The sequence below is a fragment of the Histidinibacterium lentulum genome (assembly GCF_003789055.1).
Lineage (GTDB): Bacteria > Pseudomonadota > Alphaproteobacteria > Rhodobacterales > Rhodobacteraceae > Oceanicola > Oceanicola lentulus.
Window position 1 is genome coordinate 390,889 of record NZ_ML119082.1, and the last position, 214,241, is coordinate 605,129.

Annotated in this window: 193 protein-coding genes, 1 tRNA gene, 2 rRNA genes and 1 pseudogene (1 of these 197 running past the window's edge); 84 read left to right on the forward strand and 113 right to left on the reverse strand. The window is 69.1% G+C overall.

Annotated features, from left to right (window positions below):
• The 3 genes in view from EAT49_RS04880 to EAT49_RS04890 are tightly spaced (at most 43 nt apart) and all read right to left on the reverse strand, a layout consistent with a single transcriptional unit that may run on beyond the window.
• A protein-coding gene (locus EAT49_RS04880) for a substrate-binding domain-containing protein (protein ID WP_123641168.1) crosses the window boundary here: on the reverse strand, window positions 1-754 show its 5' portion. 296 nt of this gene lie to the left of the window's left edge; 754 of the gene's 1,050 nt are visible here — the first part of the coding sequence; it begins with the start codon at window positions 752-754; its stop codon lies off the left edge, out of view.
• Between the two features lie 43 nt (window positions 755-797).
• The gene (locus tag EAT49_RS04885; RefSeq protein WP_123641169.1) at window positions 798-1,859 is read right to left on the reverse strand and encodes an ABC transporter permease; all 1,062 of its coding nucleotides are present in this window, start codon (window positions 1,857-1,859) and stop codon (window positions 798-800) included.
• A complete protein-coding gene (locus tag EAT49_RS04890) occupies window positions 1,856-3,370 on the reverse strand; it encodes a sugar ABC transporter ATP-binding protein (RefSeq protein WP_123641170.1) in 1,515 nt (504 codons plus the stop codon). The genes EAT49_RS04885 and EAT49_RS04890 overlap by 4 nt, the downstream gene beginning before the upstream one ends.
• 138 nt (window positions 3,371-3,508) lie before the next feature.
• Here EAT49_RS04890 and mtnK point away from each other — a divergent pair, with 138 nt between their 5' ends.
• Both mtnK and mtnA read left to right on the forward strand, forming a co-directional pair.
• A complete protein-coding gene (gene mtnK / locus EAT49_RS04895) occupies window positions 3,509-4,774 on the forward strand; it encodes an S-methyl-5-thioribose kinase (RefSeq protein ID WP_185020651.1) in 1,266 nt (421 codons plus the stop codon).
• Window positions 4,771-5,874 (forward strand): S-methyl-5-thioribose-1-phosphate isomerase, encoded by a 1,104-nt coding sequence (mtnA, locus tag EAT49_RS04900; RefSeq protein WP_123641172.1) that lies wholly within the window; start codon window positions 4,771-4,773, stop codon window positions 5,872-5,874. The genes mtnK and mtnA overlap by 4 nt, the downstream gene beginning before the upstream one ends.
• A gap of 347 nt (window positions 5,875-6,221) precedes the next feature.
• Here mtnA and EAT49_RS04905 read toward each other — a convergent pair whose 3' ends face one another.
• Window positions 6,222-7,196 (reverse strand): sugar-binding transcriptional regulator, encoded by a 975-nt coding sequence (locus EAT49_RS04905; protein ID WP_123641173.1) that lies wholly within the window; start codon window positions 7,194-7,196, stop codon window positions 6,222-6,224.
• Window positions 7,197-7,272: 76 nt separating this feature from the next.
• Between EAT49_RS04905 and EAT49_RS04910 the strand changes: the two genes are divergently transcribed.
• Both EAT49_RS04910 and EAT49_RS04915 read left to right on the forward strand, forming a co-directional pair.
• Entirely contained in the window at window positions 7,273-9,339 is a 2,067-nt protein-coding gene (locus EAT49_RS04910; RefSeq protein ID WP_123641174.1) for a bifunctional aldolase/short-chain dehydrogenase, read from the forward strand.
• Window positions 9,336-10,124 (forward strand): inositol monophosphatase family protein, encoded by a 789-nt coding sequence (locus tag EAT49_RS04915; RefSeq protein WP_123641175.1) that lies wholly within the window; start codon window positions 9,336-9,338, stop codon window positions 10,122-10,124. The genes EAT49_RS04910 and EAT49_RS04915 overlap by 4 nt, the downstream gene beginning before the upstream one ends.
• 4 nt (window positions 10,125-10,128) lie before the next feature.
• On the opposite strand, the gene EAT49_RS04920 is transcribed toward EAT49_RS04915, so the two are convergent.
• Entirely contained in the window at window positions 10,129-10,941 is an 813-nt protein-coding gene (locus EAT49_RS04920) for a sugar phosphate isomerase/epimerase family protein (protein WP_246003762.1), read from the reverse strand.
• Between the two features lie 61 nt (window positions 10,942-11,002).
• Complete coding sequence (locus tag EAT49_RS04925) at window positions 11,003-11,959, reverse strand: sugar-binding transcriptional regulator (protein WP_123641177.1); 957 nt, start codon at window positions 11,957-11,959, stop codon at window positions 11,003-11,005.
• Between the two features lie 275 nt (window positions 11,960-12,234).
• Between EAT49_RS04925 and EAT49_RS04930 the strand changes: the two genes are divergently transcribed.
• The 6 genes from EAT49_RS04930 (at window position 12,235) to EAT49_RS04955 (ending at window position 18,431) form a co-directional block, all read left to right on the forward strand.
• Window positions 12,235-13,215: an autoinducer 2 ABC transporter substrate-binding protein gene (locus EAT49_RS04930; RefSeq protein ID WP_123641178.1), complete on the forward strand. Its 981-nt coding sequence runs from the start codon at window positions 12,235-12,237 to the stop codon at window positions 13,213-13,215.
• A gap of 78 nt (window positions 13,216-13,293) precedes the next feature.
• Entirely contained in the window at window positions 13,294-14,790 is a 1,497-nt protein-coding gene (locus EAT49_RS04935) for a sugar ABC transporter ATP-binding protein (protein ID WP_123641179.1), read from the forward strand.
• On the forward strand, window positions 14,787-15,773 hold the full coding sequence (locus EAT49_RS04940) for an ABC transporter permease (protein ID WP_123641180.1): 987 nt from the start codon (window positions 14,787-14,789) through the stop codon (window positions 15,771-15,773). Before EAT49_RS04935 ends, EAT49_RS04940 begins: the two co-directional genes overlap by 4 nt.
• 10 nt (window positions 15,774-15,783) lie before the next feature.
• Entirely contained in the window at window positions 15,784-16,803 is a 1,020-nt protein-coding gene (locus tag EAT49_RS04945; protein WP_123641181.1) for an ABC transporter permease, read from the forward strand.
• Between the two features lie 15 nt (window positions 16,804-16,818).
• A complete protein-coding gene (locus tag EAT49_RS04950; protein ID WP_123641182.1) occupies window positions 16,819-17,820 on the forward strand; it encodes a dihydroxyacetone kinase subunit DhaK in 1,002 nt (333 codons plus the stop codon).
• Window positions 17,817-18,431: a dihydroxyacetone kinase subunit L gene (locus EAT49_RS04955; RefSeq protein WP_123641183.1), complete on the forward strand. Its 615-nt coding sequence runs from the start codon at window positions 17,817-17,819 to the stop codon at window positions 18,429-18,431. Before EAT49_RS04950 ends, EAT49_RS04955 begins: the two co-directional genes overlap by 4 nt.
• Window positions 18,432-18,579: 148 nt before the next feature.
• Here EAT49_RS04955 and EAT49_RS04960 read toward each other — a convergent pair whose 3' ends face one another.
• The 5 genes from EAT49_RS04960 to EAT49_RS04980 all read right to left on the reverse strand — a co-directional run bounded on the left by EAT49_RS04960 (window position 18,580) and on the right by EAT49_RS04980 (window position 24,543).
• A complete protein-coding gene (locus tag EAT49_RS04960; RefSeq protein ID WP_123641184.1) occupies window positions 18,580-19,662 on the reverse strand; it encodes an aldo/keto reductase in 1,083 nt (360 codons plus the stop codon).
• 26 nt (window positions 19,663-19,688) lie between these two features.
• Window positions 19,689-21,179 (reverse strand): FGGY-family carbohydrate kinase, encoded by a 1,491-nt coding sequence (locus EAT49_RS04965; RefSeq protein ID WP_123641185.1) that lies wholly within the window; start codon window positions 21,177-21,179, stop codon window positions 19,689-19,691.
• A gap of 72 nt (window positions 21,180-21,251) precedes the next feature.
• Window positions 21,252-22,541: an alpha/beta fold hydrolase gene (locus EAT49_RS04970; RefSeq protein WP_123641186.1), complete on the reverse strand. Its 1,290-nt coding sequence runs from the start codon at window positions 22,539-22,541 to the stop codon at window positions 21,252-21,254.
• On the reverse strand, window positions 22,538-23,515 hold the full coding sequence (locus EAT49_RS04975; protein WP_123641187.1) for an alpha-ketoacid dehydrogenase subunit beta: 978 nt from the start codon (window positions 23,513-23,515) through the stop codon (window positions 22,538-22,540). The genes EAT49_RS04970 and EAT49_RS04975 overlap by 4 nt, the downstream gene beginning before the upstream one ends.
• A gap of 2 nt (window positions 23,516-23,517) precedes the next feature.
• Window positions 23,518-24,543: a thiamine pyrophosphate-dependent dehydrogenase E1 component subunit alpha gene (locus EAT49_RS04980; protein WP_221181431.1), complete on the reverse strand. Its 1,026-nt coding sequence runs from the start codon at window positions 24,541-24,543 to the stop codon at window positions 23,518-23,520.
• Between the two features lie 38 nt (window positions 24,544-24,581).
• Between EAT49_RS04980 and EAT49_RS04985 the strand changes: the two genes are divergently transcribed.
• Window positions 24,582-25,586: a sugar-binding transcriptional regulator gene (locus EAT49_RS04985; protein WP_246003763.1), complete on the forward strand. Its 1,005-nt coding sequence runs from the start codon at window positions 24,582-24,584 to the stop codon at window positions 25,584-25,586.
• Here EAT49_RS04985 and betA read toward each other — a convergent pair.
• The 4 genes from betA to betI are packed head-to-tail and all read right to left on the reverse strand — an operon-like array spanning window position 25,583 to window position 30,778.
• On the reverse strand, window positions 25,583-27,241 hold the full coding sequence (betA, locus tag EAT49_RS04990; RefSeq protein WP_123641188.1) for a choline dehydrogenase: 1,659 nt from the start codon (window positions 27,239-27,241) through the stop codon (window positions 25,583-25,585). The two genes, EAT49_RS04985 and betA, sit on opposite strands and share 4 nt — an antisense overlap.
• Window positions 27,241-28,698, reverse strand: a complete 1,458-nt coding sequence (betB, locus tag EAT49_RS04995) for a betaine-aldehyde dehydrogenase (RefSeq protein ID WP_123641189.1) — start codon at window positions 28,696-28,698, stop codon at window positions 27,241-27,243. The genes betA and betB overlap by 1 nt, the downstream gene beginning before the upstream one ends.
• A gap of 2 nt (window positions 28,699-28,700) precedes the next feature.
• A complete protein-coding gene (gene betC, locus EAT49_RS05000) occupies window positions 28,701-30,209 on the reverse strand; it encodes a choline-sulfatase (RefSeq protein ID WP_123641190.1) in 1,509 nt (502 codons plus the stop codon).
• Window positions 30,206-30,778 carry a choline-binding transcriptional repressor BetI gene (gene betI / locus EAT49_RS05005; protein WP_123641191.1) on the reverse strand — a complete coding sequence of 191 codons (573 nt, stop codon included), beginning with the start codon at window positions 30,776-30,778 and terminating at the stop codon, window positions 30,206-30,208. Before betI ends, betC begins: the two co-directional genes overlap by 4 nt.
• 110 nt (window positions 30,779-30,888) lie before the next feature.
• On the opposite strand from betI, the gene choX reads away from it, so the two are divergent.
• On the forward strand, window positions 30,889-31,812 hold the full coding sequence (choX, locus tag EAT49_RS05010) for a choline ABC transporter substrate-binding protein (protein WP_123641192.1): 924 nt from the start codon (window positions 30,889-30,891) through the stop codon (window positions 31,810-31,812).
• 50 nt (window positions 31,813-31,862) lie between these two features.
• Here the strand turns inward: choX and EAT49_RS05015 are convergent, their stop codons facing one another.
• Both EAT49_RS05015 and EAT49_RS05020 read right to left on the reverse strand, forming a co-directional pair.
• Complete coding sequence (locus EAT49_RS05015; protein WP_123641193.1) at window positions 31,863-32,486, reverse strand: glutathione S-transferase family protein; 624 nt, start codon at window positions 32,484-32,486, stop codon at window positions 31,863-31,865.
• A gap of 76 nt (window positions 32,487-32,562) precedes the next feature.
• A complete protein-coding gene (locus EAT49_RS05020) occupies window positions 32,563-32,808 on the reverse strand; it encodes a hypothetical protein (RefSeq protein ID WP_123641194.1) in 246 nt (81 codons plus the stop codon).
• Window positions 32,809-32,937: 129 nt separating this feature from the next.
• Between EAT49_RS05020 and choW the strand changes: the two genes are divergently transcribed.
• The 3 genes from choW (at window position 32,938) to EAT49_RS05035 (ending at window position 35,756) form a co-directional block, all read left to right on the forward strand.
• Entirely contained in the window at window positions 32,938-33,774 is an 837-nt protein-coding gene (gene choW, locus EAT49_RS05025; RefSeq protein ID WP_123641195.1) for a choline ABC transporter permease subunit, read from the forward strand.
• A complete protein-coding gene (gene choV / locus EAT49_RS05030; protein ID WP_123641196.1) occupies window positions 33,771-34,799 on the forward strand; it encodes a choline ABC transporter ATP-binding protein in 1,029 nt (342 codons plus the stop codon). The genes choW and choV overlap by 4 nt, the downstream gene beginning before the upstream one ends.
• Before the next feature lie 198 nt (window positions 34,800-34,997).
• Window positions 34,998-35,756, forward strand: a complete 759-nt coding sequence (locus tag EAT49_RS05035; RefSeq protein WP_123641197.1) for an SDR family NAD(P)-dependent oxidoreductase — start codon at window positions 34,998-35,000, stop codon at window positions 35,754-35,756.
• A 335-nt stretch (window positions 35,757-36,091) separates the two neighbouring features.
• On the opposite strand, the gene EAT49_RS05040 is transcribed toward EAT49_RS05035, so the two are convergent.
• The 9 genes from EAT49_RS05040 to uxuA all read right to left on the reverse strand — a co-directional run bounded on the left by EAT49_RS05040 (window position 36,092) and on the right by uxuA (window position 46,332).
• Window positions 36,092-37,141 carry a Gfo/Idh/MocA family protein gene (locus tag EAT49_RS05040; protein WP_123641198.1) on the reverse strand — a complete coding sequence of 350 codons (1,050 nt, stop codon included), beginning with the start codon at window positions 37,139-37,141 and terminating at the stop codon, window positions 36,092-36,094.
• Window positions 37,138-38,154 (reverse strand): Gfo/Idh/MocA family protein, encoded by a 1,017-nt coding sequence (locus EAT49_RS05045; protein WP_123641199.1) that lies wholly within the window; start codon window positions 38,152-38,154, stop codon window positions 37,138-37,140. The genes EAT49_RS05040 and EAT49_RS05045 overlap by 4 nt, the downstream gene beginning before the upstream one ends.
• Window positions 38,155-38,158: 4 nt before the next feature.
• Complete coding sequence (locus EAT49_RS05050; RefSeq protein WP_123641200.1) at window positions 38,159-39,187, reverse strand: Gfo/Idh/MocA family protein; 1,029 nt, start codon at window positions 39,185-39,187, stop codon at window positions 38,159-38,161.
• Window positions 39,180-40,259, reverse strand: a complete 1,080-nt coding sequence (locus EAT49_RS05055) for an ABC transporter ATP-binding protein (protein ID WP_123641201.1) — start codon at window positions 40,257-40,259, stop codon at window positions 39,180-39,182. The genes EAT49_RS05050 and EAT49_RS05055 overlap by 8 nt, the downstream gene beginning before the upstream one ends.
• Window positions 40,260-40,268: 9 nt before the next feature.
• On the reverse strand, window positions 40,269-41,279 hold the full coding sequence (locus EAT49_RS05060) for an NAD(P)-dependent oxidoreductase (protein WP_123641202.1): 1,011 nt from the start codon (window positions 41,277-41,279) through the stop codon (window positions 40,269-40,271).
• The gene (locus tag EAT49_RS05065; RefSeq protein ID WP_123641203.1) at window positions 41,276-42,352 is read right to left on the reverse strand and encodes a carbohydrate ABC transporter permease; all 1,077 of its coding nucleotides are present in this window, start codon (window positions 42,350-42,352) and stop codon (window positions 41,276-41,278) included. Before EAT49_RS05065 ends, EAT49_RS05060 begins: the two co-directional genes overlap by 4 nt.
• A 239-nt stretch (window positions 42,353-42,591) precedes the next feature.
• Entirely contained in the window at window positions 42,592-43,602 is a 1,011-nt protein-coding gene (locus tag EAT49_RS05070; RefSeq protein WP_123641204.1) for a carbohydrate ABC transporter permease, read from the reverse strand.
• A 67-nt stretch (window positions 43,603-43,669) separates the two neighbouring features.
• A complete protein-coding gene (locus EAT49_RS05075) occupies window positions 43,670-44,944 on the reverse strand; it encodes an ABC transporter substrate-binding protein (protein WP_221181432.1) in 1,275 nt (424 codons plus the stop codon).
• A 185-nt stretch (window positions 44,945-45,129) separates the two neighbouring features.
• The gene (gene uxuA, locus EAT49_RS05080; RefSeq protein WP_123641206.1) at window positions 45,130-46,332 is read right to left on the reverse strand and encodes a mannonate dehydratase; all 1,203 of its coding nucleotides are present in this window, start codon (window positions 46,330-46,332) and stop codon (window positions 45,130-45,132) included.
• 89 nt (window positions 46,333-46,421) lie between these two features.
• On the opposite strand from uxuA, the gene EAT49_RS05085 reads away from it, so the two are divergent.
• Window positions 46,422-47,282, forward strand: coding sequence for an alpha/beta fold hydrolase (locus tag EAT49_RS05085; protein ID WP_123641207.1), 861 nt, complete (start codon window positions 46,422-46,424; stop codon window positions 47,280-47,282).
• Here EAT49_RS05085 and EAT49_RS05090 read toward each other — a convergent pair.
• Together EAT49_RS05090 and EAT49_RS05095 are read right to left on the reverse strand one after the other, a co-directional pair.
• The gene (locus EAT49_RS05090) at window positions 47,279-48,790 is read right to left on the reverse strand and encodes a YifB family Mg chelatase-like AAA ATPase (protein WP_123641208.1); all 1,512 of its coding nucleotides are present in this window, start codon (window positions 48,788-48,790) and stop codon (window positions 47,279-47,281) included. The two genes, EAT49_RS05085 and EAT49_RS05090, sit on opposite strands and share 4 nt — an antisense overlap.
• Window positions 48,791-48,846: 56 nt before the next feature.
• The gene (locus EAT49_RS05095; protein ID WP_123641209.1) at window positions 48,847-49,515 is read right to left on the reverse strand and encodes a glutathione S-transferase; all 669 of its coding nucleotides are present in this window, start codon (window positions 49,513-49,515) and stop codon (window positions 48,847-48,849) included.
• 121 nt (window positions 49,516-49,636) lie between these two features.
• Here EAT49_RS05095 and EAT49_RS05100 point away from each other — a divergent pair, with 121 nt between their 5' ends.
• Entirely contained in the window at window positions 49,637-49,963 is a 327-nt protein-coding gene (locus EAT49_RS05100; RefSeq protein WP_123641210.1) for a winged helix-turn-helix transcriptional regulator, read from the forward strand.
• Between the two features lie 510 nt (window positions 49,964-50,473).
• Here EAT49_RS05100 and EAT49_RS05105 read toward each other — a convergent pair.
• The gene (locus EAT49_RS05105; protein WP_123641211.1) at window positions 50,474-51,133 is read right to left on the reverse strand and encodes a GntR family transcriptional regulator; all 660 of its coding nucleotides are present in this window, start codon (window positions 51,131-51,133) and stop codon (window positions 50,474-50,476) included.
• A gap of 30 nt (window positions 51,134-51,163) precedes the next feature.
• Window positions 51,164-51,859: a M48 family metallopeptidase gene (locus EAT49_RS05110; RefSeq protein WP_123641212.1), complete on the reverse strand. Its 696-nt coding sequence runs from the start codon at window positions 51,857-51,859 to the stop codon at window positions 51,164-51,166.
• A gap of 174 nt (window positions 51,860-52,033) precedes the next feature.
• Between EAT49_RS05110 and EAT49_RS05115 the strand changes: the two genes are divergently transcribed.
• Together EAT49_RS05115 and EAT49_RS05120 are read left to right on the forward strand one after the other, a co-directional pair.
• Window positions 52,034-52,363 carry a TIGR02300 family protein gene (locus EAT49_RS05115; RefSeq protein WP_123641213.1) on the forward strand — a complete coding sequence of 110 codons (330 nt, stop codon included), beginning with the start codon at window positions 52,034-52,036 and terminating at the stop codon, window positions 52,361-52,363.
• 74 nt (window positions 52,364-52,437) lie between these two features.
• Window positions 52,438-52,513 (forward strand) — tRNA-Ala (locus EAT49_RS05120).
• 54 nt (window positions 52,514-52,567) lie between these two features.
• Here the strand turns inward: EAT49_RS05120 and EAT49_RS05125 are convergent.
• Window positions 52,568-55,066: a glycosyltransferase gene (locus EAT49_RS05125; protein WP_123641214.1), complete on the reverse strand. Its 2,499-nt coding sequence runs from the start codon at window positions 55,064-55,066 to the stop codon at window positions 52,568-52,570.
• A gap of 419 nt (window positions 55,067-55,485) precedes the next feature.
• On the opposite strand from EAT49_RS05125, the gene EAT49_RS05130 reads away from it, so the two are divergent.
• The 6 genes from EAT49_RS05130 (at window position 55,486) to allB (ending at window position 61,456) form a co-directional block, all read left to right on the forward strand.
• The gene (locus tag EAT49_RS05130; RefSeq protein WP_185020652.1) at window positions 55,486-56,478 is read left to right on the forward strand and encodes a TRAP transporter substrate-binding protein; all 993 of its coding nucleotides are present in this window, start codon (window positions 55,486-55,488) and stop codon (window positions 56,476-56,478) included.
• Between the two features lie 26 nt (window positions 56,479-56,504).
• Window positions 56,505-57,071: a TRAP transporter small permease gene (locus tag EAT49_RS05135; protein ID WP_123641216.1), complete on the forward strand. Its 567-nt coding sequence runs from the start codon at window positions 56,505-56,507 to the stop codon at window positions 57,069-57,071.
• Entirely contained in the window at window positions 57,068-58,354 is a 1,287-nt protein-coding gene (locus EAT49_RS05140; protein WP_123641217.1) for a TRAP transporter large permease, read from the forward strand. Before EAT49_RS05135 ends, EAT49_RS05140 begins: the two co-directional genes overlap by 4 nt.
• Window positions 58,351-59,538, forward strand: a complete 1,188-nt coding sequence (locus tag EAT49_RS05145; RefSeq protein ID WP_123641218.1) for an amidase — start codon at window positions 58,351-58,353, stop codon at window positions 59,536-59,538. The genes EAT49_RS05140 and EAT49_RS05145 overlap by 4 nt, the downstream gene beginning before the upstream one ends.
• Window positions 59,539-59,604: 66 nt before the next feature.
• Window positions 59,605-60,018 carry a DUF3830 family protein gene (locus tag EAT49_RS05150; RefSeq protein WP_123641219.1) on the forward strand — a complete coding sequence of 138 codons (414 nt, stop codon included), beginning with the start codon at window positions 59,605-59,607 and terminating at the stop codon, window positions 60,016-60,018.
• Between the two features lie 10 nt (window positions 60,019-60,028).
• Window positions 60,029-61,456 carry an allantoinase AllB gene (allB, locus tag EAT49_RS05155; protein WP_123641220.1) on the forward strand — a complete coding sequence of 476 codons (1,428 nt, stop codon included), beginning with the start codon at window positions 60,029-60,031 and terminating at the stop codon, window positions 61,454-61,456.
• A gap of 6 nt (window positions 61,457-61,462) precedes the next feature.
• On the opposite strand, the gene EAT49_RS05160 is transcribed toward allB, so the two are convergent.
• Genes EAT49_RS05160 through EAT49_RS05170 form a run of 3 tightly spaced genes read right to left on the reverse strand, consistent with a single transcriptional unit; the run spans window position 61,463 to window position 65,807 of the window.
• Window positions 61,463-63,493, reverse strand: a complete 2,031-nt coding sequence (locus EAT49_RS05160) for an NADH:flavin oxidoreductase (RefSeq protein WP_123641221.1) — start codon at window positions 63,491-63,493, stop codon at window positions 61,463-61,465.
• An 11-nt stretch (window positions 63,494-63,504) separates the two neighbouring features.
• Window positions 63,505-64,569, reverse strand: coding sequence for an FAD-binding oxidoreductase (locus tag EAT49_RS05165; RefSeq protein WP_123641361.1), 1,065 nt, complete (start codon window positions 64,567-64,569; stop codon window positions 63,505-63,507).
• A 5-nt stretch (window positions 64,570-64,574) separates the two neighbouring features.
• A complete protein-coding gene (locus EAT49_RS05170) occupies window positions 64,575-65,807 on the reverse strand; it encodes an aromatic ring-hydroxylating oxygenase subunit alpha (RefSeq protein WP_123641222.1) in 1,233 nt (410 codons plus the stop codon).
• A gap of 172 nt (window positions 65,808-65,979) precedes the next feature.
• On the opposite strand from EAT49_RS05170, the gene EAT49_RS05175 reads away from it, so the two are divergent.
• The gene (locus tag EAT49_RS05175; RefSeq protein WP_342773817.1) at window positions 65,980-66,834 is read left to right on the forward strand and encodes a LysR substrate-binding domain-containing protein; all 855 of its coding nucleotides are present in this window, start codon (window positions 65,980-65,982) and stop codon (window positions 66,832-66,834) included.
• 3 nt (window positions 66,835-66,837) lie between these two features.
• On the opposite strand, the gene EAT49_RS05180 is transcribed toward EAT49_RS05175, so the two are convergent.
• A complete protein-coding gene (locus tag EAT49_RS05180; protein ID WP_123641224.1) occupies window positions 66,838-67,866 on the reverse strand; it encodes a LacI family DNA-binding transcriptional regulator in 1,029 nt (342 codons plus the stop codon).
• Between the two features lie 264 nt (window positions 67,867-68,130).
• Between EAT49_RS05180 and EAT49_RS05185 the strand changes: the two genes are divergently transcribed.
• From EAT49_RS05185 to EAT49_RS05215, 7 genes are all read left to right on the forward strand, one after another.
• Window positions 68,131-69,255: a fatty acid desaturase family protein gene (locus EAT49_RS05185; RefSeq protein ID WP_246003764.1), complete on the forward strand. Its 1,125-nt coding sequence runs from the start codon at window positions 68,131-68,133 to the stop codon at window positions 69,253-69,255.
• Window positions 69,252-70,055 carry a 3-methyl-2-oxobutanoate hydroxymethyltransferase gene (locus tag EAT49_RS05190; protein WP_123641225.1) on the forward strand — a complete coding sequence of 268 codons (804 nt, stop codon included), beginning with the start codon at window positions 69,252-69,254 and terminating at the stop codon, window positions 70,053-70,055. The genes EAT49_RS05185 and EAT49_RS05190 overlap by 4 nt, the downstream gene beginning before the upstream one ends.
• Before the next feature lie 68 nt (window positions 70,056-70,123).
• Window positions 70,124-71,059, forward strand: a complete 936-nt coding sequence (locus tag EAT49_RS05195) for a substrate-binding domain-containing protein (RefSeq protein ID WP_123641226.1) — start codon at window positions 70,124-70,126, stop codon at window positions 71,057-71,059.
• A 73-nt stretch (window positions 71,060-71,132) separates the two neighbouring features.
• Window positions 71,133-72,185 (forward strand): ABC transporter permease, encoded by a 1,053-nt coding sequence (locus EAT49_RS05200; protein WP_123641227.1) that lies wholly within the window; start codon window positions 71,133-71,135, stop codon window positions 72,183-72,185.
• A 3-nt stretch (window positions 72,186-72,188) separates the two neighbouring features.
• A complete protein-coding gene (locus EAT49_RS05205; protein WP_123641228.1) occupies window positions 72,189-72,944 on the forward strand; it encodes an ATP-binding cassette domain-containing protein in 756 nt (251 codons plus the stop codon).
• Window positions 72,941-74,002 carry a hypothetical protein gene (locus EAT49_RS05210; RefSeq protein ID WP_123641229.1) on the forward strand — a complete coding sequence of 354 codons (1,062 nt, stop codon included), beginning with the start codon at window positions 72,941-72,943 and terminating at the stop codon, window positions 74,000-74,002. The genes EAT49_RS05205 and EAT49_RS05210 overlap by 4 nt, the downstream gene beginning before the upstream one ends.
• Window positions 73,999-75,021, forward strand: a complete 1,023-nt coding sequence (locus tag EAT49_RS05215; protein ID WP_123641230.1) for a hydroxyacid dehydrogenase — start codon at window positions 73,999-74,001, stop codon at window positions 75,019-75,021. Before EAT49_RS05210 ends, EAT49_RS05215 begins: the two co-directional genes overlap by 4 nt.
• Window positions 75,022-75,071: 50 nt before the next feature.
• On the opposite strand, the gene EAT49_RS05220 is transcribed toward EAT49_RS05215, so the two are convergent.
• From EAT49_RS05220 to EAT49_RS05250, 7 genes are all read right to left on the reverse strand, one after another.
• Window positions 75,072-75,962 (reverse strand): metal ABC transporter substrate-binding protein, encoded by an 891-nt coding sequence (locus EAT49_RS05220; RefSeq protein ID WP_123641231.1) that lies wholly within the window; start codon window positions 75,960-75,962, stop codon window positions 75,072-75,074.
• The gene (locus EAT49_RS05225; RefSeq protein WP_123641232.1) at window positions 75,959-76,333 is read right to left on the reverse strand and encodes a hypothetical protein; all 375 of its coding nucleotides are present in this window, start codon (window positions 76,331-76,333) and stop codon (window positions 75,959-75,961) included. Before EAT49_RS05225 ends, EAT49_RS05220 begins: the two co-directional genes overlap by 4 nt.
• A gap of 2 nt (window positions 76,334-76,335) precedes the next feature.
• A complete protein-coding gene (locus EAT49_RS05230; RefSeq protein ID WP_123641233.1) occupies window positions 76,336-77,115 on the reverse strand; it encodes a DUF4198 domain-containing protein in 780 nt (259 codons plus the stop codon).
• A 34-nt stretch (window positions 77,116-77,149) separates the two neighbouring features.
• On the reverse strand, window positions 77,150-78,310 hold the full coding sequence (locus tag EAT49_RS05235; RefSeq protein WP_123641234.1) for an ABC transporter permease: 1,161 nt from the start codon (window positions 78,308-78,310) through the stop codon (window positions 77,150-77,152).
• The gene (locus EAT49_RS05240; RefSeq protein WP_123641235.1) at window positions 78,307-78,975 is read right to left on the reverse strand and encodes an ABC transporter ATP-binding protein; all 669 of its coding nucleotides are present in this window, start codon (window positions 78,973-78,975) and stop codon (window positions 78,307-78,309) included. The genes EAT49_RS05235 and EAT49_RS05240 overlap by 4 nt, the downstream gene beginning before the upstream one ends.
• Before the next feature lies 1 nt (window position 78,976).
• Window positions 78,977-79,594: a hypothetical protein gene (locus tag EAT49_RS05245; protein WP_123641236.1), complete on the reverse strand. Its 618-nt coding sequence runs from the start codon at window positions 79,592-79,594 to the stop codon at window positions 78,977-78,979.
• A gap of 70 nt (window positions 79,595-79,664) precedes the next feature.
• Complete coding sequence (locus EAT49_RS05250) at window positions 79,665-80,864, reverse strand: Gfo/Idh/MocA family protein (protein WP_123641237.1); 1,200 nt, start codon at window positions 80,862-80,864, stop codon at window positions 79,665-79,667.
• Window positions 80,865-80,988: 124 nt separating this feature from the next.
• Here EAT49_RS05250 and EAT49_RS05255 point away from each other — a divergent pair, with 124 nt between their 5' ends.
• Window positions 80,989-81,933, forward strand: a complete 945-nt coding sequence (locus EAT49_RS05255) for a PfkB family carbohydrate kinase (RefSeq protein ID WP_123641238.1) — start codon at window positions 80,989-80,991, stop codon at window positions 81,931-81,933.
• On the opposite strand, the gene EAT49_RS05260 is transcribed toward EAT49_RS05255, so the two are convergent.
• Window positions 81,930-82,940, reverse strand: coding sequence for a LacI family DNA-binding transcriptional regulator (locus tag EAT49_RS05260; protein ID WP_123641239.1), 1,011 nt, complete (start codon window positions 82,938-82,940; stop codon window positions 81,930-81,932). The genes EAT49_RS05255 and EAT49_RS05260 overlap by 4 nt on opposite strands.
• Before the next feature lie 101 nt (window positions 82,941-83,041).
• Here EAT49_RS05260 and EAT49_RS05265 point away from each other — a divergent pair, with 101 nt between their 5' ends.
• Window positions 83,042-84,223, forward strand: a complete 1,182-nt coding sequence (locus EAT49_RS05265; protein ID WP_123641240.1) for a phytanoyl-CoA dioxygenase family protein — start codon at window positions 83,042-83,044, stop codon at window positions 84,221-84,223.
• On the opposite strand, the gene EAT49_RS05270 is transcribed toward EAT49_RS05265, so the two are convergent.
• Window positions 84,215-85,057, reverse strand: a complete 843-nt coding sequence (locus tag EAT49_RS05270) for a class II fructose-bisphosphate aldolase (RefSeq protein ID WP_123641241.1) — start codon at window positions 85,055-85,057, stop codon at window positions 84,215-84,217. The genes EAT49_RS05265 and EAT49_RS05270 overlap by 9 nt on opposite strands.
• Window positions 85,054-85,896: a 5-deoxy-glucuronate isomerase gene (locus EAT49_RS05275; RefSeq protein WP_123641242.1), complete on the reverse strand. Its 843-nt coding sequence runs from the start codon at window positions 85,894-85,896 to the stop codon at window positions 85,054-85,056. Before EAT49_RS05275 ends, EAT49_RS05270 begins: the two co-directional genes overlap by 4 nt.
• A gap of 107 nt (window positions 85,897-86,003) precedes the next feature.
• On the opposite strand from EAT49_RS05275, the gene EAT49_RS05280 reads away from it, so the two are divergent.
• Window positions 86,004-87,134 carry a Gfo/Idh/MocA family protein gene (locus EAT49_RS05280; RefSeq protein WP_123641243.1) on the forward strand — a complete coding sequence of 377 codons (1,131 nt, stop codon included), beginning with the start codon at window positions 86,004-86,006 and terminating at the stop codon, window positions 87,132-87,134.
• Here EAT49_RS05280 and EAT49_RS05285 read toward each other — a convergent pair.
• A complete protein-coding gene (locus EAT49_RS05285; RefSeq protein ID WP_123641244.1) occupies window positions 87,121-88,101 on the reverse strand; it encodes a LacI family DNA-binding transcriptional regulator in 981 nt (326 codons plus the stop codon). The genes EAT49_RS05280 and EAT49_RS05285 overlap by 14 nt on opposite strands.
• A 168-nt stretch (window positions 88,102-88,269) precedes the next feature.
• On the opposite strand from EAT49_RS05285, the gene EAT49_RS05290 reads away from it, so the two are divergent.
• The gene (locus EAT49_RS05290) at window positions 88,270-88,518 is read left to right on the forward strand and encodes a DUF1289 domain-containing protein (RefSeq protein WP_123641245.1); all 249 of its coding nucleotides are present in this window, start codon (window positions 88,270-88,272) and stop codon (window positions 88,516-88,518) included.
• Between the two features lie 17 nt (window positions 88,519-88,535).
• Here the strand turns inward: EAT49_RS05290 and EAT49_RS05295 are convergent, their stop codons facing one another.
• The 4 genes from EAT49_RS05295 to EAT49_RS05310 form a co-directional block, all read right to left on the reverse strand.
• Complete coding sequence (locus EAT49_RS05295) at window positions 88,536-89,009, reverse strand: Dps family protein (protein ID WP_123641246.1); 474 nt, start codon at window positions 89,007-89,009, stop codon at window positions 88,536-88,538.
• A gap of 45 nt (window positions 89,010-89,054) precedes the next feature.
• On the reverse strand, window positions 89,055-89,513 hold the full coding sequence (locus EAT49_RS05300) for a hypothetical protein (protein WP_123641247.1): 459 nt from the start codon (window positions 89,511-89,513) through the stop codon (window positions 89,055-89,057).
• 185 nt (window positions 89,514-89,698) lie between these two features.
• Window positions 89,699-90,757, reverse strand: a complete 1,059-nt coding sequence (locus EAT49_RS05305; protein ID WP_123641248.1) for an ABC transporter ATP-binding protein — start codon at window positions 90,755-90,757, stop codon at window positions 89,699-89,701.
• Window positions 90,754-91,569, reverse strand: coding sequence for an IclR family transcriptional regulator (locus EAT49_RS05310; protein ID WP_246003765.1), 816 nt, complete (start codon window positions 91,567-91,569; stop codon window positions 90,754-90,756). Before EAT49_RS05310 ends, EAT49_RS05305 begins: the two co-directional genes overlap by 4 nt.
• 164 nt (window positions 91,570-91,733) lie before the next feature.
• Here EAT49_RS05310 and EAT49_RS05315 point away from each other — a divergent pair, with 164 nt between their 5' ends.
• The 4 genes from EAT49_RS05315 (at window position 91,734) to EAT49_RS05330 (ending at window position 95,217) form a co-directional block, all read left to right on the forward strand.
• Complete coding sequence (locus EAT49_RS05315; RefSeq protein ID WP_123641249.1) at window positions 91,734-92,984, forward strand: ABC transporter substrate-binding protein; 1,251 nt, start codon at window positions 91,734-91,736, stop codon at window positions 92,982-92,984.
• A 171-nt stretch (window positions 92,985-93,155) separates the two neighbouring features.
• Window positions 93,156-94,022: a carbohydrate ABC transporter permease gene (locus EAT49_RS05320; protein ID WP_425459512.1), complete on the forward strand. Its 867-nt coding sequence runs from the start codon at window positions 93,156-93,158 to the stop codon at window positions 94,020-94,022.
• On the forward strand, window positions 94,019-94,369 hold the full coding sequence (locus EAT49_RS05325; protein ID WP_123641251.1) for an MmcQ/YjbR family DNA-binding protein: 351 nt from the start codon (window positions 94,019-94,021) through the stop codon (window positions 94,367-94,369). Before EAT49_RS05320 ends, EAT49_RS05325 begins: the two co-directional genes overlap by 4 nt.
• Window positions 94,369-95,217 (forward strand): carbohydrate ABC transporter permease, encoded by an 849-nt coding sequence (locus EAT49_RS05330; RefSeq protein ID WP_123641252.1) that lies wholly within the window; start codon window positions 94,369-94,371, stop codon window positions 95,215-95,217. Before EAT49_RS05325 ends, EAT49_RS05330 begins: the two co-directional genes overlap by 1 nt.
• A 1-nt stretch (window position 95,218) precedes the next feature.
• On the opposite strand, the gene EAT49_RS05335 is transcribed toward EAT49_RS05330, so the two are convergent.
• From EAT49_RS05335 to EAT49_RS05345, 3 genes are read right to left on the reverse strand one after another with little or no spacing between them, the layout of a single operon-like run.
• Complete coding sequence (locus tag EAT49_RS05335; protein WP_123641253.1) at window positions 95,219-96,058, reverse strand: DUF6671 family protein; 840 nt, start codon at window positions 96,056-96,058, stop codon at window positions 95,219-95,221.
• The gene (locus EAT49_RS05340) at window positions 96,055-98,439 is read right to left on the reverse strand and encodes a YbcC family protein (protein ID WP_123641254.1); all 2,385 of its coding nucleotides are present in this window, start codon (window positions 98,437-98,439) and stop codon (window positions 96,055-96,057) included. The genes EAT49_RS05335 and EAT49_RS05340 overlap by 4 nt, the downstream gene beginning before the upstream one ends.
• Window positions 98,440-98,444: 5 nt before the next feature.
• A complete protein-coding gene (locus EAT49_RS05345) occupies window positions 98,445-99,995 on the reverse strand; it encodes a proton-conducting transporter transmembrane domain-containing protein (protein ID WP_123641255.1) in 1,551 nt (516 codons plus the stop codon).
• Between the two features lie 96 nt (window positions 99,996-100,091).
• Here EAT49_RS05345 and EAT49_RS05350 point away from each other — a divergent pair, with 96 nt between their 5' ends.
• Window positions 100,092-100,976, forward strand: coding sequence for a LysR family transcriptional regulator (locus EAT49_RS05350; RefSeq protein WP_123641256.1), 885 nt, complete (start codon window positions 100,092-100,094; stop codon window positions 100,974-100,976).
• On the opposite strand, the gene mnhG is transcribed toward EAT49_RS05350, so the two are convergent.
• From mnhG to EAT49_RS21065, 8 genes are read right to left on the reverse strand one after another with little or no spacing between them, the layout of a single operon-like run.
• On the reverse strand, window positions 100,934-101,290 hold the full coding sequence (gene mnhG, locus EAT49_RS05355; protein ID WP_123641257.1) for a monovalent cation/H(+) antiporter subunit G: 357 nt from the start codon (window positions 101,288-101,290) through the stop codon (window positions 100,934-100,936). The two genes, EAT49_RS05350 and mnhG, sit on opposite strands and share 43 nt — an antisense overlap.
• The gene (locus EAT49_RS05360) at window positions 101,287-101,592 is read right to left on the reverse strand and encodes an MrpF/PhaF family protein (RefSeq protein WP_123641258.1); all 306 of its coding nucleotides are present in this window, start codon (window positions 101,590-101,592) and stop codon (window positions 101,287-101,289) included. Before EAT49_RS05360 ends, mnhG begins: the two co-directional genes overlap by 4 nt.
• Complete coding sequence (locus EAT49_RS05365) at window positions 101,589-102,065, reverse strand: Na+/H+ antiporter subunit E (RefSeq protein WP_123641259.1); 477 nt, start codon at window positions 102,063-102,065, stop codon at window positions 101,589-101,591. Before EAT49_RS05365 ends, EAT49_RS05360 begins: the two co-directional genes overlap by 4 nt.
• Complete coding sequence (locus EAT49_RS05370; protein ID WP_123641260.1) at window positions 102,062-103,558, reverse strand: Na+/H+ antiporter subunit D; 1,497 nt, start codon at window positions 103,556-103,558, stop codon at window positions 102,062-102,064. The genes EAT49_RS05365 and EAT49_RS05370 overlap by 4 nt, the downstream gene beginning before the upstream one ends.
• Window positions 103,555-103,917, reverse strand: a complete 363-nt coding sequence (locus tag EAT49_RS05375; RefSeq protein WP_123641261.1) for a Na+/H+ antiporter subunit C — start codon at window positions 103,915-103,917, stop codon at window positions 103,555-103,557. Before EAT49_RS05375 ends, EAT49_RS05370 begins: the two co-directional genes overlap by 4 nt.
• Complete coding sequence (locus EAT49_RS05380; protein WP_123641262.1) at window positions 103,917-104,336, reverse strand: Na+/H+ antiporter subunit B; 420 nt, start codon at window positions 104,334-104,336, stop codon at window positions 103,917-103,919. The genes EAT49_RS05375 and EAT49_RS05380 overlap by 1 nt, the downstream gene beginning before the upstream one ends.
• Complete coding sequence (gene mbhE / locus EAT49_RS05385) at window positions 104,333-106,588, reverse strand: hydrogen gas-evolving membrane-bound hydrogenase subunit E (RefSeq protein ID WP_123641263.1); 2,256 nt, start codon at window positions 106,586-106,588, stop codon at window positions 104,333-104,335. The genes EAT49_RS05380 and mbhE overlap by 4 nt, the downstream gene beginning before the upstream one ends.
• Window positions 106,585-107,466: a universal stress protein gene (locus tag EAT49_RS21065; RefSeq protein WP_185020653.1), complete on the reverse strand. Its 882-nt coding sequence runs from the start codon at window positions 107,464-107,466 to the stop codon at window positions 106,585-106,587. Before EAT49_RS21065 ends, mbhE begins: the two co-directional genes overlap by 4 nt.
• Before the next feature lie 102 nt (window positions 107,467-107,568).
• Here EAT49_RS21065 and EAT49_RS21070 point away from each other — a divergent pair, with 102 nt between their 5' ends.
• From EAT49_RS21070 to ubiG, 3 genes are all read left to right on the forward strand, one after another.
• Window positions 107,569-108,495: a LysR substrate-binding domain-containing protein gene (locus EAT49_RS21070; RefSeq protein WP_185020654.1), complete on the forward strand. Its 927-nt coding sequence runs from the start codon at window positions 107,569-107,571 to the stop codon at window positions 108,493-108,495.
• 64 nt (window positions 108,496-108,559) lie between these two features.
• The gene (locus EAT49_RS05395; protein WP_123641265.1) at window positions 108,560-109,363 is read left to right on the forward strand and encodes a methyltransferase family protein; all 804 of its coding nucleotides are present in this window, start codon (window positions 108,560-108,562) and stop codon (window positions 109,361-109,363) included.
• Between the two features lie 5 nt (window positions 109,364-109,368).
• A complete protein-coding gene (ubiG, locus tag EAT49_RS05400) occupies window positions 109,369-110,091 on the forward strand; it encodes a bifunctional 2-polyprenyl-6-hydroxyphenol methylase/3-demethylubiquinol 3-O-methyltransferase UbiG (RefSeq protein WP_123641364.1) in 723 nt (240 codons plus the stop codon).
• Here ubiG and EAT49_RS05405 read toward each other — a convergent pair.
• From EAT49_RS05405 to EAT49_RS05440, 8 genes are all read right to left on the reverse strand, one after another.
• Window positions 110,066-111,505, reverse strand: a complete 1,440-nt coding sequence (locus tag EAT49_RS05405) for an alpha/beta hydrolase (RefSeq protein WP_123641266.1) — start codon at window positions 111,503-111,505, stop codon at window positions 110,066-110,068. The genes ubiG and EAT49_RS05405 overlap by 26 nt on opposite strands.
• A gap of 12 nt (window positions 111,506-111,517) precedes the next feature.
• Window positions 111,518-112,099 (reverse strand): PqiC family protein, encoded by a 582-nt coding sequence (locus EAT49_RS05410; RefSeq protein ID WP_123641267.1) that lies wholly within the window; start codon window positions 112,097-112,099, stop codon window positions 111,518-111,520.
• A 2-nt stretch (window positions 112,100-112,101) separates the two neighbouring features.
• The gene (locus EAT49_RS05415; RefSeq protein ID WP_123641268.1) at window positions 112,102-114,930 is read right to left on the reverse strand and encodes an MlaD family protein; all 2,829 of its coding nucleotides are present in this window, start codon (window positions 114,928-114,930) and stop codon (window positions 112,102-112,104) included.
• Window positions 114,927-115,442: a paraquat-inducible protein A gene (locus tag EAT49_RS05420; RefSeq protein WP_342773818.1), complete on the reverse strand. Its 516-nt coding sequence runs from the start codon at window positions 115,440-115,442 to the stop codon at window positions 114,927-114,929. The genes EAT49_RS05415 and EAT49_RS05420 overlap by 4 nt, the downstream gene beginning before the upstream one ends.
• Before the next feature lie 107 nt (window positions 115,443-115,549).
• Window positions 115,550-116,185, reverse strand: coding sequence for a paraquat-inducible protein A (locus EAT49_RS05425; protein ID WP_246003766.1), 636 nt, complete (start codon window positions 116,183-116,185; stop codon window positions 115,550-115,552).
• A 68-nt stretch (window positions 116,186-116,253) separates the two neighbouring features.
• Window positions 116,254-116,985 (reverse strand): amino acid ABC transporter ATP-binding protein, encoded by a 732-nt coding sequence (locus EAT49_RS05430; protein ID WP_123641270.1) that lies wholly within the window; start codon window positions 116,983-116,985, stop codon window positions 116,254-116,256.
• A complete protein-coding gene (locus EAT49_RS05435; protein WP_123641271.1) occupies window positions 116,982-117,836 on the reverse strand; it encodes an amino acid ABC transporter permease in 855 nt (284 codons plus the stop codon). The genes EAT49_RS05430 and EAT49_RS05435 overlap by 4 nt, the downstream gene beginning before the upstream one ends.
• Window positions 117,837-117,885: 49 nt before the next feature.
• Window positions 117,886-118,713: an ABC transporter substrate-binding protein gene (locus EAT49_RS05440; protein WP_123641272.1), complete on the reverse strand. Its 828-nt coding sequence runs from the start codon at window positions 118,711-118,713 to the stop codon at window positions 117,886-117,888.
• 263 nt (window positions 118,714-118,976) lie between these two features.
• On the opposite strand from EAT49_RS05440, the gene EAT49_RS05445 reads away from it, so the two are divergent.
• The 4 genes from EAT49_RS05445 to EAT49_RS05460 all read left to right on the forward strand — a co-directional run bounded on the left by EAT49_RS05445 (window position 118,977) and on the right by EAT49_RS05460 (window position 121,049).
• Window positions 118,977-119,360, forward strand: coding sequence for a SpoIIAA family protein (locus tag EAT49_RS05445; RefSeq protein ID WP_185020655.1), 384 nt, complete (start codon window positions 118,977-118,979; stop codon window positions 119,358-119,360).
• Between the two features lie 129 nt (window positions 119,361-119,489).
• On the forward strand, window positions 119,490-120,092 hold the full coding sequence (locus EAT49_RS05450) for a hypothetical protein (protein WP_123641274.1): 603 nt from the start codon (window positions 119,490-119,492) through the stop codon (window positions 120,090-120,092).
• Window positions 120,089-120,508 (forward strand): phage holin family protein, encoded by a 420-nt coding sequence (locus EAT49_RS05455; protein WP_246003767.1) that lies wholly within the window; start codon window positions 120,089-120,091, stop codon window positions 120,506-120,508. Before EAT49_RS05450 ends, EAT49_RS05455 begins: the two co-directional genes overlap by 4 nt.
• On the forward strand, window positions 120,501-121,049 hold the full coding sequence (locus EAT49_RS05460) for a DUF3618 domain-containing protein (RefSeq protein WP_123641275.1): 549 nt from the start codon (window positions 120,501-120,503) through the stop codon (window positions 121,047-121,049). Before EAT49_RS05455 ends, EAT49_RS05460 begins: the two co-directional genes overlap by 8 nt.
• A gap of 55 nt (window positions 121,050-121,104) precedes the next feature.
• On the opposite strand, the gene EAT49_RS05465 is transcribed toward EAT49_RS05460, so the two are convergent.
• On the reverse strand, window positions 121,105-121,296 hold the full coding sequence (locus EAT49_RS05465; protein ID WP_123641276.1) for a PLD nuclease N-terminal domain-containing protein: 192 nt from the start codon (window positions 121,294-121,296) through the stop codon (window positions 121,105-121,107).
• A gap of 499 nt (window positions 121,297-121,795) precedes the next feature.
• Window positions 121,796-123,241: a fused MFS/spermidine synthase gene (locus EAT49_RS05470; RefSeq protein ID WP_185020656.1), complete on the reverse strand. Its 1,446-nt coding sequence runs from the start codon at window positions 123,239-123,241 to the stop codon at window positions 121,796-121,798.
• A 165-nt stretch (window positions 123,242-123,406) separates the two neighbouring features.
• Between EAT49_RS05470 and EAT49_RS05475 the strand changes: the two genes are divergently transcribed.
• Together EAT49_RS05475 and EAT49_RS05480 are read left to right on the forward strand one after the other, a co-directional pair.
• Window positions 123,407-124,261: an SDR family oxidoreductase gene (locus tag EAT49_RS05475; protein ID WP_123641277.1), complete on the forward strand. Its 855-nt coding sequence runs from the start codon at window positions 123,407-123,409 to the stop codon at window positions 124,259-124,261.
• Window positions 124,254-125,867 carry an alpha-amylase family glycosyl hydrolase gene (locus EAT49_RS05480; RefSeq protein WP_185020657.1) on the forward strand — a complete coding sequence of 538 codons (1,614 nt, stop codon included), beginning with the start codon at window positions 124,254-124,256 and terminating at the stop codon, window positions 125,865-125,867. The genes EAT49_RS05475 and EAT49_RS05480 overlap by 8 nt, the downstream gene beginning before the upstream one ends.
• Window positions 125,868-125,931: 64 nt before the next feature.
• Here the strand turns inward: EAT49_RS05480 and EAT49_RS05485 are convergent, their stop codons facing one another.
• Window positions 125,932-126,261, reverse strand: a complete 330-nt coding sequence (locus EAT49_RS05485; RefSeq protein WP_123641279.1) for a hypothetical protein — start codon at window positions 126,259-126,261, stop codon at window positions 125,932-125,934.
• A 153-nt stretch (window positions 126,262-126,414) separates the two neighbouring features.
• Here EAT49_RS05485 and EAT49_RS05490 point away from each other — a divergent pair, with 153 nt between their 5' ends.
• Complete coding sequence (locus EAT49_RS05490; protein ID WP_221181433.1) at window positions 126,415-126,909, forward strand: c-type cytochrome; 495 nt, start codon at window positions 126,415-126,417, stop codon at window positions 126,907-126,909.
• 62 nt (window positions 126,910-126,971) lie between these two features.
• Complete coding sequence (locus EAT49_RS05495; protein ID WP_123641280.1) at window positions 126,972-127,943, forward strand: YihY/virulence factor BrkB family protein; 972 nt, start codon at window positions 126,972-126,974, stop codon at window positions 127,941-127,943.
• A 9-nt stretch (window positions 127,944-127,952) separates the two neighbouring features.
• Here EAT49_RS05495 and EAT49_RS05500 read toward each other — a convergent pair whose 3' ends face one another.
• The gene (locus EAT49_RS05500) at window positions 127,953-128,801 is read right to left on the reverse strand and encodes a response regulator (RefSeq protein ID WP_123641281.1); all 849 of its coding nucleotides are present in this window, start codon (window positions 128,799-128,801) and stop codon (window positions 127,953-127,955) included.
• Window positions 128,802-128,910: 109 nt separating this feature from the next.
• Here EAT49_RS05500 and EAT49_RS05505 point away from each other — a divergent pair, with 109 nt between their 5' ends.
• From EAT49_RS05505 to EAT49_RS05520, 5 genes are all read left to right on the forward strand, one after another.
• Entirely contained in the window at window positions 128,911-129,132 is a 222-nt protein-coding gene (locus EAT49_RS05505) for a NepR family anti-sigma factor (protein ID WP_123641282.1), read from the forward strand.
• 170 nt (window positions 129,133-129,302) lie between these two features.
• The gene (locus tag EAT49_RS05510; protein WP_281274724.1) at window positions 129,303-129,878 is read left to right on the forward strand and encodes an RNA polymerase sigma factor; all 576 of its coding nucleotides are present in this window, start codon (window positions 129,303-129,305) and stop codon (window positions 129,876-129,878) included.
• Window positions 129,879-129,964: 86 nt separating this feature from the next.
• A complete protein-coding gene (locus EAT49_RS05515) occupies window positions 129,965-131,722 on the forward strand; it encodes a sensor histidine kinase (RefSeq protein ID WP_185020658.1) in 1,758 nt (585 codons plus the stop codon).
• Window positions 131,723-131,857: 135 nt separating this feature from the next.
• Window positions 131,858-132,010 (forward strand): hypothetical protein, encoded by a 153-nt coding sequence (locus EAT49_RS21075; RefSeq protein ID WP_185020659.1) that lies wholly within the window; start codon window positions 131,858-131,860, stop codon window positions 132,008-132,010.
• Between the two features lie 57 nt (window positions 132,011-132,067).
• Window positions 132,068-133,231, forward strand: coding sequence for an AI-2E family transporter (locus EAT49_RS05520; protein WP_123641285.1), 1,164 nt, complete (start codon window positions 132,068-132,070; stop codon window positions 133,229-133,231).
• A gap of 196 nt (window positions 133,232-133,427) precedes the next feature.
• On the opposite strand, the gene EAT49_RS05525 is transcribed toward EAT49_RS05520, so the two are convergent.
• On the reverse strand, window positions 133,428-133,814 hold the full coding sequence (locus EAT49_RS05525; protein ID WP_123641286.1) for a hypothetical protein: 387 nt from the start codon (window positions 133,812-133,814) through the stop codon (window positions 133,428-133,430).
• 161 nt (window positions 133,815-133,975) lie between these two features.
• On the opposite strand from EAT49_RS05525, the gene EAT49_RS05530 reads away from it, so the two are divergent.
• A complete protein-coding gene (locus tag EAT49_RS05530; protein WP_123641287.1) occupies window positions 133,976-135,466 on the forward strand; it encodes a Do family serine endopeptidase in 1,491 nt (496 codons plus the stop codon).
• Between the two features lie 120 nt (window positions 135,467-135,586).
• On the opposite strand, the gene EAT49_RS05535 is transcribed toward EAT49_RS05530, so the two are convergent.
• The 6 genes from EAT49_RS05535 to EAT49_RS05555 all read right to left on the reverse strand — a co-directional run bounded on the left by EAT49_RS05535 (window position 135,587) and on the right by EAT49_RS05555 (window position 139,568).
• Complete coding sequence (locus EAT49_RS05535) at window positions 135,587-135,811, reverse strand: hypothetical protein (protein ID WP_185020660.1); 225 nt, start codon at window positions 135,809-135,811, stop codon at window positions 135,587-135,589.
• 215 nt (window positions 135,812-136,026) lie between these two features.
• Window positions 136,027-136,248, reverse strand: coding sequence for a hypothetical protein (locus tag EAT49_RS05540; protein WP_123641289.1), 222 nt, complete (start codon window positions 136,246-136,248; stop codon window positions 136,027-136,029).
• A 135-nt stretch (window positions 136,249-136,383) separates the two neighbouring features.
• Window positions 136,384-136,545: a hypothetical protein gene (locus EAT49_RS21080; protein WP_185020661.1), complete on the reverse strand. Its 162-nt coding sequence runs from the start codon at window positions 136,543-136,545 to the stop codon at window positions 136,384-136,386.
• Entirely contained in the window at window positions 136,545-137,456 is a 912-nt protein-coding gene (locus tag EAT49_RS05545) for an IS1595 family transposase (RefSeq protein WP_123641290.1), read from the reverse strand. Before EAT49_RS05545 ends, EAT49_RS21080 begins: the two co-directional genes overlap by 1 nt.
• Window positions 137,457-137,605: 149 nt before the next feature.
• Window positions 137,606-137,803, reverse strand: coding sequence for a CsbD family protein (locus tag EAT49_RS05550; RefSeq protein WP_123641291.1), 198 nt, complete (start codon window positions 137,801-137,803; stop codon window positions 137,606-137,608).
• 97 nt (window positions 137,804-137,900) lie between these two features.
• Window positions 137,901-139,568, reverse strand: coding sequence for a phospholipase D family protein (locus EAT49_RS05555; protein WP_123641292.1), 1,668 nt, complete (start codon window positions 139,566-139,568; stop codon window positions 137,901-137,903).
• Window positions 139,569-139,721: 153 nt separating this feature from the next.
• On the opposite strand from EAT49_RS05555, the gene EAT49_RS05560 reads away from it, so the two are divergent.
• Complete coding sequence (locus EAT49_RS05560) at window positions 139,722-140,216, forward strand: DUF892 family protein (RefSeq protein WP_123641293.1); 495 nt, start codon at window positions 139,722-139,724, stop codon at window positions 140,214-140,216.
• Between the two features lie 124 nt (window positions 140,217-140,340).
• Window positions 140,341-141,198, forward strand: coding sequence for a formate/nitrite transporter family protein (locus tag EAT49_RS05565; protein ID WP_185020662.1), 858 nt, complete (start codon window positions 140,341-140,343; stop codon window positions 141,196-141,198).
• Window positions 141,199-141,222: 24 nt separating this feature from the next.
• On the opposite strand, the gene EAT49_RS05570 is transcribed toward EAT49_RS05565, so the two are convergent.
• From EAT49_RS05570 to EAT49_RS05595, 6 genes are all read right to left on the reverse strand, one after another.
• On the reverse strand, window positions 141,223-141,429 hold the full coding sequence (locus tag EAT49_RS05570; protein ID WP_123641295.1) for a hypervirulence associated TUDOR domain-containing protein: 207 nt from the start codon (window positions 141,427-141,429) through the stop codon (window positions 141,223-141,225).
• Entirely contained in the window at window positions 141,426-142,556 is a 1,131-nt protein-coding gene (locus tag EAT49_RS05575) for a mechanosensitive ion channel family protein (protein ID WP_123641296.1), read from the reverse strand. Before EAT49_RS05575 ends, EAT49_RS05570 begins: the two co-directional genes overlap by 4 nt.
• 4 nt (window positions 142,557-142,560) lie before the next feature.
• The gene (locus EAT49_RS05580) at window positions 142,561-144,168 is read right to left on the reverse strand and encodes a sodium:solute symporter (protein ID WP_123641297.1); all 1,608 of its coding nucleotides are present in this window, start codon (window positions 144,166-144,168) and stop codon (window positions 142,561-142,563) included.
• Window positions 144,169-144,250: 82 nt separating this feature from the next.
• Complete coding sequence (locus tag EAT49_RS05585; RefSeq protein WP_123641298.1) at window positions 144,251-144,880, reverse strand: exopolysaccharide biosynthesis protein; 630 nt, start codon at window positions 144,878-144,880, stop codon at window positions 144,251-144,253.
• Window positions 144,881-144,882: 2 nt separating this feature from the next.
• Complete coding sequence (locus EAT49_RS05590) at window positions 144,883-146,526, reverse strand: GMC family oxidoreductase (protein WP_123641299.1); 1,644 nt, start codon at window positions 146,524-146,526, stop codon at window positions 144,883-144,885.
• A 91-nt stretch (window positions 146,527-146,617) separates the two neighbouring features.
• Complete coding sequence (locus tag EAT49_RS05595) at window positions 146,618-147,655, reverse strand: sodium:calcium antiporter (protein WP_123641300.1); 1,038 nt, start codon at window positions 147,653-147,655, stop codon at window positions 146,618-146,620.
• A gap of 58 nt (window positions 147,656-147,713) precedes the next feature.
• On the opposite strand from EAT49_RS05595, the gene EAT49_RS05600 reads away from it, so the two are divergent.
• The 12 genes from EAT49_RS05600 to EAT49_RS05655 all read left to right on the forward strand — a co-directional run bounded on the left by EAT49_RS05600 (window position 147,714) and on the right by EAT49_RS05655 (window position 160,012).
• On the forward strand, window positions 147,714-149,255 hold the full coding sequence (locus EAT49_RS05600; protein WP_185020663.1) for a TrkH family potassium uptake protein: 1,542 nt from the start codon (window positions 147,714-147,716) through the stop codon (window positions 149,253-149,255).
• A 1-nt stretch (window position 149,256) separates the two neighbouring features.
• Window positions 149,257-149,946, forward strand: a complete 690-nt coding sequence (locus tag EAT49_RS05605) for a potassium channel family protein (RefSeq protein WP_123641302.1) — start codon at window positions 149,257-149,259, stop codon at window positions 149,944-149,946.
• Window positions 149,947-150,013: 67 nt separating this feature from the next.
• Window positions 150,014-150,721: a gluconate 2-dehydrogenase subunit 3 family protein gene (locus EAT49_RS05610; RefSeq protein ID WP_123641303.1), complete on the forward strand. Its 708-nt coding sequence runs from the start codon at window positions 150,014-150,016 to the stop codon at window positions 150,719-150,721.
• Window positions 150,722-150,724: 3 nt separating this feature from the next.
• Window positions 150,725-152,503, forward strand: coding sequence for a GMC family oxidoreductase (locus EAT49_RS05615; RefSeq protein WP_123641304.1), 1,779 nt, complete (start codon window positions 150,725-150,727; stop codon window positions 152,501-152,503).
• 11 nt (window positions 152,504-152,514) lie between these two features.
• Window positions 152,515-153,393 (forward strand): c-type cytochrome, encoded by an 879-nt coding sequence (locus EAT49_RS05620; RefSeq protein WP_123641305.1) that lies wholly within the window; start codon window positions 152,515-152,517, stop codon window positions 153,391-153,393.
• A gap of 42 nt (window positions 153,394-153,435) precedes the next feature.
• On the forward strand, window positions 153,436-154,377 hold the full coding sequence (gene coxB, locus EAT49_RS05625) for a cytochrome c oxidase subunit II (RefSeq protein ID WP_123641306.1): 942 nt from the start codon (window positions 153,436-153,438) through the stop codon (window positions 154,375-154,377).
• A gap of 130 nt (window positions 154,378-154,507) precedes the next feature.
• Entirely contained in the window at window positions 154,508-157,033 is a 2,526-nt protein-coding gene (gene ctaD, locus EAT49_RS05630) for a cytochrome c oxidase subunit I (protein WP_123641307.1), read from the forward strand.
• Window positions 157,033-157,335 carry a hypothetical protein gene (locus tag EAT49_RS05635; RefSeq protein WP_123641308.1) on the forward strand — a complete coding sequence of 101 codons (303 nt, stop codon included), beginning with the start codon at window positions 157,033-157,035 and terminating at the stop codon, window positions 157,333-157,335. Before ctaD ends, EAT49_RS05635 begins: the two co-directional genes overlap by 1 nt.
• A gap of 1 nt (window position 157,336) precedes the next feature.
• Window positions 157,337-158,089, forward strand: a complete 753-nt coding sequence (locus tag EAT49_RS05640) for a cytochrome c oxidase assembly protein (RefSeq protein ID WP_123641309.1) — start codon at window positions 157,337-157,339, stop codon at window positions 158,087-158,089.
• Window positions 158,086-158,700: a c-type cytochrome gene (locus EAT49_RS05645; protein WP_123641310.1), complete on the forward strand. Its 615-nt coding sequence runs from the start codon at window positions 158,086-158,088 to the stop codon at window positions 158,698-158,700. The genes EAT49_RS05640 and EAT49_RS05645 overlap by 4 nt, the downstream gene beginning before the upstream one ends.
• A complete protein-coding gene (locus EAT49_RS05650) occupies window positions 158,697-159,137 on the forward strand; it encodes a sugar dehydrogenase complex small subunit (RefSeq protein WP_123641311.1) in 441 nt (146 codons plus the stop codon). Before EAT49_RS05645 ends, EAT49_RS05650 begins: the two co-directional genes overlap by 4 nt.
• A 401-nt stretch (window positions 159,138-159,538) precedes the next feature.
• On the forward strand, window positions 159,539-160,012 hold the full coding sequence (locus EAT49_RS05655; protein WP_123641312.1) for a hypothetical protein: 474 nt from the start codon (window positions 159,539-159,541) through the stop codon (window positions 160,010-160,012).
• Window positions 160,013-160,075: 63 nt separating this feature from the next.
• Here the strand turns inward: EAT49_RS05655 and EAT49_RS05660 are convergent, their stop codons facing one another.
• The 3 genes from EAT49_RS05660 to EAT49_RS21700 form a co-directional block, all read right to left on the reverse strand.
• A complete protein-coding gene (locus EAT49_RS05660; protein ID WP_246003768.1) occupies window positions 160,076-161,080 on the reverse strand; it encodes an SDR family oxidoreductase in 1,005 nt (334 codons plus the stop codon).
• Window positions 161,081-161,185: 105 nt separating this feature from the next.
• On the reverse strand, window positions 161,186-162,214 hold the full coding sequence (locus EAT49_RS05665; protein WP_123641313.1) for a hypothetical protein: 1,029 nt from the start codon (window positions 162,212-162,214) through the stop codon (window positions 161,186-161,188).
• A gap of 14 nt (window positions 162,215-162,228) precedes the next feature.
• Window positions 162,229-162,363 (reverse strand): hypothetical protein, encoded by a 135-nt coding sequence (locus tag EAT49_RS21700; RefSeq protein ID WP_281274720.1) that lies wholly within the window; start codon window positions 162,361-162,363, stop codon window positions 162,229-162,231.
• Between the two features lie 200 nt (window positions 162,364-162,563).
• Between EAT49_RS21700 and EAT49_RS05670 the strand changes: the two genes are divergently transcribed.
• The 3 genes from EAT49_RS05670 to EAT49_RS05680 are packed head-to-tail and all read left to right on the forward strand — an operon-like array spanning window position 162,564 to window position 164,882.
• On the forward strand, window positions 162,564-163,346 hold the full coding sequence (locus EAT49_RS05670; protein ID WP_123641314.1) for an SDR family NAD(P)-dependent oxidoreductase: 783 nt from the start codon (window positions 162,564-162,566) through the stop codon (window positions 163,344-163,346).
• Window positions 163,343-164,167, forward strand: coding sequence for an alpha/beta hydrolase (locus EAT49_RS05675; protein ID WP_123641315.1), 825 nt, complete (start codon window positions 163,343-163,345; stop codon window positions 164,165-164,167). Before EAT49_RS05670 ends, EAT49_RS05675 begins: the two co-directional genes overlap by 4 nt.
• A 16-nt stretch (window positions 164,168-164,183) precedes the next feature.
• Entirely contained in the window at window positions 164,184-164,882 is a 699-nt protein-coding gene (locus EAT49_RS05680) for an FAD-binding oxidoreductase (RefSeq protein WP_123641316.1), read from the forward strand.
• 88 nt (window positions 164,883-164,970) lie between these two features.
• On the opposite strand, the gene EAT49_RS05685 is transcribed toward EAT49_RS05680, so the two are convergent.
• Window positions 164,971-166,614, reverse strand: a complete 1,644-nt coding sequence (locus EAT49_RS05685) for a mechanosensitive ion channel family protein (RefSeq protein WP_185020664.1) — start codon at window positions 166,612-166,614, stop codon at window positions 164,971-164,973.
• Window positions 166,615-166,710: 96 nt separating this feature from the next.
• Here EAT49_RS05685 and EAT49_RS05690 point away from each other — a divergent pair, with 96 nt between their 5' ends.
• The 3 genes from EAT49_RS05690 (at window position 166,711) to EAT49_RS05700 (ending at window position 170,075) form a co-directional block, all read left to right on the forward strand.
• Entirely contained in the window at window positions 166,711-168,228 is a 1,518-nt protein-coding gene (locus EAT49_RS05690) for a malonate--CoA ligase (RefSeq protein ID WP_123641318.1), read from the forward strand.
• A 24-nt stretch (window positions 168,229-168,252) separates the two neighbouring features.
• Complete coding sequence (locus EAT49_RS05695) at window positions 168,253-169,026, forward strand: HpcH/HpaI aldolase family protein (RefSeq protein ID WP_123641319.1); 774 nt, start codon at window positions 168,253-168,255, stop codon at window positions 169,024-169,026.
• 302 nt (window positions 169,027-169,328) lie between these two features.
• Window positions 169,329-170,075, forward strand: coding sequence for a potassium channel family protein (locus EAT49_RS05700; RefSeq protein WP_221181434.1), 747 nt, complete (start codon window positions 169,329-169,331; stop codon window positions 170,073-170,075).
• A gap of 56 nt (window positions 170,076-170,131) precedes the next feature.
• On the opposite strand, the gene treY is transcribed toward EAT49_RS05700, so the two are convergent.
• The 9 genes from treY to EAT49_RS05745 form a co-directional block, all read right to left on the reverse strand.
• Complete coding sequence (treY, locus tag EAT49_RS05705; RefSeq protein ID WP_123641320.1) at window positions 170,132-172,438, reverse strand: malto-oligosyltrehalose synthase; 2,307 nt, start codon at window positions 172,436-172,438, stop codon at window positions 170,132-170,134.
• Entirely contained in the window at window positions 172,435-174,162 is a 1,728-nt protein-coding gene (treZ, locus tag EAT49_RS05710; protein ID WP_246003769.1) for a malto-oligosyltrehalose trehalohydrolase, read from the reverse strand. Before treZ ends, treY begins: the two co-directional genes overlap by 4 nt.
• On the reverse strand, window positions 174,152-176,257 hold the full coding sequence (glgX, locus tag EAT49_RS05715; protein WP_123641321.1) for a glycogen debranching protein GlgX: 2,106 nt from the start codon (window positions 176,255-176,257) through the stop codon (window positions 174,152-174,154). Before glgX ends, treZ begins: the two co-directional genes overlap by 11 nt.
• On the reverse strand, window positions 176,254-178,461 hold the full coding sequence (gene glgB, locus EAT49_RS05720; protein ID WP_185020665.1) for a 1,4-alpha-glucan branching protein GlgB: 2,208 nt from the start codon (window positions 178,459-178,461) through the stop codon (window positions 176,254-176,256). The genes glgX and glgB overlap by 4 nt, the downstream gene beginning before the upstream one ends.
• A 3-nt stretch (window positions 178,462-178,464) precedes the next feature.
• On the reverse strand, window positions 178,465-181,758 hold the full coding sequence (gene treS / locus EAT49_RS05725; protein ID WP_123641323.1) for a maltose alpha-D-glucosyltransferase: 3,294 nt from the start codon (window positions 181,756-181,758) through the stop codon (window positions 178,465-178,467).
• Window positions 181,755-183,722: an alpha-1,4-glucan--maltose-1-phosphate maltosyltransferase gene (locus EAT49_RS05730; RefSeq protein WP_123641324.1), complete on the reverse strand. Its 1,968-nt coding sequence runs from the start codon at window positions 183,720-183,722 to the stop codon at window positions 181,755-181,757. Before EAT49_RS05730 ends, treS begins: the two co-directional genes overlap by 4 nt.
• 139 nt (window positions 183,723-183,861) lie before the next feature.
• Entirely contained in the window at window positions 183,862-186,417 is a 2,556-nt protein-coding gene (locus tag EAT49_RS05735; RefSeq protein WP_123641325.1) for a TRAP transporter permease, read from the reverse strand.
• 98 nt (window positions 186,418-186,515) lie between these two features.
• Complete coding sequence (locus EAT49_RS05740) at window positions 186,516-187,508, reverse strand: TAXI family TRAP transporter solute-binding subunit (protein WP_123641326.1); 993 nt, start codon at window positions 187,506-187,508, stop codon at window positions 186,516-186,518.
• Between the two features lie 167 nt (window positions 187,509-187,675).
• The gene (locus EAT49_RS05745) at window positions 187,676-190,126 is read right to left on the reverse strand and encodes a cadherin domain-containing protein (RefSeq protein ID WP_185020666.1); all 2,451 of its coding nucleotides are present in this window, start codon (window positions 190,124-190,126) and stop codon (window positions 187,676-187,678) included.
• 405 nt (window positions 190,127-190,531) lie between these two features.
• Between EAT49_RS05745 and EAT49_RS05750 the strand changes: the two genes are divergently transcribed.
• Window positions 190,532-191,242 carry a GntR family transcriptional regulator gene (locus EAT49_RS05750; RefSeq protein ID WP_185020667.1) on the forward strand — a complete coding sequence of 237 codons (711 nt, stop codon included), beginning with the start codon at window positions 190,532-190,534 and terminating at the stop codon, window positions 191,240-191,242.
• A 3-nt stretch (window positions 191,243-191,245) separates the two neighbouring features.
• On the opposite strand, the gene EAT49_RS05755 is transcribed toward EAT49_RS05750, so the two are convergent.
• From EAT49_RS05755 to dctP, 9 genes are all read right to left on the reverse strand, one after another.
• Window positions 191,246-192,370, reverse strand: coding sequence for an oxidoreductase (locus EAT49_RS05755; protein WP_123641329.1), 1,125 nt, complete (start codon window positions 192,368-192,370; stop codon window positions 191,246-191,248).
• Window positions 192,363-193,142: an alpha/beta fold hydrolase gene (locus EAT49_RS05760; RefSeq protein WP_123641330.1), complete on the reverse strand. Its 780-nt coding sequence runs from the start codon at window positions 193,140-193,142 to the stop codon at window positions 192,363-192,365. The genes EAT49_RS05755 and EAT49_RS05760 overlap by 8 nt, the downstream gene beginning before the upstream one ends.
• Before the next feature lie 12 nt (window positions 193,143-193,154).
• Window positions 193,155-195,494 (reverse strand): xanthine dehydrogenase family protein molybdopterin-binding subunit, encoded by a 2,340-nt coding sequence (locus tag EAT49_RS05765; RefSeq protein ID WP_123641331.1) that lies wholly within the window; start codon window positions 195,492-195,494, stop codon window positions 193,155-193,157.
• On the reverse strand, window positions 195,494-195,985 hold the full coding sequence (locus EAT49_RS05770; RefSeq protein ID WP_123641332.1) for a (2Fe-2S)-binding protein: 492 nt from the start codon (window positions 195,983-195,985) through the stop codon (window positions 195,494-195,496). Before EAT49_RS05770 ends, EAT49_RS05765 begins: the two co-directional genes overlap by 1 nt.
• Window positions 195,982-196,851 carry an FAD binding domain-containing protein gene (locus EAT49_RS05775; RefSeq protein ID WP_123641333.1) on the reverse strand — a complete coding sequence of 290 codons (870 nt, stop codon included), beginning with the start codon at window positions 196,849-196,851 and terminating at the stop codon, window positions 195,982-195,984. The genes EAT49_RS05770 and EAT49_RS05775 overlap by 4 nt, the downstream gene beginning before the upstream one ends.
• A gap of 20 nt (window positions 196,852-196,871) precedes the next feature.
• Window positions 196,872-197,489 carry an SRPBCC family protein gene (locus EAT49_RS05780; protein WP_123641334.1) on the reverse strand — a complete coding sequence of 206 codons (618 nt, stop codon included), beginning with the start codon at window positions 197,487-197,489 and terminating at the stop codon, window positions 196,872-196,874.
• 42 nt (window positions 197,490-197,531) lie between these two features.
• Window positions 197,532-198,836, reverse strand: coding sequence for a TRAP transporter large permease (locus EAT49_RS05785; protein ID WP_123641335.1), 1,305 nt, complete (start codon window positions 198,834-198,836; stop codon window positions 197,532-197,534).
• Window positions 198,836-199,396: a TRAP transporter small permease gene (locus tag EAT49_RS05790; protein ID WP_123641336.1), complete on the reverse strand. Its 561-nt coding sequence runs from the start codon at window positions 199,394-199,396 to the stop codon at window positions 198,836-198,838. The genes EAT49_RS05785 and EAT49_RS05790 overlap by 1 nt, the downstream gene beginning before the upstream one ends.
• Before the next feature lie 129 nt (window positions 199,397-199,525).
• The gene (dctP, locus tag EAT49_RS05795) at window positions 199,526-200,683 is read right to left on the reverse strand and encodes a TRAP transporter substrate-binding protein DctP (RefSeq protein ID WP_185020668.1); all 1,158 of its coding nucleotides are present in this window, start codon (window positions 200,681-200,683) and stop codon (window positions 199,526-199,528) included.
• A 289-nt stretch (window positions 200,684-200,972) separates the two neighbouring features.
• Between dctP and EAT49_RS05800 the strand changes: the two genes are divergently transcribed.
• The 3 genes from EAT49_RS05800 (at window position 200,973) to EAT49_RS05810 (ending at window position 204,253) form a co-directional block, all read left to right on the forward strand.
• The gene (locus tag EAT49_RS05800; protein ID WP_221181435.1) at window positions 200,973-202,724 is read left to right on the forward strand and encodes a CocE/NonD family hydrolase; all 1,752 of its coding nucleotides are present in this window, start codon (window positions 200,973-200,975) and stop codon (window positions 202,722-202,724) included.
• 54 nt (window positions 202,725-202,778) lie between these two features.
• Window positions 202,779-203,414, forward strand: coding sequence for a maleylacetoacetate isomerase (maiA, locus tag EAT49_RS05805; RefSeq protein ID WP_123641338.1), 636 nt, complete (start codon window positions 202,779-202,781; stop codon window positions 203,412-203,414).
• A 146-nt stretch (window positions 203,415-203,560) separates the two neighbouring features.
• Window positions 203,561-204,253, forward strand: coding sequence for a helix-turn-helix domain-containing protein (locus EAT49_RS05810; RefSeq protein WP_185020669.1), 693 nt, complete (start codon window positions 203,561-203,563; stop codon window positions 204,251-204,253).
• 43 nt (window positions 204,254-204,296) lie between these two features.
• Here EAT49_RS05810 and EAT49_RS05815 read toward each other — a convergent pair whose 3' ends face one another.
• The 3 genes from EAT49_RS05815 to EAT49_RS05825 all read right to left on the reverse strand — a co-directional run bounded on the left by EAT49_RS05815 (window position 204,297) and on the right by EAT49_RS05825 (window position 211,869).
• Window positions 204,297-206,393, reverse strand: a complete 2,097-nt coding sequence (locus EAT49_RS05815; RefSeq protein ID WP_123641340.1) for a molybdopterin cofactor-binding domain-containing protein — start codon at window positions 206,391-206,393, stop codon at window positions 204,297-204,299.
• Window positions 206,390-206,863: a (2Fe-2S)-binding protein gene (locus EAT49_RS05820; RefSeq protein ID WP_221181436.1), complete on the reverse strand. Its 474-nt coding sequence runs from the start codon at window positions 206,861-206,863 to the stop codon at window positions 206,390-206,392. Before EAT49_RS05820 ends, EAT49_RS05815 begins: the two co-directional genes overlap by 4 nt.
• A 200-nt stretch (window positions 206,864-207,063) precedes the next feature.
• Window positions 207,064-211,869: a VWA domain-containing protein gene (locus EAT49_RS05825; RefSeq protein WP_123641341.1), complete on the reverse strand. Its 4,806-nt coding sequence runs from the start codon at window positions 211,867-211,869 to the stop codon at window positions 207,064-207,066.
• A gap of 148 nt (window positions 211,870-212,017) precedes the next feature.
• Here EAT49_RS05825 and EAT49_RS05830 point away from each other — a divergent pair.
• Window positions 212,018-212,202: pseudogene (locus EAT49_RS05830) on the forward strand (transposase domain-containing protein); the annotation flags it as partial.
• A 258-nt stretch (window positions 212,203-212,460) separates the two neighbouring features.
• Here EAT49_RS05830 and rrf read toward each other — a convergent pair.
• Window positions 212,461-212,575 (reverse strand): 5S ribosomal RNA (gene rrf, locus EAT49_RS05835).
• Between the two features lie 106 nt (window positions 212,576-212,681).
• Window positions 212,682-214,241: ribosomal RNA gene (locus EAT49_RS05840) — 23S ribosomal RNA — on the reverse strand; the annotation flags it as partial.

Here is a 214,241-nt window from a genome sequence, read left to right on the forward strand (position 1 = left end):
AGATCGAGATGTCCTGGCTCAGTCCGGCCTCGTCCACGGCGATCTTCACGCCCTTTGCGAACTCGTTGTAGGGCGCGAAGAAGACGCTGATCGTGGGGTTCGCCTGCAGCACGGACCGCGCCTGGTTGGCGTTGGAGTTGGCGATGGGGTTGTCGAGCGTGCCCATCTGCGCGACCTCGGTGATGCCCGGGTTCGCGGCCTTGATGTCCTCCCAGGCCGCGTGGCGGCGGTCGAGCGGCGCGATGCCGGGGACGTAGACATAGCCCGCGTCCCAGGTGTCGCCGTTGTCGACGATGGCCTGCTCGAGGGCGAGCTGGCCCAGCAGGTAGTCCGACTGCTCGATCTGCGGGATCGCGTCGTTCTCGACGTTCACGTCGAAGGCCACGACCTCGATGCCGGCGTCCACGGCCCGCTGGGCCGCCTCGCGCATCGACTCGGTGAGGCCGTGCTGGATGATGATGCCGTCCACGCCCAGCGCGATGGCCTGGTCGACCATGTCGGCCTGAAGGGCGGCGTCCTGGCGGCTGTCGAAGACGCGCAGGTCGACGCCCAGCGCCTCGGCCTGGGCCTCGACGCCCGCGAGATAGGCCTGGAAGAAGTCGCCGGTGGAGAGATAGCGCACGAGCGCGATCTGCACCTCGGAGGGGTTGTCGAAGGGCGCGGGCATGTCCTGCGCCGCGGCGGTGAGCGCGGTGGTCCCGGCGAGCGCGAGGCCGCCGAGAAGGCCGAGGGTGGTTCTGCGGTTGGGTGTCATGGGTGGTCTCCTCCCTTGGTCGGCGCGGTGTGCGCCGGATGCGTCAGGTCTCGCCCCGGGACCGGCGGGCCGAGAGGGCAAAGGTGAAGACCAGTGCCACGACCAGAACGGCGCCCTTGACGAAATCCTGCGTGTAATAGGGGGCGTTCATCATCGTCAGGCCCTGCAGCAGGATCCCGACGAAGAGCGCCCCCATGGCGGTGCCGAACGCGTTGGGCTTGGCGGCGCCCAGAACGGCGAAGCCGATCAGGGCCGCGGCCACCGCGTCCAGAAGCAGATTGGTCCCCGAGGCGATATCGCCCCGCCCCAGCCGCGCGGCCAGAAGCATCCCGCCCACCGAGGCGAGGACGCCCGAGATCATGTAGGCGAGGATCTTGTAGCCGTTGACGTTGGTGCCCGTCAGCGCCGCGGCGCGGGCGTTCGAGCCCACGGCATACATCAGCCGCCCGTGGCGGGTGAGTTCGAGGAAACACCAGACGATCACGCCGATGACGATGAGGAACACCACCGAGATCGGGATGAGGTTTTCCAGCACGAGGTCGAACCGGTGCCGGCCCATAGCGAGGAAGAAGGGGGAGAAGGCCCCCTCGGCCGTCTCGCCCGAGGGCAGCGTCATGCCGACGGAGATGGAGCGCCCCTCGGTGGGGATGCGCTGGAGGCCCACGAGAAGGAACATCATGCCCAGCGTGGCCAGAAGATCCGGCACCTTGAACTTGACGATCAGGAGCCCGTTCACCACGCCGATCACAGCGCCCATCACGAGACAGGCGACGATCGCCACGCCGGCGCTCTGCTCCATCACCACCATGACATAGGCGGCGAGCATCATCGCCGAGGTGGCGACCGACCCGATCGACAGGTCGAAGCCCCCCACCACGAGGGTACAGGTCACGCCCAGCGCGAGGATCCCGGTGATCGCGACGGACTGGAAGATGAACACCGCCGAGCGCGGCCCGGCGAAGCCCGGCGCGAAGATGGCGAAGAACAGCAGGAGCCCCACCAGCAGCGCCAGGAAGCCGTAGCGGATGGCGAGGTCGAGCAGCGTGCTGCCGCCCGGCGCGCGGGAGGGTGCCATGGGGGCCGGTTTGTCGGCTTCTGCGCTCATGCAGCGGTCTCCTGTGGGTCTGCCGGGCCGGTCACGGCGGAGAGAATGGCCGCCACGTCCACGTCCCGGTTCACGAATTCGGCGGTCACCGCGTGGTCGTGCATCACCACGATCCGGTCCGCGATCTCCAGCGCCTCGTCGAGTTCCGCGACGCAGACCAGCGTGGCGCGGCCCCGCGCGGTGCGGCGCACCTTGTCGCCGATGTCCCGGCGCGAGCGGATGTCGACGCCCTGGAACGGCTCGTCGAGCACGAGGATCCGGCACTCCTGCGACAGCCAGCGCGCCAGCATCACCTTCTGCTGGTTGCCGCCCGAGAGCGTCAGGATGCCGTCCCTCTCCGACTGGCAGACGATGGACAGCGCCTCGATCATTTCCTTCGCGGTCTGCCTCTCGCGGCTGCGGCTGACGAAGGAGGCAGCGGAGAAGGCGCCGAGGAACGGCACCGTCATGTTCCGCGCGATGTCGAAATCGGCGATCACCGCGTTGCTGGCCCGGTCCTTGGCGGACATGAAGACGCCCGCGCGGATCGCCTCGGCCGGGCTTCCCGGCGCATGATCCCGCCCGTCGAGCGCCATGCGCCCCGCCGCGGGCCGGTGCAGGCCGAAGAGGCTCTGGGCGAGGGCCGTCTTGCCGCTCCCCAGCAGGCCCGTGACCGCCACGACCTCGTTCTCGTGGAGCGCGAGATCGAACGGCGCGCTGTCGGGGCGCAGCTTCAGCCCCGAGAGTGTCACCACCGCCCGCCCCGGCACCACGGGCGCGAGGTCCGTCTCGGTCAGCCCGTGGCCCAGCATGGCGTTCACCGCGCCTTCGTAATCCAGGGCGTCGCCCTCGAAGAGCCCCGCGATCTCGCCGTCGCGCATGGAGACGATGCGGTCCGCGATGCGGCGAATGTCGGACATGCGATGCGAGATGTAGAGGATCGCGACCCCTTGCGCCTTCAGCATGTCCACGAGGTCGAAGAGCCGCTGCGCCTCGGCCGCAGAGAGCGAGGACGTGGGCTCGTCGAGGATCAGCAGCGCCGGCTCGTGGGCCATGGCCCGCGCGATCGCGATGAGCTGCCGGTCGGCCACCCCGAGTTCCGAGACGGGCGTGCGGACGTCGATGCCGAGGCCCATGCGCTCCGCGATCCGGCGCGCCTCGGCGAGGAGCGCCCGGCGGCGGAGGAAGAAGCCCCAGCCGGGCTCGGCCAGCCGGTCGATCATCAGGTTGGAGGCCACGTCGAGATCCGGAATCACCCCGTCGTTGATCGACTGGTGGACCGTGACGATGCCCTTGCGGATCGCGTCGGCGGGGCTCGTCGGCTCGAACGCCGTGTCGCCCAGCATGATCCGCCCGCCGTCGCGGCGGTAGACGCCGGACAGGATCTTGACCAGCGTGGACTTTCCCGCGCCGTTCGCGCCCATGAGCGCGGTCACCCGTCCCGCCGGCAGCTCGAGGTCGAGCCCGCACAGGACGAGGTTTTCGCCGAACGCCTTTTTCAGGCCCGTGATGCGGCAGAAACTGCGGTCCATGACTCCTCCCGCCGGGGACCAGACCAAGCGATCTGACAAAAGTCAACATAGATTGACAAATGCCGTTCATGCCCCCTACCCTGCCGCGGCGAACGGCGGTCCACGCTCCGGACCGCCGCGGCCCCGAGGGAGGAAATCTTGAGCGAATACGAGCCCCTGAGCCCCGAGACCCTGCCGCACAGGCTGGGCGGCCTGCCTGCCGTTGCGGAAGCGGTGGGCGGCCCGCCGGAGGCGTGGCGGGTGGCGGAAGTGGGCGACGGCAACCTCAACCTCGTCTTCATCGTGGAGGGCTCCTCGGGCTCGGTGATCGTCAAGCAGGCGCTTCCCTACGTCCGCCTTGTCGGGGACAGCTGGCCCCTGCCGCTGAAGCGCGCCTTCTTCGAGTACAACGCCCTGATCCGGCAGGAGGCGGTGGACCCGGGCATCGTGCCCAAGGTCGCCTATTTCGACGAGGACCAGGCCCTGATCGTGATGGAGCGGCTTTCCCCCCACATCATCCTGCGCGGGCAGACCATGGCCGGCCGCAAGGTCGAGGAGTTGGGCCGGGTCATGGGCCGGTTCTGCGCCCGCACCGCCTTTCGCTGCTCGGACCTGTCGATGGACGCAGGACAGAAGAAGGCGGATGTCGCGCTCTTCTCGGGCAATGTGGAGCTTTGCGACATCACGGAGAACCTCGTCTTTACAGATCCCTATTTCGATGCGGAGATGAACCGCCACACCGCGCCGCAGCTCGACGGCGTGGTGGACGAGTTGCGCGCCGACAAGGCGCTGAAGATCGAGGCCCAGCACATGAAGCGCGCCTTCACCGCACGGGCGGAGACCCTGTGCCACGGCGATCTGCACGCGGGCTCGATCATGGTGACGGGCGACTCGGTCCGGATCATCGACCCGGAATTCGCCTTCTACGGTCCCATGGGCTTCGACATCGGGATGCTGATCGGCAACTACCTGATGGCCTACCATTCCATGTCGGCCCATATCCCCGATGCGGAGGAGCGGGCGGCCTACCAGGAGTGGCTTCTGGAGGTGACGCGGGAGACCTGGGTCAGCTTCACCGACGAGTTCCGCAGGCTCTGGGCGACGGAGCGGACGGGCATCCTCTACCCGGTCACGCTCTACGAGGACCAGGGTCACGCGGATGCCGCCGAGGCGGCGCGGGACGAGCTTCTGGCGGAGATCTTCGCCGACCTGCTGGGCTTTGCAGGCATCGAGATGCACCGCCGCATCCTGGGCCTTGCCCATGTGGCCGAGTTCGACAGCATCGAGAATGAGGATCTACGCGCGCCGCTCGAGGAACGCAGCCTTCGGCTCGGGCGCGATCTCGTGCTGCGGCGGCGGCAGATCACGGACATAGACACCGTTCTCGCCATGGCGCGGGAGAGAGAGACGGGAGAGACGGCATGAAGGTAGGCGACACCCATTACCGCTCGATCTGGCGGGACGAGGGCACGGGAGCGGTCCGGATCATCGACCAGCGCTGGCTGCCGCACGATTTTCCGGTGGTGACACTGGAAGCGCTGGAGGACTTCGCCACGGCGATCCGCGAGATGTGGGTGCGCGGCGCCCCGCTGATCGGGGCGACGGCGGCCTATGGCGTGGCCTGCGAGATGGCGCGTGATCCGTCGGACGCCTCTCTTGCGAGGGCCTATGACGTGCTGCACGAGACGCGGCCCACGGCGATCAACCTTCGCTGGGCGCTGAACGAGATGCGCAGCGCGCTGGGGCGGCTCCCCGAGGATCAGCGGGCCGAGGCCGCCTTCGCCAAGGCTGCGCGGATCTGCGACGAGGATGTCGAGACGAATCGCCTGATCGGCGTCCACGGGCTCGAGATCATCAAGGAGATCGCCGCGCGGAAAGGCCCCGGAGAGCCGGTGAACATCCTAACCCATTGCAACGCGGGCTGGCTCGCGACGGTGGACTGGGGCACGGCGACGTCGCCCATGTATCATGCCATGGAGGCAGGCATCCCGATCCATGTCTGGGTGGACGAGACGAGGCCCCGCAACCAGGGCGCGCAGCTCACCGCCTGGGAGATGAACGGCGCGGGCATTCCGCATCACCTGATCGTCGACAACGCGGGCGGGCACCTGATGCAGCACGGGCAGGTCGACATGGTGATCGTGGGCACCGACCGGACCACGGCGTCTGGGGACGTGTGCAACAAGATCGGGACGTATCTGAAGGCGCTGGCGGCGAAGGACAACGGCGTGCCGTTCTATGTGGCGCTGCCCTCTTCCACGGTGGACTGGACGGTGTCGGACGGCGTGGCGGAGATCCCGATCGAGGAGAGGGACGGCCGCGAGGTCACGCACATCTATGGCCGGGACGAGGAGGGGCGGGCCAGGTTCGTGCAGATCTCGCCCGACGGCACGCCGGGCGACAACCCGGCCTTCGACGTGACACCCGCGCGGCTGGTCACGGGTCTCATTACCGAGCGCGGCGTGGCGGATGCCAGCCGCGAGGGTCTGCTCGCGCTGTTTCCCGAGCGGCGGGAAACGGCTTGAGTCAAGTGTAGGCCGGGCTTCTGCCCGGCTCGCCCCGCGCCGTAGAGTGGGTTTCCAACCCACCTCAAGCACATCCTTCCACTCAACGGCAGCCGACCCGATCATGAGTGCGCTCCCTCTACGCGGCGGGTGCCGGGCTGAAGCCCGGCCTGCATCCTCGACAACAGGCTGCGCGTGGACATCCGCCGTGGGGCGGGTCTTCGGCCCCGCTCGCACCGACGCCCGCACGACCAGCGCGCGCCACCCCAGCCGATGTAGGGTGGGTTTCCAACCCACCCCCCGGAGGCCGAGGCGAGATTAATTATACCTTTTCAAGAACTTGCAACGCGTTTCATCGTGTAACGCTCTCAGGTCGCGGAGGCCAGCATCGCCTCTGCATCGGCCTGGCCGGTCACGAGGTGGGTGACATAGCCGCCCCGGATCGCGGCCAGCGCCGCCGAGACCCGGTCGGCGCCGGTGGAGACCATGATGCCGGCCTGCCGCTCGCGCAGGCGGTCGAGGTCCACGCCCATCATCCGCTCGTCGAGAGGCCCGCGGATCGGCGTCCCGGCCCGGTCGATGAAGCGCCCGCAGAGCACGCCGACCGCCCCCTGCCCCAGGTACCACGCGAGCTCCTGCCGCGTCGCCACGCCCGAGGAGACGACATGGCTGTCCTCGGTGCAGGAGCCCACCGCGAAGAGAGTCTTGGTGAACCCGTTCATCGCCTCGAGCTGCGCCGCGATCAGCGCCTCCTCGCGCAGGGTGCGGGCGATTCGCGCCTCGGACAGGATCGCGGGGACATGGAGGTTCACACAGCGCGCCGAGAACTTGCGCGCCACGTTGGAGGAACAGACATCGGCGGAGAACCCGTAGGGCGTGGCCATGGAGCCGACGAGCTGCAGGACGGTCAGGTCCTCGATCGGGCGCGGCTCCAGCGCCTCGGCCAGATCGTAGATCGTCTTGCCCCAGGCCACGCCAAGCCGGTCGCCGGGAGACAGAAGCGAGGGCAGCCAGTCCGCCGCCCCCCGCACCACGCGCGCCGCCGTATCCGGCGCGGCGCCGTCCATGTCGGGGAGAACGTAGGCGGCGGCCAGCCCGAAGGTCTCGCGCAGGGCCATGGCCAGGCGGTGGCCGGTGAAGGCCGCGGGTGCGAGGCGGACCTGGACGTAGCCCCTCTCCCGCGCCTCCTGGAGGTAGTTCACCACCGTGGCGCGCGAGACATCGAGAACGCCGGCGATCTCGGTCTGGTTCAGGCCCTCCTCGTAGTAGAGCCACGCCGTCTCGACGACGATATCGTCGCCGGTGACCTGCCGTGACGAGCGTCGGGACGCGGGTGTCGGCATCATCCCCCCTTGAGCCAGATATCTACATCTGACAAGTTGCCGTGACTTTTGTCAAACGGCAGAGAGGGCTTGCGAGGTGCGGCAGAACCGGTGGGACGAGGCGGAGGCGCGGGCCTTCGAGGCGGCGGCGGGCGAGGACGAGGCCGACCGGCTGCTGGGACTCCGGGTCTATTCCTCGCGGCTGATCGGGTCGGACCCGGATCTCGTCATGCATGGCGGCGGCAATACTTCGGTCAAGGTGCGCCGGCCCGACCTCTACGGAGAGATGCGGGACATCCTGCACGTCAAGGGCTCCGGCTGGGACCTCGACACGCTGGAGGCGCCTGGCCTGCCCGGGGTGCGGATGGACGCGCTCACGGGGCTGAGGGCGCTGGAGCGGCTTTCGGACGAGGACATGGTGAACGTCCAGCGCGCGAACCTGATCGATACGACCGCGCCCAACCCCTCGGTGGAGACGCTGCTGCACGCCTACCTGCCCCATCGCTATGTGGATCACACCCATGCCACGGCGTTTCTCGTCCTGGCGAACCTGCCCGAGGCGGAGGCGATCATTGGCGAGCTCTTCGAGGGGCGGATGGCAGTGGTGCCCTACAGCATGCCGGGTTTCGCGCTTGCGAAGGCGGCGGCGGATGCTTTCGAGGCGCGTCGGGACTGCGAGGGCATGGTTCTGCTGAACCATGGCCATTTCACCTGGGGGCAGACGGCGAAGGAGAGCTACGACCGGGTGATTGCGCATACGGACCTCGTCGAGGCGTTCCTTGCGGACCGGGCGAAGCGGCCGAACCGGGCGACGACCGTGGCGCGGGTCAGGGAGCCGCTGGACGGGGCGCTGGCGGAACAGGTCCTGCCGGTACTGCGCGGCGCGGTGGCGCGGGTGCGCGGGGACCATCACGGTGGCGCGGCGCGGCCCGTGGTGACGGACCTGCGGGCGGGGGAGGAGGTGGCGTCGTTCCTCGCGACCGCCGATCTCGACGCGCTGGCGTTGAGGGGACCCGGCTCGCCGGACCATGTGATCCGCACCAAGGGTCGGGCGCTGGTGCTGCGCCGGGAGGAACTGGGCGGGCCGGAGAGACTGACGGCGAAGGTCGCGGCCTTCGCGGAGGCCTATCGCGGCTATTTCGAGGGTCAGAACGCCCGGGTGGGCGGGATCAAGCGGCCTCTCGAGCCGCATCCCTGCCTTGCGTGGATCGAGGGCGTGGGGCTGGTCGGCCTCGGCAAGACCGCCTCGGCGGCGGCGGCGGCGGCGGATATCGGCGAGCAGACGGCGGAGGTGATGCGCCTCGGCGAGGCCGCGGGCGGGTTCCGGCCCATCGGGACCGAGGACATCTTCGACATGGAATACTGGTCGCTGGAGCAGGCCAAGCTCGCCAAGGGCAAGGACGCGCCTTTTACCGGGCAGGTCGTGGTGGTCACGGGAGGCGCGGGTGCTTTGGGCCGGGCCATCGCGGCGGCCTTCGCCGCCGAGGGCGCCGCCGTGGCGCTGATCGACCGGGATGCCGCTGCCTGTGCCGAGGCGGCGAAAGGGATCAAGTGCGCCTTTCCGGTGACCTGCGATCTGGCCGAAGAGGGCGCGGCGGCGGAGGCCGTGGGCGCTGTCGTGCGGCGGTTCGGGGGGCTCGATATCCTCGTGTCGAACGCGGGCTTCGCGCCGCAGGGCAACATCCTGACGATGCCGGAGACGGAGATCAGGGCCTCGTTCGAGGTCAATTTCTTCGCCCATCTCGCCATGGCTCGGGCGGCGGCGCGGGTGATGGCGGTGCAGGGCACGGCGGGGCAGATGCTCTTCAACGTGTCGAAACAGGCGGTGAACCCCGGGCGGGGCTTCGGTGCCTATGGCCTGCCGAAATCGGCGACCTTCTTTCTGGTGAAGCAACTGGCGCTGGAGCTTGGCGAAGAGGGCGTGCGGGTGAACGGGGTGAACGCGGACCGCATCCGCTCGGGGCTTCTGACGGACGAGTTCATCGGCAGCCGCGCCGCGGCACGGGGTGTCACACCCGAAAGCTACATGGCGGGTAACCTCTTGCGCGCGGAGGTCGAGGCGCGGCATGTGGCCGGGGCTTTCGTCGCCCTGGCGAAGGCGGAGCGGACCACGGCGCACGTGATGACCGTGGATGGCGGCAATATCGAGGCATCGCTGAGATGAACGACGATTACCGGGAACGGCTCGACTTCACCGTGGCGCTGGCGCGGGAGGCGGGCGCCTATGCCCATGCGCAGTTCCTGAAGCTGGAGACGCTGACTGTGGAGCGCAAGGGGCACCAGGACATGGTGACCGAGGCGGACCGGGCGACGGAGACGCTGGTGCGCGCGGCGCTGGCGCGGCGCTGGCCCGAGGACGGGATCGTGGGCGAAGAGCATGCGCGGGTGCATGGCACGAGCGGGTTCGACTGGGTGATCGACCCGATCGACGGGACGGCGAATTTCGTGTCCGGAATTCCCCATTGGTGCACAGTGATCGCCTGCTGCAAGGACGGCGTGCCGGTGGTAGGGGTGATCTTCGATCCCTGCACCGGGGAGCTGTTCCGCGCCTCGAAGGGCGGCGGGGCCTACGTGGGCGAGAAGCCCTTGAAGGTGAATGCCGCGACCTCGCTGAGCGAAGGGTCGATCTTCGCGGGCGTTTCGGGCAAGTCCGATCCGAAGGTCGCGGCGACGCTGATCGCGGAGATCCTGGGCGCGCGGAGCCTGTTCTTCCGAGCCGCCTCGGGCGCGCTGGGGCTCGCCTATGTGGCGGCGGGGCGGCTGCTGGGCGGGGTCGAGGACCGGATGAATTCGTGGGACTGCTTCGCGGCGCTGCTGATGCTCGAAGAGGCGGGGGGGCGGCACCAGGGCTATCCTCCCGGGTCGCTCGACACGGGCACCAAGGTGGTCGCGGGCGGGCCGGGCGTGCATGACGCGCTCGCCCGGATCGCCGCGAAGGTCTACGGCTGAAAGGTCAGATCAGCCCGTACTGACGGGCTTTTCCACGCAGGAACGGCAGGCCGTTCTCCATGACCTCGGCCTCGCTTTCGGCCACCGGGCGCCAGACGGAGAGGCCGTAGGCGAGCTGCGGCGGCATGTCGATGAAGCTTTCCATGGCGAGGCCGCCGTCGAAGCCGATGGCCTTCAGCGTGGCGAAGATCTCGTCCCACCCGACGGTCCCCCATCCTGGCGTGCCGCGGTCGGACTCCGACAGGTGGATGTAGCGCAGGTGCTCGCGGGCATCGAGGATGCCCTGGGCGATGCCCTTTTCCTCGATGTTCATGTGGTAGGTGTCGAGGTGGACGAAAAGCGTATCGGACCCGATCCGCTCGATCATCTCCACGGCCTGCGCGCCGGTGTTGAGAAGGTGAGTCTCGTAGCGGTTCACCGGCTCGATCCCGAGGAGAAGGCCAAGGGATTTCGCATGGGCGGCGGCCTCGGTCAGGGCGCGGGCGACGTTGTCGAGTTCCCCTTGCGTGGGCGGAAGGCCCGACCGTTCGCCGATGCCCCCGTAGATTACGCCCGACAGGGCCTCGGCGCCGATGGCGGCGGCCTTGTCGAGGGCGGTTTTCAGGAAATCCACCGCGCCCTCGGGATTGCGGGAGGCCCAGACCGCCTCGGGCAGGCCGAGCGAGCAGACGGAGCGCATGCCCGCGGCCTCGAGCGTGCGGCGGCTGTGGTCGGCATCGACCGAGGGCGGATCGAGAAGCGCGATCTCGAGGAAGTCCATGCCGTAGGAGGCGGCCCTGGCCACGGCCCTCTCGCATCCCTCGCGGTCCCAGCTCATGGTCCACATGCTGGTATGAACGCCGAAGCCCTTCATCACCCTGCCCTTTCGTTCCGGTGGCTTACATCTCTTCGAGGATCGCGCGGGCGAGGGTCTCGTCGATCAGGAGGCGATTGACGAAGCCCGCGCGCAGCACGGCAAGGGTGGCCGCGGCCTTGGTGGCGCCGGCGGCGGTGATCAGGACGTCCATCTCGCCCATCTCGGAGGGCTTCACGCAGGGCGTGCAGCGGTTCAGCGGGATGTCCGCGACGGCGCCGTCGGCGGTGAAGAAGACGCCGCAGCAATCGCCCACGACACTGTTGCGGCGCAGCTCGGCGATCTGGGCGGGGCTGAAGAGGCCCGCCTCGAAGAGGATGGCGCCGTCCCGGCATTCGCCCACGCTCATCAGCGCGTGGGAGGCGTTACGGGCGACGGTGAGCGTCTCGCGCACGAGGCGCTGCTCGAGGATCGTGACGCAGGCTTCCTCGCTGTCGGCGACGAAGGGCGCGGGCAGGAGCATGGCGCGGCCGCCGGTCTGGGAGGCGAGGCGGATGCACACGTCGCCCGGCGCGGTCCGCGAGGCATGGGTGACCGAGCCCATGAGCGACACGAAGGTGAGGTTGCGGTTCACGAGACCCGAGAGATTGTCGGCCATGGCCGAGAGCGTGCGGCCCCAGCCGACGCCGATCACCCGCGGCTTGTCGCCAGATCCGATCCGGGCGAGGTAGGTGGCGGCGAGGATGCCCACGGCGGTGCGTTCGTAATCGTGGTCGGCCGTGGGCGCGGGCACCGGAGCGACCTGAACCTCGGCGAGTCCGAAGGCCTCGGCGAGGCGGTCGGCGAGAAGCAGCGTTTCGGAGGTGCGGTGTTCGAGCGAGATCCGCACGAGGCCCTGCTCGCGGGCGTCGGCGAGCATCCGGTTGACCTTGAAACGGGAGATGCCGAGCCGGTCGCTGACCTGCTGCTGGCTGAGGTTGCCCACGTAATAGAGCCATGCCGCCTGCACGATCTCGTCGTCCTGGCGCTTGCCCGTCAACATGCGGCCGGCCTCCTCTCTCGCCCGCAGGTCCCGCGGAAAACCGCTTGACCGTTGCCCCTGAGGTCATACAGTTATCGTCACATAGGTGCAGTCGCTGCACAAGTGTTGGGTGGCATGGCATCTCTGTGCGGACGAGGTCCGGAACCGGCTTCCAGAGGAGGGTCGGGCGCACCATCCGGCGCGCCCGGCGCGGAGGACGGCGGCAAGGCGTGGCAGGGCGCGACCGACCCCTGCCGGAGATCCCCCGCGAGGACGGGGCAATTGGGAGAAAGACAATGAAGACATCCGTTTCGATTCTCGCCATGGCGGCGGCGACCATCGGCGCGCCGCACTTCGCGGCCGCCCAGGACGCGCCGACCATCGCCACCGTGGTCAAGATCGCCGGCATCCAGTGGTTCAACCGCATGGAAGAGGGCGTGAACCAGTATGCCGCCGACACCGGCGCGAACGCCTTCCAGGTGGGCCCCGCCCAGGCCGATCCGCAGCAGCAGGCCGCGCTGATCGAGGACATGATCGCGCAGGGCGTCGATGCGCTCGCCGTCGTGCCGATGTCGCCCGAGGCGCTGGAGCCCGTGCTGGGCCGCGCGATGGAGCAGGGCATCGTGGTCATCACCCACGAGGCCGCCAGCCAGCAGAACACCATGTACGACATCGAGGCCTTCGTGAACGAGGACTTCGGCGCGAACCTGATGGAGCAGATGGCCCAGTGCATGGGTGGCGAGGGCGAATACGCTGTCTTCGTCGGCTCGCTGACCAGCCAGACGCACAACCAGTGGGTCGACGGCGCCATCGCTCATCAAGAGGCGAACTACCCGAACATGACCCTCGTCGGCGACAAGAACGAGACGTTCGACGACGCGCAGCAGGCCTACGAGGCGGCGCAGGAAGTCATGCGGGCCTTCCCGAACGTGAGGGGCATGCAGGGGTCCGCCTCCACCGACGTGGCGGGCATCGGCCTCGCCGTGGAAGAGCGCGGGATGGAGGATGCAACCTGCGTCTTCGGCACCTCCCTGCCCTCGATCGCGGGCCAGTACCTCGAGACCGGCGCGGTCGACGGCATCGGCTTCTGGGACCCCTCCGTCGCGGGCTACGCGATGAACAAGGTCGCGCAGATGGTGATGAACGGCGAGGAAGTCACCGACGGGATGGACCTCGGGCTTGAGGGCTACGAGAACGTCACGCTCGACGGCAAGGTCATCTACGGCCAGGCCTGGGTGAACGTGAACGCCGACAACATGGCCGACTACCCCTTCTGATCGTGGAATGCGGAGCGGTGGCACCGGCTGCCGCTTCGCCTTCCCCGATCGCGGGACATTCCTGGAATCCGGATCGTCATGGGCTCGCCAGACTCCGCCGTCCTCGTCGAGATGACAGGCGTCACCAAGCGTTATGCCGGCGTCACGGCGCTGGACCGGGTGGATTTCGCCGTCCGGCCCGGCGAGGCGGTCTGTCTTGCCGGAGAGAACGGGTCCGGAAAATCGACGTTGATCAAGATCCTGTCGGGGGTGGAGCAGCCCAGCGAGGGCGCCATACGCATCGGCGGGGAGCAGATGAGAGGCCTCAACCCGCGCCGGGCCGCCTCTGCCGGGGTCATGGTCATCTTTCAGGACTTTTCGCTGTTTCCGAACCTGAGCGTGGCGGAGAACATCGCCTTCGCAAGCGAGCTGGCCGAGCACCGGCGGTTCTTCAACCGGCGCGCGGCACGGGAAACGGCGCGCAAGGTGCTCGACCGGATCGGGGTGGACATCCCGCTCGACGCGCGGCTGGAGCAGCTGCCGGTTGCGCACAAGCAGCTGGTGGCGATCTGCCGGGCTCTTGCCTGCGAGGCGCGGCTGATCATCATGGACGAGCCCACGACGGCCCTGACCGAGCGCGAGGTGCGGCGGCTTCTGGGGATCATCCGGCTGTTGAAGGACGAGGGCGTGGCGGTCGTCTTCGTCAGCCACAAGCTGGCCGAGGTGCTGGAGGTCAGCGAAAAAGTCGTGGTGCTTCGGAACGGCCGCAAGGTGGCCGAGGGCCCGGCGACGGAGTTCAACGCGAGTTCCCTGACGCGCCACATGACGGGCCGCGAGGTGGCCGAGGCGTCGCCGGGGCCGTTCAACGGGGCGGGGGAGACGCTCCTGACCGTGGAGAAGCTCGACAAGCCGGGGGCGTTCCGCAACGTGAGCTTCGAGATGCGGCGCGGCGAAGTGCTGGGAATCACCGGGCTGCTGGGGAGCGGGCGGACCTCCCTGGCCAAGGCGCTCTTCGGACTGGTGGCGCCCGCATCAGGGCGGATCACGCTCGACGGAGCGGACGTGCCGCTGGGCGATCCCGTGGCCGCAGCGCATGCGAGGATCGGTTATGTGCCGGAGGACCGGCTGACGGAGGGGCTGTTCCTGACGCAGTCGATCCTGCGCAACGTCGCGGTGGGCCGGCTCGACAGCCATGAGCGGCGCGGCTTTCTCGACATGACGGGCCTTGTGGGCGAGGCAGCGGACTGGCTGGCGCGGCTGAAGGTCAAGACGCCGTCCATCGCTGCACCTGTCACCTCGCTGTCGGGTGGGAACCAGCAGCGGGTGGCGCTGGCGCGGTGGCTGTCGCGCGCGCCGAAGCTCCTGATCCTGAACGGGCCTTCGGTGGGTGTCGACGTGGGATCGAAGGCGGAGATCCACGACATCATCCGCGATCTGGGGGCGCAGGGCCTCGGCGTGATCGTGATTTCCGACGACCTGCCCGAGCTTCTGGCCACCTGTCACCGCATCCTCGTGATGCGCGGCGGCGAGATGGTGGACGAGATCGAGGGCGGCTCGATCACCGAAGACGACCTTTCGCACAAGCTGGCCTCATGACGTCCCTTCTTACCAGAAACGAAACGCTCGTTGCGGTCGTCATCGTGCTCTTCTGCATCCTCGCGGCAGTGTCGGACCCGAACTTCCTGACGGTCACGACGCTGAGCGACCTGCTGCGCGCCTCCATCGTGCTGGGCATCTTCGCCATCGGGGCGATGCTGGTGCTGATCTCGGGCGGGATCGACGTGAGCTTCACCGCCGTGGCGGTGTCGGCGATGTACATGACAACGAAGTTCTCGCTGGCCTTCTGGCCCGAGATGCCCTGGTACCTGATCTTCACGCTTTCGGTGCTGCTGGGCGCCGGGCTGGGGGCGATCAACGGGCTCTTCATCGCGGGTTTCGGGCTCCCCACGCTGATCGTGACGCTGGGCACGCTGTCGGTGTTCCGGGGCTTTCTGCTGACCTTCGTGGGGTCGGACCGGATTTCCGCCCTGCCGCCCGACATGCGGGAGTTCTCGCGCATGGTGATCGCGCGCGGCACGACGGAGGGAGGCGATTTCTACAACCTGCCGTGGTCCCTGGCCGCGCTGGTTGTCGTCGTCGGGCTTACCGCCTTCATCCTGCACAAGACCATGCTGGGCCGCTCGATCTTCGCCATCGGCGGGTCGGTGGAAAGCGCGCGGCGGATCGGGATCAACGTCCGGCAGACGCAGTTCTTCGTCTACGTCTACGTGGGCGCGCTGGCGGGGCTCGCGGGCATCCTGCACGGGTCGATGAACCGGATGGCCGACCCGTTCAGCCTTGTCGGGCTGGAGCTGTCGGTGATCGCGGCGGTGGTTCTGGGCGGCGCGCGGCTGATCGGAGGTTACGGGACGATCACCGGAACGCTGCTGGGTGTGGCGCTGATCGTGCTGGTGCAGAACAGCCTGATCGTGATCGGGATTCCATCGACGTGGCAGTCGGTGACCATCGGCGCGCTGATCCTGCTGGGCACGGGTCTGCCGGCCTATCAGGCCAAGCGCGCCGCGGCGCGCGCCGGGTGAGGAGAGAGCGATGAGCGGCGGACCCCGTACCGAAGCGAAGCTGACCGAGACGCCGGAATTCCGGCTGGCGATCATCGCGGTGGCCGTTTTCGTGCTGATGGCGGCGCTGTCGCCCGACCGGTTCCTGTCACCGCAGAACCTGACCTCGATGGCGTTCCAGTTTCCGGAATTCGCGATCCTGGCGCTGGCCATGACGATCACGATGATGACGGGGGGGATCGACCTGAGCGTCGTGGGCGTCGCGAACCTGTCGGCGGTGATCGCGGCGACGATTCTGACGGCCTTCGCGGGCGCGGGCATGGTCGGCGGTGCCGCGATCATGTGGCTGATGATCGCCATCGTGGCGGCGTTGACGGTGGGGGCGGTCGCGGGATTCCTGAACGGCATTCTCGTGTCGCGTTTCGGCCTGCCGCCGATCCTCGCCACGCTGGGCTCGGGCCTTGTGTTCACCGGACTGGCCGTGGCGATGACCGGGGGCAGCGCGGTCATGGGCTTTCCGGCGGTGGTGGCGGTGATCGGCAATTCGACGATCTTCCACGTGCCGGTGCCGCTGATCCTCTTTGCGCTCCTCGCCTTCGGGCTGCATGTGCTGCTGACGCGCACCGGCTTCGGCCTGCGGGTCACGATGTACGGGGCGAACCCGCTCGCCGCGCTCTTTGCCGCCATCGACGTGGATCGCATCCTGCTCAAGGTCTACGTGATCGCGGGCATGTTCTCGTCGGTCGCGGGCCTCGTCATCATGTCGCGCGCCAACTCGGCCAAGGCGGATTACGGCTCGTCCTACCTGCTGCTCGCGGTGCTGATCGCGGTGCTGGGGGGCGTGAATCCCTACGGCGGCTATGGCCGGGTCATCGGCGTCGTGCTGGCGGTGCTGTCGATGCAGTTCCTGTCCTCGGGGCTGAACATGCTGCAGGTGTCGAACTTCGCGCGGGAGCTGATCTGGGGCGGGCTGCTGCTTCTGGTCATGGTCATCAACGTCACGAACTGGGCGGGGCTCAGACCCCGCCGCGCGCCGGCGAAGGCCGGCTGAGAGGGAGGATAATCCATGAAGAAGATCCTGAACGCGCCCGAAGCCTATGTGGACGAGATGCTGGCGGGCCTGACGGCGGCGCATCCGGAGTACTACCGCCTGCATGGTGACAGCGGCCGGGTCGTGGCCCGCGCCAAGGCCGGCAAGGAAGGCAAGGTCGGCATCGTGACGGGGGGCGGGTCGGGGCACCTGCCGGTGTTCACGGGCTACGTGGGCGAGGGGCTGCTCGACGCCTGCGCGATCGGCGACGTCTTCGCCTCGCCCTCGGCCGAGCAGATGGCCGACGCGATCCGCGCCGCCGACAGCGGGGCGGGCGTGCTGCGGCTTTACGGGAATTACGGCGGCGATGTCATGAATTTCGACATGGCGGGCGATCTGGTGGAGTTCGACGACATCACCTGCACGACGGTGCTGCTGACCGACGACGTGGCCTCCGCCGCGCCCGAGGAGAAGGAAAAGCGCCGGGGTGTGGCGGGCATGGTCTATGCCTACAAGATCGCCGGCGCGGCCGCAGAGGAAGGCCGCGACCTCGAAGGCGTGACCGCCGCCGCGCAGAAGGCCGCCGACGCCTGCCGCTCCATCGGCGTGGCGCTGTCGCCCTGCACGGTGCCGCAGGCGGGCAAGCCCACCTTCGAGATCGCCGACGACGAGATCGAGATGGGCATGGGCATCCACGGCGAGCCCGGCGTCTGGCGCGGCAAGCTCAGGACTGCGGACGAGATCGCGGGCGAGATGATGGACCGGCTCTTCGATGACATGCCCGTGGGCCAGGGCGACCGGGTTTCGATCATGGTCAACTCGCTGGGGGCCACGCCGCCGGAGGAGCTCTATATCCTCTACAACGTCGTCAAGGCGCGGCTCGAGGGCGCGGGGGCGACGATCGTGATGCCGCTTGTGGGGCGCTACGCGACCTCGATGGAGATGGCGGGCGTGTCGTTCACCATGATGAAGCTCGACGACGAGCTTGAAAAGCTTCTGACCGCGCCCTGCGACTGCGCCTTCTGGAGGGTCGGATGACCATCGACATCGTGGCCGTTCGCGCGGCCATCGGGCGGCTGGCGCTGGCGATGGAACGGGATTTCGAGCTCTTGAACAAGGCCGACGGGGCGCTGGGGGACGGCGATCTCGGCGTGACCATGACCCGGGGGATGCGGGCGATCTCCGAGAAGGCGGAGGACTTGCCGGAGGATCTCGGGCAGGCGCTTCTGGCCTGCGCGCAGGCGTTCACCAAGTCTTCCGGGTCGTCCTACGGGACATTGCTCGCCACCGGGATCATGGCCATAGCCAAGCAGGTGAAGGGCGAGACCGAGGTCGGGGCCGACCGGGTGCCGGAACTGGTGGCGCTCGCCCGTGACCAGATGCAGGCGCGCGGCAAGGCGGAACTGGGCGGCAAGACGGTGCTCGATTCCCTCGATGCGGTGGCCGGGGCGACGGCGGCGCTGAGCGATCCCGCCGAGGTCGCCGATGCCGCAGCCCGGGCCGTTACCGAGGCGCTGGAGGCGTTCCGGGACCGCAAGGCGACCGTGGGCCGGGCGCGCATCTTCGGAGAGAAGAGCGTGGGGTTGGATGATCCCGGGATGCTGGCCATGGAGCGGATCGTGAAGGCGCTCGCCGATCGCGAGGGGTGAGGGGGTCGGCGGGGAGCTTGGTGCGGCGGGCAGGTGGGTTGGAAACCCGCCCTACGGACCGGGCGTAGGGTGGGTTTCCAACCTACCGGTCCAGCAACGGGTCGAGCGTCGGGTGGGGTTTCAACCCACCTGCCCTGCCCGCCTCTGGTCAGACCAGCGGGTCCTCGCCGCCATACATCCGGTGCGGGTAGTCGGCGTGGAGCGCCATGTCGGCCTCGGACATGCGGGCCAGCGTGAAATTGTGCTGGTGCCAGTAGGGGTAGATCAGAGGAAGGCGGCTGACGTCGTTGAGTTTCTGCAATTCCTCGTCCGTCAGGCGGATGTCGACGGCGGTGAAATTGTCCCTGAACTGCTCCTCTGTGCGACCGCCCACCACGAGCGAGGACACCGCGGGGCGGCTCAGAAGCCAGGCGAGGGCGATCTGCGCGGCGGACACGCCCCGGGCGTCGCCGATCTCCACCAGCGCGTCCACGATCCGCCAGAGGCGCTCCATGTCGCGGATCGGGGGTTCGGTCCAGCCGTTGGCCTGGCGGGAGCCCTCGGGGGCGGGCTGTCCCCGCCGGTGCTTGCCCGTCAGCAGCCCGGCCGCCAGCGGCGACCAGACGAGGACCCCGAGGCCCTGGTCGACGGAAAGCGGCAGCAGTTCGTATTCCGCCTCGCGGGCCTCGAGCGTGTAGTGGATCTGCTGGGTGACGAAGCGACTGGTGCGCGCGGCGTCGGCGGCGGCGAGCGATTTCGACACCTGCCAGCCCGAGTAGTTCGAGCAGCCGATGTAGCGCACCTTGCCCTGCTGGATCAGGGTTTCGAGCGCGGCCATCTTTTCCTCGACCGGTGTCGTGCCGTCCCATTCGTGCATGTAGTAGATGTCGATATGGTCGGTGCGCAGCTTCTTCAGGGTGCGCTCGCATTCGCGGATCAGGTGCCAGCGGGAGACGCCCTCGTCGTTCGGTCCGTCGCCGATCCGCATGCGGGCCTTGGAGGTGACGAGGATGTCGTCGTAGCGGCCTTCGAGCACTTCGCCCAGGATCTCTTCGGCGGTGCCGGTGGAATACATGTTGGCGCAGTCGAAGAGGTTCACGCCGTGGTCGATGCAGAGATCGACGAGGCGCTGCGCCTCCTTCACGCCTTGCCGGCCGACCATGCCGAATGGGCCTTCGCCGCCGAAGGTGAAGGTGCCCATGGTGATCGCCGAGACCTTGAGGCCCGAGCGTCCGAGCGTGCGGTATTCCATGATGTGGTCCTTTCGTCTTCGGAGGATCAGCGGCCGAGCACGTCCCGGGCCGCCGGGTAGAGCGCGAGATACTTTCTGAATAGCTCGTCATAGGCCGCGACGTTCGCGGGGATCGGCTCGATCACGCGGCCGGGGCGGACCATGCCGGCGATGCCCTCGTCGATGCTGGCGTAATGCCCGGCGCCATGGGCCGCCAGGATCGCGGAGCCGGTGGAGGGCGCGTCGGCGGAAGCCGGGATGCGGATCGGCAGGCCCGCCGTGTCGGCATGGATCTGCATCCAGAGGTCCGAGGCGGAGGCGCCGCCGCCGGCGGTGATCTCGGTCGCGGAATAGCCTGCGCGGGCGAAAGCCTCGAGGATCGCCTTCGTGCCGAAGGAGATGCCCTCCATGATCGCGCGGAAGAGGTGGTGCTTCTCGTGCGCGAGCGTCAGGCCGAGGATCGCCCCGCGCGACAGGGGATCGGTGTAGGGCGTGCGGTTGCCCTGGAAATGGTCCTGCACGATCAGCCCCTCGGAGCCCGGCGGCAGGGCGGCGGCTGCGGCGTTGAGCGCCTCGAAATCGTGCCCGCCGGTCAGCCGGCCGAGCCAGTTGATGATGGAGCCGGTGGAGGTCTGCCCGCCCTCGACGATGTAGCGGCCGGGGTAGACGATGTCGGCATAGGCGCCCCAGACGCCGGACGCCGAGAGCGGCTCTTCGGTGACGCCGAACTGCAGGTGCGAGGAGCCGGTGATCAGGGCGAGCTGGCCCGGTTTCGCCACGCCGAGGCCGATCATGCCAATCAGCGCGTCGGCGCCGCCCTGAACGACCTTGACAGACCGGGGCAGGCCCAGCGCCTCGGCGGCGGCGGCGGTCAGCGTGCCGACGACCTCGCCCGGCGCCACGACGCGCGGCGGCCATTTCTCGAGCAGCGCCTCCAGCCCCAGCTTGCGCAGCAGGCTTTCGGGCCAGCCGCCGCGGTCGTTGCGGTAGTGCCAGCGCAGGCCCACGTTATCGAGGCTCGCCGCCCACTCGCCGGTCAGCTTGTAGGTCAGGAAATCCTGGTACTCGCAGATGCGGTGCGCGCGGTCGAAGACCTCCGGCTCGTTGCGTTTCAGCCAGAGCGCCTTGGGGATCATCCATTCCGCCGAGACCGGCCCCTGCCCCGCCCCGTTGAGCGAGAGCGCCTCGTCGCCGGTGGCGAGCACCGCGTCGGCCTCCGCGCTCGCGCGCACGTCCATCCAGATGAGCGCGGGGCGCAAGGCGTCGCCGGTCTCGTCGAGCGCCACGACCGAGCAGGAGGTGGTGGCATAGGCGATGGCCTCGATGGATCCCGGGTCGATCCCCGCCTCGGCGATGGCGGCGCGACTTGCGGTGACGAAATTGGCCCACCAGTCGGCGGGGTTCTGTTCGGCGCGGGCGCCGGCGGCGAACGTGGTGTCGTAGGGCACGGCATGGCTGGCAAGACATGTGCCGGCGACATCGTAGATGCGGGCGCGCAGGCTTTCGGTGCCGCCGTCCGCTGTCAGAATATAGGCCATTCGGTCCTCCCCCTCTTCCGGTCTTCTCCCGGTCCGATGAAGCCAGCCCGGGGCGCGGAGCGCCAGCCCCGTTCAGTCCGCCGTCGCCGCGGCAAGGATCGCCAGCACCTCCTGCGGGGCGTCCCACCAGGCGGCATGGCCCGCGCGCGCCAGGTGATGGACCGCGATGCGGGGCGAGAGGGTGAGGGCGTCCTGCCAGTCGAGGATCCGGTCGCGGTGTGGCGCGAGGATGCGCACGGGGAGCGTGTCGGCAAGGCGCGCAAGGCGCGGGCGCAGGGTGACGGCCTGGCCGGTCTCTCCGAGGACGGAGCGGGCGAGCGTGCCGAGGCGCCCCCGGGCCAGCGTGGCGGCGATGCCCTCGAGCGCCTGCGCGGAGAGCGGCAGGGGGCCATCGGTCATCCGCTCGAGCAGATGCGCGATCTCGCCGGGCGATCGGGCGGCGGCAAGGCCGAGGACGAAGCCGCGGTCGATGCGGTGACCGAGGCCCGCGGGCGCGATCAGCGTGAGGCTGCGGGCGTGGCCCGCCTCGGCGAGGTCCGTGGCAGGCACGGCGCCGAGGGAATGGGCGAAGATATGGGCGCTCTGGCCGAGGGTGTCCTTGACGAGCGCGGACAGGCCCGTCGAAAGGGCGGCGGCGTCCCCTGCCTCCGTCCGGCTGGCGCCGTGGCCCGGCAGGTCGAGAGTGAGGACATGGCGGCCCGACCGGGCGAGGCCGGCGGCGAGGGAGGCCCAGACGGTGTGATCGGCAGCAAAGCCGTGGATCAGGACGACGGGCGGGCCTGCCTCCGGACCGGACAGGCGCCAGGCGAGGCCGTGGGCGATCTGCGGCGCGGCGTCGAAAGAGGCGGCTGTGGGAGAAAGGGCGGCAATGTCGGCGCTCTCGATGCGGCCGCGGCGTCCGGTGCCGGTGACGGTGGCAAGGTCGATGCCCGCCTTGCGGGCCAGCCGCCGGGCGACGGGAGTCGCGCGAGGGCGGGCGCCGGCGGCGGAGTCCGGAGGCGCGGGTGTCGCAGGTTTCGGCGGATCGGCAGGCGCTGCGGGGGCGGTCGCTGCCGGCTCCGGCGGCGGGGCGGCCTCGGTTTCGGCCTCGACCTTGACCTCGGCCTCGGCCTCGGCTTCGGAGGCAGTGCCCGCGAGGCGGGCGATGGGATCGCCCACGCGGACGGTCTCGCCTTCGGGCACGAGGATCTCGCCAAGCTCGCCATCGGCGAGGGCGGGCACCTCCACCACGGTCTTGTCGGTCTCGACCTCGAGGAGCGCGTCGCCGCGCCGGAACGCCTCCCCGGGCGCCACGAGCCAGGCCACGACTCGGCCTTCCTCCATGGTCTCGCCGAGGCGGGGGAGGGTCAGCACGCCGCTCATGCCACGAGCCGGCGCGCGGCGTCCGCGATCAGCTCGGGGCCGGGCACGGAGGCGGTCTCGAGCGCGGTCGAGACCGAGATCGGGACGTCTTCCCCGGCGATACGGAGCACCGGATTCTCGAGGTAGTCGAAGCATTCCTCGGAGATGCGCGCGGCAAGTTCGGCGGCCACGCCTGCCGTCAGCGGCCCCTCGGAGACGACCATGGCGCGGCCCGTCCGTTCGACCTCTGCGCCGATGGTGGCGAAATCGAGCGGGTTGAGCGTGCGCAGGTCGATCACCGTAGCCTCGATGCCCTCGGCGGCGAGGGTCTCGGCGGCCTCGAGCGCGTAGAGCACCTGCCGCGAGTAGGTGACGATCACGAGGTCCCGGCCCTGCCTGCGGATCGCGGCGCGGCCCCAGTCGGGCACGGGCGCGGAGAGATCGACCTCCTCGGCATGGGCATAAAGCGACTTGTGCTCGATGAACACGACCGGGTCGGGCTGGCGCAGGGACTGGCGCAGGAGGTGATAGGCGTCGGCCACCGTGGCGGGCATGGCGAGCCGCAGGCCGGGCATGTGCATCACGTAGGCCTCGAGGCTCTGGGAATGCTGCGCGCCCGCCGACCGGCCGGTGCCGCCCTGGGTCCTGAGCACCATCGGCACGCCGATCTGGCCGCCGAACATGTAGCGGATCTTGGCTGCCTGGTTGCAGAGCTGGTCCATGGAGACGCCGATGAAATCGACATACATCAGCTCGGCCACCGGGCGCATCCCGGCCATGGCCGCGCCCACGGCGGTGCCGACGATGCCCTGCTCGGAAATGGGCGTGTCGATCATGCGCTCTGGGCCGAACTCCTCGAGCAGGCCCGTGGTCACGGCATAGGCGCCGCCGTAGCGGCCCACCTCCTCGCCGATGACGAAGACGTCGGGGTCCGCGCGCATGGCGTCGGCGAGGGCGCGGCGGATCGCGTCGCGGTAGGTGAGGGTTTCCGTCATGGTCAGTCCCTCGCGAGGATGCGGTCGATACGGGTGCGGAGCGGTTCTGGCTCGGGCTCGCCGGGGGCGTAGACATCGCGGAACATGGTATCCATGGCGGGCGCCGCAGAGGCGATGGCGAAGTCGATGGAGGCGTCCATCTCGCGGGCGACCTCGTCGTCGATGGCGCCGATTGCCCCCTCCGCCATGCCGCCCTCGATCAGCGCCGCGCGGGCGAAGGCGATGGGATCGCGGGCGCGGCCCTCGTCCTCCTCCTCGGGGGTGCGGTAGGGGCTCTTGTCCTTCCGGGCGTGGCCGAAGAAGCGGTAGCAGTCGACGGCGAGAAAGCCGGGACTGCCCGCGCGCGCGCCGTCGAGGATGCGCGCGGCGGCGGCATGCACCTCGCGCACGTCGCGGCCGTCCACCGTCTCGGCAGCGAGGCCGAAGGCCTTCGCGCGCTCGTGCAGCGCCGTCGCGCGGGTCGCCTGGTCGATGCGGGTGCCCATGCCCCACTGGTTGTTGATGCAGACGAAGACGGCCGGAAGCCCCCAGAGCGCGGCCATGTTCATGCTCTCGTAGATCACGCCCTGCTGCATCGCGCCGTCGCCGAAGAAGGCCACGGAGACCGCGCCGCTGTTCCGGCGTTTGGCCACCAGCGCCGCGCCGACCACGGCGGGCACGCCGCCGCCGACGATGGCGTTGGCCCCGAGATGCCCGAGGCCCATGTCGGCGATATGCATGGAGCCGCCCTTGCCGCGGCAATAGCCGGTCTCCTTGCCCGCGATCTCGGCCATCATCCGGTTCGGGTCCGCGCCGCGAGCAAGGAAGATGCCGTGGCCTCGGTGGTGCGTGGTGAAGGTGTCGCCGTCCTTCATGGCGGTGCAGACGCCCACGGCGGGGCTCTCCTCGCCGATGGAGAGGTGCAGCATCGACCCCGCGCTTTCGCCCCGGACGAAAAGCTCGCCCACGCGTTCCTCGAAGGTGCGGATGCGGCGCATCTGGCGGTAGAGCGCCTCGAGCCCGGTGTTGGAGGACGCGGCTGCAGTCATGGGGGCCTCGGTTCGGTCGTTGCCTTGACGGGCCATGAATGACATCTGTCATCTGGCGTTACAAGTGTCATGGGGAGCCGATGCGCGAGCTGACGGAGATCGAGCTGATGACCCGGGCGGCGTGGCTCTATCACGTCGCGGGCCTGAACCAGGAGGCGGTCTCGCGGCGGCTGGGGCTGACGCGGGCGCGGGTGAACCGGCTTCTGGCGCAGGCGCGGGACCTCGGGATCGTGTCCATCTCGATCAACGAAAGGGACCTGGGGCTACTGAAGGTCGAGGAGGCGATCCGGGCGGCGTTCGGGCTGCAGACCTGCGTCGCCACGCCGGTGCTGGGGCTGGAGCCCGGCGAGGCGGCGGCGGAGACCGCGCTGAGGATGGTGGGGATCGCGGGCGCGCGATTCCTGCGGGACCGGCTTCAGGCGCGGCCCGACACGGTGGTGGGCACGGGCTGGGGGCGTACGCTGGCGCAGCTCGGGCGGCAGATGACCGGCGTGGCGGCGCCGGGGGCGAAGTTCATCAGCCTGATGGGGTCCCTGACCGCCAATTCGGCGTTCAACCCGTTCGACGTGGTGCAGACGCTGGCGCAGGCCACGGGGGGCGAGGGCTATTTCCTGCCGGTGCCCTTCATCGTCGACAGCGAGGCGGATCGCGACATGCTCCTGGCCCAGCGCGCGGTCAGCGAGCCGCTCTCGCTGGCGCGGCGGGCGGAGCTGGCGCTGATCAGCGTGGGCGAGCTCACGGATGCCTCGCTCCTGCGGCGGCAGGGGATGATCGGTGCCGAAGAAATGGCGGAGCTGCGTGCGGCGGGCGCGGTGGGGGATACCAACGGCGTCTTTTTCGACGCCGAGGGGCGGCCCGTGGATCACCCGCTGGCACGGCGCTGCATCGCCGTGGGCCTCGACGGGCTGAGGGCGACGGAGACGGTCCTGCTCTCGGGCGGGCGGGCGAAGCTGGAGGCGACGCGGGCGCTGCTCCGAAGCGGGGCGATCCGGGGGCTGGTGATCGACGGGGACAGCGCCGTGGCCCTTGCCGAGGGGCTTTAGCCGAGGGCGGTGCGGCTGGGCGAGGGCGTGACCGGCGCGGTGTTCTCGGGCGGCAGGGGCGCGCGGCCGAGGATGTGGTCGGAGGCCTTCTCTCCCACCATGATCGAGGGCGCGTTGAGGTTGCCGTTCGGGATGCGCGGGAAGATCGAGCTGTCGGCCAGCCGTAGGTTTTCCACCCCGATGACGCGGCATTCCGGATCGACCACCGCCATGGGATCGTCGCGGCGGCCCATGCGGGCCGTGCCGCAGGGGTGATAGGCGCTTTCGACATGCTCGCGGATGCAGGCGTCGATCTCGTCGTCGCTTTGCGCGTCGGGGCCGGGCACGATCTCGCGGCTGTAGAAGGGCGCGAAGGCGGGCTGGGCGAAGATCTCGCGCGTGAGGCGGATGCAGGTCCGGAAATCCTGCCAGTCCTGCTCGTGGCTCATGTAGTTGAAGAGGATGCGGGGCGCGTCATGCGGATCGGCGGACCGGAGCGTGACGCTGCCGCGCGAGGGGCTGCGCATCGGGCCGACATGGGCCTGAAAGCCGTGACCGGCGAGGCCGACGGTGCCGTCGTAGCGCACGGCGATGGGCAGGAAGTGGTACTGGATGTCAGGATATTCCGCCTCGGGCGAGGAGCGGAGGAAGGCAGTGCTTTCGAACTGGTTCGAGGCCCCCGGGCCGCCGCGGGCGAAGAGCCAGTGCGCGCCGACGAAGGCCTTTCCGAGGAGGTTCCAGTAACGGTAGAGGCTGACAGGCTGGGATGCCGCGGCCTGGACGTAGAGCTCCAGATGATCCTGGAGGTTTCGGCCCACGCCGGGCCGGTCGGCCACGAGGGGAATGCCATGGTCGGCGAGATGGGCGGCGGGGCCGATGCCCGAGAGCATCAGGAGTTTCGGGGAGTTGAAGGCGGAGGCGGCGAGGATAACCTCGGCTTCGGCGCGGATCACCTCGGTGCGGCCGCCGCGCTCGACCTCGACGCCGACTGCCCTGCCCTCCTCAACGACCACACGGCGCGCGAAGGCATGAACGAGGGTGCAGTTGGGCCGGCGAAGGGCGGGCTCCAGATAGGCGCGGGCGGCTGACCAGCGCTCGCCCTTCCAGACGGTCATCTCGAAGGGACCGAACCCCTCCTGCTGCGCGCCGTTGTAGTCGGGGGTCACGGGAAAGCCCGCCTCTCGCCCTGCTTCGACGAAGGCGCGCACGAGCGGGTTGTCGCGGCGACCGCGGGTGACATGGACCGGGCCGCCCTGCCCGCGCCATGCGGGGTCGCCGCCATGGCCGCCGTCGTGCCAGTCCTCCTGCCGCTTGAAGTAGGGGAGGACGTCAGCAAAGCCCCAGCCGTCCGCGCCCGCGTCACGCCAGTGGTCGAAGTCGCGGGGGTGGCCGCGGACGTAGATCATCCCGTTGATCGAGGAGGACCCGCCGATCACCTTGCCCCGTGGCGCGGCGAGGGTGCGGCCGCCGAGATGGGGCTCGGGTTCGGTGCGATAGCCCCAGTCGTAGCGGCGCATGTTCATCGGGTAGCTAAGTGCTCCGGGCATCCGGATCAGCGGGCCGCGATCGCTGCCGCCGTGCTCGATCACGAGCACGCTCCTGCCTGCCTCGGAAAGGCGGCCGGCCATGGCGCAACCCGCGCTGCCCGCGCCGACGATGACGTAATCGGCCTGCATCAGAAGGGAGCCTCGACAGGCCCCATGCGGACGTAGACGGTCTTGAGCTGGCTGTAGTGTTCGATCGCCGCGCGGCCGTTCTCGCGGCCCACGCCGGAGAGTTTCGCGCCGCCGAAGGGCGCCTCGACGGGGGCGTCGTTGTAGGAATTGACGTAGCAGCTGCCGGCCTCGAGCCGGGCCGCGACGCGGTGCGCGCGGGCGATGTCGCGGGTGAAGACCCCGGCCGCGAGGCCGAAGGGCGTAGCGTTGGCGCGGGAGAGCGCCTCCTCCTCGGTGTCGAAGGCGAGGACGGCCATGACGGGGCCGAAGATCTCTTCCCGCGCGATGGTCATGTCGTCGGTGACATCGGCGAAGACGGTGGGCTCGAGGAAAAAGCCGGGCCGACCGAGGCGCCGCCCCCCAATGACGAGGCGCGCGCCCTCTTCGAGACCCTTCGCGATGTAGCCCTCCACGATCCTGAGCTGGGCCTCGCTGGCCATGGGGCCGAAGTTGGTCGCCTCGTCCATGGGATCGCCGATGACGGCACGGGCAAGGCGCTCGGTCAGGCGGGTCAGAAACGGCTCCAGAAGGGGCCGCTGGACGAAGACGCGGGTGCCGTTGGTGCAGATCTGGCCCGAGGAGTAGAAATTGCCGAGGATGGCCCCGCCCACGGCATCCTCGAGGTCCGCATCCTCGAAGATTAGGAGCGGGCTCTTGCCGCCGAGTTCCATGGTGACGTGCTTCATGCCCTCGGCGGCGGTCGCGGCGACCGTGCGGCCGGTGGGCACCGAGCCGGTGAGGGAGACCTTGGCGACGCGGTGATCGGTGATGAGCCGTGCGCCGACCTCGCCCGCCCCCTGGATGACGTTGAAGAGCCCCGGGGGCGCGCCGGCCTCGGCCAGGATCGCGGCAAGCTGGAGGGCCGAGAGCGGCGTCGTCTCGGAGGGCTTGAAGACCATGGAGTTGCCGCATGCCAGCGCCGGCGCGGCCTTCCACGAGGCGATCTGGATCGGGTAGTTCCACGCGCCGATGCCGACGCAGACGCCCAAAGGCTCGCGGATCGTGTAGGCCCAGTTCTCGCCGAGGGGGATATGCTCTCCGGTCAGGGTGCCCGCCATGCCGCCGAAGTATTCGAGCGCGTCGGCGCCGCTGGCGGCATCGGCGACGAGGGTTTCCTGAAGGGGCTTGCCGGTGTCGCGCGTCTCGAGTTCCGACAGGGCGCGGTTGCGCTCGCGCATCAAGGCAGCGGCGCGGGTCAGGACGCGGCCTCTCTCGCGGCCCGGGAGGGCGGACCAGTCCCTTTGCGCGCGGGCGGCGGCGGCGAGGGCCTTGTCCACCACGGCGGGGGTGGCGAGGTGCAGGCGGGCGATCTCGGCGCCTGTCGCCGGGTCGATGACCGGGAGCGGGTCTCCGGCGGTATCCTCGAGCCAGTCGCCGTCGACGAAATGGCTTGCGGGGGGCTGGATGGGGTGCGTCATGGTCATTCGCCTCTCGGGAAGCGCTGGTTCTCCTCGACGACGTTGAGGTCCATGTGATTGCGCATGAACCGGTCGGAGGCGCGTTGCAGGGGCTGGTGGTCCCAGGGGTAGTAGGCGCCGTTCCGAAGCGCCTCGTAGACGACGAGGCGGCGGGCCTGGCTCTTGCGGACCTCGGCGTCAAAGCGGTCAAGGTCCCAGCGGGCATCGGCGTTGCGGCGGAACACGTCCAACAGGGGCTGCGCGGCGGGATCGTCGGCGAGGTTGTGCAGCTCCTCGGGGTCTGCGTAGAGATCGAAGAACTGTTCGGGATCCTCTGCGCAGCGGATGTACTTCCAGTTGCCCTGCACCAGAGCGACCATCGGTGCGACCGAGCCTTCGGCAGCGTATTCCATCGCCACGGGCGTTTCCCGGTGCTGGCCGTGGCTGAGACCGGAGATGTCTTCTCCTGCGGTCCAGGGACCCATCTCGGGCCAGTCCACCCCCGCCAGGAGGCAGAGCGTCGGGCAGAGGTCGATGGTGGAGACCGTGGTGTCCACGCGACCGGCTGGCATTCCGGGGGCGGAGATCATCAGGGGCACCCGGGCCGACCCTTCAAGGAAGCTCATCTTGAACCACAGGCCCCTCTCGCCCAGCATGTCGCCGTGATCGGACAGGAAGACGACGATGGCCTCCTGCCGGGTGGCCTCGAGCACGCCCAGGATCTCGCCGATCTTCTCGTCGAGATAGGAGATGTTCGCGAAATAGGCGCGGCGGGAGCGGCGGACCTCTTCCGCCGTGATGTCGTAGCTGCGCCAGTCGTTGGCGTCGAAGAGGCGGCGGGAATGGGGATCGTGCGCCTCGTAGGGCATGGCGGAGACGCGCGGGTCGAGATGGGCACAATCCTCGTAGAGGTCCCAGAACCGGCGGCGGGCGACGTAGGGATCGTGGGGATGGGTGAAGCTGACCGTCAGGCACCACGGGCGCGGATCATGGCCGCGCGCCAGATCGTATAGCTTGGCGGTGGCGTGATGGGCGACCTCGTCGTCGTATTCCATCTGGTTGGTGATCTCGGCCACGCCCGCGCCGGTGACGCTCCCGAGGTTGTGATACCACCAGTCGATGCGCTCGCCGGGCTTTCGGTAGTCGGGCGTCCAGCCGAAGTCGGCCGGATAGATGTCGGTGGTCAGCCGCTCCTCGAACCCGTGGAGCTGATCGGGGCCGACGAAATGCATCTTGCCCGAAAGGCAGGTGTAGTAACCCGCGCGGCGCAGGTGGTGGGCGTAGGTTGGCAGGTCCGAGGGGAATTCTGCGGCGTTGTCGTAGACGCCGGTGACCGAGGGCAACTGGCCCGACATGAAGCTCGCCCGCGCCGGCGCGCAGAGCGGCGAGGCGGTGTAACAATGCGCGTAGCGGGTCGAGCGGGCGGCGAGTCGCGCGAGGTTCGGCGCGTGCAGCCACGGCGCGGGCCCGTCGGGAAAGAGCGTTCCGGAGAGCTGATCAACCATGAGGATCAGGATGTTCGGAGAGGTCATCTCGCGGTCTCGAGGCTTTGGTCGAGGGTCTGTCGCACGAGGGCTGCGGCCTCTTCGCGCGAGACTTCGGTTACAGCGTGCACCGATCTGAGATATAGGCCATCAATCAGTGCGCCGATGCGGCGTGCGATGGGGTCCGACCGCGCGCCGGCAAGCGGCCGCAGATCGTGAAGGAGGTTCGAGTGCAGCCTGCGCTGATAGACCGTGAGCAGCCGCCGCGCCTCCGGCACGTGCTGGGCGAGGACATAGAAGTTGAGCCATGCCGCGGCGGCGCCGCGCTCGAAATTGGCCGGGCCGAAACTGGCGCCGATCAGCGCGTCGAGTCGTGCGCGGGGACCATCCGCGGCGCGCAGGGCGTTGCGGACGTCGCGCCCGTAGTCGGCGAGGATATGCCGCATCGCCGCGAGAAACAGCCGATCCTTGTCGCCGAAGTAGTGAAAGGCGAGCGCCGGAGAAACCCCTGCCCGCTTCGCGATGCGACCGACCGTCACGTCGAGCGTGCCCGCCTCGCCGATCTCGGCGATCGCGGCGGCGATGAGTTCCGCCTTGCGCTTGCTCTCGACACCCATGGGCCACCCCTTTCGGCCTTGCCCGGAAACCGGTTGCCAAGGCTGACTAGACCCGCTTTGATTGACTCGTCAATCAACAATCAGGATTACACAACCACAGGGAGACCGTCATGAAGACCACCACCGCCCTCTCCGCGCTTGCCCTTTGCGCCGCCGGAATGGCCCAGGCCGATTGCGAGACTGTCGTGTTCTCGGATGTCGGCTGGACCGACATCACGGCGACCACCGCTGCGACCACGCTGGTGCTCGAAGCCCTTGGCTACGAGACCGACACCAAGCTGCTGTCGGTGCCGGTGACCTACACCTCGCTCGCCGCGGGCGATATCGACGTGTTCCTCGGCAACTGGATGCCGACCATGGAGGCCGATATCGCGCCCTACCGCGAGGCCGGCACCGTCGAGACCGTGCGCACCAACCTCGAGGGCGCGAAGTACACGCTCGCGACCAATGCCGCTGGCGCGGAGCTCGGCATCGCCGATTTCGCCGATATCGCGGAGCATGCGGAGGCGCTTGACGCCGAGATCTACGGAATCGAGCCCGGCAATGACGGCAACCGGCTGATCCTCGACATGATCGCGGCGGATGCCTTCGGCCTGTCGGGCTTCGACGTGGTGGAAAGCTCGGAACAGGGGATGCTGGCGCAGGTCGCGCGGGCAGATCAGCGCGGGGAGCCCGTGGTCTTCCTCGGCTGGGAGCCGCATCCGATGAACGCCAATTTCGACATGACCTACCTGACCGGCGGGGACGACTGGTTCGGCCCGGACCTCGGTGGCGCGACGGTGCACACGAACACCACGGCCGGCTTTTCGGAGGCCTGCCCGAACCTCGGCGCCTTCCTCGCAAATCTCGAGTTCACGCTGGAGATGGAGAACGAGATCATGGCGGCGATCCTCGACGACGGCGAGGACCCGCGCGACGCCGCTCTGGCGTGGATGCAGGCGAACCCCGAGCCGGTGATGGCCTGGCTCGACGGCGTGACCACCGCCGACGGCGGCGACGCGGCGGCGGCCGTCGAGGCGATGCTCGCGGAGTGAGCGGCGCGGTCTGAGACGGGGCGGGACGGGTCCGAGGGGGCCGTCCCGCCCTATGCCTTCGCGGGCATCAGCGCATCGTCCTTGGCGCTGGCGGCCCGGGCGGCGGGGCGGGACATGATGCGGGCGACATAGTCCTGAAAACCGGGGCGGGCTTCCATCGTGCCGAATTGCAGCCCCCAGGCGATCTGGCTGCCGAGATAGACATCGGCCGCGCTGAACCGCTCGCCCATGAGATATGGCCCCGCAGCAACCAGCGCCTCGAGCGTGTCGAGGACCCTGGCGGTCGATCCGTAGCCGAGCCGCCCTTCCTCCTGCGGCGTGCGTGCCGCCCAGCCGAACGAGGTATTGGTGACCGCGGCCTCCACGGGACCGGCACCAAAGAACATCCAGCGCAGGAAGGCGCCCCGCTCCGCCGTGCCGGGCGCAGGGGAGAGACCGGCATCGGGAAAGGCTTCGGCGAGATAGCAGCAGATCGCGGCGCATTCGGTCACGGTGGTCTCGCCATGGCGCAGGGTCGGCACCTTGGCCATCGGATTCACCGCCCGGTAGTCCGCGTCGGCCATGCGGCCATAGTCGATCACAACGGTCTCGTAGGGAGTCCCGACCTCCTCCAGCATCCAGCGGACGATGCGGCCGCGGCTCATCGGATTGGTGTAGAAGACGAGATCTGACATGGCGCGGCCTCCGGGTGTGATCCTGGGCGCAGCATCGCACGACCGGCTCCAAGGGAAAATGGCCTTGCTATAGGGGTCAGCGGTGCGGGGCGTGGTCGCCGTCACGACGCCAGTCGAGGAGGCGCTCCCCCGTGTCGAGCCCGGCGTCGCGGACCCTTTCGGCGAGCCCCTCGGGCGGGGTGCCGCGGTAGCGGCAGGGACGGGCCAGCTCCGCCCCCGTCGCCCTGAGGATACCCACGGGTGTGTTGCGCAGTGGCCGCGCCTGCGAGGCCCCCGCAAGACCTGCCACACCGGCGGCCAGAAATCGGCGTCTCGTCTGCATCTCGCGTCTCCTTCGATCGACGCCGATGCGACAACCGCCTTGCCCCCTGCGCCGCTCCGTCTTCCGGCCCGCCTGCTTGACCCTGGACCTGTCGCCCCCCGATAAAGGCGGAGGACAAAAGGGACAGGCATGGATTTTCTGACCGAGAACAAGATCCCAGTGGACGATGTGGCCGAAGCGGTCTTCGACTGGCTGCAGATCAACGGGGCCTGGTTCTTCGACGGGCTGGCGATCGGGCTCGAGGCGATGATCGACGGTTTTCTCTGGGTCCTGCAATCGCCGCCGCCACTTGTCGTGGTGCTGGTCTTTGCCGCGATCGCCTACGCCTTGCAGAGAAGCTGGAAGGTGGCGCTGTTCGTGGCGCTGGGGTTCCTGTTCATCCTGAACCAGGGCTACTGGGAGGAGACGACCGAGAGCCTTACGCTGGTGCTGTCGGCGTGCATCGTCTGCATGGCCATTGGCGTGCCCATCGGCATCGCCGCCGCCCACCGCCCGAGGCTCTACGCCTGGATGCGGCCAGTGCTGGACCTGATGCAGACGCTGCCGACCTTCGTCTACCTGATCCCGGCCATCGTCTTCTTCGGGATCGGGATGGTGCCGGGCCTGATTGCCACGGTGATCTTCGTGCTGCCCGCGCCGATCCGACTGACCTGGCTCGGGGTGTCCTCGACGCCCGCCTCTCTGCTGGAGGCGAGCCGCGCCTTCGGCGCCACACCATCGCAGACCCTGTGGAAGGTGGAGCTGCCCTATGCCTTTCCGCAAATCATGACAGGCCTGAACCAGACGATCATGCTGTCGCTGTCGATGGTGGTGATCGCGGCGCTGGTGGGGGCGGACGGGCTCGGCGTGCCGGTGGTGCGGGCGCTGAACCAGGTGAACACGGGCCTCGGGTTCGAGTCCGGCTTCGTGATCGTGGTGGTGGCGATCATGCTCGACCGGGTGCTGAACCTCGGGAGCCGCAAGTGAGCGTCGCGGTCCGGATCGAGGGTGTCTGCATCGTCTTCGGCGGCTCGCCCGCGGTGGCCCTGCCGCTGATGGACCGGGGGCTGACCCGGGAAGAAATCCAGGCGCAGACGAGCCAGGTTCTCGGCGTGCACGATTGTTCGCTCGAGGTCGAGGAAGGCGAGATCGTGGTGCTGATGGGCCTGTCGGGTTCGGGCAAGTCCACGCTCCTGCGCGCGGTGAACGGGCTGAATCCGGTGGTGCGGGGCAGCGTCTCGGTGACCGACGGTAAGGGGATGGTGGAGGTCACGGGCGCCGACGCGGCGACGCTCAGGCGGTTGCGCCTGCATCATGTGGCGATGGTATTCCAGCATTTCGGCCTGTTGCCCTGGCGGACGGTGCGGGAGAACGTCGGCCTCGGGCTGGAACTTGCGGGCATTCCGAAGCGCTTGGCACGGGAGCGGATCGAGACGCAGCTCGAGCTGGTGAACCTGACGCAATGGGCGGACCGCAAGGTGGGGGAGCTCTCGGGCGGGATGCAGCAGCGGGTGGGGCTGGCCAGGGCCTTTGCCACGGATGCGCCGATCCTCCTGATGGACGAGCCCTTCTCGGCCCTCGACCCGCTGATCCGCACGCGGCTGCAGGACGAGCTCCTCGAGGTGCAGGCGCGGCTGAAGCGCACGATCCTCTTCGTGAGCCACGATCTCGACGAGGCGTTCAAGATCGGCAACCGCATCTCGATCATGGAGGGCGGGCGGATCGTGCAGACGGGAACGCCGCAGGAGATCGTGAGCGCGCCGAGGAACGCCTATGTGGCCGAATTCGTGCAGTACATGAACCCGCTCGGGGTGCTGCGGGCGCGGGACCTGATGCGACCCGTGGAGGGCGCGCCCGAGGTCACGGTGGAGGCGGATGCGCTGGTGCGCGACGGGCTCGACCGGATCATCGGCTGCGCGGGGCCGGTGGGTGTGGTGGAGAACGGCGCGCTGGTGGGACAGCTCAGCCGGGACGACGTGCTGAGGGGGCTGCGTCCCCGGACCGGGGGCTGAGGGTTTCGGCCCGCTGCGCGGGCCGATCCGCCGGGGGCTCCGCCCCGTCATGCCGGAGGCATGCCTCCAGCATGCCCCCCGGGATATTTCAAGCCAGAAGAATGGGAGTGGGGGGCTCTCGGCAGTGGTGCCGACACGGTCGGAGAGGTGTTGGGGCCGGGCGCGGAATGGGGCAGACTGCGCGCGAGGAGGACGGACATGGCAGTCTATCTGGTGACGGGCGCGGCGAGCGGGATCGGCCGCGCGGTGGGGGAACTGGCGCTGAAGGACGGGCACGAAGTGCTCTGCCTCGACCGGGACGCGCGGGTGACGGAGGTCTATGCCGACCGGGAGCGCGCGCGGGCCGTGGTGGGCGACATCACCCGCCCGGAGGACTGCGCGGCGGCGGTGGCGGAGGCGGTGGCGGTCTTCGGCCGGCTCGACGGGCTGTCGCACAACGCGGGCATCCAGAGGTATGGCTCGGCGGAGGATACGCCGGACGAGACCTGGAACGAGGTGATCGCGGTGAACCTGACGGGAGGGTTCAACATGGCGCGCGCGGCGCTGCCGGAGATCCGCAAGGCGAAGGGGGCGCTGGTGTTCACGGGCTCGGTTCAGAGCCATGCCACGCAGGGGAACGTCGCCGCCTATACGGCGGCCAAGCACGGGCTTTACGGGCTGGTTCAGTCCATCGCGGTGGATTTCGCGGCCGAAGGGGTCAGGGCGAACCTCGTGGCGCCGGGCTCGGTCCGGACGCCGATGCTGGAGTGGGCGGTGGCGCAGTCGGACGATCCGGCGGGGCTGTGGCGGGTGCTGGACGGGATGCATCCCATGGGCCGGATCGCGGAGCCGGAGGAGGTGGCGGGGGTGATCCTGTTCCTGCTGTCGGAGCGGGCCCGGTTCGTGACGGGCGAGTCGGTACGGGTCGACGGGGGGCTTCTGTCGATCATTCCGGGGACGCCGAAGGAATCCGTCTAGGGCCGGGATCCCGTTTCACGTTGAAACGTGGGGTCAAGATTATGTTTTTAATGTATTATCTCGGAAAACCCGAATTCGGGACGGGTGAAGGTGGGACAGAGACGCCGCGCGCCGGGCCCGGGGACCTGCGATCCCCGGGCGGACAGAGGCGCGATCCGGTGCGGTGACCGGGCGGCGTCAGGGGTCGCAGGGCGGCCCGGGGGCGCCAGCCTTGGCGGGGCGATCCGGGCCAAAGGGGCAGACCGCGCGCACCGAAGCGGGCGAGGATGGCGGGGCAAGGGGTCGGGTCCCGGGCGGTGTCAGGGATCGCGGGGAGTCCACGGATCGCCGGGGCGTCAGGGGCGCCAGCCGTCCCAGAGGAGCGAGCCCGGTTCCAGAGGCAGGCGCACACGCTCGCCGGTGCGTGCGGAGCGGTAGATGGCGGTGACGAGTTCGATGGAGGCCGCGCCCTCGGCGAGGGTGACGGCCGTGTTCGGACGGTTCTCGATCCGGGCGGCGACATCGGCGAGGTAGCCCGCGAACCAGTCGAGGCCCTCGGGGACCGGCACAGCGTCGATGGCCGCCTGGTCCTCGGGATCGCGGGCGGTGACGGTCCAGGCGACGGAGCCGGGGGCGTAGGGGATGCGGGCGCTCTCGACGGTGGCGCGCTCGTACACGAGGCGGAGGCGGCTTTCGTCGCCCGCGGCTCCCAGCGTGATCGAGGAGGAGACGAGGCCGCCGCGGGCGGTGCGCAGGGCCAGCGCCGCGCAATCCTCGGTCTCGATGGGATTGACCAGCGTGTCGGTCAGGGCCGCGACTTCGGTGATCTGGCCGAAAGCGCGACCGATCAGGTCGTGGATGTGGATGGCATGGCCGAGGACCGCGCCGCCCATCTCGTGCTCCCATGTTCCGCGCCAGGGCACGGCATAGTAGTCGGCGCCGCGGCTCCAGTGGGTATCGAGGCTGGCGACGCGGGGGGCGCCCAGCAGGCCCGCGGCGTCGAGCGCGGCGAGGTGGCGGAAGGCAGGGCCGTAGCGGTACTGGAAGACGGGAAAGAGCTCGCGGCCCGCGGTCTCGGTCGCGGATTGAAGCCGGGCGATGTCGGCCATGCTGCCGGCGACGGGCTTTTCGCAGATGACATGCTTGCCCGCCTCGAGCGCGCGGAGGGCGACGGGGACATGGAGCGCGGGGGGCAGGCAGATGTCGACGAGGTCGACGGCGGGATCGGCGAGGATGGCGTCCAAGGTGGCGGCCCCTGCCCCCGTCTTGGCCGAGAGCGTCTCGGCGAGGGTGTCGTTGGTGTCGCAGACATTGGTCAAGCGGATGGCGTCCGGGATCTCTGCCATAGCCGCGGCGTGCTGGGTGCCGATGCCGCCCGCGCCCACGATGGCGGCGCGGACGGTCATGCGAGGGCTCCGAGGCGGGTTGCCTGTGCCTGCGCCTTGAGCGCGAGCTCCATCGCCTTGAAGCAATGGGCCTGGGGCATCGCGGTTTCGCTGCGGTTCCGGACGTCGGCGATGAGCCGCTCGAAATAGGGGAGCGGGGCGGCGGAGGCGTCGATCCTCTCGCAGCGGTCGCCGTTGACGAGAAAGACGTGGTCGGTGCCGCCCTGCCCCGCCACGTCGACGTATTTCCGAAGCTCGATATAGCCCTTCGTGCCGAGGATCGTCAGGCGGCCGTCGCCCCAGGTGGGCAGGGCGTCGGGGGTGTACCAGTCGACGCGGATATAGCCGTGGGCGCGGTCCGAGCGCAGGAGGATCTCGCCGAAGTCCTGAAGGCCGGGGTCATCGGGGTTCGCGAAGTTGCCCACGCTCGAGGCGACGATCTCGGCTTCGTCCGAGCCGGTGAAGAAGAGGAACTGGTCCACCTGGTGGGAGGCGATGTCGGTGAGGATGCCGCCGTAGCTGTCCTCCTGGAAAAACCAGCCCGGGCGCGTGGGGCGGTTGAGCCGGTGGGGGCCGAGGCCCACGGTCTGGATCACGCGGCCGATCGCGCCCTCGGCGACGAGCTCGGCGGCGCGCGTGACGGCGGGGACCTCGAAGCGTTCGGAGAAGTCGACGGACCAGATGCGCCCCGTGCTGGCCTGCACCTCGCGCAGGCGGGCGAGCTGGTCGAGGGTGGTGCAGCCGGGCTTGTCCACCACGACGTCCTTGCCGGCCTCCATCGCCTCGATGGCGCGGTCGGCGCGCAGGGAGGGCACGTCGGCGATCAGGATGAGGTCGATGGCGGGATCATCGAGGAGCGTGGCGCGGTCAGCGACCCGGGGGATGTCAGGGAAGCGCTTTTCCCAGCCGCTCAGAGGCTGGGGGGTGCCGTCGGTCCAGAAGCCGGCACAGGTGCAGCCGTGCTTCAGGAGGTTCTCGGTCATGCCGTAGGCGTGCCGGTGTTCAAGGCCGATCACCCCGAGGGTCAGGGACATGTCGTTACTCCGGAAGGGATATCGCGCGGCGGTCCCGCGACGAGCGTTCGATGGCGGCGATCAGGCGGTGGACGTCGAGGGCCTGCCGCCCGGTGACGCGGGGGGCGCGGCCCGTCCGGACGGCTTCGGCGAAGTCGGCGATGAGGTCGCGGTGCCAGTCGGAGGGGAAGGCCATGGGATCGGCGCCGCCGCCGGTGGTGGCCTGCTCGCCCACCTGCTCATGCGTCCCGTCCCGCCAGTGGATGTCGAGCACGCCGGATTTCAGGCGCACGGAGGCGCGGTCGCAGTCGAGGCGAAGGCTCTCCGCCTCGCCCGGGTAGTGGGCGGTGGAGGCCATGAGGTGGCCCATGGCGCCGTTTGCGAAACGCAGGACGGCGGCAGCGTAGTCCTCGGCCTCCATGCGGTGGAGAGGGGTGGTGGCGGTGAGGCCCTGCAGCTCGGCAGCGGGGCCGGTGAGGGAGAGCATCAGGTCGAGCGTGTGGATCGCCTGGCTGATGAGCACGCCGCCGCCGTCGCGGGCATAGGTGCCGCGGCCCGGCTCGTCGTAATAGGCCTGTTCACGCCACCAGGGGATGTCCGCGCCGACGACGCGGATGGGGCCGAGGCTGCTGTCTCTCAGGCGGTCTGCGAGGGCCTCCGAGGCCTTCCGGAAACGGTGCTGGAAGACGACGCCGAGGGTGACGTCCGCCGCCTCGCAGATGGTGACGATGGCCTCTGCGGCCTCTGCCGTGCGCTCGAGGGGTTTTTCGCTGAGGATGTGCTTTCCGGCGCGGGCGAAGGCGGAGACGATGTCGGCCCGGGCGTTGGGGGGCGTGATGACGAGGGCGGCGTCGATGGTGGGGTCGGCCACCAGGGCGTCGAGGCTTGGCGCCTCGGGAAAGCCGTGCTCGGCGGCGAAGGCGGCGCGGCGTTCCGGGCTGCGGGCATAGACGCCGGCGACCTCGATGCGGTCTGTCAGCGACTTGAGGGCTGCGGCATGGGGCTTGGCGGCCATGCCGCAGCCGATGAGGGCGAGGCGCAGGCGGTCAGCCATTGGCGAGACCGTTGGCGAGGACCTGCCCGTCCGCGTCGAAGAGGTGGAGCTGTTTGCGGTCGAGACGGAGGCTCAGGGCCTGGCCCTTTTCCACCGGAAGCTGGCCGGGACGGTGGACGGTGATCTGGGGCAGGCCCTCGGCGGCGCAATAGAGGTAGGTCTCGCCGCCCAGCTGTTCGGCGAAGGTGACGGTCACAGCGATGTCGCCGTCGCCCTCGACGATGTCGAGATGTTCGGGGCGGAAGCCGGCGGTGACGCTCGCGCCGGGTGTGACCGGGGCGCCGGGGGGGAGCGCGATCCGGGCGGCGCCGGAGACGAGGGCGGGGCCTTCGGTCACGGTGGTCTCGATGAGGTTCATGCGGGGGCTGCCGATGAAGCCTGCGACGAAGAGGTTCTGCGGCCTGTTGTAGAGTTCGAGCGGCTTGCCGACCTGCTCGATCCGGCCCTTCTGCAGCACGACGATGCGGTCGGCGAGGGTCATGGCCTCGATCTGGTCGTGGGTGACGTAGATCATCGTGCCGCCGATCTTGGCGTGGAGGGCGGCGAGTTCCTTGCGCATGGTGACGCGCAGTTCCGCGTCGAGGTTCGAGAGCGGCTCGTCGAAGAGGAAGGCACGGGGCTCGCGGACGATCGCGCGGCCGATGGCGACGCGCTGGCGCTGTCCGCCGGAGAGGGCCTTGGGGCGGCGGTTGAGGTAGTCGGTGATCTGGAGCATGGCCGCCGCCTCGCGCACGCGGGCGTCGATCTCGGCCTTCGGCATGCGGCTGTTCTCGAGGCCGAATGCCATGTTCTTGTAGACCGTCATGTGCGGGTAGAGGGCGTAGGACTGGAACACCATCGAGAGGCCCCGGTCGGCGGCGGTGACGTGGTTCACCTCGGTCCCGTCGATCTTGAGGCTGCCGGAGGTGATGTCTTCGAGCCCGGCGATGATCCGCAGGAGCGTAGATTTTCCGCAGCCGGAGGGGCCGACGAAGACGACGAATTCGCCGGAGCGGACCTCGAGGTCCACGCCGTGGATCACCTCGACGTCGCCGTAGGCCTTGCGGATGGTCTCGAGGCGGATTTCGGTCATGTCGTCTCCTTAGCGGCTCCGCATCAGGCCCGCCAGCCGGGGCTCCGCGCGTTGCATCCGGAGCGGCGGCAGGCCCTTGAGGACCTGGGCGATGTCGTCGAGCATCATCTCGCGGATCAGGGCATAGGAGGCCTCCATCCCGCCCGCGAGGTGATGGCTGAAGAGCACGTTCGGGATCTGCCGCCAGGGGTGATCCGGGGGCACGGGCTCCTCGGGGAAAACATCGACGGCCGCGCGGAAGCGGCCCTCGGCGGCGAGCGAGAGGAAGGCGTCGAACTCGACGATCTCGGCGCGGCTGGCGAGGATGACGGCGGCGTCCGGGCGGATCGTCTCAAGGCGGGCGCGCGTCAGGCCGCCCGCGTTCTCGGTGGTGACGCCGGCGAGGAGGAAGAGGACATCCGATTGCGCGAGCAGCGTGCCGAGGTCCGTGGGCTCGGCGCCCTGGCTGCGCAGGTAGCCGTCCGAGAGCCATGGGTCGTGGATCCGGAGGCGCCCGCCGAAGGGGGAGAGGAGCGGCAGGAGCGCCCGGCCGAGGTTGCCGTAGCCAAGAAGGCCGATCTCCGCGCCGAAGAGGGGACGGGCGGCGGCGTTGCCGCCGATGCCGATCCCCATGTCGCCCGAGCGGAAGCGCGTGTCGGCGGTATGGATGCCGCGCAGGAGGCTGAGCGCCTGCCCGAGCGCGAATTCGGCGACGGCAGGCGCCATGGCGGGCGCGGCGGAGAGCACCCAGATGCCGCGGGCATGAGCCTCGGCATAGTCGAGGTCGGGCTCCCAGTTGGCCTTGACGTTGAGGACGGCGCGCAGGTTTGGGGCGCGGTCGAGGCGCTCTTTCGGCAAGGCGGTCTGGCCGACGATGACGGAGACCTCGGGCAGGATGCGCTCGACGAGGGCATCCGGAGCGCGGCTGCCGAAATGGGCTGTGACCTCGCCCATCTCCTCCACCGCGGCGCGGGTCGCGTCGTCCCAGACCATGGCCTCGGTGCGGGGGAAGGGATCGAGGAAGATCAGCGGGCGGGTCATTTCATGCCCGAGGCGGCGATACCGGTGGTGATGAAGCGCTGCAGGAATGCGAAGACCACGACGACCGGGATCAGGGTCACCACGGTCATGGCGAGGATGTAGTGCCACTGGACGTTCAGCTCGCCCTGGAAGGCATTGAGGCCGACCTGGAGCGTGTAGACCTCGGAGCGGTTGAGCACGATGAGGGGCCAGAGGAAATCGTTCCAGCGCCACATGACCGAGAAGATGGCGAGGACGGCGAGCGCCGGCATGGCGAGCGGCATGACCACCTTCCAGTAGATCGCCCATTCGCTGGCCTTGTCCATGCGCGCGGCCTCGATCAGGTCGCGGGGGATCGTCAGCATGTACTGGCGCAGGAGGAACACGCCCGTGGGCGTCGCGGCGCCGGGCAGGATCACCGCCCAGAGCGAATTGACGAGGCCCATCTGGGTGACCACGAGATAGACCGGAACGAGGATCACCGTGATCGGGATCATCAGCGTGCCGATCACCAGCAGCATGATCCCGTTGCGGCCCCTGAAGTCGTAGATGGCGAGGCCGTAGGCGGCCATGGAGTTGATCAGCAGCGTGATCGCGGTGGCGACGACGGTGACGACGACCGAGTTCCAGAGGTAGCGCGTGAAGTCGAAGCGCTGGAGCGGGTCGGTGTAGTTCTCCCAGGCCATGTCGAATTCGCGGATCGGCTCGGCGGCGTCGATCGGCACGTCGATACGCTCGTCCGGTGCGGCGGGGTCGACCATCTGGCGCACGATGCCGATGCGGCGGATCTGGGCGAGCTCTCGGGTCTCGCCTGTCTCGGTGGTGACGGAGAAGAGGAGGAGCGGGTCGTCGTAGCCCTCGACCGGGACGGAGATCTGGCCGAGGGGCAGCAGCGTGGGCGGGAATTCCACTAGGCCCGCAGGGGTCTTGAAGGACGAGAGCGCGAGCCAGATCACCGGGCCGAACATCAGCAGCACGCCGAGGCCAAGGTAGATGTAGCTGAAGACGTCGGTCCAGTGGAGTTTCCCCCGGCCGCGGCGGGCGGTGAGCATGGCGAGGACGCCGGGGCGGGATTGAGCGGTCGCGTCAGCCATGGGGGGCTCCGGGGGCTCGACGTGATAGCGGGGACGTCCGGTGTGAGGTCTCGCTGGCTGTGACGGGCGATCTGCGAACCTGCGCGGAGTCAAGGGCGAAGCCCGCCGCGCCATCGCGTCGCCATTGTCGCTCGAACCAATGGCGACGCGATGGCGACAGCCCCTGTGGCCCGTCGATGGCGCGGCTCTGCAGTTCAAGCGTAGGGTGGGGTTTCACCCGACCGGCCCTCGCGACCATCCTATCCACCGTCCCGCCTCCGCGTGGCTGCGAGCTGGACCAGCGTCAGCACGAAGAGCACCACGCCCAGCACCACCGACGCGGCGGCCGCGAGGCCGAAGTTCTGCACCTGGTTCGTGAAGCCCGTGTTGTAGATGTATTGCACGATGAACTGCGTGGCGGTGCCCGGACCGCCCCCGGTGAGGACGTAGACCTCGTCGAAGACCTGCACGCCCTTGATGAGCGCCAGCACGATCACCACGAGCATGTTCGGCCACAGAAGCGGCAGGGTGATGCGCCAGAAGACGCGCTCCTTCGAGGTGCCGTCCATTTCCGCGGCCTCGTAGAGGTCGGGCGGGATCGCCTGAAGACCGGCCAGCAGGATCAGCGTGTAAAAGCCCATGTGGGCCCAGATCGACACGAAGATGGCCCAGAACATCGCCCATTCGGGGCTGACGAAGAAGAGGATCCGGTCGAAGCCCATGCCGACGAGGGCGGCGTTCAGAAGCCCGTCGCGGAGCAGGATCCACTTCCAGATCAGCGCCACGACCACAGGCGACAGCAGCACCGGGAAGAAGAACACCGCACGGAAGAAGCCGCGGGCGCGGATCTTGCGGTTCAGGATCAGCGCGGTGACGAGGGAAAAGAGGACGAGGAACGAGACCTGGAAGAAGATGAAGGTCGCGGTGTTGTAGATGCCGCGCCAGAAGCGGTCCTCGCGGCAGGAGGTCGGGTCGGCGTAGTTGCCGCAATCGAAGAGGAAGGCATATTGCTCGGTCCCGGTATAGGTACGGTCCTCGAGAAAGAGCCGCGTGCCACCGGTGAGCGAATAGCCGAAGTTGATGAAGAGCGGCAGGATCACGAAGCCGCCGAAAAAGAGCAGGTTCGGCAACAGGAACCACCAGGGCATCGAGCCGATGCCGCCGAGGCGCTGGAGGGCCTGGAAGGGCTTGTCGAGCGCCTCGAAGATCCAGCGCAGGGGCGCCGTGACGACGCGGGTGGCGCGGGCGCCGAAGCCCGTGGTGTCGGTCATGAACGCCCCTCCCCGGCCGGCGAAGAGGCGCGCGCCCCGAGGAGGGAGCGCGCGCGGTCTTTAAGTGTCAGCGGGCCTGTTCGGCCAGCTGCTGTTCGACGTCCTGCTCCATCCGGTCGAAGGCCTCGTCGAGCGTGAGCTCGCCCACGATCGCCTCGCCGAGGCGGGAGATGAAGGCGTTGAACATCACCCGGTTGTTGGCGTAGCCCTGTGCCTCGTAGGCGATGGGCGAGATCGACGGCACGGCGGCCGCGAAGGTGGCGAGCGCATGGGCCGCGCGCGGATCGTCGGTGGCGAACTCGACGCCGCTTTCGGCGAGGCCGAGGTGGCCGGGGATGAAGAGGGTCTCGCCGTAGAATTCGGCCAGGTTCTCCTCCTGGGTGAGGAATTCCATCAGGGTCGCCACTTCCTCGGGGTGCTCGGTGCCTTCCATGGCGACGAGCGCAGCGCCTCCGGGCATCCCGGTGCAGGCCGCCGGGCCGCAGGGCGCGGGCACGGCCCACCAGTCGAAGGCGTCGCCGATCGTGGTGGCGAACTGGGGGATCTGCCAGGAGCCGGACATGTAGAGAACGGTCTGGGCGTTGGCGAATTCCTCGTTGGCGCCGAGGTAGGTGGAGCCGGAGACCGAGCCCCAGAGCTCCTTGGCCATGGTGCCGTCCTCGTGCCAGTCGTAGAGCATCTGCGCCATGGTCCGCATGCCCTCGTCGACGAGCGCGGGGTTGCCCTCTTCGTCGAAGAGCTCGGCACCCATGGAGATCGCGGGGCCGAAGACGCGGTGGCCGGAGCGGTCCCAGGCCATCGGGATCGGGATGTCGAGGGCCGAGGCGACCTCGTTCGTCGCAGCCGCCCAGTCGTCCCAGGTGGCGCCCTCGCCCGGCATCTCGACGCCGGCCTGCTCGAACAGTGTCTTGTTCACATAGGGGCCGGTAACGGTGAGCTGGGTCATGAAACCGGAGATCGCGCCGCCGCCGGTGGGATCGAGCCAGTTGAGGAAGGGGCCGAAGTTGGTCCGCCAGTACTCGGGGTCCTCGAGATGGGGCGTGAGGTCGAGATAGTATTCCGAGAGGCCGCCGAGGTCGGTGACGCGCGCGATGTCGGGGCCGTCGCCGGCGGCGAGTTGCACGGGCAGCGATTCGAGGATCGCCTGGTAGGGCACCACGTCTAGGGTGACGGAGATGTCCGGGTTCGCCTCCTCGAAGCGGTCGAGGATGCCCTGCATCACCTCGCCCTCGTTGCCGTCGTTGTACCAGGTCATCCGGAGTTCGGTCTGGGCCATCGCCGCAGAGGCCGCGAGCGTCAGCGCCAGAACGCTGGCCCCGGTTCTCGTCATGACAGTCTTCATATCGGTTCTCCTCCTGTTGGCCTTCGCGGCCGGTCAGTCCCGGCCCTGTGCGGCCGTGTTGACCGGTCCCAGAGACCGGTCCCTGCAGCGTCGTCCGACAGGACGCGCTTTGCCAGTGAAGATTTTGCGCCAGCGCCCGTTCCGCCGCGGCGTCTGGACCGGCCCGGGCGTCGCGCGCGCGGCCATCACGGCGCGGCCGCGGGCCGGGCGAGGGCCGCGAGCACGCCGCGCAACTCCGCGAGACCCTTGAGACGGCCGACGGCGGGGTAGCCGGGCTGATGCTTGCGCTCGAGGTCGGTCAGGATCGCCTGACCATGGTCGGGGCGGAAGGGGATCTCGGCATCGGCGCGGCCCTCGGCGCGGCGCCGCGCCTCTTCGGTCAGGAGCGTCTCGATCACCTCGACCATGTCGGTCTGTCCGGAGAGGTGCTCGTCCTCGAAGAAGGAACAGGGCACGGTTTCGGTGGTGCGGGTCACGTTGCGCAGGTGGACGAAATGGATGCGGGGGCCGAACTCCCGGGCGATCGCGGGCAGGTCGTTGTCGGGTCGCGCGCCGAGAGAACCGGTGCAGAGCGTCATCCCGGCGGCGGGACTGTCCACAGCGGTCAGAAGCTCGCGGTAGTGGGCGGCGGTGGACATCACGCGCGGCAAGCCGAGGAGAGGGAACGGCGGATCGTCGGGATGGCAGCAGAGGCGCATGCCGAGGCGCTCTGCGGTGGGCACGACCTCGGAGAGGAAGTCGACATGGTGCTGCATCAGCCGCTCGGGCGAGATGTCCTCGTAGCGCGCCAGCCCCTCGCGCAGGGCGTCGAGGGACCAGCGTTCGGTCGATCCGGGCAGGCCGCAGGTGATGTTTTCCGTCAGAGCGGCGCGAGCGGCGTCGTTCATCGTGCCGGCGAGTTCGTCGGCGCGGGCGGCGGTCTCTTCGGTGTAATCCTCGCGCGCGCCGGGGCGGGCGAGGATGTGGATGTCGAAGGCGGCGAAGATGTCGATGTCGAAGGCCATCGCCGTGCCGCCATGGGTCATGGGCGCGGCGAGATCCGTTCGAGTCCAGTCGAGGACCGGCATGAAGTTGTAGCAGATCGTGCGAATATCGGCGGCAGCCAGCGCCTCGAGCGAGGCGCGCCAGGCGTCGAGATGGGCGCGCCAGTCGCCCGTCTGCGTGCGGATCGCCTCGGACACCGGCAGGCTTTCGACGACGGACCAGGGCAGCGGCGCGCCACCGTCGGCGCCGAGCTCCGCGACGCGCCTGGCGATCTCCTCTGCCGGCCATGCGGCGCCTGCGGGCAGGTGGTGCAGCGCGGTGACCACCCCGGTGGCGCCGGCCTGGCGGATGTCCGACAGGCACACCGGATCAACCGGCCCGAACCAGCGCCAGGTCTGCTGCATGGTGTTCTCCCTCCCGTGGCCGGGCCGTGCGTTGCGGACCGGCCGTCTTGCGACCAAGGTATACAGGCGACCCCGGCACAGGCAATCCCATGGCGCCCCTCACACGTCCCGAGCTCTGGCGCCTGCTGGGCGCATCCCCGCCGGGGCGACCGGGGGTGCGCGTGCTTTCGGAGGGAGAGACGGAGGGCGTGAGGTGGCGGCGGCTGGAGCTTGTCGGCGAGCGCAGGGTTCCGGCGTTCGATCTCGCCCCGGTTCCGGGCGCGCCGGTGCGCTCTCCAGTGCTCTATGCCCATGCCCACGGGGACCGGCCGGGCATCGGCAAGGCGGAGGCGCTGGAGGGGCGCCCTGCCCTTCTCGATCCGCCGCTGGGGCTGGCGCTGGCGCGGGCGGGGCACCGGGTGCTGTGTCCCGACATGGCCGGGTTCGGCGAGCGGCAGGGAGAGGGGCCGGAGGGGGCGCTGGCGAAGGCGCTGCTGTGGCAGGGGCGGACGCTGCTGGGGGTGATGGTGGAGGACCTGAGCGGCGCGCTCGATCTGCTGTGCGAGGCGGAGGAAGCGCCGGCGGTGGTGGGGTTTTCCATGGGGGCGTTCCTTGCCGCCATGGTGGGCGCGCTGCGGCCCGAGGCCTCGAAGGTGGCGCATCTGTGCGGGATGGCGGCGATCGCGCCGCTGATCGCCTCGGGGGCCCATGACCTGCACGGGCCGTACCTGACAATCCCGGGCCTGCTGCCGGAGCATGACCTGCCGGAGGTTGCCGCGCTGATCGCGCCCCGGTCGCAGTTCGTGGCGGCGGGACTGGCCGATCCGCTGACGCCGCCGGAGGCATTCGGGCCTTTGGAGAAGCGGCTCAGGGAGGTCTACGGGGACGGGCCGCTGGTCGTTCATGTGGGCGCGGAGGGGCATGTGGAGACGCGCGCGATGCGGGCGGCGCTGCTGGCGTTTCTCGCTTAGCCCGATCCGTAGGAGAGGCGGAAGCTGACGGCCTCGGCGAGATGGGCGCGTGTGATGTCCTGCGATCCGGCGAGATCGGCGATGGTGCGGGCGACGCGCAGGACCCGGTGATAGCCGCGGGCGGTCAGGCCCATGCGTTCGGCGGCACGCGCCAGAAGTTCCCGCCCGTCCGCATCGAGGGGGGCGATCGTTTCGAGGAGGGCGCCCGAGGCGTCGGCATTGACGCGGACCTTCTCGACCCCCTCGAACCGGGTGGACTGGAGGGCGCGCGCGGCGGCGACGCGGGCGGCGATGGCTGCCGAGGTCTCGCCGGTGGCGGGCATGTCGAGGTCGGACCAGGCCACGGGCGGCACCTCCACCCGCAGGTCGAACCGGTCCATGAGGGGGCCCGAGATTCGGCCCATGTACTCCTCGCCGCAGGCGGGCACGCGGGCGCAGGCGCGGGACGGCTCGGCGAGATAACCGCAGCGGCAGGGGTTCGCGGCGGCGATCAGCAGGAACCGGCAGGGATAGCGGACATGGGCGTTGGCGCGGGCCACGACCACCTCCCCTGTCTCGATGGGCTGGCGCAGGGTCTCGAGCACCTGGCGGGGGAACTCGGGGAACTCGTCCATGAAGAGCACGCCGTTATGCGCAAGGCTGATCTCGCCGGGCTTGGCGGTGCGCCCCCCGCCGACGATGGCGGGCATGGAGGCGGTGTGGTGCGGTTCGCGAAACGGGCGGATGCGGGAGATGCCGCCCTCGTCCATCAGCCCGGCGAGGGAATGGACCATGGAGGTCTCCAGCGCCTCGGCGGGCGTGAGGGGCGGCAGGAGGCCCGGCAGGCGTGCGGCGAGCATGGACTTGCCCGATCCGGGAGAGCCGACCATCAGCAGGTGATGGCGTCCGGCAGCGGCGATCTCGAGCGCGCGCTTGGCGCGTTCCTGGCCTTTGACCTCTCTCATGTCAGGGCCGCCGGTTTCCGGGCCGACCTCGCCGGGCACGGCGGGCGCAAGGGGCGTGCGAGCGGTGATATGGCCGATGGCCTCGGCCAGCGAGCGGGGTGCGAAGACACCGCAGGCGCCGACCCAGGCGGCCTCCGCCCCGCAGGCGAGGGGACAGATCAGCGTGCGCTCCTCCTCGGCGGCGGCCATGGCGGCCGGCAGGGCGCCCAGCACCGGCACGAGGCCGCCGTCCAGCGCGAGCTCGCCCAGCGCGGTCAGTTCGGCCACCTTGTCGCGGGGGAGAATGTCGATCTCGGCCAGCAGCGCCAGTGCGATGGGCAGGTCGAAATGGCTGCCCTCCTTGGGGATGTCGGCGGGCGAGAGGTTGATCGTGATCTTCTTCGACGGCAGGGCGATGGCCATGGTGGAGAGCGCCGCGCGGACCCGTTCGCGGGCCTCGGAGACCGCCTTGTCGGGCAGGCCCACGATGGAAAACCCGGGCAGACCCGGCGAGACGGCGCATTGCACCTCGACGTCGCGGGCCTCGATCCCCTCGAAGGCTACCGTATGGGTGACCGCCACCATGATGCGCCGCGCCTGTTGTGCGCGGCATGGTTAACAGACCGGTCCTTACAGATTGGTTAACCGGGCCAGGGGCGGGTGGGCAGGTCCGTGTCGTAGCGGGTGATGCGGGTGGACTCGGCGAGGCCCTCGGCGCGCCACTGGCGGAACGCGGGACAGGCGAGGTGCGCCTCGACATAGGCGCGGGCGCGATCCGAGACCGGCAGGCTCCAGGTCACGATTCGGGTCGCAACGGGCGCGTAGAAGGCATCGGCGAGGCTGTAGTCTCCGAACAGCCAGGGGCCCGGTCCGGGGGTCATGGCCCAGAGCTCTTCCAGGCGGGCGAGGTCCGCGCGCACCGCCTCGGTGGCCGGGGGCGCGTCGTAGACGTGGCGCAGGTCCATGGGGCAATTGCTGCGCAGGGCCTGAAATCCCGAGTGCATCTCCGCCACGAGCCAGCGCGCAAGGGCGCGGCGGGCGGGGTCCGACGGCCAGAGACCGGCGTCCGGATGGCGCTCCGCCAGGGTCTCGGCAATGGCGAGGGTGTCGCCCAGGACGGTGCCGGAGGGGGTGCGGATCACCGGAACGAGCCGGGCGGGGGCAAGGGGCGCGAAGGCCGCGTCCTTGCCGGGGCCGTAGATGTCGAGAAGCTGCGTCCGCACCGGCAGGCCAAAGCGGGCGAACATGAGCCAGCCACGGAGTGACCAGCTCGAATGGAGGCGGGCGGCGATGTAAAGGTCATAGGTCATGACATATTCTTGCGCCGCGGATGGCCTGGCGTAAAGCGGTTTCCCGGTGTGATCCCGGGGGATGACAGGCTGCGTTTCCCCCGCCACAGTTGGCCCGAGGTAAGGACCGGGAGGACGCGCCATGGAGATCCCCTGCCCGATGCGGATCGCGACCGAGACGATGGGCGGCCGCTGGAGGCCGGGCATCCTCTGGCGCCTGATGGACGGTCCGATGCGCTACGGGGAGCTGAGGCGGGGGATGCCGTGGATCTCGGAGAAGATCCTGATCCGGCATCTGCGCGACCTCGAGGCGGCCGGGTTGATCCTGCGCACGGATCACGGGACGCAGCCGCCGCAGGTGGATTACCGGCTGACCGAGGCGGGGCAGACGCTGGGGCCTGTGCTGACCGCGATGGCGGCGTGGGGGGCCGGGCGGAGCGCGGCGGGCGCGGAGCGGCTCGGCGCCTGAGGCGGGGGAGTGGGCCGGGCTTCTGGGGCGCCACGGTCCCTCCTCGCCCTGCGGCCTCGGGTTCTTGCCGGGGCGGAGAATGACAGTTGCCGAGCTCCGACATCGGCGGCTCGCTCCCGTCCGAGGGGAGCGCAGAGGCGCGCCATCGGGGGGCCGCGGATCGGCGATCACCGGTTGATCGGCAGTGCCTTATGGCGACGTGTCATTGCTCCGCATGAGCGGCGCGCTGGTGTCGGCCAATCGCCGGGCCGTGGGGGCGGTCGCCATTGGAGCGCCATTGGTCCGAGCGACAATGGCGACGCGATGGCGCGGCGGCCTGCGGCCTTGATTCCGCGCCGGGGCGGAGAATGACGGTTGCCGAGTTCGGACATCGGCGGCTCGCTATGGTGACCGGTCATTGCTCCGACCAATCGGCGCGCTGTCGTCAGCCAATCGACGGGCCAAGGGGGCGGTCGCCATCGGACCGCCATTGCCCCGGGCGGCACCGGCGGGCGGAGGACCTGCCGCCCCCTACCCCCGCAGCATCCTGAGCCCCTGCGTGACGTCCGTCCGAACGGCGAGGCGCAGGCCGGGCTCGTCCCCGGCGCGCAGGGCGGCGAGAATGATGCGGTGGCCGGAGGGCGGCTCGGACCGGCGCAGCCGCGCGTAGAGCGCGGCCATCGTGGGGCCGAGCTGGAGCCAGACGGTCTCGGCCATCGCCAGCATCGCCGGGGCCTGGGCGCGCAGGTAGAGCGTGCGGTGGAACTCGAGATTGACGCGGATGTAGCCGGTGGCGTCCTGCTGCAGGACGCGCTGGCGGACCACCTCGTTGATCGCCTGGAGCCGCTCGATCAGCGCGAAATGGGCGCGCGGCAGGGCGCGGCTGGCCAGCTCTGGCTCGAGCAGCCCGCGGAGCGCGGCAAGCTCCTCGATCCGGTCGTTGGACAGCTCGGGCGTGGAGACGCGGCCCGAAGAGGACAGGAACAGCGCGCCCTCGGCCACGAGGCGGCGGACGGCCTCGCGGGCAGGGGTCATGGAGGTTCCGAATTCGCGTCCGATGCCGCGCAGGGTCAGCGCCTGCCCCGGCAGGATCTCGCCGTGCATGATGCGCGACCTCAGCGCGCGGTAGACGCGGTCGTGGGCGGCCCCCGTGGGGGCCAAAGGTTCTGCAGCGCGGGGCTGGATCAGCATGGCATCAGTGTGACCTCGGGCCGCCTCGCGTCAAGCGCCGTCGAAGCGGACGGCGTGCAGCTCCGCGCCATGGGACCGGAGCCAGAGGCGGTGCGCGTCATATCCGGGCACCAGCCGCGCCACCACGGCCCAGAAGGCGCGGGAGTGGTTCATCTCCTGAAGATGGGCGACCTCGTGGGCGGCGACGTAGTCGAGCACTTCGGGCGGCGCCATCACCAGCCGCCACGAATACATGAGATTCCCCTCGGAGGTGCAGGACCCCCAGCGGGAGCGGGTGTCGCGGAGGGTGATCCGGCCGTAGCTGCGCCCGAGGGCGGCGGCGTGGTTGTCGCTGGCGCGGGCCAGCCGGTCGCGCGCGGCGGTGCGCAGGAAGGCCGCGACGCGCGGGCCGCAGGGGGCGCCGTCGTCGGGCAGCTTCAGGACGCCCTCCTCGAGGCGCGGTCCGCGCACGCGGGCGGCCACGAGGGGAAGAGGGCGGCCTTCGAAAGGCACCGTCGCCCCGGGCGCGAGGGGCGCAGGCGGGCTCCGGCCGTCGATATGGCTGCGCAGCCAGGCCTCGCGCTCCCGCGCGAACCGCAGCGCCTCGCGCTCGGCCACCTTGGGCGGCAGCGTCAGGGTCACGCGCCCGTCGATCCGGCTGACGCGCAGGGTCAGGCGGCGCGCCCGGGCGGAGCGTCGCAGGAGAATGTCGATCGGGGGGTTGCCCAGACGCAGTGTGTCGCCCATATCCGCCCTTCGTTCGGCGACCGGCCGTCGCCACACCGTCGCCACCGAGGTTCGCGGCACAGAGGTTTTGACACCGCCCCGGCCTTATGGCAGGGGAGCGCGATCCGCTGCAAGTGAGCCGCACCAGATCCAGCCCGGAAGCCCGGGCCAGCATACCCGAAGGACCGTGATACGATGCCCAAGGAAGAGTGGGGAACCAAGCGTCTTTGTCCGACCACGGGCAAGCGATTCTACGACCTGAACGCGACGCCGATCATCAGCCCCTACACGGGCGAGGTCGTCGAGATCGACACCGGCAAGACCCGCACCATGGTGGCCGATGCCGAGGACGCGCAGACCAAGAAGCTGAAGGCGGAGGAGAGCGACGACGAGATCGTTCTCGAGGACGACGCCGACGACGCCGACGTGGATATCGGCGACGACGTGCTCGACGATGACGAGGACGACGATACCGTTTCGCTGGACGAACTGGCCGATGTGCCGGGCGACGACAGCGACGACTGACGGTTTCGGGCTTCGGGGGCGTTTTCCCCCTTGAACTCCCGGTGGGCGGTGCGTAGAGACCGCCCTCACAAGGCGGGGCCTTAGCTCAGTTGGGAGAGCGCTTGCATGGCATGCAAGAGGTCAGGGGTTCGACTCCCCTAGGCTCCACCAGATCCCCTAGATATCCGCCGCGGGCACGACACCGCTCAACCGCGGGCGCGCCGCTCAGGCGGAACTGCGCAGGCTTGCCGGGGGCGCGTCCCGCCTGGTCCGGAGCGAGTCGTGGAGCGCCTGGCAATCGGGCGACCACGGGGCCGAGAAGAAGGCAAAGCGGGCGTAGAGGTCGGCAAGATCCGTGAGGCCCAGCCGCGTGGCGGCCTCGGCCGCCGCGAGAGCATGGGCGGGCTCGTGCGGCGCCCGGTCGGCCTCCTCCTCGGCCACGCGCAGGGCGGTCCCGGGGTCGCTCTCCAGCAGATGGGCGTAGAGTCGCGCATGGGGCTCCTTCGCCGCGGGATCGAGTCCGGCGGCACGGCGGAAGGCCGCGATCACCTCTGCTTGCTGCACGGGCGGATCGAGGCGGGACAGAGCGAGGGCCTCGAGGAGGTGGTACCGGCTCTCCTGCGGGGCGAGGTCGCGCGCTGTCCGCGCCGCGGTCAGCGCCTCCGCGGGCCTGCCGGCCTCGAGGGCGGCTTCGGCCTTTCCGCCGAGTTCCCCGCATCTGTCGAAGATCCGAACGGACATCCTCAGCCCCACGAGGTCGGCATGGGAGACGGCCCGGATCAGTTGCCTGATGATCGCCTTGCCGATCCTGCCCACCGAGTCGATCCGGAGCGAGGCCTCCCGCGCAAGAAGGTGTCTCGAGGCCCGGCGGCGCCGGAACCCTTGGAGACGGGCGGCGGGCGGTTTCATCAGGTCGAGCAGGATCGCCGGCGTCCGCTTCCCCCGCCGGTAGGCGTCGAGGAGCATGGCGGGAACCGTTCGCGGATAGCGGTGCAGCGTCAGCACGCCGGTTCCGAAGCGGACGACCTCCCGGCCCTGCAGACGCCGGTTGAAATGGGTGTCCTCCGCGACCCGGAGATCCGGAGAGAAATAGCCGTACCGTTCGAAGACGCGCCTGTCGTAGGAGAGGCCATAGAGGCCCTGGGGTTCGGCCTCGGAACCCGGCCAGCGGGGCCAGTGCAGCCAGGCGCTGAGGGCCAGTCCCGCCAGAGACCGGGGGCGGTCCGCGATCACCCGGCTGTCGACCGCCGCGGCGCCCTGCCTGTGCCCTTCCAGCCTCTGCCGCACCCATCCGGGCGCGGCGAGGCAGTCCGCTGCGAGGAAGGCCACCACGGGCGCGCGGCTCGCGTCGATGCCGATGTTGCGGGCGGCCCCGACGTAGAGCGGGTCCGCGACCTCGATCAGGCGGACCTGGTCGCGGCGGGGGCCGAGGCGGCGCGCGGCATCGCCGCCGCCCGAGTTGACGACGACGATCTCCGCCTTCACGTCCTGCGCCAGCAGCGAGGACACGGCCTCCCCGAGTTCCGCAGGCGCACGGAAGCCGATGACCACCACCGTGAGGGGAGCGTCGGTCACGACGCCCGGTCCGGTCCGCAGGGTCGCGGCGCCGGGAACCCAGCGACGCCAGAGCGCGTCCTCGCCGTCGAAGTCGCCAGAGGCCTCGCGGAGACGGCGCAACTCGGTCCGGGCGATCCGAGACTCCGGCAGGGCTTCCGTCACCGCCCGGGCAAGGCCGCGCGCCCGCCCGAGATCGCCCGAGGCCCGGCAGGTGCGCGCGAGGAGCAGGTTGCGGGCCGGTGACGCCGGGAGGCTCTCGAGAAGCGCGAGAGCCTCGGCACTCTCCCCCTCCGCGCAGAGCCAGGCGGCGCAGGCCATGATCGTCGCCCCATCGGTTTCGGCGATCGCCTCCGACAGGATGTCCCGGATCACCAGCATTCGCTGTGTCGCGCAGTCGGGGGCGAGCAGGCGTTGCAGGAAGAAGAACCGGTGGCGATTCGTGTCCCGGGGCGGATCGGCCGACGGGGGGGAGGTTCCCCAAAGGCCGTGATCCTCCACATGCCCGGGGGAGTAGCGCCGGTCAGGCGGGATGGCCGTGAGCCGGAGGCTGCGCTCGTCGATCAGGTAGTCATAGCCGATCTTCTGGAACCGACGCTCGGGATCGATACTGGCATACTGTGCCCATCGCGCCTGTCGCCGGGCGGGGTCGATCATGCGGAGGTGATAGAAATCGAGACCGGAGGGGCGGATATTCCGGGGCTTGCGGTAGGAGAACCAGTGCCCGTGCAGTGCCTTGTCGGGGACGTGGATGCAGTCTGTAACTGGAAAGAGACACGCGCGGGTCTTCCGGTTCCAGAATCCGTCGCTGCGGTACCGATCCGGCGCGTACAACTCCCGAAGGCCGAAGGACCAGACGATGTCCTGCTGGCGCCTGCAGAGCTGGCGCATCCGGGAGGCGAGCCGGTCCTCGTAGCGTTCGTCAGGATCGGCAACGAGGATCCACTGGGCCTCCATCGCGCGGCAGGCATCGAGAAGAATGCGGCGTCTGGCCGGTTCGCCGTCCGCCGGGGTCCTCCTGTCGTCCCAGGCCACCCAGGCATGGACGGCGGGCGACAGGTTGGCGAGCATCGCCGGGACGAGGTGGGCGTCGTCGTGGGAACAGAACGCGAGGACGACCTTCTGTTCGTTCTTCTGGCGTCGACGCACTGTCTGCAACTGCAATGCCATTCACACCTCGACAGCTGGCCAAAAGACGCTTGCACAGAGACCCGGGCATGACAACGCGGAGCGGGACCCGGTCCGGGTGAGCCGGGACGGCGAAACCGATCGGACCGAGACGCGGCAATCGTTCTGCGCGATGTCGCGTCAGCGCGCCTCGATTTCAGGCAGTTGCGCGCTCGAGCCGGGCGAACCGGCCTTTCGCTAACCGGTGACACCCGGGGAATCATCCCTTGCAGCGTCATGTTTCCAAAGACTTGCCGGGTGGCGCTGCGTTTCCGGCAACGGACAGGGCACAAATGAGCGGCAGACATCTACGCACAGAACGTCAGGATTGGTGCGCACCGCGTCGTCAGCCGGGCCGATGCCTGCCATCGGAACCGCCGCGACGCCGGGGCTGCAGAGCCACACAAGCGAAAGGTCATACCATGTTGCCCAAGTTCCTTGCACGTCTGTCCGTCATGCCGGCCCTGGTTCTGGGCGTGGCGATGGCATCCGCTCCCGCTGTCGCGGAGGCGGAGACGCTGATCCGCCTCGGCCATACGCTCAACCCGACCGACGCGCGTCACATGGGGGCGGAGCGCTTTGCCGAGCTGGTCGCCGAGCGCAGCGACGGAGCGATCACCGTCGAGGTCTATCCGTCCTCGCAGCTCGGCGGACAGGCCGAGCTGTTCGAGGGCATGAACCTCGGGCTGGTGGAAATGAACATCGCCGGAAGCACGCATCTGTCGAACCTCGATCCGGCGTTCGGCGTGTTCGACCTGCCGAGCCTTGCGCCAGATGCCGAGTCGTTCATGGCGCTGCTCGACGGGGAGATCGGACAGAGCCTGCTCGACCGGCTGCCCGAGGTGGGCATCCGGGGTCTTGCCTATTCTGAGGTGGGCTTCCGTCATCTCTACACCAACACGCCGGTGGAGAGCATCGAAGACGTGGCGGGTCTTGTCCTGCGCGTGCCGGGCAACCCGGTCTATAACGACACGCTCGCGACCTTCGGGGCGAGCCCGACGTCGATGGCGCTGGGCGAGGTGTTCACCGCGCTGCAGCAGGGGGCGATCGCGGGCGCGGAGAACCTGATCGGCTTCTACCGCAACTCCGGCCACTGGGAGGCCGCGCCCTATGTGGCGATGACCTATCATGCCGCCCTGCCCTCGGTCTGGATGATGTCGGAAAGCTTCTGGCAGGGGCTGTCGGCGGAGGACCAGGAGCTGATCGCGGCGGCCGCGAAGGAAGCGGCGATGTACGAGCGCGAGGTCTCCGCCGAGATGGAGGCCGCGGCGCTGGAGGAGCTGCCGGGAATGGGCGTCACCATCACCGAGGTCGATCTCGCTCCCTTTGCCGCGCTCGCGCCAGAAATTCATGCCCGCCACCGCGACACGATCGGCGCGGAGCTCATGGACTCGGTCGCGGCGGCGATGAACTGACGACGGGCACGGCGGGACGGCGGCGGATGACCGAACGCGACACGACATCGGGGCAGGCGCTGCCCCAGGCTGGGCCGAGGGGCCTTGCCCCCGCCGTCCTGCGCCCCGCGACCCGCCTCGACGAGGGCCTCGCCCGCGCCGAGGCGGGGCTGGGCGCGCTGGTCCTGCTGGCGCTGATCGTTGTGCTGACCCTCCAGGTGGCGAGCCGGCAGTTGCCGTTCTTCGTCATCACCTGGACCGAGGAGACCTCGCGCCTGCTGTTCGGCTGGCTGGCGTTCCTCGGGACCGCCTTCGCGTTCCAGAGAAACGCGCATATTTCCATTTCTCTGCTCGTGGACCGCGCGCCGCGGCGGCTGCGGGCGGGGGCGGAAATGGTCGTGCGGGTGCTGATCGTAGGGTTCGCCGCGATCATGCTCTATTACGGGCTGCGCCTGTGTCTCTCGACGCGCATGGTCACGACTGTGCTGCGCCTGCCGATGTGGGTGGCCTATGCAGCGATCCCGGCGGGGGGCGCGCTGATGATCGTGCATGGCCTCGTGGCGATGCTGCGGCTCGTGGTGACGGGTTCCGCCGCGAGGGAGGCCGCGAGATGACGCTGGTTGCGGGTATGACCGTGCTGATGCTGGCGCTGCTGCTGGTGTCGGTGCCCGTGGCCTTTGCCGTCGGGGTCTCGGCCGTTGCGGCGCTGACGGCCATGGGCATCGACTGGCAACTCGTGCCCGCGCGGCTCTTTACCGGCGTGGACAGTTTCACGCTGCTGGCGATCCCGATGTATGTGGTGGCGGGCGGGCTGATGCTGAAGGTCGGCATCGCCGACAAGCTGATCAACCTCGCGCTGGCGGCCATCGGGCACCGGCGGGGGGGCCTCGGGAACACGGCGGTCATCAGCTCGGTGCTGTTCTCGGGCATCTCCGGCTCCACGAGCGCGGCGACGGCGGCGCTGGGGTCGATCCTGATCCCGTCGATGCACAGCCGCGGCTATTCGCGGGCCGATGCCACGGCGATCCTGTCGGGCGCGGCGGCGGCGGGCATCCTCGTGCCGCCCGCGATGTCGATGATCGTGTTCAGCGGGTTGGCGGGGAGTTCGGTCTCGGCGCTCTTTGCCGCCGGGTTCCTGCCGGCGCTGTGCTGCGCCGCGGCGATCATGGTCTACGTGCGCTGGCACGCGGGACGGATCGGCGTGGCCCCCCTCCCCCGCCTGAGCCGCGTCGAGCGGCTGCGGGCGCTGCGCGAGGGCCTGCCCAGCCTCGTTCTGCCGATCATGGTCTTCGGCGGCATCTTCGGCGGCATCTTCACCGCCACGGAGGCCGGGGTGGTGGCGGTGCTCTATGCGCTGTTCCTGGGCGGCGTCGTCTACCGGACCTTGTCGCTGAACGATCTCTACGAGGTGCTGACGGCGGCGGTGCAGACCTGCGGCGTCGTGCTGATCATGGTGACGATCTCGGGTATCTTCTCCTGGGTGCTGACCGCGAACCAGGTGCCGCAGTTCCTGGTGGACACGATCGGCGGCTACGAGCTGTCGCAGTTCCTGTTCCTTCTGTGCATCATCGTGATCTTCATCCTGCTGGGGATGATCATGGACGAGCTCGCCATCATGGTGATGCTCATTCCCATCGCCATGCCGCTGGTCAATGCACTGGGGATTTCGCCCGTGCATTTCGGGGTGGTGATCATCGGCTGCGTGGGCATCGGGCTGTTCTCGCCGCCGGTGGCGTCGGCGCTCCTTGTGGCCTGCTCGGTGGGACAGGTGAAGATGGAGGAGGTGGCGCGGCCGCTTGCGCCGCATCTGCTGATCATCACGGCGGTGGTGATCCTGCTGGCGGCGGTGCCCGGCTTCACGCTGCTTCTGCCGCGGCTTCTGGGGATGACGGTATGACTTGGGCCTATGTGGACGCGGGGGTGCGGCTGGCGCCGACAGGGCGAGGGCCGCTTACGGGCCTGCGTTTCGCGGTCAAGGACGTGTTCGACATCGAGGGCCGGGTCACCGGGGCGGGATGCCCGGCCTATGCGGAGGGACGGGGACCGGCGGAAAGGACGGCGCCGGTGATCCTGCGGCTCATTGCGGCGGGGGCGGAGCTGAGGGGTGTCACGGTGACGGAGGAGCTGATGTTCGGCGTTCTCGGTCAGTCCGGGACGGGCGAGGCGCCGCCCAACCCGAAGGCGCCGGACCGGCTGCCGGGAGGCTCGTCGAGCGGGTCGGCCTCGGCGGTGGCGGCGGGGCTGTGCGATGTCGCGCTGGGCACCGATACCGGCGGATCGGTCAGGGTGCCCGCAAGCTTCTGCGGGATCTACGGGCTGAGGACGGGATGGGGGCGCGTGCCCGCCACGGGCGTGGTGCCGCTGGCGCCGCGCTTCGACACGGTGGGCTGGTTCGCGCGGGAGGCGGCGGTGCTGGAGGCGGTGACGGCGGTGCTGCTGCCCGAGCCCGTGCCCGCCCAAAGGGACAAAGACCGGCTGTGGCTGCCTGCCGAGGTGCTGGAGGGGCTGGAGCCCGCGCTCGCCCGGATGATTGCGCGGGCGGCGGAGGAGGCGGCGGAGGCGCTCGGGCTGGCGCTCGAGCGGCGGGCGCTGGGGGTTGCGAGGGGCGACTGGGGGCGGGCCTACAAGACCTTGCAGGGGCTGGCGACCTGGGCGGTCCATGGCCCCTGGCTGCGGGAGATGCGGCCGGACCTGGGACCGATCGCCCGGCGGAGGTTCGAGGCGGCGGCAGCGGTGGACCCGGCCGAGGGACCCGGCGCGGAGGCGGTGATCCGCCGGCTGACGGCGGCGGTGCTGCCCGCGCTCGACGCCGGCGCGGTGCTGGTGATGCCGACGACGCCCGGTCCCGCGCCAAGGCGCGACGCGGTGGCGGCGGCGCTGGAGCCGGTGCGGGCGGCGATTCTCGAGCGGACGGCGCTGGCGGGGCTGCTGGGGCTGGCGGAGCTGAGCCTGCCAAGCCTCGCGCATGGCGGCGCGCCGGTGGGGCTGTCCCTGGTCGGGCATGGCTGGGATGAGCGGCGGCTGGTCGCCATGGCCGCGCGGCTTGCCCCCGCGCTCGGCCGGGAGAAGGTCACGGAGTGAGGCCCCGTCCGGCGGGACCGGGCGGGGAGGCGACGCGTATCAACACGACAGGACAAGGAACAGGACATGTCCGATCTCGTCATCACCGCGGGAGACTTCCGCTTCGACGCCCGGCTGGAGGAGGAGGCCGCGCCGCAGACCTGCGCGGCCTTCCGCAAGGTGATGCCCTACAAGGGCCAGATCGTGCATGTGCGCTGGTCCGGCGAGGGCGTGTGGATCCCGCTCGGCGAGACAGATTTCGGCGTGGGTTACGAGAACCACACTTCCTATCCCGCGCCTGGGCAGATCATCCTCTACCCGGGCGGGATCAGCGAGACGGAGATCCTGCTGGCCTATGGCGGGATTTCCTTCGCCTCGAAGATGGGCCAGCTTGCGGGCAACCATTTCATTACGCTGACATCGGGGCTGGAGAACCTGATGACGCTGGGCAATTCCGTTTTGTGGAAGGGCGCCCACGACATCCGCTTCGACTTCGCCTGAGGAGGCCGCGATGACCCTGGACCTTGTCCTGCGCCACGGGCGCATCGTGACGGAGACGCGGATCTTCGAGGGCGCCGTGGGTGTCCGCGACGGCAAAATCGCGGTGATCGGCGCGGATTCCGACGTGCCGGAGGGACGGCAGGAGGTGGACGTGGCGGGGCGCCATCTGCTGCCCGGCTGCATCGACGTGCATGTGCATTTCCGCGAACCCGGGATGACCCACAAGGAGGATTTCGGCACCGGGACCGCCGCCGCGGCGGCGGGGGGCGTGACCACCGTCTTCGACATGCCCAACACCGTCCCGCCCACGGACAGTGCGGAGCGGCTGCGGGAGAAGCAGACGCTGGCCGAAGAGAAGGCGCTGGTCGATTTCGGCCTTTACGGGCTGTTGGGGGAGCACAATCTGGCCGAGCTGCCCGCCATGGCAGAGGCGGGGATGATCGGAACGAAGCTCTTTCTGGGCAATACGACGGGGGACAACCCCTGCCCGTCCGATGGCGCGGTGCTGGAGGGGTTCGAGATCCTGGCCCGGCTGGGCCTGAGGTGTTCGATCCATGCTGAGAATTCGCCGATCCTGTTCTGGCGGCAGAACCGGATGAAGGCGGCGGGGCGCACCGATCCGCTCGCCCATCTGGCGGCGCGGACGGACGTGGTGGCGATCGAGGCGCTGAACCGGGCGGCGACTCTGGCGGACTGGACCGGCGCGCGCATCCATATCGTCCATGAAAGCTGCGCGGGATCGGTGCCGTTCATCAGGTTCTGGAAGGACCGCGGCTGCGACATCACCGTGGAGACGCTGCCGCAGTATCTGTACCTCGATGCCGAGACCTTTGCGGCGCCCGGCGGGCATCTTCTGCGGATGAACCCGCCGATCCGGCAGAAGAGCCAGCAGGAGCCGCTCTGGGCCGCGCTGAAGGAGGGGGTGATCGACTTCGTGGCCACGGACCACGCGCCCCACGCGCCCGAGGAGAAGGAAGGCGACACCGTCTGGGACATGGCCTGCGGTTTTCCGGGGGTGCAGACGTCGCTTGCGCTGATGCTGGAAGGGGTCTCGGCCGGGCGGCTGACGCTGCCCGAGGTGGTGCGGATCATGACGGGGGCGCCGGCGCGGAGTTTCGGCCTTGCGGACCGCAAAGGGGCCATCGCGGTGGGGTTGGATGCGGATCTCGTGGTGGTCGACATGGAGGCCACCGAGACGCTGAGCGCGGCGGCGCTATTTTCGCGGGGCAAGGTGTCGCCCTGGGAGGGGCACAGGGTGCGCGGCCTGCCGGTGATGACCTTCCTGCGCGGCGGGCTGGTGGCCGAAAACGGGCGGATCGTGGACGACACGCCACGGGGTCGGATGTTGCGGCCCGAGATGCCAAAGCCCGCGCCGAGGAACCTTGCCACCACGATGGAGGCGGTGCTGGAGCCCGGGAACGTGCCTTGGGAGGACTGAGGGCTTTCAGAAGGTGCGGACGAGCCTGAGGGCGTCGTAGACGGCGGCATGGGTGTTGCGCGCCGCGACGGCGTCGCCGATCCGGTAGAGGCTGTAGTCCCCTGCCCCGCCCCGCGGCTGGGGGCGGCGGGCGATCAGGTCCTCGTAATCCACCGCCCCCTTGTTGGCGGACCCGTCTCGCAGGTCGAAATAGAGATCGTCGAGCGGGCGCGTGCCGTGGTTGACCACGACCTGATCGACCTGCCGCCGGCGGGTCATGGCGCCGTAATCGCTGCCCATGGTGGCAATGAGGCGGTTGCCGTCGCGCTGGACGGCGTCCAGACGCCAGGTGGGGGTGAAGGTCACGTCCAGCGTCTGGAGGATGCGCAGGGAAGGGGTGAGGGACATGGCCATCACCTCGGGCACCAGCGTGCGGTCGCGGGTGACGATCTCCACCCGCGCGCCGGTGAGGGCGATCTTCTCGGCGGCCTGGAGCGCGGGATAGTCGCCCGCGTCGTCGTAGATCAGGACGTTCTCGCCCGGTTTCGCGTCGCCCGACAGGATGTCCCAGGCGGAGACGACGAGGTCGTTTCCGTCGGCCAACACCTCGGTGTGCGGCAGGCCGCCGGTGGCGACGATGACGATGTCGGGGCTGTCGGCGAGGACGGCGTCGGCGTCGGCGAAGCTGTTGAAGCGGAAGCTGACGCCCTGCCGCTCGCATTCGGCCATGCGCCAATCGATGAGCTGCATCATCTCGCGGCGGCGGTCGGTCAGCGCGGTCAGGCGGACCTGCCCGCCAGGATCGCTCGCCGCCTCGTGGAGGATCACCTCGTGGCCGCGGGCGGAAGCGACGCGGGCGGCCTCCAGCCCCGCCGGACCCGCGCCGACGATGACCACGCGCCGGGGCGCATCGGTGCGGCCCAGGTCGTGGGGCTGTTCCAGCTCGCGCCCCGTCGAGGGGTTGTGCAGGCAAAGCGCCATGCCGCCCTGGTAGATGCGGTCGAGGCAGTAGTTGGCGCCCACGCAGGGCCGGATGCGGTCCTCCTCGCCGCGCAGGATCTTGGCGACGATATGGGGATCGGCCATGTGCGCCCGGGTCATGCCGACGAGGTCGAGCTTGCCGCTGGCGATGGCGTGGCGCGCGGTGGCCACGTCCTGGATCTTGGCGGCGTGGAAGGTGGGAATGCGCGTCGCGGCGCGGATTTCCCCGGCGAAGTCCAGATGCGGCGCGGAGGCCATGCCCTGCACCGGGATCACGTCCGTCAGCCCCGCGTCGGTGTCGATATGGCCGCGGATCACGTTGAGGAAATCGACCATCCCGCTGTCCTTGAGGCGGCGGGAGATCTCTAGGCCGTCCGATTTCGTCAGGCCGCCGGGCAGGTCCTCGTCGCCGGTGTAGCGGATGCCGACGATGAACTCCTCGCCGCAGGCGGCGCGGATCGCGCTGAGGACGTCGAAGGTGAAGCGCAGGCGGTTGTCGAGGCTGCCGCCATAGGGGCCGTCGAGATCATTCGTGAGGGGGGACCAGAACTGGTCCATCAGGTGCCCGTAGGCCTGAAGCTCGATCCCGTCGAGGCCGGCCTCCTGCATGCGCTGCGCGGCGCTGGCGTAGTCGGCGATCAGGCGCGCGATGTCCCAGTCCTCGGCCTTTTTCGGGAAGGCCTTGTGGGAGGGTTCGCGTTCGTGCCCCGGCGAGACCACGGGGAGCCAGTCGCCCTTGTCCCAGCGGGTGCGCCGCCCGAGGTGGGTGAGCTGGATCATCACCGCGCAGCCGTGGTCGTGGCATTCGTCCGTCAGCGCCTTCATCCAGCCCACGACCTCGTCCTTCCACGCGAGGATGTTGTTGAACACCGGCGGGCTGTCGCGGGAGACGCTGGCGGAGCCCGCCGTCATCGTCAGACCGACGCCCGCGCGGGCCCGTTCGGCGTGGTAGGCGCGGTAGCGGTCCTTCGGCATCCCGTCCTCGGGATAGGCGGGCTCGTGGCTGGAGATCATCAGCCGGTTCTTCAGCGTCAGGTGCTTGAGCGTGTAGGGCTGAAGTAGGGGATCGCCGGACATGAAAGCGCCTTTCAGACGTCGAGGGTGACCTGGCCGATGGGGTTCGAGCAACAGGCGAGGACATAGCCCGCCTCGATATCCTCGTCGGTGATGCCGCCGTTGTGGACCATGTGGACCTGTCCCCCGGTCTTCTTCACCTTGCAGGTGCCGCAGACGCCGAAGGTGCAGCCCGAGGGAATGACGATGCCCGCCGCGCGGGCCGCGGCCAGCAGGGTTTCGGTCTCGGAGCACTGGGTCGAGACGCCGGAGGCGGCGAAGGTGATCTCGGCCCGCGTGTCCTCGTCGGGGACGACATCTTCGGGGATGAGGGAGGTGTCGGGCAGCGGCGCGGAGAAGCTTTCCTGATGGTAGCGGTCCATGTCGAAGCCGAGACCCGCGAGCGCCTCGCGCACCGCCTGCATGAAGGGTTCGGGGCCGCAGCAGAACACCTCGCGGTCGAGGTAGTCGGGGGCGGCGAGGCCGAGGATCAGCTGGTTGAGCTGTCCGCGATAGCCTGTCCAGGGCCGGTAGGGGTCGCTTTGCTCCACGACCCAGGCGAGTTCGATCCCTGTGATGCGGGAGGCCATGTGTTCCAGCCGCTCGCGGAAGATGATCTCGGACGGGCGGCGGGCGCAGTTGATGAAGACGATGTCGGGATCACGGCCCGCGTCGTACATGTGGGTGGTCATCGACATCATGGGCGTGATGCCGGAGCCCGCGGAGATGAAGAGATATTTCTTCGTCGGGTGCTCGAGATAGCTGAAGCGGCCCGCCGGTCCCTTGGCGCGAATGCGCATGCCGGGGCGCAGGGTCTCCAGCATCCAGCGGGTGCCAAGGGAGGCGTCCTGCGCCTTGACCGTCACCGTGAGCGACGTGGGGCGCGAGGGGGAGGAGGAGATCGTGTAGGTCCGGTGCAGCGGGCCGCCCGCCACCGGCAGTTCGAGCGTGACGAACTGGCCCGGCTTGTAGCGGAAGAGCGCGCCGGACGGGGCCTGGAAGGTGAAGGTCACGACGTTGGGCGCCTCGGGCAGGAACGACACGCATTCAAGCGGCTCGTCGTCGGTCCAGAACGCGAGGGTGGGCGCGATGGCGGTCATCCGCGTCATTCCGCGGCGACCGCGACGGGCGAGAGGCTGCGCTGCAGGGTGCGGACATACCAGTCCACGAACTGCTCGACGCCCGATTCCTGCTCGGGGCTGTAGGGGCCGGGCAGGTAGGCGGGGGAATTGATGCCCTGCTGGTTGCCCTCGACGATGCGGCGGTCCTCGTCGTTGGTGGCGAGCCAGACCTCGGTGAGGCGCGTGAGGTCGTAGTCCACGCCCTCGACGGCGTCGCGGTCCACGAGCCAGGTGGTGGTCACCTCGGTCTGTTGCGGGCCGATGGGGGTGACGCGGAAGGTGATCGAGATGTCCGGCAGGAAGTGGTTCCAGGTGGAGGGATAGTGGAATTTCAGCAGCGTTCCGGCGTCGGGCAGCGCCACGCGGCCGAGGTTACGGCGCACCGCCGCCTTGCCGTCCATCGTGTAGCTGACGGCGTTCTCCTGCAGCGGCATCCGGGCGAGGCGGTACTGGCCGGCATAGCCCGACAGGCGGAACTGCGCGGGGGCGCCGGCGGCCTCGCAGCGGTCGAAATGGGCCTGAAGGCGCGGCGAGATGCTGCCGTCCGCCGAGACGCCCGCCACCTCGGGATCGAGCGGGAAGGACCGGCAGAGGGCGGGATGGGTACCGCCGCAATGGTAGCACTCGCGGTTGTTCTCCCACACGAGCTTCCAGTTGCCGTTCTCGACGATGCTGGAGGTGTGGGCGACCTTGGCGCGGGAGAGGTCGTGCACCTCGAGATAGGGCCGGGCGAGGTCCGCGAAGGCGTCGAAATCGGGGGGCGTGTCGGCGAGGCAGATGTAGATCAGGCCGCAAAGCTCGCGCGAGGCGACGGGGCGGAGGCTGTATTTCGTCGGGTCGAAATCGGGGCCCATGTCGCGGGCCCAGATCAGGCGGCCGTCGAGGTCGTAGGTCCACTGGTGGTAGGGGCAGACGAGCTTGGCGACCTGCCCGTCCCGCGCGGCGCAGAGAACCGAGCCGCGATGGCGGCACGAGTTGTGGAAGGCGCGGATCTCGCCGTCCGCGCCCCTGACGAGGATGATGTTGTAGGCGCCGACGGTGACGCGCGCATAGGCGCCGGTCTTCGTCAACTGGCAAGCGGGGACGGCGTAGAGCCATTCCCGGTAGAAGATGTGCTCGAGATCGGCCTCGTAGATGGCGGGGTCCGTGTAGAACGGCCGCTCCAGCGAGAAGCCGGCCTGGCGGCGGGCGAGAAGGTCGGAAAGTGCATCGGACATCGCGGGGCCTCGAGGCGCTGAGGGATGAATTGCTCTGACGCTCTGCTGTCGACGGGCACCTCTCTCAATGGTAGAAATTTTCACCTTGAGTTAACTGACCTAATCCGAGACCGATTCCGACAGATGCGAGGTCAAACGCGACGCCATGGCCCGGCCCTATGACCTACCCTCGATGACATCGCTGGTCTGTTTCGAGGCGGCTGCCCGGAATCTGAGCTTCAAGGCCGCGGCGGCGGAGCTGAACGGGACGCCGGCGGCGGTCAGTCACCAGATCAAGTCGCTGGAACGGGAGATTGCGGACCGGCTGTTCCGGCGGCAGCACCGGGGCGTGGAGCTGACCGAGACCGGCGCGATTCTCTTCGTGGCGCTGCAGCGGGGGTTCGAGGGGATCTCCGAGACGGTGGCGGCGATCCGGGCCCGCCGGCCGGAGGAGGAGGTGGTGATCCAGGCAACGACGGCGATGAGCGCCTTCTGGCTGACGCCGCGGATTTCCGGCTTCTGGCAGAGCCATCCGGAGATCGTCGTCTCGCAGATCGTCAGCGACACGGGCATCGCGTCGGAAAGCGCCGATCTCGTCATCCATTACGGGCAGATGCCGGACGACGGCGGGGATTACCGCGTGCTGTTTCACGACCGGATCATGGCGCTCGGTTCTCCGACCTATGCCGGGGCGCGGCGGATCAGGGGCGTGGCGGACCTTCTGGAGCAGCCCCTGATCCATGTCACGGCGGAGGATCGCGGCTGGACCGGCTGGGCGGACTGGTTCGCGGCACTGGGACACGGGGCACCCACGGGGCGGCGGCATCCGGTCAACAACTACATGATCGCGCTTCAGATGGCGCAGGACGGGGTGGGCGCAGTGCTGGGCTGGGACGGGCTGGTGGGGCCGCTGCTGGAGGGCGGGCAACTGGTGCAACTGGTGCCGGAGACCGTCGCCTCGCCGCATCCGTTCTTCCTGAAGCTGCACCCCAGGGCCTCGCACAATGCGCGGGTGTTCTGCGACTGGCTGGAGGGGCGGCCCGGCTGAGAGTCAGGGCGTCCGGTGGGGCAGGTTCTCGCGCAGGATGATGCGCGGCTCGATGGGCTTGAGGGACAACAGCGGCGTGCTGGCGGCGATGGAGCCGAGGAGATGAGTCACCGCCTGTTCGCCCACGAGGCGTGGGTTCTGGTCGATCACCACGTCGATCAGCTCGCGCCTGAGCCAGTCGCGGGAGCTGTCGGTCAGGTCGTGGACGATGACGGCGGGGCGCGGGCCGGGGTGGGTTTCGAGCGCCTCGATGATGCCCGCGCGACCGGCGCCGATGCAGTAGATCCCCAGCAGGTCGGGCACCCGGCGCAGAAGCTCGAGGGTGGCGGTGTTGGAGCGGCGGTTGTCCTCTCCGGTCTCGGTGGCGGAGTGCACGCGCAGCTTCGGAAGGCGGTCGCGCAGCAGGTCCCGGAAGCCGCCCTCGCGCTCGTGATGGCCGTGGAAGGAGCGGGAGCCGAGCATCATGGCCACCTGCCCTTCTCGGCCGCGGGCGAGCATTCCCATGAGTTGGCCAGCGGTGCGTCCGGCGGTGCGGTTGTCAACGCCGACATAGGACGAGCGCGGCGTATCGGGGACGTCCGAGGCAATGGTGACGACCCGGATGCCCGAGTCGCAGAGCCGCGCGATGGCAGCGCGGGTGCGCGGCCTGTCGGTGGTCACGACGCCGACGCCGTTGGCCTGCGGCGAGATCGCGTCGAGCGCGCGCTCGAGCGCGTCGGGGCCGAGGCCGTTCATCGTGACGATGTTGCAGGAGGCGACCAGCGGCAAGCCGGAGGCGAAACTGGTGATGCTGCGCGCGAGGTCGCGCATGAAGGCGTTCTGGCCGAAGGGGATCAGGAACACGAGATGGGCGGGCCGCGCGGGCAGCATGATCATTCCGTCCGAGGGAAGGTAGCCCAGTTCCTCGGCGGCCTTCAGGACGCGGTGTCGGTTGGCGGCGCTGACCCCCTTGCGCCCGTTGAGCGCGCGGTCAACGGTGGCGGTCGAGAGACCGGCCCGCCGCGCGATATCCGGGATCGTGGCCTTGTCCATGATCCGGGCTCTCCCTGATGCCGAGATGTTGCCGGAGTGATGTAACACATCACTCCTCGAAGGTCCCTGTCTGCTGCCACTTGTCGCTCAGGAAGGAGGATTCCGGGGCGGGACATGGCCGCGCGTGATGTGATCTGATGTGAAGTCCGGTTGTGGTGGCGCCGGGGATTGGTGATCCTGACGGGCGATGCTTGCCCGGTCCGCACCGGCGCCGCCCGACGGGGTGCCGCGCCTGTCGCCGGACCGACGACCTGGGAGAACGAAATGGCGAAGGATATGGCTGCCGAGCGTCGGCTGTCGGATTATTCCCTGACGGGCGACCGCGCGCACGAGGCCGTGCAGGCGGGGCTCGCGGCGGCGGAGTGGTACCACAGCGAGGTGCCGCGCAAGACGATGAAGGAGCTCATGAAGCGCAGTGACCAGCCGGCGATTCGCGATACGCTGATCTGGGCTGCGCTCCATGTCGCGCTTGCGGGCGCGGGCATCCTGCTGTGGGGATCGTGGTGGGCGGTGCCGTTCTGGCTGGCCTACGGGGTGATCTACGGGTCGGCCTGCGACTCGCGCTGGCACGAGTGCGGCCACGGCACCGCGTTCAAGACGCGCTGGATGAACGACGCAGTCTATCACATCGCCTCGTTCCAGGTGATGCGGAACCCGATCGCCTGGCGCTGGAGCCATGCGCGGCACCATACCGACACGATCATCGTCGGCCGCGATCCCGAGATCGCCTGGATGCATCCCATCAACATGACGCTGAAGGCGCTGGCCTATGTGGGCATCGTGGATGCGTGGAAGTCGATGGGCATTCTCGCACGGCAGGCCATGGGAGAACTGTCGGCGGATGAAAAGGACTATATTCCCGAGAGCGAGCGGCCGAAGGCGATCTTCTGGGCGCGGGTCCACATGCTGATCTACATCGCCACGGCGACGACGGCGCTGGGCATGGCGGCGGCCGGCATGGGCTGGGCTTCGGTCATCCCCGTGCTGGTGATCGGCGGGCCGCGCATCTACGGTTGCTGGCATTTCGTGATGACCGGGCTTCTGCAGCACGGCGGTCTTGCCGAGGACGTGCTGGACCATCGGCTGAACAGCCGCACGGTCTACATGAATCCGGTGTCGGGGTGGATCTACTGGAACATGCAGTACCACATCGAGCACCACATGTTCCCGATGGTGCCCTACTACAACCTCCCGAAGCTCCACGAGCTGATCAAGGACGACCTGCCACCGCCGAACACGTCGATCCTCGACGCTTACCGCGAGATGTTCGCGGCGGTGAAGCGGCAGAGGGAGGAGCCCGGCTACTACCTCAAGCGGGAGTTGCCGCCCACGGCACGGCCCTACCGCGACGAACTGCATCAGTTCGTGCCCGATCGGAGCGACGCATGAGCCAGCGGAAACTGCCCACGGTGGCGGATCTGCTGGCGGCGAAGGGCCGCCGGCAGATGACCATGCTGCGCTACTTCAGTCTGGAGGAAGCCGCGGCGGCGGAAGCGGCGGGGATCGACATCGCCTCGGTGCCCGACGACATCCTGCTGCATCCGCGCTACCGCGAGGCGGCGCCGTCGGTCTTCTCGATGACGGGACGCACCCATCTGGAGGCCGGCACGCCGGACGATTACCTGCGCTGGGCCGCGGATGCGATGAACCGAGGCGCGGATGCGATCTATTGTTCGGGGTCCTTCGATACGGTGGAGTATCTCGCCAACGAATACATCCCGGTGGTCGGCCATGTCGGGCTCTGCCCCTCGCGGGCGACCTGGACGGGCGGCTTTCGTGCGGTGGGCAAGACCGCCGAGAGCGCGCTGAAGCTCATGCAGGACGTGAAGGACTACGAGAGCGCGGGCGCCTTCGCGGTGGAGATCGAGGTCGTTCCGCCAGAGGTGGCCACGGAGATCTCGAAGCGGACCTCGATCCTCCTGTGGTCCATGGGCGCGGGGGGAGGCTGCGATGCGCAGTATCTCTTCGCCAACGATATCCTCGGCTATACCGAGGGCAAGATCCCGCGCCATTCCAAGGTCTACCGCGATTTCGCCACGGAATATGCGCGTCTGCAGGAAGAGCGGATCGCGGCGTTCCGCGAATTCGCGGCGGACGTCGAAAGCGGTGCCTTTCCAGAGGAGAGATACCTCGTCCAAATGGACGAGGCGGAGCTCGTCGCATTCCGCGGCGGGCTCGAGCCGGCCTGACCGCCGGGGCCCGAGCGGGGCACAAGACCCCGCCGGCCGAACAATGACCGACAAGGAGGAGACATCTCATGCTCAGACGGACATTCATGGGGGCGGCCGCGGCCCTTGCCCTGTCCACCGGCGCGGCCTTCGCGCAGGACACGAAGACGCTGTACTGGATCAGCCACGGCAGCCCCGCGGACCCGGTCTGGACCTATTTCCTCGAGGGTGCGGAGAAGTGGGCCGCAGATACCGGTCACACGGTCAACACCTCCTTCCACTCGGGCGACGTGCCGAGCCACCAGGAGGCGATGCGTGCGGCCATCGCTGCCGGAGCCGACGCGATCTGTTCCTCGAACCCCGACCCGGGCGCGCTGGTGGACACCGTGGCGGAAGCCCGTAACGCGGGTATCCCCACGCTGAACTTCAACACCCCCGATCCCAGCGCGGACTGGAACGCCTACATCGGCGGCAACCTCGTGGAAGTGGGCCGGCAGTGGGCCCAGTACCTCGTCGACAACGGCCACGTCGAAGAGGGCGATTTCGTCTGGATGCCCGTGGAGGTCCCCGGCGCCACCTACGGGGTCCAGGAGGAAGAGGGCATCGCGAGCGTCTTCGAGCCGCTGGGCATCACCTGGGAGGTTACCGACGCGACGCTCGACCAGGCCGAGATCATCAACCGTATGACCGACTACCTGACGGCAAACCGCGACCGGATCGACGCGATGATCGGGCTCGGCGACCTCGTGACGGGATCGGTGCCACGGGTCTGGAACCAGGCAGGCGTTTCTCCGGGCGAGATCCCGGTCGTGGGCTGGGGCAACAGCCTCGACACCACGCAGGGCATCATGGACGGCTTCATCCTTGCCGGGATGTGGCAGGACCCGCAGGCGACGAGCTACATGTGCCTGTCCGCCGCGCTGATGGAGAGCTCGGGCATCCCCGTCGGCTTCGACATCATCACAGGGCTGCTCTACGAAGAGGATCTCGCCCCGCTCTACCACGAGATCATGGGCGGAAACTGATCCGCCGCGACCTTCGCCCCCGGCCAGGTGCCGGGGGCGGCTTCTGTCCGCAGACAGCCCCGGAAAGCCTTCCATGACAGCCGAAAAGACCGACGCGCCCGCCGGCGCACCGCCACAGCAGAAGCGTGATTTCCTCCGCCGCCTGTCCGCGACGCCCGAACTGGGTCCCGCGATCCTGCTCGTGGTGATGCTGGTCGTCTTCACGGCGATCAACCCGGCGTTCATGTCGCTGAACAACATCTCGAATGCACTGACCTTTACCGTGGAACTGGGTCTGATCGCGCTCGGCATGACCCTGCTGATGACGAGCGGGGAATTCGACCTGTCCGTCGGTTCGGTCTTCGGGTTCACCGCCGTGGTGATGTGGACGCTGATCAACTCCACGGCGCTGGGAATGCCGTTGTCGTTCCTCATCGCGATGGCCGTGGCCATGGGAATCGGTGCGGTGAACGGGATATTCGTCACGCGGCTGAAGATCCCGTCGTTCCTCGTGACCCTCGGGATGCTCCTCGTGGTTCGGGGCAGCGCGCTGTGGCTGACGAGCGGCTTTCCTCAGCGCACATGGGACGCGGGCGATCAGTGGCTGGCCGAGGTGCTGGTGGGCAGCTTCTGCATCGGCGGCGACGGCGATTTCTGCACCGGCGGGCTGCGCATCTACATGAGCCTAATCTGGTTCGTCCTCATTGCCCTCGCCTGCCACTACACGCTGACCCGCTCGCGCTTCGGGAACTGGATCCAGGCCACGGGCGGCAACCCGGCAGCGGCGAAGAACCGGGGCGTGCCGACGCGCACCGTCAAGATGGTGCTCTTCATGCTGACCTCTGCGCTGGCGGGGTTGGCGGGGATCATCTCGTCGATCCGGGTGTCGGCGGCGAATCCGAACAGCGGCACGACCTACGAGCTCGAAGTGATCGCCATGGTGGTGATCGGGGGCACCGCCCTGATGGGCGGGCGCGGCACCATCATCGGCACGGTGCTGGGCGTGCTGATCCTGCGGCTGATGCGGAACGGGATCGTTCTGATCGGCGTGCCGGGTCTGGCCTACAACATCTTCATCGGGGCCATCATCCTCGGCATGATGGCGCTGCATTCGGCGCTGGAACGCCGCCACAACGAGGGGACCTGAGCCATGACCACCCCCATCGTCGAGATGCGCAACATCGAGAAGTTCTACGGCCGCATCCACGCCCTTCGCGGCGTGAACCTGAAGGTGAACCCGGGCGAGATCGTGGGTCTTCTGGGCGACAACGGCGCGGGCAAGTCCACGCTGATCAAGGTCCTCTCGGGCGCGGTGCCCTACACCTCGGGACAGATCTTCATCAAGGGCCGCGAGGTGCAGCTCAACTCCACCAACGACGCCATCGCGAACGGGGTGGAGACGATCTATCAGGACAGCGCGCTGGTGCCGCAGCTGTCGATCGCGCGGAACCTGTTCCTGGGGCGCGAGCTCAGGAAGGGGCCGCGCTGGATGGACCGGATGGATACGGCGGAGATGAACCGGGTGGCCTCGGAACTGTTGCGGCGGGTCGGGATCACGAAGAACATCCCGCCCACCACGCCGATCAGCGGCCTCTCGGGCGGCGAGCGGCAGGCGGTGGCGATCGCGCGGGCAATGTATTTCGACAGCGACATCATCATTCTGGACGAGCCCACCAACAACCTTGGCGTGGCGGAGACGCAGGGCGTGCTGAACTTCGTGCGGGACGCGCGGGACAAGGGCCATGCCTGCATCTTCATCGCGCACAACATCCACCACGTTTTCCAGGTCTGCGACCGGATGGTCGTGATGCGCATGGGCACCGTGGCCGCCGATGACCTGACGCCGAAAACGTCGACGATCCAGGACGTTGAGAACGTCATCACGGGCGAGCATCTGGCAGCATGATCCGGATCGCGGCGCGGGGAATAGAGGCGGCCTTTGCGGCGGAGCTCGGGCGGCTCGACGGGTTCACTGTGAGCGACGGCGGCCAGCGGATCGCCCCTCTGCACCGCGCGCCTTGGGTCGGCACCGGGGAGGCAATGCCCGCCGACGCCCCGCCGCTGATGGCGGGGCTGGGCGGCGATTTCTTCTGCGCGCCCTTCGCGCTGTCGGATGGGGACAGCCCGCTGCATGGCTGGCCGCCCAACGTCGCGTGGCATGTGCTGCTGGCGGAGGCAGGCGTCCTCAGGGCGGTCTGTTCGAAGACGGTGCGCGGCGCCGTGCTGGTCAAGGAACTGGCACTCGCGGATGATCACCCGTTCGTTTATCAGCGCCACGTCTTCGTCGGCGGAGCGGGACGGGTCACGGCGGCGAACCACGGGAACGTGTCCGTCCCCCGAGGCGCACTCATCCGGACCTCGCCCAAGTCCCATTGGGAGACGCCCCGGAACGCACAGGAAACCGATCCGGCGAGGGGACGCTCGGCCATCGGCGTGGGCGTGAGGGCGGAGGATCCGACAGCCTTTCCGACCGCGGCCGGCGGCTCGGTTGATCTGACGCGCTACCCCTGGTTCGACCGGACGGAGGATTTCGTGATCGGCGTGGAGGCGAAGAACTCGCCTCTGGGCTGGACGGCGGTGACGCGGCCCGAGGAGGGCGATCTCTATCTCTCGCTGCGCCATCCGCGGCAGGCGCCCATGAGCATGTTCTGGCAATCGAACGGCGGGCGGGACTACGCGCCCTGGTCGGGGCGGCATACCGGCTGTCTCGGCGTCGAGGAGGGCGCGGCGGAGCACATGCTGTCGGTTTCGACAGAGGCGGACCTCGCGGGACCGGGCGCGCTGTCGCTGACGCCGGGCGGCACCGTGGAGATGCGGCATGGCACGGGCGCGATCGCCTGGCCCTCGGGCGCGGCGGTGGCGGAGGTGGTTCTGGAGGGCGACAGGCTTACGGTGCGGGGGGAGGACGGCGCGGTCAGGGATCTGCCGTTCCGCCAGGGATTCCTTGGGCTGGAGGGACCATGACGAAACCTGTGGTCATCGCGGCGCCGGAGCCGCGGACGCTCGACCTGATCTTCCGCCCCGATCGGCTGGAGGAGCTGCGCGCGGGCTATGACGTGCACGAGGTGGAGGCCCACGCGCTGGAGAGCCTGCCCGACGAGGTGCTGCGCCGGGCGCGCTATGTCATCGGTCAGCCGCCCATCGGGGAGGACCTGCTGGCGCGGATGGAGAGCCTCGCTTGCGTCTTCAATGTCGAGGGCAATCTCTTTCTCAACATGCCCTACCCGCGGCTGTTCGAGCGCGGCATCCATGTGGTGACCACGATGGAGGTCTTCGCCCGTCCGGTGGCGGAGATCGGGCTGGGGCTGGCTCTGGACCTGATGCGCGAGATCACGGAGGCGGATGTCGCATTCAGCGAGGGGCGGGAGAGCTGGGGGCTCGAAAGCAACGGGCGGGCGCGGCTTCTGACCGGTGCCGATGTGGGGCTGATCGGCTTCGGCGGGATCGGGCGGTCGCTGCTGCCGCTTCTCATGCCGTTCCGGCCGAGGCTGCGGATCTACGATCCCTGGCTGCCGCCTTCGGTGATCGCGGAGGCCGGGGCCGAGGCGGTGGAGCTGGACACGCTGCTGCAGGAGAGCGAAGTCGTCTTCGTGCTCGCCTCGGTGACGGACGAGAACGAGGGGTTCCTCGGTCCGGATGCCTTTGCGCGGATGCGGCCGGGGGCGGCCTTCGTGCTCTTGAGCCGGGCGGGCGTGGTGGATTTCGACGCGCTGGTGGAGGCGGTGCAGCGCGGGCATATCGTGGCTGCGAGCGATGTCTTTCCCGAGGAGCCGATGCCGGAGGACCATCCGGTCCGGACGCTGCGGGGGTTCCTCAGGTCGGCGCACAGGGCGGGGGCGCTCGACGTGGCGTTCAAGGCGATGGGCGATATGGTGCTGGAGGACATGGCGCTGCTGGACCGCGGCCTGCCGCCGGTGCGCTGCAAGAGGGCGGAGCGGGAGACGGTCGCAAGGATGCGCTCGAAGCCGGTGGAGAAGAGCTAACCTCAGGTTACGGCCGGGCCCCGGGGTTCAAGGTGGGGGGCGAGGTCGCCTCAGTCCGTTGCCAATTCGAGGGCGAGTACACCCAAAGCGTCGAGGCTTGCGCGCATGGCGGTAAGGAAATCGCCTTCGGCGGGCCGGTTCGCGAGGGGCGGAAAGACCGCCTGGGCCAGTCCCAGGTCGGCGGCGCGGACCATCGCCTCCTCGGGAGGCGCGGCCTCCCAGATCAGGACTTCGGCGCCGGTCCCGGACATGAGGTCGGAGAGCGCCTGCCATTGCGCGTCCTCGGGCATCGCGCCCGCATCCCAGTCCAGCGAGACGATCTCTAGCCCGTAGGCGCGGGCGAAATACTGGTAGCGGGGATGGGTGGCGACGAGTGTGACGCCGGAGAGGGCGGTGCCGATGTCCTCCGCTTCGGCATCAAGAGCCATGAGATCCGCTTCGAGATCGGCGAGACGGGCATGGAGCCCGACCGCAACAGCAGGGATCCGGCGCTCCATGGCCGTGGCGAGGCTGCGCGCCTGGGTCGCGGCCTGCTCGAAATCGAGCCAGGTGAAGCTTGCGGTGCCGGTGTGGGAATGTTCACCGTCCGCGCCGTGGCTGTGGGTGATGCTCTCGGTCTCGATGAGGGTCTCCGCGAAGAGCTCCGACGTGTCCACCAGACGCGCCCGGGGCAGGGACGCACGGGCGACCCAGTCCGCGAACCCCGCGCCGTTGAGGGCGATGAGATCGGCGGACTGGATTTCGGAGATGTCGGCGATCGTCGGCCGCCAGAAGGCCGGATCGCGGTCGGCGGGGACCGGGAAGAGGACCGACACTTGCTCTGTCCCGGCCAGACGCTCGGCGAAATAGGCGAGCGGATAGTTGACCGTCGCGACCACGGCGGGCCTGTCCTGCGCAGCCGCCGGACTGGCCAGAATGGCAGCGAGGGCGAGGGATCTCATCCCGAGGCGTCCAGTCCCGCGGCGATGTCGGCGGGGGTCAGGAGCCAGTAATCCCGGTGGCCGCTGCCGGCGTCGACCTCGATCCGAAGTCCGCTTTCCCTGGCGGCCCCGGTGAGGGGAAATCGCAGGGCGCCGTCCTCGGAGAGCGCCATGGTGGCGACGAGGATGTCCGCGTCGTCGTAGATGCGCACGGTGCCCTCTGTCGGGACCCTGCCGGAGGAAAAGCGCGCCTCGACCACCACCTCGCCGTTCTCGACGAATGCAAAGACGTTGAGGCCATGGGCATGCGCGCCCGAAGCGGCGAAGCCGAGCGCGAGGGCGATCAGCAGGGCGCGGAAGCCGCGGGCAAGATGCTCGAAGGTCTGCGTCATGATCAGCCCCATTCCTCGAAACGAACCCAGATCACGGCGCCGAGTTCATGGTCCTTTTCCTCGCCTTCGAACATCATCGGCTCTTCGGCGGTCGTGAGAGCGGCAAAGCCCCACCATCCGGCGGCAGGGGTGGCATAGGTGAAGATGCCCTCCTCGTCGGCCTTGATCGTCTGGGTGACCATCAGTTCGGAGGGGACGGTGGCGGTGCCCTCCTCGTTGTAGAACTCCACCTCGACCTCGGCGAAGGGCGAGGGTGCGCCGTCGAAGAGCACCGTGCCCTGGAAAACGTTACCGGCCCAGAGGCCGAAGGGCTTCGAGATCGGGACGATCTCGGTCTTGAGGCCCAGTTCGATGTCCCAGCCCTCGTCCTCGCCGAACGCGCTGACATAGGTCTTGGTGTAATGGGTGATGAAGGCATCGTCGGCGGGTTCCCAGTAGGGCTGGGGCGTCATGGCGAAGACGTAGGTCCCGGGGCGGGCGATCGGGTAGTCGAGCGTATAGCCGGGCTGGCCCATGACAGTTGCTTCCACCAGATCGCCGGTGAGGTCCGTCGTCTCGCCCTCGTGGGTCACGCTGAAGGCCTCGGGCATCTCCAGCACCATGCCGTCGAGTTCAAACGGATGGGAGAAGGACAGCGTGAGCCCGACGGAGCGGCCGTCTTTCTGGCCAAGCATCGGAGTCGTCGGGATGATCATGCCGTAATGGGCGCCCGCGGCGCCGGTCGAGAGGGCGAGCGCCAGGGTTGCGGCGGCAAGGCGGGACGGTCTGGGGTGCTGGCTCATACAGAAAGCTCCGGTTTGGATCGCATTCAGGTTTTCAGAGGGCCAGAAGCCAGGCGACGACCGACTCTCTGGAGGACCAGACCACATAGACGCAGACCGCGGCAAGGGCCGCGGCGAGACCCAGGATCAGGCCGAGTTCCGCGAGCGCAAGACGCAGGATCACGTAACGGCCCGCACCGAGGCGGAAGGCGGTGGCCATTTCGGGTGCCCGCAGACGCCACGACAGGAACAGGGCCAGCCCGATCGCCGCTGCTGCCGCCGCACCCACTGCGATGGCCACGGCATCGAGCAGCGCCGCGATGCGGAAGATCCGGTCCACGAGATCGTCGATCACCTCGGACGGCACGACGGCCTGCACCGGGTTTTCCTGTGACAGGTAGCGGCCGCGCAGGATGGTGCCGGATCTGTCGTCCCAGGGGGCCACGAGCACGGCAGAGACGGGAAAGCCGTCCGGATCGCCGTGGAAGTGGAAGCTGTCAAGCGTTTCGGGGGTGATGCGCGTGTATTCGATCAGCGCCGCGCTGGCGGTGACGTTACCGGCCTCGACCTCGGCAGCGTTGATGACATCCGCGTGCCCGTGGCCGATGCCCGCGATCACCCAGGTCGTCTTTATGTCCGTGAAGACGGCCTCGTCGTCGGGCGTCCCGGTGGGGGCGAAGACGCCGGCAACCTGCATCTCGAGGGGATAGACGCCGTCGAGGTCGAAGAGGTTCTCGGGCGAGGACACCAGGGTATCCCCGGGACCCAGGCCCAGTCTCCCGGCCACGGAGGCCCCGAGCACGGTCTCTCCGAGCACGGCGAAGGGCCGGCCCTCGGCCAGTTCCAGGCCGCGGAATTCGATGTAGTCGAGCGTCGTGCCGACGATGCGCGCACCGCTTGCGGAGAAGGCGGTGTAGAGCGGGATCGGCAGGCCGAGGTCCGAGTCCCAGACCGCCTCGCTGGCGGCCATGGTCAGGGGAGCTGTGGCCTCCTCGGAGAAGTACAGCGCGCTCATCACCAGATCGAGCCGGCTGCCGCGGCTGCCGAGAACCAGCGGCGTGGCCTCGGCGCGGCTCGTCAGGGCCTCCTCGCTGCCGCGGAGCAGCGTCTGGCTGATGAAAGGGACCGACAGGATCACGGCGGCCACGATGACCAGGATGACGCTGCGCCAGAGGTGGTAGCGCAGGTAGGCGGTGGCCAGGAAGAGCGCGTTCATGCCCCTGCCCCCCGCCCGGCACGGAACTGCGCGAAGTCGATGACGCGGTCGAAGCGGGCGAGAAGGTCGTGATCATGGGTCACGGCGAGGACGGTCGCCCCCTCCTCCGCCGCGCGGTCGAAGAGCAGGTCGAGGATCAGCGTCTTGGTGGCCGGATCGAGGTTGCCAGTCGCCTCGTCGGCAAGGATCAGGCCGGGGCGGGTGACGAGAGCGCGGCAGATCGCGACGCGTTGCTGCTCGCCCTGGCTGAGCGCGCCCGGGCGGCGGTCGAGCTTGCCGCCGATCCCGCAGCGGTCGGCGAGAGCCTGCGCGCGGTCCCGGGCGGCCTGGTCGAGGGAGAGGCCCGATCCCACCCGGAACGGGTAGAGGATGTTCTCGCGCGCGGTGAGGTAGTCGAGAAGCGCGAAGGTCTGGAAGACGAAGCCGATGCGCCGCGCGCGGAAGGTCCGCCGGGCGCGGTCGGACAGCGAAGAGATCTCCGTTTCGCCGATGCGGATGCGGCCGGCCTCGGGCAGGAACAACCCCGCGACGAGGTTCAGGAGCGTCGTCTTGCCCGAACCGCTGGGCCCGACGATGGCCGCCCGCTCTCCCTCTTCGACGGAGAGCGAGGGAACCTCGAGACGGAACTCGGGATAGCTGAAGCGCAGGGCGTCGATGGAGAGCATGTCAGTTGACGATCTCCGCGCCGGTTTCCGCCCCGCCCGTCCATGGTCCGTCCACCCGGTCGGTCAGCGTGCCCGAACCTGTGCGGTCCACATCCGTCAGGGCAAAGCCCGTCAGGCGCCATGCCCCCCCGACCGGCTGCAGCGTCAGGTCGGCGGCATAGGCGTTGCCGCGGACATGGAGGTGCTCGGCATGCCCCACGGTCCCGAGGACCCGCCAGCGGGCGGCTATCTCGACCGTGTCCCGGTCGGGACGGGAGGAGAGGGAGATCAATTCCATCTCGTGGATCTGCTGGTCGGGCTCCAGCCCGTGCTCGGCAAGCGCACCGATCCGTTCCAGATAGAGGATCTCCAGCGCATCCGAGGCGGCGACCTCGGCGAGGTGGTCATAGATTTCGGCCTCGCCGGTCTCTGCGAAGGCCTCGTAGACCACGCGCAGCACCTCGGGCACGACGCGGAAGCCCTCTGCGGAAACCTCGGCAGCGGTCGCGGGAGCCTCGAGCCCGGGCGCTGCATGTGCGGTGGCGGCGCCGCCCCCCGGCGACAGCAGAAGCGCCAAGGCAGCCCCCGCCGTGGCGAGCGCGGCGGCCGTCAGGGCGATGGGGCGTGCTCTCGGCGTCATCCTGGGCTCCACGGCGGAGAACCTAGGGCGCGGCGTGCCCTCCGGCCATGACGCCGTCAAGGGCCGAGGGTCACCAGCCTGAAGGGCCCAGATCGGTCCAGGCCCCTCCCCGGGCATGGCTGTCGGCGCAAGCGTGGACGAATCGGACGCCCTGAAGTCCTTCGTCGGCGCCGGACAGGCAGAGGCCCTCGAGGTCTGCGGTCTGTCCGGCACGGCGCTGGCCGATGGCGATGGCGAGAGCCGCATAGAGATTGGCCCAGGCATCGGTCAGGGCCTCGCCATGGCCGCGGGGCAGATGCACGAGTTGGGCGGCCTCGGGGACGATGCCGGCGCCCTGCCCCCGCCTGACGATGCGCTCGGGTCCGTCGAGAGGCGTGTGGCGCAGATCCTCAGGGTATTCCTGGTCCCAGGACAGGCCGCCCGCGCTGCCCCAGATGTGGAAGCGGAAGCCGCAGAACTGACCGGGTGCCGCCTGGCTGATGTGCATCAGCACGGGCACGCCACCGGTAAGGCGGAGAGACACGAAGGCGGTATCCTCGAGCGGCTGCGGCGCGCCGCAGGTGTGGAACTCGGCCCGGAGCGCCTCGACCTCGCGCCCGGTGACGTGATGGAGCATGTGATAGGCATGGGTTCCGATGTCGGCCACGGCGGAACTGCGCCCCGCGGTGGCGGGATCGCGGCGCCAGAGCTGACCCTTGTCGTCGGGGCCTGCCGCATGCATCGAGCCGTCCTGCAGATATTCGATCCGGATCTGGCGCAGCTCTCCGATCTCGCCCGCCGCGACCATGGCGCGGGCCTGCCGGACCATGGCGTGGTGCACATAGGGATAGGTGAGCAGCAAGGTGGGACCGGAACCGCCGGTGCGGGTCCGCAGGTCTTGCGCCTCCTCGACGGAATTGGTCATCGGTTTGTCGCAGATCACGTCGATGCCCGCGTCGAGAAAGCCCGCGGCGATTGGGTGATGGGTGTGGTTCGGCGTGCAGACGACGACCGCGTCAATTCCGTCCGCCCGTGCGGCCTCGGCCCGGGCCATGTCCCGCCAGTCGCCATAGGCGCGGTCGGGGGCAATGGCCCAGTCCTGCGCGGAGAGCGCGGCGCGCTCGGGATCGGAGGACAAGGCGCCCGCAACGATGTCCCAGCGGTTCGACAGCCGCGCGCCCGAGGCGTGCCAGTCGCCCACGAGCCCGCCGCGACCACCGCCGACGAAGCCAAGCCTGAGCCTGCCGCCTGCCGGAGCGCGCCGGATGTGCGCGAGGTGCCCTGTCGCCATGTCGCGTCCTCCTTTTCGTCGTGGCGCCGGGAAGCTAGGGGCGCGGCGAGCGGGATTGCAACCGGTTTCGTTCTCACCGGCGCGGGCCTAGGCTCCCGGGAAGGGACGCGAGGGAGGCCGCCGGATGGTGGGGATCGGGACGGGGCCTGTGCATGTGCTGGGCCGTGCGGGCATGGACTTCTATGCCGAGCCCGCGGGGACGGCGGTGGCGCAGGCGGAGGGGTTTTTCGCCTGCCTCGGCGGGTCGGCGGGGAATATTGCGGCGGGTCTGGCGCGGCAGGGCCGGGCGGCGGCGCTGATCTCCGCCGTCTCGGACGACGCGGTGGGGCGGTTCGTGCTGGCGGAGCTTCGGCGCTACGGCGTGGGGTCAGCGCATGTGGCGGTGAAGGGCGGCGCGACGCGCACCTCGCTTGCGGTGACCGAAACGCGGGGCGCGCCGGAGACGGTGATCTACCGCAACGGAGCGGCGGACCTGATGCTGGAGGCGGAGGATCTGGCCGGGATAGACTGGGCCGCCTCGGGCGGGCTGATCGTGACCGGGACGGCGCTGGCGGCAGAACCGTCGCGCGGGGCAGCGCTGGCGGCGATGCAGGCGGCCCGGGATACCGGGCGGGCGGTGGTGCTCGACGTGGATTACCGGCCCTATTCCTGGCGGTCGGAGGTGGAGGCTGCCGAGGTCTGCCGGAGTGCGGCGGCGCTCTGCAGCCTTGTCGTGGGCAATGACGAGGAATGGGCGGTGATGGCCGGGGGGGAGGGCCTTTCGCTGGCACGGGCAACGGGGCGGGACCGGGTCGCGATCTACAAGAAAGGGGCGGAGGGCTGCGAGACCTTCCTTCCGGGACGCGACTTTCGGACCGGCATCTTCGCAGTGACGGCGCTGAAGCCCATGGGCGCTGGGGATGGCTTCATGGCCGGCCTGATCGCGGGGCTGGCCGAGGGCGGGACGATGGAAGAGGCCGTGGAGAGGGGCGCCGCGGCAGCGGCTCTGGTTGTCTCAAGCAAAGGCTGCGCCCCCGCCATGCCCACGGCGGCGGAGCTTGAGGCGTTCCTGGCGGAGCGGCGGCGTTAGCCCAGCATCGGCGGCAGCATCAGGCGCAGGGCGGCGCCGCCGGGCGGGGCGTGCATCGCGCCGCGGCTGGCGCGGGCGAGGATGATGCGGCAGGCGGTGCGGATGTCCTCGGCCAGGTCGTGGTAGAGCACGGCGTCGAGCGCACCTTCGGCGAGCAAAGCGCGGTTGTCCGGGTCGAGGTCGTGGCCGATGACGAGGGCCGGCGTCACCCCGGCGGCGGAGAGCGCGGCAAGGAGCCGCCGGTTGCTCCCGCCGATGGAATAGAGCGCATCGGGCGGCGGGCCGGACAGGGCCGCCCGTGTCAGCCGGTCCAGGAAGGCGGGGCCGTCGGTGCCCTCGGTGAGGTCCAGCACCTCCGCCGCGGGCAGATGCCGTGCGAGCGCGACGCGAAAGCCCGCCGCGCGTTCTCCCTCGCCGCGGAACCCGGGGTTGCGGATGGTCACCAGGACGCGCGCCGTGTCGGGCCGGGTGCGGGCGATGATCCAGGCGGCGGTCTCCCCTGCCCGGCCGTTGTCGAGGCCGACATAGCCGCTGCGGCCCGATCCGGGCATGTCGGAGGCCAGCGTGATGACCGGGATCCCGGCACCTTCGAGCGCACGAATCCTCTCCGAGAGCGGCGGCGCGTCGGGGGCCATGAGGATCACGCCGTGGCTGCCCGTCCGTTCCACCCGAGCCAGCGCGGCGGAAAGCTGCGGGACGGGAAAGCGGGTGCGCATGTCGGCCCGGACACGGAAGGCGGCGGGCTGCATGAGCGGAAGCTCGCGCCGGAGGGCGGACCCGAGCTCGTCGATGAAGGTCTGGGGCGCCTCGACCAGCAGGTCGACGATGAGACGGCGACCGGCGATGGAGAGCTGACCCGCCTGGGCCTCCAGTTCCGCGATGGCCTTCTCGACCCGGGCGACCGTGCCTGCCCGCACGCCGCCGCGCCCGTTGAGGACGCGGTCCACGGTGGCGGTCCCGACCCCGGCCTGCAGGGCGATTTCCTTGACGGGAAAGCGGTGGGGCATCCTCTTGATGGTTTCCTGATGGATTTCGGCTGCGCGGGCGCAGGGTAACCCGGCCTATCGTCGGGGAACAGAACCGACCCACAGCATGAGAGGAGGAGACCATGCTCGATCAGGGAGGGACCCGCGCGCCGGTGTGGCTGGACGATGCGTCCTGCGACATCGACGCCTTCAAGCGCCATGTGGACCGGACCACGACGGCCGCCGACTATCCCCGTGCCGCGGAGATTGTGGCGAATGTTCCGGTCTACGATGGCCCCGCGCTCGATCTCGGCACGGAAGCCGGGGCGCGGGAGGTCATGGCGGAATGGAACCGCACCTTCCTGTCGGGGCCCGGAATCATCGCGGTGCGGCGCGGCTATACTGACCTTGCGCTCGTCGATGCGGTGACCGAGGCCCTGTCAGCGATCATCGCCGAGGAAGCGGCGGCGGGCACCGGCAAGGGCGATCACTTCGCCGCCTCGGGCGCCAACAGCCGGGTCTGGAACGCCCATGAGAAGCTGGCGGTCGCAGCGCCGGAGCTCTTCGTGCGCTACAACGCAAACGAGATCGTGCGGCGCGTGGCGGAGTCCTGGCTCGGCTCGGGCTACCAGATCACCACGCAGGTGAACGTGGTCCGGCCCGGCGGCAAGGCGCAGACGGCGCATCGCGACTATCACATGGGCTTTCAGGACGCGGAGACCCTGCGCCGATATCCCGCCTCGCAGCATGCGCTGTCGGCCTGCCTGACGCTCCAGGGCGCGGTGGCGCACAGCGACATGCCCGTGGTGTCGGGGCCGACGAAGCTCCTGCCCTATTCGCAGAGCTACCTTCCCGGCTATCTCGCCGTGCTGCGGCCGGAGTTCCGGGCGTTCTTCGAGGAGGCCCATGTGCAGCTTCCGCTCGAGAAGGGGGACCTGCTGTTCTTCAACCCGGCGACCTTTCACGCGGCGGGGGAGAATCGGACGAGCGACGTGCAGAGGTTCGCGAACCTGATGCAGATCGGCTCCGCCTACGGGCGGTCCATCGAGATCGTGGACCGCACGAGGCTGACCGAGGCGATCTACCCTGCACTGAGCGGGCTTGCGGCGGAGGGCGCGCTCAGCGCGCGGGAAGCGGACAACGTGGTCGCGGCGGCGGCGGAGGGCTATCCGTTTCCGGCCAATCTCGACATCGATTCGCCGCTGTCGGGCATGGCGCCGCCAAGCCAGCAGGACGTTGTGCGGCAGGCGCTGGCCGAGGGCTGGGACGCGGGGCGGCTCGGCCAGGCGCTGGCCGAGCAGAATGGGCGCAAGCGGTCACACTGACGGACGGTCGCCCGGCGCCAGCTCCCGCAGGAGGCGCCGGGCCGCCTCGGTCAGGGGGTCGATCGTTTCAGTCAAGATCTCGATGCGGTCGAAGCGTTCCGGGTGCCGCGCGAGGCCCTCGCGCAGGGCCGCGCCGAAGGTCCGGCGCAGTTCGGTCCCGAGGTTGAATTTCGCCACGCGGGTTCCGGCGGCAAGGCTGCGGCGCATGGCGGACGGGATGCCAGAGCCGCCGTGCAGGACAAGCGGCACGGCGGTGGCGGCCTCGATGGCGGAGAGGGCGGCGCGGTCGATGTGGGCCTCGGGGCCGGTCTGCAGGTGCAGGTTGCCCACGGAGACGGCGAGGGCGTCGAGGCCGGTTTCCTCGGCGAGGATGCGGGCCTCCTCGGGATCGGTCGGGGCCGAGGAGGCGCCGCCGGCATAGCCCACGGTACCGACCTCGCCCTCGACCGACACGCCCGAGGCATGGGCGAAGCGGACGACCTCTCGCGTCAGGGCGACATTCTCGGCAAGCGGCAGGTGCGAGCCGTCGAACATCAGCGAGGAGAGGCCCAGATCGAGGGCGCGGCGGCAGTCGTCCACGTCGCGGGAATGGTCGAGATGGGTCACGACGGGGACAGGGGCGGTCTCGGCGAGGTGGGCCAGCATCGGGGCCAGCACCTCGAGCGGGGTATGGGCGCGGGCGCCGGGGCCGATCTGGAGGATCAGCGGCAGGCCTTCTGCCTCGGCGGCGCGGGTATAGGCGAGAGCGTCCTCCCAGCCCTGCACGACGAAGCCGGGCACGGCGTGGCCGCGGGCATTGGCCTCTGCCAGTACCGGGGCGAGCGCGGCCTTCATCGGAACTTGGCCACCATGTCCTTGATGCCGGGGATCGTCTCCACCTGATCGGCATGGGAGGGTTGGAAATACTGAACCAGCGGGCGCTGGGATGCGCCTCCGAGAATGGTGAAATAGTACATTTCGTACCCCGGCAGGACGGCGCAGGGATGATAGCCCCGGTCGATCAGCATCGTGGAGCCATCGACCACATGGTAGGCGTCGCCCGCTGCCCCGTCCTCGCGTTGCAGCATCTGAAGGCCCGATCCGTGGGCGGGGCGGAAGCGGAAGTTGTAGCATTCGTCGTGATGCGTCTCGTCCGGCAGGCGGTCGGTGTCGTGCTTGTGGCTGGGAAAACCGGACCAGCCCCCCTGCCCCACAGTGTAGAGTTCGGACACGAGGAGGCGGCTGACGCGGCCCGCCTGTTTCTGGCCGAGGATATGCTTGATCTTGCGGTGGGTCTTGGTGTCGTCGGAGCCGTATTGCACGACGTCGATCTCGTCCTTTCGCACCGCGAAGGGGGTCAGGCGCTCATCCGTGCGGGCGCCGGCGACGAAGACCTCGGCGGCGCGCGTCCGGCAGGTAACCTCCGCGGGCACGCCTGCGGGGACGTAGACGCCCTCGGGTTCTCCGTCCCAGACATCGGCGCCGCGACCGCCCAGTGCGGTGAAGGTCTCGCCTTCGACCGAGATATCGACGGCGCCGGTAGCGGGGACGAGGCAGGTTTCGTAGCCTTCGACGCGGGTTTTGACGCGCTCGTCCGCCCTGAGGCGCAGGATATTGAAATAGACGTGGGGGAGGCGCGGGTCGTTCGCCCCGACGATCGCGGCGTTGCGGTTGTCGTGCGGGGGAATGTGCATCGGGTGCTCCAGGGGGTGGAATTACCGTTTGACCGGGGCTCGGGGGCAAAGCTACCGATCAGATGCAACCGGTTGCAAGGGCAATCGGGTTCGGGAAGGGGCGGCGCATGGCGGAGATATCCTGGGGTCTGATCGGCGGAGGGCGCGGCAGCCAGATCGGCCCGGCGCATCGGCTGGGCGCACGGCTCGACGGACATTTCGCGCTGAAGGCCGCGGCGCTGGATGCGGACCCCGAGGCGGGCCGCGCCTATGCGGCGGAGCTGGGGGTGGAACGCGCCTATGGCAACTGGCGCGAGATGCTGGAGGGCGAGACCTCCCGCCCCGACCCGGTGCGTCTGGTGACGGTGGCGACGCCGAACCACACGCATTTCGAGATCGCCCACGCCTTCGTGGAGGCGGGCATCCATGTCTTCTGCGAAAAGCCCATGACGATGGAGGTGGACGAGGCCGAGCGGCTGGTGGCGGCGGCGCGGGAGAGGGGCGTGCTCTGCGCGGTGAATTACGGCTATTCGGGCTATCCCCTGGTGCGGCACATGCGCGAGATGGTGGCCCGCGGCGATCTGGGCGCGGTGCGCGTGGTGGTGGCGGAATTCGCCCACGGGCATCATGCCGATGCGGCCGACGCCGACAATCCGAGGGTGCGCTGGCGCTACGATCCCGCGCAGGCCGGGGTGTCGGCGGTTCTGGCCGATTGCGGCATCCACGCGCTGCACATGGCGTCTTTCGTGACGGGTCAGCAGCCGGAGCGGCTGGCGGCGGATTTCGTCTCGGCCGTGCCGGGGCGGGCGCTCGAGGACGATGCGGCCGTGACACTGCGCCTTTCGGGCGGGGCGACCTGCCGGCTCTGGGCCTCGGCCATCGCGCTGGGGCGGCAGCACGGGCTGACGCTGCAGGTCTTCGGTGAGAGGGGCGGGCTCCGATGGGCGCAGGAGCAGCCGAACCAGCTCTACTGGACGCCGGTGGGCGGTCGGACGGAGATCGTCGAGCGCGGCGCGGGGGGGCTTTCGCCCGCGGCCGATGCGGCGAGCCGGGTTACGATGGGCCATCCCGAGGGAATGCCGCTGGCCTTTGCCAACCTCTATGCCGACCTTGCCGCCGAGATCGGCGGGGTGGCGTCGCTGTGCCCCACGGCGGAGGACGGGCTGCGGTCGGTGGCGGCAATCCATGCGGCGGCGGCCTCGGCCCGGTCGGGCGGCGCCTGGGTCGATGCCCGGCCATCGTTGCTCAGAGAGGTCTGAGCGTTCCGCGCAGGACCAATTCCGCCTGGAGGGTGCAGGAAGCGGGATCGACGCCGGTCTCGATCCGGGACAGGAGCCGGTCCACCGATTCCGCGATGATCCGGGGAAAGGGCTGGCGAATCGTGCTGAGGGCGATGGCTCCCCAGCCCGCCATGGCCATGTCGTTCATGCCGAGGATGCCGACATCGCCGGGCACGGACAACCCCGCCTCCCGTAGCGCGTCGAGCGCGCCGATGGCGAGCTGGTCGTCGCCGCAGAAGTACGCCTCGGCGAGATCGCCCGCCCGGATGATCCGCCCCATTTCGGTCTGACCGGCCTCGTGGCTGTAGGCCTCGGCGAAGCTGATGCCCGGGTGCAGGGGGCCGAGACCGGCGAGAAAGCCCGAGAGACGGTCCCCGGTTGAGGTGGCGCCGCGCGGCCCGCCCAGAAAGCCGATGCGACGGTATCCGCGGGCGAGCAGCGTTTCCGCCGCGAGCCGGCCGCAGGCAATGTTGTCCACGCCGACGACAGGCAGCGCCGGGTCCGGCGCCTGTCGCCCGAAGCAGTGGACGACGGGCAGGCCCGCGGCATGGAACGCTTCGGCAAAGTCCCCCGGCAGGGTCGAGGAAGCTACGATCACGCCCTCGACAGAATAATCCTGCAGAAGGGCGAGCGAGGCCTCGGCGCGGGTCTCGCCCGAGAGGTTCACGAGAAGGGGCCGATAGCCGCGATCCTGCAACAGGCGGGTGAAGCCGTCGAAGACGGTCATGAAGACCGGGTTGCGGAAATTGTCGACGACGAGCCCGACAAGGCCCGTGCGCCGCGTCGTGAGGCTGGAGGCGAGGCGGTTCGGGCGGTAGCCGAGCGCCTCCGCGGCCTTCAGCACCCGGGCGCGGGTGGCGGCCGCGACCGAGGCACCCTCGGTGAAGGTGCGCGAGACGGCGGAGCGGGAGACGCCTGCCCTGGCGGCCACATCGGCAAGGGTCACGCGGGGCGCGGGCGGCCTCTCCCGGCCGGTCACAAGGCGACCCCGGGCGGACAGCTTGTCGCGGAGAGCGGCCCCGCGCTTGCGTTTACAAGTCCGAGCGTTTTTGTAAGTTGAAAGTCCGGGCCTTGACTGGTCCGGCTCTCTGAGCCCTCAGCGATCCCGGTGACCATGTCGAAGAAACTGCCGTCCCCCTGCATCGACGTCTGCAAGTTCCGCCGCGAGGGCCATTGCATCGGCTGCTCCATGACCAAGGCGCAGAAGAAGATGTTCAAGGCGCTGAAGAAGCCCGATCACCAGCGCGCCTTTGTCGACCTACTGCTGCATCAGCAGTCCGACATGGGGAAATACAGCCACTGGACGCCGGTCTACCTGAAGAAGTGCGCGAAGAAGGGCGTGAAACCCCCCTTCGCGGCCTGACATCAGCCCCGGGGCGATCAGCCCTGCAGGTGGGCGCGGAGCATCCAGGCGAATTTCTCGTGGATGCGGCCCCGCTCGATGGCGAGATCCTCGGTCCGGGAATCGCCGTTCTCCGCCGCGATGGCCTCGAGGCCGGTCAGGGTGGAGGCGATCTGTTCCTCGGCCTTGAGCAGGAGCGCGATCATCTCCCGGTCGGTCTGGTGGCCGTCCGCCTCTTCGACCTTTGAGCGCTGGAGCATCGTCGACAGCATGCCCTCGGCATGGGCATCGAGGGCGCGGATACGTTCGGCGAGATCGTCCTGACCCTCGAAATGGTCCTCGTAGATCTTCTGGAACAGCTCATGGAGCGGGCCGAAGGCCATGCCGCGCACGTTCCAGTGGAAGTTCTGCGCCAGCATCGTCGTCACGACCGTTTCGGCGACGCACTGGTTCAGGGCATCGACGATGGCTTCGCGCGCGCTGGGGGTGAGGTTGAAGGCCGCTTCGCTCATGGGCTGTTCCTTTCCGGGTGGCGTCACCGATAACTTAGACTCATTCTAAACAATGTCCAGATGCCGCGCCACCCTGTTGGCGAGAAACGCCACCGGGCGCCGGTCCTGGCGACCGATCCGGCTTTGCAGCAGGAAACTGGCGCTCGCATCGTCGCCGCGCCGGAGGGCGGCGATCAGCGACAGGAGCCAACGTTCGTCGAAGCTGGTCTCGGTGGCACCGGGCCGGAAGAGCTTGAGTCCGTGGCCGCCGGGTGCTTGCGCGAGGGTCAGAAGCAGCGCCTCGATGTAGGCCGAGGGCTCGGCATCGCCTGTGGCGGCCAGATGGGTGTAGAGCGCATGCAGATCGGTCCGTGCAGCGGCCCGGCAGCGCAGGTTCTGGAGCCGCAACCTGTTCAGGAGCGCAGTATCGGTCGTTGTGCCGGCACACTCTGCCGTTGCAGGGCCACGGCTTGCGGTCACCGCCGGAGGGAAGGTCGGAAGATCGCGCAGAAGAGGAGTCGTCATGTTCAGCGTCTCGTCCCGCGCGGCGGGACGCCGCGCCTGGTTATCGGGCGGAGCGAACGCCGCCGCCCTTTCCTGAGTACAATAGTCGGGAAAGGTCGGGCGGGGAAGAGGGAACGACGTGCCCTGACGTCGCAGGTTGCGCCCGGTGCTCCGGCACGACGGGCGAAACCGCGGCACAAGGGGGATCAGCGCAGGCGCAGTTCCGTGCGGCCGTCGAAGAAGAGAGCGTGGCGCGGTTCGAAATCGATGGTGACCCGCTCCCCCTCGGCCACGGGCTCCTCCTCTCGGGTTTCCACGACGATCCGCTCCTCGCCGTCCGCCAGAAGATACTCGTAGGACACGCCGCCAAGACGCTCCCGTATGTCCCGCTTCAGGGTGTCTCCGGTCACGACCGAGAGGTGCTGCGGCCGCAGGCCGACCCAGACGGGGCTTCCGGCGGCGGGCAGCGACGCGGAGGTCTCGACGCGGCGATCCCCGAGCGCCGGAATTCGCACGGCGCCAGCCTCCGCAACCCCCTTGAGGAAGTTCATCGAGGGCGAGCCGATGAAGCCCGCGACGAACTTGTTGTCGGGATCGCCGTAAAGCTCCATCGGGGCGCCGACCTGTTCGACCCGGCCCGCGCGCAGCACGACGATCTTGTCGGCCAGCGTCATCGCCTCGACCTGATCGTGGGTGACGTAGATCATCGTCGCGCCGATCTCCTTGTGCAGGCGCGCGATCTCCACCCGCATGTCGACGCGCAGTTCGGCGTCGAGGTTCGACAGCGGCTCGTCGAAGAGAAACACCTCCGGTCCACGCACGATGGCGCGGCCGATGGCGACGCGCTGGCGCTGGCCGCCCGACAGGGCCTTTGGCTTGCGCTTGAGGTAGTCGTCGAGCTTGAGGATACGGCTCGCCTCGGCGACCTTGCGGCGGATCTCCTCCTTGGGATGGCCGGTCATGCGCAGACCGAAGCCCATGTTCTGCTCGACGGTCATGTGAGGATAAAGTGCGTAGGTCTGGAACACCATCGCCACGCCGCGGTCGGCGGGATCCACTCGGGTGACATCCCTCTTGCCGATGCGGATGCGGCCGGAGGTGGTCTCCTCCAGCCCTGCGATCATGCGCAGGAGGGTGGATTTCCCGCAGCCCGACGGCCCGACGAAGACGGCAAACTCGCCGTCCGCGATCTGAAGGTCCACGTCGTGGATCACCTGCATGTCGCCGTACTTCTTGACGGCCTTCTCGAGCGTGACGCCGGTCATGCGCCCTCCCCCTGAGTTTCGAGTGCGGGAAATTGCCATGGCGCGGCGGCCTCGGCGATCCGCCGGGCGGTCTCGTCGAGCGCGGGGCGCAGGGCGATCAGTGCGTCCGTCGTGGTGTGCTGGGTCGATGCGGTCACCGAGAGGCCGCCGATCATGCGCCCGCCCGCCCCCAGGATCGGGACGGCGATGCAGTGAATCCCGGCCTCGTGCTCCTCCCGGTCAAGAGCGAAGCCCTGTTTCCGGATGGTGTCGAGCTCCATGCCGAGCGCCTCGGCGTCGGTGATGCTCTGCGGCGTGTGCGGAAAGAAGGCCTGCAGGCGGATCGCTGCCGCGCGTTCCAAGGGCGGAAGAAAAGCGAGCATGGCCTTGCCGATGCCGGTGCAATAGCCGGGCCCGATCTTGCCGGCTTCGGCAAACATGCGGATCGGCTTGCCGGTGTGACACTTGTCCACGTAGAGGACCTGTCCACGGTCGAGCTGACCCAGGTGCACCACCTCGCCCACGCGGCGGGACAGCGCCTCGACATGGGGCCTTGCGATGGGACCGAGGGAGCTCTGCGCCCAGGCGGCATGGGCGAATCGCACGACCCGAAGGCCCGGCGCATAGGACTGGGCGACGGGATCGTAATGCAGCATCCCCTGCTCCATCAGCGTCTGGAGCAGGCGGTGGAGCGTCGCCTTTGGAAAGCCGGTCATGTCGCGCAGTTCGGCGAACCGCACGGGGCGGCCCCGTTCGGCCACCCGGTCCATGATGGCGAGTGCCTTGCCCACCGTGCCCATGCCCGCGGCCCGCGGCATGCCTTGCCTGTTCATCTCTGCGGCGCTCCTCCCCGTCCCCCGCCCCGCCGGATGGTTGGGGGTGTTGACATTGTTAGGGGGGGCCTCCCATAGTTTCAATAGTTGGAAACCAGTTTCGCTATTCGGAACCAAGGAGGGATCCGGGGCGAAACGGCCCGACACCAGACTGGGAGGACCACATGCTGAACAAGACCACGGCAGCCCTCGCGCTGTCGACCGCGCTCGTTGCGCCTGCCGCCTTTGCGCAGGAGCTGGAAGGCACCCTGACGATCTTCTCCGACATGTCGAACCCGGCGCCGCGGGCCGTCATGGAGAGCCTCGCCGCCGAGTTCGACGAGATGCATCCCAACCTCGAGGTCGAGCTGACGATCATCGACCGCGAGGCCTACAAGACCCAGATCCGCAACTTCCTGACGGCGAACCCGCCGGACGTGGCGAACTGGTACGCCGCCAACCGGATGCGGCCCTACGTCTCCGCGGGTCTCTTCGAGGATGTCTCCGATCTCTGGGAAGAGCCCGAGATCGCCGAGAACCTCGCCTCGACCAGGGGCGCCATGACCATCGACGGCGCCCAGTGGGGCGTGCCCTATACCTACTACCAGTGGGGCGTGTACTACCGCGAGGACATCTACGACGAGTACGGCCTCGAGGAGCCGCAGGACTGGGAGACCTTCAAGTCGAACTGCCAGACGCTGCTCGACAACGGGGTCAAGTGCTTCACCATCGGCACGAAGTTCCTGTGGACCGCCGGCGGCTGGTTCGACTACCTGAACATGCGCACGAACGGCTATGACTTCCACATGGCCCTGACCAACGGCGAGATCGAGTGGACCGACGAGCGCGTCCGCCAGACCTTCGCCAACTGGCGCGAGCTCATCGACATGGGCGCCTTCATCGACAACCACCAGTCCTACAGCTGGCAGGAGGCGCTTCCCTTCATGGTCAATGGCGATGCCGCGGCCTACCTGATGGGCAATTTCGCCGTGGCGCCGCTGCGCGAGGCGGGGCTTTCGGATGACCAGATCGACTTCTACCAGTTCCCGGTCATCAACCCGGATGTCGAGCTGGCGGAGGATGCGCCCACCGACACGTTCCACATCCCCTCGGGAGCCACGAACAAGGAGGCGGCGCGCGAGTTCCTGCGCTTCGTCGTGTCGGCGGACGTGCAGACCCGGATCAACGCGGGCGATGCGCTGGGTCAGCTTCCGGTGAACGCCTCGGCCTCGATCGACGACGACGAGATGCTGGCGCAGGGCTTCGAGATGCTGTCCTCGAACAGCCCGGGCGGCATCGCGCAGTTCTTCGACCGCGACGCGCCGGCCGAAATGGCCTCTGTCGCGATGGAAGGCTTCCAGGAGTTCATGGTGTTCCCGGACAACCTGGACGACATCCTGGCGCGGCTCGAGCAGGCGCGGCAGCGCATCTACTGAGCGGGCAAGGTGGGGCTTGGCCCCACCCTGCCCCGGCGGCCTCCATCCTAAACGGGTTGGGGGCCGCAGCCCCCCCGCCACCGCACAGGAACCGCCCGGATGACGACCGCGACGCTTCCCGATACCCACGCCGACAGCGGCCCGCGGAACGGCTGGCTCCGGCGCAACCGGATGCTCGTCTCGCCGCTGCTGTTTCTCGCGCCGGGCGTGCTGTTCTTTCTCGTCTACGTGATCTTTCCGATCTTCCAGAGCTTCGGCCTGTCCTTCTACGCTTGGGACGGTCTCGGAGAGGCCCGGTACGTCGGGCTTGCGAACTACCAGGAGCTGGCCACGGACCGGAACTTCGAGGTCTCGCTCTGGAACAACCTCAGGTGGCTGCTGCTCTACCTGCTCGCGATCCCGGGCGGCCTGTTCATCGCGCTCTTCCTCAATCAGACGATCGTCGGCATCCGGCTTTACAAGTCGCTGTTCTTCTTTCCCTTCGTGATCAGCCAGGTCGTCGTGGGCCTTGTCTTCACCTGGTTCTACGATCCGACTTTCGGCCTGCTGAATACCATGCTGGGCTGGGTCGGCGCAGGGCCGATCAACGTGCTCGGCGATCCGCAGCTGGCGACCTATGGCATCATCGCGGCGGGGCTCTGGCCGCAGGTGGCCTATTGCATGATTCTTTACCTGACGGGGCTGAACGCGGTGGACCCCGAGCAGATCGAGGCGGGGCGGCTCGACGGCGCGAGGGGCTGGCGGATGCTCTGGCACATCATTCTGCCGCAGCTCAGGCCCGCCACCTTCATCGCCTTCGTCGTGACGATCATCGGTGCGCTTCGGTCCTTCGACCTCATCTCGATCATGACCAACGGGGGTCCTTTCGGATCCACCCGGGTGCTCAGCTTCTACATGTTCGAGAAGGCGCTCAGCGAGTACGGCTTCCGCATGGGCTACGGCGCGGCCATCGCCGTGGTGCTGTTCCTGATCATGCTGGTCTTCATCGCCTATTTCCTTTGGTCGATGTGGCGCGACGAACAGGGGGCGCGGCGATGAGCCTTCGCGACCGCTGTCTTGCGATCGCCGGGGACTGGCCCGGCGTCGTACATGCAACTGCCGATAGCGAGCTGCCATCGCTCAAGGTCGGCGGCAAGATGTTCGCCACCTTCGGGCATGTAGAGCCGGGCGTCTCGGTCAAGACCGACAGCATCGACACGGCGACCATGCTGATTGACGCGGGTGTGGCCGGGCGGGCGCCGTATTTCCACCGCTCGTGGGTCAGGTTGCCGGAGGCGGTCGCCGAGGACGAGCTGCGCCACCGGCTGGGCCTGTCCTATGATCTCGTGCGCGCCTCGCTGAAGAAGGCCGAGCGCGAGGCGCTGCCGCCGAGGGAGACCGCCTGATGTTCCCGCGTCCCATCGAGCAGGCGCCGCGCGCGGCGCAACTGACCTACCAGGGCCTCGTGCCGGTCGCGCTGCTTCTCTGGCTCGCCCCGCTGATCGCGGTGGCGGTCTTCTCGATCCGGCCGGACGTCGATTTTTCCACCGGCAATTACTGGGGCTGGCCCTCGTCCTTCGAGGGCGTGACGAACTACGGCAAGGTCTTCTTCGAAAGCGACATGCCGCGCTACCTGCTGAACTCGGTCTTCATCACCGTGCCAACGGTGATCGGCGCGGTGGCGCTGAGCTGCATGACGGGCTTTGCGCTGGGGGTCTACCGGTTCAAGGGCAACCTTCTGATCTTCTTCATGTTCGTGGCGGGCAATTTCGTGCCGTTCCAGATCCTCATGGTGCCGGTCCGGGACCTGACGCTGAACATAGGACTCTACAACACCCATGCGGGGCTGGTGCTGTTCCACATCGCCTTCCAGACCGGGTTCTGCACGCTCTTCATGCGCAACTTCATCCGTGCCCTGCCCTACGAGCTGATCGAGGCGGCCCGCGTCGAAGGCGTCGCGGAATGGCGCATCTTCTGGTTCGTGGTGCTGCCGCTGATGAAGCCCGCCATCGCGGCGCTGAGCGTGCTGATCTTCACGTTCATCTGGAACGATTACTTCTGGGCCATCGTACTGACCCAGGGGTCCGAGACGCAGCCTGTCACCGCCGGGATCACCTCGTTCAATGCGCAGTACCGCGCGGCCTATCACCTGATGAGCGCAGGCAGCATCGTCGCCGCCCTGCCGCCGGTGCTGATGTTCTTCCTGATGCAGCGCCATTTCATCGCCGGGCTGACGCTGGGCGCGGTGAAATAGCTCAGGGGTTGCAGAGGGGACAGGCGCCCGGGTCCGCGAAGGCCCCGCCATCGGCCCGGCCCCGGCGTTCGGCATGGGCGCAGGCGGCGCAGGTCCAGACTTCGGCAGCGACGAGTGCGGTCGCGGACCCGCAGCAGCGGCAGGGCAGCCCCCGTTCGACGCCCGTCCGGCCGAAGCCCGGCGCGCCGCAGCGCGGACAGAGGGAAGCGAGGCGGTCCGCCAGAAGGCTCGCGAGACGGCTGAGGGTCGCCATGCGGCGGGGGTTCATGTGGGCGCGCATGTCGGTCTCGAGCGCCGCGCCCGGACTGGCGGCCTCGAGCGCGCGGCCCAGCGCCCCGGGATCGCATATGCCCTTGAGGATGGCGCCCCCACCCTGAGCCGCGGGCAGCAGGATCAGGCCCTGGGCCGGAAAGCCGACCCGCCGCAGGAAGGCCTCGACGCCTCCCCGGTCGCCGATCTCGAGCCGGGCATAGGTCGGCGCCTCGTCCGTCACGGTCTCCTGCACCTCGGCCCCGGTCGCGGCATCCACGAGCACGGCGATCTCCCGTCCCAGCGGCAGGAACGGGAGTTGCGGATGCGGGCCATAGGCTCCTTCGCTGGCGAGGCCGAGGTCGCGGCCCGTTGCCGCCATGCCGAGAAGGGCCTTGGCGCGCACCGCCTCCTCCATCGTTCCCGCGCGCGGGATCTCTCCGGTGAAGGTGCCGAGGCTGTCGGTATCGACCCCGCCCGCAACCTCGAGCGTGAGTCCGAGCCGAGCGGCAAGAGGCGGCCGAAAGGCCGCCTCCTTCCCGTGCATCGTCGCGAAGGCCGCGGTGCGGCCGGCGAAGGGGCCTTGCCTCATGCGGCGGCGCTCTCCGGCTGCATGGCGCCCATGCCCCGGCGCTGCCAGCCGGCCCGGTCATAGCGCGCGGCAAGGCGGCCGCTGTCGTCCATCACATGGAGCGAGAGCCAGCCGTTGTCGAAGAGCGCGCGCACGCCGGGGTGGCGGTCGAGGATGGCGCTGATGGCGGCCGCGGGCGCCTCTACGACCACCGACAGGCGCAGCGGTTCGTGCCGCAGCCGCTCACCGTCATGGACCGACTGGAACGGCAGGCCGGGGCGGAGGATGCCGCCGTTGCCCTCGACCACGCCGACGCCGCCCACGACATTGTGGATCAGCTTGTTGCCGCCGCCAAAGGCCGCGGGCGCCACGGAAGAGCCGTGGTATTGCAGGGAGATCCAGCTCGCCACCACAACCGGGGCGGTCAGGATCAGCTCGAGCACGGGAAAGCCCCGGGCCTCGTCCGCGCGCCAGTCATAGCTGTGCAGGAACGCCCGCCCGCCGAGGTGCCGTCCGGCGGTCCGTTCGCGCGGCGCGGCAATGAAGGCGCTGCATCCGGCGAGACCCCATTCGGGGCGCAGTTCCGACCAGTCGCCGCCCCGGGCGGGCAGGCTCGCCTGGCCCGCTGCCCGCGGCAGGGTCAGCGCGCGTTCGCCGCGCGCCAGCTTCGCCGCCTGTTTCAACACTTGTTTCAGCCGGGCAAGGTCGTCCTTGTGATCGGGTGAAGGGCTGTCCTCGAAGAGCGTGACCTCGTCTGAGACGGTGTCGTGAAGGCCCGCAACGAAAAGCGTGTCGGCCGGGATCTCGATGCCTTCCTCGGCGGCGAGACCCGCGCGGACCTCCGCGTCGTTCAGCAGCCCCGCGAGCAGCCGCGCGTTGACATCGCCCGCGTGGCCGCCGCAGGCGCCGCACTGGAGCGCGCTGGCATGGGGCGCATTGGTGACGGTGGAGCCGTGGCCCGCGACGAGCACCACCCGGGCGAAGCCGCCTGTCAGCGACATGGCGCGAAGGATCGTGGCCGCAGCCACGATCCGGGCGGAAAGCGGCATATCGGCCTTCGGGGCGGGCATCAGAGCGGGGCTTTTCGCCTTGGCCTGCGTGTCCTTCAAGAGCTTGCCCACGTAGATGGGGCCCGCCGCCTCGACGAAGGCGAAGGCCGAGACGGTGGCCATCTTGAACCGGTTCCATGCCCGCACTGCCCGCTTCTTGAGGCGGAGGGCTCGGTCCGCATCGGCATCCGCGCTCGTGGTGCTTTCGACGCCGGTCTGGAGCAGGACCGGCGCGCGGGCCTCGAGCAGGTCGGAGGCCATCTCGCGGTGACCGGCGGCGAGGCCGAAGAAGCCCGCAAATCCGATGGTGCGGATGTCGTCGCCCGTGCTCTCGAGCGCGCGGCGGAAGATCTCGGAGCGCACGTCAATGCAAAAGGCGGCCTGGCTCGCCGGCCGCGCCTCGGCGGGAGCGGGTGCCTCCGCGGCAAGGAGCTCGGCGAGCCTGCGCTCGGCGGCGCGGTCGGCGGCCTCCTGCAGCGCGGTATCGATCAGATGATCAGCAGAGGGGGCGACCGGCTGCTCCCAGCCGTCCCGGGCGGCGGCCCAAGGGGCGCCAAGGCTCTCCCCGAAGCGGTCGAGCAGCGCCGCTTCCCAGATCAGGCGGATGGTCAGAAGCTCGAAGGTGATGGTATCGCGGCCGCCGTCGCGCTCGGCCAGCCAGCCCTCTGCGCGCGCGATCTGCGCCCAGCCGCCCAGCGTCATCAGGAGGCGATGGAAGTAAAGCTCGGAGGCCTCGGGCGTGAGGTCCAGGGTCTCGCAGGCCCAGCCGAAGCCCGCGCGGACGTCATCTGGCAGGCCCGCGACACGCTCGGCGAAGCCCGAAAGCCCGGCGATGCCCACGGTCAGGTCGCGGCGGGCGAAAGACCGCCACGAGGCGTAGGGACGGCCGCCCGGCGCGGGCCAGAGTGCCTGGCCCCGGTCGAAATGGGCGCCCGCCCAGAGGCCGATGCGGTCCTCGATCAGGCCGGGCCAGTCGACCCCCGTCGCCTCCGCGGCGAGATCGGCAAGGGTCGGTCCGGCCTCGGGGGCGGGCGCCTCCCGGAGGGCGCCCTCGTGCAGGTCGGCGGCGGCGAGACCCGCGGCGGCGGCGGCGGCGTCGACATCGCCCGCGCTGATCCGGCCGTCGGCGATGGCAGCGGCAAGGGCGCTCCTGTCCTGGGTGGTGCGCACGCCCGCAACCCGCTCCAGTCTTGCGGCGGCATGGGCGCGGCTTTCGCCCGCCTGCCCGAGGAAGGGGTTCACCGCGACCGTCGCGGCCAGCGGGAAGGCGGGCGGAAGGGCGGCGATCGCATCCTCGGCGGCGGCGAAATGGGCGAGGGTCCGGGCGGTGAAATGGGTTTCGAGGAAGCTCATGGCGCTTATCCTTTCGCGGGGGTCCACCGGCCGGTGAGCCGGTCGGTGAGGGCGTTGAGGTAAAGCCCGTTCATCAGGTGCACGCGCATCCCGGCCATGGCCGGATGGCCCGCCCAGAGCGGGAAGGTGGCTTGGGCCAGCGCCGCCAGGCCGAAGCTGCCGACCGACAGGACGATGGCGGCCCAGACAAGGCCGTCCGGCGCCGGCGGGGGCGGAAGAGTGCCGTAGGAAAGCCAGGTCGCGACGCCGTGGAAGGCGAAATAGGCGACGGTGGCGAGACCCGACAGCGCGACGGTGCGCAGGGTCAGCTCGCGGGGGGCCAGATCCGCAAGACCCTGGGCGATGAGATAGGCGACGCCGAAGATCAGGATCGCGCCGAGGGCGACGGCCTGCGGCGGCTTCGACGCGATGCCGAAAACGAGGCCCACAGCAACGTAGAGTACGAGCGCGACACCGAAGGCCCGCCAAACGGCCCTCAGGTCCGGCACGGCGACCGGGCCGGGGCGGCGGATCGAGGCCACCTGCTCCACCGCGCCGCCCGAGGCGAGGAAGGCATGGGCCTTGTAAAGCGAATGCGCCACGATGTGCAGGAGCGCGAGCGGGAAGAGCGCGAGGCCGCATTGCAGGACCATGAAGCCCATCTGCGCGCAGGTGGACCAGGCTAGCGAGGTCTTCACCGCCGGCTGCGTCAGCGCCACGGCCGCCCCCACGAGGGCCGAGAAGCCGCCGATCAGCGCCAGCACCGCCAGAATGCCGGGCGTCGCGATCAGGACATCGGCGAAGCGGATCAGGAGGAAGCCGCCCGCATTCACGATGCCCGCGTGCAGAAGTGCGGAGACGGGCGTCGGGGCCTCCATGACCTCGGTCAGCCAGCCATGGGTCGGGATCAGGGCGGATTTGAAGATGGCGGCGACAGCCAGCAGGATCGCCGCGAGCCAGAGCGTGCCGGGCACGGTACCCGCGCGCGACATCTCGACAATGGTCGCGATGTCGCCGGTGCCGTAACCCGCAAAGAGGAGGATCGCGGCCAGTGTCACGGCGCCGGAGCCTGCGACCTCGCTCAGAGTCTGCTTGCGGGCGACCCGCTGCGCGCCGGGGCGGTGGGCGTAGAACAGCAGCACCCGGTGCAGACCGATGCCGATGACGACCCAGGAGACCACGAGCTGGAGCAGGTTGCCCGAGGTCACGAGCCAGAGGACGGCGGCAAGCGCGAGGCTCATCCAGCCCATGAAGGGTGCGTGCCCCGGCTCTCCGTCGAGGGCGGTTCGGGAAAAGCGCAGCACGATCCAGCCCACGAAGGCCACGGTCAGCGCCAGTGCCACCGCCACGATATCAAGCCGGGCGGAGAAGCCGAGCCCCCCCCAGCCGATCAGGGCGGAGGTCGCGGGACCGGTCGTCGCGAGGCCGAGGGCGGCAAGGCCCGACAGGCCGAGGGCGGCGAGAGCGGCGTACTCCGGCCACCGCAGGCGGGCGTCGCCACGAGCGGCACCTTGCGTCAGCATCAGGATCGCCACCACGAGAAGCGGCACGGGCGCAAGAAGGGGCAGGAACGTCATGGCATCTCTCCGCTCTGTCGGTTCAGAGGAGATAGCCGCAGCGCAGCATCCTGAAAAATACATTGTTCAGGTCATATCGTTCCAATAAAGTGAACCATGGCCGAGCTGAACTATCATCATCTGCGCTATTTCCGGGAGGTCGCCCATACCGGGAACCTCACGCGTACCGCGGAACGGCTGAACCTGTCGCAATCGGCGCTCTCGACCCAGATCCGCCAGCTCGAGGCGAGGCTGGACCATGCTCTCTTCGAGCGGCGGGGGCGCAGCCTCGTGCTGACGGAGGCGGGGCGCATCGCCCTAGACCATGCCGACCGCATCTTCGGGGCGGGGGAGGAACTGCTGGCGACGCTCAGGCAAACGGGGACGGAGCGGCAGGTGGTCCGGGTCGGTGCGCTCTCGACGCTGTCGCGGAATTTTCAGCTGTCCTTCCTGCGGCCGGCGCTGGAACGCGACGACGTGGAGCTGGTGCTGCGTTCGGGCTCGGCGCCCGTGCTGTTCGAGGCGCTGCAGTCGCTGGCGCTCGACGTGGTGCTGACGACGGAACCGCCGCCCCGGGACAGTTTCAGCCAGATGGTCTCGCACCGCATTTCGGAACAGCGGGTGGCGATCTTCGGCACGACCGCGCGACTGGCCCATGACAGCCTGGCCGCGATGCTGGCGGCCGAGCCCGTGATCCTGCCGACGGAAAGCTCGATCAGGACCGGGTTCGACAGTCTGGTCGCCCGGCTGGGGGTGACCCCCCGCATCGCGGCGGAGGTGGATGACATGGCCATGGTCCGGCTCCTTGCGCGCGAGGACCGGGGCCTTGCCATCGTGCCCGAGGTGGTCGTATCCGACGAGCTCGCAAGCGGCCTGCTGGCCGCCTCGGGCTTCGATCTCGACATCGTCGAGGGCTTCTACGCGGTCACTGTCGCGCGAAGGTTTCCCAACGCCGTGGTTCAGTCGCTCCTGTCCGCGCCCGGCAGGGGCGCAGAGGTGTAGGAGTCATCCAGCGGGTTCCTGAGCCCTCTGTAGAGCGGCACGCCCATGCGCAGGGCGGCGCGGCCGATCATGTGGGCGGCGATGGGAGCGGTCAGCATCAGGAACAGAAAGATCGCAACGGCGCGCACGGTCACGGACCAGTCGAGGAAATGCAGCGCAACCCCGACAAGGATCAGGCCCGAGGACAGGGTCCCGACCTTGGTCGAGGCATGCATCCGGATCAGCACGTCGGGCAACCGGACGAGACCCAGACCCGCGATGATGGCGAAGACCCCGCCGGCGAGCATGAACGCGCTTGCGACATAGTCGATCATGGCTGCTCCTTCTCCTCTTCCTTGCGGAGCCTGCGACGTTCCGCATATCGGGCGAGCGCCGCGGTGGCGAGAAAGCCCACCAGGGCCAGAACGAGCCCCACGTCGAGAAAGGCCACCTGTTCGTAGAGGACCGCCGCAGCGCCGCAGAAGGCGACGATGGCCACCGTCATCATGTCGAGCGCGACCACCCGATCAGGAAGCGACGGCCCCCTGAACAGACGGAAGAAGGCCAGCGCCACGGAGATGATCACCATGCCGAGGGTCAGTTCGACGGACAGGCTCAGGAACTCTCCGGATGTCATTCGACCGCGTCCTTCACCCATTTCTCCATGCCGGCCTTCAGCGACCGGATCAGCGCCTCGGGATCGTCGGCGAACATCGCGTGGATCTTCAGGCTCTTGCGATCCTCGCTCACGTCGAGGCTGAGCGTGCCGGGCGTGAGAGTGATCAGGTTCGCGATCAGCAGAATGCCAGCATCCGATTTCACGTCGAGCGGCATCACGATGATGGCCGGCCGCGACCCCTGGCCCGGAGTGATGATGTCCCAGGCCACCTCGAGGCTGGAGACGACGAGTTCGTAGAGGAACAGGACCGCCAGCTTGACCCAGTAGATAAGGCGCATCGGGTAGCGCGCGTTCTCTCCGAGGAGCGGGGCGATCAGCCACAGGGCCGCGTAGCCGAGGAAGAAGCCGACCACGAGGTTCGTGAGCGTGAATCCGCCGGCGAAGAAGGCCCAGCCCACAGCGAGAAAGAGGTTCAGGGCGAAGAAGTTCATCGGACCTCTCCCAGCACGGCGTCGATGTAGGCGCCGGGGTCCAGAAGCTGCTCCGCCGCCACTTCGGAGAAGGTCAGGAGCGGCTGCGGCACGAGGCCGATCAGCACCGTCAGCCCGGCGAGCCCGCCGATGGACACGAGGTAGGCCCGGCGCAAGGCGGGGTCGAGTTGCTTCAGGCTCGGCTCCCGTCCCTCGGGATGGGGGGTCCAGAACACGGCGCCCCATATCTTGGTCATGGAGTAGATGGTCAGGAGGCCCACCACGAGGGCGACACCGGCGATCACCCAGGCCCCCACATCGAGCGAAGCCTTGACCAGCAGGTACTTCGCCCAGAACCCAGAGAGAGGCGGAAAGCCCGCGAGGGAGAACGCCGGGACGAGGAAGAGGGCCGCCAACAGCGGCGCGGAAGCGTAGAGTCCGCCGACCTTCGACAGACAGGTCGAGCCTCCGATCCGGTCGGCCACCCCGGCGATCAGGAACAGATTCGCCTTCACGATGATATGGTGGATCAGATAGAACACGGCCCCCGCCACCGCGAGCGGCGTCAGAAGCGCCAGCCCGAGCACCATGTAGCCGATCTGACTCACGATGTGGAACGACAGGATCTTGCGGAAATCGGTCTGGGAGGCGGCGCCGAGGACGCCGGTGATCATGGTCAGCGCGGCGACCCAGAGCAGCACCGGCTGGGTAAACCCGAGGTCATGGTCGAAGACCAGCGTGAACATCCGGATCAGCGAATAGACCCCGACCTTGGTCAAGAGCCCTGCGAAGACCGCAGAGACCGAGAAGGCGGGCGTGTGGTAGGAGGCCGGAAGCCAGAAGAAGAGAGGGAAGACCGCCGCCTTCACTCCGAAGGCCACCATGAACATCATGGCGATGACGGTGAGCAGGCCCTGGTCCACGTTCTCCGTCGCCAGGGCGAGGTCGGCCATGTTTAGCGTGCCGGTCTGACCATAAAGCAGGCCGACGCCGGTCAGGAACATGACGGTGGAGACGAGGTTGAGCGCGACGTACTTGATTCCGCCGTCGATCTGTTCGCGGTCGCCCCCTAGGACCAGGAGTCCGAAGGAGGCGATCAGCATCACCTCGAACCAGACGTAGAGGTTGAAGAGGTCGCCGGTCAGAAACGCCCCCGTCACGCCCGCGATGAGCACGTTGTAGAGGGCGTGATAGCCCAGGTTCTCCAGCCGCTCGTCGATATCGGCGAGCGCGTAGATGGCAACCGCGAGCCCGATGACGGCGGTGACTCCGACCATTCCGGCCGACAGGTTGTCCGCCACCAGCGTGATGCCGAACGGCGCGGGCCAGGTGCCCATCTGCCCAGCGAGAATGCCCTCGGCCGAGACGACGCTGATGAGCAGGATCGCCGACAGCAGATGCGCGAGGGCCCCGACGATGCTGATCCACCGCCCCACTCGGTAGCCGCGCGCGAGAAAGGCCGCGACCGCCGCCACGAAGGGGATCGCGATGGGGAGTGCGAGGAACCAGCTCATTTGCCGTCCTCCCGGGGCTCGGCGAGGCGCATCTCGTCGTGTTCCAGCGTCTTGAGCTCGGTCCAGGCCCGAAAGATCAGGACGAGCGCGAAGGCGAAGAGACCGAAGCCGATCACGATGGCGGTCAGCACGAGCGCCTGCGGCAGGGCATTGGCCACGACAGTCAGGGGAGCGCTTTCGCTGCCCGGGATCAGCGGCGGGGCCCCCTCGGTCAGCCGTCCGGAGGTGAAGATCACGAGGTTGGCCGCGTTCGAGATCAGGATGAGCCCGAAGAGATAGCGCAGCATCGTCCCCGACAGCATCAGCCAGACCGAGGCCGAGACGAGCGCCCAGATGGCGATGGCGATGAGGGGCTCCATCAGATCGCCTCCTCGAGCGCGAAGACGAGGCTGAGGATCGAGCCGAAGACCACCAGGTAGACGCCGATGTCGAACACCAGCACGGTGGAGATCGGGATGTAGTCGCCGCTCTTCTGGTCGCCGATGAAGTACCACTGCCCGGTGAAGAGCGGGTCCCCGAAGAATGCCGCCAGTACGCCGGCCAGAAGCGCCACGCCCAGTCCTGCCATGGCGATCCGCTCGGGCGCGGTGCGCAGGGCGGCACGGGCGTCCTCGGTGCCGCAGGCGATGGCGTAGAGGATGAAACCGATGGCGCCGATCAGGCCGCCGATGAAGCCGCCGCCGGGCTCGTTATGGCCGCGCAGCAGCATGTGGATCGAAAAGATCAGCAGCAGGCCGACGAGAAAGCGGGTGCCGACACGCAGGATGACAGAGTTCATTTCCCTCCTCCCCGGACGCCGCGAAGGAGCGCGACCGCCGACAGCGCCGCGACGGCGACCACGGCGATCTCACCGAAGGTGTCGAGCGCGCGGAAATCCACGAGAATGACGTTGACGATGTTGCGGCCGTAGGCCTCGGTATAGCTCGCCAACTCGAAAAAGTCGGTCAGGCGGCGGTCGATGGGTGCGGCCAGCACGGCGAAGAGAGTGAGCGTGACGACCGTACCGACGCCCAGGGCCAGCAGGGCATCGGTCGCGGGCCTGCGCTCGGGGGTCAGGAAGGGCAGGCGCAGCATCGCCACCGCCACGAGCACCACGACGAGCGTCTCCACGAGAAGCTGCGTGATGGCGACATCCGGCGCGCCGTTGATGATGAACACCAGGGCCACGCTCACGCCGACCACGCCGAGGCCCGCGATCGCGGCGATCCGGCTCGAGGTGAGGATGACGAGGGCGATGCCCGCGAGGATCAAGAGGACGATGGCCGCCTCGATCCAGTTCGGCGCGTCGAGCGACGTCGGGATCTCCCAGACGCCGTAGACGATCATCGGCGCGGCCATCGCGACGAGCAAGGTCAGGAACGTGATCGACATGTAGGATTTCAGGCGTCCGTTCTGCAGCACGCGGGTCTGCCATGTCGCAAGGCCGATGAGCCCGTCGAGGAACCGGTCCCAGTTGCCGTCCAGGCTGAAGGTCGCCTCGTCGATGCGCGCGATCATCCGCCGCAGGGGCTGATGGAGCAGGTAGATCAGCAGGCCGAGACCGACCGTGACGCCGGACAGTATCAGCGCGAGGTTCACCCCGGCCCAGAGCTTCAGTTCCTTGGCCTCGGCGGGGTCCTGCAGCAGCGAGTCCACCGTGGGGGTCACGACGAGCGACTGGACCACGGCGGGAAAGATGCCGAGGACCGTCGCGAGAATCGCCAGCACCAGCGGCCCTGCCCACATGCCCCAGGGCGCCTCGTGGGGCTCGGCCGGCAGGGGGCCGCCCGGGGGGCGCCAGAACGGCTTGAATGCGACGACCGCCGCCACCGCCACCATCAGAGCGTTGGCAAGGACCAGCGAGGCGCCGATGAATTCGGGCCAGGTGGGCGCGTTCTCGACACCTGCATACATCAGTTCCTTGCCGATGAAGCCGAGGAACGGCGGCAGGCCCGCCATGGACAGCGCCGACAGCATGGCAGCGAGCGCGGTGAACGGCATCGCCCGGCCGAGCCCGCCGAGAAGAGTGGCGTCGCGGGTGCCAGTACCGTGGTCGATATTCGCGACGAGAAGAAAGAGCGCCGCCTTGTAGAGCGCATGCACGATCAGGAAGGTGGCAAAGGCGGTGATCGCGTAGCCCGTGGACTGACCGAGGAGCAGGGTCAGGGTCCCCAGCGCCATGAGCGTGGTATAGGCCAGCGCCTGTTTCAGGTCGGTCTGGCGAAGGGCGAGGAGGCTGGCCAGCACCGCGGTGACGGCTCCTGCGATGGTGAGCGCCCAGAACCAGACGTCGGTGCCGGACAGAGCCGGATGCAGCCGCGCCATCAGGTAGACACCCGCCTTGACCATGGTGGCCGAGTGCAGGAACGCGCTGACTGGTGTCGGCGCGGCCATGGCGTTCGGCAGCCAGAAATGGAACGGATACTGGGCCGACTTGGTGAAGGCCCCGGCCAGCACGAGGATCAGGATGGGCAGGTAGAGCGCATGGTCCGTCAGCCCGTCGCCTGCCAGCAGTTCCGAGATCGACGTGGACCCGGTGGCGATGCCGATCAGGATCGCGCCGGCGAGGAAGGCGAGCCCCCCTGCCCCCGTCACGAACAGCGCCTGGAGCGCCGAGCGACGGGATTTGGCGCTGTCATGGCCATAGCCGATCAGCAGGTAGGAGGTGATCGTGGTCAGTTCCCAGAACACGAACAGCAGGATCAGGTCGTCTGCCAGCACCAGTCCGAGCATCGAGAGCATGAAGCTCATCATGAAGAGGAGGAATCGGCCGAAATGCCTGTCGCCGCGCAGGTAGAAGTGGGCGTGCAGCATCACGGCGATACCGATGCCGGAGATCATCAGCGCGAAAGCGAGCGCCAGTCCGTCGATGGCGAAGGCGAGTTCAAGGCCCAGGGACGGAACCCACGGGACGGCGAGGCGCAGGGTCTCGCCCGCGGCCACCTGGGGCCCGAGGCTGAGGAACCAGGCGAAGAGCGCGGCGGACAGGAGGACCGGGGCAATGCCCGTCCAGCCGTTGCCGGGCGCGTCGGAGGATGCGGCAGCGCTCATGTTTCCAGCTCCACGGGAGAGACGAAGCCCTCTGGTTTGACCGTCAGAACGGAACAGCCGACGGAGCCAAGGATGGTCTCTGCGGTCTTTCCCACGAACGGTCCTCTCTTGTCGGAGCGGGCTATCGCGCCGATGACGATGGTGTCCACACCCCGAAGCCCGGCGATCTGCGGAATAATCTCGGACGCGACACCTTTTCTATGGTGGACGGTCATCCTGTCCGAAAAACCGGCGAAATCGCGCATGAGGAGGCCGAGACGCCACGCGCTCTGACGCTCCTCGGCCGCCATGACACGGTCCACCTCTTCGGGGCGATTCCTGACGAGACTGTGCCGCAACGCCGCCTCTTCCGGCAGATGCCAGACGCTGAGCACGTCGAGCGGCGCTCCGGCGGTCTCCGCCAGGGCGTTCGCGATGCGCAGCACCCGTCGGTTGAGCACGTCGCGCACCGGGTCCTCGGGGTCCGGATCGACCACCGCCAGAAGGCCGGCCCCTTGTTCCCTCTCATTGTCTGCCACGATCCAGACCGGGCAGGGACAGTGCCGCAGGAGGGACAGGTCCGAGGGACCGGACTCCGTCACGACCAGGTCGCTGCCGAAGGTGAGGACATGGCGGATGGACGCGTTCGTGTCGGATCCTCCGGCGACCGCCAGGACCACCTCGAGCCCCGCCGCTCGGAGCGAACGGGCGGGCACGTCAAGACGCGTCATGTCGATCCTGTCGCTGTGGGTGTCGGCCGAGGGCGCACCGGACTGCGGGATGGCCAAAAGGATGACGGACGCCCCCTCCGCCGAGGCCAGCCGCCGGACACGGGCCACAAGACCCGCCGCGACGCCGGCCTCTTCACAGACGACAAGAATGGTCCTGAAAAGCTGCATCCGATCCCGCTGCCCCGTCTTCGCCCCGACATATGTGGTGCGCGGCTTATTGGACAAATCGAAAGTTCGGCTATCTTTGATAGACGTCATCTATCAGCTCTCATGCCCACGCTTCAGCAGTTCCGCTATCTCGTCGCTCTCGCCGATACGCTGCACTTCCGCCGCGCCGCCGAGTCCTGCCACGTCACCCAGCCCACCCTGTCGGCGCAGTTGAAGGAGCTGGAGGCCCGGCTGGGTGTCGAGCTGGTGGAGCGGACGCGCAGCCGCGTGATCTTGACCGATCTCGGCCGCGTCATCGCCGAGCGCGCGCGCGCCGTGCTGCGGGAGGTGGAGGACATCTCGGCGCTCGCCCGCAGTGGGCAGGCGCCTCTGGAACGCACGATACGCTGCGGGATCGTGCAGTCGCTGGGCTCGTACCTCCTGCCGCTCATCGTGCCTGAACTGCACGAGTTGAGGCCGAAGCTGGCGCTCTACATGCGCGAAGGCCTGCCGGACATGCTGGTCCGTCAGCTCGAGACCGGCGCGCTCGACCTTCTGTTCTTCCCGCTGCCGCTCCCCGGGAGCGAGTTCGAGAGCCTTCCGCTCTTCAGCGAGCCGATCCATGTCGTTACGCCCCACGATCACCGCCTGGCGGGGGAGTCGGCGATCGAGGCGCACATGCTGGCCGGGGAGACGATCCTGTCGCTTGAGCCGGGCCACAAGCTCTATGAGCAGGTGCGCGAACTGGCCGCAGATTACGGCGCGGTGCTCAGCCATGACTACGAGGGGACCAGCCTCGACACGCTGCGGCAGATGGTGGCGATGGGCATGGGTATCTCGCTGATGCCTGCGCTGTACGTCAAATCGGAGGTGGCGCATCAGGACATCGTGGTGGCGCGCCATTTCCGCACATCGCCGCCCGCGCGGCTGATCGGGATGGTGTGGCGGCGGCGCTCGGCGCGGGAGGGGGAATACCGGATGCTCGCAGACCTGATCCGGCGCATTCTCGGTGGGAACGCGCCGGAGATCGTGGTGATCGGGAGCCGCTGACCGGCGCCTGCGACCAAACGCGCGACGGATGGCCCTCGGCGCGGGGACCGCTAGCTGACGAGCCATGAGCCGCCGGCGCCCTCTCGACCGCCTTCTCGATCTCGTCCTCGGCCTTCTGCGGATGCCGCCGGGGCGCGGGCGCATCGCGCTGGCCTTCGCCTATGGCGTTGTCTGTCATGCGATCTTCGCCGCAGCGGTGGGGGCCATGGTCGTCGCGATGTTCTTCGGCATGAGCGAAAGCCTGGGCCGGTTGGAGCCCCCGCTGTCCTGGCTCGCGAACTGGGCGCTTCTGCTGCAGTTTCCGGTGGTGCATTCGCTCCTGCTCACGGGCCGGGGGCGCCAGGTCCTTGCGCGTCTGGCGCCTGCGCCGCACGGAGCGCACCTTGCCACCACGAGCTATGCCATCGTCGCCTCGGTCCAGCTTCTGGCGCTCTTCGCGCTCTGGTCGCCGAGCGGGATCGTCTGGTGGCGGGCGGAGGGTGCGGCCTTCTGGGCCCTCTGCACGCTCTATGCCACGTCCTGGGGCCTTCTGATGAAGGCCAGCTTCGATGCAGGTGCCGAGGTGCAGTCGGGCGCGCTGGGCTGGATGTCGCTGGCGCAGGACCGGCGGCCGGTCTTTCCGGACATGCCGACGGGCGGGCTCTTCGCCGTGATCCGCCAGCCGATCTACCTGTCCTTTGCCCTCACGCTCTGGACCGTGCCGGTGTGGACCCCGGACCAGCTGCTGCTCGCCTCGGTGCTGACGCTCTATTGCGTGCTGGCCCCGATGCTGAAGGAACGCCGGTTCATGGCGCTCCACGGCGCGCGGTTCGAGGCCTATCGCGCGCGGGTGCCCTACATGCTTCCCGGCCTCAGGAGACCGCGATGAGCAATCTGCGCAATGACCTGACGATCTACGACGCCGTGGCCCGGGACTGGTGGTCGGACGAGGTGCGCTGGGTGCGCACGCTCCGGAACATGGTGCCGGGGCGGCTGACATGGTTCGACCGCCATGCGGACTGGGCCGGGCGGCGGGTGCTGGACCTCGGCTGCGCGGGCGGGTTCATGGCCGAGGCGCTGGACGACCGGGGCGCGATCGTCACGGGACTCGATCCGGCGGCGGAGACCGTGGCGGCGGCGCGGCAGCATGCGGATGCCGCAGGGCGCGGGATAGACTACCTCGTCGGGGTCGGGGAGGCCCTGCCCTTCGCCGCGGAGAGCTTCGATCATGTGGTTTGCGTCGATGTGCTGGAGCATGTGGCGAATCTCGACCGGGTGCTGTCGGAGGTGGCGCGGGTGCTGAAGCCGGGCGGGCTCTTCCTTTTCGACACGATCAACCGCACGGCCTTGGCGCGGTTCGGCGCGGTGACGGTGGCGGAGCGGGTGGTGCGGGTCCTGCCCAGGGGGACCCACGATCCGGCGCTCTTCATCCGCCCGGCCGAACTCAGGCGCGGTCTCGGAGCGGCAGGGCTGGTGCCCGGTCCGATGACGGGTCTGGGGCCGCGCGGGGTGGATCGGCGGGGCGATCTGACCTTCGGGACGCTGCCGGTCCGCTGGGTGATCTACATGGGCCTTGCGCGAAAGCCTGACCTTACGCCTGGAACAGCGGAAAGCTGACACCCAGCGCCCAGGCCAGCGCCAGTCCCAGCACAAGGCCCGGGGCGAGAGGGCCGGAGCGCGTGCCCGCGGCCCGGCCCATCGTGCCGAAGACGGCGAAGAAGAGCAGGATCACAGGCGCGATCATCATCAGGAAGAAGAGCCCCTCGAAATCCAGGGCCACGGCGATCCCGAGCGACAGGAAAAACCCGCCGCGGAGGGCAAAGCGCCGTCCGAGGCCCGCGCGGTAGGTCAGAAGAGCATCCGCCAGCATGAAGGGCACCGCCCCAAGGGCCAGCGCGGCGATAATCCAGAGCCGTCCGGGCGTGGGCAGGAAGTTCGCCGCATAGCGGTCGAGCGCCAGTCCGAAAAGCGCGCACCAGAGTGCCAGCAGGCCCAACGCCCGCCAATCCACCGGGCCGGTCGTCACGCCCCAGCGCCAGAGGAGCAGAATCTGCGCCGCGCCGAAAAGGGCAAGGTGCAGGGCAAGGTAATCGGCGACGAGGACCGGCAGGACCCCCGGGTTCAGCGCCACCGCCACAAGGGGGGCGAGGATCGCGGGGCCAAGGGCAGCAAGGGCGATCTGCCCGGCCGAGGGGTCATTGGCGTGGACTTGGTGGGCCGGCAGGCGGCGTGCCAGCGGCGCGAAGATCAGCACGAGCCCGCCCAGCAGGCCGAGGATCGCCCAGCCGGTGGGCAGGATCGCCACGTTCGAGCTGCGCCCGTAGGCTGTATCGAGCCAGTCGAGGGAGGCGCGACGTCCCGCGCGGCTGTAGAGGACGGAGACATGCTCGACAAAGGGCGCGATCTCGGCCCGGCGGCGGATATCGCCCGCGATGACGGTCTCGCCCTCCTCGGCACCGGGATCCACCATGCGGGCGGCCTCGAGCGCGAAGCCGCGCAGGCCCGGCTCCCATGCGCCGGTGACGAGGAGCAGGTCTCGGGGCAAGCTGGCGTCGATCACCTCGGAAAAGGCCGAGACGAGCACGACCGGGCCGATATCGCCGCGCTCCGCCGCCACGCGGACGAGGACATCCGTCGCCATGGAATGCCCGAGGAGCGCGATAGGCTCTCCGCCCGCGCCCGCCGCCTCGACCACTTCGGCGGTCTGATCCACGAGAAGCCGCGTCGTGCCGTCGACAGAGCCCACGTCACCCGACATCGGACGGTCGTGGCGGCCATGGCCGAGGAAGTCGAAGACATGCACGCGGTAGCCAGCCCGCGCCAGCGGCAGCGCGTAGCCCTGCATCATCTGTCGCGATCCGGCGAAACCGTGGGCGATGACCGCCACAGGACCCTCGGCGCCGGGACGCGCATACAGGCTTACGGGAGTATCGCCGACATCGGCCCGCTCGATGGTGACGCCGGCGCGGGAGACCTCCAGAAGGACAAGCGAGCCGAGGATCAAGAGGAGGGCGACGATGGCGCGGAGCATGGCGCGCGATCTCTAGCGCAGTCCGTTCCGGGCGATCTGGAGGGCGAGATCCGCCACCGCCTGCCCCCGTGCTGTCGCGATCGACGAGGCGGTGGTGGGCGCCGGGAGCGGCGATTCGATGAGGAAGCGCCCGGAGCGGTCGCCCTGGCCGGATTCGGGGGCCACGAAATACTGCCCGACGAGCCGGAAGCGCCCGTCCTCGGTGGCGACCATGTCGGTCAGCCGCACATCCACGCGAGCGGCGGGAAACTCGCGGAAGGGCCAGGGTTCCGCCGCGACGCGGGCACCGGTGATGGCGGATAGATCGCCCGCCAGCTGCTGCGTGACCGCGCGGGCGGGGTCGTCGGCCCAGAGCGGGCCAAGGCGGGTCAGCGCGCCGTCCTGCCCGCGGACATAGATGTCCTCCGATGCGGCATAAGTGGGCAGGGTCACCGTCACGACCTCCACGCTGGAATACCGCGAGGAGACGGAATCGGTGGGCGTGACGGCCGGGGCGGAATAGCGTGGTTCCGGCCCGGTCAGGAAGCTGCAGCCGCCGGTCAGAAGGACGAGGGCGAGCAGGGCAGGACGCAGGGGCGGCAGCAGGTCGGGCATTGTCATCTTCCGAGGATAAGGGAATTCGGGTTCCGTTCCAGTGTCCGCGCAAGGCGCTCCACGGCGGTGGCGGCAGCCTGAACCTGCCGGATCGCGCCCCGCAGGTCACGGGCGAAGGCGCTGTCGCGGTCGAAATCCGTGAAGGTGGCGCCCGCCTGGGTGGCCAGAGACGAAAGCTGATCGGCGAGCGACGGGAGCGAGGCGCTGGCCTCGGCCAGAGCATCCGCCGCGGCGCGGGCCGAAGAGAGCGTGGCGTTGGCGTTCTCGACCAGCCCGCCCTCGCGCAGCTGCGCGAGGGTGCCGCGCGCCTCGGCGAGGGTGGCGTTCAGCTCTCCAGGCAGCGCACGGGCACTGTCCTGGGCGAGGATCGCCTCGGCCGCGTCCAGGAGCTCGGTGGTCCGGGAGACGAAATCCTCGAGCGGCAGCTCCCCCGCCTGTCCCAGCAGCGCCTCCGCCTGCGCCACCACGCCGGGCAGGCCCTCGGCGGCGGTCGCCACGTCGGAGATGGCGCCGGTCAGCCGTTCGACCGTCTGCGCCTCCTCGATCTCGGCGAGCAGTCCGTTGAGGCGGGTGCTTGCGGTCTGCAGATCGGTGGCAAGTGCCGAGACCTGACCTGGCAGCGCCTGCACCTCGTCGCTCTGGGCGATGCCGCGGACGGAAGCGATGGTGGCGCGCAACTCCTCGATCGCGGCGCCCGCCTGTCCGGTCAGCGCCTGGGTGCTGTCCTGCGCCAGAAGGGCGTCGGCGCGTCCCAGGATCGCGCTCGCGTCGGCGACGAGTTCGTCCAGCGGCAGCTCCCGGGCCTCGGCGATCAGCGCATTGGCCTCGGCGGTCAGGGCCGGCACGGCGTCGGCGGCGGCGCGGACGCTGTCCACCGTGGCGGTGACCGCCTCGACCGTTCCGGCGGTCTCGATCTCCGTCAGCAGCCCGTCGAGGCTGGTGGCGACGCCCGAGAGGTCCGTGGCCAGGGCGGAAATCTGCCCCGGCAGCGCCTGGACCTCCTCGCTGTCGGCGATGCCCCGGACCGAGGCGAGGGTGCCCCGCAGTTCGGCCAGAGTGGCCTGCACATCCGCCGGCAGAGCCTGCGCTGCCTCTCCGGAAACGAGGCCATCGGCCGCGGCGACAAGGTCGGAAGCCTGCGCCACAAGGTCTTCGAGCGGCAACTCGCCTGCGCGCGCGAGCAGGCTCTCCGCCTCGGCGACCAGACCGGGCAGGCTGTCCGCCGCGGTTCCGATGCTTTCGACGGCAGTCGTGATGCGGGTCGCGGCCTCGGCCTCCTCGAGTTCCGCGAGGATCGCGGAGACGCGCGCGCTCGCTTGCTGCAGTTCCGCGGTCAGGCCGGAGATCCGGCCGGGCAGGCCCTGGGTCTCCTCGCTCTCCGCGATCTGGCGGATCGCGGCGAGGGTGGCGAGCAGTTCCTCGGGCGACCGCGTGACCGCCTCGCTGGACACCAGGGCCTCGGCGGAGTCGAGAAAGGCGATGGCTTCCTCCAGCAGTTCCTCGACCGGCAGATCGTCGATGCGACTGAGAAGGCCCTGGGCTGTGGCGGTGACGTCCGTCACGTCGGGCGGTGCCGTCGGCAGGATCGGATAGGGGTCTGCATCCGTGTCGAGGCTGGCGGCCTCCGCAAAGGGAATCTGCACCAGTTCGATCTTCAGCCCGCCGGTCAGCAGGCCGGCATTGGTCAGCCGGCCGCGCAGGCCGTCCGCGATCTCTCCCTCGAGATAGGTGGTCAGATCCGTGTCGGAGGCGCCTGCGCCAAGGCCGAGGCGTTCGGGGTTGATCCGGACCTGCGCCAGCAGCCGCACATCGGTGTCGCCGAAGCGTTCGGGGTCCACGAGCCCCGAGATCGCCGCGACATCCCCCACCCGCAGACCGCCGAGTTCCACCGGGGCCCCCGCAGAGAGGCCCGAGAGGTTCTCTTCGAAGATCATCGTGTAGGTGACGCTCAGCCCCTCCCCCGCCACGAGGAAATCGTCCCTTGCGGCGTCCTCGTCGGCGAAGAGCTCGAAGACCATGCCCGTCTCCAGCGGCGCGCCGCCGGAGCCCAGAGTCTCGAAGGTCACCCCGCCGGTCAGGAGCGACGCGACGGAGGTGAAATTGAGGCGGGCGCCGCCGGGACCCACGCTGAAGCTGAACCCCGAGATGTCCCAGAAACGGGTGGACGTGGTGACCAGACCCTCGAACGGCTCGAAGATGACCGCCTCGGTCTCGACGCCCGTCCCGTCCGGCATGACCTCCGCGCTGTCGATGCGTCCGACCTCGACGCCCTTGAAGAGGATCGGCGTCTCCGCCGTCGGCAGCGCCATGTCCGACCGGAGGATGAAGGTTGTCCCCTGCTGTTCGGCGCCCAGCAGCGGCGCTTCGTCGAGACCGCGGAAGGACGTCTGCTCCTCGCCCGCGACGCCGTCCCAGACCCCCTGGATGTAGACGCCGGACAGCACCGTATCGAGACCCGTGACCCCCTGGGCGGACACCTGTGGCCGGACCACCCAGAACCGGGCGCCGTCGTCGATGTAGGGCGCCATTTCGGGCTCGACCCGGATAGAGACGACGACCTCCTGAAGATCGGCCGAAAAGGCGACCTCCTCCACCAGGCCGACGCCGATGTCGCGGAAGCGCAGCTCCGTCTCGTCCGCGGTCACGCCTGCCGCGTTCTGAAAGCGGACCTCGATCAGCGGGCCCTGGTCTGCGTAGGTGCGCCAGGCCGTCCAGAGCGCGATCGCCAGGGCCACGATCGGCACGAGCCAGATCAGCGAGAACGCGGCGGCGCGCCCTTCCTCGACCGGAACCTCGGGCAGGTCGGGAGCGGTGTCGGGTCTGTCTGTCACGCGGGGCGGCCCTCGTTCTTGTCCTTGTCCTCATCCTCGCTGTCCCAGATCAGACGCGGATCGAAGGACTGGGCGGACAGCATGGTGAAGATCACCGACAGCGCAAAGGTCAGCGCCGCGGGGCCGGGCCGGATCGACGCGACCACGGACAATTGCACCAGCGAGCTCAGGATGGCCACCACGAAGACGTCGATCATCGACCATCGGCCAATGAAATCGGTGACTTCGTAAAGCCTGTGACGCTGGCGCGAGCCATGGAGCCAGCCGCGCTGGATCGAGACGGCGAGATAGGCGATGGCCACGAACTTGCCGACCGGGATCACGACGCTCGCCACCAGCACGATGGCGGCCACGACGAAGTCTCCGTGCCTGGCGATTTCTACGGCGCCGCCGACGATGGTGCTGGCGTCGTTCGACAGCAGCGTCTCGGTGATCAGCATCGGGTAGGTATTCGCGGGGATGTAGGCCAGCACCCCCGCGATCCACCACGCCCAGACGCGTTGCAGGCTCATCCGGTCGCGCGACTGAAGCCGCGCCCCGCAGCGCGGGCAACGCGCGGGTCCGGGCCGCCAGGCTCTCGCACAGCTGCGGCAGGCGATCAGGCCCGCCTCGCGCGCGGTCAGTTGTCCTTTTCGTCGAGCGCGTTCCATACCGACCAGGTGCACATGTAGGCATCGTTGATGATGACGATCACGACAAGCAGCGCGAACATCCAGAAGGCCGGCCCGAAATCGAGCTGGGCGAGGTCCGCCACCTTCACCAGCGCCACGGCGCAGCCGAGCGCGAAGATCTCCGTCATCGCCCAGGGCCGCATCTGCTGCGACAGACGAAAGGCCCGACGGGCCTGCGGAAGCGGTGCCTTGCCCACCGTGAGAGGCCCGAGCACATAGAGCAGCAGGAGCGTACGCAGAAGCGGCACGAGCACGATCGTGGCGACGGTGGCCACCGAGACGAAGACCAGCGTACCGGACCGGAAGCTGGTGGCCACGTCGAGAAGCGACGCTCGGTTGCCGAGGCCCGCGGCGTGGATCTCGAGGAAGGGAAAGAAGGCGGCGGCGGTCACGAGGATCGTCACGGACAGCGTCAGCGCCACGATCCGGAGGCTCGTCGCGCTGCGCGGAGCGATCAGCACCCGGTGGCACCTCTGACACACCGCGCGGCCGCCCTCGGCGGGCATGCGAGCCCGGTAGAGCGCATCGCAGGTCGGGCAGGCGATGTAGTCCTCGCTGTCGTTGGGTATGGGCTGGTCCGTCACGCGGCGATCTCCTTGAATGGTCTACCTAGCCTCCCGCGGCGGGAAGCAAAATAGGCCGCTCTACCCTCTCAGAGAACGCGCGACAGGAATGCCCGGGTCCGCTGCTGGCTCGGAGCGGAGAACAGGCTCGACGGCGGGCCCTGTTCGAGGATCACGCCGCCGTCGAGAAAGCAGACCTTGTCGGCGAGTTCCCGGGCAAAGCCCATCTCGTGGGTGGCGAGGATCATCGTCATCCCGTCCCGGTGCAATTGCCGCAGCACGTCGAGCACCTCGCCCACCAGTTCGGGATCGAGCGCCGAGGTGATCTCGTCGAAGAGCATGATCTCTGGCTCCATCGCCAGAGCACGGATGATCGCGACCCGCTGCTGCTGCCCGCCGGACAGCTGATCGGGATAATGGTCCATGCGGTCCGCGAGCCCGAAGCGCCGGAAGAGCGCCGTCACGGGCCCCATCAGCGCCGCCCGGTCGCGACCGTGAACGCGGCGGGGCGCGAGCATGGCGTTCTCCGCCGCGGTCATGTGCGGAAAGAGGTTGTAGGACTGGAACACGATCCCGATGCGCCGCCGCACGGGCCGCGGATCGAGGCCCGGTTCCGCGATGTCCACCCCGTCGAGGCGGATGGTGCCGTCGTCCACGGGTTCGAGCAGGTTGATGCATCGCAGGAGCGTGGACTTGCCCGATCCCGACGCGCCGATCAGACAGACCATCTCTCCCTCGCCCACGTCGAGGTCGATGCCACGGATCACCTCGGTGTCCCCGAAGCTCTTGCGCACGCCGCGCAGGCTCAGCTTCCCGGTCATCGCTGGCGCCGGCGCTGCCGGTTCAGGAGGTAGTCCGCATAGCGCGTCGCGGGGATGGTGATGGCGAGAAAGATCAGCGCGGCGCCGACATAGGGCGTGAAATTCGCCATCAGCGACTTGTAGACCCCCGCCTGGCGGAAGATCTCCACCGGCCCGATGAACGACAGCAGCGCCACGTCCTTCTGCAGGGCGATGAGCAGGTTCATGTTCGCGGGCATCACGTTGCGCAGCGCCTGGGGCAGGACGACATAGCGCATCGTGTCGGCCTCGGAGAGCCCGAGCGAGGCCGCCGCCGACCGCTGGCTCTGATGGATCGAGTCGATGCCCGAGCGGATCACCTCCGCGACATAGGCGGAATAGACGAGGATCAGCGCGAGCGAGCCCCAGATATAAGGGCTGTTCCAGGGGCGCGGCAGGCCGAGACCGGGGATGCCGAAGCCGATCAGATAGACCACGAGGATCACCGGCAGGCCGCGGAAGATATCGGTATAGACCGCACCGAACATCCGCAGCGGAAAGAGCGCCGGAGAGCGCACGTCCCGGCACAGCGCGATGGCGAGACCTGTCAGCGCGATCAGCGGAGCGCACCAGGCGAAGATGGCGATGTCGAGCAGGAACGCATTCAGGAGCCCCGGGAAGGTGCGGGCAAAGACCTCTGCGTCGAAGAAGCTGCGCTTGACCGCCTCCCAGCCGGGGGCCATCGGCACCAGCACCACCACCGCGAGCAGCACCGCCGCGGTCGAGAGCGCAGCGACCGTCGTGGAGCGCCGGCGCACCCGCGCCTCATAGGTGGCGCGTCGGGTGGGCCTTACCGCCGGTGCGGCGGAGACGGTTCCGTGGGTCTCGGTCATGTCGCTCCGGATGTCGGGGCGCGCGGTCGAGACCGCGCGCCTTCGTCGGTTACTGGATCACCGGAACACCGGTGGCGTCCTGAAGCCACTGGGCCTCGATCGCGGCGAGCGTGCCGCTTTCGGTCAGTTCGGTCATGGCGGCGTCCACGCATTCCTTGAGCGGGCTGCCCTCTTCCATCAGGAGGCCGAACTGGTCGGGGCTTTCGGTACGGTCCGCCGGGAACTGGCCGAGGATCTTGCCCCCGTCAACCACGACGGCCGAAAGATACAACGCGGTGGGCAAGTCGAAGAGCGCGGCATCGATCTGCCCCGCCTGCATCGCGGCAGTCACGTCGGCATTGTCTCCATAGAGGAGCGGGTCGGAGTTCGGCGCGATGAGGTCCATCAGGATCGGCATGGCGGTGGTGCCCGCCATCGCACCCCATCGCAGGTCCTTCATCCCGGCAATTTCCGGCGTCGCGCCGGTCTCTTCGACCACGCCCTCGGTAGTCAGCACCGCCATGGCGGAGGAGTAGTAGGGGAGCGAGAAGTCGACCATGCGGTCGCGGTCCTCGGTGATCGAGTACTGCTGCATGTTGAAGTCGAAGTTCTTGGCGCCCGGCTGGATCGCCTCGTCGAAGGAGGTGCGCACCCACTGCACCTGCTCGGGCGCAAAGCCCATGGCCTCGGCGATGGCATAGGCCACCGCGGCCTCGAAGCCCTCGCCGCTTTCGGGCGCGTCGTTCAGCACCCAAGGATAGAAGGCCGGGTTTCCGGTGGCGATGGTCAGCATGCCCTCTTCGAGGGTCTTGCCGGCGGCGCAGGCGCCGTGATCGGCGGCCAAGGCGCCGGTCGCTGCAAGGCAGGCGATGGTAATGGCAGACGTGACGATCTTCATGGCTCGGTGTCCTCTCCCGTCGAGACGGACACACGTTCCGCATCCGCGCGGCCAATGTCCAGAGCCCGCGCTGCGGCGCCGGCGCAGGCGGAGGCGCAGCGCCCGGATTCTGTGCGGCAGGATGCCGCCGAGGCCATGGCGGCAGAGGGAACAAACCCCCTTGACCGGGCCTTGAGGGAGCAACGGAGGGGGCGGCCGCCCGTGCCGACCGCGCAGGAGCCGCACCCTTCCCAGACCGATCAGACGTTCGTCCGGAGGACATGATGGACAGTGCCCATATCCAACCCTTCGACACCGGTCTGCCGGCGACCTGCGGTTTCCGGATTGCCGGCAAGGTCACCCGGACCGACATGTCCGCGATGGCCGAGCGGGTGCTCGAGGCCTTCGACAGGCACGACAAGATCGACATGCTGCTGGTCTTCGACCGCTACGACGGCTCCGAGACCGGTGCCAGCCTGTCGACCGACGCGATCAAGGCACAGACCGCGTCGCTCTGGAACGTCCGCGCCTATGTCACCGCCGGGGCACCCGAAGGCGCCGGCGAGATGGTCGAGACGATGGGGAGGCTCATCCCCGTCGACGCGAAGAGCTTTCCCACCGAGCGAGAGGCCATGGCCTATCTCGCCTCCCTTCATCCCCTGTCCTGAGGTTACCCATGAGAAGCATCTTCTACATCATCGGCGTCGTCGTCGTGGTTCTGGCGGTCCTGCAACTCGTCGCCTGACCAAGCCGACCCCCTGCCCCTTTCTTCACGAACTATCCCAGAGGAGACGATCATGGCCAACGAGAGTCCCGCCAAGGAAGCCCAGCATGCGGCCGAACAGGCTGCCGCCGAGGGGCGCCGCGCCGGGCAGGCCGCCCGCGACGAGATGCAGGGCATGAAGCACGAGGCGACCGGCCGCATGGATGCCGCGAAGGAGCGCGTCCGCGATGCGGCCGACGAGCGCCTCCGTGCCACGACCGCGACCGGCGCCGAGCAGGTTGAGCGCACGGCCCGCGCCTTCGAGGATGCGGCCGGCGAATACCGCGAGGGCAGCATGCCCAGCGAGGCGCTGCATCGCGTCTCCGGCTTTCTCGAGGACACGGCCCGCGATCTGCGCAATGCCGATCTCGAAACCGTCACCGGCGAGGTGAGCCGTTTTGCCCGGCGCAATCCGGCGCTTTTCGTGGCCGGCGCCGCGGCGGTCGGTTTCGCGGCCGCCCGCCTTCTCCGCGCGGGCGATGCCGACATGCGCGACGAGGACGACGACTGGGAGACCGCCGCGCCTGCCCCCCCTGCGGCCTCCCGGTCGAGCGGCGCCGCGGCCGAGCCGGGCGCTGCGGCCCACGGCGCGACGGGCACCACCAGGACACCGGACGAGCCTGGAGGTGCCGCATGAGCACGACCGGTGACATGCATCGGGAGCGGACGACCGGCGAGTCTTCGGCGTCGCTCCTGTCGGAGGCGCTGACCCGCGCGACGTCGCTCTTTCGCAAAGAGATCGACTTGGCGCGGGCCGAACTCGACAGCAGCCTGCAGGCCGCCTTTCTCGGGATCGGTCTGATCGTCGCAGCCGTGGTGATCTCGCTGACGGCGCTGAACGTCCTGTCGGCAGCGCTGGTGGCCGCGCTGGTCGAGGCCGGTCTGGAGACGGGCTGGGCGTCGCTCGCGGTCGGCGTCGCCTTCGCGGTGATCGCGGCCATCCTGGCCATGATGGGCGCGCGCAAGCTGAAATCCGTCACGCTCGGTCCGCAGCGGGTCGCAGACAACGTCAAGGCCGACGTGGCGATGGTGAGGGAGCGGGTCAGTGACTGAGCAGAAACCCGAGCAGATCGAACGCGAGATCGAGGACGAGCGCCGGTCTCTGGCACACACGCTCGACCGGCTGCAGGCACGGTTCACCCCCGAGGCTCTGGTGCAGAGGGCGGAGGACCGGCTCCGCGACGATGGCGGCGCCTTGATGAAGGGCCTGCAGCGGCGGATCGCGGCCAACCCGGTGGCAACCGCGGTAACGACGGCCGGGCTGGCGTGGCTGCTCTTCGGCCCGACGAAGGACGAACAGCGCGCGTGGCGGATGCGGCACGGGACCGTGCCTCGGGGCGCGGCCTTCGAGCGGCACCGCGCGCGGGCGGCGGCGTGGCTGCTGTCGCACGATCCCGACCCGGACCGGAGCCTGCGGCTGGCGCGGGACAAGGTGGCACCGGAAGTGGCCGAGATGATCGACCGGCTGGAGTTCGGCACCGACGACATGCCGCCCGAGGAGCGGGCGCGGGTTCGCCGGGCGCGGCTGCGGGCGATCTCGAGCCGGATGGCGGCCCGGCGGATGCGGGGCAGGCGGCAGCCGGCACGGATCTGAAGGACGGAGCTGACGGAAGACGGCGGCGACCCGGGAGGGCGCCGCCGTTCTTGTGTCAACGGGTCCGCGGTTCTGCGCGGGGGCCGGCGATCAGCCAGATGAGGAAGCCGATGACCGGCAGCAGGATGATCAGAAGGCACCACAGGACCTTCGCTCCGGTACCGGCGCGGGAACCGATGACCGAGATGATCGCCCAGATATCGAGGACGAGGATGATCAGCCCGCCGATACCGCCTATTTCAAGCATGTGATTCTCCAGGTCGTGGGGGTGCCCCGGATGGGGGGCATTCGGGGAGAGAAGCCCTCTCCGGGTAAGCTTGTTCCGGACGGCCGCCGGTGGGCGGGCCGGAGTTCACGATGAAACGCCTCGCAACTATCTGATCATGCTCGAGTAAAGTGTTAACACGCTCCAAGCTCGGTCGGAGTGAGAAAAAAGGCCCGCGCGCCGGGATGGGCACACGGGCCAGAAGGGGATGCCACGGGGAGGGATGGGCATCCCGGGGGACAGGGACAGAGACCGCCTGGGCCTCCTCGGCGGTCAACGGAGCCACGGAGACGGAAGTTCCGAGCGTTTTCAGGTCAAGTCCGCCCGCATGGAACGCACGCGGGCAAGGACGGCGCGGGGCTCGGTCCGGACCCGGAGTCCGACGGCGGGATGGCCGAGTGAGCCGCCCGTATCGGCGCCGGATCGCTCCTCACGCGGACCGCCGCCGTGACGCGCGGGAAGACCCGGGGATGGCCCTGCCCTAGCGGTGACCCACCCAGCCGCGGTCGTCGGTGAAGGCGCGGGCCGGGGAGATGTCGGCAGGAGCATAGTCCTCGGGCAGGTCCGAGAGCGGGGCGAGCGGCGCGGGAGACGCCGCAAGCAAGATATTGGCGCGACCGCGGCTGTTGACCGGACCCTGCACCGCCTCGACGTGGGGATAGAGCCCCGTCAGGATGGCGTGGACCCCCCCGGCGAGGCGTCCGTCCGGCCGGTCGATCAGGTTGACGTAGACCGGGCCGCCGACGATGGACTTCAGGCGGGCGAAGGTTTCCTCCGTCACGAGATGCGCCGGCACCGACCCCGACGAAAAGGCGTCCATCACCGCGGCGTCGAACCGGCGGTCGGTCTCGTTCAGATAGAGCCTGCCATCGGCGTGGATGATGGCGAGGCGACCCTCATCTTCCTGGGTGCCCGCAACGTATCCCGTGCGTTCGATCATCGCGGCCGCGCGCGGCAGATGGCGCTGCACCACCCGGGTCACCAGCGGGTCGATCTCGACCGCGACGGCCTCGGCCCCCGGCCGCTGCTCCAGAAGCCGCGTCGGCAGGGTGTAGCCGCCGCCGCCAATGAAGAGGACAGAGGGCGCAGGTCCGAGATCCCGGTCCATGCGCGCCCAGAGCCAGCTCGTGTAGCCGAGGGCGAGCGGCGGCGTGTCCGACTCGTCGCGGGCGAGGGGCGGCTCGGCTGCCTGCAGGGTGCGGTCGGAAAAGAGGCGGACCTCGCCGGGGACACGCTCGACATGGATGCAGGACAGGCCCGATTCGTACTGACAGGCCGCCCCGCCCGCGTAACCCGCGACGCCGATGAAGGCCGCCGCGGCCACCACCACGACGGGATGGATGCCGGAGGATTCCGCCGGGCGGCGGCGCAGCGCCAGCAGGCACAGGAGCGTGACGGCACCGCAGCCCGCGAAGGTCGCCGTCGAGCCGATCAGCGGGAGCGCGACGAAGCCCGCGAGAACCGCGCCGAAGATTGCGCCGAGGGACCCCGCGGCCAGAACCAGACCGAGTGAGGAGCCCTCGCGGCCGGGCCGGGCCTCTATCGCAAGCCTGGCCAGGAGCGGCGATGGCAGGGTGATGAGCACCGAGGCCGGGAAGAAGGTCAGCACCACGCTGAGCAGCATCCCGCCCGTGCCGCGCGCGCCCCAGTCGTAGAGAAGTCCGAGGACAGTGGGGGACAACGCCATCAGCACCGCGGTGGCCAGAAGGGCGGTGCGGACATGGGCGAGGGCGTCGGCGCGCTCTGCCAGAAGGCCGCCCAGCGCGCTGCCCAGCGAGAAGCCGGCGAGGACGGTGGCGATCACGGTCGTCCAGGTCACCAGCGAGGTGCCGAAGAACGGGGCGAGCACCCGGCCCGCGGCGATCTCGTAGGTCAGCCCGACGGCCGCGAGCACGAGGATGAGGAGGATCGTGATCCAGAACCGCATGTGAGCCTCCGCTGGCATCCCCGGCGACGGCGCCGCGCCCGCCCGTGCACGAGATGGCCCATAACAGCGGGCGGGCAAAGGATCGACCCGGCGATGCCGGCCGGAGACCGGAACCGGCCCGCCCTGCCGGCGTTTCCGGACGACCCCACAGACGAAAGACGGACCATGACCAGTGACCCGAAGATTCCGCCGCAGTCCCAGGACAGCATGCCCGCCGACGAATACCCGATGGAGCCCAGCCCCGATTACCGGCCGCGGCATCCGGGGACCGGCAAGCTGAAGGGCCAGGTGGCCCTCGTGACCGGGGGCGACAGCGGCATCGGCCGTGCCGTCGCGGTGCTCTATGCGCGCGAGGGCGCGAACCTCGCCATCGCCTATCTCGACGAGCACGAGGACGCGGAGGAGACGAAGCGGCTTGTCGAGGAGGAAGGCGGCGAGGCGCTGCTCATTCCGGGCGACCTCGGGCAGAAGGCGCAGGCGGAGGATGCGGTGGCAAAGACCGTGGAGCGGTTCGGCCAGCTCGACATTCTGGTGAACAACGCGGCGCAGCAGTTTCTCGACAAGGGGCTCGAGGATCTCGACGAGGAGACCCTGCGGCGCACCATGGACAGCAACGTCATGTCCTATTTCTTCTGCACCCAGGCCGCCCTGCCCCATCTGAAGGAGGGCGCGTCGATCATCTGCACGACCTCTGTCAACGCCTACAAGGGCAACGCGGCTCTGGTGGCCTATTCGACCACGCGGGGGGCGTCGCTCGCCTTTGCGCGCTCGATGTCCTCGGCGCTGGTGGACCGCGGCATCCGGGTGAACGCCGTGGCGCCGGGGCCGATCTGGACGCCGTTCATCCCGGGCTCGATGCCGCCCGAGCGGGTCGAGGATTTCGGCAGCGGCACGCCCATGGGCCGCGCCGGCCAGCCCTGGGAGGTGGCGACGGCCTACCTGTTCCTCGCCTCCTCGGACGGGTCCTATTACACCGGGCAGTGCCTGCATCCCAATGGCGGCAAGATCGTCAATGCCTAGGGAACTGCCGCCGAAGCGCGACGACTGGCCGCCGTTCCCCGTCATCTATCAGGTCTACCCGAGATCCTTCGCCGACACGACCGGATCGGGGACCGGCGACCTCGAGGGCATCCGCCGGGGGCTCGGGCATATCGCCGGGCTCGGGGCGGATGCCGTGTGGATCGGGCCGGTCTACCCCTCGCCCATGGTGGACGGGGGCTATGACGTGAAGGAGTATTGCGCCGTCGATCCGATGTTCGGCGGGCTCGACGATATCGACCGGATCATCGAGGAGGCCGGACAGCTCGGCCTGCGGGTGATGATGGACCTCGTCTTCAACCACACCTCGCGGGAGCATCCGTGGTTCCGCGCCTCGGAGAGGCGGGAGGACGGCAAGGACGACTGGTATTGCTGGGCCGACCCGGCCCCCGGGGGCGGCGCGCCCAACAACTGGCGCAGCTACTTCGGCCCGCCGGCCTGGACCTGGCACGAGGGCCGCCGGCAGTACTACCTCCATACCTTCCTCGCCGAGCAGCCGAAGCTGAACCTGCGCCACCCGGAGTTGCGGGCGGCGCTGAAGGACGTCTGCCGCTTCTGGTGCGACCGGGGGGTCAAGGGGTTCCGGATGGATGCGGTGACCTGCTATCTCCACGATCCGGAGCTGAAGGACAATCCGCCCGCCGCGCCCGAGGTGAAGGAGCGGATGGCCGGCCCCCCGGGCAGCGAGTACCGCGAGCAGGACCATCTCCACGACTTCCTGCCGGGGGACGGGGTCCCGTTCATGCGGGAGGTCCGGGACTGGGCCGGGGACGACAAGTACCTCCTCGGCGAGGTCAATTCCGGCAACAAGTCGGTGGAGCTGTCGACCATGCTGGTGGCGGAGGACCGGCTCGATTCCGCCTATGTGATCGACCTCGCGGCGCGGGGCATCACCGGCAGGGTGCTGGCCGATATGGTCGAGCGCGGCGCCTGCGACGAGGGGCTGGCATGGTGGCTGTCGAGCCACGACCAGCCGCGCCATGTGACCCGGGACGGCAACGGCTCGGAACGCGACGCGCGGATGTTCGCGCTGCTGCTGCTGGGGCTGCCGGGGCCGCTGATCCTCTACCAGGGCGAGGAACTGGGGCAGGTGCAGGCCGATCTGCGCCGGGACCAGGTCACCGATCCGTTCGACCTGCGCTACTGGCCGAATCCGCCCGGGCGCGACGCGGCGCGCGTGCCGCTGGCCTGGACCGCCGAGGCACCGGGCTACGGCTTCACCGAGGGACGGCCCTGGCTGCCCATGGACACGCTGGGTCCGCCGCGGTCCGTGGACGCGCAGGACGGCGCGGGGCGGTCGGTGCTGGAGACCTACCGCACGGCGCTCGGGCTGAGGAAGGCGCGGGGTATGGCCGAGGGCTCGACCGAGGTGCTGGAGGCCGAGGAGGCGTGGTTCGTCGCGCGGATCAACATGCCCCGGGGCGGCGAGCCGACGCTCGTGGTGCTGAACCTCTCGCATGAGGACCGGGCGTGGCACGGGCTCGACGACGACGGGGGCCGCATGCTGCTGGCCTCGGACGGGGCGGAGGCGCTGGGCAAGGTGCCGCGCCGGTCGGCCTTGTGGTTCGGCAAGGGCGAGGGCGCCTGAGGACGGCCGGAACCCGGCCGGTCCGCAAACTTTCGCGGAACCTCCGGACGCGGGGGCCCGACCGTCAGATCAGGAGGATCAGGACGACCACCGCCGCGACCGCTGCGGCCCCGAGCGCGAGGCGGATGGCCGGCGTCATGGCCACGGGCCGGTCGGCGTTCTGCTCGGCGATCGACTGCCGCACCGGGTCGTCCTGGGCGCTGACGGGACGATCCGTCCGCCCCGGCCGGGCGGACGGCCCGGTCCGGATCGGATCGGCGCCGCCGCCCCGCTCCTGGCTCGCGGGCGCGACACGGCCGGAGGGACCGACGGTGAAATCGGCCTTGGTCGGGCGCCGGCGGTCGGAACGCCGGTCGTCGTGTCGGAGGGGGGTCTGTCGTTTCGGGCTCGCCATGACTGGCTCCTTCGGGAACTGCGTCTGTTGCCGGGTCAGTGCGGCGGCGGGTGTTGTGTTCCGGCCTGCGTCGCACTGTCCCGAGGAACATCAGGCCCCTGCCCCGGTTGATCCCGCGCTTCCCCGACTCCTCCGTCCAGGAAAGGTTCGCCCATGCTCCGCGCCGTTCTCGCGTCCCTCGTCCTGATCGTGGCGCTCGGGCTGGTGACGGTCTGGGCCGTCGCCCGGCCGGGCAGCGCGCTCGATCTGCCGGGACGGCTGGCGGAAATGGCGGCGCCCCGTCTGCAACAGTTCGCCGCCTGGTACGACGCGGGACCGGCCGATGGCCGTCCCGACTGGGAGGAGCAGAGCAGGCTGGTGCTGAACGGCGATCCCGTGGCCGGACGGGCGGTGATCGACTCCCATGGCTGCGGCACCTGCCACGCGATCCCGGGCCTGCCGCGCGCCAATGGCAGCGTCGGGCCGTCCCTCGCGGGGCTGAAGGACCGGTCCTACATCGCGGGCGTTCTGTCGAACCGGCCGGGCGAGCTGATCGACTGGCTGATGGACCCGCCCGCCTTTTCCCCGATGACGGCGATGCCCGATCTGGGCCTGACCGAGGCCGAGGCGCGGGATGCGGCGGCCTATCTCTATGCCATGGACCGCTGAGCAAGGCGGAACCGCCGGGCGGCCCTGCCGGTTCTTCCGGTACCGCATGACAGGAGACCGACATGGCCACCGAGAGCGACAGGGGGCGGGACAGCCGCCGGCCGACCCAGATGCCCCGGGAGGGCTGGAAGGACATCCTGGCCCGCACCGGGCGCCGGATCGGCGAGGATCATGTAAGCGTCATGGCCGGGGGCATCGCCTTCTTCGGGCTGGTGGCGTTGGTGCCGGCGCTGGCGGCGGTGATCTCGATCGCGGGGATTCTCTACGAGCCCGGCGTGGTGACCGAGCAGATCGCGCAGGCGGGGGCGTTCCTGCCCCAGGACGTCGTGGACATCCTGCAGAGCCAGGCCGCGGGCATCGCATCGCGCACCGGCGGGGGACTCGGGCTTGCCGCGCTCGCCGGTCTGCTGCTGAGCCTCTATTCGGCCTCGCGAGGTGTGAACAACCTGATCGAGGGGATCAATCTCGCTTACAACGAGAACGAGACCCGCGGGCTCGTCCTGCGCAATCTGGTGGCGCTGGCGCTCACGCTTCTTCTGGCCACGCTGGCGATCCTTGCCATGGGCGCGCTGGTGCTGACGCCGGCTCTGCTGTCGGTCTTCGGTTTCACCGGGAATGTCGAACTGCTGGTGACGCTGGGCAGCTACGTCCTGCTGGCGCTGGCCTTCATGGTGTCGCTGGGCGTGATCTATCGTTATGCGCCCGCGCGCCGGCCGGCGAAGTGGAGCTGGGTCAGCCTCGGCGCGGTCTGCGCAACGGCGGCCTGGCTGGCGGCATCGGCGCTGTTCTCGGTCTACGTGACCAACTTCGGCAGCTACAACGAGACATATGGCGCGCTGGGCGGGGTCATCATCCTGCTGCTCTGGCTGTGGATCTCCTGCTTCGTGGTCCTTCTTGGCGCGCAGCTGAACGCCGAGACGGAGCACCAGACCGCGCGCGACACGACACGCGGACCCGACCGCCCCATGGGGGAGCGGGGAGCCTATATGGCGGATACGCTGGGAGCGGGACGCGGCGAGGACAAGACGGGCTGAGCGTCCGCCTCACATCTTGAGCGTCTCCGTGGAGGAGAAGAACATCGCCTGGCTGACCGCCGACATCACCTGGGATGGCGAATACGGCTTGGCGATCATGAAGGCGGGCTCGTGCCGTTCGCCGGTCAGCAGCCGTTCGGGATAGGCGGTGATGAAGATCACCGGCATGTCGGAGAAGCTCGCAAGGATGCGGTTCACGGCGTCGATGCCGCTCGAGCCGTCCGCGAGACGGATGTCGGCGAGGACGAGGTCCGGGCGGTCGGCGGCACAGATCCGCACCGCCTCGTCGGCCGTGGTCGCCACGCCTGTGACGCGGTGGCCCATGTGCTCGACGATCTCCTCGATATCCATGGCGATGACGCTTTCGTCCTCGATCACCAGGACGCTGCCCTTGATCGCGGCGTACATCTCGCGGCGGGCAACGTCGACGAGATGGCTCGCCTCGGCGGGTGTGATGCCGAGGATGCGGGCGACCTCATCGAGGGTGAAATCCTCCACCGTGTGCAGGAGCATGGCCTCGCAGGAGCGGGGCGTGAGGCGCGAGAGATGGGCGAGCGCCCGGCCCCGGGGGCCGTCGGGGGTGTCGCCGGTCGCGTCGGGCGACAGGCGCTGGTTCGGCGGTGCGGCCTCCCAGATGTCGTAGAAGACGGCGAAGAGCGCGCCGCGGCCCTCGATGCCCTGCGCGGACAGCCGCGAAGGATCGGCGAGGATCGCCTCCAGCGTCTCGGCGGCGAAGCGGTCGCCGGCGGCCTGCGAACCCGTCAGCGCGCGCGCATGGCGGCGCAGGAACGGAAGACCTGTGCCGACCCGTTCCGCAAGTGACCCGCCCGGTGGCGTTGGTATCCGGTCAGCAGTCATCACAGCCCCCCCTCGAGAAATTCAGTTTCGCAGGAACAAACCTTGGCGGGCGGGTTTGTTCCGCATGACCGGGGCGCGGGCAGTGCGCACGGCAAACAGGGGCGAGGACATGCCGACCGACCATGAGAAACGGACGCCCGGGCGGGCGATGATGGAAGCTCAGATCGACGAGAACCTGCGGAAGATCTTCGAGGAGGATCTGAAGGACGACGTACCCGAGCATCTGCGCGCGCTGGTCGCGCGGCTCGGGGAGACCGAGCGGGGCCCCCAGCCGAAGACAGGGGGGCTCGCCGAACAGAACCACGACGATTCGGAGGAAGCGGACAGATGATCGACGCCCATTCCGGCACGCCCCTGGACGATCTGACCGACACCCGGCCCGCCGCGGGACGGCGTGACGACGCCCCGGGCGCGGTTTCCGGGCCCTCTCCCGCCCCCGGGATCTCCCCCGAGCCGGGCGAGCCCGCGCCGGCGCAGGCGAAGCGGCCGGAACCCGGAGAGGTGAACACGACCGATCCCGAGGTCGCCGAGCGGGTCCGTGCCGACATGATGGCCAATCTGAAGGTTCTCAGGGCCTTCGCCATCAGCCTGACGCGGAACGGTGCGACGGCGGACGATCTGGTGCAGGAGACCGTGCTGAAAGCCTGGTCCAACCTCCACCGGTTCCAGCCTGGAACCAACATGCGGGCCTGGCTTTTCACCATCCTGCGCAACACCTTCTATTCCGACTGCCGCAAGGCCGGGCGAGAGGTGTCCGACAGCGACGGGGAGATCGCGGGGCAACTCGCCAGCAAGCCCTCCCATGACGGGCACCTGAACCTGCGGGATTTCCGCACGGCCTTCGCAAAGCTGCCCGACGAGCAGCGCGAGGTGCTGATCCTCGTGGGCGCCATGGGCTATGCCTATGACGAGGCGGCGGACATGTGCGGCGTGAAGATCGGCACGATCAAGAGCCGGCTCAACCGGGGTCGCGAAAGACTTGCCGCGCTGATGGAGCTGGACCCGAGCGAAACCATGGAACTGACCGACCGCGTCACCGCGAGCGTCCTGTCCGAGCAGGGCCACAAGGCCGTCTGATGCCCTCTGGCGGAGACGCCGGACGCAGCGCGTCCCCCGCAGCGGGGTCGCGCCGCCGGATGTGGCGCCTGGGACGGCGGCTGCGCGTGGCGCGTCGGAGGATGTGGGCGAGCCTGTCGCTGCGGCTCGCGGTGATGCTGTCGCTGGCGCTCGTCCCGCTGGGCCTCATCGCGATCAGCCAGACCACAGAGCTCCGCGAGCGATACGATCGGGTCAGCGAGCTGAACCTGCGGGTCAGCGCCGAGGCGCTGGCCCGGCAGGAGGGCATGGCCATCGAGACCGCCCTCGGAGCCGCCGAGGCGCTGGCCAGCACCTATCTGCCGCTGGCCGCCCCGGCGGCGGTCTGCAGCGACGCCCTGCGACGGCTCAAGGGGCGGCTGGGTCAGCGGGTCGTCTTCATCGGGTTCATCCCTGTCGACGGGATGATGACCTGCGGCACCGACGGGGCGCCGCACGATTTCTCCACCTTCCCCGGCTTCGACGCGCACATGACCCGGCGGACGCTGTTCGTGACCTCGACCGAGGAGTCCCGGATCAGCCGAACGCGGGTGATCACGGTGCACAGCCCGATCTGGACGGAAACGGAGGAATTCCGGGGTTACGCGAGTGTCGCGCTGGCGACGGAGGACCTGATCGAAGGCTGCTGTCCGGACGCGACGGTCGCGGAACCGATACTCGATTATGTGCTCCTCGACCGGAACGGGGCGCTTCTCGACGCGTCGCGCGAGATGGCGGCCGTGGACGCGATCCTGCCGGGGGAAGAGGAAAGGGCGGAGGTGCTGGCGCGACCGCCGGAGGAGACCTTCGTGGCGCGCACGGCCAGCGGCGAGACCAGACGGTTTTCGGTCGCGGAGGTCGTGCCGATGCAGGTCTTTCTTGTGGGCTCGGTTCCCATAGGACTTCCGACCCGACTCGACCAACTGATGCCGCCCAACATCTATCCCGTGCTCATGTGGCTCATCAGCCTCGCGCTGGTCTTTGCCGTGGTGGAGGGCTCTCTCGTGGCGCCGGTACGGGCGATGGCGGACCGGATGCGCGAGTTCGGGGACACGCGCGAACTCCGCCCCCCTTCGGCGACCGTCGCGGCGATGCCGCTGGAGCTGCGGCGGATCGAGACCGCCTTTGCGGAAACCGCGGCGCGGCTGGTGCAGGAGGAAGCGCAGCTTGCCGACACGCTGCACGACAAGGAGGTGCTGCTGAAGGAGGTGCACCACCGGGTGAAGAACAACCTCCAGATGGTGTCCTCGATCCTCAACATGCAGATGCGCGAGGCCGGCGATCCCGCGATCGAGACTGTCCTCGGCAAGGCGGCGGGCCGGATCGCGAGTCTCGCGGCGGTGCACCGACAGGTCTATTCGGCGGATCGCACCGGCGCGGTGGGGGCGGACGAGCTGCTGCGGGAGATCGTCCTGCCGCTGTCGCAGACCCTGATGTCGGACTGGCCCGCAGGGGAACGGCCGGGGCTCAGGCTCGACCTCGCGCCGATCCGGCTGACCCCGGATCAGGCGATGCCCGCCGCGATGTTCGTGGTCGAGGCCCTGCCCTACCTGCTGGCGGAGGCGCAGCCCGACGCGGACGGCGCGCGCTGGGTTCTCGTGCGCGCCACGGACAGCCCCCCGGTCTGGGAGGGGGACATGGCCGATGTCTGGATCGAGGTGCGCCGGTCCGGTCCGGCGAGGAGCGAGGCGGACGAGGCCTCTGGGCTCGGACTGCGGCTGATCCGGGGCTTCGCGCGGCAGCTTCAGGGGGAGGTCCACGAGGGCCGGACGGAGCATGGACACGGCCTTGCGCTGCGGTTCCGGGCGATGCCCTTCTCCGATGCGCCGCCGGAGATCGGGGTCTGAAGCCGCGGCGGCGTCAGCTCGCGCGGGTTCGCGGGGAACATCGCCGCCCATGGCCCGTTCGCCCGCAACATGAAGCAACTGGCGGTGGCCGAATCCCGAAGTGTGCCCGGCCGCCCAAGACCGAGGCACCGAGCAATGCTGATCGATTATATTGTCATGAGTGGTGCCCTGCTGGGCGGGGGCAGTGCGCTGGGTCTGCTGATCCTGAACCGGCCGGGCGACGATCCTCCAGGGGACGGCAGTCCCGAGACCAAGAGTGACCAACAGGACCGGAACTCGTCGGGATGACGGGGCGGAGACACCTTCCCGCCCCGCCGGCACGCGCGGGTTTCGGCGCCGTGCGCCATGGCGAGTGATCCGGACGACAGGACTACGGCCGGGGCAGGCCGAGGCGCGGCACGGCTCGAGCCGCTGATCCGCTGGCTGCTCGCGCCGGTGGCGCTCGTGGTGACCGGGTTGGCGCTGCACGCGATGACGCCGGTGCTGGTGCCGCTCGTCTTCGGCGTGATGATCGCGCTGATCGTCTCTCCCATCGACCGGGCCATCGCGGAACGCCTGCCGCAGAGCCTCGAATGGCTGGGCCGGATCGCGATCATGCTGATCCTGTTCCTGCTGCTCGCGCTCTTCATTCTGGGCATCATCTACTGCGCCGAGCAGCTGATGGAGCAGATCCCGTCGATCTCCACGGCGACGGAGGAACTGATGCAGGGGGATCTCGCCGGATTGATGTCGGAGATGGAGAGCGAGGGGGACGGCGAGTCGAACGGGACGATATCGTGGCTGTCCTCCTTTCTCGGAAGCGGGAGCAGCGCTCTGGGCAGTTGGGTCGTCGAGACCGCAGGAGCGGTGACGCAGCGCGTGCTGCGGGCCACGGGGACGATGATCGCCGGGACGTTCCTCGTGGTGTTCTTCGTGCTGCTGCTGCTGGCGGAGGCGCGCACCTGGGATGCGAAGCTCTGCGAGATCGCGCGGGAGGGACAGGAGACCTCCTGGCAGTCGGCGGTGGCCACGACGGCGGGCAAGCTGCGCCGCTGGCTGATCGTGCGCACCGGCGTGGGGATCCTCTCGGCCGGGCTCTACGCGGGCTGGCTCTGGCTTTTCGGTATCGACCTGCTGCCGGTCTGGGCGCTGCTGACGTTCCTGCTGACCTTCATTCCGAACATCGGGTCGGTGATCTCGGGGGTGCTGCCGACGGTCTATGCGCTGCTGACCCGGGATCTTGGCACGGCGGCGGCGGTGGGGGCGGGGCTGTTCGTCATCGAGCAGGCGATCGGAAGCTGGCTCGATCCGCGCATCCAGGGCCGGCAGATCGCGATCTCGCCGGTGGTGATCTTCGCGGCCCTGCTGATCTGGAGCTGGATCTGGGGCATCGCGGGGGCGCTCCTGTCGACGCCGATGACGATCGCGGCGATGGTTCTGGCGGCCCATGTGGAGCCCCTGAGGAAGATCGCGCTGCTGCTGAGCGACCAGCCGAACCTCGAGGCGCTGGACCGGTCCCTGGCGCGGTAGGGCAAGGGCGTCCACACGTGGACGCATGGTCAGGTATCTGACATTGAACGGAAATCCCGAGAACGGCCCCGCGGGACGATGGGGTTACGAGATGTCAGGGAGTCCGTGCGGGGGGGCTCGAGGCATGCCGGGCGGAAGCCCACCCTGCGGAGAGGGCCGATGGGGGCAGGCCTGCGCGGCCCCGGGGGCATGCGGGTCAGGCGGCGAGGCCCATCAGGACGGAGGCGAGCACCAGGAGCAGGAAAAGGCCGATGGCGAGGGCCACGGCGCGGCGGCTCTTCCGGCGGCGGCCGGTGTCGGGCAGCGTCGCGGGCCGGCTCTGGCGGCCGGCGTCGCCGGGTCCGGCGCGGACGTCGGCAGGATCGCGTCCGGGGTCGGAGACCGATTGCCGGCGCGGTTCGGGCGCGGGTTCGGCGCGGTTCTCCAGCGGCACGATGGTGGCGGTCTCGCGGTCGGGACCGGCGGCCTCTCCGGGACCGGCGCGGCGCTCCGGCGGCGTCTCGCGGCCCCGCGTCACCTCGTCCATGTGGGCATGGGGGCGGATCGCCCCGGGGTCCTTGCGCTCGTGTCCGTGGTCGGCCATCGCCGTTGTCCTTTCCGTGGGAATGCGCGCGGAAGCGGCGTCGGCGGGTCAATGCAGGGGGCTTCCGGCTGTTCCCCGGTTCCGGCCGCGCCCCGGCCGCCGCGGAACATCGCGCGCGGCCTTCCGTTGCGCCCGAGACCCAAAGGACAAAGGAGGTTCCCATGTCCCGCAGCGTCCTGCCAGCCAGAATCCTCGGCGGCGCGAGCACGGTCGCCCTGTGTCTCGGCCTTTCGGTCGCGGCGCCCGCACCGGTCGACGCGCAGACGCCCGGCAGCTTTCCGCAGGGTTTCGAGGAGATGGTCGCGGAGCAGCTTCCGGCCGTGGTGGGCATCCTCGCCACGCGGCCCGCGCCGGACACCGCCTCGACGGTGGCGCCGCAGCTGCCGCCGGGGCTGGAGGAGTTCTTCGGCCAGGCGCCGGGCACCGTTCCGCCGCCCGGTGCGGCCCCGCCGCCCGGACCGCTGCGCGCGGCGGGCTCTGGCTTCATCGTCTCGGCGGACGGCTTCGTCGTCACCAACAACCACGTCATCGCGGGGTCCGAGACGGTGGAAGTGGTGCTCGAGGACGAGCGCCGGTTCGATGCCGAGATCGTGGGTGCCGACCCCGCCACGGATATCGCGCTGCTGAAGGTGACTGCCGACGAGGACCTGCCCGTGGTCGACTGGGGCGACTCCGAGGAGTTGCGGATCGGTCAGTGGGTCGTCGCGATCGGCAATCCGTTCGGCCTTGGCGGCACGGTGACCGCGGGCATCCTCTCGGCGCGCTCGCGGGACATCAACGCGGGGCCCTATGACGATTTCCTGCAGACCGACGCGGCGATCAACTCGGGCAATTCCGGCGGGCCGCTGTTCAACGCGGGCGGCGAGGTCATCGGCGTGAACACGGCAATCTTCTCGCCTTCGGGCGGGAACGTCGGCATCGGCTTCGCCGTGCCGTCGCAGGTGGCGCGCAACGTCGTGGAGGATCTCCGGGACGACGGCGTGGTCGAGCGCGGCTATCTCGGCGTGCAGATCCAGCCGGTGAGCGCGGACCTGGCCGAGGCGCTGGGTCTGGAGACCGAAGGGGACGAGACGGCGCCGGGCGCGCTGGTGGCCAACGTGACCGAGGGCGGTCCTGCCGCGGAGGCGGGGCTCGAGGCGGGCGACGTCGTGACCGCCGTCGCCGGAACGGAAATCGCCACGCCCAGGGACCTCACCTTCGAGGTGGCCGAACTCGAGGTCGGCGAGACGGTGTCGCTGACCATCGTCCGGGACGGCGAGACCCAGGAGCTGGATGTGGAGATCGGCGCCCAGCCCGCCACGCTCTTCGGCGCAGCGGCGGAACCCGAGGCGGAGGCCGAGGCCGAGGCCGGGCCGATGCTCGGCGTCACGGTGGCACCCGTGACCGCGGAGCTGCGCGCGACGCTGGGGCTTCCGGATGACCTCGAGGGGCTCGCGATCTCCTCGGTGGCGCCCGGGTCGGCCGCGGCTGATGCGGGCCTGCGTCCCCGAGACGTGATCGCGGAGGCCGCGGGGGAGCCGGTCAGGGCGGTCGAGGACCTGCGCGCCGCGGCGGCGGAGGCCGAGGGTGACGGACGGCCGCTGCTGCTTCGGGTCTGGAGCCGGGGGAGCTACGGGTTCCGCGCCGTGTCCTTCGCCCCCGGCGCGGACTGATCCCCTGGGGACCGCCGGGCACCCCTCCGGCGGTCCTACCGGACACCGGGGTCACCTCAAAGAAAAGGCGTTATTGTACTTGCCGTACCCGGATGGTCTGTGATGCCTGACCGGGAAGCGTTAAGAGACTTCGGCCTCCAAGACTTCAATTGCTTCGTGGAGTTTGCGCGAGAACGCGCGAAGGAAATGAAGGACGTTCTCTCCGTCAAGCGGTGGAGTTTTGTCAAAGGCTACATAAACCTTGACGTCCTCATTTGTCTGCACGTCCGAAGCAATTGGGACGGTCATGACTACTGTCTCCTGCTTCATTTTCTTCCAGCCTCTGTCCGGAAGAACTGCAAACATCTGCCCCTTCTCTCCATTGAGAATGATCGACCCCTTAAGACCGACAGAATGGGGCAAGAGGGCAAGTGTCACCCCAACCGAGTGCTTTCTATTGGCTACCTTGGAAAGGCTTCTGCAAATGTCGTCTGCGGTCGCGTGAAGTTGTCCAGTGCCGTGTGGTTTAAGGCTTTGGAAAGCTCTGTGGAGTTCAACAGGGATTTTCGAACTCTTCCCGGTCAGTCTTTTTTCAACCCCATCCGGGGAGTCGGCCCAAGGGAAATAGATGACATCTTTGTCTCTGATTCTGGTATTGAGCGCTCGCGCAGCCGCTCACGCAACCTGATCGAAACCGTGCTTAAAATTGACAGCGCTTCCGTGGCTCGTCGCTCCACGAAGTCTTCGGGAAACGGGGTGACTTGAACATACTTGATGTTCTGCTGCCCGGCATCGAAATCCATCTCGACGGCTCTTCGGTAAGGTGCACTAGAGAAATATCGGGCGAGTTCGCCTTCCAACTCATCGACTGCACTGTCGCCGAAAGCGAGTGTCTTCTTCGGTCTTTCGAAAAATGACCCCACGCCGAACAACTCCAGCTATTTGTCGTCTTGATCCAATGAAATGCGCCTCATCACCTGTTCAAATCTTTCTTCGGCCTCGGTGGGGCTTAGTTCGCCAGCGTCGATCATATCGCGCACGGCCTTTTCGAACCTCTTGGCCTGCTCCGTCGCATTTTCCTTGTTCTGCTTCTTTGCCATCACGCACCAATCGTTTCATAGGTGAGGCGCTTGCCGACGATGCCGGTAAGGGCAATATCGGCCCGCAGCTTGTCGTCAATGTCCTTGGCGCTCCGGTTGTTATACCGAAAGTCGAACTCTGCGAGATAACGATGCAGGTGCTTTTTGGCGCAGTGCTGGTAGGTTCCCTTCATGCCGCGTTTGAAGATGCTGAAATAGCCTTCGATGGTGTTGGTGTGCGCATCGCCGCGAACGTACTCGCCCTTGCCGTGACGCACGATGCCGTGACTGGAAAACTCGCGCCCGATGTGCAGGTAGTGGCCTGCTTCATCGGTCATGAGATGCGCTTCCTTAGCGATGTTTTCGCGGATGATAGGCTCGACGGTATCGGGCTTGAGATCATCCCCGACAACCGAACGGGCCTTGCCCTGTTCACGGTCCACGAGGCTCAGAACTTTCATCTTGTGGTGATAGGCGCGGCGAACTTCCTTGCCCGGCTCACGACCGATGAAAGTTTCGTCGGCTTCTACGGGCCCGCCATTGCCGCCGAAGGGAGCGAGGTCGCCATCGCGCATTGCCTCACGGATACGGTGCGACATGAACCACGCGGTCTTGAGGGTCACGCCCAGGACGCGATGAAGCTGGTTGCTGCTGATGCCCTTCTTGCTGGCGCATATCAGGTAGATCGCCTGCAACCAAATGTGCATGGGGACGTGACTGCTTTCGAAGATGGTCCCAACCTTTACGGTAAAGGGCTTGCGGCACTTGTAGCACTTGTAGGTGCCGATCCGGGTAGACTCGCCGCCCATCTTGGACACTCGTTCGCGCTCGCCGCACTTGGGGCAGGTTGCGCCATGCGGCCAAACCCGCGCCTCTACATAAGCATAGGCAGCTTCTTCGTCGTGAAACTCAGGGCGGGACAGGATCGACATGGCTTGTACCTCTTCTGCCCCTCAAGTATGGGCTTTCCAAATGGGTACGTCAAGTATAATATCGCCAAAGAAAAAGGCCGCCGGAATGATCCGGCGGCCCCGTCTCTCGGGAATGCAAATCGAGGGACGTGTCGTCGCTTGCCGCGACCTCAGTGGCGCGCCATCCAGGCATCCACCTCGCTGCGGGCTTCTTCCTTGGACTTGCCGTAGCGCTGCTGGATCTTGCCTTCGAGCGCCTCGCGGTCACCGGCCGCCTGATCGACGTCGTCGTCGGTCAGCTGGCCCCATTGCTGGCGAGCGCGGCCTTTCATTTCCTTCCAGTTGCCCTGAATCTGGTCCCAGTTCATGCTGGCCTCCTTCCGGTTCCTGTGTGGTCAGGCGCGGAGCACCCGGCCTTCCCCATGCCAACCGAACCGGCGCGGTCTTGTTCCGCCGGACCTAGGGTCAGACCATGTTCTGCGTGAGAAACGGGATCGGCCGACCGAAGCGGCGCGGCGCCGCCCAGGGATAGGGCAGAAGGTATCCCGTGCGCCGGGCGGGCTGGGTATCCCGGTTGGCCTTGGCGAGGTCGCGCCAGGCTTTCGGGGCCGTCGCGGGATCGAGCAGGGCGGGATCGGGGTCGGGAGGGAGCCAGTGGCGCATGACCCGGTCGCGCAGGTGCAGAATCTGCGCGCGGTCGGTCAGCGCAACGCCCAGTTCGGTGTCCCAATGGTGGCTGCGGCCGTTGAGATTGGCCGAGGAGACCACGGCCAGCCGGTCGTCGAAGATCGACACTTTCGAGTGGACGTAGATCACCGGCGCGCCGCAGAGCACCGCGCGGGTGCCGTCGGGCGCGGCGCCGCGCGTCTGGGCGGGGCTGACCACGGTGAGGCGGTCCCCGAAGGCGCGGCGGAGGATCTCGAGGCAGCGCGCCTGCAGATGCTCGCCGAAGCGCATGTCCATGCCGCGGGCGTCCTGGAAGGCCAGCTCCTCCGGCGCGGAGGGCAGGACGACGATCAGGCCCAGGTCCGGCTGCCGGGCGCCGCGGCGGGCGAGGTCGCGGGAGAAGTGAAGGTCGCGCAGGAACTGGGTCTCGAGGTAGATGAAATCGGTGGCGCCCGCGACGCCCTCGAGCGTGCGGTCGAGGATCTCGCAGAGGCCCTCGTCCGGGCCGACCTGGAGGGGATTGCGGCCCGTGGCGCAGAGAGAGAGCGTGCGCAGGAGGCCGGGGCGGGAGGGCGCGATGGGGGTGCGGCGGGCGACCTCGTCGGTGAAGGCGAGGAGGTGGTCCTCGGCCTCGGCCGCGATGGGCCCTGTGAGGGAGAGCTGCACGTCGGCCCAGGTGCGGCTGCCGGCGCGGTCGTGGTCCTTGTCGTCGGCGCGGCGGTCGTCGAGGTCGAGGCCGCCGATGTAGAGACAGCGGCGGTCGATGACGGCGACCTTCTGGTGGTGGGTGACGGGGCGCATCGGGGGGACCGCGTCCTTCTGGACGAAGAGATCGCCGTTCTCGTCGCGGTCGAGGAGTTCGCCGAGCCCGGGGGCGTCCTTCATGTAGTCGTCGCGGCGGGCGGCGCCCTGGGCGTTGAGGTGGTCCGCGATGTCCCGGAGACTCTTGCGGGCGGTGGCGGCGAAGGCGCGGCGGACGGGGCGCCCGGCCTGGGCGGGATGGAGGCAGACCTCGGCGTCGAGGAGGTCGGAGCAGCCTTCCTCGGCGGCGCGTTCCCGCAGGAGGCGGAGGCTTTGCCAGCTCGTGCGGTGCAGGTCGGGGACGGCGACGGGGTCGAAGTCGCTGATGCGCATCCGCACCCGGACCCCGCGGCAGAGCACATGGGCGATGAGATCGGCCCAGGTCTCGCCGATGGCGCGGGCCTCCTCGGACAGAAGCCGCGTCGTGGGATCGAAGATGCGGAAGCCGCAGGTGACGGATGTCTCGGCGGCGAGGACGAGGCGTTCGAACTCCGGGAAGGCCTCCTCTGCGGTGATGAGGACCTTGAGGTCGGGCAGCGGGCCCTTGTCGGCGTCGCGCGGCGGCGGCGGGTCGGCGTCGATGGCGCGGCGGCGCTGGACCCAGTCGCCCACCGCGCGCACGGCGTCGGTGACCTGGAGGCGCTGCAGCGGTCGGATGGGTGTCATTGTCGCGCGTGTCCCTAGACGTGGCCCGGGAGGTCCCTCCCCCGCAGGTACAGGACGCGCGGGTGGACGTGAAGTTCCGGAACAGTCGGGCGCGACGGGACGTTTGACGCGGGACAGGACGCGAGACCCGCGTCCGCTGAAAGGAGGGTTCCCATGGCCATCGAAAGCCTGAAGGACGTCTATATCGAGCAGGTCCAGGACATGCACAGTGCCTGCACGCAATCCATCAAGGCCACGCGGATGCTGAACGAGGTGGCGCAGGACGGCGCGCTGACCGAGGCTCTGGAGGCCGGCATCGCGGGGATCGAGCGCGGACGCGAGGCGATGGCGGAGATTGCCCGCCGCCATGGCGCCGATCCGGCCGGCGAGCATTGCAAGGGCATGGAAGGTCTCGTCGCCGAGGCGAAGGCCGACGTGATCGACGAGGACTATGCCGACATGGACGCGCGCGACGCGGCCATCGTCACGCAGTACCAGCGCATGGCCCATTACGCGATCGCGGGCTACGGCACGATCCTCGCCTTTGCCCGCAGGCTCGGGCTCGAGGACGACGCGGCGACCGTCGCCGAATGCCTCGAGAAATCCTATGACGGCGACCGCCGCTTCACCGAGATTGCCACGAGCGGTCTGAACGCGCGCGCGGCCTGAGCCGCGCAGGACCGAAGTCAGGGGGCCGGAACAGGCGTTCCGGCCCCTTTTCGCGTGCGGCCCGCGATGCTGGCGGAACGCGGCGGGGCGCCGGGCGTTGGGCATGACCCCCACAGGAGAGATCATGGATAAGAGTCCCGCCACGCGCGAGTCCGAACAGGCGTTTGACGAAAGCGAGATCGAGGAGATCGAGCGCAAGACGCCGATCTCTCCTCCGGCCGTCTTCGAGGTGATCCGCAGGGGTGGCGAAAAGGAGCTGATCCGGCCCGGCAGCGCCCTGATGGCCTCGGGGCTCGTCGCGGGGATCGCGCTCGGTTTCTCGGTGCTGAGCGAGGCGCTGCTGCGGGCGCATCTGCCCGATGCCGACTGGCGGCCGCTGATCGAGAACCTGGGCTACAGCGTGGGCTTCATGCTGGTCATCCTGGGCCAGATGCAGCTGTTCACGGAGAACACGATCACGGTGGTCTCCCCTGCCCTCGCCGATCCCAGCGCCGCGGTGTTCCGCGCGGTGCTGCGGGTCTGGGGCCTTGTGCTCGCCGCGAACCTGACCGGGGCGACCGCCTTCGGGTTCATCCTGTGGCTGTCGGCGGACTTTCAGCCGGAGCTATTTGTGGCGCTGGAGGACCTGTCGCGCCATGCCACGGGCTACGACTGGTGGGAGACCCTGTGGCGGGGCGTGGGCGCGGGCTGGCTCATCGCCGCGATGGTCTGGATCACATCGACGACGGAACGGCTGTCCCTGCCGCTCATCATCATCGTCACCTACGTCATCGCGCTGGCGGATTTCTCCCATGTGATCGCGGGCACGACGGAGGCGATGCTCCTGGTGTTCACCGGCGAGATCGGCCTCTGGGCCGCCGCGATCGGCTTCGTGCTGCCGGCGCTGCTGGGCAACATCCTCGGCGGGACGGTGCTGTTCACCCTGCTCACCTGGGCGCAGATCAGGGCGGACCTGCGGCAGGACAAGCACGAGACCCGGTGAACCGCGCTGCGGCCCAGCCCCCGCTCAGGTGCCGTCGAGTTCGCTGGCGAGCTTCAGGACCTTCGTGCCGTCCTGCTGCCGGATGACGACTGCCGGATTGTCGCCGGTGCCGTTGCGGGTGATCTCCGAGCCGTCGCTCCGGATGGTGGTCCGCTCGTGCCTGATGTCCTCGACCTCGCCCTCGGCGGTGCCGTTGCCCCAGGACCATGTGACGGTGTCGCCCTGCTTCATGATGTCTCTCCATTCCGGTTTCCGGTTGCCCTGGCCCCGTGCCGGGCATCGCCGAGTATCGACAGCTCTCCGCGCTGGCGCGGCAGGGCTTCGGGGTATTCGCGCTGGAGCCATTCGACCATGGCCTCCCGCACCTCGCAGCGCAGGTCCCAGGCGGTGGGGGAATTGCGCGCGCTCATCAGGCCACGCAGGGTCACGGTCTCGCGGTCGGTCTCGGTGACCTGGAGGTTGACGACATTGCCGTCCCAGCGGGGGTTGGAGGTGACGAGCTCGGTCAGCTTCTCGCGCACCGCCGCCACGGGCACGGTGTAGTCGAGATACCAGAAGACCGAGCCGATCACGCTGGCCGTCTCTCGGGTCCAGTTCTGGAACGGCTGCTCGATGAACCAGGTGAGCGGGACGACCATGCGCCGCCAGTCCCAGATGCGGACGATGACATAGGTGGCGAAGATCTCCTCCACCCAGCCCCATTCGCCCTCGACGATCACCACGTCGTCGATGCGGATCGGCTGGGTCAGGGCGATCTGGATGCCCGCGATGAGGTTCGACAGGACGGGCCGCGCGGCGAATCCCACGACGAGCCCCGCGACGCCCGCCGAGGCGAACAGGCTGACGCCATACTGGCGCACGCTCTCGAAGGTCATCAGGGCCACGGCAGCGGTCACGAGAACGATCAGGATGTCGACCGCCCGGCGCAGCACCCTCAGCTGGGTGATGAACTTTCGCGCGCGGAGGTTGTCCTCGATGTCGAGCCGGTGGCGGCGGAGGGACCGTTCGGTGAAGTAGCCGGTGAGCAGGATCAGCGTCCAGCCGATCAGCACGATGATCAGCACCAGGGCGCCCTGCTGGACGAAGCGGTCGAGCCCCGGGGGCAGTCTGACATTGGGCACCGAGAAGGCGAGCGCCGTCAGGACGAACACGAGCCGGATCGGGCGGCGGGCCCGCCGCAGAAGGCCGGCGGTCAGGCTCTGGCGGCCGGCGGTGCGACGCAGGAGGAGGCGGAACAGGAGGCCGTGGAGCAGCACCGCGGCAAGGATCGCGCCGACCACGAAGAGGAGACCCCAGACCGAGGACGGCAGAGTCAGGCCGGAGACGGTCTCGTCGATGCGGGAGAGCCACTCCGGCATCGGCCTACCAGAACCAGATGACGAAGCCGGCCATGAGGACGATCAGGATGCCGCTGAGCAGCGTGCGGTCGAGCCAGATCGGCCGCTCGAGCTGGGCGAAGAGGTGCTTCGTCTCGGAGGCGGACCAGACGAGGTCCCTGGTGTTCTCCTTCTCCGGGGCCTTTGTGGCCCAGCTGATGCCGAGATGGGTCGCGATGCCGATCAGCATCATGATCGAGGACATGGCCGTGTAGTGGATCGCGGGCAGGCCCGCCTGCTCCCAGACGTCGAAGACCTCCTTCAGCAGGAACAGCGGCACGCCGATGACGAGGCCGATGAGGATGGTCCAGAAGGCGCCGTTGGCGTTCAGCCACGAGATGAAGATGCCGAGGATGTAGACCACCACGATGGGCGGCACGACATAGGAGAGGGACGACTGGAAGTAGCTGAACAGGCTTTCGAAGTTGGCGATGAGCGGCGCGGTGACGGCGCCGATCACCATGGCGATGCCGGTGACCGCGCGACCGATCCGGATCTGCACCTTGTCGTTCAGGTCGCCTTTCCAGGGCAGGACGAAATCCTTGGTCACCAGCGTGCCCGCCGAGTTGAGCGCGGAGTCGAGGGAAGACATGATCGCGGCGATCAGCGCCGCCATGATCAGGCCGCGGATGCCGATGGGCATGAGCTCGAAGGCGAGCGTGGGAAAGGCGAGGTCGGGGGTCTCGAGGTCGGGATAGAGCTTCAGCGCGATGAGGCCGGGCAGGATCAGCAGGAAGATGTTCGGCAGTTTCAGGAAGCCCGCGAAGAGCGCGCCGATCTGGCCTTCCTTGAGGTCCTTGGCGCCCAGTGCCCGCTGGACCACGAACTGGTTGATCGAAAAGTAGTAGAAGCCGAGCAGGATCACGCCCCAGATGCCGTACCAGGGCAGGAACTCGCTGTCGGCGGGCAGGACGAGCTGGGTCTTCTCGGGTTCGATGTCGACGAAGAGCTCTTCCCAGCCGCCGATGCGGTCGAGGCCGATCCAGAACATCGCCGCCGCGCCGATGATCAGCAGGACCGCCTGCACCGTATCGGTGACGACCACGGCGGAGAGCCCGCCGAGGATCGTGTAGAGGCCCGCGACGAGGGCGAGCACGGCGACGGCGGTCCAGAGGTTGAGAAAGCCGAAGACGTTGGAGATCACCAGTCCGCCCGCGTAGAGCGCGCCCGCCGTGTCGATGAAGAGGATGGCGAGGATGGTGAAGACGGAGAACACCCGGCGGGAGCGCACGTCGTAGCGTTCCTCGAGGAATTCGGGGACCGTCGATACCTTGGCGCGCAGGTAGGACGGCAGGATGAAGATGGCGAAGATGATCAGGACGAAGGCGCCCGTCCATTCCCAGTTGTAGATCGCCACGCCGTTCTCGTAGGCGCCGCCGAGCGTGCCCACGAAGGACGAGCCCGACATGTTCGACGCGAAGAGGGAGAAGCCGATGAGGTACCAGGGCAGGGAGCGGCCGGCGAGGAAGTAGCCGTCGGAGCCCTTGCCCTCGATCTTCTTCGAGACATAGACGCCATGGGCGATGATGACGACGAAATAGGCGACGACGATCACGTAGTCGATGATGGCGAGGTCGAAGGTGGCGTCGCCCATGGGGATGGCTCCTTTGGGGAGGCTGGCGTGCGGTTGCGGGTCCAACCTTGGGTGAACCCGGGGTGTTCCTTCAGCGCGGCGGTCAGCCGGCGCCCGAGCCCGTCAGGCTGCCGCCCACGGTGATGATGGCGAAGCCGACGCTGCTCATCACCAGAAGGCCGAGGACGGCGAAAAGGCCGTCGCGGGCGAGAAGGCCCAGCGCCATGAGCGTGACGGCGCCTCCGAGGATCGAGGAGGAGAAGGGCACGATCTCGAGGAACGGCATGGCGAGGCCGCAGAGCAGGCAGGCGGCTTCGATCACCCAGCGGCCGGGGCGGCGGATCAGCACGGAAAAGCGCTCGCGGGAATGGTCGTCGAGCCATGTCGCGGTCTTGCAGAGCTTCGACAGCGCGGATCTGGCGCGCGCGCCGGTGACCTTCCTGTGGGTCAGGAAATCCGGCAGCCAGAGCTCCGTCCGGTGCGGCCAGATCATCTGGGCGGAGATGATCGCGATGGTGATGCCGCAGAGCGAGGAGAAGAGCGGGATGCCGGAGAGCGGCGAGAGCACCAGAAGCGCGGGCACCATGAGGACGGGGTGGAAGGACCGCTCGCCGAAGGCTTCGACCGCCTCGCCGAGGCTGACGCTGTCGCCCTGGGCGACGCTGTCGAGGCGGTTCACGATGTCCTGCACGGGGTGCGCGCGGTCCTGGGGGTGTTCGGTCGCGTCGGTCATGGTCAGTTCGCCGCGCGCAGGCGGAGTTCGACCGTGTCGGCGAGGCGCAGGGACAGGGCGGCGATGGTGAGTGTGGAGTTCACGCAGGCCGAGGAGGGAAAGACCGAGGAGGACGCGACCCAGAGGTTTTCGGTCCCGTGGACCCGGCAGTCGGCGTCCACGACGCTGGTTTCGGGGTCGGTGCCCATGATCGTGCCGCCCATGATGTGGTTGTTGTTGGCGAAGCCGTCCGAACCGTCGTCCACCGAGACCAGCTCCGCGCCGAGGATGTCCACGATCTCGCGGTAGACCTCTGCGCTGTGGCGCGCGCTGTCGCGCACATAGTCGCCGACCTCCCACCAGATCTCGGGCCGGGCAAGGCCGAGGCCGTCGGTCTGGCTGTCCGAGAGCGTCAGGCGGTTGCGCGCGAGGGGAAGCTGTTCGTGGAAGTTGTTGATCGCGCAGCGGCGGGACGCGAGATCGCGGACGGTCTCGCGCAGCTCCGCGCCGGTCAGACCCTCCTCCACCTTCTCGTCGACGATGCCGGCGACGGAGGAGGCGTTCCAGAGATGCAGCTTCTTCGCCGCGTAACGCGACCGGAACTCGCCGTCGCGCCAGCGCAGGATCGAGGTCATCTCCTGGGGGCCGCGACCGGGCCAGACCGGCTCGGGCATGTCGAAGACGACCGAGGTTCCGGGGTGATCCATCAGGTAGCGGCCCACCTGGTCGGTCGCGTTGCCGATGCCCTCGGGCGCGGTCTCCTGCGCGCTCAGGAGCATCAGGCGGGGCGTCTCGATGCCGTTGGCGGCGAGCACGATCTGGCGGGCGGCGACACGCCATTCCGCGCCGTCCGGGCGCCTGAAGAGGACCGCCTGCGCCACGCCCTCGGCGTCGAGTTCGACGAAGGTCACGACGGCGTCGGGCTCCACGCGGGCGCCCGCGGCCTCGGCGGCCTCGACTCCGTGGATGCCGTTGTACATGGCCCCGATGGGGCAGATCGGCATGCAGTTGTTGGCGCCGCAGCAGGGCGGGCGGCCGTCGTAGATGCGGTTGTTGCGGGCCACGGGCTCGGTCAGCATCTGGAAGCCGTGGGGATTGAGCGCCTCGGCGATGGTGCGGTCCATGTAGCTGAGGGGCAGCTCGTCCATCGGATAGGGCGCGGAGCGCGGGGCGAGGACGGTGTCGGGAGACGCGGCGGCCTCGTCGTTGCTCCCGGCGACGCCCATCCGGGTCTCGGCCTCGAGGTAGTAGGCCTCGAGGTCGTCGTAGGAGAGGGGCCAGTCCCGCCCCACCCCGTAGAGCGAGTTCAGCCGGAAATCGTTGGGCAGGAATCGCCAGGTGGCGGCGGCCCAGTGCCAGGTCGTCCCGCCCACGGCGCGGACGTACTGCTGGTTGTAGGGGTCGGGTCCGGTCTGGATCAGGTGCTCACCCCATTCCGTCGGCCGGGGTGCGGGCGCATGGGGCGGGTTCGGATAGGGCGCCATGAAATGGGTGTCGGCGCTGCGGCGCCAGTCGGCGACGATGGCGTCGCGCGCGATGCGGGGCCCGGCCTCGAGCATCAGCACCGACCGGCCGCGCCGAGCGAGGCTTTCGGCTGCCATCGCCCCCGCCACGCCCGCCCCCACGATCAGCACGTCCGGGGTGAGCGGATAATCGGTGGGGGCCATGGGTGCTGTCCTCTGTCGCTGTCGGATGTCCGGCGCGATGCGGCCGGCACGGCCCGGAAACGCGTCCCGCGCGGGGGTTGTTCCTGAGGTCTCAGCCGCCGCCCGCGAGGGTCTGGATCAGGATCGCCGCCGCATAGACGACGAGGATGCCCACGCTTTCGAGACCGATGTTCCCGGGACCCTCCTTCTGCCGGAAGAGCTGCCCGAGGGTGAGGATCGCCGTCATGATCAGTCCGACCGTGATCCAGAAGAGATCGTCGCGGCCGACCGCGTGGTAGAGAGACCCCTCGCGGTAGGCGCCATCGGCGGCCACGAGAAACAGCGTGTCGAAGGTGTTGCCGCCGATGATCCCGCCCATGGCCAGTTGCAGCGCGCCGCGGCGCACGGCCGCGAGGGTGGTGATCAGTTCGGGCAGCGAGGTGACCACGGCGGTCATCAGCGCGCCCACGACCGAGGCGCGGATGTCGAACCGGTCGGTGAGCTCGCCCGCCACCTGCGCCACGACCCAGCCCGCAGTGGCCATGGCGAGCATCAGAGCCGCGAAGGAAGCCACGAGACGCGGCGTGGAGGGCGCGTCGGCCTCTTCCTCGTCGGGGGTGTCGGTATCGGTCTCCGTGGTCTCGACCGCCTCCCACATGGGCTTCTGCCGCACGAGGTGGGTGGCGTAGACGCCGCCGAGGTAGATCGCGAGCAGCAGGACCGACACCGGATGAACGCCGAGCAGGGTCACGTCCGGTCCGAGCCACGCCGCCAGCGGCAGGGCCAGCATCAGCATCAGCAGCGCGCCCTGGAAGACGTTGGCCATGTCGGCGGCGGCATGTTCGAGATTGGCGCGCCGGTGCACGACGTCGGCGATTGCGAGGAACGCCGTCTGCGCCGCGATGCCGCCGATGCCGTTCGAGAAGGCGAGCGAGGCGCGGCCGTCGACGGCGGCGGTGACCGAGACGATGGTGCCCGAGAGCGAGGTGGAGGCGCCGAGGAGCACGCCTCCGACGATGGCCTCGCCGAGGCCCGTGCGGTCTGCGATCAGGTCGGCCTGGCCTGTCATCCTGGTGCCGCCGAAGACGATGACCAGCGCGGCGACGGCGAAGACGCCCAGAAGGATCGGTGTGGAAAGGGCGCCGAACATGAGCCCACAACCCCGGCGGGCCGGATTGGTTCAGCCACAGCTTCCGGGGTCCGGCGGCATGACCTTCGGGAACCTCCGGGCCGGGCCGCTGGTTCTGTCGGGAACCTTCGGAGAGGCGGACGTGTCAGGCGGCCAGCGCAACGTGATCTGGGCGGCACGCCCCGCCGCGGTCTGGAAGGCCCTGCAATCGCAGGGGCATGTGGTGGCCGCCGTGTTCGTGCCGCCCTGGGCGCTGGCCCTCGGAGAGGCGGAGTGGACGCTGGCGCTGGCGCTGGCGCCGGGCGTGGCGCTGCCGCTCGGCGCGGGACTGGCGGCACGCCGGCGCGGACCGCCCCCGGGTCTGCGGCAGATCGAGGGGATGGCGGTCTTCGTGCTGCTGTTCGTGGTGGTCGCGATCCTCGCGGTTCCCGGGTTCCTCGCCCTCGGGATGCCGCCACTGGATGCGCTGTTCGAATCCGTCTCGGGCATCACCTCGACCGGGCTCACGCTGGCGCAGAACACCATGGACTGGCCGCTGGCGGGGCACCTCCTGCGGGCGTGGATGCAATGGGCCGGCGGCTTCGCCATCGCGGTGGCGGGCGTGGCGCTGATCCTCGGTCCCGGCAGCGGGTCGCGGGGCGCCGCGCAGTCCATCGGGCAGGCGGGGATCGGCGAGCGCGACCTGATCAGCTCGACCCGAGCGCAGGCGCGGTCGCTGCTGATCGTCTACGGGCTGCTGACGATGGCGGCGATCCTGCTCCTGCTGCCGCTGATGCCCTCGTGGTGGGAGGCGGTGGCGGTGGCGCTGACGGCCGTGTCCACGGGCGGCTTCACGCCCCGGCCTGACAGCCTCGCGAGCTACGGCACGGCGGCGCAGGTCGCCACGCTGGTCATCTGCGCGGCCACCGCCGTGTCGCTGCTGGGCTACATCATCGCGGAACGCAGCGGGCCGCGGCTGGCGCTTCGGAAGAGCAACGCCGGGCCGGTGCTGGCGCTGCTGCTGGCGGGACTCGCCCTGACGGCGGGGCTGGCGTGGCGCGCGGGCGCGGACCCGGAGGGCATCCTCGCGGCGGCGCTGAACTATGCCAGCGGGGCCACCACGGCGGGCTTTTCCGTCAGCGCCGTCTCGAACGCGCCGGCGGTGGTGGCGATGATCCTCGCGGGCATGGTGATCGGGGGCGGGATAGGCTCGACGGCGGGCGGGCTCAAGGTGGACCGGCTCGTGGTCTTCGCACGGACCGTGACGCTCACCTCGGTGCGGATGCGCGCGCCGCCGCGGGCGGTCACCGTGCTGGAGGAGCACGGCCACAAGGTCTCGCCGGACCGGCTGATCGGCATGGTGGCGGTGGCGCTGCTCTATGCCGGCACCCTGCTCGCCGCCTGGGTGATCTTTCTCGCGGCGGGGCAGGATGCGCTGGGCGCGCTCTTCGACATCGTCTCGGCGCTGTCGACGGTGGGGCTGTCGTCGGGTCTGACCGGGCCGGATCTGGCGCCGGGGCTGAAGGCGGTGCTGATCGCGGCGATGCTGCTGGGGCGGCTCGAGTTCATCGCGCTTCTGGTCGTGCTCTCGCCCGGCACATGGTCGCCGCGTCCGTTTCAGAACAGCCGGAAAGGAGCATGACATGCGGATCGTCATCATCGGCGCGTCCCGGTTCGGGATCGCGACCGCGGAGCAGCTGATCGAGAACGGGCACGAGGTCGTCCTGATAGACAAGGATGCGACCAAGCTGGAGCACCTCGCGGAAGAGCTCGACTGCGGCTTCATCGAGGGCGACGGGTCGCTGCCCTCTGTGCAGAGGGATGCCTTCGGCGACCATGCGGACGCGCTGGTCGCGCTGACCAACCAGGACGACGAGAACATCCTCGCGGCTCTCGTGGGAAAGTCCGTCGGCTTCGGGAGGGTTGTCCCGCAGATCGTGCGGCAGGAGCTTCTGGCGGTCTGCGAGGAGCTGGAGCTCGAGAACCTGATCACGCCCCATGCCACCGTTGCCCGCTCCATCGTGCGCTCGCTGGAGGAAAAGAGCGAGGCCTCGCTGGACCTGCGCACGCACCGGGCCTTCGAGGTGCTGTTCTACAAGGTCGGCGCGCCCTGCGCCGGGAACACGATCCGCGATCTCGATCTGCCCCGAGACGTGCGTGTGATCGCCCTGTCCCGGGGCGAGGAGGAGCGGCTCGTGGAGAACGACACCCGGCTCGAGGAGGGCGACGGGCTGATCGTCGCCGTGGCGCCCGAGGCACAGGAGCGCATGGACGAGATCATGTCGAAGGAGCGCGGCGAGGAGGAGACCCGACAGGACGGCGAGGAGGACTAGGTGGAACAAGCTCCGGCCGGGACCGTTTTGAAGCCAGTTCACCGATCCCGCGAAAGGAGCCGCCCCGATGATCCCTTTCTCCCGCCGTGCGGTGCTGATGGGTCTTGGCGCCGCCGGCCTGTCGGCCGCTGTCCCCGGACCGGCCAAGGCGCAGAACCCGTTCCAGAGGATCGACGGGCGGCCGTGGTTCTTTCTGTCGGATGCAGAGGCGAGGTTCTTCGCGGCGGCGGGCGACACGCTGATCCCGGGCGACGAGTTTCCGTCGGCGACCCAGGCGGGGGTCGTGGATTTCATCGACCTGCAGCTGGCCGGGCCCTACGGCCAGGGGGCCACGCTCTACCTGAAGGGGCCGTTCCCGCAGGGGACGTCGGCCCAGGGCTGGCAGATGCCCTACACGCCCGCCGATCTCTTCCGCCGCGGCATCGCGCTGATGGGCGACAGCGGAACGCCGCTCGCCGATCTCGATGCCGAGGGGCGCAACGACGCCATGACGCGGCTGAGCGAGGGGGAGACGGACATCGGCCCGGACATTCCGGCGACGGGCTTATTCGACGAGCTCTGGGCGCTGGTGCGCGAGGGCTACTTCGCCGACCCGATCTATGGCGGCAACCGCGACTACGCGGGCTGGGAGATGGTGGGCTTCCCCGGCGCCCATGCCTACTACCTCGATTTCGTCGAGGTGAACGCCCCTTACCCCGTCCAGCCCCGCGGCATCGCCCATGTCCCCGGCACCAACCGCCCGGCGGAGTTCCCCGGCGCGCGGCGGGGGGGCTGAGGCATGGTCACGACGCTTCCCAAGACAGATGTGGTGATCGTGGGTGCGGGCTGGACCGGCCTCGCCGCGGCCTACGAGCTTGCCCATAACGGGCAGCGCTGCGTGGTGCTGGAACGCGGCAGCTACCGCCACGACGCCACCGATTTCGCCGGCCCCGAGGAGCATGACGAGCTGAAATACGCCCGGCGCAAGGAGCACATGATCGACACGCCGGTGAAAACGCTGTCGTTCCGCAACAACCGGGACGAACAGGCGCTCCCGATGCGGCGGCTGGGGTCCTTCCTGCCCGGAAAGGGGCTCGGTGGCGCGGGCATCCACTGGAACGGCCAGCTCTGGCGGCCGCTGCCCTCGGATCTCGAGATGCGCAGCCATTACACGGACCGCTACGGTGCCAGCATCCTCGACGGGATGACCGTGCAAGACTGGGGCGTCACCTATGACGAACTCGAGCCGCATCTCGATTTCTTCGACCGGATCTGCGGGACGGCGGGCATCGCGGGCAATATCGGCGGAGAGATCCAGGAGGGCGGAAACCCCTTCGAGGGGCCGCGGAGCGCGCCCTACCCGAACCCGCCGATGAAGACGCCGCCGCCCTTGCAGCGGTTTCACGACGCGGCGCAGGGCATGGGGCTGCATCCGTTCCAGATGCCCTCGGCGAACGTCACCCAGTCCTACGAGAACCCGTATGGCGCGCAGCTTCATCCCTGCACCTATTGCGGCTTCTGCGAGCGGTTCGGCTGCGGCTACTATGCCAAGGCGGACCCGATCATCTGCATCTACGACCGGCTGAAGGGGCACGAGAATTTCGAGCTGAGGTTCGAGACCCATGTGCTCCGGGTCGAGAAATCCTCGGACGGGCAGACGGTCACCGGGGTGACCTATGTGGATGCCGAGGGGCGCGAGGTGTTCCAGCCGGCGGACGTGGTGTGCCTCAATGCCTACGGGCTCTGGAACGTGCACCTCATGCTCGTCTCGGGCCTGGGCGAACGCTACGACCCCGCCACGGGCGAGGGAACGCTGGGCCGCAACTATGCCTACCAGACCATCGCCGCGGTTTCCGTGATCTTCGAGGAGGACGTCTGGTCGAACCCCTTCATCGGCGCGGGCGCGCTGGGGATGACGGTGGACGACTACAACGGCGACAATTTCGATCACACCGGGCTCGGTTTCGTGGGCGGCGGCTACATCTCGGCCAACCAGACGAACGGCCGGCCGATCAACTATCAGCCGGTGCCGCCCGGAACGCCGTCCTGGGGCCTCGAGTGGAAGCAGGCCCTGCGGGAGACCTATGCGCACCATGTGGGGATCGTCTGCCATGGCTCCTCGATGTCGGTGCCGGAGAACTATCTCGACCTCGACCCGACCTGGACGGACGACTACGGCCAGCCGTTGCTGCGGCTGACCTTCGACTTTCCCGACAACGACCGGCGGATGGCGGCCTGGGTGCTCGACCGCGCCGAGGAGATCGCCCGGAACATGGAGGGCGTGCGGCACATCTCCACCAGCAACAACGCGGCGGAGGGCGAAGCCTATTCCATCGTGCCCTACCAGACCACGCACAACACCGGCGGCGCGGTCATGGGCACCGATCCCGCCACGAGCGTGGTCAACCGCTACGGACAGCACTGGGATTACCACAACGTCTTCGTATTCGGCGCCTGCCTCTTTCCGCAGAACCTCGGCTACAACCCCACGGGTCCGCTGATGGGGCTCGCCTACTGGACGATCGAGCACATGAAGCGGGACTACCTGCCCGATCCCCGCCCGCTGATGGACGCCTGAAGGAGACCGCGATGCCGACGCGCAAGACCAGACTGACCGCCGGCGCCGCTGTCGCGATCGCCGTGGCCGTGGCCGTGCCGATGCTGACGGACGCCCAGGATTACGCGCCCTTCACCGGGGGGCCGACGGCGGACGATCTCGACCGCCTGCTCGAGGAACCGGACGACGCGCTCGTCGTGCCGGGACGCGAGCCCGTGGACGAGGCGACGCTGGAGGCGGGCCGGCTCGTGGCCATGGGCGGCACCGAGGCGGGCGGCTCCTCCATGGCCTGCATCACCTGCCACGGGGCCAACGGGCAGGGCGACGGGTCCGGCGCCTTTCCGCGTCTTACCGGCCAGCCCGCCTGGTATCTCTACAAGCAGCTCGCGGACTATGCCGAAGGCTCGCGTCCGAACCGCGTGATGTCGGGCATCGCCGAGCGCATGACGGAGGCGGAGATGGAGGCGGTGGCGCTCTACTACGCTGCCGTGGATGCACCCTTCCGGCCCGTGCGCGGAGAGGTCAACGGCCTGACGCTGCAATGGGGCGGCCAGCTCGCCGCGGTGGGATCGGCCGAACAGGGCATTCCCGCCTGCGTCAACTGCCACGGGGCCAGCGGCTCCGGACTGCCGCCCTCGGTCCCCTACCTCGCCGGGCAGTATGCCGACTACATGGTGCTGCAGCTGCAGCTCTGGAAGGCCGGAATCCGCGACAACGACGCCATGGACGTGATGTCCACCATCGCTGACAAGATGACCGAGGAGGACATGCGCGCGGTCTCGGAGTATTTCGCCCGCGTCCGGCCCGAGGAGGATCGTCGGGAGGGGTCCGGGGGAGCCGTCCGCATCCTTGAGCAGGAAGAGCCCGTCGCCGCGCCCGATGCGAACGCCCTCCTGCCGCTCGGCGACTAGGCCCGCCATGACCAGCCGTGCCATCAGTCCGCGGGGCGCCGCATGACCGACCGTGCCGACAGCACCCTGGGCGTGTTCGGCGCCCAGTCGAGCCTCCTGCCCGCGGGCGAGGGCGCCGCGGCGGCGCTGGGTCTGACCAACGCGATGACGCTGGGGGGCGCCGCGATCTTCGTCATTGTCATGGCGTTCGTCTGGCTCGCCTGGCGGCGGCAGACGGGCGGGCGGACCTGGTGGATCCTCGGGGGCGGCGTCGTCTTTCCGCTGGTGGTGCTGGCGCTGCTCTTCGTGGCCTCCACCGGCGTCCTGCGCGCGGTGGCGGGCGGACGCGAGGATGCGGCGCTGACGATCGAGGTGACCGGCCACCAGTTCTGGTGGGACGTCGTCTACGACCCCGGGGGCCTTGCCATCCGCGACGCCAACGAGGTGGTGATGCCCGTGGGCGTCCCGGTGCGGATCGTGCTGAAATCAGAGGACGTGATCCATTCCTTCTGGGTCCCCAAGGTCGCGGGCAAGATGGACATGATCCCCGGCCGGGTGAACGAGACGGTGATGACCGCCACCGAGGCCGGCCGTTTCCGCGGGCAATGCGCCGAGTTCTGCGGCCTGTCGCATCCGCTGATGGCCTTCGAGATGGTGGCCGTGCCGCCCGACCATTTCCGCGCCTTCCTCGAGGACCTGCAGGGGGATGCGGCGGACGTGGCGGGACCCGCCGCCCGGGGCCGCGAGGTCTTTCTCGAGGCCGGCTGCGCCGCCTGCCACGCCGTCCGCGGCGTGGCCGAGGGCGCCCGGCTCGGCCCGGACCTCACCCGCGTGGGCGGCCGCGCCGCGCTGGGCGCGGGCATGTGGCCGATGAACGAAGGCAGTCTCGCGGGCTGGATCGCCGACGTGCAGGACATGAAGCCGGGCGCGAACATGCCCTCCTACGCTCACCTGTCCGGCCCCGATCTGCGCGCGCTGGCCCAGTGGCTGGGGAGCCTGCGATGACCGCCCACCCATACGGCCCGGAGCACCGTCTCCCCCGTTTCTCCGGCCCGACATATCCGGGGGGAGTCGCCGCGGGCGACGGGCGCAGCGCCCCCTCCGTCGGCGCCGCCGCCCCCGAAGGAGCCGCGCAATGGCGGTGACCGATCCCGAAACCCGGACCCCCTACGGCGGCGCGCGCAAGGGCGAGCCCGGCAAGACCTTCGACGAGATCTGGCAGCAGCCGCGGGGCCTGCGCTACTGGTCCGCCGTCAGCCACCAGGCGGTCGGCAAGCGGTTCATCGTCACGGGCTTCTGCTTCTTCCTGATCGCCGGGGTCCTCGCGCTCCTGGTCAGGACCCAGCTCATCGTGCCCGGGAACACCTTCCTCGACAGCGAGACCTACAACCAGGTCTTCACGATGCACGGGACGCTGATGATGTTCCTGTTCGCGATCCCCATTCTCGGGGGGTTCGCGGTCTATCTCATTCCGATGATGCTGGGCGCGCGGGACCTGATCTTTCCGCGGCTCGGGGCCTTCGGCTACTGGTGCTACCTGTTCGGGGGCATCATCCTGATGTCGTCGTTCCTCTTCGACGCCGCCCCGGACGGCGGCTGGTTCATGTACACCCCCCTGTCGTCGAACGAGTATTCGCCGGGCGCCGGACCCGACTTCTGGCTCATCGGGATCACCTTCGCCGAGATCGCCTCGGTCGCCACGGCGGTGGAGCTGATCGCAGCCATCCTCTGCGCCCGCGCGCCCGGCATGTCGCTGACGAAGATGCCGATCTTCGCGTGGTACATCCTGATCTTCGCCTTCATGATCGCCGTCGGCTTTCCGCCGCTGATCATCGGCTCGATCCTGCTCGAGGCCCAGCGGCTCCTGGGCCTGCCGTTCTACGACGCGGCGCTGGGCGGCGATCCCCTGCTCTGGCAGCACCTCTTCTGGCTCTTCGGCCATCCCGAGGTCTACATCATCTTCCTGCCCGCCGCGGGCATGGTGGCGACGATGCTGCCCACCTTCGTGGGCAAGCCGCTTTTCGGCTACGGCTTCGTCGTCGCGGCGGTGATCTCCATGGGGTTCATCTCCTTCGGGCTCTGGGCGCACCACATGTTCGCCACCGGCCTGCCGATCCTGTCGCTGACGCTGTTCTCGGCGGCGTCCACCATGGTCGCGGTGCCCACGGGCGTGCAGATCTTCTCCTTCATCGCGACCTTGGCCGAGGCGCGGCCGCGGCTGACGGTGCCCATGCATTTCATCCTCGGGTTCCTGTTCATCTTCGTCCTGGGCGGGCTGACGGGCGTCATGCTCGCGAGCGTGCCCTTCAACCTGCAGGCCCATGACAGCTACTTCGTCGTGGCGCATCTGCATTACGTGCTGATCGGCGGCATGGTCTTTCCGCTCTTCGGCGCCTTCTACTACTGGGCGCCGCTCTTCACCGGGCGGATGATGTCGGAGGTGCTGGGGCGCTGGGTCTTCTGGCTGATGTTCACCGGCTTCAACCTGACCTTCCTGCTGATGCACCTGACCGGGATGCGGGGAATGCCGCGGCGCATCGCGACCTATCCCGAGGGCATCGGCTGGGACAGGCTCAACCTTTTGTCGACGCTGGGGTCCTACATCCTCGCCGCGGGCGTCCTGCTCTTCGTGGTGGATTTCATCCGGCACCGCCGGGTCGGCCCCCATGCAGGACGCAACCCCTGGGGCGCCGCGACGCTGGAATGGCTCTATCCGCTGCCGAATCCCAATTTCAACTTCCACGCCATCCCTGCGGTGCGCAGCCGCGAGCCGCTCTGGGACCAGCCCGAGCTGACGGACCGGCGGGCGGAGCGGATCGACGGCGTCCTGCGCGGCACGGCGGACAGCCGGCGGGAGACGATCTCCTGCGACCCGATCACCGGCGAGCCGATCCAGATCGCGCGCCTGCCGCATCCGACCTGGACGCCGTTCTTCGCGGCACTGGGGCTGGCGGTGGCCTTCGGGGCGCTTCTGGCCTCGTTCTACTGGATCTCGCTCGCGGGTCTCTGCTTCTCGGTGCTGGTGTTCCTTCTCTGGGCCTGGGAGCCCTCGGACGCCGGGGTCCTGCGCCCGGACGGGATGGGGCGGACGCTGCCGGTGGATCTCGCCGACCGGCGCAGTCACACCCATGTGGTGGTCGTGGGCCTGCTGCTGGTGCTTTTCGCGCTCCACGCCTCCCTGATCTTCGGCGGGCTCTACCTGTGGAACGTCGTGCCGGACTTCGCGGAGCTGACGGTCCGGCCCCTCGGACTGCCGCTCATCCTCGCCGCGGGCGCCGCCCTGGCGATGGCCGTCGCGGGGACGGTTGCCCGCCGGTGGGCGCTGTCGGAGCGGATCGGGGCGAGCGGCGCGATGTCGGGGCTCACGGCCCTCCTCGCTGCAGGAACGACGGCGGCGCTGGGTTGGGCGATCCTGCCGGTCTCGCCCTTCGACACGGCGCTGGGCGCGGTGATCTGGGCCACGGTGACCTTCGTCGCCGTCCTGTCGGCGGCCGCGGTGCTCTGGGGGCTGTTCAACCTCGCCCGCGATCTCACCGGGGCCACGCGACCCGGGCAGGCGCGGCACGCCTTCAACCTCGCCACCTATGCCAAGGGCCTCGCCGCGATGGCGCTGGCGACGGCGGGTCTCCTGCTGGCCTTCGCCCTGACGGGAGGCGCGTGATGGAGCGCGGGCGCGATATCCTGGCGCTTGTCGCCCCCGGCCTTGTCTGGGCGGTGCATTTCGTCCTCATCTACGCGCTCATTTCGGCGGCCTGCGCGCAGAGGGCGCTCATCGGTATGGGTACGGTCTGGATCGCGGGGCTGATCCTGACCGTCCTCGGGGTGGTGCTGGCGCTCTGGCCGCTCCGGCTGTCCAATGCGGAGAGCGTCCGCCGGGCGCTTCTCTGGAGCAGCGGCATCTTCGCCGCCGCCATCGTCGCGGATGGCGCGTTCGTCCTTCTCTTCCAGACCTGCGGAGGCTGACATGGATCCTCTCGCCTACGTTCCGTTCTGCGGCCCGCCGCCCGAGCCGGGGGCGCTGATGTCGCGCTGGCTACTCGATCCGGCCCTGCTTGCCGGGCTGGCTGTGGCGCTGGGTCTCGGGCTGTGGCTGGCGCGGGACCGGCGGCTGATGGCGGGGGGCTGGGTGCTGGTCGCGCTCCTTTTCGTGTCGCCGCTCTGCGCGCTGTCGATGGCGCTGTTTTCCGCGCGGGTTGCGCAGCATCTGATGTTGACGCTGGTGGCCGCCCCGCTGATCGCGGCGGCGCTGCCCTCCGTCCGGATGCCGCCGCTCGCGGCGGCGGGGCTCTTCGCCGCGGCGTTCTGGATCTGGCACGCGCCCGCGCCCTATACCGCGACGCTGGAGAGCGACCTCGTCTACTGGGCGATGCACCTGTCGCTGTTCGGGGCGGCCGTGCTCCTGTGGTCGGCGCTCGTGGCGGCGGTGCGGGAGGCCCCATTCGCGGCCTTCCTCGCGGTGGCGGTGACGGCGGCGCAGATGACGCTCTACGCGGTGCTGATCGTGTTGTCGCCCTCGGTCTGGCACGTCTGGCACCTGAGCACGGCGCCGCTCTGGGGACTGTCGGCGCTGGCGGACCAGGCGCTGGCGGGCGCCCTGATGTGGGTCGGCGGGGGACTCCTGATGGCGGTCAGCGTGGCGCTGGTGCTGTCGCGGCGGTTCCTCGCGGGAACAGCCGCGGGCGGCCGGACGTTGGCCGCGCAGGAGAGTTCGACGTGAGACACTGGAAGATCATCCTCGCCGTGGCCCTGTTGATCGCGCTGGTGCTGATCCTCTGGCCGGAACGGGCGCGGGCGCAGTCCAACGCGATCCTCGACTGCACGACCTGCCACGTCACCTCCGGGCCGCCGCCCGAGGAGGCGGCGCTCTATCCCGTGCTGAACGGCAAGCCCTCGCGCTATATCGAGCGGCAGCTCTGGGCCTACCGCGAGGACTACCGGGAGCATCCGCAGATGAGCGCCACGGCGACCGCGCTGGGCGAGGGAGCGGCGGCGGCGGCGCGGCTTTACGCGGACCTGCCGCCGATCCGGGTGACCGAGCCGGAGGGCGAGGCGCCGGCGCTGATCACCGAGGGCGACTGGGAGCGGGGGCTGGCGCCATGTTCCATGTGTCACGGCCTCGAGGAGGACATGCGGGCGCAGCTTGCGCCGCTGCTGCACGGCCAGCCGCGGAGCTACCTCGCCCATGAACTGCGGGCCTATGCGGACGGCACCCGGCGGAGCGACCCGATGGGACGGATGCGCGCCTATGCGAGCCGGCTGACGGAGAGCGAGATCGGCGAGCTGGCGGCGTGGTACGCCAGTTCGCGCGAAGGGGTGGATGTGGAATGACGGAGGCGAGGCTTTCCCGGCGGTCGCTGCTTGCGGGCGGGCTGGCGCTCTCGGCCCTCGCCACGGCGGCTCCGCTGCGGGCTCAGGTGGCGCGGGTGGAGGGTCCGAGCTTCGTGGACCTCGCGGCGCGGCTGCGGGAGCTGACCGGGTTCGATCCCCTTCCCCGCGACCTCCTGTCGGCCTTCGCGGAGGCATCGGGAGAGGATGGCGTGTTCCGGGCCGGGATCATGGAGGACGGCGACGCGGCGGCGCAGCGGCGGGCGATCAAGGCGCTCTATCACGGGATCCTGGCGCCCGAGGGCGACGAGGGCGAGCCGGTGCGGCTGGGCTATGCGAGCGCGCTTCAATGGGCGGCGATCGAGGAGACGAACAACGTGCCGAGCTGGTGCGGGGGGGTTCCGGGATACTGGTCTGAGCCGCCGGAGCTGCCGGGCTGACAGGCGTTCACGATGAGACGGGGGTTCATGTCCTTGATTTCGCATCCGAATCCTGCGCAACGGGTTTCGGGACGGTGGGATATGGGCGTCTTGAGAAATGTGTGCCGAGTGATCCGCACCGGCGTGGCGCCATGACGTGAGTCCGTGCAGCAGGAACGGACAAGAGGGATGACCCGTCGTCCTGACCCCTGCTCCGATCTTTCTGCGATCCGTTGGCTGACCCGGCAGGAGAGCGACGCGGCCCCACCGCGCATCTGCGCGAGGCAATCCGCCACCAGCGTGAATTACGCTTGTCTTGCCCCTTCGTCAGACCGATGAATTCCGCAGATCAGGTCGTCTGGAAGGCAAACGCCCATGACACCCGCAGAACCGAAAGGCCGTGGTCACGCCCCGGGCGGCAGATGACCGAGCGTGCGGAGTTTCCGGAGAACCGGACCCTCAACCTCGTATTCGGCCTCGTCTTCCTCGGTATGGCGGTCGTGTGGTGGGTCCTGCTCTTTCCCTCGGGTGTTCCGACCCTGACCCGGGATACGACGGTGCTGCTGCTGGCGATCGCCGCCATGGCGGGGTTCGGCCTCTGGTCCCTGACGCGCCTGCGCAAGACCGCCGCGGTCGTCGTGGTGGACCATGACGGACTGACGGATCTGCGGCTGATGTCCGACCCGATCCCGTGGTCCGAACTAGATCGGTGCGACCTGGTGGTCGGCTACAGGGGGGTCCGGCGGCTTCGGCTGGTCCTGCGCCCCGGCTCGCCGGTCGCGGCACGGCTGGGCAGGCAAGAGGTCATCGTCAACGACCTGATGCTGACAGGCGGCGCGAGGGGCGTGCGCGAGGCCATCGCCCGGTTCGCGCCGCAGGTTCCGCGCGGCTGGTAACCGCCCGGTCATGCAGGCGCCCGCGTTGCGGCGCGGACCCGGGCAGACCGCGGGGGACGGGGTTCATCGCCTTTTCGGGAGACCCAGGGCGAGGCCCAGGGCGAAACCGGTGAGGGCGATGCCGCCGAGGGCGGTCCAGCGGGCGCGGTCCCCGTCGATGACGAGGGCGCGATCCGCGGCGAGGTGGCCGTACGAACCGGAGGCGGAGGCGGGATAGGGCGCGGGGTCCGCGAGGTTGTCCTGGCGGGGGCCCTCCTCCGGCCGGTCGGACATCTGCGCCTCGGCGCCGTCGGCGGCGAGCTTGTGGTCGAGCCAGTCGGGCGCCACCGCCTGACCCGCGGAGAGTTTCAGGACCGTGTTGCCCACGAGCAGTTCCCGCGGCCCCTCGAGCGCGGCGCGCAGGATCGCGTCGGCGGCGACTTCGGGGCTGTAGACCGGCTCGGCGGGCTTCGGTTGCCGCGGCAGGCGGTTGCGGGCCCAGTCGAATTGCGGCGTGTCGATGGAGGGAAGCTGCACGAGCGACAGGGTGATGTCGCGCCCCTCGCGGATCAGCTCGGACCGGAGCGAGCCGGTGAATCCGTTGATCGCGTGTTTCGAGGCCACATAGGCCGACTGGAAGGGCACGGAGCGGTAGGCGAGGCCGGAGCCCACGTTGACGATAGCGCCCCGGGTCATCAGGCGCAGGGCGGCGCGGCACCCGTTGACCTGGCCGAGGAAGGTGACGGCGACGATGCGCTCGAACTCGGCGGGCTCCACCTCGCGGAAGGGCGAGAACGAGGTGAGCATGGCGCAGTTGACCCAGATCTCGGGCGTGCCGAGTTCCGCCGCGAGCGCGTCGGCGGCTTTTTCGAGGGCCTCGTGGTCGGAGACATCGACGCTGGCTGTCACGATGCGGGGCAGTCCGCCCTCGCCGGGACCGTAGGCGCGGGCAATCTCCTCCAGCCGGTCCTCGCCCCGGGCGATCACGCCGACGCGGCAGCCCCGGGCCACGAGCGCATCCACCGTGGCGCGGCCGACGCCCGCCGAGCCGCCGCAGACGATGGCGGTCTTTCCGTGCAACTGGTCCATGTCATGCCTTTCGCGCGCCGGATGCGGCGCAGCTGTCGATCGCGGGAGGAAGCCGAAAGGCCCGGCCAAAGGGGGACCGGGCCTCGCGGCGGGAGCGGCGGGCGCTCAGGACTTGCCGGAGCCCGATCCTTCGGACTTCGAGCCCTCGGCCTTGGCGCCGTCGCGGGCGGCTTCGGAGACGCGCTTGGCGGCCTCCCGGGCCTGGTCGCGGGTCCGGTCGACGACTTCCTCGCCATCGGGGACGGCGTCCTTGACGTCGCGGACGGCCTCGGTGGCCACGGAGCGGGCCTCGTCCATCGCGGCGTTGGCGCCGGCGACGACGCGGGCGCGCTCCTCCTCGAAGACGGCGCGCGCCTCGTCCCAGAAGCGGTGGGCCATGGGGCCGAGGCGGCGGTTCTCCATGCGCGAGCCGGGAATCGCCGCGGCGATGGCGGCCCCCGCGGCCACGGCGAGGGCGCCGGCGGCCAGCGGGTTGTCGCGGATCATCCGGTTGGTTCCCGAGGCGCCGCTGCGCAGGCCTTCCCGGGCCTGTTCGGACATGTCGAGCGCCCGGCGGCGGGCTGCGATGACGCGCTTGCGCGCCTCTTCGCTCATGTCCTCGGTGCCTTCGGTGATGCGCTTGCGCAGCTCTTGGGTTCGGCCGCTCAGCTTGTCCCGCTGCTGGGCGAACTGCCCGCGGGTGCGGCTTTCAGTCCCGGCATAGCGGCCACGGACCCGCTCCTGGAGGCGCTGCGTCTGGGCGCGGACGGTGTCGCGCTCGACCCGGGGGGCGGCCAGAAGGGCGAGGCCCGCGATGATCATCGCGCTGCCCACCGGGTTGCGGCGGACGGTGTCCATGGCCGTGGAGACATAGCCGCCGTCGTCATCGTCATCCTCGTCGAGATAGCCCGGGTAGAAGCGGTCTGGGTCGTCCTCCGGGCCGAGCCCGAGGTCGTCGCCATAGGCATAGGGGTCGTCGACGTAGGGATCGGAGGCGGGATCGTCGAGCCAGGGATCGCGGGCGGCCGCGGCGTCGCGGCTCCACATGTCCTCCTCGGCGGAGATCGGACCGGCATGGGGATCCACCGTCCGCTTCAGCGGGCGGCCGGCACTGTCGAGGGGGACGCGGGGATCGTCGGGTGTGTTGTAGGTCATGGGTGTCTCTCCTGTCACTTGGGCGAACGCGGACGGACCGGAACGGGAACCGGCCGACGCTGTGGCGCACGCGGCGGCAGCACGGCGTCGGCGAGATCGCCGAGCCAGTCGGCCAGGCTCTTGCGGATCGTGTTCAGAAACGCGGGCATCGCGGTCTCCTTTGCGGCGGTTGGATATGGGGCCGGCCTGCAGCGCCCCTTGGCTTCACAACCAAAGCAGGCGGGCGATGTTCCGGCCGGACCGGGCGGAGAGGGCGCGGAACCGGGCTTTGCCACAAGTGTTGGGCGGGATGACGCCGGGACGGCCGAAGCGGCACATCCCCGGACACAGGATCTTATCGGAGAGTGACATGGACCTTGGCATTTCGGGCAAGACCGCCCTCATCACCGGCGCCGGCGGCGGCATGGGCAGCGAGACGGCGCGGCTCCTCGCCGCCGAGGGTGTCGAGGTGACGCTGACCGATCTCGATCCGGACCAGCTCGACGCGGTGGCGAAGGCGACCGGCGGCCGGGCGCAGGCCGCCGATCTCTCGACGCCCCAGGGCGCCGTGGACCTGGTGAACGCGGTGGGAAAGGAGTTCGACATCTTCGTCCATGCCGCGGGGGTCACGGGGGCCAAGGGCGATCCGCTCGAGATGACAGAGGAGGACTGGGAGCACGCCTGGCAGACGGATTTCATGTCCGCGGTGCGGCTGTCGCGGCACCTCGGGCCCGGGATGATCGGGCGCGGCTGGGGGCGGATGGTCTTCGTCACCTCGGAGAATGTCGCCCAGCCCTATCCCGACGAGACGGTCTACAACGTCGCCAAGAGCGCGCTGCTGAGTTTCTCGAAGAGCCTCGCCATGGCCCACGGGCAAGAGGGGCTGCGCGTCAACTGCGTGGCGCCCGCCTTCATCGAGACGCCGATGACGGACGGGATGATGGACAAGCTGGCCGAGAGCGAGGGAGTGAGCCGGGACGAGGCGGTGGAGGGGTTCCTCGAGTCCGACCGGCCGTTCCTGAACCTCAAGCGGCGGGGGCGGCCCGAGGAGGTGGCGCCGGTGATCGCACTTCTGTGCTCGGAGCACGCGTCCTTCGTGTCGGGGGCGAACTGGCGGGTGGACGGCGGCTCCGTCGGGTCGATCGAGACGTGAGCGGGCGACCCGCCTCCGAGGCGGAGGTGCGCGACCGGATCGGGGCGGTGCCGGTGACGGGCGGGCCCGAGGAGATGCGGGCGGCCTTCGCCCGGCTCATGGGCCCCGCGCCCGAGCTGGCGAGGGAGACCTTGGGCGGATGCGCCGTGGCGCGGGCCGGGGACGGTCCGGTCAGGGCGGTCTGGCTCCATGGCGGGGGCTATGTCTTCGGCAGTCCGGAAAGTCACGGCTGGGCGGCCCTGGCGCTGGCGGAGAGGCTGGGCGGGTCGGTGCTGCTGCCGGACTACGATCTGGCGCCCGAAGCGCCCTGGCCCGCGCAGATGACCGGGCCGCGGGCGGTGCTGGAGGCGCTCGGGCCGGAGGGGGCGGTGGCGCTGGTGGGCGACAGCGCGGGCGGGCATCTGGCGATGCGGCTCGCGCTGGAGGATCCGGCGCGGGTCCGCGCCCTGGCGCTGATCTCGCCCAACACCGACCGCAGCGGGCAGAGCGGAACCCGGAGGCGCGACAGCGATGCGATGAACGACGACGCCACGGACAGCCGGCTGGCGCGAATGGCCTTCGGGGATGCGGACCCGGCATCGGCGGAGGTCTCCCCGCTGCTGGCCGATCTCGGTGGCCTGCCGAAGCTGCTGATCCTCGCGGCGGGCGACGAGATCCTGCTCGACGACGCCCTCCTGCTGGCAAGGGCCGCGGCGCTCGCCGGGGTGCGGACGGACCTGAGGGTCTGGCCGGGGCTCTTTCACCTCTTTCCGCTCTGGCCGGAAGCCCTGCCGGAGGCGCGGGAGGCGCTGGACGCCATCGCCGGACATCTGCGGACATGACGGAAGGAGAAAGAGAATGGCCCACAGGATAACGCTGCTGGAGAAGGAGCCCGTGACGCATGACACCTGGCATCTGGTATTCGAGCGGCCAGCGGGGTTCACCTTCAGGCCCGGACAGGCAACGGACATGGCGCTCGATCTCGAGGGGATCGAGGAGGAGCGTCGGCCTTTCACCTTCACGTCCGCGCCCGATGCGGAGCGGCTGGAGTTCGTCATCAAGAGCTATCCCGACCACGAGGGGGTGACCGCGCGGCTGCCCGACCTGAGACCCGGCGACACGGCGCGGATCGGCGCGGCCTGGGGCGCGATCGAGGATCGCGGGCCTGGCGTGTTCATCGCGGGAGGCGCAGGGATCACGCCCTTCATCCCGATCCTGCGCGAGCAGGCGCAGAGGGAGGAGACGGGCCGATGCCTCGTCTTCGCCAACAAGACGGAGGCGGACATCATCCTGCGCGAGGAATGGGACGGCATGGCCGGGCTGGAGACGCTCTTCGTGACGGATGCGGAAGGGGACGGATTTCCGGACGGGCCGGTGGACGAGGAGCTTCTGGCCCCGCTCGTGGCGGAAGGCCGGCTCTTCTATTTCTGCGGACCGCCGCCGATGGCGGAGGCGGTGACCGAGGCGCTCGCGTCGCTGGGAGTCGGCGAGGAGAGGATCGTCACGGAGGACAAGCCCGCGGACGAGGAGAGGGCGCGGATGTTCGAGGAAACGTAGGCCGGGTCGCGGGCGGCAGGTGCGTTTCAGCGGAGCGTGAAGGGGGGGCGGGCAGAAGCCCGGCCCACGGGAGCATGACCGGGATCGGTCATGCCGCCTCGCTGGCCTTCGCTTCGGCGAACATCGTCTCTCCCCGCGCCTCGCGGTCCGCGGCGGCGGTGATGAGTTTTTCCCGGGCCTCGCAGGACAGGAACCACGCGGTGTCGGGGTTGGCGCAGGGCAGGCCGAAGGTCACCTCCTTGCCGAGGATATCGTGATCGGTGACCGCGACGAAGGCGTTGGCCCTGTCGTCGAGCTGTTCGGGATCGAGGCTGTCCATGATCCTGTCGAAATCCCGGCGCAGGGCCTCGACATCGGCATCATGGGCCAGCCGCAGCCGGATCAGCCAGTTCATCGGCCGCTCCTGCATCGTCCAGTTCTCGAAGGGCTCGGAGACGAACTCGCTCACCGGGACGATGAGCCGGATCCCCGTCCAGACCCTCAGCTGGACGAAAGTGAAGTGGATGCGCTCCACATGGCAGAGCCGGTCCTTGAAGGTGACCTTGTCGCCGATCCGCGCGGACTGGTTCAGCGCGATCTGCATGGAGGCCAGGATGTTGCCGAGGATCGTGCGCGCGGCGAAGCCGAAGACGAGGGTCAGGAGGCCCGCCGAGGCGAGGAACGAGAGGCCGAGGCCGGAGCTGAGCTGCGCCTCGTGCACGGCGACCACGATGGCGACGATCACCACGACGATGAGCACGGCCCGGCGAAACGCGGAGACCCGGGTGGCGATCGCGCGGCGGTGGTCTTCCTTGGCGTTCCGCAGGGTGGCGTCGTCGAAGGAGACGAGGTCCTCGATGATCACGTCCACCCCGCGCAGCACGAAGAGCAGGATGGCGAGCGCGAGGCCGAGGGCCACGAGGGGATCGGCGATGTGCGAGATTTCCGACGAGAAGGCGAAGAACCCGCCGATCAACCAGCCCGCCGTCGCGGTCGCCGCGAAGAGGGCGAGCGGCGCCCGGCCCGCGCGCATCAGCCGGGCGGCGCGGGAGGTGCCGCGGCTGATGCGGCCGACGCCGGCCCAGGCCAGCCATCCCGTCAGGGCCATGAGCGCGAGGCCCAGCGGCAGAGCCAGGAGCTCCCACCACATGAGCCCGAACCAGGCCTCTCCGCGCAAGGCATCCGGCAGGGACCGCTCCAGTCGGCTCGGCCCGTGGCGGGCGTAGATGTCGGGGATCTCGGCCACGGTCTCGCGCGAGAAGACCCAGACCGGCGCCATTCCGGGGGCCTCGACGCGGTTCACGCGGACGGGGATCGGCTGGGGATGCATCTCCGCCTGACCAAGCAGGATCGAGCGGCGGATCTCTCCGGAGAGGGCGTCCTCGGACCGCGCGGTATCGAGCAGGGCGTCCGGCCGGTCGGTGAGGGCCTCCCAGTCGATCACCACGGCCCGGTCGATCACGACGCCGAGCTGGTCGGCGAGCCGGCGCGCCTCCGCTTCGGTCCCCGCGACGCCGGTGACGTTGAGGTAGTGAACCGCGGCCTCGAGATCGTCCGAGCTCGTGGCGCGGAGAAAGCCGTCGACGGTGGCGCGGGGCGTCGCGCGGTCCACCCGGTCGGGGACGGGGCCGAGCTGCGGATTGAGCGCGTCGACCTCGAAGGTTTCCGGCGCGCCGCCTGCCCCGTCCTGGGCCGCGGAGGGGAGGGCCGCCACGAGGGCGAGACACAGGATCGTGAGGAACCGGCGGATCATGGCGATCCAACCGGGAAGCCGCGACGGCGGTTCCGGGGCTTTACGGCCGTGCGGGGATTTCGGACAAACCGGAACGCGCAGGACAGGACGACAGCCATGGCAAACCCCCTCTACGACCGTCTCTTCGGCCGCCATGCGGGCAGCGACGCGCCGTTCCTGATCGACGGCGCGGGCGGGGAGACGAGTTTCGCGGCGTTTCTCGCCCTCGCCGCGCGCATCGCGGGGGCCCTGAGGGAGGCGGGGCTGCGTCCGGGCGACAGGGTAGCGGCGCAGGTTGCGAAGTCGCCGGAGGCGCTGGCGCTCTATGCGGCCTGCGCGCGGTCCGGGCTGGTCTTCCTGCCGCTCAACACCGCCTATACGGCGGCGGAGCTTGGCTATTTCGTGGCCGACAGCGGGGCGGCCTGTCTCGTATGCGATCCGGCTCGGGAGGCGGATCTGGCCCCGGTCGCGGAGGGCTGCGGCGCGCGGCTCCTGACGCTGGACGGGGGCGGCGGCGGGACGCTGATGGCGCGGGCCAAGGGACAGTCGGAGGACTTCGCCACCGTGGCGCGGGGGGAGGAGGACCTGGCGGCGTTACTCTACACCTCGGGGACCACGGGGCGCTCCAAGGGAGCGATGCTGACGCAGCGCAACCTTCTGTCCAATGCGGCGACGCTGACCGAGCTGTGGCAGTTCACCGGGCGGGACGTGCTGCTGCACGCCTTGCCGATCTTTCACACGCACGGTCTCTTCGTGGCGACGAACGTGATGCTGGAGGCGGGTGGGTCGATGATCTTCCTGCCGGGATTCGAGGCCGGACGGGTGATCGACCTGATGCCCCGGGCCACGGCACTGATGGGGGTTCCGACCTTCTACACGCGGCTGCTGGAGGAGGACCGGTTCACCCGTGAGACGGCGGCGGGGATGCGGCTCTTCATCTCGGGCTCGGCGCCTCTGCTGGAGGAGACGCACCGCCAGTTCGAGGCGCGGACCGGGCATCGGATCCTCGAACGCTACGGGATGACGGAAACGAACATGAGCACGTCGAACCCCTACGAGGGCGAGCGACGGGCCGGGACAGTGGGGTTTCCGCTGCCGGGGGTGGAGCTGAAGATCACCGATCCCGAGAGCGGGGAGGGCCTGCCCGCGGGCGAGATCGGGATGATCGAGGTGCGCGGGCCGAACGTGTTCCGGGGCTACTGGGGGATGCCCGAGAAGACCGCGGCGGAACTGCGGGCGGACGGGTTCTTCATCACCGGCGATCTCGGGCGGGTGGATGCAGACGGCTACGTCCAGATCGTCGGGCGCGGGAAGGACCTGATCATCTCGGGCGGGCTGAACGTCTATCCCAAGGAGGTGGAGCTGGTGCTCGATGCCGTGCCGGGGGTGCTTGAAACGGCGGTGATCGGCGTGCCGCATGGCGATCTTGGAGAGGCGGTGGTGGCCGTGGTCGTGCCGGAGCCGGGCGCGGCGCCGGAGGAGGCCACGCTGATGGCGGCGGCAAACGAGGCGCTGGCGCGGTTCAAGCATCCGAAACGGATTGCCTTTCTCGACGCGCTGCCGCGGAATACGATGGGCAAGGTCCAGAAGGGCGCCTTGCGCGAGCGCTTCGCCGGGCTTTTCGGCGATGCGTGACCCCCTGCCCTGTCGGAGGACGAGATGAGCCTGCCCCGGAACATGTTCAAGGCGGCCCTGTCCGAGGGCCGGACGCAGCTGGGCTACTGGTGCAGCATCGACGACAGCGCCGCGACCGAAATGGCGGCGGGCTGCGGCTATGACTGGCTGCTGATCGATTGCGAGCATACGGCGATGGACCCGCGGTCGGTGCTGTCGCATCTGCAGGCGGTGGCGCCCTATCCGACGCAGGCGGTGGTGCGGCCGAGCTCTCTCGATGCGGCGGAGATCAAGAAGCTGCTCGATCTCGGCGCGCAATCGCTGATCGTGCCCTATGTGCGCGACGCGCAGGAGGCGCGGGAAGCGGCGGAGGCGGTGGACTACGCGCCGGGCGGCATCCGGGGGGTGGCCGGCCTGACGCGCGCGTCCCGTTTCGGCCGGGTGCAGGGCTACGCCGGGCGCGCGCGGGAGGAGATCTGTCTCATCGTGCAGATCGAGACTGTCAGCGCACTGGACGATCTGGAAGCGATCCTCGCCGTGCCGGGGGTTGACGGAGCGTTCGTCGGACCGGCGGATCTTGCCGCGAGCATGGGCTATCCGGGCGAGCCCGACCGTCCGGAGGTGCGGACCGCGGCGCTCGAGGCGATCCGGAGGATCCGGGCGGCGGGCAAGCCCGCCGGGTTCCTGACGCTGGACGAAGGGGGCATGGCCGAGGCGGTCGCGGCGGGCTGCAACTTTCCGGCGGTGGCGGTGGACGCGGCGCTGCTGCGGCAGGGGGCGGAGGCCACGCTGGCGCGATGGCGGGCGAAGGTGGGATGATCGGGCGGTCCCGCGGCGCCGGCTGGCCGGCGCATCAGTCGACGGCTGTCGACCGAGGGAGAGACCCCGGGACTTTCCGCCGCCGTCGCTTCTGAACGGCCTGCCGGGATGACCCGCGCCCCGGGGTCGCCAGGGCAGGACGTCGTGCCGTCAGGTGCCCCGGTCATGACCGGGTCTCTCGCACCGCTCCTCGTCCCGATCGCGGGTTTCGGACGTCGATCCGAAGGCCCGGGGCGATCTTCATGCTTCGTCCGAAACCGAGCGTGATGCTAACCTTACCTTGAGTAATCACAGGGTGGCACATGACGCTGAGAAGATCTCTTTCGGAGGCACTCGACCCGTCCATGCGGACGGAAAAGGGTCTGTCGAGGACCAATACCTGGATCGTCGTCCTGATCTGCCTTTCCATCGGCCTCGGCATCGCCGAGACGGAAGCGCTTCTGACCGAGGGGGTGGAGCACTATTACGGCATTGCGAATCTCGTTTTCCTCGCCATCTTCATGACGGAATATGCAGCACGGCTCTATGCCGCGCCCGAGAATCCGAAATACAAGAGCTCCCTGTCCTATGCGTTGACGTTATCCTCGACTCTGGATCTGCTTGTCATTCTGTCTTTTGCGCTTCCCTATTTCGGGCTGGAAACGGCGCTGCTGCGGGTCTTTCGAGCCGCCCGCCTGGTGAGGCTCGCCCGTCTGGGACGATACTCGCTGGCACTGCAGATGATCTACGAAGCGATAACGGACCGGAGGTATGAACTGGGCGTGAGTGCGGCCATCGCGTTGGGCCTGATGCTCCTCGCGTCCTCCGCCCTCTACTATGCGGAACGCACCGCACAACCGGATGTCTTCGGCAGCATTCCCCGCGCCATGTGGTGGTCCATCGCGACCCTGACGACGGTCGGATACGGAGACACCGTCCCGATAACGGTCCTGGGGAGAATAGCAGCCGGCCTGACGGCTGTGGCAGGTATCGGCCTGATCGCGCTTCCCACGGGAATCCTCGCGAGCGCCTTTACGGACGGGCTGTCGCGGGCGCGCAATCGGAAATAACGCATGATGGGTCACCCAGGCGGGTTTCCGGTCGCCCGCGGTTCCCCGACGCCGCCCTAGCCGTCCGAAAAGGCGATGCGGACGGGGCAGTGTTCCGCCTCGGCGGGCGCGGGCCAGATGGTTTCGGCGGGGGCGACGGCGGCCTCGAGGTCGTCGCGGTTTCCGGAGAGGGTGACGGCCACGGAAAGCCGGCGGGAGCCCTCGCGGCGCTCGAAGGCGCAGACGGGGCCTGCGGCAGGGAGCGGGCGGTAGTCGCCCGACAGGAAGAGCGCCGGATTGTCCCGGCGCAGGAGCAGCACGCGGTGGGTCAGGCCGAGCTTCATTCGGTCGAGGGAGGACAGCTCCGCGCTCCCGGACAGGGCCGCGCGGCGGCGGTCGAAATCGACGGCGCGGCGGTTGTCCGGATCGGTGAGGGAGAAGCTCGCCAGTTCGCAGCCCTGGTAGATGTCGGGAATGCCCGGGATCGTCAGCTTGAGCGCGGTCTGGATCAGGGTGAGCCGCTCCGAGGCCTGGATGATGGGCTCCACCTCCCGGGCGTGGCGGGGAAAGTGCTGCGCGAGGCGGCGGACGAAGGCCTGGGCGGCTTCCTCCAGTTCGAGGTCGGGGGCGGTCCAGAAGGTCTCGCTTTTCGCCTCGCGCAGGGCCTTGACGATGTGCTCCGCCAGCCGTTCGCCCAGGTCGCCGTCGCCGGGCTGGAGGGCGAGGAAGGTCTGGGCGACGTACCAGACGAGGTTCGGATTGAGGCGTTCGGGCGCGAAGCCGCGGCAGATGCGGAACCAGGCCTCGAAGGCCTCGGGCTCTCGGGTGATGGCGGCGATGCGCATGCGCGCATCCTCGGACCGCTTGGTGTCGTGGGAGGAGGTGAGCGTCAGGCCGTGAGGCATGAGTTCGGCCCGGCGTTCCATGGCGCGGTGAAAACCCGCGATGCCCAGAGGATCGTCGTCGGGCTCGCCGCCGACCTCGTTGGCCGACAGCAGGCGGACCTCGCGGTAGAAGGCGGTGTCCTCGGCGCTTTTCGCGACGGCCGCCCCGGTGACCTGTTGCAGGCGCAGGCGCAGGCGGGCGGTGTCGGCCCCGGGGCGGGTCAGGACCTCGGCGAGGAAGGGCACGGCGCCGGGGGCGTTGAGACTGGCTTCGGCGCGGGCGGCGGTGTCGCGGATCAGGCGGGCGTCGGCCGGCGCGATGTCGTCGGCGGTCATGTAGGTGCGGTAGCGGGGGAACGCCGCGATGAAGGCCAGTAGCGCCTCGCGCAGGGTCTCGGGGCCGAACTCGACACCCACGGGATCGGCTGCGGCGATCTCCCCGAGGAGGCGCTGCAAGGTCCAGAGCTCGGCGGCCAGTTCCTCCGTCATCACCTGCCGGCGGGCGCGGCGGATCACGGCCTCGACATCGTCGGTCCGGCCGGTGGCGGCGCGGTAGGTGGCGGCGATGCGGTCGAGCCCTCCCGCGTCGGTCAGGAGGCGGGAAAGGGCGCGGGACGCGACATAGCCTGTGGTGCCCTCGACGGGCCAGTGCCGCGGCAGGGTCTCGGTCCCCGACAGGATCTTCTCGACCCAGATCGGCGTGCCCGGAAGCCGGGCGCGGAGCTGGGCGAGATAGGCGGACGGATCGAGGAGGCCGTCGACATGGTCGATGCGGACGCCGGTCACGATGCCGGAGGCGACGAGGTCGAAAAGAAGTGCGTGGACGTCCTCGAAGACCTGCGCCTGTTCCACGCGGACACCGATCAGGCCGGTGACGCTGAAGAAGCGGCGGTGGCTGATGACGTCGCTTTCGGTGCGCCAGTGGACGAGGCGCCAGGGCTGTTCGGCATGGAGCCGACGGAGGGCCGCGGGATCGCCGGAGCGGGCGGCGTCGAGGGAGGGCGTGGCCGAGAGCGGCACCTGGAGGCCGCCGGTGTCGAGAACGGGACCGTCCCCCGCTTCGGCGACGGAGAGGTCGGGCAGCGTTTCCTCGAAGGGCGCGGGCAGCCAAGGCAGGCGGATGCGACCGGCGGCAGGGTCGAGGTCGAAATGGCCGGCATAGCGGCTTTCGGTCCCGTGGCGGAGGATGTCGCGGAGCCAGGGCGTCTCGACGGAGAAGGCCATGTGGTTCGGCACGATGTCGAGGATCAGGCCGAGGCCGTGTTCCTTGAGCTCCCGGGACAGGTGCTCGAGGCCCTCGCGGCCGCCCAGCGCGGGGTCGATCTCGCCGGGGTCGGTGACGTCGTAGCCGTGGGTGGAGCCGGTCTGGGCGGTGAAGAGGGGCGAGGCGTAGAGGTGGCTGACGCCGAGATCCGCGAGATAGGGGGCGAGGCTGGCTGCGCGGTCGAAATCCATGCCCTGCCGGAATTGCAGGCGGTAGCAGCTTGTCGGCAGTGTCATGTGTCCACCGTGAGGGTGTGGAGGGTTTCGGCGCGGGCGTCGCTGTCGCCGGTGCGGTGGAGTTCCTCGCCCGTGGCCCCAGGGAGGGCCGCCTCTCCGAAGCGGGCGCGGAGGGAGAGGGTGGCGTGACCGAGGCGCCAGTCGACCGCGAGGCGGCCGTTGCCGGCCTCGATCAGCGTGCCCGAGTAGGCGCCGGCCCGTTTCAGGTGCGGGACGATCATGCGGTGGCGGATGTCGAGCAGGGTCGACAGGCGGGACTGCGCCGCCTGACCTTCGGGACTGTCGCGGCGGGCGGGGTCGAGGGTGGAGGCGCGGAAGGTGTCAAGGGCGATGGGATCGGGCACGTCCTCGGCCTCGAAGCCCTTGAAGCCCGCGAATTCCGAGCGGCGGCCTTCGCGGACGGTGTCGTCGAGATCGCCGCCGAAATGGGCGAAGAAGAGGAAGGGGCGGGTTTCGCCGTAGTCCTCGCCCATGAAGAAGAGGGGGATATGGGGCGAAAGGGCGAGGATGGCGGTCAGCGCCTCGAGGGTATCCGGGTCGGCGAGGGAGATCAGCCGCTCGCCCAGCGCGCGGTTGCCGGTCTGGTCGTGGTTCTGGAGGAAGTCGACGAAGGCCGCGGGCGGCAGGTGGGCGGAGGGATCGCCCCTGCCCTTCTCGCCCTGAAAGGAGAAGCCTTCGGCCAGGGCGCGGCCCATCAGGCGGAGGGGATCGTCGGCGAAATCGGCGTAATAGCCCTCGGTCTCGCCGGTGGCGAGGACATGGGCGGCGTTGTGAAAGTCGTCGTTCCACTCGCCGGAATGGAGCGTGATCGCGCCGGAGGGGCCGCGTTCGTGAAGATGCGTGACGTTGCGGTTGTCCTCGGTGGTGAGGTGGACATGACCGCCCACCGTCCCGCGGATCTCGCGGGCGAGGTCGATCAGGAGTTCCGGGTCGGACGGGTCCTTGATCTGGTCGATCGCATCGAGGCGGAGTCCGTCGAAGCCGTATTCGGTGAGCCAGTAGAGCGCGTTCTCGATGAAGAAGCGGCGGACGGGGCCCTGGGTGTAGTCGATGCCGGCGCCCCAGGGGGTGTCGCGCGCGGAGTCGAAGAAGTCGGGAGCGTAGAGCGGCAGGTAATTCCCGTCAGGGCCGAAGTGATTGTAGACCACGTCGATCAGCACCATGAGACCGCGGGCGTGGGCGGCCTCGACGAGGGCGGCGAGGTCGGCGGGGCTGCCGTAGATGTTGTGGGGGCAGTAGGGCAGCACGCCGTCATAGCCCCAGCCGCGGTCGCCGCCGAATTGCGCGAGCGGCATGATCTCGATGGCCGTGAAGCCGAGGCCCGCGAGGCGGTCGAGCTGGCTCTCGGCGGCCTGACAGGTGCCTTCGGGTGTGAAGGTGCCGATGTGGAGCTCCTGGATCACCGCCTCTTCCCAAGGGCGGCCCTCCCAGGCCCTCGCCCGCCGGGGCGCGGTCAGGAGCGAGGGGCCGTGGACATCGCCCTGCTGGCGGCGGGCGGCGGGATCGGGGACGGCCCGGCCGTCGGGGAGGACATAGGCATAGGCGTCGTCTTCCTGCGCCTCGGCCTCGAGATGGAACCAGCCGTCCGGGCCTGCCTCCATCTCGCGATCCTGCCCGTGAAGGCGGAGGCGGACACTCTCCGCCCCCGGGGCCCAGAGGCGGAAGGTCCAGCGCCCCTGCCCTGCCGGCATGGCGCCCCAGCTGTAGCGGGGATCACTGCTCACGGCCGGTTTCCAGCAGCAGGAAGCAGCGCGCGGGCAGCGGGATCTCGGGACCGCCGACAGAGACCGGCGTTTCGGGGTCGGCGATGTCGTTTGCGCTGTCGACGAGAACCGACCAGCCGCGTCGGTCGGCGCCGGGGAGCGTGAAGTCCAGATCGGCGTCTGAGGCGTTCATCAGCATCAGGAGGTAGGTCGTGCTTTCGTGCATCAGGAGGCCCACCGCGCGGCTTTCGGCATTGTCCCAGTCCTGGGCGGTCATCTCCTCCCCGTCCGTGCGCAGCCACCGGACGAAGCGGTTCCTCCGGGCATCGGGGCCGGAATGAAGATAGCGCTCGGCGAGGAAGAGACCGTAGCGGTGGCGGATGGCGATGACGCCCCGGACGAAATCCTCGAAGGCCTGATTGGCCTCCGACGGGTCCCAGTCCTGCCAGTTGATCGGACCGGGCTGGCAATAGGTGTTGTTGTTGCCCTCCTGGGTCCGGCCGCGCTCGTCGCCCATGAGGATCATGGGCGTGCCCTGGCTCAGCAGGAGCGAGGCGGCGAGGTTGCGGCGCTGTTTCTCGCGCAGCGCGAGGATGTCGGGGTCGTCGGTCGGCCCTTCGGCGCCGCAGTTCCAGCTGAGATTGTGCGAATGGCCGTCGGCATTGCCTTCGCCGTTCGCCTCGTTGTGCTTTTCGTTGTAGGACACGAGGTCGATCAGGGTGAAGCCGTCATGCGCCGTGACGAAGTTGACGCTGGCCCAGGGCCTGCGGCCGTCATGGGCGAAGGTCTCGGCGGACCCGAGGATGCCGCCCGCGATCTGCCGCAGCATCCCCGGATCGCCGCGCCAGTAGGCGCGCAGGTTGTCGCGGAAGCGGTCGTTCCATTCCGCCCAGCCCGGGGGAAAGTTGCCGACCTGGTAGCCGTTGGGGCCGGTGTCCCAGGGCTCCGCGATCAGTTTCACGCCGGCGAGCACCGGGTCCTGCCGGACGGCCTCGAGGAAGATCGCGTGTTCGGAATAGTGGTCGCGGTCGCGGCCCAGCGTGGTCGCCAGATCGAAGCGGAAGCCGTCGACGTGGCAGTCCTCGACCCAGTAGCGCAAGGAGTCCATGACCATCTGCAGGACGCGGGAGTTGCGCAGGTTCAGGGAATTGCCGCATCCCGTGGTGTCGAAGTAATAGCGCGGGTGATCGGCGAGCGTGTAGTAGCTGGCGTTGTCGATGCCGCGGAAGGACAGCGTGGGGCCAAGCTCGGAGCCCTCGGCGGTGTGGTTGTAGACCACGTCCATGATGACCTCGATGCCCGCCTCGTGGAGGCGGCGGACCATCAGCTTGAATTCGTGGAGGCTGCCGTCGTGGGTCAGGTAGCGCGGCGCGGGGGCGAAGAAGCCGATGGTGGAATAGCCCCACCAGTTGACGAGACCTTTCTCCGTCAGGAGGCCCTCGTCGTAGAAGGCCTGTACGGGAAGAAGTTCTATCGAGGTGACGCCCAGCTTGACCAGGTGGTCGATCACGCGGGGATCGGCGAGACCCTCGAAGGTGCCGCGCAGGGGCTCGTCGACGAAGTCGCAGCCCATGGTGATGCCGCCCACATGGGCCTCGTAGATCAGGGTGCGGCCCCAGGGCACATCGGGGCGGACGTCCCCGCCCCAGGTGTGGGCGGGGTCCACCACCACGCATTTCGGCATGACGAAGGCGCTGTCGCGGCGGTCGTAGCTGAGATCGGCGTGGGAGTGGCCGAGCTTGTAGCCGAAGAGCGCCTCGTGCCAGCGCAGGTTGCCCTTGTGCTGGAGCGCGTAGGGATCGAGCAAGAGCTTGTTGGGGTTGAAGCGGTGTCCCGCCTCGGGCGCGTAGGGGCCGTGGACGCGGTAGCCGTAGAGCTGGCCGGGGCGGACGTCGGGCAGGTAGCCGTGCCAGACCTGGTGGGTGAACTCGGGCAGCTCGATCCGTTCGATCTCGCGGCGGCCGCGGCTGTCGAAGAGGCAGAGCTCGACCTTTTCCGCATGGGCGGAGAAGAGCGCAAAATTGGTGCCGGAGCCATCCCAGGTGGCGCCGAGAGGGACATCCGACCCGGCGAGCACGCGGCGGCCCGACAGGGCGGGGGCGAGGACCTGGCTCATTCGGGGATCAGGAAGATCGTGGCGAGCGGCGGCAGGGTCAGGGACAGCGAGGCGGCGAAACCGTGCATGCCGTGGTCCGTCGCCGAAAGCTCGGAGTGGTTGCCGGCCCCGGACCCGCCATAGATCGCGGCGTCGCTGTTCAGGACCTCGCGCCAGCGGCCCGCGGAGGGGACGCCGATGCGGTAGCCCTCGCGCGGGACGGGGGCCATGTTGGCGACGACGACCACGGGCCGCGCGCCCTCCTCGCCGGTGCGGACGAAGGAGAAGACGTTGTTCTCCACATCGCCGCCCTCGATCCACCGGAAGCCCTCGGGCACGCAGTCGCGCTGATGCAGGCCGGGCTCGGCGCGATAGAGGCGGTTGAGGTCGGCCACGAGGCGGCGCAGGCCCTCGTGCATCGGATCGTCCAGAAGGTGCCAGTCGAGGGACTGGTCGTGGTTCCACTCGCGCTCCTGCCCGAACTCGCCGCCCATGAAGAGCAGCTTCTTGCCCGGATGGCCCCACATGAAGCCGTAATAGGCGCGCAGGTTCGCGAATTTCTGCCAGCGGTCGCCGGGCATCTTGCCGAGCATGGAGCCCTTGCCGTGGACCACCTCGTCATGGCTGAGGGGGAGGACGAAATTCTCGGAAAAGGCGTAGTGCAGGCCGAAGGTCATCTCGTGATGGTGGTATTTCCGGTGCACGGGGTCCTGGCTCATGTATTCGAGCGTGTCGTGCATCCAGCCCATGTTCCACTTGAAGTCGAAGCCGAGACCGCCCTCGGGCACCGGGCGGGAGACGCCGGGCCAGGCGGTGCTTTCCTCGGCGATGGTCAGGGTTCCGGGGGCGTAGTGATGCGTCGTCTCGTTCACGCCCTTCAGGAAGTCGATGGCGTCGAGGTTCTCGCGCCCGCCGTAGCGGTTGGGGATCCATTCGCCCTCGTTGCGGGAGTAGTCGAGATAGAGCATCGAGGCCACGGCATCGACGCGAAGCGCGTCGACGTGCAGCTCCTTCAGCCAGTAGGTCGCGGAGGCGCGCAGGAAGTTCGCCACCTCGCGGCGGCCGAAGTTGTAGATCAGCGTGTTCCAGTCCTGGTGGAAGCCCTGCCGGGGATCGGCATGTTCGTAGAGCGCCGTTCCGTCGAAATTGCCGAGGCCGTGGGCATCGGTGGGGAAATGGGCGGGGACCCAATCGACGATCACGCCGATGCCCCTGCCGTGGAGCGTGTCCACGAGGGCGGCGAAGTCCTCGGGCGTGCCGAAGCGGGAGGTGGGGGCGAAGAGGCCGATGGGCTGGTAACCCCACGAGCCGGAGAAGGGATGTTCGCTGACGGGCAGGAACTCGACATGGGTGAAGCCCATCTCGGTGACATAGTCGGCGAGCTGCGCGCCGAGGGTGGCGTAGTCCAACATCTCGTTCTCGAGGGTGCGGCGCCAGCTTCCGGGATGGACCTCGTAGATGGAGACGGGCTTGTCGCGCTGGTCGGCGGCGCGGCTTGCGAGCCAGGCGTCGTCCTGCCAGTCGTGGCGGGGCATGCCGTGGACGATGGAGGCGGTCTGGGGGGAGACCTCGGCGCGGAAGCCCACGGGGTCGGTCTTCAGCGGCTGAAGGTGGCCGTAGGCGCCGACGATCTCGTAGCGGTAGATCTCGCCGCGGCCGATGCCGGGCAGGAAGATCTCCCAGACGCCCGAGGCGCCGCGGCGGCGCATGGGGTGGCGGCGGCCGTCCCAGGCGTTGAAATGGCCGACCACGGAGACGCGCCGCGCGTTGGGGGCCCAGACGGCGAAGGAGGTGCCCTCGACGCCCTCGTGGGTGATCGGATGGGCGCCGAGGCGGCGGTAGAGTTCCTCGTGGCGGCCCTCTCCCATCAGGTATTCGTCCATCTCGCCCATCACCGGCCCGAAGGCGTAGGGATCTGCGATCTGCCAGCTGTGGCCGGTGGCGTTGGTCATGGCGAGGCGATAGGCGAAGGGCTTTTTCCGGCGCGGGAGGGTCGCGTGGAAGAAACCCTGCGCGTCGATACGGGTCAGGGGACAGACCTCCTTGCCCTTCGTGTCGAAGAGCGTCACCTCCGCCGCGTCGGGGGCGAAGACGTTGACGGTGATGGCGCCGCCCTCGGGCTGGTGCATCCCGAGGATGCGGAACGGATCGCCGTGCTGGCCGCGGAGGATCGCCTCGATGTCGGCGGGCGGCGGGGCGGTGTCTGGATAACTCGTCATGCTCACGCGTCAGCTCTCGTCTTCCATGAGGGTCAGGAGGCCCCGGAGCGGGATGTCGACCCAGTCCGGACGCATCGCCATTTCGTAGCCTACCTCGTAGGCGGCCTTCTGGATAAGGTGAATGTCAAGGAGCGCCCGCTCGGCCGCGGCATCGGAGGGATGGACCGCCGCGCCCTCCATCGTCGCATTGTAGGCGTCGAGGAAGGCGCCCTGCGTCGCCTGCCGCCAGCCGTCGACGCCGGCGAGCGTGCGCTCGGGATCGGCGCCGAGATCGAGACGGCGGCGGACGGTGGACCAGAGCGCGTAATCGAAGCTGCGGAGCATCCCGGCGACATCGCGCATGGGCGCGTATTTCGCGGTGCGTTCCTCGAGGGAACGGGTGGGTTCGCCTTCGAAGTCGATGATCATGACGTCGGTCTGCACCACGAGCACCTGGCCCAGGTGATAGTCGCCATGGATGCGGCAGCGCGCGCCGGACGGCGGTGTGGACTCGGCCGCGTCGATGCGGGCCATGAGCGCGTCCCGGCGGTCGAGAAGCGCCTCGGCCAGCGGGCGTCCCGTTTCGCCCAGCGCGTCGAGGCGGTTCGAGAGGCGGTCGAGGAGGTCCGTGACCTCGGCACGCACGGTGCCCGCGAGCGCATGCATATCCTGCTGCGTCAGCGGCTCCGGCCCGAAGCGGCTGCCTTCCGCGCCGCTGGACAGCGCGCGGTGGAGTTCGGCGGTGCGACGGCCCAGCACCTCGCCAAGATCGAGGGGGCCGCCCATCACGCGGTCTTCGTGATCCTCGGCGCGGTCGCGGTCCTCGGTTTCCAGGCGTTCCATGTCGCGGTCGAGCGCCTCGGTGACATAGGTCCAGGCGTCGCCCTGATTTCCCACATAGGCGGAGGCGGCGGCGAGGGTGGTGACCTCGCCGTCGGCATCGAACCAGTCGATGGTGCCCAGAAGCGGGGGCGTGGCCTCGAAATCGGTCTCTTCGGTGAGAAACCGGGCGAGGTCGATATCGGGCTGGATGCCTTTGCGCAGGCGCCGGTAGAGCTTCAGGATCAGCTTGTCGGAAAAGGCGATGGAGGCGTTGGACTGTTCGGCGGACATCAGGCGCGGCTCGCCCGGGTCCTCGGCCATGGCGGCGAAGCGGTCGGTGGTGGAGAAGACGATCCGCCCCTCCTCGCCCGCGTCGAGCTCGCGGGACTCGCGCAGACCGTCCAGAAGGGCGTTCGCCATGCCCTCGTCCACGGCGCCGTCGAGGATGGCGCCGACGCGGTTGGCCTGGCGCAGTTTCGCCAGTGTGGCGGGCAGGCGCGGGCCCATGGTCAGGTGATCCTCGCCCCAGGCGGCGGAGAGGGGCAGGAAGTAGCGCTGCTCGCCGCCCGCCAGGTCAAGGTCGACCACGGACAGGAGGTGCTTGCCCTCGATCTCGGCCAGCTGGCGCAGGTGGGCGCGGCGGATGCGGCCCTCCTTGGCGGCGAACCAGCGTTGCAGGGGAAGATATTCGCACAGGGACCGGCGCTCGAACTCGGCGGCGGCCTTGTCGCGCATGGCGCCGGAGATGGTGCCGTCGCGGGTGGTGAGGGTGATGAAATCGGGCAGCATGGGTGTGTAGGGGGTATGCCACCCGGGCGCCTCATGTTCCTCGGCGAGGAGAAACCAGTAGAATCCGTAGGCCGGAAGCGTCAGCAGGTAGGGCAGCTCGCCCACCGGCGGAAAGGGCGACTGGCCGGTCAGCTCGATCGGCACGCGGCCTTCGAACTCGCTGAGGTCGATCTCTGCCGCCTGGGCCTGACGCGAGAGATTGGCGACGCAGAGCACGATCTCGTTTCCGAGGCGGCGGATGTAGGCCAGGACCTTGCGGTTCGTGGGATAGAGGAGCTGCACCTCGCCGCGACCGAAGACGTTGTGCCGCTGGCGCACGGCGATCATGCGCTTCATCCAGTTCAGCAGGGATGTGGGCGAGCTTTGCTGGGCCTCCACGTTGACCGCCTCGTAGCCGTGGACCGGGTCCTGGATCGTCGGCAGGTAGAGCTGCTGCGGGTTGGCGCGGGAAAAGCCGGCGTTGCGGTCGGCCGACCATTGCATCGGCGTGCGCACGCCGTCGCGGTCGCCGAGGTAATAGTTGTCGCCCATGCCGATCTCGTCGCCATAGTAGACCACGGGCGTTCCGGGCATGGAGAAGAGGAGCGAGTTCAGAAGCTCGATCTTGCGGCGGTCGTTCTGGAGAAGCGGCGCGAGGCGGCGGCGGATGCCCATGTTGATGCGGGCACGCCGGTCGCTGGCGTAGGTTTCCCAGAGGTAGTCGCGTTCCCGGTCGGTGACCATCTCGAGGGTCAGCTCGTCATGGTTGCGCAGGAAGATCGCCCACTGGCAGTTCTCCGGGATCGCGGGGGTCTGCCGGATGATGTCGGTGATCGGGTAGCGGTCCTCCTGGGCGACGGCCATGTACATCCGCGGCATCAGGGGGAAGTGAAAACCCATGTGGCATTCGTCGCCCTCGCCGAAATAGGGGCGCGTGTCCTCGGGCCACTGGTTCGCCTCGGCCAGAAGCATCCGGTTCTCGTAATGGGCGTCGAGATCGGCGCGGATCTTCTTCAGGACCTCGTGGGTCTCGGGGAGGTTCTCGTTGTTCGTCCCGTCGCGTTCGACGAGATAGGGGATCGCGTCGAGGCGGAGGCCGTCCACGCCCATGTCGAGCCAGAAGTGCATGACGTCGAGCACTTCCTTCATGACCTCGGGATTGTCGAAATTGAGGTCGGGCTGGTGGTCGAAGAAGCGGTGCCAGTAGAACTGCTCCGCCACGGGGTCCCACGACCAGTTGCTGTCGTGAGTGTCGTTGAAGATGACCCGGGTCTTGTCCATCCAGCGGGTCGGATCATCGGACCAGACGTAATAGTCCCTCTCCGGGCTGCCCTTCGGCGCGCGGCGGGCGCGCTGGAACCACTCGTGCTGGTCGGAGGTGTGGTTGATGACGAGCTCGGTGATGACCTTGAGCCCGCGGCGGTGGGCCTCTTCGACGAAGCCGCGGAAGTCGTCCATGTCGCCGTATTGCGGGTTCACAGCCTTGAATTCTGCGATGTCGTAGCCGTCATCGCGCAGGGGCGAGGGGTAGAACGGCAGGAGCCAGACGGCGGTCGCGCCCAGTTCCTGCACATGGTCGAGGCGCTGCATGAGGCCGGCGAAATCGCCGATGCCGTCGCCGTTGGAATCCTGGAACGCCTTGACGTGGATCTGGTAGATCACCGCGTCCTTGTACCAGTCCGCGGCCTGCGCCACGGGATCGGGGGCGAGAAGGTCCTTGTCGACGATGCTCATGCGGCACCTCCCGGCGGGTAGAGCTTCCATATCGCGTAGGGCCGGTTCTCGGGGTCGAGGGTCAGCTGATGGTGCTTGCCGTGCCAGGTGAACCTGTTGCCGTGGATCGCGTCCTCGACTTCGAGCGAGGCCTCGTCGGGGAGCCCGAACTCCCAGAGCGGAAGCTCGAAGCCGAACTGGGCGCCGGCGTGGGGGTCGATGAGGATATGGAACAGGAGGTAGTTCCGGTTCCGCTCATCGAAACGGCCGTAACAGAGAACCCGGTCGTCATGGGCGGGGAAGAAGCGCAGGGTTCGGTCGTCGCGCAGGGCGGGGTTGGCCGCGCGGAGGCGGTTGATCAGGCGGATGTCGTCCTTGATGTGGCCGGGGGCATCGAGATCGCGGTGCTTGAGTTCGTATTTCTCGCTGTGGAGATATTCGTCCTTGGGCGGCAGCCAGTCGGCCTCGCAGAACTCGAAGCCGGAATAGAGACCCCAGTTGCTGACGAGGGAGGCCGCCATGATCGCACGGGTGCGGAAGCCGGGGCGGCCGGAGGCGTGGTTGAACCACGGGTTGATGTCGGGAGTGTTGGTGAAGAAGTTCGGCCGCATGTAGTGGCGGCTGTCCCCGGTGGTCAGCTCGGTCAGATACTCGGTCAGTTCGGCCTTGGTGTTGCGCCAGGTGTAGTAGGTATAGCTCTGGTTGAAGCCGATCTTCGCGAGACGCTTCATCAGCTTGGGGCGGGTGAAGGCCTCGGACAGGAAGATCGCGCCGGGGCAGTCGCGGCGGACCTCGGCGATGATCCATTCCCAGAACGGGAACGGCTTGGTGTGGGGATTGTCGACGCGGAAGATCGTGACGCCGCGGTCGATCCAGAACAGGAAGAGGTCGCGGATCGCCTTCCAGAACGGCTTGTTGGGGCTGCCGTCCGCAAGATAATAGCGGAAGTTGACGATGTCCTCGTATTTCTTCGGAGGATTCTCTGCGAACTTGATCGTGCCGTCGGGGCGGCGTTCGAACCAGTCCGGGTGTTCGCCGATCCACGGATGATCGGGAGAGGCGTTCAGCGCGATGTCGAGGGCGATCTCCAGCCCCTTGTCGCCGGCGGCGGAGACGAGGGCCGCGAAATCGTCCAGCGTGCCGAGTTCGGGGTGGACCGCGTCCATGCCGCCCTCCGGAGAGCCGATGGCATAGGGGGAGCCCACATCGCCCGGCTCGGCCTTCAGCGAATTGTTCCGGCCCTTGCGGTTGGTGGTGCCGATGGGATGGATCGGCGGGAAATAGAGGACGTCGAAGCCGAGGTCGGCCACATAGTCCAGTCGCTCGATGACATCGCGGAAGGTTCCGTGCCGACCGGGTTCGCCCTGGGAGCGGGGGAAGAGCTCGTACCAAGCGGAGAAGGCGGCCCGCTCGCGGTCGACCCAGACGGGGACGGGCGCTGAGCGGGTGAGCGTGCCGCGGGGCCCGGCTATAGCCATGAAGGCCGCTGTGTCGGAGGCGAGGAGCGTCTCGGCGTCGCCGGCCCTGGCGGCACGCTGAAGCGCCTTCAGGACCGCGGACTGGCCGCGGGGCGGCTTCGCCGCGTCGAGGATCTCGCGGGCTTCCTGGAGCTCGACGGCGATATCCTGACCCGCGTCGAGCTTCTTCGCGGTGTCGCGGCGCCAGGTGCCCCAGATGTCGCGCCAGCCGAGGATGGTGACGTGGGACGGTCCGGTTTCGGGAAAGGCGACCTCGGCGGTCCAGCGATCGTTGGGAAGCCGCTCCATCGGAACCTCGATGCCCGAGGCGGTCTCGATCGCGGCGGCATAAAGATCATGGCCATCGCCGAAGACATCCGCGGAGATGGTCAGAGGGCGGCCCGCGACGGCCTTGGCAGCAAAGCGGCCCCCGTCGATGAAAGGGTCGATCGCCTCGATGGCGACACGGTCCCGGGCCAGATCCTCGAGTTTCGGCGTGTCCGCGCCCCGCGACTTCCTCGCTGCCATTCCTGGCTCCCTCCTGTCCCTTCGTCGGCCCGTCGCGCGTGGCGCAGGGCCGGTCTTTGGGGAGAGAACCGGGAAATAGCGGGCCGGGTTCCCACGGGTGCCGTAGCGTCAACTTCAGGCGTGCGGCGGTGGCGGGGCCTCAGTCGGCCCCGCGCACCGGCAGAACCGTGCCCGCAGCGGGCTGGACGAGGCGCTGGACGAGATAGACCGCCGCCGCGATGGAGATGCCGACAAGATCCGTAAGCCAGCCGCCCTCGATCATCGACAGCGCCGCGAGGACAAGGCCGATGCGCAGGAACCAGACCGTGCGCGCCCCCATGAACCAGCCCAGAACCCCTGCCGCGAGCAGGTAGACGCCCACCGTGGCCGTCGCCCCCGCGCGGAGGATCTCCACCCATGTCCCGTCCATCAGGAGCGCGGAATTGTAGAAGAACATGAAGGGCACGACGAAGGCGGCGAGACCGATCTTGAACGAGTCGACGGAGGTTTCCATGGGGTTCGCCCCGGATATGCCGGCCGCCGCATAGGAGGCCAGCGCCACGGGCGGCGTGATCGCCGAGACCACTGCAAAGTAGAAGACGAAGAAATGCGCCGTCAGGAGCGGGATGCCCAGCGCCACGAGGCCCGGAGCCACGACCGCGGCGGCCACGGCATAGGCCGCGGTTGTCGGCATCCCCATCCCCAGCAGGATCGCGATGCACATGGCGAAGAAGAGCGCGAGAAGCTGGCTGACGCCGGCAAGATCGAGGAGCAGGTTCGAGAACCGCGCGCCGACCCCGGTCAGGGAGATGACACCCACGATGATGCCCGCGCAGGCGCAGACGGCGATGATCTGGATCGACATGATCCCGGCGATCTCGAACGCCTTGGCGATGGACCGCAGGCCCATGCGGTAGGGCGTGAGCCAGCTGACCACGGCCGCGGCGGCGGTGGCGAGGGTGCCCGCGCGGATCACCGAATAGCCCATGAAGAGCGCGGCGATCAGGATGACGATGGGAATGAAGAGGAACACCTGCCGGGCGAGCTTGCGCAGCTTCGGAAGCTCGTCCTCGCGCATCCCGCGCATGCCGAGCTTGGCGGCCTCGAAATCCACCATGAAGTAGATCGACACGAAATAGAGGATCGCGGGAATGATCGCGGCGGCGGCGATCTCCTGGTAGGGGATGCCGGTCACCTCGGCCATGATGAAGGCGCCCGCGCCCATGATCGGCGGCATGATCTGCCCGCCGGTGGAGGCCGCGGCCTCGATCGCGCCGGCGGTCTTGGGCTTGTAGCCGACCTTCTTCATCAGGGGGATGGTGAGCGACCCGGTGGCGACCACGTTGCCCGCAGAGGTGCCGTTGATCATGCCCATGAGGCCGGAGGCGAAGATCGCGACCTTGGCGGGTCCGCCACGCGCGCGCCCGGCCATGGCGAAGGCGAAGTTGACGAAATAGTCCCCGACCTTCGAGGCCTGCAGGAAGGCCGCGAAGATGATGAAGAGGATGATGTAGGTCGAGCTGACCGCCGTGGTCGTCCCGAGGATGCCCACGTCGGAATAGACCGTCCCGAAGAACCGCTGCCAGGTGTAGGGCACCTCCACCCGCAGGATCGAGGGCAGCAGGTGAGCGGTGAAGGTGTAGACGAGAAACACGCCGGTGATGACGACGAGCGCCATGCCCGCCACGCGGCGCGTCAGCTCGAGGATCAGCGCGGAGCCCGCGGTCGCGGCGAAGGCGACCCCGATGGGCACCTGCGGCGTGCCCACGGCGTTGCGCGCGGCGGTGGAGTAGATCGGGATGAGATACATCGCCACCACCACGGCGCAGATTCCCAGCACGAGGTCCGAGGCGGCGAAGCGGTCGCGCTCGCGCCGTTCGAACCAGCCGGTGACGATGCCCCCGAAGGTGGCGAGAAGCAGCGGCACCCCGAACCACCAGATCTCCCGTCCGTAGACCCAGGAATAGGCGTCGGCGAAGGCCTCGGGTACGTCGGACTGGGACATCCAGAGGACGCGCCCGCCCATTTCCATGGTCTGGCCGGAATTGAGGAACTGCACGAAGCCGATGGTCGTCGCACCGGCCACCAGGGCGGGAACGGCGAGGGCGGCGGCGACGAGCGTCAGGGTGCGGGTCTCACGCGTGGGGGGCGCGGTGGCCGGCGGAAAGGTGTGCGCGGCGAACATCATGAAGCCGAGCACCAGCGCGCCGGCGATGTGGACCATGCGGAAGTTCCAGGGCTCCATCGGAAGCGTCGGCAGGAACGGCAGGCGGTCGGCCCAGGTCGACTGGATCTCCCGGGCGCTGCGGCGCAGCTCTGCGGCCTCGGCCTGGGCCGTCTCGATCGCGGTGCTCAGGGCGGTGATCTCGGCGGTGTTCTCCGCGGTCGGGGCGACCTCCTCTGCGAGGGCCAGAAGCCGGCGCATGCTGTTGCCGGTGAAGGCCTCGCCCTCGGGGCCGAGGGCGGCGCGCAGCTCCTCGAAGCCGGCCTGGGCCTCGCGTTCGGCAAGGGTCGCCTGGATCGACCAGGGCGAGGCGATGAGCCCGCTGACCGAAAGGCCGTTGAGGGCGGCCATGTGGAAGGCCGCGTAGACGAAGGCGAGGGCCGCGATGAACCGGTAGGCGCGGCCCGTGAAGAGGCGGCGGTTGCTTTCGACGGGCTCCTCGTCGACGCCCTCGGCCAACACCCGGTCGGTCTGGCTGGTCTGGTCGGTCATGGTCCGGTGTCCCCCACGGACCGCGCTCTCTGGCGGGTCTCTGTCCTGTGGCGCCGCGCCCCGTCACGGGAGCGCGGCGCCGGTCGCGCGGTGCGGGCTCAGCCGCCGTGGATCATGTCGGCGGGAATCTCGGCGCCGGCGTTCTCGGTGAACCAGCGCGCGGCACCCGGATGCCACATCAGGGAGGTGTTCTTGTCCCAGTTCTCGGGCAAGGTCTCCCGCGCCGAGGAGTGGATGCCGACCATCCGCTCGTTGTCGGACATGACCACGTCGGTCACGGCGTAGACGAAGCTTTCCGGCAGTTCGCAATTCGCGATGGCGAAGTTCCACATCGCCACGGAGCGCGCGGGCTCTTCCAGCGTCGTGTAGGTGGCGGGCGCGATCTCGAAGCCGGACACCGGGAAGGCGTCGATGATCGCGGCCTGTTCCTCTTCCGTAAACTCGATGATGTTGATGTCGGTCTGCACCTCGAGCTGGGATACGGTCGGGATCGGCACGCCGGCAGCGAAGGCGATCACGTCGAGAAGTCCGTCCTGAAGCTGGCCGCCGAGGTCGTCCCAGCCGCCGTTGCGGCGCTCGAACTCCACGCCCAGCTCCTCGAGCATCAGCGGGAAGTAGGTGTCCGAGGTGGAGCCCGCCGGACCGAAGCCGATGCGCGCGCCCTCCGGGATGTCGGCGATCGTCTCGATCCCCGTGGAGGACAGCGCCGTGACCGAGAACGGCGTCTGGTACATCGGGAAGATCGCGCAGGCGTTGGTCATCTGAAGGCCGGGCGCGACGGGATTGGTGCCGGCATAGGATTCGGCGGCAGGGCCCATGGTGGTCAGGCCGAACTGGACTTCGCCGGAATGCACCAGCGACATGTTCTGCATCGGGCCGCCGGTGACTTCGCCGCTGCCCGAGAGGCCAAGTTCCTCGGCGACCAGGTTCGCCCAGCCGGAGCCGTAGACGAAGAAGGTGCCGCCCTGGGAGGCGGTGCCGACGGTGAAGCTCTCGGGCCAGCCGGTGCGGTCTTCCTGATCCTGGGCATGGGCCGCGGTCGAGGCAAGTGCGGTGGCGGCCGCAAGCGCGGCGAATTTCGTGATCGTCATGTGCAGTCTCCCTGTGTGGTCACCGTGTCCGGCGCGAGGGCGACCGACATGGAACTCCTCCCGGTCGGCACCCGGATCGGACCCGGTAGTCAGGCAATTTAGGCCCGCCCGCGCCAAAACGACAGAAAAAACGTCGGGGCACCCGGCAGGCGCCCCGGGGCCGCGGCTCAGGCCAGCACGAAATCCCCGGGGTCGAGCGTGCCGCCCGCCATGGGCTTCAGCACCGTCAGCACGTCGCCGCTGCCGAAGTCGAGCCGCCAGTGGGCAGGCGTCTCGGTGATCAGACCGGCGAGTTGGGCGGCGGAGCCGACGCCCAGCCCTGCCCCGTCGAGCACGATCGTGTCCACCTCCTGCATGTCGGCGATGGTGTCCTGACCGTAGCCCCTCTTGAACACGAACCGGTCCGCGCCGAGCCCTCCGAACAGCAGGTCGTTCCCGGTGCCGCCGTCGATCACGTCGTTGCCGGCGTTGCCGTACAGCGTGTCGTTGCCCGCGCCGCCGAAGAGGCTGTCGTTGCCGCCCTTCCCGTAGAGAGTGTCAAAGCCCGCGTCGCCGAACATGAGATCCGCCCCGAGCCCGCCGTCCATCACGTCGAAGCCCTGGCCGCCATACATCGTGTCGTTGCCGTTGTTGCCCTTCATGACGTCGTTGCCGGCGTTGCCCGCGAGCAGGTCGAATCCGTCGCCGCCCGAGATGCTGTCGTCGCCGCCCTTGCCGAAGATCGTGTCTGCGCCGATGCCGCCGTCGACCGTATCGGTGCCGATGCCGCCGTCGATCAGGTCGTTGCCGGCGTTGCCCCGGATGATGTCGTTGCCCGAATTGCCGTTGAGCGTGTCGAACCCTGCGCCGCCGAAGATCGTGTCGTCGCCGCCGCCGCCGAAGATCAGGTCGAAGCCCTCGCTGCCCGACAGCAGGTCGAAGCCGGTGAGCCCGTCGATCCGGTCGTTGCCGCCGAGCCCGTCGATCGTGTCGTTGCCGGGCGTGCCGCGCAGGATGTCGTCGCCCTCCGTCGCGCCCGAGGCGCCGCCGCCGGAGCGGCTTTCGTCCACGTCGGTGACGCGGATCGTGAAGCTGCGGGAGGAGATGTCCTCGCCGTCGAAGGCGTTGATCGTGATGCGATAGGCGTTCTGGGTCTCGAAATCGAGCGGCTGGCGGGTCACCAGCCGGTTGCCCTGCAGCTCGAAGAGCGGGAACGTCTCGCTGTCGAAGGCGAGCGACAGGCGCACGGGCCCGGTCTGGTCGGGATCGGTGGCGGAGACGGTCCCGATCACGGTCCCCGCGGGCGCGTTCTCGGCGACGGTGGTCCGGCTGAGCGTCGGCTGGGTCGGGAAGACGTTGTAGTAGACCGAGCCCATGATGTCGGTCAGGTTCGGGACCTGCGCCGAGGTGACGATCTCGGTCAGGGCCTGCCCGTCGTAGCGCCAGAGGCTCTGGTTCGAGGCGGACCCGGTTCGGGAGGCGAGGAAGTAGACATCGCCGTCCACCGCGAAGAAATCGGTCGGGTTGCTGTCGCCGCTCGGGTTGATGTTCCGGAGGAACACGGTCCCGGCGCGGGTCCCGTCGGTGATGTAGGGCTCCCAGCCGGTCCCGTTCGGGTCGCCGTCGTTGCCCGCGAAGACGTAGAATCCGTCCCCGGCGGCGCCGCGCTCCATCCGGGCGAGGCCGACGACCGGCAACGCGGTCCCCGCGGCCGCATCGAACATGTCCACGCTCCGGCCCGGACCGGAGGGATCGGTGACCTGGATCAGGAAGCTGCCGCCGAGACCCGGAAGCGCGAAGAGATCGAGATCGAAATCGGTGCTCAGGAAATCCGCGCTCGGGCCGATCCGGGTGAAGGCCCCGTCGGGCGCAAGCTTGTAGACGAGGTTCTTGCGCGGGCCGGAGAAATCGTCCTCCTCCAGCACCACGAGAAAGCCATCCTCGAAGGGCTCGATGTCGCCGCCGAAATACTCGAACGGGACCGCATGGTCCTCGAAGAGACCGTCCCGGACCAGGATGATGTCCCGGTCGCGGTCATCGCCCACGGCCAGCAGATCGCCGTTCGCCGCGCGTTCGGCGCCCCTGTCGAGGGCATCGAAGAGGTCGTCCTCGACACCGGAGGCGAATTCCCTGAGGCGGTAGAAGTCGAATCCGTCCCCGTCCCCGTCGAAGAACAGGGTCAGCTCGCCCGAGGTCTGTTCGGTGATGAAGAGGAAGGCCCCGTCGAGCGACCCGAAGGCCTCGTTGCCGTAGTTCGTCAGGGTCTGCGATTGCGGCGCGCCGCCGCCGAGGCCGAAGAGCGTGACGTTGCCCCCGACGGTCTCGAGGTAGTAGATGCGGTCGCCGATCTGGGCGAGGTTGCCCGTGCGGATGTCGCCGCTGTCGAGGACGGTGGCGGGCGATGACAGGTTCGGCAGGCCATCGGTGCGGAAAAGGTCGATCCCGGTGGAGGAAAAGACGTCCTGGCCGATGAATGCGACGCCCTCGGTCGTGGCCACGGGATGCGGCGCGATGGTCAGGACGGTATCGGCCGGGCCGGTCTGGACCTCGGTCAGGAGGGCGCCGGTGAAGAGGTCGAAACTGCGGAATTCCCGCCCCTGTGCGGCGGTGTCCTGCTGAAGAATGAGGCGGTGGGCCATGGGCGTGTCCGATCCTGCGGAGGCGCCCTTGACGACGCGTGCGTGGATTGAGGCGGGCCCTCCCGGTCGAACCCGCCAGAGTGTATCGGGTAGCGGCTGGTCGCGCCCGGATGTCACCCGCGCTCGTGTCACGCAGGGTGACGCAAGGTTAGCAAGCCGGAGGCCCGTTGTCATCCTCGGGCGTCCCGGGCTGCTCCGGGCCGGGGCGAGGCGTCTGCCGATTGACCGCGGGTGCCTCATTCCTCGCCACGGCGCGCATCACCGCTGCCGGGCGGCGGGCGGTCTTTCGGAGCTGCGACACCTGCCGGCCGGACGGGGGCGAATATTGCGGTCGGAAGCGCCCTGCCGCATAAGAGCGGGGCGCGCCGGCGGCCCCTCGCCGGGCAGGAAAAGGGAAGAGCGGACGTGCAGGACCTTGGTCGGGACAGGCCCTTCGAGGCGCAGGCGCCAGCCGGACTCGACAGCGTGGACACGCTGCAGGAGAGGGTCGCGTCCTGGCTCCGGACCGCCATCGTCACCGGGCGCTATGCGCCGGGGCAGAGGCTGGTGCAGGCCGACATCGCCGAGCATCTGAAGGTGAGCATCACGCCGGTGCGGGAGGCGCTGCGGGATCTGGCGTCGGAAGGGCTCCTGAGCCTGAGCCCCCGGCGCGGCGTCGCGGTGCGGGCGCTCAGCCTCGCCGAGGTGCGGGAGTTCCGGATGATCTGCGCGATGCTGGAGCGCAAGTCCGGCGAGCTGATCGCGGAGCGGATCACCGAGGAGGAGCTGAAACATGCTCGGTGGCTCGACCGGACGATGTGGTCCCTGCCCTCGCTGCAGGATTACTTTGCCTTCAACAGCCAGTTTCACCTGTTTCTCTACGAGACCGCCCGGTCACCGGAGCTGACCGCGATCCTGCGGCGCATCCACGACGCGAAGATGCCCTATCTGCCCGCGACCTTCCTCAGGGCGAACATCCGCCACCAGGACGGGCTCGAGGAGCACCGGCGGTTTCTCGACGCCTGCGAGGCGCGGCGGACCGAGGAGGCGGGCGAGGTGATGATGCGGCATTTCGACGTGATGTTCGAGCATATCGAGGCGATCATCGCCGAGGATGCCGCGGGCGCCGCCTCCTGAGTCTCAGTCTTCGGGGAGGGCGGCGCGCCAGGCGGCCTCGCAGTCATAGGTGGCGAGCGGCGTGATCACGCCGGGATCGAAGGCGACGGGTCTGAGGCCCGCGGCGATCCGGTTGGGCCAGTCGGGATCGGCGAGGGCCGCCTTGGCGACGGAGACGAAATCCGCCTGACCGCGGGAGAGCACCTCCTCGGCCGTGTCCACGTTCTCGAGCCTGCCGTTGGCGATGACGGGCACGCCCGCGTGCCGCCGGGCGAGGCCGGCGAGCGGCTGATCGGTGCCGAAGACCGGGCCGCAGCCGAGGTGGGAGCTGACATGGATGTAGCTGACGCCGGTCCGGCCGAGGGCGGAGAAGATGGTCTCGGCATCCGAGGCGCCGCCTTCCCAGACGTGATCGAAGTCGTTGACCTTCGATTGCGAGATGCGGATGCCCACGGGGAAGCCCTGCGGCACGGCGGCGCGGATCGCCTCGGCGACCTCCACGGCGAGGCGCCCGCGATTGGCCGTGCTGCCGCCATAGGCGTCGGTGCGCCGGTTCGTGTAGTCGGTCAGGAAATTGTCGATGAGATAGCCGTTGGCGCCGTGGATCTCGACGCCGTCGAAGCCCGCCTCCACCGCATGGCGCGCGGCGGTGGCGAAGCCCTCGATGACGGCGGCGATGTCCTCAGGGCTCGCGGCGCGGGGCACGGGATAGGGTCCCTGCCCGTGATAGCGGGGGGGCATCTCGCCCTTGGGCTGCACCGCCGAAGGTGCCAGGGCGGTGTCCGTGAAGCGGTTGTGCATCATTACCGCGCCGCCATGCATGAGCTGGGCGAAGATTGGCACGCCCTCGGCATGGACCGCCTCGACCACGGGCGTCCAGGAGGCGGCCTGGTCCGGCGTGGCGAGGCCCGGCTGGTTCAGGTAGCACTGGGAATGGAGCGTGTCGGGGTAGGTGCCCTCGGTGATCAGAAGGCCGAAGCCGCCGCGGGCGTAGCGGGCGTAATGCGCCGCCATGGCGGCATTGGCGCGCCCGTCCTCCTCGGCGCTGATGCGCGTCATGGGGGCGAGCACGATGCGGTTCTTCAGGGGCAGGCCGCCGATCTCGCCCGGCTGGAAGAGCGGCCCGGAGGCGACGCCCGCCTCAGCCATCGAGGAATTCCAGCACGCCCTCGAGGAAGGCCTCGGGGGCCTGGACCTGCGGGCAGTGGCCGACGCCCGGAAGCTCGATCAGGCGCGCGCCGGGGATGCCGGTGGCGAGGGCGCGGGACAGGTCGGGGGGCGTGGTCTGGTCCTCGAGACCGACCATGACGAGGGTCGGATGGCCGATCTGCGCCAGTCGGGGGCCGTGATCGAGCGCCACGAGCGCGCCGCAGGCATTGGCGAAGAGAGCGGGATCGGCCTTCGACAGGGCCTCGCGGCGCTCGGCGATCACCTCGGGCGCGGCCTCGATGTAGGCGGGCGGGAACATCCGGAGCATGGCGGCGTCGAGGACGGCGGACATGCCCTCGGCGGTCACCTTGGCCTGAAGACCCCGGAGCGGGACCTTGCCCGCTTCGGGAAAGCCCGGGCCGGTGTCGACGAGGATCAGCCGGTCGACGCGGGCCGCATGGTCCAGCGCCACCGCCTGGGCGACGAAGCCGCCGTAGCCGTTGCCCAGAAGATCGACGGTCCCGAGGTCCATGGCGTCCAGAAAGCCCGCCACGAAGTCGCCGTAGGCGGCGATCTCGCTGCCGATGGGGCCGGTGCTGGCGCCGTAGCCCGGGAAATTGGGCGTGATCACGCGGCGGCCCTCGGCGAGCGGACCTGTGACGCGGTCGTAGACGGTGCGGTCGGCCAGAAGGGTGTGCAGAAGGACCAGCGGCTTGCCGCTGCCTGCGTCCTGGTATTCGACGGTGCTGCCGTTGACGGAGACTGTGGGCATCTGGGGAACCTTTCAGGCAGGTGTGGCGGCGCGGGCGGCGTCGATCATGTCGACGACCCGTTCGGGGTTCAGCGGATAGCGGTCGACGACGACGCCGAAGGGCTGAAGCGCGTTCTCGACGGCGGCGACTATGGCAGCGATGGCGGGGATCGTGCCGCTTTCGCCCGCGCCCTTGATCCCGAGGGGATTGAGCGGCGAGGGCGTTTCGACATGGCCGATGCGGATCGGCGGGATCTCCGTCGCGGTGGGCAGGAGGTATTCGCCGAGGTTGGTGGAGACGGGCTGGCCCGCCGCGTCGTAGACCATTTCCTCGAAGAGCGCGTTGCCGATGCCGTGCACGACGCCGCCGGTGATCTGGCCGTCCACGATCTTCGGGTTGATGACGCGCCCGCAGTCGTGGACCACGATGTAGTTCAGAAGGTGCACGGCGCCGGTTTCGATATCGACCTCGACCTCGGCGACGTTGCTTCCGCTGGAATGGGGCGTGGCCCTGGCCTCGAAATAGCCCGTGGCCTCGAGCCCCGGAGACAGGCCCGCGGGGATCGGCTGGGCGATGGTGCCCGCAAGGGCGAGGGCCACCTCGCCGATCAGGATGGACTGGTTCGTGCCCGCGACCTTGACCATGCCGTCCTCGAGCACGATCCGGTCCGGTTCCACCTCGAAGAGCGCGGCGGCATAGCGGACGGCCTTGTCGTGGACCTCGGTCGCGGCGAGATGGGCGGAGCTGCCGGCGGTGACCGCGGTGCGGCTGGCGATAGTGGCGATGCCGTAACCGAAGCTGTCGGTGTCGGCGGAGGTGACCTTGACCTTGCCCAGCTCGACGCCGAGCTTTTCGGCCACGATCTGCGCCAGAGTGGTGGCATGGCCCTGCCCCTGGCTCGCCGCGCCCGTGGTGACGTGGACTCCGCCCTGGGCGGTGACGCGGACATGGACGCCCTCGAAGGGCCCGAGGCCCGTGTCCTCGATGAAGCTGGCGACGCCGAGGCCGAGGTAACGGCCCCGGCTGCGGGCCTCGGCCTGGCGGGCTGCGAAGCCCGCGCTGTCGGCCATTTCCAGCGCGGTGTCGAGGCAGTGCTCGTAATCGCCGCTGTCATAGGCGACGGGGCTGCCGTCGCGGGCCTTCATGCCGGTGACATAAGGGAACTGCTCGGGCCGGATGTAGTTGCGCCGCCGCACCTCGGCGGGATCGAGGCCGAGGTTGCGGGCGATGCAGTCGATCGTCCGCTCCACCGCGAAGATCGCGTTGGGCCGGCCCGCGCCGCGCACGGGCGTGGTCGGCGTGGTGTTGGTATAGACCACGTCGAGGGTGAGCGAGAGCGACGGCAGGGCATAGGCGCCGGGAAAGGGCGCGAGCGCCGTGGCCGCGAGGATCAGGCCGTAGGGCAGGTAGGCGCCGTTGTCGTGGGTGACATGGCCGCGGATGCCGCGCATCCGGCCGTCGGCCTCGCAGGCCACCTCGAGGCGCCAGTGCTGGTCGCGCTGGTTGGCGGTGGCGACGAAATGCTCGCGCCGGTCCTCGGCCCATTTGACGGGGCGGCCCAGCTTCATCGCCGCGACGGCGAGAACCGCCTCCTCGGGGTAGAAGACCGCCTTGGGGCCGAAGCCGCCGCCCACGTCGGGGGCCACGACGCGGAGGTCCTGCTCGTCGATCTTCAGGAGCCGCGCCAGCAGCCGCTTCACGAGGTAGGGACTTTGCGTGGCGCTGTGGACCGTCAGCTTTCCGGTCTCCGGGTCGTGCTCCGCCAGCACGGCCCGGCCCTCCATCGGATGCGCGCCGCCGCGGTGCTGCATCAGGTCGACGGTGAAGACATGGGGCGCGTCCGTGAAGGCGGCCTCCACGTCGCCGAAGCCCACGGCGAGTTTTGCGGCGAGATTGCCTTCGGCGTCGCGGTGGGCGACCGGAGCGCCGGGCTCCATCGCCGCGCGGCAGTCGACCACGGCGGGGATCGTGTCGTAATCGACCGCCACAAGGGCCGCGGCATCCTCGGCTATGTGGCGGCTTTCGGCGATCACCACGGCGACGGGCTCGCCGACATAGCAGACCTCGTCCTTCGCGAGGACATGCTGCACGCGATCCTGCTTGATGAGCGGCGACGGCGCCATCTGCGCCATGGGTCCGTCGGCGAGGGGGCTGCCGAGATCGGCGAGCGCCCAGGCGGCATGGACGCCCGGCAGGGCGCGGGCGGCGGACAGGTCGATGCCGCGGATCGCGGCATGGGCATGGGCGCTGCGCACGAAGGCGGCCTGAAGCATTCCCGGGCGGCGGATGTCGTCGGTGTAGCGGCCCCTCCCCGTCAGGAGGCGCGGGTCCTCGAGGCGGCGGACATCGGCTCCGATATGACGAACGCCCATCAGACAGTCTCCCCCTGGCGCATCTTCCTGGCCGCCGCCATCGCCGCGGCGAGGATCGGCTGGTAGCCCGTGCAGCGGCAGATGTTGCCCGAGAGCGCCTCCCGCAGCTCGGTTTCATCGGCGTCCGGGTGTTCCGCGAGATAGGCCTTCAGCGACATGAGCATCCCCGGCGTGCAGTAGCCGCATTGCAGGCCGTGCGCCTCGGCGAAGGCGTCCTGCAGCGGGTGCATCGGGCCTTCGGGCGGGCTCAGGCCCTCGACGGTCTCGACGGTGGCGCCGTCGGCCTGCACGGCGAGCATGAGGCAGGAGCGTACGGCCTCGCCATTCACGACGAGCGTGCAGGCGCCGCAGACGCCGTGCTCGCAGCCGAGGTGCGTCCCGGTGAGCCCGAGCTCGCTGCGGAGAAAGTCGCCGAGGTGCATCCGGACGGGAGCCTCGGCGGTGACGGTCTTGCCGTTCACGGTGAGGGTGATGCTGCGCGTGCCGTTCATTGCGTCGCCTCCGCGGCGGCCTCTGCCAGCGCACGGCGGACGAGGACGCCCGCGAGGCGCTGCCGGTAGCCGGCGCTGAAATAGGAATCCGAAAGGGCCTCGACCCCGGTTGTGGCCGCCGCGGCGGCGGCGAAGGCCGCCTCGCCGGGCTTTTCGCCCACGAGCGCCGCCTCGGCCTCGGGCACGCGCATCGGGACCTGTCCGACGCCGCCGAGCCCCACCGCCGCGCGGCGGATCGTGCCGGAGCCGTCGAGCTCCAGCAGGCATCCGGCCGAGGCGATGGCGAAATCGCCGTGACGGCGGGTGAACTCGACGAAGCCGGCGCCGGACCAGCCGGGCGAGAGCGGCAGGGCGACCTCGACCAGCAGTTCCTCCGGCGCGATGGAGGGGAGCATGTAGGCAAGCGCCCAGTCGGCCATGGCCTGCTCGCGGCTGCCCTCGCTGCTGCGGATCGTCAGGACGGCATCGTGGAGCAGCATCACCAGCGGCAGCTCTGCCGCGGGGTCGAGATGGCAGAGACTGCCGCCCACGGTGCCGCGGCTGCGGGTCTGGAAATGGCCGACATGGGCCAGGGCGCGCGCCGCCATCGGGCAGGCGGCGGCGACAAGGTCCGAGGCCATGATCGCCTTCTGCCGGGTCATGGCGCCGATCCGCAGAAGGCCCGCCGCGCGGTCCTCGCGGATGCCCGCGAGGCCCTCTGTGCGGTTGATGTCGATGACATGGTCCGGTTGCAGGAAGCGCATGTTCATCATGGGCATCATCGACTGGCCCCCGGCGAGGAGCTTGGCGTCCTCGAGCGTGGCCAGAAGGCCCAGCGCCTCGTCGAGCGTGCCGGGATCGTGGTAGTGGAATGGCGCGGCCTTCATCTGTCGTGCTTCCTTTCGGGTCAGCCGCGGCCCTTGCCGCCGCCCAGCCAGCGCCGGATCATCGCGCCGAGGCTGGCCATCAGCAGCGAGATGCCGGAGACGGAATTGTCCTTCTTCTTCGGCGGGCGCGGGGCCTTTTCGGGGGCCGCCGTTCCAGTCGCCGCGTCGGGAGCGGGCGCCGGGGTGTCGCCGGCCAGTTCCTGGGCAAGGTTGTCGGCGAACTGGCCCACAAGCTGGTTCGCGATCTCCTGCATCAGGCCGCTGGCGCGGCCGTACTGGGCCACGCCGCCGCTCATCACGAGGTCTGTCACGACGGTGACGCGGGTCCCCTCCCCCTCGGGCACGAGGGAAAAGCGCGCCTCGGCCTCGGCGCCGCCGCGGCCCTTGGTGTCGGCGCCCTTCGCCTCGAGCCGCGCGGTCCGCGCCTCGTGATCCACGTCGCGGAGCCGCGCCGTGCCGTCGAAGGCGAGCGCCACCGGACCGACCTTGACCTTCGCACGGCCCTTGAATGTCTCCGGGTCCACGATCTCGGTCAGTTCGGCCCCGGGCAGGCAGGGCGCGATCCGCTCCACGTCGAGCAGCAGCGGCCAGGCCTTTTCCGGGGGGGCCGGAACGAGGAAGGTATTCTCAAGTTGCATCGGTCTCTCCTCCGCCCCGGTCGGGGCGGGTGTCTTTTCAGGTCAGAAGAACAGGGACGGCAGCCATAGCGCGATGCCGGGGAAGGCTACAAGCAAGGCCACCAGCAGAAGCGACATGATGACGAAAGGCAAGGTGCCCATGAACACGTCCTTCAGCTCCACCATGTCGCCGGCCACCTGTTTCAGGATGAAGCAGTTGAAGCCCACGGGCGGTGTCACCAGCGCGATCTCCACGAGGATGACGCAGACGACGCCGAACCAGATCGGATCGAAGCCGAGCCGCATCATCAGCGGGAAGACGAAGGGCAGCGCCAGAAGCAGCATGCCGATGGGATCGAGGATCATCCCCATCACGAGGAACATCACGACGATGCCCAGCATGATCATGTAGGGGCTGAGCCCCGACTCCGCGATCACGTTGACGAAGCGCGGCGTCACGTCCGTCAGCACGAGAAAACTCGTGAACAGGTTCACCGTGATGAAGATCGCGAAGATCATCATCGTGATCCGGCCCGTGGCGACGGCGGCCTCCACGAGACCGGCCCAGGTCAGGCGCCGCATCAGGAGAAGCAGCAGCAGCACCGCGAAGCAGCCCGCGCCCGCGGCCTCCGACGGGGTGAAGAAGCCCGAGTAGATCCCGCCCATGACGATGCCGAAGATGATGACGATCGGCAGCAGCTTCGGCAGCGCCCTGATCCTCTCGGCCCAGGGAAAGCGGGGCCCGAGGGGGCCGTCTTCGGGGCGGAGCATGCAGCGCACCACGATGTAGACGCAGAACATTACCGACATCACGGCCGCGGGCACGATCCCGGCGAGGAAGAGCTGGCCGATCGAGCTTTCCGTCCACAGGCCGTAGAGAATCATCAGGAGGCTCGGCGGCACGAGGATCGCGAGGGTACTGGCCGAGGCGATGGTGCCCGAGGCAAGGCGCATGTTGTAGTTGTAGCGCTTCATCTCGGGCAGGCTGAGGGTGGCGACGGTGGCCACCGAGGCCGCGCTGACGCCGGTGACCGCGCCGAAACCCGCGGAGGTGACGACGGAGGTCACGGCGATCCCGCCGGGGACCCGGCCGAACCACTTGTAGACGACGTCGTAGAGGTCCCGGCCGATGTTTCCCACCGAGACGAGTTGCCCCATGAAGACGAAGAGCGGCACCGAGGCGAGGATGTAGTCCGTGCCCTTCGTGAAGAGCGCGTTGTAGAGCTGGATGCCCGCGCGGGTGACGTCGAAGAACAGGATGTTGCCGACGATGGCCACGGCGCCGATGGAGAAGGCCAGCGGCACCCCCAGGGCGATCAGCAGGACGACGACCGCGAGGCCGATGATTCCGAGCGTGAAGGGATCCATCAGGCGACCCGATCCTTGCGGCCGGTAAGGGCCATGTAGAGGTCCATCAGCACCGCGATTCCGAAGAGGATCGCGGAGACGCCGATCGCGATGGCGAATGGCCAGTAGGGGATGCTCAGCAGCATCGACCCCGCGTTCCGGGCGATCAGCGTCGGAACGTACTTGAAGGCCTGGTAGGCGAGCATCGCGGCGAAGACGAAGGCCGCGAGCCCTGCGAAGACGTCCACGAGCCGGCCCGCGGGGCGCGGCAGGACGCGGTAGATCATGTCCATCCGCACATGGTGACCGCCGCGCCACGAATGCGGCAGGCCGAGGAGGAACAGCAGCAGGAGGGACAGGCCGACGATGTCGTGGGCGCCGCGGATCGGCTGTCCCATTCCCATCCGCAGGATCACGTCGAGGCCGATCACGAGCGTCATGCCCATCAGCATCACGAGCATCGACACCGTGAAGAGACCCCTGGTGAAGGAGTCGTAGTAGCGGATCAGGGCGGGGCGTTCGTCCGTCGAGGGGTCGCCGGGCGGCGGCCGGCTCACGGAGAACTCGTCAATGGAGGACATCGGGTGTTTCCTGAAGGCCGGGGCCCTGCGGCGCGTGCGCGCGGGCCCGGTGGACGGTCGGGGACGGATGGGAAGACGCGGGCGCGACGGGCGGACCGGCGCCGGTGCCGGTCCGCCCGTCCCGTCACGTCAGTCGACGAGGCCCGGGTAGGGCTGCTCCCAGGTGAGCATCCAGAGCTCGTCGTTGCTGAGCTGTTCCAGCTCCGCGATCTTGGCCCTCAGATCCTCCACGAACTGGCGCGCCGGGCGGCCTTCGGCCTCCTGCGCCGCGATCCACTCCTCGGTCACCGGGGCGATCGCCTCCTGCAGCGCGGCGAAGTCCTCGGGTGCCATCACCGTTTCCTCGACACCGATGGAGGCAAGAGCCGCGACGCCTTCGGCGGCCACGCCGTCGAAGTAGATCTCGGCCTCGGCGTGGTTCACGCGCATCAGCCAGAGGTGGAAGTAGTCCTGCAGGTCGTCGGGCAGACCGTAGAAGAAGTCCGCGTTCATGCAGTACTCGATCGGGTTCGCCCAGAGATAGGCGAGCGTCCGGGCCCTGGCGATCTCGTCCATCCGGAACAGCTTCAGCCCCGCGTCATGGAGCGCCATGACATCGACGACGCCCTGCTGGAAGCCCGAGTAGTATTCCGCGACCGTCAGCGGCACGGGCACGGCGCCGAGCGCGTCGGCGGTGCTGGTGGCGATGGCGCCCGAGGCGAGCATCCGCATGCCCTGAAGATCGGCGAGCGAGGTGATCGGCTCGTCGCGGGTCAGGAGGTGCTGCGCCTGGGTCGTGGTCGAGCGGGCGAAGAGCACGCCCTGCGCCTCGTAATCCTCGCGGAAATACTCGCCGTAAAGCTGCATGATCGCGTGGGACATCGGCGTCGCGCGGTTCACGAGGCCGGGAAGCTGGAGACCGAGCTGAAGGTTGAACCCGCCCGGATTGATCCAGCTGTAGCAGGTCGACAGGTCGGAGATGCCGGCCGCAACACCCTCGAAGCCGCCGCGCTGGGCGTCGTGCAGCGAGTTGTTGTAGAACACCCGCGCCGTCAGCTTGCCGTCGGTCTCGGCCTCCATCCGCTCGATCCCGCGCTCGAGGATCGAGGTCAGCGGCGTGTTCGGGCTCAGGAAGTGGGCGATCGTCACCGTGACGGGCGGGCCGTCATAGGTGATTTCGGGGCCGACATAGTCGAGCTCCCCGTCGAGCCACTGCTCGGCGAGGCTTTGCGCCGTGACGGGCGCAGCCGCCAGGGCGAGCGCACCGGCGATGAAGGCGGCGGATACCGCCCTTGGGGTCAGTCTCATGGTTTTCTCCTCCCAGAGTTCACCAGCACCGTTCTGGTCGAGCATTTCGAGTTGCGACGATCCTATCTTTGCGCAAGCTGATGCTGCGAACGGCCGATTCCTAACACAATCGAAAAATGCTTGCAATTGGGCAAGAGCTTGCTCAGATGCGCAAGGCTGTTGCTTATTCGAAAATCTGGCCCGGTCGACCCCGCGGCGAGGCTCCGTTCGGCTCAGTCAAGGGAGAGACCCGCGCGGGAACAGGCCGGCGGCTTCGCCGCGCCGGGTGCGTCGAGGAGGAGGAGGACCGATGGAATATCCCGAAACGACCGTCATCCGGGACGGCATGAAGATCGACTGGGACGTGCCTATCGAGATGGAGGACGGAGTCGTGCTCCGCTGCGACGTCTTCCGCCCGGTGGCCGACGGACAATACCCGGTGCTCATCACCTACGGGCCCTACGGCAAGGGCCTGCATTTCGAGGATCTCTATACCCAGCAGTGGCGCCTGATGTGCGAGCTGCATCCCGACGTGCCCGCAGGCTCGACCAACAAGTACCAGAACTGGGAAGTGGTCGATCCCGAGAAGTGGGTTCCGGACGGCTATGTCTGCATCCGCGTGGACAGCCGGGGCGCGGGCCGCTCGCCCGGCCTTCTCGACATCTGGTCGCTCCGCGAGGCGGAAGATTTCAAGCAGTGCATCGACTGGGCTGGCGTGCAGCCCTGGTCGAACGGCAAGGTCGGGATCAACGGCATCTCCTACTACGCGATGAACGCCTGGAAGACCGCCTCGCTCCAGCCGAAGCACCTGACCGCGATCTGCACCTGGGAGGGCGCCGCGGATTTCTACCGCGACATGGCCTATCACGGCGGCATCCTGTGCAACGGCTTTTCCGACAACTGGTCGCGCAACCAGGTCTATTCGGTGCAGCACGGCAAGGGCGCGAACGGGTTCCGCAGCCGCTACACCGGCGACTGGGTCTCCGGTCCGCCGACCCTGACGGAGGAGCAGCTGGGCGCGAATCGGCGGGACTTCTACGCCGATGTCATGGCGAACCCGCTCGACACCTCGGACTACTGGCAGAGCCGGATGCCCGACTGGACCAAGGTCGAGGTGCCCGTCTTCTCCGCCTGCAACTGGGGCGGTCAGGGCCTGCATCCGCGGGGCAATTTCGAGGGCTTCGTCCGCGCGGCCGCCGAGGAGAAGTGGCTCGAGGTGCACGGGCGCGAGCACTGGACGGAGTTCTACACCGACTACGGCGTGGCGCTGCAGAAGAAGTTCTTCGGCCATTTCCTGAAGGGCGAGGACACCGGCTGGGCCGATCAGCCGAAGGTTCTCCTGCAGGTGCGCCACCCTGGCGAGGTCTTCGTCGAGCGCGCCGAGAGCGAATGGCCCCTGGCCCGCACCGACTGGCAGAAGCACTATCTCGACGCGGGCGACCTGACCCTGCGGCGCGAGCCGCCCGCCGAGGCCGCGAGCGTGACCTATGACGGGTTCGGCGACGGGGTGACCTTCACCACGCCCGCCCTGCCCGCCCCGACGGAGATCACGGGGCCCATCGCGGCCAAGCTCTTCGTCGAATCGGCGACCGAGGACGCGGACCTGTTCCTTGTCGTCCGGGTCTTCACCCCCGACTTCCGCGAAGTGGTCTTTGCCGGCGCGCTCGACCCGAACACGCCGATCGCGCAGGGCTGGCTCCGGGTGTCGCACCGCAAGCTCGACCCGGTGCTGAGCGAGCCCTACCGGCCCTATCATACCCATGACGAGGTCCAGCCGATGACCCCCGGCGAGGTCTACGAGGTGGATGTGGAGGTCTGGCCGACCTGCATCGTCGCCCCGGCGGGCTATCGCGTGGCGCTGTCGGTGCGGGGACGCGATTACGTCTGGCCGGGCGGCACCTCGGGCGGGCTCGAGACGCTGGGCACGGCCTGGCATGGCTGCGGGCCGTTCACCCATACCGAATCGCGCGACCGCCCGGTGGACATCTTCGGCGGGAAGGTCACGCTCCATACCGGGCCGGATCGGCCGTCCTATCTGCTGCTTCCTGTGATACCTTCCTGAGATACCCGGAGCGGGCGCCGGCGCGCCCGCTCCCCAACCGAAGAGAGAGACGACATGCGCCTTTACGGATTCTGGCGGTCGATCGCCACCTATCGCGTCCGGATCGCCCTCAATCTCAAGGGGATCGACTACGAGGAGGTCGATATCAACCTGCTCAAGGGCCAGCAGCACGAGGAGTCGTTCGGCGCGGTGAACCCGGGTCACGCGGTGCCCGCGCTGGACATCGACGGCCGGGTTCTGACCCAGTCGCTGCCGATCCTCGAGGCGCTGGATGCGCTGTATCCGCAGGTGCCGCTGTTTCCGGCGGACCCGTTCGAGCGGGCCGCGGCGGTGGGACTCGCGCTCGACACCATCGCGGATTCGCATCCGCTGGTGGTCCCGCGCGTGCGCAGCCGCCTGACGCAGCAGTTCGGCGCGGACGAGGCGGCGGTCGAGGCGTTCTGCGCCCATTTCCTCGCGCTGACCAACACGACGATGGAGGCGCGCATCGCCGGGCGCAGCACCGCCTATGCCATGGGCGACGCGCCCTGCGTCGCCGATATCGCCATCGCCGGGCATCTCGTGTCCTGCGGCTATTACGGAGTGGACACGACGGCCTGGCCGCACCTGCATGAGCTGGGAGAAAGGCTGCAGCAGATCGACGCCTTCGCGCGGTCGCATCCGTTCGAGCGCAGGAAACTGTCCGCCTAGACCGGGCCAAGTGCGGATCCGCAACGGCTTTGCTCGACAAGCATGCCGTTGCGAAATACATCAATGAGCCAGCCGATCCGCCCCGGGGCGGATCGGACGAGTGTGAATTACGGGTGAAGTGCCGTCAGATGAGAGCCGCTGCAAGGATGAAAGATCAGGACGATCCGAAAATCTCCATCGGCGCCCGGCTTCGCCAGTTGCGGCAGGACGGCGACCTGACGCTTGCGACCATCGCCCAGAGGTCGGGGATCTCGGCCTCCACCTTGTCGAAGATCGAGAACAACAAGGTCTCCCCGACCTTCGCCAACCTGCTGAAACTGTCCGAAGCCTTCGGCGTGTCGCTGTCGCGGATGATCGGCGACACGGAGAGCAGCCCGCCGCCGACCACGGCGCGGATCGCGGTGACCCGGGCCGACGAGGTGGCCTTCACCACGACGCAGACCTACGACATGGGGCCGCTCTGCACCGATCTGCGCAACAAGCGGATGTCGCCCTTCCTCGACAATGTCCGGTCCTCGGCGGCGGGTCCCGGCGAGAAGCTGGTGCGGCACATGGGCGAGGAATTCGTCTATGTGCTGAAGGGCGAGCTGGAAATACATACGGAGCATTACGAGCCGATCCGCCTCTCGCCGGGGGACAGCGCCTATTTCGACAGCCAGATGGCCCATGCCTTCCGCTCCGCCGGGGAAGAGCAGGCGCAGATGCTCATGGTCTGGCTGCCGCCCGAGGGGACGGATGCGGAGAACGGCCAGCGCCTGATCCGGCAGATCACGCAGCAGGATGTCTCGGGCGACATCGACCACCAGGCGCCCCTGCCCCCCGGATCGGCGAAGGACTGAGGGGCGCCGCGGCCTCCTCCCGCGGGAGAAGGGACCTGTTTTCCTAGAGAGCCGCGTCCATGGCCGCCATCACGCGCTCGCGCGTGATCGGCATGCGGCGCGCGCGCACGCCCAGGGCATGGGCGACCGCGTTGCCGATGGCGCCCGCGACGGGACCGGCGGAACATTCTCCTGCGCCAAGGGGGGGCGCATCGGAGCGCAGGACCTCGGTCACGATCTCGGGCATGTCGCGGAAGCCGAGCACCGGATAATCCTCCCATGCACGGACTGCGAAACCCTCGTCCGTCCAGCGGGCCTCTTCCATCAGGGTCCAGCTGACGGCCTGAACGGCGCCGCCCTCCACCTGGTTGATGAGCCCGTCACGGTGCACGACGCGCCCCGCGTCGACGGCGCCGTGAATGCTGACGACGCGGACGCTCTCCTCGATCTCGACGCGGACCATGGCGGCGTAATAGGCGCCGCTGTTCTTGTAGCGCGCCACGCCGAGACCGCGGCCAATGCCCTCTCCGCCCGGCTCGTCCGGGTCCCAGCCGCCCGCGCTTGCGGCGGCCTTCAGGACGGCAGCGGCGCGGGGGTCCTCGCAATGGGCGAGGCGGAAGGCGAGCGGATCGGCACCCGCGGCGGCGGCAAGCTCGTCCATGAAGCTCTCGACGGCGAAGACATTGGCATGGGCGCCGAGCGCGCGCAGAGCGGAGCTGCGCAGCGGTCCCTGGGGCCGTTGGTTCAGCCTCACCCGGCGTTGCGGCAGGGCGTAGATCGGCACCGAGTTCCGGTCTGCGCCGCGGTCGGGGACCTTGAAATTGCTCTGCGTCGAGGGGGGATGCGGCGTCTCGAGATCGCGCGCGGCGAGAAGGTCAAGACCGTTTCCGCTCCCCGGCCGGGCGACATGGGGCGTGCTGGCGATCCGACAGTCCCAGTGCGTGATGCGGCCTTCGGCGGAGAGACCCGCCGCAAGATCGACGCGCATCGCGGCACCATGGGGGGACCAGCTCATCTCGTCCTCACGGGACCAGAGCACCATCACCGGCCGGTCCACCGCGCGGGCGAGGAGGGCGGCGTCGAGCGCCACGTCGTCGGCGGCATTGTGACCGTAGCAGCCGGCGCCGGGCACATGGACGGCGTTTATGGCGTCCTCGGCGATCCGGAGGGCGGTGGCGAGCTGCTTGCGCAGGGGGTGAATGCCCTGGGAATGGGTGTGCAGGTCGAGCCGCCCGTCCGTCCAGTGGGCGACGGCACAGGAGGGCCCCATGGCGGCATGGACGAGAAAGCCGCGGGCATAGCTGGAGGAAAGTCGCGTGACGGTCTCGGCGGGCTCGCCGGCGTCCTCGAGCAGGGTCTCGGCCTCCTCGGCGGGAGCGTCGAGCCAGGTCTGGGCCTCGTCGCAGGTCGGCAGGGTGCCGATGCGGGACCAGCGCGCGCTGCGCCGCGCTTTTTCGATGGCGGCGCGGGCGTCGTCGTCGCGCTCTGCCACCACGCCGGCGAAGGCGCCGTCGCGCACCACGCGCACGACGCCCGGGAGAGCCGCGACCGCCGCCTCGTCGAACCCGTCGAGCCGGAGCCACGGCGCTTCGGGGCGCAGGACGCGGCCGAACAGCATCCCGGGCAGGCGCAGGTCCTGGATGAAGGCGGCGCCGCTCAGTTTCGCGGGCAGGTCGGGGCGGCGGAAGCCCGGCGCGCCGTCGCCTTCGCCGAAGAGCACCGGGATCGGCTGATCGAGGGCGGAGACGGAGAGATCGACCTCGGCGGCCAGATCGCCGTATCCGACGGAGCGGTTGGTGCCAGGGACGCTGAAGAGGCCGTTCTCGAGCTCCACCGGCGCGCCGAGGGCGGCCTCGGCGGCCTGCATGAAGAGCGCGCGGGCCATGGCGACGGCAAGGCGCATCGCGGCGCCGCCATGCTCGACCGAGAGGCTGCCCGCGGTAAAGCCCTCGGCGGGCGCCCGTGCGGTATCGGCGGGCGCCAGGGTCAGGGCGGCGGGATCGACGCGCAGTTCGGAGGCGGCGATCAGCAGCATGGCGGCGCCAATCCCCTGCCCCAGCTCCACCTTCCCGCTGCGGATGGTGATGGTGCCGTCCGGCGCCACGTCGATCCATCGGTCGAGGCGGGGGTTCGATTTCAGGTTGGAGGGAAGCTCGGTCATGCCGCGCCCTCCAGCAGGCGGTCGATGGCGCGGAGCATCCGGGGATGCGCGCCGCAGCGGCACAGGTGACGTTCGTCCAGTGTCTCGAGCATCTCGGAGCGGTCGCGGACGCCCTCGTCCAGCAGGGCGCTGACGGTCATCATGATGCCGTTGACACAGTAGCCGCATTGTGCGGCCTGTTCCTCGAGGAAGGCCTCGCGCACCCGGGCGAGCGTGGGCGACGGGCCTTCGACCGTGTCGATGCGGCGGCCCTCCACGGACCAGAGCGGCAAGCTGCAGGTCTGCACCGCCTTGCCGTCGAGATGGACCGTGCAGGAGCCGCAGCGGCCCTGAAGGCAGCCGGTGCGGGTGCCCAGAAGGCCCAGATCGTCGCGCAGGACGGACAGGACCGGCGTGTCGGGCCGGGCGGTGACGCGGACGGCGCGGCCGTCGACGGTCAGGTCGTAAGGTCTTGGATCATCCATGCTCATTCCGCTCGTCTCCCCCGGAGCCACCCCCTTGGACCAGGCTCCATCCGTGCCGTGCCGAGAGGCCGGCCGGATCTCCCAAGTGCTTGATAGGACGAAGTCACTTGGCTTGAAAAGGTCGCGCGAGGGGCGAACTGCCCGTTTCGGCGCGGGCGGACGCGCCATGGCGGCCTGCCTGGCCGACGCCCCGCGGGCCGGCCGGGCTAGCGCAAGAGCACGTCGAGATCGCGGCCGGCGGCTGCCTCCTGAAGTGCGCGCCGAAAGGCCTGCCCGCGGGGGTCGCCATCCAGGTCGATCCCGGAGGCGCAGGCATGAAAGACGATGCGCTGGACGCTGGCGGGATCGGCCGTGCGGGACAGGGTCTCGATGCGGCCCGGGGCCGAGCCTGTGACGCTCACGAAGGCGACCTCGTCATATCCCGCGGCCTCGTCCGAGAAGCGGCACTCATGGGGCCAGTCCGGATCGCCGGAGGGGGTGCAGATCTCGGACCAGGAGGCGCTGAACTCGGGGCCGGCGTCGGTCTCGTTGTAGACGAAGCCGATGGTCAGCCCGTCCGGAAAGGTCGCGCTGAGGTCGTCGTAGCATCGCTCGGCGAAGGCGGGCGTGCCCGGGGGCGGCATCGGATCGGACGCGACATCGAATTCGGCCGTCCAGAGACCGGGAGGCAGGTAGCTCGCGCCCGCTCCGGCGGGGGAAGCGGTGGCCGGGGCTGTCGGCGCGGTCCGGCCCGGAATTGCCGAGAGGGTCGCCAGAAGGTCTTGCGGCACCGCCGCATCGGCGCAGCTTCTCAGTTCGAGGTCGCAGACGCCGTTCTCGCAGAGGGCGGGACGTCCGGAGGCCGTCACGCGGAGCGCAAGATCGGGCCCCGGCTGCGCGCCGCCCGGACCGGTGACGGTGCAGGCGCCGTCCGCGTCGCAGTCGAGCGTCATGCGGTGCCGCGGTCCCGCGCCCTCGTCCTGCCAGACGACCGCCGTTCCGTCAGGATGGAGGACGAAGGCCTGGGCGCGGCAGGCGAGGGCCGGCGGATCGCTCCCCATCGGTGTCCAGAGCCCCGACAGCGCCGCGTAGTCCGGTCCGGCGCGGGAGGAGGCGGGCGCAAGGTCGGCGCCGTCGCGACGGGCCATGTCGGAGATCTCGGCCTCCGTCAGGTGCGGCTCGCAGCGCTTCAACGTGACGTCGCACACGCCGTCGCCGCAGAGTTGCAGCCCCGCGCCGCGTGTCGTGAGGCGCAGGTCGGCCGGCACCTCGGACGGGTCGCCCGCCTGGGCGAGGACGTCGCAGGTGCCGTCCTGGCGGCAGGCGAACCGCGCGGCGGGATGGCCGCCCTGCCCGTCCGGGCCCCAGACGACCATCTCGCCGTCGGCGTGGAGATAGGCGGGATGGTCCCGGCAGGTACGGCCCATGTCGCCGGGCCGGGCATAGACGCCTTCCAGGGCGGCGAAATCGAGCGCCGCGCCCGCCGGCTGGACGGTCGGCGCAGCCTGCGCCCGGACGCGGTCCTCCCGCAGGAAGATCTCGTCGACCAGCAGCCGTCCGTCGGGAAGGCGGCGGGTCTCGTCGATGAAGCCGCGGCTGCCGAGGCAGTCGCGATACATCGTCATCTGCCCCGTCTCCACGTCATGCAGGCCGAAGCTGCCGTGAGGGCCGACGATCACCTCGGCGCGGGCGGAGAAATCGGCGGGGGCGGGGGCGGGATCGAGCGGGCGCTGCATCACGTCGCAGAAGGCCAGAGGCCCCGACTGCGCGCAGCGCCGGTAGGTCATGGTGCGGAAGGCGGGGCCGCCCGCCTGGGCCGAGGCGGTGTCGAGCTGGCGCTCGGCGATCAGCCCGTCCTCGTGCAGGACCACGGGGGAGGAGGTGCAGGCCTGCGCCAGGCCCAGGTCCTCGAATCCGTCGAAGAGGCGGGAGAAGGCTGCGTCCACCGACTCGCCGGGGCGGCGCTCGAGGGGGGCGTATATTCCGCGGGCCGGCATCACGTCGATGCTGCCGATGACGGGGGCCGGATCGGTCCCGGCGGCCGGAACGGGCGCGGCGACAGTGCTCTCCGGCCAGCCCGCCATCGACGGCGCGACCGCTACCCTGGGGAAAGGGCCGAAGCTGCGCAGTACATTGGCATCGCCGGGGCCGGGCGGTGCGGAGGGGTCGAAGGGCTCGGCCAGCACATGCACGCGCAGGGCCACGTCGGGCCAGCTGTCGTCGTCGCCCTCGAAGGCAAGGATGCCCTCGGCGGAGAGCTCCAGCGCCGGGAAGACGCCGCCGCTGTCCAGCCGTTTGGGGGCGTTCTGCACCTCTGCGTCGGTCGCGCCGCCCACGGGCAGGATCTCCGCTCCGCAGCCCGGGCCGCACCAGCCTTCGTGAAGCCAGACGTAGCCCCTGAAGATGGCGCCGAAGGGCGGGCCCGGTTCCGGCTCGGCGAAGACGGCGCTGGCGGCGGGGCGGCCATCGGCATGGGTGTAGTCGTAGCGGATGACCGGGACGTAGCCTGCAAGCCCTGCGGGCACGAGGAGCGGCGCCGCAGGCCGGGGCGGATCGGCAGGCGGAAGGGTCTGCACCAGGTCCGGGCCGCGCACCGTATCGAACCAGTCCGCGAGCCCTGCATCCGAGAGCGCGGGATGAAGCGGCACCTCGGGAACCTCGGCGAGAAAGCCGCGTCGCGCGCCGGTCCAGGCGCCGCCGCGCAGATCCGTGTCGCCCGCCATGCCCCATCCGCCCTCGAAGGCCATGCGCTCGGCATCGAGGCGGAACTCGAAGAGGCCCCACTGCCCGCCGTTGTCCCAGACGCCGCGCAGCGTCCGGCCATCGGCGGAGACCTCTCCGATCAAGGGACCACGGTCGCGCCTTCCGTGGACGAGGCGGCCGTCCTGAACCAGCGTCAGCACCTGATGGTTGGAGGCCCAGACACCGGTGAACCCGACCGGCGGGGCGGCGGCCTGCATCGCGTCGATGTCCTCGCCGGTATCGGGCGCGGCGGGGACAAGGGCGGGCGCCATGAAGGCCGCGAATTCGGGGCTGTCGGCAGCGGCCCAGGTCCCGCCGTGCATCTGGACCCGCAGATCGGTGTCGGTGCCCGTGGCCACCGTCAGGGGCGGCACGGCTCCCGACAGGCGGCGGGCGGTGACGGTCGAGCCGAGCCGCGCGATGTTGTGGTCCCACACCCCGGCGAGGCGGCTGCCGTCGGCGGAGAGCCGTACCTCCATGACGCCGCGCGGCTCCGACGAGCGGTCCATCGCTCCGCGGAGCGTCAGCCCGTCCGGGCCGACATGGCCCCAGACCGTGCCGACGCCGCCGTTGACGTGGATCTCGCCCCAGACTCGACGGCCCTCCTGCACCAGAAGCATCATGCCGCCGTGGGTCTGCCACGTTCCGGTGAACCGAGGGAGGAGCGCCGTGTCGGCGCCGTGGCCCACATGGGACACGACATCGCCGGGCCTGATGTCCTCGGCCACGCAGCCATGGGAGGAGTGGATGGCGGCGCAGTTGGGTGTCCAGCCGTCCGCGAGCAGCGGATCGGGACGATCATCGGGACCGACGCGGAGGGTCATCGGCACGCCCTCCTCGTCCACGACGAAGGTGATCTCGCTCGAAGGCTGGGTGTCGAACGTGGCGCGCCAGAGCCCCGGCGGCAGATAGACCGGCAGGAGCCCGTCCGCGTCGCGCGTGAAGCCCGAGACGAAGGCCCGGTCATTGTCCACGTCGAAGATCCGCACCGTCCGGCGGTCCATGGGAACGTTCTGCACGTCGCGGAGGTCGAAGGTCACGGGCGCGGCCCGGAAGTCGAACGCGATGGTGGTGGTCTGCCCCGGCGCGACATGCACGAGCATCTCGCGGGTGAGCGTGCCGCTGAGCGTGCCGCGGACAAAGTAGTCCCCGGGCGGCAGCGGCACGTCCTGGGCATTCACCGAGGCGGCATGATCGACGGCGGGGTCGATGGCGCCGTTGATCACGGGATGGATCGCGAAGTCGGCCCAGCCCTGTCCCTGCATCGTCGGCAGGCGGCCCGATCCCTCGGGCATCGGCCGGCCTCGGGCCATGCGCGCGTCGATCCGCAAACGTGCCGCAAGGATCAGCTCGAGCCTGTAGGGCCCGGCACCTTCGGGGATCGTGACCGGCAGGGAAATCGGGATCGGGTGGCCGGCATTGGTCGCGCGCCTGGCGACGAGCTGATAGTCGCCTGGGGCAAGCAGCACGGTTCCGGTGATCGGACCCGGGTTCAGGCCGAGCCGGGGGACCACCGGCGCGGCGCTCTCCCCGAGTGGAGAGAATTCCATCAGCGCGAATGGCCGCCCGGTCAGCACCTCGCCGCCCGCCACGTCGCGAAGGACAAGCTCCACCTCTCGCGCGGCGCTGACGACCGGCGGGGGCGGGTCCGGCAGGGGCTCCGGCGCCGCCGAGAGGGTGGTGGCGAGGGCCGCGGCGAGGGTCTCCGCGTTGTCGGCGGCAAGGAACTGGCCGCCCGTGGCATCGGCAAGACAGGACACCTGACGCTGTTCGTCGTCGTCGAGATCGAAACCCACCACATGGGCGCGGAAATCGACGCCCTGCGCCGTGAGTGTCCGCCCCAGCGCGCAGGGATCGCCGCCGCAGGTCTCGATCCCGTCGGTCACGAGCACGATGGTCGCCGATCGCTCGGTGTAGCGCATGGCCTCGGCCGCGGCGGTGACGGCATCGGTGATGGGCGTCATCCCGCGCGGGTTCAGCCCCTGCGCGGCGCCGATGATCTCGGGCACGGTCTGCATGGCAGGGCCCATGGGCACGACGGTCTCGATATCGGTGCATTCGCCCCGCGCCCGGTGACCATAGGCGAGCAGGCCGATCTGCATGTCCGGCGTGGCCTCGGACAGGACGTGCGAGAGGCTGCGGCGGGCGAGCTCGATCTTCGTCTCTCCCTCGATCCTGCCCCACATGGAGCCGGAGCCGTCGAGGACGATCATCAGGTTCTGCTGGTCCTGCGCCATGACGCCGGTGGCGCTGAGGCTGAGGGCGGCGGCAAGCGCGAGACGGCGGAACATGACGGGCCTTTCGGTCGAATCCGGCAAGGCGGAGTGAGACACGGGCGCGCCGCGGCCGCCTCACCCATTTGGGTGAGGCGCGGAGCGCTTTGCGGCGGCGGATGGCAGCCCGCTGCGCCAAAGCCCGCCGGTCCTGCCGCAGGACGTCTCCGAGCGCGGCGGCGACCGCGCCGCCTTCATGTCTTCCCTGATCGTCACCGCAAAGAGGAACGACATCGATCCTAGGCAAGGCTGGCCGATGGTCTCGGACGGCTGCCCGACATGACCGCGTTTCAGGTGTCGGCTCTGCTGCCGTGGAACTGGAAAGGCTCACAGCATCGCCAAGCCGCCTGACTGCGGCGCAGGCCGGTTGCTTGCTGTTCTGGCGGCGTTCGAGGGGTCGAGGCGCAGGTGCGGCTTGCGCCTGCGCGGTGCGCGGGGTCCGTGGGGGTCCTGGGCGGGGGAGCGGTTGTTCCCGTGTCGGGTCCGCTTGTGCTCCGTCTGTGGGGCGATCGCGGAAGGTCGGCTCGGGCTGGTGCGTGTCGCGGCGGTCTTGCGCGGCGGATCGCGTCCATTGCATCGTTCGGAGAGGTTTCTCGTGTTTCTTTCCAGATCTGGCGGTGACTTACTCTCCCACGTCTTGAGACGCAGTACCATCAGCGCGACGGCACTTAACGGCTGGGTTCGGAATGGGACCAGGTGTTTTGCTCGTGCTATGACCACCAGATCGGGGAAGAAACAGGTCGGCGGGTGGGCCGCCGGACAATCTTTCCAAGTCGCGTATCGTGCATGACTTCTGGTCCTGGTGAGGGTTTTCCTCGCCACTTCCGGATCAGATCAAGCCAATCGGGCCATTAGTACCGGTCAACTGAACGCATTGCTGCGCTTACATCTCCGGCCTATCGACGTGCTGGTCTCGCACGGCCCTCAAGGGATACCTTGTTTCGAGGGGGGCTTCCCGCTTAGATGCCTTCAGCGGTTATCCTGTCCGATCATAGCTACCCTGCACTGCGGCTGGCGCCACAACAGGTCCACCAGTGGATCGTTCACCCCGGTCCTCTCGTACTAGGGGCAACTCCTCTCAAGTATCCTACACCCACGGCAGATAGGGACCGAACTGTCTCACGACGTTCTAAACCCAGCTCACGTACCTCTTTAAACGGCGAACAGCCGTACCCTTGGGACCTGCTCCAGCCCCAGGATGAGATGAGCCGACATCGAGGTGCCAAACGGTGCCGTCGATATGGACTCTTGGGCACCATCAGCCTGTTATCCCCAGAGTACCTTTTATCCGTTGAGCGATGGCCCTTCCACTCGGGACCACCGGATCACTATGGCCGTCTTTCGACTCTGCTCGACGTGTCAGTCTCGCAGTCAGGCTGGCTTCTGCCATTGCACTCAACGACCGATTTCCGACCGGTCTGAGCCAACCTTCGCGCGCCTCCGTTACACTTTAGGAGGCGACCGCCCCAGTCAAACTACCCACCACGCAGGGTCCCGGACCCGGATAACGGGCCGCGGTTAGACATCAAGCAAGGCAAGGGTGGTATCTCAAGGGAGACTCCACCAGGACTGGCGTCCCGGCTTCGAAGTCTACCACCTATCCTGCACATGCCTGGCCTGATGCCAGTGCGAAGCTATAGTAAAGGTTCATGGGGTCTTTCCGTCTAACCGCGGGAAGCCTGCATCTTGACAGGCAATTCAATTTCGCTGAGTCGATGTTGGAGACAGCGGGGAAGTCGTTACGCCATTCGTGCAGGTCGGAACTTACCCGACAAGGAATTTCGCTACCTTAGGACCGTTATAGTTACGGCCGCCGTTTACCGGGGCTTCAATTCAAGGCTTGCACCTCTCCTTTTAACCTTCCGGCACCGGGCAGGCGTCAGACCCTATACGTCGTCTTGCGACTTCGCAGAGCCCTGTGTTTTTAGTAAACAGTCGCCACCCCCTGGTTTGTGCCCCCGGCCCTCTTGGACCGGGCCTCCTTCTCGCGAACTTACGGAGGTATTTTGCCGAGTTCCTTCAACATCGTTCTCTCAAGCGCCTTGGTATTCTCTACCAGTCCACCTGTGTCGGTTTGGGGTACGGTCTGATGGAGGGCTATTTCCAGGAACTGTCTTGGATACGCCCCAATCCGATAAGGGACGCACGCCGCCACAATCCGTCACATCCTCCTGGCCCAGGAATATTAACCTGGTTCCCATCGACTACGCCTTTCGGCCTCGCCTTAGGGGCCGGCTTACCCTGCTCAGATTAGCTTTAAGCAGGAACCCTTGGACTTTCGGCGACAGGGTCTCTCACCCTGTTTGTCGCTACTCATGTCATCATTCTCGCTAGTGATCTCTCCACCGGATCCCTCACAGGCCGGCTTCACAGAAAGCCTCTCTCCTCCA

Coding starts and splice junctions, on each gene's coding strand:
- EAT49_RS05230 (WP_123641233.1), bottom strand. CDS start 77,115: ATGAGCCAGCACCCCAGACCGTCCCGCCTTGCCGCCGCAACCCTGGCG.
- EAT49_RS05485 (WP_123641279.1), bottom strand. CDS start 126,261: ATGGCGAGCCCGAAACGACAGACCCCCCTCCGACACGACGACCGGCGT.
- EAT49_RS05175 (WP_342773817.1), top strand. CDS start 65,980: ATGACATCGCTGGTCTGTTTCGAGGCGGCTGCCCGGAATCTGAGCTTC.
- EAT49_RS05695 (WP_123641319.1), top strand. CDS start 168,253: ATGAGCCTGCCCCGGAACATGTTCAAGGCGGCCCTGTCCGAGGGCCGG.
- EAT49_RS05660 (WP_246003768.1), bottom strand. CDS start 161,080: ATGGACCAGTTGCACGGAAAGACCGCCATCGTCTGCGGCGGCTCGGCG.
- EAT49_RS05470 (WP_185020656.1), bottom strand. CDS start 123,241: ATGCGGTTCTGGATCACGATCCTCCTCATCCTCGTGCTCGCGGCCGTC.
- EAT49_RS05195 (WP_123641226.1), top strand. CDS start 70,124: ATGCTCAGACGGACATTCATGGGGGCGGCCGCGGCCCTTGCCCTGTCC.
- EAT49_RS05085 (WP_123641207.1), top strand. CDS start 46,422: ATGGCGCCCCTCACACGTCCCGAGCTCTGGCGCCTGCTGGGCGCATCC.
- EAT49_RS05620 (WP_123641305.1), top strand. CDS start 152,515: ATGCCGACGCGCAAGACCAGACTGACCGCCGGCGCCGCTGTCGCGATC.
- EAT49_RS05105 (WP_123641211.1), bottom strand. CDS start 51,133: ATGCTGATCCAGCCCCGCGCTGCAGAACCTTTGGCCCCCACGGGGGCC.
- betC (WP_123641190.1), bottom strand. CDS start 30,209: ATGACCTCTCCGAACATCCTGATCCTCATGGTTGATCAGCTCTCCGGA.
- EAT49_RS05800 (WP_221181435.1), top strand. CDS start 200,973: ATGGAATATCCCGAAACGACCGTCATCCGGGACGGCATGAAGATCGAC.
- EAT49_RS05075 (WP_221181432.1), bottom strand. CDS start 44,944: ATGAAGACTGTCATGACGAGAACCGGGGCCAGCGTTCTGGCGCTGACG.
- EAT49_RS05145 (WP_123641218.1), top strand. CDS start 58,351: ATGACTTGGGCCTATGTGGACGCGGGGGTGCGGCTGGCGCCGACAGGG.
- EAT49_RS05785 (WP_123641335.1), bottom strand. CDS start 198,836: ATGGATCCCTTCACGCTCGGAATCATCGGCCTCGCGGTCGTCGTCCTG.
- EAT49_RS05165 (WP_123641361.1), bottom strand. CDS start 64,569: ATGACCGCCATCGCGCCCACCCTCGCGTTCTGGACCGACGACGAGCCG.
- EAT49_RS21065 (WP_185020653.1), bottom strand. CDS start 107,466: ATGCAGCTTTTCAGGACCATTCTTGTCGTCTGTGAAGAGGCCGGCGTC.
- EAT49_RS05475 (WP_123641277.1), top strand. CDS start 123,407: ATGACCAGTGACCCGAAGATTCCGCCGCAGTCCCAGGACAGCATGCCC.
- EAT49_RS05375 (WP_123641261.1), bottom strand. CDS start 103,917: ATGGAGCCCCTCATCGCCATCGCCATCTGGGCGCTCGTCTCGGCCTCG.
- EAT49_RS21075 (WP_185020659.1), top strand. CDS start 131,858: ATGCTGATCGATTATATTGTCATGAGTGGTGCCCTGCTGGGCGGGGGC.
- EAT49_RS05265 (WP_123641240.1), top strand. CDS start 83,042: ATGCTCGATCAGGGAGGGACCCGCGCGCCGGTGTGGCTGGACGATGCG.
- EAT49_RS05655 (WP_123641312.1), top strand. CDS start 159,539: ATGACCGAGCGTGCGGAGTTTCCGGAGAACCGGACCCTCAACCTCGTA.
- EAT49_RS05580 (WP_123641297.1), bottom strand. CDS start 144,168: ATGGGCGACGCCACCTTCGACCTCGCCATCATCGACTACGTGATCGTC.
- dctP (WP_185020668.1), bottom strand. CDS start 200,683: ATGAGACTGACCCCAAGGGCGGTATCCGCCGCCTTCATCGCCGGTGCG.
- EAT49_RS04970 (WP_123641186.1), bottom strand. CDS start 22,541: ATGAGCGGCGTGCTGACCCTCCCCCGCCTCGGCGAGACCATGGAGGAA.
- EAT49_RS05055 (WP_123641201.1), bottom strand. CDS start 40,259: ATGACCGAAATCCGCCTCGAGACCATCCGCAAGGCCTACGGCGACGTC.
- EAT49_RS05225 (WP_123641232.1), bottom strand. CDS start 76,333: ATGACGCAGACCTTCGAGCATCTTGCCCGCGGCTTCCGCGCCCTGCTG.
- EAT49_RS05250 (WP_123641237.1), bottom strand. CDS start 80,864: ATGGCGACAGGGCACCTCGCGCACATCCGGCGCGCTCCGGCAGGCGGC.
- EAT49_RS05790 (WP_123641336.1), bottom strand. CDS start 199,396: ATGTCCTCCATTGACGAGTTCTCCGTGAGCCGGCCGCCGCCCGGCGAC.
- EAT49_RS05135 (WP_123641216.1), top strand. CDS start 56,505: ATGACCGAACGCGACACGACATCGGGGCAGGCGCTGCCCCAGGCTGGG.
- EAT49_RS05235 (WP_123641234.1), bottom strand. CDS start 78,310: ATGAACGCGCTCTTCCTGGCCACCGCCTACCTGCGCTACCACCTCTGG.
- EAT49_RS05810 (WP_185020669.1), top strand. CDS start 203,561: ATGAAAGATCAGGACGATCCGAAAATCTCCATCGGCGCCCGGCTTCGC.
- EAT49_RS05320 (WP_425459512.1), top strand. CDS start 93,156: ATGCTCGTCTCGCCGCTGCTGTTTCTCGCGCCGGGCGTGCTGTTCTTT.
- EAT49_RS05745 (WP_185020666.1), bottom strand. CDS start 190,126: ATGGCCCACCGCCTCATTCTTCAGCAGGACACCGCCGCACAGGGGCGG.
- EAT49_RS05685 (WP_185020664.1), bottom strand. CDS start 166,614: ATGATCCGCCGGTTCCTCACGATCCTGTGTCTCGCCCTCGTGGCGGCC.
- EAT49_RS05615 (WP_123641304.1), top strand. CDS start 150,725: ATGGTCACGACGCTTCCCAAGACAGATGTGGTGATCGTGGGTGCGGGC.
- EAT49_RS05315 (WP_123641249.1), top strand. CDS start 91,734: ATGCTGAACAAGACCACGGCAGCCCTCGCGCTGTCGACCGCGCTCGTT.
- maiA (WP_123641338.1), top strand. CDS start 202,779: ATGCGCCTTTACGGATTCTGGCGGTCGATCGCCACCTATCGCGTCCGG.
- EAT49_RS05330 (WP_123641252.1), top strand. CDS start 94,369: ATGTTCCCGCGTCCCATCGAGCAGGCGCCGCGCGCGGCGCAACTGACC.
- EAT49_RS05015 (WP_123641193.1), bottom strand. CDS start 32,486: ATGTCAGATCTCGTCTTCTACACCAATCCGATGAGCCGCGGCCGCATC.
- EAT49_RS05455 (WP_246003767.1), top strand. CDS start 120,089: ATGAGCACGACCGGTGACATGCATCGGGAGCGGACGACCGGCGAGTCT.
- EAT49_RS05545 (WP_123641290.1), bottom strand. CDS start 137,456: ATGTCGATCCTGTCCCGCCCTGAGTTTCACGACGAAGAAGCTGCCTAT.
- EAT49_RS05430 (WP_123641270.1), bottom strand. CDS start 116,985: ATGACCGGGAAGCTGAGCCTGCGCGGCGTGCGCAAGAGCTTCGGGGAC.
- EAT49_RS05480 (WP_185020657.1), top strand. CDS start 124,254: ATGCCTAGGGAACTGCCGCCGAAGCGCGACGACTGGCCGCCGTTCCCC.
- EAT49_RS04890 (WP_123641170.1), bottom strand. CDS start 3,370: ATGGACCGCAGTTTCTGCCGCATCACGGGCCTGAAAAAGGCGTTCGGC.
- EAT49_RS05465 (WP_123641276.1), bottom strand. CDS start 121,296: ATGCTTGAAATAGGCGGTATCGGCGGGCTGATCATCCTCGTCCTCGAT.
- EAT49_RS05245 (WP_123641236.1), bottom strand. CDS start 79,594: ATGACGCCGAGAGCACGCCCCATCGCCCTGACGGCCGCCGCGCTCGCC.
- EAT49_RS05070 (WP_123641204.1), bottom strand. CDS start 43,602: ATGACCGACACCACGGGCTTCGGCGCCCGCGCCACCCGCGTCGTCACG.
- EAT49_RS04960 (WP_123641184.1), bottom strand. CDS start 19,662: ATGGAATACCGCACGCTCGGACGCTCGGGCCTCAAGGTCTCGGCGATC.
- glgX (WP_123641321.1), bottom strand. CDS start 176,257: ATGAGCCAGGTCCTCGCCCCCGCCCTGTCGGGCCGCCGCGTGCTCGCC.
- EAT49_RS05295 (WP_123641246.1), bottom strand. CDS start 89,009: ATGAGCGAAGCGGCCTTCAACCTCACCCCCAGCGCGCGCGAAGCCATC.
- EAT49_RS05040 (WP_123641198.1), bottom strand. CDS start 37,141: ATGACCGTCCGCGCCGCCATCGTGGGCGCGGGCGGCATCGGCACCCAG.
- EAT49_RS05020 (WP_123641194.1), bottom strand. CDS start 32,808: ATGCAGACGAGACGCCGATTTCTGGCCGCCGGTGTGGCAGGTCTTGCG.
- EAT49_RS05200 (WP_123641227.1), top strand. CDS start 71,133: ATGACAGCCGAAAAGACCGACGCGCCCGCCGGCGCACCGCCACAGCAG.
- EAT49_RS05365 (WP_123641259.1), bottom strand. CDS start 102,065: ATGAACTTCTTCGCCCTGAACCTCTTTCTCGCTGTGGGCTGGGCCTTC.
- EAT49_RS05100 (WP_123641210.1), top strand. CDS start 49,637: ATGGAGATCCCCTGCCCGATGCGGATCGCGACCGAGACGATGGGCGGC.
- EAT49_RS05180 (WP_123641224.1), bottom strand. CDS start 67,866: ATGGACAAGGCCACGATCCCGGATATCGCGCGGCGGGCCGGTCTCTCG.
- EAT49_RS04975 (WP_123641187.1), bottom strand. CDS start 23,515: ATGACGGAAACCCTCACCTACCGCGACGCGATCCGCCGCGCCCTCGCC.
- EAT49_RS05340 (WP_123641254.1), bottom strand. CDS start 98,439: ATGAGCTTCCTCGAAACCCATTTCACCGCCCGGACCCTCGCCCATTTC.
- EAT49_RS05300 (WP_123641247.1), bottom strand. CDS start 89,513: ATGACGACTCCTCTTCTGCGCGATCTTCCGACCTTCCCTCCGGCGGTG.
- EAT49_RS05255 (WP_123641238.1), top strand. CDS start 80,989: ATGGTGGGGATCGGGACGGGGCCTGTGCATGTGCTGGGCCGTGCGGGC.
- EAT49_RS04965 (WP_123641185.1), bottom strand. CDS start 21,179: ATGGCCTATATTCTGACAGCGGACGGCGGCACCGAAAGCCTGCGCGCC.
- EAT49_RS05065 (WP_123641203.1), bottom strand. CDS start 42,352: ATGGCTGACGCGACCGCTCAATCCCGCCCCGGCGTCCTCGCCATGCTC.
- EAT49_RS05730 (WP_123641324.1), bottom strand. CDS start 183,722: ATGGCAGCGAGGAAGTCGCGGGGCGCGGACACGCCGAAACTCGAGGAT.
- uxuA (WP_123641206.1), bottom strand. CDS start 46,332: ATGCAGCAGACCTGGCGCTGGTTCGGGCCGGTTGATCCGGTGTGCCTG.
- ctaD (WP_123641307.1), top strand. CDS start 154,508: ATGGCGGTGACCGATCCCGAAACCCGGACCCCCTACGGCGGCGCGCGC.
- EAT49_RS05395 (WP_123641265.1), top strand. CDS start 108,560: ATGAGCCGCCGGCGCCCTCTCGACCGCCTTCTCGATCTCGTCCTCGGC.
- EAT49_RS05220 (WP_123641231.1), bottom strand. CDS start 75,962: ATGAGATCCCTCGCCCTCGCTGCCATTCTGGCCAGTCCGGCGGCTGCG.
- EAT49_RS05170 (WP_123641222.1), bottom strand. CDS start 65,807: ATGTCCGATGCACTTTCCGACCTTCTCGCCCGCCGCCAGGCCGGCTTC.
- EAT49_RS05760 (WP_123641330.1), bottom strand. CDS start 193,142: ATGCCCACAGTCTCCGTCAACGGCAGCACCGTCGAATACCAGGACGCA.
- EAT49_RS05270 (WP_123641241.1), bottom strand. CDS start 85,057: ATGAAGGCCGCGCTCGCCCCGGTACTGGCAGAGGCCAATGCCCGCGGC.
- EAT49_RS04930 (WP_123641178.1), top strand. CDS start 12,235: ATGAAGACATCCGTTTCGATTCTCGCCATGGCGGCGGCGACCATCGGC.
- EAT49_RS05160 (WP_123641221.1), bottom strand. CDS start 63,493: ATGTCCGGCGATCCCCTACTTCAGCCCTACACGCTCAAGCACCTGACG.
- EAT49_RS05305 (WP_123641248.1), bottom strand. CDS start 90,757: ATGACCGGCGTCACGCTCGAGAAGGCCGTCAAGAAGTACGGCGACATG.
- EAT49_RS05570 (WP_123641295.1), bottom strand. CDS start 141,429: ATGAAGCAGGGCGACACCGTCACATGGTCCTGGGGCAACGGCACCGCC.
- EAT49_RS05130 (WP_185020652.1), top strand. CDS start 55,486: ATGTTGCCCAAGTTCCTTGCACGTCTGTCCGTCATGCCGGCCCTGGTT.
- EAT49_RS04985 (WP_246003763.1), top strand. CDS start 24,582: ATGACATCTGTCATCTGGCGTTACAAGTGTCATGGGGAGCCGATGCGC.
- EAT49_RS04950 (WP_123641182.1), top strand. CDS start 16,819: ATGAAGAAGATCCTGAACGCGCCCGAAGCCTATGTGGACGAGATGCTG.
- EAT49_RS05670 (WP_123641314.1), top strand. CDS start 162,564: ATGGACCTTGGCATTTCGGGCAAGACCGCCCTCATCACCGGCGCCGGC.
- EAT49_RS05310 (WP_246003765.1), bottom strand. CDS start 91,569: ATGAACAGGCAAGGCATGCCGCGGGCCGCGGGCATGGGCACGGTGGGC.
- EAT49_RS05115 (WP_123641213.1), top strand. CDS start 52,034: ATGCCCAAGGAAGAGTGGGGAACCAAGCGTCTTTGTCCGACCACGGGC.
- EAT49_RS04945 (WP_123641181.1), top strand. CDS start 15,784: ATGAGCGGCGGACCCCGTACCGAAGCGAAGCTGACCGAGACGCCGGAA.
- EAT49_RS05275 (WP_123641242.1), bottom strand. CDS start 85,896: ATGCACATTCCCCCGCACGACAACCGCAACGCCGCGATCGTCGGGGCG.
- EAT49_RS05595 (WP_123641300.1), bottom strand. CDS start 147,655: ATGTTCGGCGCCCTTTCCACACCGATCCTTCTGGGCGTCTTCGCCGTC.
- EAT49_RS05610 (WP_123641303.1), top strand. CDS start 150,014: ATGATCCCTTTCTCCCGCCGTGCGGTGCTGATGGGTCTTGGCGCCGCC.
- EAT49_RS05050 (WP_123641200.1), bottom strand. CDS start 39,187: ATGGCTGACCGCCTGCGCCTCGCCCTCATCGGCTGCGGCATGGCCGCC.
- EAT49_RS05150 (WP_123641219.1), top strand. CDS start 59,605: ATGTCCGATCTCGTCATCACCGCGGGAGACTTCCGCTTCGACGCCCGG.
- EAT49_RS05605 (WP_123641302.1), top strand. CDS start 149,257: ATGCGGATCGTCATCATCGGCGCGTCCCGGTTCGGGATCGCGACCGCG.
- EAT49_RS05755 (WP_123641329.1), bottom strand. CDS start 192,370: ATGGCTGAGGCGGGCGTCGCCTCCGGGCCGCTCTTCCAGCCGGGCGAG.
- EAT49_RS04885 (WP_123641169.1), bottom strand. CDS start 1,859: ATGAGCGCAGAAGCCGACAAACCGGCCCCCATGGCACCCTCCCGCGCG.
- EAT49_RS04925 (WP_123641177.1), bottom strand. CDS start 11,959: ATGTTGACGGGCAAGCGCCAGGACGACGAGATCGTGCAGGCGGCATGG.
- EAT49_RS04915 (WP_123641175.1), top strand. CDS start 9,336: ATGAACGACGATTACCGGGAACGGCTCGACTTCACCGTGGCGCTGGCG.
- EAT49_RS05555 (WP_123641292.1), bottom strand. CDS start 139,568: ATGACACCCATCCGACCGCTGCAGCGCCTCCAGGTCACCGACGCCGTG.
- EAT49_RS05590 (WP_123641299.1), bottom strand. CDS start 146,526: ATGGCCCCCACCGATTATCCGCTCACCCCGGACGTGCTGATCGTGGGG.
- EAT49_RS05690 (WP_123641318.1), top strand. CDS start 166,711: ATGGCAAACCCCCTCTACGACCGTCTCTTCGGCCGCCATGCGGGCAGC.
- EAT49_RS05640 (WP_123641309.1), top strand. CDS start 157,337: ATGGATCCTCTCGCCTACGTTCCGTTCTGCGGCCCGCCGCCCGAGCCG.
- EAT49_RS05380 (WP_123641262.1), bottom strand. CDS start 104,336: ATGAACTCTGTCATCCTGCGTGTCGGCACCCGCTTTCTCGTCGGCCTG.
- EAT49_RS05490 (WP_221181433.1), top strand. CDS start 126,415: ATGCTCCGCGCCGTTCTCGCGTCCCTCGTCCTGATCGTGGCGCTCGGG.
- EAT49_RS05530 (WP_123641287.1), top strand. CDS start 133,976: ATGTCCCGCAGCGTCCTGCCAGCCAGAATCCTCGGCGGCGCGAGCACG.
- EAT49_RS05585 (WP_123641298.1), bottom strand. CDS start 144,880: ATGACCGACGCGACCGAACACCCCCAGGACCGCGCGCACCCCGTGCAG.
- EAT49_RS05665 (WP_123641313.1), bottom strand. CDS start 162,214: ATGACCTACAACACACCCGACGATCCCCGCGTCCCCCTCGACAGTGCC.
- choX (WP_123641192.1), top strand. CDS start 30,889: ATGAAGACCACCACCGCCCTCTCCGCGCTTGCCCTTTGCGCCGCCGGA.
- EAT49_RS05360 (WP_123641258.1), bottom strand. CDS start 101,592: ATGACATCCGGAGAGTTCCTGAGCCTGTCCGTCGAACTGACCCTCGGC.
- EAT49_RS05735 (WP_123641325.1), bottom strand. CDS start 186,417: ATGACCGACCAGACCAGCCAGACCGACCGGGTGTTGGCCGAGGGCGTC.
- EAT49_RS05190 (WP_123641225.1), top strand. CDS start 69,252: ATGAGCCAGCGGAAACTGCCCACGGTGGCGGATCTGCTGGCGGCGAAG.
- EAT49_RS05205 (WP_123641228.1), top strand. CDS start 72,189: ATGACCACCCCCATCGTCGAGATGCGCAACATCGAGAAGTTCTACGGC.
- EAT49_RS05325 (WP_123641251.1), top strand. CDS start 94,019: ATGAGCCTTCGCGACCGCTGTCTTGCGATCGCCGGGGACTGGCCCGGC.
- EAT49_RS05060 (WP_123641202.1), bottom strand. CDS start 41,279: ATGACCCGCCCGCTGATCTTCCTCGATCCCTTCCCCCGCACCGAGGCC.
- betI (WP_123641191.1), bottom strand. CDS start 30,778: ATGGGTGTCGAGAGCAAGCGCAAGGCGGAACTCATCGCCGCCGCGATC.
- EAT49_RS05445 (WP_185020655.1), top strand. CDS start 118,977: ATGGACAGTGCCCATATCCAACCCTTCGACACCGGTCTGCCGGCGACC.
- EAT49_RS05765 (WP_123641331.1), bottom strand. CDS start 195,494: ATGGGCGTTCGTCATATCGGAGCCGATGTCCGCCGCCTCGAGGACCCG.
- EAT49_RS05260 (WP_123641239.1), bottom strand. CDS start 82,940: ATGCCCCACCGCTTTCCCGTCAAGGAAATCGCCCTGCAGGCCGGGGTC.
- EAT49_RS05565 (WP_185020662.1), top strand. CDS start 140,341: ATGGATAAGAGTCCCGCCACGCGCGAGTCCGAACAGGCGTTTGACGAA.
- EAT49_RS05440 (WP_123641272.1), bottom strand. CDS start 118,713: ATGAAGATCGTCACGTCTGCCATTACCATCGCCTGCCTTGCAGCGACC.
- EAT49_RS05450 (WP_123641274.1), top strand. CDS start 119,490: ATGGCCAACGAGAGTCCCGCCAAGGAAGCCCAGCATGCGGCCGAACAG.
- EAT49_RS05505 (WP_123641282.1), top strand. CDS start 128,911: ATGCCGACCGACCATGAGAAACGGACGCCCGGGCGGGCGATGATGGAA.
- EAT49_RS05540 (WP_123641289.1), bottom strand. CDS start 136,248: ATGGATTTCGATGCCGGGCAGCAGAACATCAAGTATGTTCAAGTCACC.
- EAT49_RS05125 (WP_123641214.1), bottom strand. CDS start 55,066: ATGGCATTGCAGTTGCAGACAGTGCGTCGACGCCAGAAGAACGAACAG.
- EAT49_RS04905 (WP_123641173.1), bottom strand. CDS start 7,196: ATGCCGACACCCGCGTCCCGACGCTCGTCACGGCAGGTCACCGGCGAC.
- EAT49_RS04955 (WP_123641183.1), top strand. CDS start 17,817: ATGACCATCGACATCGTGGCCGTTCGCGCGGCCATCGGGCGGCTGGCG.
- EAT49_RS05290 (WP_123641245.1), top strand. CDS start 88,270: ATGTCGAAGAAACTGCCGTCCCCCTGCATCGACGTCTGCAAGTTCCGC.
- EAT49_RS05775 (WP_123641333.1), bottom strand. CDS start 196,851: ATGAAGGCCGCGCCATTCCACTACCACGATCCCGGCACGCTCGACGAG.
- EAT49_RS05370 (WP_123641260.1), bottom strand. CDS start 103,558: ATGAGCTGGTTCCTCGCACTCCCCATCGCGATCCCCTTCGTGGCGGCG.
- EAT49_RS05210 (WP_123641229.1), top strand. CDS start 72,941: ATGATCCGGATCGCGGCGCGGGGAATAGAGGCGGCCTTTGCGGCGGAG.
- choW (WP_123641195.1), top strand. CDS start 32,938: ATGGATTTTCTGACCGAGAACAAGATCCCAGTGGACGATGTGGCCGAA.
- EAT49_RS05280 (WP_123641243.1), top strand. CDS start 86,004: ATGGCGGAGATATCCTGGGGTCTGATCGGCGGAGGGCGCGGCAGCCAG.
- EAT49_RS05525 (WP_123641286.1), bottom strand. CDS start 133,814: ATGGCCGACCACGGACACGAGCGCAAGGACCCCGGGGCGATCCGCCCC.
- EAT49_RS05770 (WP_123641332.1), bottom strand. CDS start 195,985: ATGAACGGCACGCGCAGCATCACCCTCACCGTGAACGGCAAGACCGTC.
- treY (WP_123641320.1), bottom strand. CDS start 172,438: ATGACACTGCCGACAAGCTGCTACCGCCTGCAATTCCGGCAGGGCATG.
- EAT49_RS05110 (WP_123641212.1), bottom strand. CDS start 51,859: ATGGGCGACACACTGCGTCTGGGCAACCCCCCGATCGACATTCTCCTG.
- EAT49_RS04980 (WP_221181431.1), bottom strand. CDS start 24,543: ATGACTGCAGCCGCGTCCTCCAACACCGGGCTCGAGGCGCTCTACCGC.
- EAT49_RS05550 (WP_123641291.1), bottom strand. CDS start 137,803: ATGAACTGGGACCAGATTCAGGGCAACTGGAAGGAAATGAAAGGCCGC.
- betA (WP_123641188.1), bottom strand. CDS start 27,241: ATGCAGGCCGATTACGTCATCGTCGGCGCGGGCAGCGCGGGTTGCGCC.
- EAT49_RS05815 (WP_123641340.1), bottom strand. CDS start 206,393: ATGACCGAGCTTCCCTCCAACCTGAAATCGAACCCCCGCCTCGACCGA.
- EAT49_RS05700 (WP_221181434.1), top strand. CDS start 169,329: ATGACGCTGAGAAGATCTCTTTCGGAGGCACTCGACCCGTCCATGCGG.
- EAT49_RS05140 (WP_123641217.1), top strand. CDS start 57,068: ATGACGCTGGTTGCGGGTATGACCGTGCTGATGCTGGCGCTGCTGCTG.
- EAT49_RS21070 (WP_185020654.1), top strand. CDS start 107,569: ATGCCCACGCTTCAGCAGTTCCGCTATCTCGTCGCTCTCGCCGATACG.
- EAT49_RS05780 (WP_123641334.1), bottom strand. CDS start 197,489: ATGCAACTTGAGAATACCTTCCTCGTTCCGGCCCCCCCGGAAAAGGCC.
- coxB (WP_123641306.1), top strand. CDS start 153,436: ATGACCGACCGTGCCGACAGCACCCTGGGCGTGTTCGGCGCCCAGTCG.
- EAT49_RS05635 (WP_123641308.1), top strand. CDS start 157,033: ATGGAGCGCGGGCGCGATATCCTGGCGCTTGTCGCCCCCGGCCTTGTC.
- EAT49_RS05090 (WP_123641208.1), bottom strand. CDS start 48,790: ATGGTGGCGGTCACCCATACGGTAGCCTTCGAGGGGATCGAGGCCCGC.
- EAT49_RS05435 (WP_123641271.1), bottom strand. CDS start 117,836: ATGACCGAGACCCACGGAACCGTCTCCGCCGCACCGGCGGTAAGGCCC.
- EAT49_RS05600 (WP_185020663.1), top strand. CDS start 147,714: ATGACCTTCGGGAACCTCCGGGCCGGGCCGCTGGTTCTGTCGGGAACC.
- EAT49_RS05740 (WP_123641326.1), bottom strand. CDS start 187,508: ATGACGATCACGAAATTCGCCGCGCTTGCGGCCGCCACCGCACTTGCC.
- allB (WP_123641220.1), top strand. CDS start 60,029: ATGACCCTGGACCTTGTCCTGCGCCACGGGCGCATCGTGACGGAGACG.
- EAT49_RS21700 (WP_281274720.1), bottom strand. CDS start 162,363: ATGCCCGCGTTTCTGAACACGATCCGCAAGAGCCTGGCCGACTGGCTC.
- EAT49_RS05420 (WP_342773818.1), bottom strand. CDS start 115,442: ATGAGCCTGCAACGCGTCTGGGCGTGGTGGATCGCGGGGGTGCTGGCC.
- mtnA (WP_123641172.1), top strand. CDS start 4,771: ATGAAGGTAGGCGACACCCATTACCGCTCGATCTGGCGGGACGAGGGC.
- mbhE (WP_123641263.1), bottom strand. CDS start 106,588: ATGAGCGCTGCCGCATCCTCCGACGCGCCCGGCAACGGCTGGACGGGC.
- EAT49_RS21080 (WP_185020661.1), bottom strand. CDS start 136,545: ATGGCAAAGAAGCAGAACAAGGAAAATGCGACGGAGCAGGCCAAGAGG.
- EAT49_RS05560 (WP_123641293.1), top strand. CDS start 139,722: ATGGCCATCGAAAGCCTGAAGGACGTCTATATCGAGCAGGTCCAGGAC.
- treS (WP_123641323.1), bottom strand. CDS start 181,758: ATGAGCATCGTCGACAAGGACCTTCTCGCCCCCGATCCCGTGGCGCAG.
- betB (WP_123641189.1), bottom strand. CDS start 28,698: ATGACGCACCCCATCCAGCCCCCCGCAAGCCATTTCGTCGACGGCGAC.
- EAT49_RS05575 (WP_123641296.1), bottom strand. CDS start 142,556: ATGCCGGAGTGGCTCTCCCGCATCGACGAGACCGTCTCCGGCCTGACT.
- EAT49_RS05825 (WP_123641341.1), bottom strand. CDS start 211,869: ATGTTCCGCCGTCTCGCGCTTGCCGCCGCCCTCAGCCTCAGCGCCACC.
- EAT49_RS04935 (WP_123641179.1), top strand. CDS start 13,294: ATGGGCTCGCCAGACTCCGCCGTCCTCGTCGAGATGACAGGCGTCACC.
- EAT49_RS05035 (WP_123641197.1), top strand. CDS start 34,998: ATGGCAGTCTATCTGGTGACGGGCGCGGCGAGCGGGATCGGCCGCGCG.
- EAT49_RS05185 (WP_246003764.1), top strand. CDS start 68,131: ATGGCGAAGGATATGGCTGCCGAGCGTCGGCTGTCGGATTATTCCCTG.
- EAT49_RS05680 (WP_123641316.1), top strand. CDS start 164,184: ATGGCCCACAGGATAACGCTGCTGGAGAAGGAGCCCGTGACGCATGAC.
- EAT49_RS05495 (WP_123641280.1), top strand. CDS start 126,972: ATGGCCACCGAGAGCGACAGGGGGCGGGACAGCCGCCGGCCGACCCAG.
- EAT49_RS05045 (WP_123641199.1), bottom strand. CDS start 38,154: ATGTCCCTGACCCTCGGGGTGATCGGCCTTGAACACCGGCACGCCTAC.
- EAT49_RS04940 (WP_123641180.1), top strand. CDS start 14,787: ATGACGTCCCTTCTTACCAGAAACGAAACGCTCGTTGCGGTCGTCATC.
- EAT49_RS05240 (WP_123641235.1), bottom strand. CDS start 78,975: ATGCTCTCCATCGACGCCCTGCGCTTCAGCTATCCCGAGTTCCGTCTC.
- mnhG (WP_123641257.1), bottom strand. CDS start 101,290: ATGATCGACTATGTCGCAAGCGCGTTCATGCTCGCCGGCGGGGTCTTC.
- EAT49_RS05215 (WP_123641230.1), top strand. CDS start 73,999: ATGACGAAACCTGTGGTCATCGCGGCGCCGGAGCCGCGGACGCTCGAC.
- EAT49_RS05095 (WP_123641209.1), bottom strand. CDS start 49,515: ATGACCTATGACCTTTACATCGCCGCCCGCCTCCATTCGAGCTGGTCA.
- EAT49_RS05335 (WP_123641253.1), bottom strand. CDS start 96,058: ATGAGGCAAGGCCCCTTCGCCGGCCGCACCGCGGCCTTCGCGACGATG.
- EAT49_RS05405 (WP_123641266.1), bottom strand. CDS start 111,505: ATGCTCCGCGCCATCGTCGCCCTCCTCTTGATCCTCGGCTCGCTTGTC.
- EAT49_RS05345 (WP_123641255.1), bottom strand. CDS start 99,995: ATGACGTTCCTGCCCCTTCTTGCGCCCGTGCCGCTTCTCGTGGTGGCG.
- EAT49_RS05820 (WP_221181436.1), bottom strand. CDS start 206,863: ATGAGCATGGATGATCCAAGACCTTACGACCTGACCGTCGACGGCCGC.
- EAT49_RS05350 (WP_123641256.1), top strand. CDS start 100,092: ATGGCCGAGCTGAACTATCATCATCTGCGCTATTTCCGGGAGGTCGCC.
- EAT49_RS05520 (WP_123641285.1), top strand. CDS start 132,068: ATGGCGAGTGATCCGGACGACAGGACTACGGCCGGGGCAGGCCGAGGC.
- EAT49_RS05650 (WP_123641311.1), top strand. CDS start 158,697: ATGACGGAGGCGAGGCTTTCCCGGCGGTCGCTGCTTGCGGGCGGGCTG.
- EAT49_RS04920 (WP_246003762.1), bottom strand. CDS start 10,941: ATGAGCTGGGACCGCGAGGGATGCGAGAGGGCCGTGGCCAGGGCCGCC.
- EAT49_RS05535 (WP_185020660.1), bottom strand. CDS start 135,811: ATGTTTGCAGTTCTTCCGGACAGAGGCTGGAAGAAAATGAAGCAGGAG.
- EAT49_RS05410 (WP_123641267.1), bottom strand. CDS start 112,099: ATGCCCGACCTGCTGCCGCCCCTGCGTCCTGCCCTGCTCGCCCTCGTC.
- EAT49_RS05500 (WP_123641281.1), bottom strand. CDS start 128,801: ATGACTGCTGACCGGATACCAACGCCACCGGGCGGGTCACTTGCGGAA.